Raw genomic sequence first — 230,686 nt, forward strand, 5'->3', positions numbered from 1 at the left:
GCGCTGGTCAATGTCCTGCCGGAGTGGACCGTCACCGGGAACGATCTGTATCTGGTGTATCCGGGCCGCAAGCTCAACGCACCGGCGCTGGTCAGCTATATCAACTTTGCACTGGAGTACGAAGGTGTGACGCAGTTTTACGATAATTTATCGGCTTTCGTCTCAAAATGACTATCTTTTATAAATTTGCAGATAAAAACGGATAAATAAAAAGTATGAAATCTTAATATCTCCAAAAAAAGAAACCCAGAATAAGTTATTTATGGAGATGATGGTTTGTGATATTTTACGCGCCTGAATTATTGTAACACCCTTCTGTAGTCGTAATGATAATTACGGCTAATAAAACACGAATTTTGATTGTTTATAATGATAATCACGCGAGCGGTTACGCGCGTGTTGCCGTTATTTTTCTGGCAACGGATGTGTATTTTACAACAAGCTGTTATGGGAATGTCCCATAGCGGTAGCCTGTTCACAATAATATAACCAGGAACTATTTATGAAAAGGCATGGGCTGGATGTCCAGCGCGCCACTGTACTGGCGTTATTTTTAAGGGAAATAAAAACGCGTTTCGGCAAGTTTCGACTGGGCTACTGCTGGGCGCTGCTTGAGCCGCTACTTCATCTTGCCATCCTGCTGTTTGTTCTGGATTTTGTGATGGAGCGAACGCTGCCGGATATCTCATTTCCTGTCTTTTTATTAAGCGGCATTATTCCGTATTTTATTTTTAGCCATATTACGAGTCGTTCTATTAATGCCATCGAGGCGAATCAGGGGCTTTTTAATTACCGTCCGGTAAAGCCTATTGACACAATAATTGCGAGAACGTTACTGGAGGCCGGAATTTATATTGCCGTTTATCTGGTGCTGCTCGCGCTGCTGGCCATGACAGGCGAGGCGTTTACCTGCTCTCATTTGTTAGTTTTGTTTGGCGTCTGGGGGTGTCTGGTGGTGTTTTCCTTCGGTGTCGGGCTGATTTTTATGGTGACCAGTAGTGCGTTTCCGGAGTCGGAAAAGTTTCTGCCCCTGCTGACCCGCCCACTTTATTTCATCTCCTGCGTGATGTATTCGCTCAATACTATTCCTCAGGAATATCAAAGCTGGGTCGCGTGGAACCCGCTGGTGCATGTGGTGGAACTAACCCGCGAATCGCTGGCGGCAAGTTATGAAAGCGACGGAGCCAGCCTGACGTATCTCGCAGTCAGCACCCTGGTGGTGCTCTTCACAGGCCTCGTGCTTTATCGTCATCAGGAAGAGGCGATGCTGACGTCATGATTGCTATCGAAAATCTCACCAAATCGTACCGCACGCCCGCAGGGCGGCATTATGTCTTTAAGGATCTCTCTCTGACGCTGCCGTCCGGCAAGAGCGTGGCGCTGATAGGGCGTAACGGGGCGGGGAAATCGACGCTGCTGCGTATGATTGGCGGGACGGATAACCCGGACAGCGGGCGAATCGTCTCCAGCGCCACGATCTCCTGGCCGGTCGGGCTGGCAGGGGGTTTTCAGGGCAGTCTGACCGGGCGTGAAAATGTGAAATTTGTGGCGCGGCTTTACGCGCCTAAAGAAGAAGTCCGCCAAAAAGTCGCGTTCGTTGAGGAATTCGCCGAGCTTGGAAAGTATTTTGACATGCCGGTGAAGGCCTATTCCTCTGGCATGAAAGCGCGTCTCGGGTTTGGGCTGAGCATGGCGTTCAAATTTGACTACTACCTGGTGGACGAAGTCACCGCCGTTGGCGACGCAAGTTTTCGTAAAAAATGCGAAACGCTGTTTGAAGCTCGCCATCAAGAGTCGTGCTTTTTAATGGTGTCGCACAATCTCCACTCACTCAAACAGTATTGCGATGCGGCGTTGTTTATAGGTAGAAACGGCCAGGTCATTTTTTTCGATGATGTAGACCAGGCAATAGATGTGTATGTGAAAGAAGAAAATCTTTGACTGGTTATTAAGCAGGGGTAAAAAATGGGAAAAATAAGGAAATTATTTTCCAGTCCGCAAATTTTTTTTCGTGATTATTTTAATAAAAAGTATCCTCCTGTTTTTAGCGACATTCAATGTCCTGTGAATGAGGAGCAAGTTTTGATAAAAAATGATTCTTTACTTGAATCATTGATGGAAAATAACTTGCTCATAGATGTTGTTTTTACATGGGTTGATGATAGTGATCCTCTTTGGATTGAAAAATATAACTATTATAAAGCAAGAGACTATAATCGAACGCCTGAGCATTTTCGGGATCCTGCTCGCTATAAAAACCATAATGAGATTTTTTATGCGATCAAAAGTGTCGTTAGGCATCTTCCTTGGGTAAATAAAATTTACTTAGTGACTGATGGTCAATGTCCTTTATGGATTGATAAATTTAGCAACCTTGAAGTGATCGATCACAAAGAGATCATCGATGAGGCATATCTTCCAACCTTCAACTCTCACGTTATTGAGGCTAATCTCCATAAGATAAAAGGACTTAAAGAAAATTTCATTTATTTTAATGATGATGTTTTTGTCGCGCGTGATCTTTGCAAGTCACATTTCTTTAAGGCAAACGGTTTAGCTTCGCTTTTTGTATCCCCAAAACGAATAAAATCATTAAAGGATACTGTTAGAATAACTCCAACTTTACACGCCTCGTTAAACTGTGCCCGTTTGCTTAAAAATAGATTTGGTTTTGAGGCCGAACTTCCTCTTATTCATACTTATGTTCCTTTACAGAAAAGTCAGTTTGAGGCTGTATGGAACGAATTTAAGGGGGATATAATTAAATTTCTTCCTAACCGGTTCAGAAATGAATCAGATTTGAATTTACCTACGTTCCTTGTACCATGGTTTAGCTATATTCAAGGGAAGTCTGTTTTATCAAGGGATATTTGTTATTATTTTAATATTCGTTCTTCAGCCGCACCAGCTTATTACAGAAGGCTTAAATCAGCGAGACAAGAAGGTACATTCCCTCATTCAATTTGTGCTAATGACTTCATGAGCACATCAGCCGATTTGAAGAATTATTCTGGCATGTTAGAAGATAATTTAAAGATACTCATGGAAGATTTTTAAAAATGACGACAATGAATTATTTGATTTCTATCATAATTCCTGTTTATAACACAGAGAAGTATATTGCTGAGTGCCTGGATTCAGTTCTCTCCCAGTCGATAACAGGAGTGGCAGCTCAATTATCAATAGAAATTATTATAGTTAATGATGGGTCACCTGATAATAGTGTCGCTATTATTGACGAATACAGGAAAAAACATTTCAATATAATTCTTGTGAATCAGCGCAATGCTGGTCAGTCAGTAGCGAGAAATAATGCTATTGAGATTGCGCGTGGAGAATATATATTCTTTCTGGATTCTGATGACTTATTGCCTCCAGGAGCGCTTTCAGCACTGTATAAACTCGCCATAGAAACAGGCTCTGAAGTTATTATTTCACATAGTAAAGCTTTTAATAGTCGGCGCAGTTGGTATGTTGAAGATCATGCAGAAGTTGCAAGCTCATCTTTTCGTAAAGTGAAGTTTTCGCATCGATCAATATTGATGAAAACTCCAGCGCCATGGGGAAAGCTTTATAAGCGCTCTTTATTACTGAAAAAACATATACGTTTTCCTCTTGGCATTAAACTGGCTGAAGACTGGATCTTTGTGTTGAGAGCTATGCATTATGCAAATCATGTTTCTTCTACACCACATATAAGTTACATGTATAGAGGTAGAGAGGATGAGCATAATCCATCCTGCACTCAGGAAGTTAATGAAAAAGTGTTTTATGATTTTATGAACGTTTATAAGATGACTTATGAATTTTCATTACCTGAAACACAGGTCAGACTAGCTAAGCTATTTGTTTTAAGAGGTATCCTCTATCGGCTTGAGAAATACTCCAGTAGCCATGATTTGGTTCAATCAAAAAAAATATATAAGTCACCCCATCTTTTTTTCAAAGAGCATATAGGTAAGGACATACTGACTATATTTACTTCACAACGTCGGCTGGTGTTGCTTCTTATTTATTATGGATATTATTCTGAGGCGTATAGAATACTCAATGGAAGAGTTAAGCGTACTTGCTACTCAAAGGGAGTATTAGCTAATGACGACTTTATCAAAAAAGACTACTTCTTTGTTAAGAAAAGTAATAGAAACAAAAAAATTAAGGCATACCTAACTAAATTTAAAAAGCCATTTAAGAAATATAAGTGGGAAATTAAATACCAAACTGCAAAGATAATCTCCAGGTTTTATAAATCGAATAATATTGTGCTAATTGGTGAAAGGCTAGGAACTACTGCCAATGATACCAGTTACTTTTTATTTAAAAAGATTGATAACATCAAAACCAAAAATATTTATTATTATGTAATAAAGAAAGATGCTCCTACAATAGTAAATTTGCAAGGCTTCAACAATGTTGTTTATTACGGAAGTCTAAAGCATTTTATAATATTCATTAAAGCTCACACTTATGTTTTTAGTGATAGTTTACGTGATGTTTTTCATCATTGGAGCGAGGTCTACAAAGAACATACGCATAAGAAAAAAATATTCTTACAGCATGGCGTTTTCGCAACAAGCAGAGCGAAAGGTTACTATGACAGGAATTCAATGCTGCGTAGAAACGAGTTACCTGATAAATTTATTGTCAGTTCTGATTATGAAAGTACGCTTTTGCAAAAGCAGTTCGGATTTCTTAAAAATGAACTGGCCATTACAGGCTTAACGCGCTTTGACTATCTACCAAAGAAAGTCATAAAGAGGAGTCAAACCATACTCTTTATGCCCACCTGGCGTGAATGGCTTACGAACGCTAAAGATGATGTCTTTTTGAAGTCTCAATTCTACATCAAGATTAATGAGTTATTGTCCTCTAAGGAGTTAGAGGGAATTTTAATAAAATATAACTATAAAATTCAGGTGTGTGTACATCATCAAATTAAAAAGCATATGGATGTATTTCACAATGAGAAAAGCAATATCTCATTTCATAACATGAGCGAGACGAATGTTCAGGAATTAATTATAGCAGCAGATATGATGCTTACGGATTATTCTTCTGCTTCATTTGATATTTTATACCAGAATAAGCCGGTTATTTATTATCAGTTTGACGCAGCGAGATTTTTCTCTGTGCGAGGTGGCCCGTTGATTTGTCCTTTAACTGAATTTCCCGGGCCTGTTTATTCTGATGCCAGCGATGTTTTGAAAGCTCTGGAATTTTATCTATCGCGTGGTTGTGTGCCAGAAGCTCGATTCACTAAAATTGCAAATAAATTTTTTACTTATCGTGATGGTAATAGTTCAAAAAGAATCTTACGTCTGATTGAGGGAGAAAAATGAAAACTATCATTATTGGAGATTTTACGGCTGGGATTGAAATGTTCATTTCCTCCAGAGGGCTCGTTGAATACTATCATTTACCAAAAAACTTTATCGATAAAGTTTTCTCACTACCTGCGACAGATAACTATTTCTTAGAAAAACCAGAGGGTATAGAAAGCTTTTGTGAAATAGCTTCAGATGCTAGCAATATATCTAACATTGTAGTTAGCGTTCCTTATTTGGAATCATTATCTAAAGAGTTAAAGGAAAGCTTGTTTTTATATTTTGATCTTTTCGCTGAATATTGCTCTATTTATTTGATTTCAGATGGTGATTACGATGTCCGTAATGTTGAAAATCTTATTAAGAGAAAGATTTTCTTTACCAGTAAGAAAGATATTAATGATCTAATAATAATAGGTTCTGATTCTTTTTATCCTCCGAAGAAAGTTAGTATATTTGGCAGTTGCGTAAGCAGAGATGTCGTTGAAATAAGTAACAATCTCACGCCATGTGCTATAAAATTAGATGAGTACATTGCAAGGAATAGTATGGCTGCACTTTTATCAGAAGCAATTGATTACAGTGATTCTGATATTGATCTTCCTAGCGCATTCCTGAAAAAGTGTATACACCATGATCTGAAGAAGACTGCATTAACTAGTCTTGTGAATTCTTTATCCCAGGATAGTGTTTTGATTATTGATTTCATGGATGAACGTTTTGATGTTCTTAATTTTAATGAAAGACTAATAACCAATTCCTGGGACTTTAGGGCGACCCGTTTAGCAAAAAAATATGATAAACCAAACAGTGTTCTTAGGTTTGAGTCAACTTCAAAACTAAATTTATGGAAGAAGGGTTTTGATGTTCTCTACCGCGAGGTTGTGAAAATTATCCCACCAAAAAATATATTTGTCATTATTCCTTCAATGGCAACCACATTATATAGTGAAAACGGGTTTTCTCGTTTTGAAAGCAACAAATATGCAATTCCACAGTATAATGAAATGCTTTATATTATGAATAATTATCTGACGAATAATTATAGTGGGATCACTTTAGTTAAACCATTGCCCTGGATGTTATTCTGCGATTATCGGCATAAGTGGGGGGCACATCCGTATCATTATAATAACTATTTGTATCTTTATTTTAGCAGATTAATAAAAAAACATTAATGTTTATAGCTAGTTTCTTTTGAACCTGTTTTATCGTGTGATATGCTCTTGCTCTCCGAGTGAGAGCATTTCCTTCCAGGATAAGTCTTTGCAGTAATACACTGCATTAATTTGTGCTTTATTTATTAGATAACTTTTAAATTTCTTGAATAAAGTTTGTTCCATTATGAATTCGTCAATCCAGAATTCATCCAATGTTTTTGGGTAGGTCATGCCAGCAATATCATAAAAAGCATTTCCCATTACCTTAAGCGGTTTGTTATGGATAAGGGCAGATAATCCCACAGTACTATTGATAGTAACAACTGAACGTGAATGATGAATTAATTCAGGCAAATTTAGGTCATGTACATAATGTACTCTCTTGCGGATTTTAAATTTCTTGGCCAAAAGAGAAATTTGTTTTTTATAATTTTTATGGCCGCGATCCATAGGGTGGTGCTTAATAACAAGATGTTGTTCTGCAGGGGCGTAAATAGAAAAGGAAAATATAACCTCATGTAAATATTGCTCTATATCTTTATATTTACTATGGAATGTTACTTGGCTGTCGTTAAACACTTGTAATATAACAAGATTGTATTTTGTGCTTAGTTCTGATTTGATTTTTTTATTGTTTCGCGATTCGGTTAATTTATACCATATCTTTAACCATCCTGCTTTTATCCAACAATAAGCTTCTTTTCTTAATGATAGCTTTTTGTGATGATTATAATTTAAATATGAACGATGATACGCCCATGTCATAATGCAATAAATACATGTGTGTCTGGCTCTGATCCAGAAAGAAGGGACAATTTTATTTATCCTGACTTGCCCAGTGTCGGGCAACTGCATATAAAACCCAGCCTCCCGCGGCAGGCTGGAAAACCCGTTCACGCCATTCTCTTCAAGCGTGATAAAACACGGGCGCAAATAACCCTCTTCAAAGACCAGAAAACGTATCCCCTGCGCTTGCGCCCAGCGGCGCGCGGCCTGATGCAGAGGCCGACAGTCGCCAAAGCACACCAGCGTATCAAACGGCCATGCGCTTCGCGTTGCCGCTAACCACGCGCCAAACCCCTCAGGCGTGCCCTGATAAGACAGGCTTTTCCCTTTGCGGCGGTAAAACCAGTCGCCTCCGTTAAACACCACCTGTTTCGCCTCGCGCCCTTTGGTCTCAAGCCAGTTCCCCAGGTCTCGAAAAAACGGCCCCATCGGCCCTTGCAGCAGCAAATATTTCTGGCCGGAAAGGAGGGTATCAAGCGCGCTGTGGTTCATCTGGGTCACCGGGAATAAAAAAGCGCGTGAAAGAGATTGCGGGCTTTATTGGCGAGCCGGGTGAGTGTTTTACGGCGGCGGTGGTGCGTGACGTTGCGTCGGGGCGACGCGCTGAGCAGGGCAACCGCTTCTTCCGCAGCGATCGGCGTTTTGCGCGTTGGGTGGAGGTAGAAGGGGTAATCGATGAGCGTGGTGTGGATAAGCGCGTTAAGCGTGAGCCGCCGGGTGCGGCGCGGGCAAGGATATTCGTCGTGTGTCAGGCCCCAGCCGGCGTAAAACGGCATGCCGTAGCAGAAGACGGCCTTGCCGCGCAGCAGCGCCTCAAAACCGGCAAGCGACGTCAGCGTATGCACTTCGTCTACCTGATCGAGCACATCGACGATATCCGCCTGCGTGGCGAGACAATCCGCCCAGCGCAGCGCGTCTCGCGCGCTGGGTTCGCCCTGGCGGTTGCCGCAGGCCACGTCCGGGTGCGGCTTGAAGACGATATACGCCTGGGGATTTCTGGCGCGCACCATGCGCAGGAGCGCGGCAATCGTGCGGATGCCTTGCGTGCCACCGACAAGCGAGGCATCGTCGCTGACCTGCCCCGGCACCAGCAGAATACGCCGTCCCCATGCCGATGCAGGCAGCCGCCACGCGCCGCCCGCGTTGTATTTACTGACCCGGCTTTCGATAATCTGTCGACGCAGTGCTGCGGCGCGTGCTTCTTCGGCTGGCGTCAGATGCACCCGGTTCAGGGCTATTTCCAGATCACTTGCGCGCGTGGCGTCGTAATAGAGACCGCGTTTATCGAGCACCAGCGAGAGCGGGGCGAACAGATCGGAGCCGAGCCCCACCGAGCGCAAAAACGCATCTTCCATTCGCCACACGGGCATGCCACGCAGGCATCAGCCTGCGGCGCGCGGCGCGTAAAGCGTAGTCGGTTATAGGGTGTTGAAAGAAAAGGTTTTACGACGCTGCGCTTCCAGAGCGTCAGCCCTGGTACCCATAACGTGCCGCGCAGCGCCAGATGATGACGCCGCTGCAGCGCCAGCCACGTCAGCACATCAAACAGCGTGCCGGGCTGATTGGTTTGCGGGTTGAGGTAGCGGGCGTAACGCAAATAGGCGGCGCTGAAAAGCGTGAGCAGCGAGGCGTCGCCGCGGCGTGCGGCAAGCGTGGCCGCCGCCGGATGCCTGTCGTCCGTCAGCCCCCATCCGGCATACCACGGCTGCCCGAAGCAGACCACCGGCTTGCCCGCCATCAGCGCTTCAAAACCGAAGTGAGACGTCACGGTATAAACCCGAGATACGCACCGCAGCAGCGACTGCGGGCTGGCGTCTTCGGTTATCCGCCGCAGGCGTGTATTCGCGCAGATATCTCGCAAATAGCCACGCTTGCCGCCGTGCACAACATCAGGATGCGTTTTTACCCAGATTTCGGCATCCGGGTTTTCAGCAAGGGCGCTCTCCAGCATCAGCCGAAACGATGCCGCGCTGGCATTGCCGAAGGTGACAGACATATCGCCTGCCGTCTGATCCACCACCAGCACCGCGCGGGCATCGGGCGAGCCGTCAAACGGCGGCGCGTGGTTATACTTCGCCAGATCGCCTTCCACGATAAGGCGCATCGCCTCCTGCGCCGCTTCGCGCAGCGCCGCGTTGCCCGCAGTGTCCTGAATCAGGTTCTCCAGCGTGCTCGGCTGGCTGGCGTCGTAGTAAATGCCGTCGTAATCGATAACCAGCGAGAGCGGCGGATAGCCGTGCGCCGCCGGGCCGCAAGAGCGGATAAACCCGTCTTCAAGGCGAATCACCGTAAGCCCGGCTTTGCGGGCGCGGGCAACAGCTGCCGCCGCGCTGGGACGACGCCCCCAGACGGCGATAGCGGTAACATCGTCCGGGATAGCCCGACGCGGCGCGAGTTTTCGACAAGGCATCGGCAGCAGGTGATGTAAGCCCGCAATACGCCAGATGCCTTTCGAGAAAATGCCGGTGACGCTATTTTTCATGGGATTACAGCGTCAGGATGACTTTCGCTGCGACAGCCAGCTGGTACATGATGGTTGAAATGCCGCGCGTCACTTCAATATTCTTCGACTCATACTTCGGCAGCACCATCAGCTCATCGCCCGGCTGCATGTCATCGACATCTTCGGCATTGAGCGCCTCGCCGTTCTGGCGAATCACGATAACTTTCGCACCGCTGGCTTTTTGCGTCATACCGCCGCATTTGGCGATGTAATCCTCAGGCTCCAGCCCTTTCTCCCAGGTGACGGCGTTGGGGAACAGCACCTCGCCATGCACCATGACGAGCGACGTTTTCTCCGGGATGGTGATAACGTCGCCATCTTCCAGCAGCACGGAATCAAGGTTGTTCTCATTCAGTACCACTTCGCCCTGCGGCACCACGGTACGGGCCTTCGCCACGAAGCGGCTGACCAGTTGCGCCTCCTGCATACGCAGGCGCGATTCCTCCTGTGTGGAGGATTGCGCTGAGAGCGAAGCCTGCTCCAGCTTTTGCAGCGACAGATCCAGCATCTCTTTCTGACGCAGCGCGACCGAGCGGCGATAGAGTTTGATGGCGTTTAACTGCGACATCGTGTTCGGGCGCAGTTTCGCCATCACCTGGCGCAGCGTGGCACCGTAAGGCAATACCATCGCATGTTCGCCGGAGTGTGCGCCTTCCACGCGTACCTGGATGGTGCCGGTATAGCGATCGGAACTGACCACCATGCGATCGCCATCCTGCAACATGCGGCCTGCGGTTTCGCTAATCGGGAAATATTCGCTCTGCTTCATCGCGCCTTGCTGGCGCATCAGCGTCACATGCGTGGCCCCCGGTTTAGGCCGCGCCCAGCGCAGCGCTTCGGAAACCGGAATACGCTCATCGGTAAATTCAAAGTCGTAGCTGTTAAAGACATCGCCTTCGACGCCAAAGGTGTGCTGGCGTGGACCGACGATAATGGTGTCGCCATCGGCAAACTGCGACAGGCTGAGGCTGCCGTTGAGCAGAAAATCATACAGGTTCACATGCGAGCGCGTTTTCTGGCCGCGTTTGACGGTGATATCGACATAACTGCCGCGCTCGCTGTCCACGCCGCCTGCTTTGCTGAGATAAGAAAGCAATGAATCGGACGCCACGCCGCCATATAACCCCGGCGTGCGGACATAGCCCGTGACAAACACTTTCACCGGCTGCGCCTGAACCAGCGAGGCGTAGACATTCACATTCGCCTGGTACACCTCTTTCACTCGCGAGATAACCAGTGCGTTGAGCTGGCTATTCGTCACACCTGCAACTTTAAGCGGGCCGACGTTAGGCAGAAAGATGTTGCCTTTCGGGTCGACGGTTAATGTGCCGTCATACGTGAAAGCGCCCCACAGACGCACCTGAATGGTGTCGCCAAGGCCAATCACATAATTGGGGTTGAAGGCGATGCCAGCCCCGCCTTCCGCGTTTTGGGCGGTAAAAAGCTGTGCGCCGAACATGCGGCTCATCACCGTGGCGGGCGCTGGCGGCGGCGTGTTATCAAAGCCATCTGCGCTGACCGGAGCCGATGACGACGATGACAGAATGGGCGCCGCGCCGGTCAGCGCCGGGTCGGCGGTGAGATCAAGCGCGCTGGCGCAGGCCGATAAACAGAAAAAGATCAGTGAGGCGGATGAAACGTTTTTCATAACTCTCTCGGGTGTGAAAGCGGCAAGGTTAAGCACGGTGATCGTCAATAATGGCCAGCAGCAGTCTGAGCGTGCCGAACAGCAGGCAGCAGATCAGCAGGCAGCTGGCTAACAGGTAGAGCGTCTCGGGGTAGCGGGCTTCCTCGGCAAGCTGGGGAGAGCTGATCACCGCCAGGCTTTTCAGCTTGCGGGCCGATTCCACGCGCGTTTTTTCAATGGCCGTGAGCGCGAGCTGGTACAGGTCTGTATCAAACGTCACGCGCGATTTCAGCTCTTCGAAATCCGCCGCCACACGGTTGAGGCGGTCGCCTTCCGGTGCGGTAATGTTGTTTTTCTCTTTCTCAATTTGCGCGTTAATGGAGGCCAGCGTGTTTTTCGTCGTGATGACCTGCGGCGCATCTTCACGCAGATACGTCAGCAGAGTACGCAGCTCCGTTTCGAGGCGAATCTTTTGCTCGGTCAGGTTGTTGACCGCTGAGCTCGCGGCCACGGCGGAAGCTTGTGGATCGAGCATCTGGTTGCGGTTCTGAAAGGCGAGCAGCGCGCTTTTGCTGGCGTCGAGGCGCTTGCGCGCTTTGTCGAGCTCGCTTTCGGCGAAGGATTGCTGATCGCGCGCAATATGATGCGAAAGCTCGTTGATAAACCGCTCAGACTCTTTGAGCACCGCCTGGTTGAAACGCAGGGCGAATTCGGGCGTGAAGCCCTGAGTCTGGATGGTCAGCAGGCCGTTTTTGTTGTCGTAATTGATGGTGATGCGGTGACGGTAGTAATCCAGAAATTCTTCGGCGCTCGCGCTGGCATAAAGGTGATAGAAGAGATCCAGTCCGCTGTCGCCAAAGGCCTGTTTGAAATTGAGCTGTTTATCGAGTACGGCTAAGAGATCCGGCGAGTGCAGATACTCTTTCAGGTACAGCGCATCTTCGGCAGAAGTAGGGTTAGAGGCACCCATCAGCAGGCCAATATTCAGGCTGCCGTTTTCGATATCACTGGCGCGTTTGATGGCGACCTGTGATTCGCTCACATAACGCGGCTGGCTGAAAATAAGCAGATAAATCACCAGCAACAGAAATGGCGCGCCAATGACGATTTTCGCGCTGTGGCGCTGAAACAAAATAAGCTGGCGGGAAAAATCCTGACGCCGCATCCATGCTGAAAAACGTTTTATTTTCGTGAGCACTGTGTGATGACCATTAATATAATGAATAAATGACGGATATATATTTATATAAAAAATGTTTTAACGGCTGCCTGCGCGTTTAATAACGTCAATATGCCCGAGCTATCGTTGCCGGTATAAAGAAAGCAACCAAGCATAGCGAGAGGCTACGGCGCGTGCCGGTAGTAAATCTACAAACTGTCTGTTGTTTTTATGTATTGACGCTGAAAATGATGAAAAGCGAGGAGAGATGACGTTAACGACGTGCAGGCGGCGGCCCGCTTACCCTGACAACGATTCCGTGACATTTCCATTCCATGAAAATCATAGCGCTAATAATAAAAAACCCTCGTTCATGAAACATCATATGAAAATGGAGGGATATGATTTATTAATTACCATAACAAGGGTGAATGGACAATTGGTCAGGAATAAATCGGAGTAGAGGGCAGGTATTTATCTGAGGGGAATCACTAATAAAACGGCCTTCATTAAGAAGGCCGTTGCGGGAATTACTTGGCGATACGTTTGTATTTGATACGCTTCGGCTCCAGCGCTTCGGCGCCCAGCGTGCGTTTCTTATACTCTTCGTACTCGGTGAAGTTACCTTCGAAGAATTCCACTTTGCCTTCATCCTGATAATCCAGAATGTGTGTGGCGATACGGTCCAGGAACCAGCGGTCGTGCGAGATAACCATCGCGCAGCCCGGGAACTCCAGCAGGGCGTTTTCCAGCGCGCGCAGGGTTTCGATATCCAGGTCGTTGGTCGGTTCATCGAGCAGCAGCATGTTGCCGCCCACCTGCAACAGTTTCGCCAGATGCAGACGACCGCGCTCACCACCGGACAGCTCGCCCACGCGTTTGCCCTGGTCCACGCCTTTAAAGTTAAAGCGGCCAACGTACGCGCGGCTCGGCATTTCGGTGTTGCCGATCTTCATGATATCCAGCCCGCCGGAGACTTCTTCCCAGACGGTTTTGCTGTTGTCCATGGCGTCACGGAACTGGTCAACAGACGCGAGTTTCACGGTTTCACCAAGCGTAATGGTGCCGCTGTCCGGCTGTTCCTGGCCAGACATCATACGGAACAGGGTGGATTTACCCGCGCCGTTCGGACCGATGATGCCGACAATCGCGCCTTTCGGCACGGAGAAGCTCAGATCGTCAATCAGCACGCGGTCGCCGTAGGATTTACGCAGGTGGCTGACTTCCACCACTTTATCGCCCAGACGCGGTCCCGGCGGAATAAAGAGTTCGTTGGTTTCGTTACGCTTCTGATATTCGGTGTTGTTAAGCTCTTCAAAGCGCGCCAGACGGGCTTTGCCCTTGGACTGACGGCCTTTCGCGCCCTGACGCACCCACTCCAGCTCTTTCTCGATAGATTTACGACGCGCCGCTTCCTGAGAAGCTTCCTGCGCCAGACGCTGATCTTTCTGCTCAAGCCAGGAAGAGTAGTTGCCTTCCCACGGAATACCTTCGCCGCGGTCCAGTTCGAGGATCCAGCCTGCCACATTATCGAGGAAGTAACGGTCGTGAGTAATCGCCACAACGGTGCCTTCGAAGTCGTGCAGGAAGCGCTCCAGCCAGGCGACGGATTCGGCGTCCAGGTGGTTGGTCGGTTCGTCGAGCAGCAGCATGTCTGGTTTTTCGAGCAGCAGGCGGCAGAGCGCCACGCGGCGGCGTTCACCACCGGAGAGATTCGCGACTTTCGCATCCCAGTCCGGCAGACGCAGGGCGTCGGCCGCGCGTTCCAGCTGCACGTTCAGGTTGTGACCGTCATGGGCCTGGATAATCTCTTCCAGTTTGCCCTGCTCGGCGGCGAGCTTATCGAAATCGGCATCCGGATCGGCGTACAGCGCGTACACTTCATCCAGGCGCTTGAGCGCGTTAACGACTTCCGCGACCGCTTCTTCGATCGATTCGCGCACGGTATGTTCAGGGTTGAGCTGCGGCTCCTGCGGCAGGTAGCCGATTTTGATGCCAGGCTGCGGACGGGCTTCACCTTCGATATCTTTATCGATGCCCGCCATGATGCGCAGCAGGGTGGATTTACCGGCGCCGTTCAGGCCCAGCACACCGATTTTGGCGCCAGGGAAAAAGCTCAGAGAGATATTCTTCAGAATGTGTCGCTTCGGCGGAACGACTTTGCCGACGCGATGCATGGTGTATACGAATTGAGCCACGTTGGACTTCGCCTCTTATCATGATTAAGGGTTTCTCAGCTGCGGAGTTTAGCTGTTTTCAACGCTTAATCCCAGCCAGCAACGCCGTGAATGCGGCGTAAGAGGCATTAATGCGCGAATGGTAAAAAAATGTTCGCGACATGGCGCAACGGCCTTCGCCTGGTTAGCATGAAGTATCTGAGAATTTCAGGCGGCATGAGGCTGCCGGTCAGTCAATTAACATGAGGAAGGATTGTGGGAACATCCAGACAGGTCGTCTGGCGGTGGCTGGCGGCGGGCGTCTGCCTGCTGACGCTCGGCCAGGCCGCACGCGCCGATTCGCTCGACGAGCAGCGCAGCCGCTATGCGCAGATCAAACAAGCGTGGGATAACCGGCAGATGGACGTGGTGGAGCAACTGATGCCCACCCTGCAAACCTATCCGCTCTATCCCTATTTGCAGTATCGCCAGCTCACTGACGATCTCATGAACGAGCCGACTATCGCGGTGCAGCAGTTTATTCAGGCGAACCCGACGCTGCCGCCGGCGCGCACGCTGACGTCCCGGTTTGTCAACGAACTGGCGCGCCGCGAAGACTGGCGCGGCCTGCTGGCGTTCAGCCCGCAACCGCCTGGCAGCACCGAGGCGCAGTGCAACTACTATTACGCGAAGTGGAACACCGGCGACGCGCAGGGTGCCTGGCAGGGCGCGAAAGATCTCTGGCAGACCGGCAAAAACCTGCCTGCGGCGTGCGAGCGCCTCTTCCAGGCGTGGCGCACGTCCGGCGCGCAGGATCCGCTGGCTTACCTTGAGCGCATTCGCCTTGCGATGAAAGAGGGCAACACGTCGCTTGTCAGCTCGCTCGCAAGCCAGCTGCCGCCGGATTATCAGACCATCAGCAGCGCGCTGGTGAGCCTGGCAAACGATCCCAACAGCGTGATGACTTTTGTGCGCAGCGTCGGCGCGACCGATTTCACGCGCCAGATGGCCGCGGTGGCGTTTGCAAGCGTCGCCCGTCAGGATGTGGAAAACGCGCGGCTGATGATCCCGTCGCTCATCCAGGCGCAGCAACTGAACGACGCCCAGGCGCAGGAGCTGCGCGATATCGTGGCGTGGCGTCTCATGGGCAGCGATGTCACCGCAGAGCAGGCCCGCTGGCGCGACGACGCGATCATGCGTTCAGAATCCACATCGCTCATTGAGCGTCGGGTGCGTATGGCGCTCGGCATCGGCGATCGCAGCGGGTTAAACACCTGGCTTGCGCGCCTGCCGATGGAGGCGAAAGAAAAAGACGAATGGCGCTACTGGCAGGCCGATCTTCTGATGGAGCGTGGGCGCGACGACGAGGCCAAAACCATTCTGCATTCGCTGATGCAGCAGCGCGGTTTCTACCCGATGGCAGCGGCCCAGCGGCTTGGCGAAGATTACCCGCTGCGTGTCGATAAAGCGCCAGCGGTAAACGCCGCGCTGTTTGAAGGCCCGGAGATGGCGCGCGTGCGCGAGCTGATGTACTGGGGCCTTGATAACACCGCGCGCAGCGAATGGGCGAACCTCGTCACCAGTCGCAGCAAGCAGGAGCAGGCGGCGCTGGCGCGTTACGCGTTTGATCGTAACTGGTGGGATCTGAGTGTGCAGGCGACGATCGCCGGTAAGCTCTGGGATCAGCTCGAAGAGCGTTTCCCGCTGGCTTATAAAGATCTCTTCGCCCGCTACGTGAGCGACAAAGCCGTTCCGCAGAGCTACGCGATGGCGATCGCCCGTCAGGAGAGCGCCTGGAACCCGAAAGTGCGCTCGCCGGTAGGCGCGGCTGGCCTGATGCAATTAATGCCGGGCACCGCCACCCACACGGTGAAGATGTTTAATCTGCCAGGCTACAGCAATAGCGCGCAGCTGCTCGACCCGGAAACCAACATCCAGATAGGCACCAGCTATTTGCAGTATGTCTATGGCATGTTCGACAACAACCGTATTTTCGCCTCTGCCGCCTATAACGCCGGGCCGGGGCGCGTGCGCACCTGGCTTGGCAACAGCGCCGGGCGTATCGATGCGGTCGCGTTTGTCGAAAGTATTCCGTTCTCAGAGACGCGCGGTTATGTGAAAAACGTGCTGGCTTATGATGCCTATTACCGTTACTTCATGGGCGGTAAGCCGGTGTTGATGAGCGATGCGGAGTGGAGCCGCCGTTACTGATTCGACGGCGTTGTGCTATCCTGTCGTACTAGTGAACGAGTATGGCGGCATCTGATGACTCAACATTCAACCTATTCCGCGGCCCAGGCCGAACAGAGTAATCAGGAGTGGCTGCGCTTTGTGGCGCTCCTGAAACAATCTTTCGACAAAGACCTGCATCTTCCGCTGCTGACGCTGCTGCTGACGCCGGACGAACGCGCCGCGCTCGGCACGCGTGTGCGGATCATTGAAGAGCTGCTGCGCGGCGAGATGAGCCAGCGCGAGCTGAAGAGCGAACTGGGCGCGGGGATCGCGACGATCACCCGCGGCTCTAACAGCCTGAAAGCGGCGCCGCCGGAGCTGCGCCAGTGGCTTGAGCAGGAGCTGTTACAGGCTCAGCGGTAAATCGCGTTATGAAAGGGGCTTAAGGCCAGGATCACCGCCTGATGGTAGACGCTGCTGCGCGTCAGCTTACCGGCGGTGAAAATGCCGATAGCCCCTTCTTTACGCCCGATTTCATCAATGCCTGTCCAGGCCGACATCACCGGCCCGAGCGCTTTTCCGGCGCGCACTTCATTAAGGATCGCCGCAGGCAGCGGTAGCGTCGCCGAGCGCGCTTCGCCACGCTGGTCTGCGCTTTCAATCACCACCCAGCTAAACGTGCTGTCGTCATCAATACCGGCTTCAATCGCCACCCAGTAATCGGCTTGCGGGCGCAGCGCGCGGGCATTAATGACGCGCTGGCGTGCGCCGGTGCGCGTTTCTTCACTGCCGAGCGGCTGTTCCGGCACGCCGCTATCGACGGAGACGGCGTCAATATGGCAGGATGCTTCGCCGAAAATCTCGCTAAATGCACGCAGAATCGCCTGAATTTTGGCTGGATTCGTCGTGGCGCAGACAACATGGTACATAATTCAATTCACACTCACAGACGTTTAAAGTCGCAGCAGTATAACGGATAAAAAGCATGTTACAGGTATATCTGGTTCGCCACGGTGAAACGCAGTGGAACGCCGAGCGACGCATCCAGGGGCAATCGGACAGCCCATTGACGGAAAAAGGGGAACGCCAGGCCATGCAGGTGGCGCAGCGCGCTAAAGCGCTTGGCATTACGCACATTATCACAAGCGATCTGGGACGCACGCAGCGCACCGCTGAGATTATCGCGCAGGGCTGCGGCTGCGACGTGATACTCGATCCGCGCCTGCGTGAGCTGGATATGGGCATCCTTGAGCGCCGTCATCTCGACACCCTCAGCGAAGAAGAAGAAGGCTGGCGTCGCCAGCTGGTGAACGGCACGCCGGATGGTCGTATTCCGCAAGGGGAATCGATGCAGGAAGTGAGCGAGCGTATGCACGGCGCGCTGAACGCCTGCCTCGATCTGCCGCCGGGAAGCCGCCCGTTACTGGTGAGCCACGGTATGGCGCTTGGCTGCCTCGTCAGCACCATTCTCGGTCTGCCCGCGTATGCGGAGCGCCGACTGCGCCTGCGCAACTGCTCAATCTCTCGTGTCGATTATCAGCAGAGCCCGTGGCTGGCGTCCGGCTGGGTGGTGGAAACCGCAGGCGATGTGTCGCATCTCGATGCGCCTGCGCTGGATGAGCTACAGCGTTAACGGCGGATGGGGATCAGGTACTCGCAGCGCAGGTTGATGTCGCCCTCCTGGGCACCGGACGCCTCCGTAAGCAAATAGCGCTCGATATCCTGACCACGGCGGCGCGTCAGCCCCAGTGCGGGCATACAGGTGCCGTAGACGGTCAGGATAAACTCCTGAACGCCGGTGCCTGGTCCTTCATAGGTAAACTGCACATAATCGCCGCCCTCCAGCGTCACCGGATGGGCGTGCTCCACGCAGCCTTCCGCCAGCGGCTCCGGCAGCGCGGTGGTGTAAAAGACTTCCTGCTCGTCATCTTTTTCGACGCTCGGGCGTGATTCATTCAGGCCGTAAAAGACCGGTGGAATGGTCGGACAGTTCGCGAGAAATTCGCGCCAGAACTGGACACGCATCTGCTGGCGGAACACCGAGATTTGCTCAAGCGAGCAGGTATAGCTCTGGGTGAGGCCGGTGAGGTGCATCGGCGCGAGCGTGACAAACTGATGCGGCGGTGGCGTGAACGGCTCAAGGCGCAGCGGCGGGCGCATACCCTGCGCGCTCCAGTCCGCCGAGCGGCGATAGAGCGCAGGCGTCAGCGAAAACTGCTTTTTAAACGCGCGAGTGAATGTCTGCTGTGAATCGAAACGGTATTGCAGCGCGATATCGAGAATCGGGCGCGCGGTGAGACGCAGCGCAACGGCGGATTTTGACAAGCGGCGCGCGCGAATATAAGCCCCGATGGCATGGCCCGTCACCTCTTTGAACATCCGTTGCAAATGCCACTTGGAATACCCGGCTTTAGCCGCCACATTGTCCAGAGACAAGGGGTGATCAAGATGGCTTTCCAGCCAGGTGAGCAGATCCCGAATGATCCCAGACTGATCCATATTTAATCCTCATCCTTAAACGCAGTGCCTGAAAAAGTGGGTAGCGAATAGTAGCATTTTTTGTTCTTCTGGCATTCAGTGTTTTCTTTTGCGGTTAAAGCGGAGCGGACTGCTGCAAAACAGGATTTTTGAGTAACAATGTGATCTGTAAGGTTTTTTGTTTTAACGGTGAATAATCACTAAACGTAACCTTTAATGAATGGTAACAATATGAAATACAAGCTGTTATTAATTCCGGCATTGTTTATGGCTTTAACCGGCGGTTTACGTGCGGAAGAAATTGGATCGGTTGATACCGTGTTTAAATGGCTGGGGCCGGATCACAAAATTGTGGTGGAAGCGTTTGACGATCCGGATGTCAAAAATGTGACCTGCTACCTGAGCCGCGCCAAAACCGGCGGTATCAAGGGCGGGCTGGGGCTTGCGGAAGACACGTCCGATGCGGCGATTTCCTGCCAGCAGGTCGGGCCCATTGAACTGAGCGATAAAATCAAAGCCGGGAAAGCGCAGGGCGATGTGGTGTTCCAGAAGCGCACATCGCTGGTCTTTAAAAAACTGCAGGTGGTGCGTTTTTACGACGCGAAACGCAACACGCTCGCCTATCTGACCTATTCCGATAAAGTTGTCGAAGGCTCGCCGAAAAACGCGCTGAGCGCCGTACCGATTATGCCGTGGGGTCAGGCCCGGTAATTCACAGGACTATTCAGGATGAATCAGACAACCGTCTGGCTGGTGGAGGATGAGACCAGCATCAGCGAAGCGCTGTCATATGTGATGCAGCTTGAAGGGTTTACGGTGCGGACGTTTGAGCGCGGGCTGCCCGCGCTGGACGCCGCGCGCCAGACGCTGCCCGATCTCGTCGTGCTGGATGTGGGCCTGCCGGATATCAGCGGCTTTGAGCTGTGTCGTCAGCTTCTGGCGGCGCATCCTGCGCTGCCGGTGCTGTTTCTGACCGCGCGCAGCGAAGAGGTCGATAAGCTTATTGGCCTGGAAATCGGCGCGGATGATTACGTCGCCAAGCCGTTTTCGCCTCGGGAAGTTTGCGCCCGTGTGCGTACCATCCTGCGGCGTCTGCAAAAGCAGCAGCGCGGCGCGCAGACCATTGTGCGGGTGGGGCGTTTCGAGCTCAATGACGAGGCCGCGCACATCGCCTGGTGTGGTCAGCCGCTGTCGCTCACCCGCTATGAATACCTGCTGCTGAAAACGCTGCTGCTGGCGCCGGGGCGCGTCTATTCGCGCCAGCAACTGATGGATATCGTCTGGGGAGATGCGAACGACAGTTTCGATCGCACCGTCGATACCCATATTAAAACGCTGCGCGCCAAGCTGCGCGCGGTCAATCCTGACGTGTCGCCTGTCAATACGCATCGGGGGCTGGGTTACAGCCTGGCGGTAAACTGATGCGTATCGGCATGCGGCTGCTACTGGGCTACTTTCTGATCGTCGCCGTGGCGGCCTGGTTTGTTCTCACGATTTTCGTGCAGGAGATCAAACCCGGCGTGCGGCGTGCGACGGAAGGCTCGCTTAATGACACCGCCACGCTGCTGGCGGAAATCGCCCGTGACGATCTGCTGGCGGGCCATCCGCGCGACGGGCAACTGGCGCAGGCCTTTGAGCGGTTAAATCATTACCCGGTCAACGCCAACATCAGCGGCATTAAAAAAGAGCGCAATGAATACCGCGTGTACCTGACCGACGCGCAGGGGCGCGTGGTGTTTGACTCCAGCGGCGCGGCAGTCGGGCAGGACTATTCGCGCTGGAACGATGTCTGGCTGACGCTTCGCGGCAAGTATGGCGCGCGCAGTTCGCCGCTGCATCCGGACGACCCTGACAGCACAGTAATGTATGTCGCCGCGCCCGTGCGCGACGCCGGGCGCATCATCGGCGTGCTGAGCGTGGGCAAGCCGAATATCGCGCTTGCGCCGGTGATCAGGCGCAGCGAACACCGGATCATGATGGCGGGCGTGGCGCTGCTCGGTATCGCGCTGCTGACCGGCATCGTTATGGTGCTGTGGATTAACCGCTCCATCGGCACACTGGTGCGTTACGCCGATTCGGTCACCGAAGCCGCACCGCTGCCGCTGCCTGACCCCGGCAGCAGCGAGCTGCGACGTCTCGCCCAGGCGCTGGAAAATATGCGCGTACGGCTGGAGGGTAAAAACTATATCGAGCAGTACGTCCACGCGCTGACTCACGAGCTGAAAAGCCCGCTTGCAGGCATTCGCGGCGCGGCGGAGATCCTGCGTGAATCACCGCCGCCGGCGGTGGCACAGCGCTTTTGCGACAATATTCTTGAGCAAAACGCGCGTATGCAGGCGCTGGTTGAAAAACTGTTGCAGCAGGCGAAGCTGGAAAACCGGCTGGAGATCGTGCCTGAGCCGGTATTGTTGGCATCGCTTTTCGCCACGCTCGCGGAGCTGCATGCCTCGACGCTTTTGCAAAAATCGGTGCGGCTCACTATCGACCCCGCTCCCGGCAGCCTGCGCGTGGCGGGCGACGAGGCGCTGCTGCACCAGGCCATCGGCAATCTTCTTGTCAATGCGCTCGACTTCACCCCGCCTGGTGGTGAGATAACGCTTGGCGCGTGGCAGGAGGGCGAGCGCGTTATCGTGCGCGTAACGGATACCGGCAGCGGTATTCCGGATTACGCGCTGGCGCGTATCTTCGAGCGATTCTATTCACTGCCGCGCGCGAGCGGGCAGAAGAGCAGCGGGCTCGGCCTTGCTTTCGTGCAGGAGGTGGCGCGGCTTCACCAGGGCGAGATAGCGCTCGTTAACCGCCCTGAAGGCGGCGTTGAGGCGCGGCTGACGTTACCGCCCGCCTGACTTCACCGACGCTTCACATAACTTCATTTCCACCCCACATAAGCCCTCTATCTTCGGCAACATCGAAGAGGAGAGGCTTATGTTGAAATCACCACTGATGTTAAAAGGGCTGGCGCTGCTGGGCTGTATGGCGCTGTTGTTAATTCCGCTGCGCATTCTGAGCGTGGTTATCGGCGAGCGTGCCGACTATCGCGACGATGTGTCACACTCGCTTGAGCAGAGCACCAGCGGGCCGCAAAAGCTGGTGGGGCCGCTTATCGCCATTCCGGTAACCGAAATCACCACCGTGACGGAAGGGGGCAAAGACGTCACCAAAACGCGCAGTTTTATTCGCTACTGGCTGCCGGAGTCGCTGGTGGTCACGGGAAAGCAGGCGGTTGAGCCGCGGCATATCGGTATTTACGAAGGGCAAGTCTGGCGCAGCGATATCGCGCTGGAAGCGCGCTTTACCTTGCCTGAACAGGGGCTCAACCCCGGCGCGCAGTATCAGCTGGGCGACCCGCGGCTGGTGATGGCGGTGGGCGATGCGCGCGGCATCGGTAACGTGGGCGCGCTGAAAATCAACGGGCAGGCGCTGGCGGTGGAGCCCGGTTCCGGGCTTGAAGAGGGCGGCCAGGGTTTGCATGCCATCGTACCTGCGGCACTTTTGAATGCCCCGACGCTCACGGTCAGTTTTTCGCTGGAGCTAAACGGCACCGGCGCGTTTTCCGTCGTGCCGCTGGGCCGCAACAGCGAGCTGTCGCTTATCAGCAACTGGCCGCATCCGGGTTTTTATGGCAATTTCCTGCCAGCGACGCGGGAGATTTCCGCCAGCGGTTTTGCGGCGAAATGGCGCAGCAGCTGGTATGCCAACAATATCGACAGTGAATTTCATGACGCGCAGAGCGTGACACTTCGCAACTTGCCTGCGTTTAGCGTGACGGTGGCAACGCCGGTGGATCAGTACCAGCTAACCGACCGGGCGGTGAAATACGCCGTGCTGCTGATAGCGCTCACCTATATGGCGTTTTTCGTCTGCGAAACGCTCAGCGGTATTACGATGCACCCGGTGCAGTATCTGCTGGTGGGGCTTGCACTGGTGATGTTTTATCTGCTGCTGCTGGCGTTTTCAGAACACATCGGCTTTAACCTGGCCTGGCTTGCCGCAAGCCTTGCGGGAGCGGGGCTGAACGCGCTCTATCTTCAGGCGGTGCTGAAAGGGTGGCGGCGCAGTCTGATGTTCGCCGGTGGTCTGCTGGCGCTCGACGGCGTGCTCTGGCAACTGCTGCGCTCGCAGGATTTCGCGCTGTTGCTCGGCAGCGGGTTGCTGTTCATCGCGCTGACGGCGGTGATGCTACTGACGCGCCATATCGACTGGTATGCGCTGACGCCCGCGAAACCACGCTATCAGCGTCTGACGCCTGCGCCGCAGGAGGAGCGGTTCCGGCTCTGGAAGTAAAACGCGGGCAATAAAAAAGGGCGGAAATTCCGCCCTTTTTGCGTGGCGCCGAAACGCCTTATTCCTGCAGATCGCCGCAGAAACGGTAACCTTCGCCATGAATGGTGGCGATGATTTCCGGGGTGTCCGGCGTGGACTCGAAATGTTTACGAATGCGACGGATGGTCACGTCAACGGTACGGTCATGCGGCTTAAGTTCGCGACCGGTCATTTTCTTCAGCAGTTCCGCGCGGGTCTGGATCTTGCCCGGATTTTCGCAGAAATGCAGCATCGCGCGGAATTCGCTGCGTGGCAGTTTATACTGCTCGCCGTTAGGGCTAATCAGCGAACGGCTGTTGATATCAAGCTCCCAGCCGTTGAACTTGTAGCTTTCCACGCTGCGGCGCTCTTCACTCACCGTACCGAGATTCATGGTGCGGGAGAGCAGGTTGCGGGCGCGAATAGTCAGTTCACGGGGGTTAAACGGCTTGGTGATATAATCGTCGGCGCCAATCTCAAGGCCTAAGATTTTATCCACCTCGTTATCACGGCCGGTCAGGAACATCAGCGCGACGTTCGCCTGCTCGCGCAGTTCACGCGCCAGCAACAGGCCATTTTTACCCGGCAGGTTGATATCCATGATAACCAGGTTGATATCATTATCAGACAGGATCTGATGCATCTCGGCGCCATCGGTGGCTTCAGAGACATCATAGCCTTCTGCTTCGAAAATACTTTTTAACGTGTTGCGTGTAACCAACTCGTCTTCAACGATAAGAATGTGCGGGGTCTGCATGTTTGCTACCTAAAAATTGCCAACTAAATCGAAACAGGAAGTACAAAAGTCCCTGACCTGCCTTCTGCATGCCATAAATTAACATGCCCGGCGTAACATGACTAAAGTACGTAATTGCGTTCTTGATGCACTTTCCATCAACGTCAACAACATCATTAGCTCGGTCGTGGGTACTTTTCCCTCTGGACCCGACGGTGTCAAAAACGGCAGTCATCCTAACCATTTTAACAGCAACATAACAGGATGATACGATACCAACACCCAATAAAACTACTCTTCGTTGACATATATCAAGTTCAATTGTAGCACGTTAACAGTTTGATGAGATCGTCGCAGCGAAGAACTAACTTTGGTTACATTTGAATAACAATACGGATAATTTCATATCCTAATTAATAAACAAGGTGAATCCGATAAGCAAGCGGAATTTATATGGCTTTTTTTGATGCTAAACAGCCGCATAAGACAGCTTTTAAAGCATAATTAAGCCGCGCTTTTCTGAATAATTCATAACTATTATTTATCGTTTTTACTGTCACTTTCATGCTGTAATTGTATATAAAATGTAAATTCGCGACGCGTATTAATTAGCGCGCTGATATTTACCTCCACAACAGGATCATTAAAAGCCTTATGCGTTTGCCCATTATTCTTGTGTCTCCCGCCAGACCTGAAAACGTCGGTGCCGCCGCGCGCGCGATGAAAACCATGGGATTTACCGAACTGCGGATCGTCGCCAGTGAAGCTCATCTCGACCCAGCCGCACGGCGCGTTGCCCACGGCGCGGGCGATATTCTCGATAATACAAGGCATTACGACACGCTCGCCGCCGCGCTGGAAGATGTGGATTTCACTGTCGCCACCACGGCGCGTAGCCGCGCCAAATTTCACTATTACGCGACGCCGCAACAGTTATTGCCGCTGCTTGAAGAGAAAGCGGCCTGGCTGCCGGTCACGGCGCTGGTGTTTGGCCGTGAGGATTCGGGGCTGACCAACGACGAGCTGGCGCTGGCCGATGTGCTGACCGGCGTGCCGATGGTGGCGGACTATCCGTCGCTCAATCTGGGCCAGGCGGTGATGGTGTACTGTTATCAGTTAACCGCGCTGATGCAAAACGTGCCTGCTGTCGCACCCGCCGCCGATGAGCAACAGCTGAAAGCGTTACGTCTGCGCATTGATACGTTGCTGGCGACGCTCGGGGTGGCAGACGACCTCAAAATGGCCGACTGGTTACAGCAGCGTCTCGGGCTGCTTGAGCAGCGCGACACCGCAATGCTGCATCGTTTGCTGCACGATATCGAAAAAAAAGTGGCGGGCTGAAATGCTGACATGTCTCCATTGAATAGCATTAAATGCTAAAGAGGCAGGGCGTTTGCCGGTTTTTCGGGCCGTGAGTGCGGCTTTTATCGGTATCCGTGGGGAAAGTTTCGGCCGGTGCGTAAATGAAATATTCGTTGACTTAACCTGACGATTACTTTAACCAATAGAGATACAGGACAGAAAACAGAAAAGTACAGAGCACACAACATTCATGATTCGCATCAGCCTGACTACCATTATTACTACCACCACCATTACCACAGGTAACGGGGCGGGCTGACGCGTACAGGAAAAACTGAAAAAAGCCCGCACCTGAACAGTGCGGGCTTTTTTTTCGGCATAAAATCAAGGGGTAACAACAATGCGAGTGTTGAAATTCGGCGGTACATCGGTCGCGAACGCAGAACGCTTTATGCGTGTCGCCGACATTCTGGAGAGCAATGCCAGGCAGGGGCAGGTAGCGACCGTTCTTTCTGCCCCCGCAAAAATCACCAACCATCTGGTGGCGATGATTGAAAAAACCATCAGTGGCCAGGATGCCCTGCCGAATATCAGCGATGCCGAACGTATTTTTGCCGAACTCCTGAAAGGCCTCAGCGACGCCCAGCCTGAATTCCCGTATGCGCAGATGAAAGCGCTGGTGGATCAGGAATTTGCCCAAATTAAACATGTGCTGCACGGCATCAGCCTGCTCGGCCAGTGCCCGGACAGCATCAACGCGGCGCTGATCTGCCGCGGCGAAAAATTGTCGATCGCTATTATGTCGGCGCTGCTTGAGGCGCGCGGCCATAAAGTGACTGTCATTGATCCGGTGGAGAAACTGCTGGCGGTCGGCCATTACCTTGAATCCACGGTCGATATCACCGAATCCACCCGCCGCATCGCGGCCAGCAAAATCCCGGCGGATCACATGATCCTGATGGCCGGTTTTACCGCCGGGAACGATAAAGGCGAGCTGGTGGTGCTCGGGCGTAACGGCTCTGATTACTCCGCCGCGGTGCTGGCGGCGTGTCTGCGCGCCGACTGTTGTGAGATCTGGACCGACGTCGACGGCGTCTATACCTGTGACCCGCGCCAGGTGCCGGACGCGAGGCTCCTGAAGTCGATGTCGTATCAGGAGGCCATGGAGCTCTCCTACTTCGGCGCTAAAGTTCTTCACCCTCGCACTATTACCCCCATCGCCCAGTTCCAGATCCCTTGTCTGATTAAAAATACCGGTAACCCGCAGGCGCCAGGCACGCTGATTGGCGCGTCCAGCGATGAAGATGGCCTGCCGGTGAAAGGCATCAGCAACCTGAACAATATGGCGATGTTTAACGTCTCCGGCCCCGGCATGAAAGGCATGGTGGGGATGGCGGCGCGCGTGTTCGCCACCATGTCCCGCGCCGGGATCTCGGTGGTGCTGATAACCCAGTCGTCATCCGAGTACAGCATCAGCTTCTGCGTGCCGCAAAGCGACTGCGCCCGCGCGCAGCGGGCAATGGAAGAGGAATTCTATCTGGAGCTGAAAGAAGGGCTGCTGGAGCCGCTCTCCATCATGGAGCGCCTGGCGATTATCTCGGTAGTGGGCGACGGCATGCGCACGCTGCGCGGCATCTCCGCCAAATTCTTCGCGGCGCTCGCCCGCGCCAACATTAACATTGTGGCAATCGCGCAAGGCTCGTCAGAGCGCTCTATCTCTGTGGTGGTGAGTAATGATGACGCCACCACCGGCGTGCGCGTCACCCATCAGATGCTGTTTAACACCGATCAGGTGATTGAAGTGTTTGTGATAGGCGTTGGCGGCGTCGGCGGCGCGCTGCTGGAGCAGCTTAAGCGCCAGCAGGCGTGGCTCAAGCAGAAGCATATCGATCTACGCGTCTGCGGTGTCGCCAATTCCCGCGCGTTGCTGACCAACGTTCACGGTCTCGATCTGGAGAACTGGCGTGCGGCGCTGGAAGAGGCCAACGAGCCGTTCAATCTCGGCCGCCTGATCCGTCTCGTGAAAGAGTATCACCTGCTGAACCCGGTGATTGTCGACTGTACGTCTAACCAGGCGGTGGCGGACCAGTACGCCGATTTCCTGCGCGAAGGCTTCCACGTGGTGACGCCCAACAAAAAGGCTAACACGTCGTCGATGGCGTACTACCACCAGCTGCGCCACGCCGCCGCCGCGTCGCGCCGCAAATTCCTCTATGACACCAACGTTGGCGCGGGGCTGCCCGTAATCGAAAACCTGCAAAACCTGCTGAATGCGGGCGATGAGCTGCAACGCTTCGCGGGCATTCTCTCCGGTTCGCTCTCTTTTATCTTCGGTAAGCTGGATGAGGGCATGAGCCTCTCTGAAGCAACCACGATGGCGCGCAAAATGGGCTATACCGAGCCGGATCCGCGCGACGATCTCTCCGGCATGGATGTGGCGCGTAAGCTGCTGATCCTGGCGCGCGAAACAGGCCGCCATCTTGAGCTTAGCGATATCGTTATTGAGCCGGTACTGCCGGAAAGCTTCGACGACAGCGGCGATACCGAAAGCTTTATGGCGCGCCTGCCGCAACTGGATGACGAGTTCGCCGCCCGCGTGGCCCAGGCCCGCGATGAAGGCAAAGTGCTGCGTTATATCGGCACCATTGAAGAAGATGGCGTCTGCCGCGTGAAAATCGCCGCCGTTGACGGCAACGATCCGCTCTATAAAGTGAAAAACGGCGAAAACGCGCTGGCGTTCTACAGCCGTTACTATCAGCCGCTGCCGCTGGTGTTGCGTGGCTACGGCGCAGGTAATGATGTCACGGCGGCGGGCGTGTTCGCCGATCTGCTGCGCACCCTGTCATGGAAGTTAGGAGTTTAAGATGGTTAAAGTGTATGCCCCGGCCTCCATTGGCAACGTCAGCGTGGGGTTTGACGTATTAGGCGCGGCGGTGTCGCCGGTAAATGGCGAGCTCTTGGGCGACTGCGTAACGGTGGAAGCGGCGGCGGAATTTTCGCTGACCAACACCGGGCGCTTCGTCAGCAAGCTGCCCGCCGAGCCGCGCGAAAATATCGCCTGGCAGTGCTGGGAGCGTTTTTGTCAGGAGATAGGCAAAACCGTGCCGGTCGCCATGACGCTTGAAAAAAATATGCCGATAGGCTCCGGGCTTGGCTCCAGCGCCTGTTCCGTGGTCGCGGGCCTGATGGCGATGAACGAATTTTGCGGCAAGCCGCTTGGCGATGACCGCCTGCTGACGCTGATGGGCGAGCTGGAAGGCCGCATCTCCGGCAGCATTCATTACGATAACGTCGCGCCCTGTTTTCTGGGCGGGCTGCAGCTGATGCTGGAAGAAAACAACATTATCAGCCAGCCGGTGCCGTGTTTTGACGAGTGGCTGTGGGTGATGGCGTATCCCGGCATTAAAGTCTCCACCGCCGAGGCGCGGGCGATTTTACCGGCGCAGTATCGCCGTCAGGATTGCATCAGCCACGGGCGCTATCTCGCGGGCTTTATTCACGCCTGCCATACGCGCCAGCCGCAGCTTGCCGCTAAACTGATGCGTGACGTCATCGCCGAGCCTTACCGCACAAAACTGCTGCCGGGCTTTAGCGAGGCGCGTCAGGCGACGCTGGAAACCGGGGCGCTCGCCTGCGGGATCTCCGGCTCCGGCCCGACGCTGTTCGCGGTCTGCGATAAAACCGACACCGCGCAGCGGGTGGCAGAGTGGCTGAAGCAGCACTATCTGCAAAATCAGGAAGGCTTTGTACATATTTGCCGTCTCGACACGGCTGGCGCACGAGTACTGGGATAACGCATGAAACTTTATAATCTGAAAGATCATAACGAGCAGGTCAGCTTTGCGCAGGCCGTCACGCAGGGACTGGGTAAAAATCAGGGGCTCTTTTTCCCGCACGATTTGCCGGAATTCAGCCTGACCGAAATCGACGAAATGCTGGAGATGGATTTTGTCTCCCGCAGCAGCAAAATCCTCTCCGCCTATATTGGCGATGAAATCCCGGCGGACACGCTGCGTCAGCGCGTGGAAAAGGCGTTCACCTTTCCGGCGCCGGTAAGCCAGGTGACGGAAGATATCGGCTGTCTGGAGCTGTTCCACGGCCCGACGCTGGCGTTCAAAGATTTCGGCGGGCGTTTTATGGCACAGATGCTGACGCAAATCAGCGGCGATAAACCGGTAACCATTCTGACTGCAACCTCCGGCGACACGGGCGCGGCGGTAGCCCACGCGTTTTACGGCCTGAAAAACGTGCAGGTAGTTATTCTCTATCCGCGCGGCAAAATCAGCCCGCTGCAGGAAAAACTGTTTTGTACGCTTGGCGGCAATATTGAAACCGTCGCCATCGACGGCGATTTCGACGCCTGCCAGGCGCTGGTGAAACAGGCGTTTGATGACGAAGAGCTGAAGGCGAAACTTGGCCTTAACTCTGCTAACTCCATTAACATCAGCCGCCTGCTGGCGCAGATCTGCTACTACTTTGAAGCTGTCGCGCAGCTGCCGCAGGAAGCCCGCAACCAGCTGGTGGTGTCGGTGCCGAGTGGCAACTTCGGCGATCTCACCGCCGGGCTGCTTGCAAAATCCGCCGGGCTGCCGGTGAAGCGCTTTATCGCCGCCACCAATGCCAACGACACCGTGCCGCGTTTCCTGCAACACGGCGAGTGGCTGCCGAATGCGACGGTGGCGACGCTCTCGAACGCGATGGATGTGTCACAGCCGAACAACTGGCCGCGCGTGGAAGAACTCTTCCGCCGTAAAATCTGGCGTCTTAACGAGCTGGGTGTGGCAACCATCGACGATGACACCACAAAGGCAACCATGCGCGAACTGCGCGAGCTGGGGTATCTCTCTGAGCCGCACGCGGCGGTGGCTTACCGCGCGCTGCGCGATCAGCTACGCCCTGGCGAGTACGGGCTGTTCCTCGGCACCGCGCATCCGGCGAAATTCAAAGAGAGCGTGGAAGCGGTGCTTGGCGAAACGCTGGAACTCCCGCCGGAGCTTGCAGAGCGCGTCGATCTGCCGCTGCTGTCGCATTCGCTGCCGGCGGATTTCGCTGCGCTGCGTGAACTGATGATGAGCAAAGCGCCGTAAGCGGCGCAGGCTGAATGAAGGGAAAAGCCGCCTGTCTCGCAGGCGGCTTTTTTATTGCTCGTGGCACTTAAAGACCAGTTCGTTGCCTGCTGATGACGCTTCGTCGAAGAAGTAACCTTCGCTGTCGAATGCCATAAGCTGTTCCGGCTTCGTCAGGCGATGTTCAATGATGTAACGGCTCATCAGGCCGCGCGCCTTTTTGGCGTAGAAGCTGATGACTTTAAACTTGCCGTTCTTCTCATCGAGGAACACCGGCTTGATGATTTCCGCGTTCAGTTTCGCTGGCCTCACCGCTTTGAAATATTCATCTGACGCCAGATTCACCACCACGTTATCGCCCTGAGCGGCGATCGCTTCGTTAAGTTTTTCGGTAATCGTCTCGCCCCAGAAGCTGTAAAGATCTTTGCCTTTCGGGGTGGCGAGCCGCGTGCCCATCTCCAGACGGTACGGCTGCATCAGATCGAGCGGGCGCAGCACGCCGTAAAGCCCGGAGAGCATCCGCAGGTGCTGCTGGGCGAAATCGAAATCCGCGTCGCTGAAAGTTTCCGCCTGCAGGCCGGTGTAAACATCGCCTTTAAACGCCAGAATCGCCTGACGGGCGTTATCCGGTGTGAAATCCGGTTGCCAGTCATTAAAACGAGTGGCGTTCAGCGACGCCAGCTTGCTGCTGATACTCATGAGATTGGCAATCTCTTCGTCGGTTAAGCGGCGGGCCACATCAATAAGCTGCTGCGCATGATCGAGCAGTTCAGGCTGCGTGAAACGCGTTGTGGCAAGCGGGCTCTGGTAATCCAGCGTCTTGGCGGGGGAAATAAGAATCAGCATGACGTTTCCTTTCTTGGTTTTCCCGAAACTCTACCAAAGAACGCCGCAAAGTGAACCAATGGCTGCGATTGAAAGCGCTTAATCCAGCGGCGCGCTGCGCCAGACTTCCGGTTCCACCTGACGCGCTATCTCCGGGTAGCGATCGGTGTTAAAGACGGGCCGTAAGCCGAGCCTGCGCTGGCGCAGGTAGTCGTCAGCAATGCACTTTACGACCGGTGAGAGCAGCAGAATGGCGGTGAGATTCATGACGGCCATTAACGCCATCGCCACTTCGGCGACCTGGCGCAGCAGCGGCAGATTCAGGAACGGCCCGGCAAACACCATCGCGATGACTGACGTGCGAAGCAGCCAGCGGTATGGCGGCGTATAGCGGCGTAAAAACACCAGATTGTTTTCGGCATAGGCGTAATTGGCGACGATGGAGATAAACGCGAAGAGCACAATCACGCCTGCCACCAGATCTTTTGCCCAGGGGCCAGCGAGCAGGCCCAGCGATTCGCGCGCGAGCGTCAGTCCGTCGGTCGCCGTCGCAGACGCAGACGGGTACGCCAGCAGCACGATAAACGCGGTAGACGAACAGATAACCAGCGTGTCGACAAACACGCCGATCATCTGCACGATGCCCTGCGCCGCAGGGTGGGGCGGCCATGAGGTGGCCGCCGCCGCCGCATTGGGCGACGCGCCCATCCCTGCTTCGTTGGAGAACATACCGCGCTGAAAACCGCTGGTCAGCGCCTGGCTTATCGTCCAGCCAGCCGCGCCAGCCGCGGCTTCATGCCAGCCAAAAGCGCTGCGAACGATTAGCCAGAGGATGTCGGGCAGCGCGGCGATATGCATCACCATCACTACCAGCGCCGTGATGATCCAGATGCCTGCAATTGGCGGCACGGCGAAACGCATCAGGCGCGCCACGCGGTTAAAGCTGAGCACCAGCATCGGCAGCAGGCACAAAGCCAGCACTCCGCTGCTGACGGGCAGGGAGAGGGTGAGGGTGTTGCTGAGCGCTTTTGAGAGCGCGCCCGCCTGCGCGGCATTAAAGAGAAGTCCGAAAGTGAAGATTAAAAAGAGGGAAAACAGCACGCCCAGCCAGCGCATACCGAGCCCACGCTCCATATACCAGGCGGGCCCGCCGCGAAAATAACCGTCTCTGTCTCGCCCTTTATAGAGCTGGCCCAGCGCGTTTTCAGCAAAAGAGGTGGCCATGCCGATAAGGCCTGCGACCCACATCCAGAACACGGCACCCGGCCCGCCGCTGATGATGGCGAGCGCAACGCCCGCGATATTGCCGCTGCCGACGCGCGCGGCGATGCTGGTGCAGAGCGCTTCGAACGCCGTCAGCCCGCTGCCGGAAGGGCGCAGGCTGCGGCTTAACGCGCGCGGGAAAAAGCGCAGATAGCGGAACTGAATAAACCGTGTGCGCCAGGAGAACCAGAGACCCGCGCCTGCGAGCAGGTACAGCATCGCTGATTCCCATAATATTTCGCTGATAAATAACAGAAAATCCGACATGCCTGTTCCTCGCAGCGTGACTCTGCCTTATTGCCTGCGGCGGGGATGCCGACATGCCTTCCATGAAAGCGCAGAGCCTGAAATAAAAGCAGTTTATCACATGGCAACGACGCGATTGCCCCGGTTGCGCTCGAAAAGTCTCGTGATATCATCACCGCAGACCGGTTACATTCCCTGACACGTAGTTCAAAAGAGAAACACTATCATGACGGATAAATTGACCTCCCTTCGTCAGTTCACCACTGTGGTTGCTGACACTGGAGATATCGCGGCAATGAAGCTGTACCAGCCGCAGGATGCCACGACTAACCCTTCTCTGATCCTTAACGCCGCACAGATCCCTGAATACCGTAAACTGATCGATGACGCGGTGACCTGGGCGAAAAGCCAGAGCAGCGACCGCGCGCAGCAGGTCGTGGACGCCACCGACAAACTGGCAGTGAATATCGGTCTGGAAATCCTGAAGCTTATCCCTGGCCGTATCTCTACCGAAGTGGACGCGCGTCTGTCCTATGACACCGAAGGCAGCATCGCCAAAGCCAAGCGCCTGATTAAACTCTACAACGACGCCGGCATCAGCAACGATCGCATCCTGATCAAACTGGCTTCCACCTGGCAGGGCATCCGCGCTGCAGAGCAGCTGGAAAAAGAAGGCATCAACTGTAACCTGACGCTGCTGTTCTCCTTCGCGCAGGCGCGTGCCTGTGCTGAAGCGGGCGTGTATCTGATCTCCCCGTTTGTGGGCCGTATCCTCGACTGGTACAAAGCGAACACCGACAAGAAAGAATACGCGCCGCAGGAAGATCCGGGCGTGGTGTCTGTGACGGAAATCTACCAGTACTACAAACAGCACGGCTATGAAACCGTGGTAATGGGCGCAAGCTTCCGTAACGTCGGCGAAATCCTTGAGCTGGCGGGTTGCGACCGTCTGACCATCGCGCCTGCGCTCCTGAAAGAGCTGGCGGAAAGCGAAGGCGCGGTTGAGCGCAAACTCGCGTTCAACGGCGAGGTGAAAGCGCGTCCGGCACGTCTGACCGAATCCCAGTTCTTCTGGGAGCACAACCAGGATCCGATGGCCGTGGACAAACTGGCGGACGGTATCCGCAAGTTCGCCATTGACCAGGAAAAACTGGAAAAAATGGTCGAAGAACTGCTGTAATCCCTCCGTGGCCGGTTCCGCCGGCCACGTTTCTTGCACTCTCTCCCTGTCTGCAAACCGCGCTGGCGTGTATCATTTCGCAAAACTGCACTGATTTTCGGAAATGATATGGATACGTTACGCATAGGCTTAGTTTCAGTTTCTGACCGCGCTTCCAGCGGTGTGTATCAGGATAAAGGCATTCCGGCGCTCGAAGCGTGGCTTACGCAGGCGCTGACGACCCCGTTCGTGCTGGAGACGCGTCTGGTGCCTGACGAGCAGCCGCTCATTGAACAGACGCTCTGCGAACTGGTGGATGAAATGGGCTGCCACCTGGTACTGACCACTGGCGGCACAGGCCCTGCGCGTCGCGATGTGACGCCGGACGCCACGCTCGCTATCGCCGACCGTGAAATGCCGGGCTTTGGCGAGCAGATGCGCCAGATTAGCCTCAACTTTGTGCCGACCGCGATTCTGTCGCGCCAGGTGGGCGTCATTCGCAAGCAGGCGCTGATCCTTAATCTTCCCGGCCAGCCAAAATCCATTCAGGAGACGCTTGAAGGGCTGAAAGATGAGCAGGGAAAAGTGAAAGTGGCAGGAATATTTGCCAGCGTGCCGTACTGCATCCAGCTGCTGGATGGCCCTTACGTTGAGACTAACGCCAGCGTAGTAGCGGCTTTTCGTCCCAAAAGCGCAATTCGCGACGTAAAAAACTAATTATTTGCTGTTCCTGGCATAAATACCCGTTGAGCGTGGCGTGATCGTGATTTAACGATATAGTCACTTTTAGTTTACGTTTTTGCAGTAAGCTAATTCACGCCCACCTCTTTACAAACGGTTCGTTATGGAACATCAAACACGCCCTCTTAATCGTCAGGATTATAAAACGCTGACGCTGGCGGCCCTTGGCGGCGCGCTGGAATTCTACGATTTCATTATCTTCGTCTTTTTCGCGGCAGTGGTGGGAGAGCTTTTCTTCCCGCCGGATATCCCGGAGTGGCTGCGTCAGGTGCAGACGTTTGGGATCTTCGCCGCGGGTTATCTGGCAAGGCCGCTTGGCGGCATTATCATGGCGCACTTCGGCGATCTGGTCGGGCGCAAAAAGATGTTTACCCTGAGCATTTTGCTCATGGCGGTGCCGACGCTGCTGATAGGCCTGTTGCCGGATTACGCCGCGATGGGCATCGCCGCACCGGTGTTGCTGCTGATGATGCGCATTTTGCAGGGCGCGGCGATTGGCGGCGAGGTGCCCGGCGCGTGGGTGTTTGTGGCGGAACATGTGCCGGAAAAACGCATTGGTATCGCTTGTGGCACGCTGACGGCGGGTCTGACGGTGGGCATTCTGCTCGGCTCCGTGGTCGCTACGATTATTAACACCAGCATGACGGCGCAGGCCATCCATGACGGCGGCTGGCGTATTCCTTTCCTGCTCGGCGGCGCGTTTGGCCTGGTGGCGATGTATCTGCGCCGCTGGCTCCAGGAGACGCCGATTTTCCTTGAGATGCAGCAGCGCAAGGCGCTGGCGCAGGAGCTGCCGGTAAAAGCCGTGGTGGTGAAGCATCGCCAGGCGGTGGTGATTTCTATGCTGCTGACCTGGCTGCTCTCGGCGGGGATTGTCGTTGTGATCCTGATGTCGCCGGTGTGGCTGCAAAAACAGTACGGCTTTGCGCCTGCGGTGACGTTACAGGCTAACAGCATCGCGACGATGATGCTCTGCGTCGGTTGCCTGCTGGCCGGGCTTGCCGCCGACCGCTTCGGCGCAAGCCGGACGTTTATTGTCGGTAGCGTGCTGCTGGCGGCTGCCAGCTGGGCGTTTTATCACCTTTCCGGCACGCACCCGGAGCAGCTTTTTCTTCTCTACGGGCTGGTGGGGCTGTGCGTCGGCGTAGTGGGGGCCGTGCCGTTCGTAATGGTGCGCGCATTCCCGGCAGAAGTGCGCTTTACCGGCATTTCGTTCTCCTACAACGTGGCGTACGCCATTTTTGGTGGGTTAACGCCTGTCGCGGTGACGATGCTGATGGGCGTCTCGCCGATGGCACCCGCGTGGTACGTGCTGGCGCTTTCCGTTATGGGGCTTGGGCTTGGCGTGTGGCTTGGCCGAAAGCGGCAGGTTGAGAGCCGGAGCGCGGTGGCGGCGCAACCGTAGTTCAGGCAGGAATAATAAAGAAGCGACGTCGTGCCCGCGGGCACGACGTCGGGTAAATCAGCGTTTCTCGCCGATCGGCAGTACGGTACGGCCATACTGTTCGTTCAGCACTTCGCCCATCGCCAGCCAGATAGCACTCGCGCCGCACACCAGACCAATCCAGCCTGCGATATGTACGATGCTTTCGTTATCCATCAGATGACCGATGGCCAACAGCGCGAACAGCACCGTCAGGCTCAGGAAGACGAACTGCAGCATGCGAGCGCCACCCAGCGTGCCAAAGAACATAAACAGCGTGAACACGCCCCAGATGCCTAAGTAAACGCCGAGGAAATGCCCGTTGGCCGCGTCCGCCAGGCCCATTTTCGGCAGCAGCAGAATAGCGACCAGCGTCAGCCAGAATGAGCCATAGGACGTGAACGCCGTTAAGCCGAAGGTATTGCCTTTTTTATATTCCAGCAGACCGGCAAAAATTTGCGCGATACCGCCGTAGAAAATCCCCATCGCCAGAATAATGCCGTCCAGCGGGAACATCCCGATGTTGTGCAGATTGAGCAGAATGGTAGTCATACCAAAGCCCATTAACCCCAGGGGGGCCGGATTAGCCAACTTAATGTTGCCCATAAACCCTCAAAAGAATAAGAAAATTTGCAAAAAGTAACGCCCCGTACGTTATCTTCCGTGGCGGGGCGCGGCATCATAATCAGGCCGTTTCGCGCCGTCTATGATCCCGGAGGGGACAAAATAAAAAAATTTTGCGTATTGCCCCTTGATGGCGGACAAGCCGACCCCATCTTGTAGTCAACCGCAAAGGATGAGCCTGAAAAAAAAGGGCGGTGGACGGTTGAATCCCCACCGTTAGCCCGCATAACAGGTTCATACCACATGATGACGATTTTTTAGTGGAGACGTTTAGATGGGTAAAATTATTGGTATTGACCTGGGTACAACCAACTCTTGTGTAGCGATTATGGATGGCACTCAGGCTCGCGTGCTGGAAAATGCGGAAGGCGATCGCACCACGCCTTCAATCATTGCATACACTCAGGATGGTGAAACTCTGGTAGGTCAGCCGGCTAAACGTCAGGCAGTGACTAACCCGCAGAACACCCTGTTTGCGATCAAACGCCTGATCGGCCGCCGCTTCCAGGACGAAGAAGTTCAGCGCGACGTGTCTATCATGCCGTACAAAATCATTTCTGCTGACAACGGCGACGCCTGGCTGGATGTGAAAGGCCAGAAAATGGCGCCGCCGCAGATCTCCGCGGAAGTGCTGAAAAAAATGAAGAAAACCGCCGAGGATTACCTGGGCGAGCCGGTGACTGAAGCGGTCATTACCGTTCCGGCTTACTTTAACGACGCGCAGCGCCAGGCGACCAAAGACGCCGGCCGTATCGCGGGTCTGGAAGTAAAACGTATCATCAACGAACCGACCGCCGCTGCGCTGGCTTACGGTCTTGATAAAGAAACCGGCAACCGCACCATCGCGGTCTATGACCTGGGTGGCGGTACGTTCGATATCTCCATCATCGAAATCGATGAAGTTGACGGCGAAAAAACCTTCGAAGTTCTGGCGACCAACGGTGATACCCACCTGGGTGGTGAAGACTTCGACAGCCGCCTGATCAACTATCTGGTAGAAGAGTTCAAGAAAGATCAGGGTATCGACCTGCGTAACGACCCGCTGGCGATGCAGCGCCTGAAAGAAGCCGCAGAAAAAGCGAAAATCGAGCTTTCTTCTGCGCAGCAGACCGACGTGAACCTGCCGTACATCACCGCAGACGCGACCGGTCCGAAACACATGAACATCAAAGTGACTCGCGCGAAACTGGAAAGCCTGGTGGAAGACCTGGTGAACCGTTCTATCGAGCCGCTGAAAGTTGCACTGCAGGACGCTGGCCTGTCGGTTTCTGACATCAACGACGTTATCTTGGTCGGTGGTCAGACCCGTATGCCGATGGTTCAGAAGAAAGTGGCTGAGTTCTTCGGTAAAGAGCCGCGTAAAGACGTTAACCCGGACGAAGCTGTGGCTATCGGTGCAGCGGTTCAGGGCGGCGTACTGACCGGTGACGTGAAAGACGTACTGCTGCTGGACGTTACCCCGCTGTCTCTGGGTATCGAAACTATGGGTGGCGTGATGACCCCGCTCATCACTAAAAACACCACGATCCCGACCAAGCACAGCCAGGTGTTCTCTACTGCAGAAGACAACCAGTCTGCCGTGACCATTCACGTGCTGCAGGGTGAGCGTAAACGCGCTGCGGATAACAAGTCTCTGGGTCAGTTCAACCTGGATGGCATTAATCCGGCACCGCGCGGTATGCCGCAGATCGAAGTCACCTTTGACATCGACGCCGACGGTATTCTGCACGTGTCTGCGAAAGACAAAAACAGCGGTAAAGAACAGAAAATCACCATTAAGGCTTCTTCTGGTCTGAATGAAGAAGAAATCCAGAAAATGGTGCGTGAAGCCGAAGCGAACGCTGAAGCTGACCGTAAGTTCGAAGAGCTGGTGCAGACCCGTAACCAGGCGGATCACCTGGTGCACAGCACCCGTAAGCAGGTTGAAGAAGCAGGCGACAAACTGCCGGCTGATGATAAAACCGCTATCGAATCCGCTCTGAGCGCGCTGGAAGCGTCCCTGAAAGGCGAAGACAAAGCGGATATCGAAGCGAAAATGCAGGCGCTGGCGCAGGTTTCCCAGAAGCTGATGGAAATCGCTCAGCAGCAGCATGCTCAGCAGCAGGCGGGCTCCGCTGACGCTTCTGCGAACAATGCGAAAGATGACGACGTCGTTGACGCTGAGTTCGAAGAAGTAAAAGACAAAAAATAATCGCCCTGATGCAGGGTAGATAACACTGGCACGGGCGTAGGAGTTTCTCCACGCCCGTGCACGCATGTCAGGGGCAGATAAAACATGGCGAAGAAAGACTATTACGAAATTTTAGGCGTCCCGAAAACGGCGGACGAGCGTGAAATAAAAAAGGCGTATAAACGCCTGGCCATGAAATTTCACCCGGACCGTAACCAGGGTGATAAAGAGGCCGAAGCCAAATTCAAAGAAATTAAAGAAGCTTACGAAATCCTCACCGATGCGCAAAAACGCGCCGCCTACGATCAGTACGGCCACGCGGCCTTTGAACAAGGCGGTATGGGCGGCGGCGGTTTCGGCGGCGGCTTCGGTAATGGCGCTGACTTCAGCGATATTTTCGGCGACGTCTTCGGCGATATTTTTGGCGGTGGACGCGGCCGTCGCGCCTCTCGCGGCGCGGATTTACGCTATAACATGGAGCTGACGCTCGAAGAAGCGGTTCGTGGTGTGACGAAAGAAATTCGCATCCCGACGCTGGAAGAGTGTGAAGTTTGCCACGGCAGCGGTGCCAAACCAGGCAGCCAGCCGCAGACCTGTCCGACCTGTCATGGCGCAGGCCAGGTACAGATGCGTCAGGGCTTTTTTGCGGTACAGCAGACCTGTCCGCACTGTCAGGGCCGCGGTACGCTGATTAAAGATCCGTGCAACAGCTGCCACGGTCACGGGCGTATCGAGAAAACCAAAACGCTGTCGGTGAAAATCCCGGCGGGCGTGGATACCGGTGATCGCATTCGTCTGGCTGGCGAAGGCGAAGCGGGTGAGCAGGGCGCACCGGCAGGCGATCTGTACGTTCAGGTGCAGGTGAAACAGCACCCGATCTTTGAGCGTGAAGGTAACAATCTCTACTGCGAAGTGCCGATCAACTTTGCGATGGCGGCGCTGGGCGGCGAGATTGAAGTTCCGACGCTGGATGGCCGTGTGATGCTGAAAGTGCCGAGCGAAACCCAGACCGGTAAGCTGTTCCGCATGCGTGGTAAAGGCGTGAAATCGGTCCGTGGCGGCGCGCAGGGTGATTTACTGTGTCGTGTCGTGGTGGAAACCCCGGTCGGCCTGAACGATCGTCAGAAAGCGCTGCTTCAGGAGCTGCAGGAAAGCTTTGGCGGCCCGACTGGCGAAAAGAACAGCCCACGCTCTAAAAGCTTTTTCGACGGTGTGAAAAAGTTCTTTGACGACCTGACCCGTTAACCTTTCGGTTTTAACGAATCAAGGATGAGCCTGAAACGGTATTTGCCGTTTCAGGCTTTTTTTATACTCAGTTTTTACTTAATCATAATAAATAACAGCGAAGCGGATATTAACATTGTCTTGCGCCAGTCTGGTGGCTCAGGAACAAATAGTGTGGCTTGCGCCGCCATTTTAGATAAGGACGTTGTAGAAGATATAAATTGATTTTGCCAGCAGCCGTCGAAGCTTATATTTTGTACCTTCCCCTACCGGCGCCAGGACACTCTGTGAGATGAAGAAGAAGAATGGTGTCAAAGAATTTGATTATAATCTAATCAAAGTCCTTGATGCGGTGATCACCGCGGGCAATGCCACTCGTGCTTCCCGTCAACTTCAGGTCACTCCTGCCGCCATTACGCTTGCTATTCAACGTCTCCAGCAAACCTATAACGAAGAACTTTTTATTCGTACTCGCGAAGGTCTGATGCCAACACCGCGTGCGCACGAAATTCACCGCGCCTATAGTAAGGTGCTGGATATGATTGACGCCACCTTTGATCATGACGCCAGGATATCGCCCTGGTGTGAAATGAAAATTATGGGTGACGATATCAGCGAGCAGTACTACATTTCGCAACTGTTTGATATGGAAATGTTTGAGCGTTTTCGGTTGCATTGCTCATCAGTCTCAGGGAAAGATTCTTCAAAGAAAATCAGCGACATAAGAAACGGAAAGGGCGATCTGCTGATAAGCACACATTATTTCAGCGATCCCGATATTGAGCAGATCATTCTTGATCAATACCGTACTTATACCGCCGTCTGTCATGTTCAGAATCCGCTTTGTGAACTACAGCAGTTAACGCTCGCGAATCTTTTTACCTCCCGGCATGCCATTTATTATCCTTACGCGATAACACCAAGACTAAAAAAAGAAATCACAAACAATGAATCCTTCTCTTTTTTTAATAGCCATTTTTCAGTTGGGTATAATACAGAATCAATAAATGGGTTATTAAGTATTATTGAAAACTCATCCATGATAGCGATATTACCGGAAAAGATAGCGCGTTTTTTTCAGTCGCAGGGACGGTATCGGATTGCATTAATCGATCTTCCTGACGCCATAGAGTTTGAAATAATTAAGATTTATGCCTACTGGTATCGTCATAACCCGCAACGCGACCAGATTAGAGATGTTATTGCAATGCTGCAAACTCTTATCAATTATCGTAAATAGCCTTTCACAGACACGTAAATCACTGGCTAAAAAAAATCGGTAAAAAAAACATCGGTGCGTCAAAGAAACGATGAAGACCGGGCATGAGATTAAATGATTAGCGACCTACTGGTTAGATTGCTAACTTTATCGCATCGCCAGACGGCGTAATTATTTATCGTCTACTTATTACCGAGGTTTATTATGTCTATTGCAGCTCATGTCGCCGCCCCTAAACTGGTTCTGGTTGAACTGGAGATCTTATTAACGATTATTGCAATCGGAGGGTGGGGGGGCTTTGTCAGTTATCTGATGAAGCGTGAAAGAAATGACACCCATAAAGATATTATGGATTGTCTGGCTCAGATAGCGATTTCCTGCTTTACCGCTTTTCTGTTGAGCGTGGCGGCTATTGACCGCAACATGAGTTTTAATATGGTGCTGATGGTCGCAGGGCTCGGTGGGGTGTTTGCCACGCCGATATTGCGGGTGCTGAGCGAGAAAGTGAAAAACTTCCTGAGTGGCGCCTCGTTGTTAAAATAAGCACAACAAAAAGCCCGCTGTGATAAGCGGGCTTTTTTTCAGGCCAGTCAGGAGAGCGTGACTCTTTCACGCAGCCAGCCATAGATGAACGCCTCGTTTGCCTCGCGTTTTTCTGTAATCTCCAGATAGTAATCGCCTTGCGTACAGTTAAGCGCCTTGACCAGCACGCTCTCGCCCTCTTTGCCACGCTTATCCAGATACGTTTTCAACGCATTCAGGGTGTTTCTTCCGATAACGCCGTCCACGGTCAAATCGTGATAAAACGCTTGTTGATTGTTGAATACGTTCAGCCAGCGCTGCAGCCACCGGGCAGGCACCGAAGGCCCGATATTCGTCCCCGCTTCGCATAGCTCAAACGCGACAGGCAGCGAGTATTGTGCGACCTGGTCAAACCCCGGCGCTGTCCAGTAATCTTGCTCCAGTATGCGGTACGCCTCATCGCAGCTCAGATCCCGCATATTCCCTTTGTAGCCGTGCGCTCTTGCCGTTTTCTCGGTAATACCCCATTTCGTCGGGCCTCCCCGATCGGCCGGATTATCCACATAACTGCCTTCAATATTCAGAATACCGTCGATAACAGGATTCATAGTGATTCCTCGCAACAGAGTTTATGGGTTACTTACATCCGTCAGGGTTAAAAGCGTCAGGACACAGAGGATGAACACGGCAAACACCGCCGCGGTCCAGAGCGCGCGTTTTGGCTTTTTCTTTTTTTCTTCGGTCAGGATGTCGACCGGCACATCATCATTCACTTTGATGCCAAGCTTAGGAATGGTGACAAAGAGGTCATTAATGCCGAGCGCGCGCAGATCCCGGCGCAGCAGGTACAGCACCTGCGTCAGGTTGGCATCGCTGATGAATTGTCCCCGGTTGCCCCATAAGAAAGCGGCGATTTGTTGCTTTTCAATCACACCATTTTTGGCGTTTTCAATAATAAAACTTAAGCATCGTGCCCGCATGGACGTCATTTTGATGACGCATGCGTTATCGGTATTTTTTAATTCGTTATTAGCCTCAGTAAAAATACAATTGTGGTTAATCAGATAACTTTTCATATATCACCTGTGAACAGATACGAATATATGGCGGGAGGTTCTCTGGCGCCTTTAAGAGTAGGGAGGCACTTTGTTAATTTCCACAGAATAGAATAAAAAATGCGTTTTTATTTAGCGAAACGCTAATACGGATCACGATTCCCCTGGCTTTTTAAATCTCTTTTAAGTTGGAATTAACGGCGGTTTAATCTTTAATGTATGATATATTGAGTTTCAACTGGTTGAATACAGTGATAAAAAATGAAAAAGATGGGTTTTGTTTGTTCTTTTGAAAGCGCTCTTTAAATCATTGTTGTTTTTTAAAATCATTTTTATTGGTTGTGACTGGAGGAATAGAAACTGGCCGATCATGATAGTTAGCGCAGAAAGTACTGCACTCACTTTTCACGAAGGAAAATAAACATGGCTACAAGTAAATTAATTCAGGGCGATAGCCTGACGGAAACCAGTAATGCTGCCGATGGTTTTAATCCAGCAAGCGAAACTGAAAAATACAGTTATACTTCAGCCCGCGTGGCGAAACCGGTATATAACAAATATAAGGCTGCTAATAAACCAAAAGTATTTGGTTATTATACTGACTGGTCGCAATATGATGGACGCCTGCAGGGTGATGACAGCCCCGCTAACCGGGGTCGCGGCTATGATCTGGCGAAGGTCTCGCCTACTGCGTATGACAAAATCGTTTTTGGTTTCCTCGGCATTGTTGGCGATAAAGGCGAAAAGCAATACACCATTGAAAACGCGGCTCGCCAGACCAACAAAAACACCAACGAACCCACTTTCCTCGATCCGTGGGGGGATTTTCAGTCTTATGAAAACTGCGGCCACACCACCAGCGGCTGGGATATCGACCCGGCTACGGTGACCCAGGCCACAACCAAAGGGCTGCTGGGCGGCCTGCGCGATCTCCAGCAAAAAGCGAAACAGCAGGGACATACCCTGGTGTTGTCGATGAGTATCGGTGGCTGGACCATGAGTAACGGTTTCCATGAGATGTCGAAAACCGACTCATCGCGCAAAACGTTCGCCGCCGGTGTGGTGAAGCTGTTCAAACAATTCCCGATGTTTAGCGAAGTGGATATCGACTGGGAATATCCAAACGCCGAAGGCAACGGCAACCCGCATGGCCCGGAAGATGGCGCGAATTATGCGCTGCTTATCGCTGAGATGAAAAAGCAGCTCAGCGCGGCAGGGCGCAGCGATGTGAAAATCTCGATCGCCAGCTCAGCGGTTGTCTCTACGCTTGAGTATTCCAATGTCAAAGCGCTGCTGGACGCGGGTCTCTACGCCATTAACGTCATGACCTATGACTTCTTCGGCACCCCGTGGGCGGATACGCTGACACACCACACCAACCTGACGCCGCTCACCGCGGGTGGCTGGAGCATTGAGGCGGTTGTGGATTACCTGATTGCCGAAGGCTTCCCGTCCGATCGTATCAACATTGGCTATGCAGGCTATACCCGTAACGCCCGCAATGCGGTGATTGAGAGCTTCTCCCCGCTGAAAGGATCTTATTCTCCGGGCAACGGCACCACGACCGGGAGTTTTGAATCCGGTAGCACCGAATGGTACGACACCATTTATAACTATCTGGATCTGGAAAATCAGAAAGGGCGCAACGGCTTTAACGTCTATACCGATAAAGTCGCTAACGCGGATTATCTCTATAACCCGCAAAGCAAACTGTTTATGTCGCTCGACACGCCGCGCTCGGTAAAAGCGAAAGGCCAGTATGCCGCGTCGCGTAACCTCGGCGGGTTATTCACCTGGACGATTGACCAGGATAACGGCGTGCTGGTGAATGCCGCACGCGAAGGGTTGGGTTATGAAATCCAGACCCAGACCATCGATATGAAGCCGTTCTACTTCGAAGGCATCAATGTTGCTGAGCCGGATAACAGCGGCGGTGATAGCGAGCCGCAACCGACAGTCAACCATGCGCCCGTGGCGGCTATCCAGTTGCGGGTGGTCGGCGGTTCGCGCATTCAGCTCTCCGGCGAGGCGTCGCATGATGACGACAACGACGCGCTGAGCTTTAGCTGGGGCGTGCCAGGCACGATTACCGTCGCGGATAAGAGCGCCGCCGTGATTGAGTTTGACGTGCCTGTCGTTACCCAGAGCACCGATTACCAGTTCACGCTGTTTGTCCGCGACACCAAAAATGAGCCTTCGTCACAGCAGCGCTTTGTTGTCACTGCCGTGCCGGGTAATGCACCTGCGGGCGGCGATACTCCGGTGCCACAACCGACGCCTGAGCCGACACCGGACCCGACCCCCACGCCGACGCCCACCCCGACCCCGGATACCGGCAGCGCGCCTTATCCGCTCTGGGATGCCGGCACGATTTACGGGGCGAAATGGGGATCTTTCGAGAAAGTCAGCTGGAAAGGCCACAACTATCAGGTTAACTGGTATTCGCAGGGCGAGCAGCCCGATCTCAACAGCGGGCCTTATCAGGTCTGGACAGATATCGGAACCTATTGAGTCGTCAACGTCACGATGATATTTGCCGCTCTGCCCGTGTTTGAGCGGACCTCTGGCCCCGGGGATGGATTACCGGGGCTTTTTTTGCCTGCCATTTACCCGATGTCATTTCCAATAATTCGTTTTAAACGATCTGTATGCCCAGAATAAACTGCTTTTCCGATGGATAAAGGCCGCTATCCTTATACCTGGTGTAAGTCAGTGAATACGTGACTCTATAATTCTGGGTAGACAATGATGATAAAAAAAGTAGAACGTTTCTTTAAAAGTGACGCAGCAGGCGGCATTGTGCTGATCGCCGCCGCCGCGCTGGCCATGCTTCTGGCAAACCTCAACGCCACTCAAGAGCTCTACACCGGCTTTCTCAGTACGCCGGTAGAATTAAAATTCGGGGCGCTGGAGATTAAAAAGAACATGCTGCTATGGGTGAACGACGCGCTGATGGCTGTGTTCTTCCTGCTGGTGGGGCTTGAGGTGAAGCGTGAACTGGTACAGGGCTCGCTCGCCAGCCGTCGACAGGCGTCGCTGCCGGTGATTGCCGCGCTGGGCGGGATGGTGCTGCCTGCCGCGCTCTACCTGGCGTTCAATTTTCAGGATCCGATAACCCGCGCGGGCTGGGCTATTCCGGCGGCGACGGATATCGCGTTCGCCCTGGGGATTCTGGCGCTGCTCGGTAGCCGTGTGCCGCCCGCGCTGAAAATTTTCCTGATGGCGCTGGCTATCATCGACGATCTGGGCGCGATTGTGATTATTGCGCTGTTCTATACCAGTTCGCTGTCGATGGTGTCGCTGATGGTGGCAGCTGGCGCTATCGCCGTACTGGCAGTGCTTAATCTCTGCAATGTGCGCCGCGTCGGGGTTTATATTCTGGTGGGCGTCGTGCTCTGGACGGCGGTGCTGAAATCGGGTGTCCATGCCACGCTTGCGGGCGTCATTATCGGCTTTTTCGTACCGCTTAAAGCGCAGAAGGGACATTCGCCCGCAGGCACGCTTGAGCATGCGCTCCACCCGTGGGTGGGTTTTCTCATCCTGCCGCTGTTTGCGTTCGCGAACGCAGGCGTTTCGCTGGATGGCGTCACGCTGGCGGGCCTGGCGTCGCTGCTGCCGCTTGGCATTATCGCCGGTTTGTTTATCGGTAAGCCGCTCGGCATCAGCCTGTTCTGCTCGTTGGCGGTAAAGCTTAAGTGGGCAACACTCCCGCCGGGCGTCAGCCAGAAGACGATTCTGGCCGTCGGCGTGCTGTGTGGTATCGGCTTTACGATGTCCATTTTCATCGCGTCGCTGGCTTTTGGTGATGTCGACGCAGCCCTGGTGACCTGGGCTAAGCTTGGCATTCTGGTCGGTTCATTACTGGCTGCGGTCATCGGCTATGCGCTCCTGCGCAGCCATTTATCACGGGCACCTTAACGTCTGGTTTATCATGCGGCCTTTCGGAGTGAAGGCCGCTTTGCCTCAGGGACTCCACAGAGAACGCGCTTATGTCTCATATCAATTACAACCACTTATATTACTTCTGGCAGGTTTGTAAGGAGGGCTCGGTCGTCGGTGCAGCCGAGGCGCTCTACCTTACGCCGCAAACCATTACCGGACAGATAAAAGCGCTGGAGGAGAGGCTACAGGGCAAACTGTTTAAGCGTAAGGGAAGAGGGCTTGAGCCGAGCGAACTGGGGCAACTGGTGTTTCGTTATGCCGACCGCATGTTCACCCTAAGCCAGGAGATGCTGGACATCATCAACTACCGCAAAGAATCTCACTTATTGTTTGATGTCGGCGTGGCGGACGCCCTTTCGAAAAGGCTGGTCAGCGGCGTGCTCGACGCGGCGGTGGTGGAAGATGAGCAAATCCACCTGCGCTGTTTTGAATCGACGCACGAGATGCTGCTTGAGCAACTGAGCCAGCATAAGCTCGATATGATTATCTCCGATTGCCCCATCGACTCCACGCAGCAGGCGGGCCTGTTTTCCGTCAAAATTGGCGAGTGCAGCGTGAGCTTCTGGTGTCAGAGTCCGGCGCCGACAAAGCCGTTCCCGGCGTGTCTTGAAGAGCGCCGGTTACTGATACCCGGGCGTCGTTCCATGCTTGGGCGTAAATTACTGAACTGGATCCACTCGCAGGGTCTGAAGGTGGAAATTCTCGGCGAGTTTGACGACGCGGCGCTGATGAAAGCCTTCGGCGCGGCGCACAATGCTGTTTTTGTCGCGCCAAGCCTCTACGCGCACGATTTTTACGAGGATGAGAATATTGTGGAGATAGGGCGCATGGATAACGTGATGGAGGAGTATCACGCGATTTTCGCAGAGCGAATGATTCAGCATCCGGCGGTGCAGCGCATCTGCAATCGCGACTATTCGGCGCTGTTTGTGTCGCCCAAATAAATCAGCAGGCATAAAAAAACCCGCATAAGCGGGTTTTTTTAACAAGCTGCTTGCAACAAGCGACAGCGAATGGCGATTAAGCCAGTTTGCTGATCTGTGCAGCCAGGTTAGCTTTATGACGAGCAGCTTTGTTTTTGTGGATCAGACCCTTAGCAGCCTGACGATCCACGATTGGTTGCATTTCGTTAAATGCTTTCTGTGCAGCAGCTTTGTCGCCAGCTTCAATCGCTGCGTACACTTTCTTAACGAAAGTACGCATCATAGAGCGACGGCTTGCGTTGTGCTTACGGGCCTTTTCAGACTGAACGGCACGCTTCTTAGCTGATTTGATATTAGCCAAGGTCCAACTCCCAAATATGATCTATGTGGACAATTCAAAGGCCGAGGAATATGCCCTTTCAGCCTTCTTTTGTCAATGGATTTGTGCAAATAAGCGCCGTTGTTATGCGGCGCTCGTTACGTAGTGATGGCGCAAGATTCTACCAGCTTGCCTCGTGCGAATACAGTCTTTGTGGGACAAAATTCGCGTTCAGTGCGAAACCCTGACGCAGCGCGATGAAATCGTTGCCGGTTTATGGCTGACAGGGCCAAATCGTCGGTTAACCTTATAGGCTGTACAAGGTATAATCCGACGATTTTCACTGTTCTGAGCCAGTCATGAAGCTGATACGCGGCATACATAATCTCACCTCTGAGCATCACGGTTGCGTGCTGACCATCGGCAATTTCGATGGCGTGCATCGTGGGCACCAGGCTTTGCTTGCCGGGCTATGCGCGCAAGGGCGCGAACGCGGCCTGCCCGTTATGGTCATGATTTTCGAGCCGCAGCCGCTTGAACTTTTCGCGGCCGATAAAGCGCCTGCACGGCTTACCCGGCTGCGCGAAAAGCTGCGCTACCTCGCCCGTTGCGGCGTGGATTACGTGCTGTGCATTCGTTTTGACCGCCGCTTTGCCGCGCTGACGGCTCAGAATTTCGTCAGCGATCTGCTGGTCGAGCGCCTCGGCGTGAAATTCCTGGCGACCGGTGACGATTTCCGCTTTGGCGCTGGTCGCGAAGGGGATTTCTTGTTATTACAGAAAGCCGGGCGCGAATATGGTTTTGAAGTCACCAGTACACAAACGTTTTGCGAAGAGGGCGTGCGCATCAGCAGCACCGCCGTACGCCAGGCGCTCGCGCAGGATGACTTAAGCCTCGCAGAAAACCTGCTCGGACGGCCATTCGCCATCTCCGGACGCGTGGTCCACGGCGACGCGCTCGGACGCACCATAGGTTTCCCGACGGCGAATTTACCGCTGCGCCGTCAGGTTTCGCCCGTTAAGGGCGTTTATGCGGTGGAGGTGCTGGGCATCAGCGACAAACCGCTGCCCGGCGTCGCCAATATCGGCACCCGCCCGACGGTGGCCGGCCTGCGCCAGCAGCTGGAAGTTCACTTGCTGGACGTTGCAATCGACCTCTACGGCCGCCATATAGATGTAGTGCTGCGTAAAAAAATACGCAATGAACAGCGGTTTGCCTCGCTTGATGAACTCAAGGCGCAAATCGCCAGAGACGTGATCACCGCCCGCGACTTTTTTGGGCTACCGACACCGGCGTAACGCCTGAATCGGCTAATTATCAAACCGAAATACGGAACCGAGAATCTGATGAGTGACTATAAATCAACCCTGAATTTGCCGGAAACAGGGTTCCCGATGCGCGGCGATCTCGCCAAACGCGAACCGGGAATGCTGGCGCGTTGGACCGATGATGACCTTTACGGCATCATCCGTGCAGCCAAAAAAGGCAAAAAAACCTTCATTCTGCATGATGGCCCTCCTTATGCGAATGGCAGCATTCATATTGGTCACTCGGTTAACAAGATTCTGAAAGACATTATCGTGAAGTCCAAAGGGCTTGCCGGTTATGACTCTCCGTACGTGCCGGGCTGGGACTGCCACGGTCTGCCGATCGAACTGAAAGTAGAGCAAGAGTTTGGCAAGCCGGGTGAGAAATTCACCGCGGCCGAATTCCGCGCCAAATGCCGTGAATACGCGGCGACCCAGGTTGACGGCCAGCGTAAAGACTTTATCCGTCTGGGCGTGCTGGGCGACTGGTCGCACCCGTACCTGACCATGGATTTCAACACCGAAGCCAACATCATTCGCGCGCTCGGTAAAATCATCGGCAACGGCCACCTGCACAAAGGCGCCAAGCCGGTGCACTGGTGCGTCGACTGCCGCTCTGCGCTCGCCGAGGCGGAAGTGGAGTATTACGACAAAACGTCGCCTTCTATCGATGTTGCCTTTAACGCGGTAGACCCGGCGGCGGTCGCGGCGAAGTTTGGCGCGCAGAACGTCAACGGCCCGGTATCGCTGGTTATCTGGACCACCACGCCGTGGACGCTGCCGGCGAACCGCGCTATCTCTCTGCACGCTGAAATCGACTATGTGCTGGTGCAGATCGAAGGCCAGGCGCTGATCGTGGCGAAAGACCTGCTTGAGAGCGTGATGAAGCGCATCAACGTCGCCGATTACACCGTGCTTGGCGAAACCAAAGGCGCGCAGCTTGAACTGATGCGCTTTACGCACCCGTTCATGGGCTTTGACGTTCCGGCTATTCTCGGCGAGCACGTGACGCTTGATGCCGGTACCGGCGCGGTGCATACCGCAGGCGGCCACGGCCCGGACGACTACACCATCAGCCAGAAATATGGTCTGGAGATTGCGAATCCGGTCGGTCCGGACGGCGCGTACCTGCCGGGCACGTATCCGGGTCTGGATGGCGTTAACGTCTTCAAAGCGAACGATCAGATTGTTGAGCTGCTGCGTGAAAAAGGCGCGCTCCTGAACGTCGCGAAGCTGCTGCACAGCTATCCGTGCTGCTGGCGTCATAAAACGCCGATCATCTTCCGCGCCACGCCGCAGTGGTTCGTCAGCATGGATCAAAAAGGCCTGCGCGCGCAGTCGCTCAAAGAGATCAAAGGCGTGCAGTGGATCCCGGACTGGGGTCAGGCGCGTATCGAATCGATGGTCGCCAACCGCCCGGACTGGTGTATCTCCCGTCAGCGTACCTGGGGCGTGCCGATGTCCCTGTTCGTCCATAAAGAGACGCAGGAGCTGCATCCGCGCACGCTGGAGCTGATGGAAGAAGTGGCGAAACGCGTTGAGCAGGACGGCATTCAGGCGTGGTGGGATCTCGACCCGCGCGACATCATGGGCGATGACGCCGATGTCTATGAAAAAGTGCCGGATACGCTGGATGTATGGTTCGACTCCGGCTCTACCCACTCGTCTGTGGTTGACGTGCGCCCGGAATTCGCAGGCCATGCGGCGGATATGTATCTCGAAGGTTCTGACCAGCATCGCGGCTGGTTTATGTCCTCGCTGATGATCTCCACCGCGATGAAAGGCAAAGCGCCATATCGCCAGGTACTGACCCACGGTTTCACCGTTGACGGCCAGGGCCGCAAGATGTCGAAATCCATCGGCAACACGGTCTCTCCGCAGGATGTGATGAACAAACTGGGCGCGGATATTCTGCGTCTGTGGGTGGCATCCACCGACTACACCGGCGAGATGGCAGTCTCTGACGAGATCTTAAAACGCGCCGCCGATGCGTATCGTCGTATCCGTAACACCGCGCGCTTCCTGCTGGCGAACCTGAACGGTTTCGATCCGGCGAAAGACATGGTGAAACCGGAAGAGATGGTCGTGCTGGATCGCTGGGCGGTCGGCTGCGCGAAAGCCGCGCAGGACGATATCGTAAAAGCGTATGAAGCGTACGATTTCCACGAAGTGGTGCAGCGCCTGATGCGCTTCTGCTCCATCGAAATGGGCTCGTTCTATCTCGATATCATCAAAGACCGTCAGTACACCGCGAAAGCTGACAGCGTGGCGCGCCGCAGCTGCCAGACCGCGCTTTATCACATCAGTGAAGCGCTGGTGCGCTGGATGGCGCCGATCCTCTCCTTCACCGCAGATGAAGTGTGGGGCTACCTGCCAGGCGAGCGTGAGAAGTATGTCTTTACCGGTGAGTGGTACGACGGCCTGTTTGGCCTTGCCGATACCGAAGCGATGAACGACGCTTACTGGGACGCGCTGCTGAAAGTGCGCGGCGAAGTGAACAAGGTGATTGAGCAGGCGCGTGCCGATAAGAAAGTCGGCGGCTCGCTGGAAGCGGCGGTCACCCTGTACGCGGAGCCGGAGCTGGCGGCGAAACTCACCGCGCTTGGCGAGGAATTGCGATTTGTCCTGTTGACCTCGCAGGCGAAGGTTGAGGATTATGCCAGCGCTGCCGCGGATGCCCAGCAGAGCGAACTGCTCAAAGGGCTGAAAGTGGCGCTCGCAAAAGCCGAAGGTGAGAAGTGCCCGCGCTGCTGGCACTACACCACCGATATCGGCAAGGTGGCGGAACACGCAGAAATCTGCGGTCGCTGTGTCAGCAACGTCGCCGGTGACGGCGAAAAACGTAAGTTTGCCTGATGAGTAAACCGATTCTTTCAACCGGTCTGCGCTGGCTGTGGCTGGTGGTGGTCGTGCTGATTGTCGATCTGGGTAGCAAGGCGTTAATCCTCCAGCATTTCGCGCTGGGGGAAACTGTCTCGCTGTTCCCGTCGCTCAATCTGCATTATGCGCGCAACTACGGCGCGGCGTTCAGCTTCCTCGCGGACAAAGGCGGCTGGCAGCGCTGGTTCTTCGCCGGTATCGCTATCGGTATCTGCGTGCTGCTGGTGGTCATGATGTATCGCGCGAAGGCGAGCCAGAAGCTCAACAACATTGCTTACGCGCTGATTATTGGCGGCGCGCTGGGCAATCTGTTTGACCGTCTGTGGCACGGCTTCGTGGTCGATATGATCGACTTCTATGTCGGCGACTGGCACTTCGCGACGTTCAACCTGGCTGATACCGCCATTTGTATCGGCGCGGCGTTAGTGGTGCTGGAAGGCTTCCTGCCTTCTAAACAGAAAGCCACGGCGTAACCTCTGGCCGGGCGGCGCTACGCTTCCCGGCCCACAGAATGTGCGGCCGTCTGTTTTCCCGATACCGGGCAGACAGACGACCCAAAATAAGTGAGCAACCTGCATGTCTACATCCATACAGAGCAACAGCGCGGTGCTTGTGCACTTTACGCTGAAGCTTGAAGACGGCTCCACGGCGGAGTCCAGCCGCAACAGCGGCAAACCCGCGCTGTTTCGCCTGGGCGACGGCTCGCTGTCGCAGGGCCTGGAGCGCGAGTTGCTCGGCCTGCACGCTGGCGACAAAAAAGCGTTTACGCTCCTGCCGGAAGACGCGTTCGGTACGCCAAGTCCGGATCTCATCCAGTACTTCTCCCGCCGCGAGTTTATCGACGCGGGCGAGCCGGATATCGGGGCTATCATGCTCTTTACCGCAATGGACGGCAGCGAAATGCCGGGTGTCATCCGTGAAATTAACGGCGACTCCATCACGGTGGATTTCAACCATCCGCTCGCCGGGCATACCCTTCATTTTGATATAGACGTGCTGGAGATCGATCCGGCGCTGGAGAGTTCTGATGCAGATCCTGTTGGCTAACCCGCGCGGCTTCTGCGCAGGCGTGGACCGCGCTATCAGCATTGTGGAAAACGCGCTGGCGATTTACGGCGCGCCTATCTACGTTCGCCATGAAGTGGTCCATAACCGTTACGTGGTGGACAGCCTGCGCGAGCGCGGCGCGATTTTTATCGAGCAAATCAGCGAAGTGCCGGATGGCGCGATCCTGATTTTCTCCGCCCACGGCGTTTCTCAGGCGGTACGCAACGAAGCGAAAAGCCGCGATCTGACGGTGTTTGACGCCACCTGCCCGCTGGTGACCAAAGTGCATATGGAAGTGGCGCGATCCAGCCGCCGCGGTGAAGAAGCCATTCTTATCGGCCACGCCGGGCACCCGGAAGTGGAAGGCACGATGGGCCAGTACAGCAACCCGGAAGGGGGCATGTACCTGGTGGAATCGCCGGAAGATGTCTGGAAAATTACCGTGAAGGATGAGAATAATCTCTCCTTTATGACCCAGACGACGCTGTCGGTGGACGACACTTCCGAAGTGATCGACGCGCTGCGCAGCCGTTTCCCGAAAATCGTCGGGCCGCGTAAAGACGATATCTGCTACGCCACCACCAACCGTCAGGAAGCGGTGCGTGCGCTGGCGGAGCAGGCGGACGTCGTGTTAGTGGTGGGCTCGAAAAACTCCTCTAACTCCAACCGTCTGGCGGAGCTGGCACAGCGCATGGGCAAAACGGCGTATCTTATCGACGACGCCAACGACATTCAGGAAGCCTGGGTGCAGAACGCCGCCTGTGTCGGCGTGACCGCGGGCGCCTCGGCACCGGATATTCTGGTGCAGAACGTCATTACGCGCCTCAAAGCGCTTGGCGGCAGCGACGCCCACGAGCTGACCGGTCGCGAAGAAAACATCGTTTTCGAAGTGCCGAAGGAGCTGCGCATCGACGCGCGCGAAGTGCAGTAATTTTTTACGCGCGTACCAGAACTGCATGCCGGACGGTGAAGATCGTCCGGCATTTTTTTATCCTGACGGCAGGCCAGACAATAAGGAACGCCCATGACAAAAACGCCGATTATTCTCGATACCGATCCCGGTATTGACGATGCCGTGGCTATCGCCGCCGCGCTGTTTTCACCAGCGCTGGATTTACAGCTCATCACTACCGTCGCAGGCAATGTGTCCGTCGAGAAAACGACACGCAACGCGCTGCAACTGCTGCATTTCTGGAATGCTGATGTGCCGGTGGCGCAGGGTGCCGCCACGCCGCTGGTGCGCCCGCTGCGCGATGCCGCGTCGGTGCATGGCGAATCGGGGATGGAAGGCTACGAATTTGTCGAACACGACCGGCTGGCGCTCGACGTTCCGGCGTTTCAGGCGATTTACGAACACCTGACGGCCGCCACGGAGCCGCTGACGCTCGTCACCATCGGGCCGCTGACCAATATCGCGCTGCTGCTGACGCACTATCCGGCATGTAAAGCGAAAATCAAACGGCTGGTGATGATGGGCGGCTCGGCAGGGCGCGGCAACTTTACCCCCAACGCCGAGTTTAATATCGCCATCGATCCGGAGGCTGCCACGCGGGTGTTTGACAGTGGCATTGAGATTGTGATGTGCGGGCTGGATGTCACCAACCAGGCTGTGCTGACGCCTGATTATCTCGCGGCGTTGCCCTCGCTTAACCGCACCGGGAAAATGCTGCATGCGCTGTTCAGCCATTACCGCAGCGGCAGCATGACGACGGGTCTGCGTATGCACGATCTCTGCGCTATCGCCTGGCTGGTTAAGCCTGAGCTGTTTACGCTCAAATCCTGTTTCGTGGCGGTAGAGACGCGTGGCGACTACACGGCGGGCACCACGGTGGTGGATATTGAAGGCAAGTTAAACCGGCCTGCGAACGCGCAGGTCGCGCTCGGTATCGACGTGGCTGCGTTTCGCGACTGGGTTGCACAAACGCTCACGCTTGCGCCTTAACAAAGCTTTTCCGTCAGATAGTCGATAAGCGCCCGGATTTTGGCAGGCATATGGCGGCCCGTCGACCACAGCAGCCAGAGCCTGCCGGAATAGCTGCTGATAAATTCCCACTCTGGTAGCACCTGCACAATCTCGCCTGCCGCCAGCGCGTCACTGGCGGTAAAACGCGGCAGGCTGCCGATGCCCAGATGGCGCTTCACGGCGTCCAGCCGCACGCCGGTATGGTTGGCGGCGTAACGCCCGTGTGTCTGCACCACCACGCTTTTCCCGTCGCGACGAAACTTCCAGCGCGCGTCCGCCGCCGTTTCGCCAAGGCTAATGCAGCTGTGCTGACGTAATGCCTGTGGCGTTTCTGGCGTGCCGTGACGCGCCAGATAGTCCGGCGTGGCGCACAGCAGGTGCTCTATTGGCATTAGCGGTTTACCGTACAGGCCGGGAGACGGGGAATCGGTAATGCGCAGCGCCAGATCCACCTCATCATCGATCAGATCCATATACCGGTCTTCCAGGCGCAGGCAGATATCCACCTGCGGGTAGCGCGTCAGAAACTCTTCCATTAGCGGATGGATCACAAAGCGGCCCACCGCTTTCGGCACGCCAAGCGTCACACGCCCCTGTGGTGCCTGTGATGCCGTGCCGCCCTGGGCCATCACGTCGCGGGCGGCATCCATCATACTGGCGGCGCGCTGAAACACACCGCTGCCCGCCTCGCTGAGGCGCAGTTTGCGTGTGGTGCGCACCAGCAGCTTGCAGCCCAGCTCGCGCTCCAGGCGAGAGACGCTGCGGCTGACGGAGGAGGGCGTACTGCCAAGTTTTCGCGCGGCGGCGGAGAAACTGCCGCTCTCCACCACCTGCACGAAAACGGCGATGTCGGGCAGAAGGGCTAAATTCATATTTGTGCGCCTGGTGCAAAGGTTCGTTGTCGCCGCGCAGGATTATCGCTGCGGGAATAACAAATATACTGTGTGGTGAACCGGGAGGACAACGATGACACACAGAGAGTACTACCTGAGCGATGCGCTGCAGGGTGAAGCAAGCGTACTGCGCTGCGAACAAAATGCGCAGGGCGAGTATGAAGTGGAGCTGGATACGACGCTGTTTCACCCGCAGGGCGGCGGACAGCCCTCAGACAGCGGCACGATAAACGGCGTGCCGGTGCTGCGCGTCGAAAACCGCGGCGATTTGGTGATTCATCTGCTGGCGCAGCCGGTAGCGACCGGCCCCGTCACGCTCGTGGTTGATGACACGTTGCGTCACCGCCATACCCGCTGGCACTCGGCGGGCCACCTGATTGGCTATGCCGGGGAGCAGCTCGGCTGGCAGCCCGTGAAAGCGCACCACTGGCCTGGCGAAGGCAAAATTACGTTTGCCCCGGCGCAGGCGTCAGACGTGCCGGATGCCAACGCGTTAAGCGAGAAGATCGCCGCGTGGATCGCCGCCGATCTGCCGCGCTATGTCGATTTCGTGGACGGGCGGCGCCAGGTGCGCTTTGGCGAACTGCCCGTCTACGGCTGCGGCGGCACGCATGTGGCGTCGCTCTCGCAGGTCGGTGAGATGACGCTCACCAGCATTAAAGTAAAGAAAGGCCAGCTGCTGGTAGCTTACCAGGTGGCAGAGTAAACCTCGCGGCGGGTCACCGCGCCTGCCGTTTCTTTCTCTGTCGCCATCCGCCAGGGATCCCTTTTCCGCCAGGCTGAACGCCTGGCTAAAACATGTGCGTGAAGCGCGTCATCCTCTCACCCAGGCTTTTATCGTCGCCAGTTGCTGCCCGATCCCTTTGCCAAAGGGAGAGATGCGGTAGGCACCTGCTGCCGCCGGGACGATAAAGGTTTCGGCGTAATGCACCACGAACGGCTCAAACGTGCCATTGGGGCTCTCCACTAACGCTTCGGCACCCTCGACGAGATTAAGCACGTTAACGGTGCCATGGGTATGATGCAGTACCGGTTTATCAAACCAGTGTCTCCGGGTTTCGATAAACTCGCGCTCATGCAGGCCAGTACGCTCTTCTCGCCAGCCGTCGCCGCCAGCGCGAGGTTCTGCCTGGTTCACCAGATGGCGGCACACCCATTGTGTATCCCTTTCCCAGTCGATCACCTGCGCCCCGTGCTCAGGATGTACGGGGCGGGGAAGGCCATCCATACCGAGGCGTCCCCAGTCCCAGAGTTTGAAGGTAAAAATATACGGCGTGGCGCTTATCTCAAGCACCATCGTTCCCGCGCCTGCGCCATGTACCGTTCCTGCCGGGATCAGGAAATGATCGTGTTTATGGGCGGGGATCGGGTTAACGAACCGGGCATCGTCAAAGGCTTTCTCTCCACGCGCGGCGCGTCTGAGTGCATCAACCATCTGCGCAGGCTGCGTCCCGGTCTGGACGCCGAGATAAACCACTGCGTCCGGTTCCGCATCGAGAATGTAGTAGCTTTCATCCTGGGTGTAATGCATGCCGAACTGCTGCTGAATATAGTCCGTCACCGGATGAACCTGGAGGCTGAGATTCTGGCCGCCGATGGTGTCCAGCATGTCAAAGCGAATCGGAAACTCAGCACCGAAGCGCGCATGAACGTTTTCACCAAGCAAGGGCCGTGGGTAAAGCAGCACCAGATCCTGTGCCGGAATTTCTGTTCGCACCGTGCCAAAACGCAGGAACAGGCTGTTTTCTTCTGGCACGCAGTCAAAGCACCAGGCGTAATTGGGCATGGATGGCTCGAGATCAAATGTGCGCTTCATCCACTGTCCGCCCCAGACGCCGGGGTCAAAAAACGGCACCACCCGGAAAGGACGCGTTGTCAGTTGCTCCAGGCCTGCGCGGAACGCGTAACCGCTGACGATGGCGGGTTGATTCGCAAGCGTGGTATCTAACAGAAAATCGGCGCGTTTTAGCAGTGGCGTTTTGTGGCGATCGAAGACACGCCATTCGATAAAGTAAGCACGCTTGTAGCGGCGAAGCATGTCTTCGTGCTGATTATCCACGCCCCAGTTGCCAAGCTCGCCCCGGCGCATACGCTGCTGGATCTCCCAGCGCGGCATATCGGCATAAATCAGTATATCGCCGTCATGTACCAGCGCCGCGCCAGAGCCATAGACAATAACCAGGCCTGTACTTATTGCATCGACCCGTTCCCGCAGCGCAGTGAGTTTTGCCTCATCAAAAAAGTCAGTGAGCTGGTGGCAGGAGATCACGCCGAAAACGCGATCGTTCGTAAGGTTGTAAGCCAGTAAAGACTGAAGTTCCCGCTCATCGCGGCGCGCGGTTTCCACGTTGAGAACCAGGGTTGCATTGAGGCCAGGGAAAAAGCGCTCCGCCAGCTCCTCAAGACGCACGCCGGGGTAACAGTCGATAACCAGTACCGTTTTCTCAGCGGGCGGGAGCCGTTCGCGCACTTTTTTCACTGCTGCTGGCCAGCCCTGCGCGGCGTGGTTCGCATAACCGGAAACTGCAACTTCCGGAAATTTGTCATACGACGCGCTACTCATGGCTGTGATCCTGCATAAGGTGTATGGCCAGCGTCAGATAATCTTTCGCGGCGATAGTCGGGTTGTCTTTCACCGTTTCCTGAATTTCTTCCAGCAGCGACAGGCGATAAATTCTGCAGGTAAAAGGAGAAGCGAGCTCGACGGTCTGCGGCGTGTCGCCAGGGTTGAACAACCTGATGATAACGGTATGTTCGCCATCGCCGGGCTTACACATGCTCATCTGAATGGCTGGATTATTCTGTGTGAGCCAGGTGAACGCCGGGGCGAGGCCTTTTTCCGGTAGCGGGATAGTGAAACGCTCCAGGCGTTCTTCAAAGGTATTGAGCTGTTGCAATTGATAGCTCAGATAGTGCTCACGATACTGTTTGCACGTCTTAAATAAGGCGGCATCATCGATTCCGCTATCCATCATCAGCGCATAATCAAACGTCATCGGCTGCAGCATTTGAGCATCCGGTGTGTCGACGATTTTATTATTGATGCCTGACGCCCGGCCAGGTCGCCACGGCGTATCGTCTTTCCCAAGCAAGCCGACGCTTCGAAATAACGTCAGCGCCAGTACGTCTTTGTCCGGTAAAACTTCATACTCTTTGATGCCTTTGGTGATAGCCGCGAAGAGATGGTTGTCATCGCGTAACGCCACGCAGTTTTCCAGGGTGTAAACAGGCACGGGTTTCTCAACGAAACCTTGCTCTCGCCAGCCGTTTACGTAACGGCTCCGGGTCTCGCGACGCAGTAAGGCGTAGCCTTGATCGGCAAAGGCGTAATCGGGTGCTTTCACCGGTGTTCTGATATGCACGCGAAGACGATGGTCATGAGCCTCGTTGACCAGATGATGCTGCACACGCACATAGTTTTCATGCTGGCGGAGTTCCAGCGTCGTCTGGATGGTCATGGGCTGTGTCGGTGCCGCATTCCGTCGTTGCTGCATATCTTTGGGCAGCACAAGCGTGGTTTCCAGCGTCATGCGCGACACCATCGGGCTCGTTTCGCAGGCTATAAGCGTAAAGGTGCTGACGCTTACAGGCTGCTCATGCTCCACAGGCGCAAAATCGAATTCATCGCCATCATCCCCGCAGTCAACGAAGGTCAGAAGATTGTCGATACGTTGGCCGGTACCGCGGTTTTCCAGCGAGAGTACGCCCTGCTGAAGTGAGATTCGCAAGCGTGCATTTTCAATGGCCTCTTCGTGGCTCAGGGTCAGTGACGGGCTCGCCGTTTGTTCATCAATGAGCCATGTCTGATAACCCAGCCCGTGAAGGCCATCAGCCCTGAAAAGAATAACGCTGCGATAATAGCCTTCCACCGTTTCCAGCTTTTCGCCCTGCGCGGTCACGATGACCTGCTGGCCGCCATCCAGTTTTCGTTGTTCCAGCACAGTACAGGCGACGGGTTTGCCACCACGTCGCAGCGAAACCTGTTTATCTTTCGTGAACACAACAGCCTGAACCACGCTATCCAGCGGGCTGATATCACTGTTAAAAACCACCAGAATATTGCGTTGCTCGGACTGCAGACTAATGGCGTGGCTGATTTTCTTTTTCAGCAGATTAATCAGGCTCAGCGCAGAGCGCTCCACGCTGATGAGCCGCTGTTTAATGTTCTGATTGACCGGGTCGGCATTGGTCGCCTCAATACCGTTATGAGCATGTGCGCAAAACAGGGTTTTCCAGAGCGAGGCCATTAACGGTTGCGGCCAGTGAATACCCAGTAATGAAGCCATAACGGTGAGCGGTTCAAGCTTATCGATCAGCAGATGCTCGGTTTCCCAGGTCTGGCGTTTAATGTCATAACGCGTTGAGTGACAGGTTCGGTGAATGCGGGATTTCTGACAGGCGAACAGCTCCCCCTCAATCACGTGGGTAAATTCACCGTCACGCCAGGTTTCACGCATATAGCTCTCATAGTCAGCCATAACGAACTGATAAGGCAATCCGCGCTGGTTTAAGGCGTTTACCGTTTGCGGATACCGGGCGTTGGGCAACACCTGATCGCCGCCACAGGGTAAGAGCAGCTTATCGGTATGGCGGTTCATCATGCTCAACTGTTCAAGAATAGGCAGGAGGCGGTGCTGTAAATAATCAGGTTCAGCGGACAAAAACTTACCAGGCCCATAACCATAATAGAGATAGTTGGTGGCGATGGATTTCTGGTTTGGTGCCCGCCAGTAAAAATTGAGATCGCCACGAAGCTGATCCGTATAAATCCCTCTTTGCAGAACGCAGAAATCGATACCGGCGTCCGTAAAAAAGGCGGGCAACCAGGCATGCTGGCCGAAAATATCCGGTAAATAACCAACATTCATTGAATGGCCAAACTGTGTCGCGGTGCGAATGCCGTACTGCAAATTACGGATTAGTGATTCCGTGCGTATCAGCAACGAGTCGCATTGTGTATACCAGGGGCCCACAAAAAGCCGCCGCTGACGTATCAACGCATGAATGCGCGATGCATTTTCCGGGCGTTCTTTGAGGTAGTCATCGAGCACGATCGCCAGGCCGTCAAACGTATAGCTTGGAAAATCCGTATCTTTTTCCAGCAGATCCAGCAAATAATCCATATTCTCGACCAGCAGAATATGTGAGTCCTCGCAGGTAAAATACCATTCAGCGTCCCAATGGCAGTGGGGAACGACATACACCTTTTTGTTGACCATTAAAAACAACCTCCCTGTCAGTTCAGCTTAAGCTTGCCTGTGGTTATCAGGTAATAGCGGACAAAAACGTTAGCAAAAGCGATAAACGCTACGCCGAGAAACATCCCAAAGAGATAAGCGGGAAGATTTTGCACCAGTGGCCAACCCCAGATGGCAGGCAGCGGGAACCACTGCACTGAGCCTAAGGTAATGGCCGTTACAGCACCGATAATGGCGCCTGTAATGTTAATCGAGATGGTAATCACCGGATTTCTGAGCATAAAAGGGATAGCGCCTTCGCCGATCGCCAGGAACCCGAGGATTAGCGAGGTAGTGCCGGTGACACGTTGGTTTTCGTCAAACACCCGCCGCCTGACGAGGAAACGATCGATAACCGTTGCAAGGCCCAGGCCAATAGGGGGAATAACGATTCCCAGCACGCGCGCTGTCAGCGGGAAAATATGGTCAGCCGCCAGCCCGATGGCGATGGCACCTGCGGATTTATTCACAGGCCCCCCTAAATCAAAGGCGGTCAGCGCGGCGATAATGACAGCCAGCATTAACGCGCTGGAGGCACCGTGCTCGGTAATAAACTGCTGAAGAAATTTATTGATGCCGCCAAAAACCGGATCGACAAAATAGAAGTTGATAAAGAAGATCGCGAGGACCGATAAACCCGGCACGATCAACATCGGTTTCATGGCCTGTAAGTGCTTATGCAGGCGGATATGTTGATTCAGAAAGTTGGCCATGAACCCGGCAAGCGCGCCCAGAATAAGAGCGCCGAGAAAGCCGGAAGGAATGCCGCCGTTAACCGCCCAGAAGGTGTAATGCAGCCCGCCGGCAAAGGCACCGCCAACGAAACCGGGCACCAGGCCTGGTCGGTCGGCAATGCTCCATGCCATATAGGCGGCAAAGACCGGGTACATAAACTTCATGATCATGTTGCCGTAGAGCGTCAGGTAATGGCACATGACCAGCATTGTGTTGTGTTCGGTCGCGTAACGCGCGTTGCCGATATCGGTGACGCCCAGCATGCTGGCGGCTAACTGGCCGAAGCCCATCATCAAGCCTGCCGCGACGATAACCGGGATCATATAGGAAATACCGCTGGAGATGCCCTGATAGAGCTGACTGCCAAAAGATCGTTTATGCGCTGTGGTTGGGCTTTCCGTGGTGTTTGATTCATTGACGATACCGTCAGGGTTGGTGAGTACGCGCTCAATTAACCCCGCCGCGTCTTTCAGCGGCTCAGAAACGGAGGTTGCGATGAAGGGCTTGCCGTTGAAGCGCGCTTTGCCTTTAGGGGGCAGCGCAGCGGCAAAAATGACGCCGCTTGCCTCGCGGATTTGCGTTTCATTTACCTCATCTTCAATGCCGTTCGCGCCCTGTTTTTCGCTATAAACCCGGATACCGCGCGCGGCGCCTGCTTTTTCCAGCGCCTCTGCGGCCATGTAGGTATGTGCGATACCGGTAGAGCACGAGGTGATGACAATCAAACTTTGCCCGCTTGCGTTGACGAGCGTTTTTTCGCCAGCAGATTCATGCGCATCCAGCAGGGTGAGAAAGGCGTCCACGGTAGGTGCTGCTTTAAGCGCGCTGACATTATCTTCATCCATCAGTGCCAGGCTTAATGTCGAAAGCAGGCGCAGGTGCCCGTCATCATCGCCAAGCGGCACCGCAAGTAAAAAGACCAGAGAGACCTTTTCCTCGCCCTCAATGGTGGGCCAGTCATCAACAGGCTGTGTGAGCCGGACGGCAGCAAAGGCAGGCTGCTTTACGACGGGCGATTTGCCGTGCGGGATGGCGATACCTTGTTCAAAGCCTGTTTCAGAAATGTTTTCCCGCTCCCATACAGCACGGAGAAACGCTGCTTGATCGGAGACTTTCCCTTCCTGGTATAAAAGCATGGAGAGATTCTCCAGAATGGATTCACGGGTATTCCATTCCTTATCGAGGAGAATCAAATTAGGGGAAGTCACGCCGCTTAACACCATAAATCCTCCCTGAAAATCAGAGTTGTCGACAGGTTAATCGAGATCAGGCCTTATAAATGCGACGGATTGCTCATATATCGGCGCAGTGCGTTCACTGAGCTAATAAATAACAGTGTGCGACACAAGTATGAGGCTGAAAAATGTGGTCTACGCTTAGCGATTCTTTTTAAAACAACCGCTAATGGTTTAATGAATGCTGTAACGGCGTGCACTACGATAAATCGGAGTAAAGTGCTTCCGATTCAAACTGCCAGCCATCATTAAGCAATCACGATAATTAGAGCGCAGATACAACACCGCTGTCATTTGTATGGTGATACAACAAATGTATCAGAAAATAGTGTTCACCTTGTGGTTGCCAGAGCAATCTGATTACGGATTTTTTTGTGTAACTTTTGGGGAGAGTATATGAATAATCTGTTAAAGGTATGCCTGTGTATTCCTGTTATATATAGTGTGTCGGGGTGGACAGGCACAACCTGGGTAGATGTGCGTGGCGCGCATAATATACGCGCGGATACGAATGAAACGCGTATTAAATTTATGCATCAGGCAACGAATGGCTTCTATTTTTCTGCTGAAGCGACGCAGAGCCATAATGAATCTTTTTTTGGTGATGAAGATAGCCGGGATGGTAAAGAAGATGGCGTGACCGGTGTCTCGCAGGAAATAGAAACGCGGTGGCAATTCCCGCTCGGTAATGGTTATTCCATAGCTCCCGGTCTGACGACCGTTTTCACTAAAACCAATACGCACTATCGCCCTTTTATCCAGGGATGGAAGGCATTTGACAACGGGATTAATCTCGCTGCTCGTTATCGCTATAACACGGTGAATGATGCCCATAGCGACAGAAAGCTTGACAGCGATGAGTATACCCGTCGTAAATCGCATCAGTTTGATATCTGGATTGCCTATAATATCGGGCGCTTCGGTATGTCCTGGAACCCTCGCTTCCGTTACCAGGATGGCGTCGATCAGGGAACCGGAAGAGACACGTACTGGGAGCACACGCTGGCATTTAGCTATAAAATGGATGATGACTGGACGCCTTATATCGAGCTTGGTTCTCTTGACAAAACCTATGTGGATGACCACGGAACGCATAAAAATGAGTTCGTTGGCCGCTTAGGGATTACTAAAAAGTTATAATTTTTCTGTGTATTATGCATCGGGTGTCGTCAGTAATTTGCATCCGATGCTATCAATAAAATCCAGTATTTTTATTTGCGACTCCCTTTGATAGAGCGATGACGCTTCGTCAGCATCTTCAACAGCCCATGTGCGGGAAGCAACCTGAGATAAAGAGGAATTATTACGGGTAATTGCCATGACCCGGATATTTTTACGCTTCGCGTTGCGCGCCATTTCGACAATGGCTTTTGTTTCTCCCGATTTGCTGACCAGTAAGAGCGTGCCTTTATTAATTAACGCCAGTTGATGCACATCCGTTAACATTAAATGAGGAATGCCAGCAATAGATAAGAAACGAGATAAATAGCTCAGGCTGGTCAGTGTTCCGCCCCTGGCATATAAATAGATATGCTGCGCTTGATGTAACTGCTGGCAGAGTTCCGCAATATCTTTCTCCTGCCCGTTTGACATTTTGTCAGACACGTGCGGTTTCGTTTGTAACGGGAGTCCGCATTTATATCGTAATTCGGTATATCCCGAATATCCCATTTTTTTACAGACCCGATTAACCGACGTTGTCGTGGTAAACGTCTGGCTGGCGATCATCTTTGCAGAGATGCCTGATAATCTGTGAATATTGCACAGTATATATTCATAGACAATACGCTCTGTCCTTGAGAGGTTATTCATTACATGATCCCGTTTTACATTTATAGTGATCCGTGTAAACCCTGTGTATGTTATCAATTTGAAATTAGTAATCGGAAAAAACATCCCTTCTTTTGGAAAGCAATATTAATCGCGCAGACGTATTTTTGTAAAATAATAAATGAGTTTATCTCTGCGGAAGTTAAAAATTCTGGAGCCAGCTCGCGTTAATATGAAACCTGGCGCGAGAAAACCGCAAACAGAGAGACAGGGATTAACACGTAGCCCTGAAAAGGCTGTCACTATTTTTCCGCTGTTCACACACAGGCAGTGGCCTGCTGTTTTTCCTGCCCATTATGCCTTTTACTGATATCCCTCCCTGTTTATCATTAAATTCTAATTATCGATGTTTTGGGCTGGCAGCACGACGAAACGCTGGTTAACCTGAGAACGTTTTATAAGCAATTTTTTAACATATAAAGAGTATAACTATGCAAGAAGCACAGGTCCGCGTCGCGATCGCGGGGGCGAATGGCCGTATGGGACGGCAGTTAATCCAGGCAGCACTTGCGATGGATGGCGTGGCGCTCGGTGCCGCGCTGGTGCGTGAAGGCTCAACGCTGCTCGGCGCTGATGCGGGTGAACTGGCGGGCGCAGGCGCAACCGGCGTCACTCTCAAGAGCAGTCTTGAGGCGGTGAAAGACGATTTCGATGTGCTTATCGATTTTACGCGTCCGGAAGGCACGCTGGCGTACCTGGCGTTCTGCCGCGCGCATAATAAAGGCATGGTGATCGGCACCACCGGATTTGACGACGCCGGTAAAGCGGCCATCCGTGAAGCCGGCACGGCGATCCCTGTGGTGTTCGCCGCTAACTTCAGCGTTGGGGTTAACGTGATGCTGAAGTTGCTTGAAAAAGCCGCTCAGGTGATGGGCGATTACACCGATATCGAAATTATTGAAGCGCATCACCGCCATAAAGTGGATGCGCCTTCCGGTACGGCGCTCGCGATGGGCGAGGCGATTGCCGGCGCGCTGAATAAAGATCTGAAAAGCTGCGCGGTCTATGCGCGCGAAGGCTACACCGGTGAGCGCGTGCCCGGCACCATTGGATTTGCGACCGTACGCGCGGGTGATATTGTCGGTGAGCACACCGCGATGTTCGCCGACATTGGCGAACGCATCGAAATCACCCATAAAGCCTCCAGCCGAATGACATTTGCTAATGGTGCCGTCAGGGCGGCGCTGTGGCTTAAAGCACAAAAAAATGGGTTTTTTGATATGCGGGATGTGCTTAATCTGAATGATTTGTGATTCTTGTTACCCATCGTGATGTGGTTATTACAATCATAAGTTTCTGATTGAAAGGGCAATAATTTATTGCCCTTTTTTGTTTTATTTATTTTTGCGACTTCGTTGTTAAGTTAATCTTAACTGCTTAAAACAGAGTGTTTTTAACTGATTTTGCGTTAATGTTTTGTGAATTTTGACCGTTTGGTCCATTTTAAAAGCTGTGTTATGCTTCGTTTTTACTTTTCTTGCCGGGCAACCGTTTTCTGCGCTTCGTTTTCTTTGTTTTTTGCCCTTCATTTCCTTTGTTTTCCTCAAAGCCTTCAAAAAAACAATAAAAAGTGCGTTTTCAGGTAGACTTCCCCCTGAGTTATCTCTAGAATGCCGCCGTTTGCCAAAAATTCGCTGTTCAGGCGTTTTTGCGTTGATTTAGCCATACTGGTTGAATTAATATGCAAATATATTGACTGTTTATTCCCTGGAGGACGTTTTGATTAAGTCAGCGCTGTTGGTTCTGGAAGACGGAACCCAATTCTACGGTCGGGCCATCGGGGCAACAGGTACGGCAGTAGGGGAAGTCGTTTTCAATACTTCAATGACCGGTTATCAAGAAATCCTCACTGATCCTTCCTACTCCCGCCAGATTGTCACTCTCACTTATCCTCATATTGGTAATGTCGGCACTAACGATGCTGACGCTGAATCCTCCCAGGTACACGCGCAGGGCCTTGTAATCCGTGATTTACCGCTGATTGCGAGCAACTACCGCAACACCGAGGATCTCTCTTCTTACCTGAAGCGCCATAACATCGTGGCGATTGCCGATATCGATACCCGCAAGCTGACGCGTCTGCTGCGTGAGAAAGGCACCCAGAACGGTTGCATCATCGCAGGGGATAATGTCGATGCCGCGCTGGCGCTGGAAAAAGCGAAAGCCTTCCCTGGCCTGAACGGCATGGATCTGGCGAAAGAAGTGACTACGGCGGAAGCTTATAGCTGGACGCAGGGCAGCTGGACGCTCGCAGGCGAACTGCCGGAAGCCAAAAAAGAAGAAGAGCTGCCGTATCACGTGGTGGCGTATGACTACGGCGTGAAGCGCAATATCCTGCGCATGCTGGTGGACAGAGGCTGCCGCCTGACGGTCGTCCCGGCGCAAACCTCCGCCGAAGACGTCCTGAAAATGAACCCGGACGGCGTGTTCCTCTCCAACGGCCCTGGCGACCCGGCACCGTGTGACTACGCCATCGAAGCCATCCAGAAATTCCTCGAAACTGACGTACCGGTCTTCGGCATCTGCCTCGGCCATCAGCTGCTGGCGCTCGCGAGCGGCGCGAAAACCGTGAAGATGAAGTTCGGCCATCACGGCGGCAACCATCCGGTGAAAGATATCGACAACAACCGCGTGATGATCACCGCCCAGAACCACGGTTTTGCGGTGGATGAAGGCTCCATGCCGTCTACGCTGCGCGTGACCCATAAATCCCTGTTCGATAACACGCTCCAGGGCATTCACCGCACCGATAAACCGGCCTTCAGCTTCCAGGGACACCCTGAAGCGAGCCCCGGCCCGCACGATGCCGCGCCGCTGTTTGACCACTTTATCGAATTAATTGAGCAGTACCGTAAGACCGCCAAATAATCGGGAGAAAGAGAACAATGCCAAAACGTACAGATATTAAAAGCATCCTGATTCTTGGCGCAGGCCCGATTGTCATCGGCCAGGCGTGTGAATTCGACTACTCCGGTGCCCAGGCGTGTAAGGCGCTGCGCGAAGAGGGCTACCGCGTCATTCTGGTGAACTCCAACCCGGCGACCATCATGACCGACCCGGAGATGGCCGATGCGACCTACATCGAGCCGATCCACTGGGAAGTGGTGCGTAAAATCATCGAAAAAGAGCGTCCGGACGCGGTGCTGCCGACAATGGGCGGCCAGACGGCGCTCAACTGCGCGCTGGAGCTGGAGCGTCAGGGCGTGCTGGAAGAGTTCGGCGTGACCATGATTGGCGCGACCGCCGATGCGATTGATAAAGCCGAAGACCGTCGCCGTTTTGACGTCGCGATGAAGAAAATCGGCCTCGACACCGCGCGCTCCGGCATCGCCCACAATATGGAAGAAGCGCTGGCGGTGGCGGCGGATGTTGGTTATCCGTGCATTATTCGCCCGTCGTTCACGATGGGCGGCACCGGCGGCGGCATCGCGTATAACCGCGAAGAGTTTGAAGAGATTTGCGCCCGCGGCCTGGATCTTTCGCCGACCAAAGAGCTGCTGATTGATGAATCGCTGATCGGCTGGAAAGAGTACGAGATGGAAGTGGTGCGTGATAAAAACGACAACTGCATCATCGTCTGCTCGATTGAAAACTTCGACGCCATGGGTATCCACACCGGCGACTCCATCACTGTGGCGCCAGCCCAGACGCTGACCGATAAAGAGTATCAAATCATGCGTAACGCCTCGATGGCGGTATTGCGTGAAATCGGCGTCGAAACCGGCGGCTCCAACGTGCAGTTTGCGGTGAACCCGAAAAACGGCCGTCTGATTGTGATTGAAATGAACCCGCGCGTGTCGCGCTCTTCGGCGCTGGCCTCTAAAGCGACCGGTTTCCCGATTGCCAAAGTGGCGGCTAAACTGGCGGTGGGTTACACCCTTGATGAGCTGATGAACGACATCACCGGCGGCCGTACCCCGGCGTCGTTCGAGCCGTCCATCGACTACGTGGTCACCAAAATCCCACGCTTTAACTTCGAGAAATTCGCCGGTGCTAACGACCGCCTGACCACGCAGATGAAATCGGTGGGCGAAGTGATGGCTATTGGCCGCACCCAGCAGGAGTCGATGCAGAAAGCGCTGCGCGGCCTGGAAGTGGGCGCGACCGGTTTTGACCCGAAAGTGAGCCTTGATGACCCGGAAGCGCTGACGAAAATTCGCCGCGAGCTGAAAGACGCGGGGGCCGAGCGTATCTGGTACATCGCCGACGCGTTTCGTGCTGGTCTGTCAGTTGACGGCGTGTTTAACCTGACCAACATCGACCGCTGGTTCCTGGTGCAGATTGAAGAGCTGGTGCGCCTCGAAGAACAGGTGGCCGAGCAGGGCATTAACGGGCTCAGCGCCGATTTCCTGCGTATGCTCAAGCGTAAAGGTTTCGCCGATGCGCGTCTTGCGAAACTCGCGGGCGTCAGCGAATCGGAAATCCGCAAGCTGCGCGAGCAGTACAACCTGCACCCGGTCTACAAACGTGTGGATACCTGCGCGGCGGAGTTCTCAACCGATACCGCCTACATGTACTCCACCTATGAAGAAGAGTGCGAAGCCAACCCGAACCAGGATCGCGAAAAAATCATGGTGCTGGGCGGCGGGCCGAACCGTATCGGCCAGGGCATTGAGTTTGACTACTGCTGCGTCCACGCCGCGCTCGCGCTGCGTGAAGACGGTTACGAAACCATTATGGTTAACTGTAACCCGGAAACGGTCTCTACCGACTACGACACCTCCGACCGTCTCTACTTCGAGCCGGTAACGCTGGAAGATGTGCTGGAAATCGTGCGTATCGAGAAACCGAAAGGCGTTATCGTGCAGTACGGCGGCCAGACTCCGCTGAAACTGGCGCGCGCGCTGGAAGCGGCAGGCGTGCCGGTTATCGGCACCAGCCCGGACGCGATTGACCGCGCGGAAGACCGCGAGCGCTTCCAGCAGGCAGTGGATCGCCTGAAGCTCAAGCAACCGGCGAACGCCACCGTGACGGCCATCGAACAGGCCGTTGAGAAGGCGAAAGAGATTGGTTACCCGCTGGTGGTGCGTCCGTCTTACGTACTGGGCGGCCGCGCGATGGAAATCGTCTACGACGAAGCCGACCTGCGTCGCTACTTCCAGACGGCGGTCAGCGTTTCCAACGACGCGCCGGTGCTGCTGGATCGCTTCCTGGATGACGCGGTGGAAGTGGATGTCGATGCTATCTGTGACGGCGAAATGGTACTGATTGGCGGCATCATGGAGCATATCGAACAGGCGGGCGTACACTCCGGCGACTCTGCGTGCTCTCTGCCAGCTTACACCTTAAGCCAGGAGATCCAGGACGTGATGCGCCAGCAGGTGCAGAAACTGGCCTTTGAACTCCAGGTGCGCGGCCTGATGAACGTGCAGTTCGCCGTGAAAGATAACGAAGTCTATCTGATTGAAGTGAACCCGCGCGCCGCGCGTACCGTGCCGTTCGTCTCTAAAGCCACCGGCGTGCCGCTGGCGAAAGTGGCGGCGCGCGTCATGGCGGGCAAGACGCTGAGCGAGCAGGGTGTGACCAAAGAGATCATCCCGCCGTACTACTCGGTGAAAGAAGTGGTGCTGCCGTTCAACAAATTCCCAGGCGTCGACCCGCTGCTGGGGCCGGAAATGCGCTCCACCGGCGAAGTCATGGGCGTGGGCCGCACCTTCGCGGAAGCGTTCGCCAAAGCGCAGCTCGGCAGCAACTCCACCATGAAGAAACAGGGCCGCGCGCTGCTCTCGGTGCGTGAAGGCGATAAAGAGCGCGTGGTGGATCTCGCCGCCAAACTGCTGAAATTCGGCTTTGAGCTGGACGCCACCCACGGCACTGCGATTGTGCTGGGTGAGGCGGGCATCAACCCGCGTCTGGTGAACAAGGTGCATGAAGGTCGTCCGCACATTCAGGATCGCATTAAGAATGGCGAATACACCTACATCATCAACACCACCGCAGGCCGTCAGGCGATTGAAGACTCCAAGCTGATTCGCCGCAGCGCGCTGCAATACAAAGTGCATTACGACACCACGCTGAACGGCGGCTTCGCCACCGCGATGGCGCTGAACGCTGACGCCACCGAGAAGGTGATTTCCGTTCAGGAGATGCACGCGCAAATCACGAAGTAAGACGTCGTGAACTCCACCAAAGCCAGCGTAAGCTGGCTTTTTTCATATGCGCCCCCCTAAATTTGATAGCCAATTAGTTTTTCACTCCTGCACGGCCATCCGTTACCCTTCAGGCTGTCTCGTTTGCCGACTTCCCGGTTTACGTTTAAGGAGAAACACGTGTTAAAAAAAGTCCTGCTTCTGGGTACCTGTCTGGCATTAACCGCCTGCTTTGGCGGTGGTGACAGCAAAGAGTTCCTGATAGATAACCCGACCGGGAAACCGCTCGCGATTTCGGTAGACGATCAAAAAATCACGCTTGCGGCAGAGCAATCACAAACGATTAAACTGGACGCGGGCCAGCATACGCTGACGCTTGAGAATGGCGACAAGGTGAAATTCAGCGTCTTTAGCGCGATGCCTCGCTCGGGCGTGAGCGGTCTTATCAACCCGACCCGTACCCGCTACATCTACGTGATACAAAAATATCTGGCGGAAGGCGTAACGCCGTCCAGTGAAAACGGCGATGTTCACACCCTGACGATTGACGGGCAGACCGTGACCGGCCCGTTCGAAGATATGGGCAGCGGGCTGTTTATCGATAATTTTACGAAAGAGTGGGAGCTGAACCCGACAGAGCCTTTCCCGGAGTCGATGTCATCGACCTCTGCGGATAACTACAAAACGAAACTTTTCCGTCTCGAAGAGTTTAAGGATTATTACAACAATCAGTTTTCGCCATCCGTGGAATACACTGAAAACATGCGTATCACGGAGTCGCGTTACCAGCCGCCTGAAATCACCGCGCAGTTTACTTCGCCTGAACTTCAGCAAAACCTGAATGAAGCCACCAAAATTTATAATGACTTTATTCATGCCGAATCGGCAGGTGATCAAAAAGATCTGCTCAAAGCGTTCGACAAACAGAACCGCGAGAAATGGCGTAACCCTAAAGCGGGCGGTGAAGAATTGACCCGTTATTATGAAATTATGACTAACCTGAATCACACCATGATGAGCTCCATTCTGGAGCTGAAGCAGTAACATCTGACCGCCGGGCATCGGCATTCAGGATGCCCGGCCTCAGAACCGTCTGTATTTCCATCTGTTATCAGTAAGTTAATCTAAAATAATAAAGTAAGTCATTAAAACACACTGAAAGCAGGGGAGAACACCATGCGATCGAAACTACTGATTACGTCCATTTTTGCTGCCGCTACGCTGTTTACCGTGGCGGGCTGTTCATCCAACCAGGCTGTTAAGACGACCGACGGTAAAACCGTGGTCACCGACGGTAAGCCGGAAGTCGACAGCGATACCGGGCTGGTCTCTTATAAAAACGCCCAGACCGGACAGACTGAGCAGATCAATCGCGACCAGGTAAAATCCATGAGCGAGCTGGATAACTAATTTCGCGTTTTTTATCCTCACGCTTGAAAAAACGGATGCTGATGCATCCGTTTTTGTTTTTACCGCAAGACGCGTTATGCCGACTGGTAAATCGCAGCAAACCCTTTCTGCTTCATCCCCGCCTAATACCCCTGCGGATTGCCCCTGTAAGCGCGCCCGTTAACTGGCTACACTCATTGCATTCCCACGGTGGGCAGGACACAGGCAAGGTTATGATTTTAATTATTTATGCGCACCCCTATCCGCATCACTCCCATGCCAACCGGCGGATGCTGGAGCATGTGCAGGGGCTGGACGATATCGAGGTGCGCTCGCTTTATCAGCTTTATCCCGATTTCAACATCAACGTGCCCGCCGAGCAGGAGGCGCTGGCGCGCGCCGATCTCATCGTCTGGCAGCATCCGATGCAATGGTACAGCGTGCCGCCGCTGTTCAAACTCTGGATAGACAAAGTGTTGTCGCACGGCTGGGCCTATGGCAAAGGCGGAACGGCGCTCAGGGGCAAAAGCGTGCTGTGGGCCGTGACGACCGGCGGCGATAAACACCATTTTGATCTTGGCGACCATCCTGGCTTCGACGTGCTCGCGCAGCCGTTACAGGCCACCGCGCTCTATTGCGGCCTGAACTGGCTAACACCCTATGCGATGCACCGCACCTTTGTCTGCGACGACGAAACGCTCGAAGGCAAAGCGCGGGAATACCTGAAACGCTTAACCGACTGGCAGGAGCGCCATCATGGATAGTCATACGTTGATACAGGCGCTGATCTACCTCGGGTCGGCCGCGCTGATTGTGCCCGTCGCGGTGCGTCTTGGGCTTGGCTCGGTGCTGGGATATCTGATTGCTGGCGGGCTGATTGGCCCGTGGGGATTACGGCTGGTGACGGACGCGCAGGCGATTTTGCATTTTGCGGAAATCGGCGTGGTGCTGATGCTGTTTGTCATCGGGCTTGAGCTTGATCCGCAGCGCCTGTGGAAACTGCGCGCCTCGGTCTTTGGCGGCGGCGCGTTGCAGATGGGCGCGTGCGGCCTGCTGCTCGGCGGCTTTTGCGTGGCGCTCGGGCTGCGCTGGCAGGTGGCGTTGCTGATTGGCCTGACGCTCGCGCTCTCTTCAACGGCCATCGCCATGCAGGCGATGAACGAGCGTAACCTGACGGCATCACAAATGGGGCGCAGCGCCTTTGCCGTGTTGCTGTTCCAGGATATCGCCGCGATCCCGCTGGTGGCGATGATCCCACTGCTAGCCGCGAGCGGCGAGGCGACGACCGCCAGCGCGTTTCTTCTCTCGGCGCTGAAAGTCGTCGGCGCGCTGGCCCTGGTGGTGTTGCTCGGGCGTTTTGTCGCGCGACCGGCGCTGCGTTTTGTGGCGCGCTCCGGGCTTCGCGAGGTGTTCAGCGCCGTAGCGCTGTTTCTGGTGTTCGGCTTCGGGCTGCTGCTGGAAGAGGCCGGGCTGTCGATGGCGATGGGCGCGTTTCTCGCGGGCGTCTTACTGGCAAGCTCGGAATACCGCCACGCGCTGGAGAGCGATATTGAGCCGTTCAAAGGGCTGCTGCTGGGGTTATTTTTTATCGGCGTCGGGATGTCGATTGATTTCGGCACGCTGGTGGCGCATCCGCTGCGCGTGCTTACGCTGCTCTTTGGCTTCCTGATTATCAAAACCGTCACGCTGTGGCTTATCGCGAAACCGCTGAAGGTGCCGGGGCGTCAGGGGCGCTGGTTTGCCGTGCTGTTAGGGCAGGGAAGTGAGTTCGCGTTCGTGATTTTCGGCGCGGCGCGCAGCGCCGAAGTGCTGGATGTCGAATGGGCGAAGGCGCTGACGCTCGCGGTGGCGCTCTCTATGGCCGCGACGCCGCTGCTGCTGGTGCTGTTAACCCGCCTTGAGAAATCGGGGCAGCAGCAGGCGCGAGAAGCTGATGAGATTGATGAAGAGCAGCCGCGGGTGATTATCGCGGGCTTCGGGCGATTTGGTCAGATAGCCGGCCGTTTGCTGCTCTCCAGCGGCGTGAAGATGGTGGTTCTCGATCACGATCCGGACCATATCGAAACGCTGCGCAAATTTGGCATGAAAGTGTTTTATGGCGACGCCACCCGCGTCGACCTGCTGGAATCGGCGGGCGTGGCGAAAGCCGAAGTGCTGATTAACGCCATTGACGATCCGCAGGCGAATCTGCAACTGACGGAGCTGGTGCAGACGCACTTTCCGCAGGTGCGGATTATCGCCCGCGCCCGCGATGTCGATCATTACATTCGCCTGCGTCAGGCGGGTGTCGCGCAGCCGGAGCGTGAAACGTTCGAAGGCGCGCTGCGGGTAGGGCGCATGGCGCTGGAGGAGCTGGGCATCGGCAGTTACGAAGCGCGCGAGCGCGCCGATCTGTTTCGTTGTTATAACCAGCAAATGGTGGATGAAATGGCTGAAGGCGACAACGACACCTCGGCGCGCGCCGCCACCTTCAGGCGCACCAGCGCGATGCTGACGGAGATCATTAGCGAAGACCGCGCGCATTTGTCTTTGATCCAGCGTCACGGCTGGCAGGGGACACAGGAAGGCAAACACACCGGCAATGAGGCCGACGAGCCGGAAGTGAAACCGCAGCCATAAAAAAACGCCCCTGTCGGGGCGTTTTCTTTTGCGCGAAGGCTGAGCGCGGCGTTAGCTCAGCGCCACTTTAATGCCGAGCGCCAGCAGCATGCCGCCCAGCAGTTTGTCGATCACCTTCTGTGCTTTGGTCAGGCCGCGGCGCACCGGCTGGCTCTGAATCAACAGGACCAGCAGCGGCCACCAGACCAGCGTCAGCGCGACGATAATGCCCGCGTACCAGAGTTTTTCCATCAGGCCGGAGTTTACGTTCAGCACCTGAGTGAACATTGCCAGAAAGAACAGCGTGGCTTTGGGGTTCAGCAGGTTACAGAGGTAACCCTGAATAAACGCTTTTTTAAGCGAAGTGCTTTCCTGCGCCACGCCATCGAGCGCCAGACTGGTGGTCCCGCGCGCCAGCAGCGCATTCACGCCAAGCCAGACGAGATACGCTGCGCCGACATATTTCAGCGCGCCGAAAAGCCACGGCGTGGTGGTGATGACTACCGCGATGCCCGCGACACAGTAGGTCATATGCGTCACAACGCCTGCGATGACGCCTGCGGCCGTCATCATCGCGGCGCTGCGCGGATAGCGCGCGGCGTTTTTGATAACCAGAAAGAAATCGGGGCCCGGCGACAGCATGCCCAGCGCCGCAATAGTGGCAACAAAAAGGGTGGTTTCCAGCATGGTCAATCCTCACTTCAGCAAGCGCGCACTATAAAGCATTCAGTACATTTTGACATCCGCTGCCTTCAGGCAACAAAACGGGTTTACACGGGTGTAAAGTCGAAACGCGTTTGGTTTCATACGCATAACGAAGCGGCGAAAAACGCTGCATCGTGCCCTCCACAGCAGAACAAAAAAAATTCTTTATCTGGTTCGGGTCGCCAGTCGACTAAAGATTGCGCTTTCCGTATAGTGGCGGCAATTTTTTATACCTGGGAAATTATCAATGATCAGTCTGATTGCGGCTTTAGCGGTGGATCGCGTGATTGGTATGGAAAACGCCATGCCGTGGGACCTCCCTGCCGATCTCGCCTGGTTTAAACGTAACACACTTAACAAACCGGTTATCATGGGGCGTCTGACCTGGGAATCGATCGGTCGCCCGCTGCCGGGCCGTAAAAATATTGTGCTCAGCAGCCGTCCGGGCGAAGATGACCGCGTTGTGTGGGTGCGCTCCGTTGAGGAAGCGTTACAGGCATGCGGCGATGCCGAAGAAGTGATGGTGATTGGCGGCGGTCGCGTTTACGAGCAGTTCCTGCCGCGCGCGCAGCGTCTTTATCTCACCCATATCGATGCGGAAGTGGAAGGCGATACCCATTTCCCGGATTACGAGCCGGACGAGTGGCAGTCGGTGTTTAGCGAATTCCATGACGCCGATGAGAAGAACTCACACAGCTATTGTTTCGAGATTCTTGAGCGCCGTTAAGCCGCGTCTGGGTTGACGGTTGTGTTGAAAAAGCGGATGCGCATGGCGCGTCCGCTTTTTTTATGGGGCTGCGGGTGCGGTTTACGGCGGGTGCGCTTCGCTTACCCGCCCTACGGGGAGCGGGGCATGGTTTGTAGGGTGGATAAGCGTAGCGCATCCACCTTTTACAAAAACGATCAGGATGCGATCGCGGCTTTGTCGTCGTCGATGTCGGCCTGACGATTGGAATGCTGCGTGAACACCGCTTTATCTTCCCAGCGCAGACAGGTCAGGGTACCGCCCCAGCAGCAGCCGGTATCGAGCGCGTAGATATTCTCCGGCGTGCCTTTTCCTTCCAGCGACGCCCAGTGCCCGAAGACAATGGCGTACTCCTGCGCCACCGGCCCAGGAATGGCGAACCACGGTTTCAGCGGCGCGGGCGCGCTTTCCGGGCTCTCTTTGCAATACATATCGAGCTGGCCGTTCGGGAAGCAATAACGCATGCGCGTAAAGGCATTGGAAATAAAACGCAGGCGCGCAAGGCCCGTCAGCTCCGGCGACCAGTTGTTAGGCATATCGCCGTACATCGCGTCGAGGAACAGCGGATAGCTGTCGCTCGCCAGCACCGCCTCGACATCGCGCGCGCACGCCTGAGCGGTAGCGAGATCCCACTGTGGCGTAATACCCGCGTGGGCCATCACCAGCTTTTTCTCTTCGTCCACCTGCAACAGCGGCTGGCGGCGCAGCCAGTTGATAAGCTCGTCGGCGTCCGGCGCTTCCAGCAGCGGCGTCACGCGGTCTTTCGGTTTATTACGGCTGATGCCCGCGAAAACCGCCAGCAGATGCAGATCGTGGTTGCCCAGCACCATGCGAACGGAATCGCCGAGTGAACGGACATAGCGCAGCACTTCAAGCGAGCCGGGGCCGCGGGCCACCAGATCGCCGGTCAGCCATAGCGTATCCTGGCCTGGTGTAAATTCGACCTGCTGTAACAGCGCGACAAGTTCATCGTAGCAACCATGAACGTCGCCAATCAGATATGTAGACATGGTATTAATGGATCAGTGTGGGAACGGCGAGGCGGAAAACCGGGATATCAAGGTGAAAACCGTTGCCCTGATCGTCCACCATTTCGTAGTGGCCCTGCATTGTGCCGAACGGCGTTTCAATGACCGCGCCGCTGGTGTACTGGTATTCGCCGCCGGGCTGGATATGGGGCTGAACCCCTACCACGCCTTCACCCTGGACTTCGGTCTCTTTACCGTTGCCGTTGGTGATAAGCCAGTAGCGGCCCAGCAGCTGAACAGGCGTTCGCCCCAGATTGCGGACGGTGACGGTATAGGCAAAGACGAAACGCTCATCCTCCGGTGAAGACTGGGCTTCGATATAAACGCTTTGTACCTGTACGCAAACGCGGGGTGAATCAGCCATGTTTAGCTCTCCTTCGAGGGCGGATTATCAGCTAAATAATTCGCCATCTGGCAATACTGCGCAACAGAAATATTCTCGGCGCGCATAGCCGGGTCGATGCCGAGCGACGTCAGAACCTCAGGGCTGAACACATTGCCAAGGCTGTTGCGAATCGTTTTACGGCGCTGGTTAAACGCTTCGGTGGTGAGACGGCTTAACAGACGCAGCTCTTTCACCGGATGCGGCGGCGTGGCGTGCGGCACAAGGCGCACCACGGCGGAATCCACTTTAGGCGGCGGCGTAAAGGCGGTCGGCGGTACTTCAAGCACAGGAATAACCTGGCAGAAATATTGTGCCATCACGCTTAAACGACCGTACGCCTTGCTGTTCGGCCCCGCAACCAGACGGTTGACCACCTCTTTTTGCAGCATGAAGTGCATGTCGGCAATCGCATCAGTATAGCTAAAGAGGTGGAACATCAGTGGGGTCGAGATATTGTACGGCAGGTTACCGAACACGCGCAGCGGCTGGCCCATTTTCTGCGACAGTTCGCCGAAATCCATGGTCATGGCGTCCTGCTGATAAATGGTCAGCTTCGGGCCAAGGAACGGATGCGTTTGCAGGCGCGCTGCCAGATCGCGGTCGAGCTCGATAACGGTAAGCTGGTCAAGACGTTCGCCCACCGGCTCGGTTAATGCGGCAAGGCCCGGGCCGATTTCTACCATCGCCTGGCCTTTTTGTGGGTTAATTGCAGAGACGATGCTGTCTATAACGAATTGATCGTTAAGAAAGTTTTGCCCGAAGCGTTTGCGGGCTAAATGGCCCTGATGGACTCGATTATTCATTGATTCTTACTGTTCACAATCATGCTGATGGCGAGATTAAGCGCCGTAATAAAACTGCCGACGCTGGCGTTTCCGGAACCTGCCAGCTCCAGCGCGGTGCCGTGATCGACCGACGTGCGGATAAAGGGCAGGCCGAGCGTAATGTTCACCGCGCGGCCAAATCCCTGGTATTTTAGCACGGGCAGGCCCTGATCGTGGTACATCGCCAGCACCGCATCGGCGTTTTCGAGGTATTTGGGCTGAAAAAGGGTATCAGCGGGCAGCGGGCCGGTGAGACGCATCCCTTTCGCGCGCATCGCTTCCAGCACAGGGATAATCGTATCGATCTCCTCCGTGCCCATATGACCGCCTTCGCCCGCGTGCGGGTTCAGACCACAGACCAGCACGTGCGGGTTCGCGATACCAAATTTGCTTTGCAGGTCGTGGTGCAGCGTCGTGAGGATATGGCGCAGGAGATCCGGCGTAATGGCATCCGCCACCGCTTTTAGCGGCAGATGTGTCGTGACCAGGGCGACGCGCAGCGCTTCGGTGGCGAGCATCATCACGACTTTTTCGCTATGACTGCGCGCTTCAAAGAACTCGGTATGGCCGGTAAACGGAATGCCCGCGTCGTTGATAATCCCTTTATGCACCGGGCCTGTGACCAGCGCGTCGAATTCGCCGCTCAGGCAGCCATCGCAGGCGCGCGCCAGGGTTTCCACCACGTAACTGCCGTTCGCCGCATCGAGCGTGCCGGGCACGACAGGCGCTTTTAGCGTAACGGGCAGAAGTGTGAGCGTCCCTGCCGCCTGGGGTGCGGCGGGTTTATCAGACGAGAAGGGCAATAGCGTGAGCGGTAAACCGAGCTGCGCCGCCCGCGCGGTAAGTAGCGACGGGTCGGCGCAGACGACCAGTTGCGCAGGCCAGCTATTCTGGGCCAGCGCGACAACCAGGTCGGGGCCAATCCCGGCGGGTTCGCCGGGCGTAATGACCACGCGAGGGGTTTTTACCATCAGTTGCTCAGAATTTTCACGTAGGCGCTGGCGCGTTGTTCCTGCATCCAGGTCGCCGCTTCTTCGGAGAATTTGCGGTTGAACAGCATGCGATAGGCGCGATCTTTTTGGGCCGCGTCGGTGCGGTCAGACTTGCGGGTATCCAGCAGTTCGATCAGATGCCAGCCGAAAGACGAGTGTACCGGCGTGCTCATCTGGCCTTTGCTGAGGCTCATCAGCGCATCGCGGAAAGCCGGATCGTAAACGTCCGCTGCCGCCCAGCCGAGATCCCCGCCCTGGTTAGCAGAGCCCGGATCCTGAGAGAATTCACGCGCGGCCTGAGCAAAGGTGGTTTTACCACTCTTGATATCAGCGGCGATCTCTTCAAGTTTCTGACGCGCCTGCTGATCGGTCATGATCGGCGACGGTTTCAGCAGAATGTGACGCGCATGGACTTCAGTGACCGACACGGTCTGAGACTGGCCACGCAGATCGTTCACTTTAATGATATGGAAGCCGACGCCTGAGCGGATCGGGCCAATCACGTCGCCTTTCTTCGCCGTGCTCAGCGCCTGGGCGAATACCGATGGCAGCTCCTGAATACGGCCCCAGCCCATCTGGCCGCCTTTCAGCGCCTGCTGGTCTGCGGAATAGGTAATCGCAAGCTTACCGAAATCACCGCCGTTACGCGCCTGATCGATAATCGAACGCGCCTGCGCTTCGGCTTCGCTCACCTGATCGGCGGTCGGGTTTTCCGGCAGCGGGATCAGAATGTGGCTCAGGTTCAGTTCGGTGCTGGCGTCGTTCTGGTTGCCGACCTGCTCGGCCAGGGTTTCCACTTCCTGCGGCAGGATAGTAACGCGACGACGCACTTCGTTATTACGCACTTCAGAGATGATCATCTCTTTGCGGATCTGGGCGCGATAGGTGTTGTAGTTCAGGCCGTCATAGGCCAGACGGCTACGCATCTGATCGAGCGTCATGTTGTTTTGTTTGGCGATATTAGCGATAGCCTGGTCAAGCTGTTCATCGCTGATTTTCACGCCCATTTTCTGGCCCATCTGCAACATAATCTGATCCATGATCAGACGTTCCAGAATCTGATGACGCAGCGTGCTGTCATCCGGGAGCTGCTGGCCTGCCTGGTTGGCGTTAAGCTTTACCGACTGCATGAGGCCATCAACGTCACTTTCCAGTACCACGCCGTTGTTCACGACGGCTGCAACTTTATCGACAACCTGCGGAGCAGCGAAGCTGGTATTCACCACCAGGGTGATACCGAGAAGCAGCGTTTTCCAGTTCTTCATACCTTTTCCATTTCGTTTAACCGCAAAGCGGAGGATGTTTCAAAATCTGAGCATTACATGGAGCGCTGATACGGCAGAATATTCGAGCGCAGCATCTGCTGAGTGCCGAGACCGTAGTTGGAGCTCAGGCCGCGCAGCTCAATGTTGAAGCCAATGACTTCATCGTATTTGCTCTTATCAATATCCCAGCCGTTGAGTTTCCGCTCATAACCGACGCGGATGGCATAACAGCAGGAGTTGTACTGCACGCCGAGCATCTGATCGGCCGCTTCGTTGGTATTGGTGTCGTAGTAATACGCGCCCACGACCGACCAGCGATCCACCACCGGCCAGCTCGCCGTCATGCCCACCTGATTAATACCGTCTTTATACTGTTCTGATCGCGCAAAAGTCGGCAGCGTCGCCTGGATATACTCCGGGCTTGCGTAACGGTAGTTCAGCTGCACCACGCGATCTTCATCACGACGGTACTCGATGACGCCGTTGCCAGTGGCAACGTTAGCAAGGCGCGCGTCATACTGCACGCCGCCGCGCAGGCCCCAGCGATCGCTGATGCGCCAGTAAGTATCACCTGCCCAGACCATCGAGCCCGTATCTTTATTCTTCTCCCAGTTGATGTTGTCATCGCCGGTACGGGACTGGGTGAAGTAGTAGATTTGACCTACAGAAACGTTAAAACGTTCAACCGCGGCGTCATCATAAATACGTGACGTCACGCCCGTTGTGACCTGATTTGCAGACGCGATACGGTCAAGGCCGCCGTAAGTACGGTCACGGAACAGGCCGGAGTAGTCGGACTGCAGCAGTGAGGAGTCGTAGTTGTTGATCGTGCTCTGATCGCGGTACGGCACGTAGAGATACTGCGCGCGCGGCTCCAGGGTCTGGGTAAAACCATCGCCGATAAGATTGGCGTCACGCTCGAAGACCACTTTACCGTCGAGCTTAAACTGCGGCAGAACGCGGTTAACGGAATCTTCAAGATTGTTAGCCGCTTCGTTATTGCCGCCAAGATAGTTCCGGTAACGTTCGAGATTGTCCTGCTGATAATGTGTCGCCAGCAGTTTTGCCTCGGCATTCAGGCTGCCCCAGTCGTTAGACATCGGCAGATTGATGGTCGGCTCAAGGTGCAGACGCGTCGCTTCCGGGTAGTTCTCGTTCACGTTAGTGAAATGGACGGCCTGAGCGTAAAGATGCGTATCGAACGGCCCGACGTCGTTCTGGTAGAAATTGACGTCAAGCTGCGGCTCGGCACGATAGGAGCTCCCCCGGTTGGCATCAAACACCTGGAACTGGCGTGCGGAAACCGTCGCGTCGAAGTCCTGGACTGCATAACCCACGCTGAAGAACTGCGTCGCGTAGCCGTCGGTACTCGAGCCGTATTTCGAGTTGAAATCGTTAAAGTAATCGGTGTCGCTAACCTTGGTGTAGTTAACGTTAAAGCGCCACACCTGATCCATTACACCAACGTGCTGCCAGTAGTACAGCCAGCGGTGCTTAGAATCCATCTCCGGATGCTCATCCTGATAGACGTTATCCGACGGCAGATAGTCGAATTCCATCAGGCCCGCGCCCGCGTGCGTCAGATAGCGGAATTCATTCTGCCACTGCACGTTACCACGCTTATGCATGTAGTGCGGGGTAATGGTGGCATCGAAGTTCGGTGCGATATTCCAGTAATACGGTAAGGAGAACTCGAAATAGTTGTTCTTACTGTATTGCGCGTTCGGGATAAGGAAGCCGGAACGACGTTTATCGCCAACCGGCAGCTGCAAATAGGGGCTGTAGAACACCGGCACCGGGCCGAGTTTAAAACGGGCGTTCCAGATTTCGGCGACCTGCTCTTCGCGGTCGTGGATAACTTCACTACCGACCACGCTCCAGGTGTCGGAACCCGGCAGACAGGAAGTAAATGAACCGTTTTCCAGAATGGTATAGCGGTTTTCGCCGCGCTGTTTCATCAGATCCGCTTTACCGCGGCCCTGACGCCCTACCATCTGGTAATCGCCTTCCCAGACGTTGGTATCTTTAGTATTTAAATTTGCCCACGCTTTAGGACCTTTCAGGATGACCTGATTGTCATCATAGTGCACATTACCCAGGGCATCGACCGTGCGCACAGGCGTTGGCTGGCCTTCCACCTGCTTTTGATGAAGCTGTACTTCATCGGCCTGCAGGCGACCATTACCTTGCTGAATATCAACATTACCAGTAAATACCGCGTTGTCCGGGTAGTTACCTTTCGCGTGATCGGCGTTAATGGTCACCGGCAACTGGTTAGGGTCGCCCTGTACCAGAGGACGATTATAGGTGGGTATGCCAAGCTTACATTGAGAAGCAAGATCGGCAGCCATGCCTTGTTGGCTGTAAAGGGCTGCGCCAATCATGGTGGCCAGCAAGGTGGGAATACGTTTTTTCATACGAGTTATTCGTGGTTCCATCATCAATGGCTTCGCGTCGGCAAACGGTCAGAGACTAACTTACTCATCACTACAGCGCCAGTGTTATCCTGTCTGCTTTTCTGCCTGCCGGTTAGGCACCGCTTTGAATGGCAGGTATGATAAAGGAATTTCTGGCTGACGGCATGACCATTTGGGGAGTATATGCAGTATTGGGGAAAACTGGTTGGAGGGCTCACCGGGCTGCTGGTCGGCGGTGGAGTCTGGGGCGTCATCTTAGGCCTCGTAATAGGCCATATGATAGACAAAGCGCGCAGCCGTCGTACCGTCTGGTTCACCAGCCAGCAGGAACGTCAGTCGCTCTTCTTCGCCACCACGTTTGAGGTGATGGGACACCTGACCAAATCGAAAGGTCGTGTCACGGAAGCCGATATTCAGGTGGCGACGCAGTTTATGGATCGCATGAACCTGCACGGCGCGTCGCGAGACGCGGCCCGCAACGCGTTTCGCGTGGGCAAGGAAAATGGCTATCCGTTGCGCGATAAAATGCGCCAGCTTCGCAGCGTCTGCTTTGGCCGCTTTGATCTGATTCGGATGTTTCTGGAAATTCAGATCCAGACCGCGTTTGCGGACGGCTCGCTGCACCCGAAAGAGCGCGACGTGCTGTATGTGATTGGCGAAGAGCTGGGGATTTCCCGCATGCAGTTCGATCAATTCCTGCGCATGATGCAGGGCGGCGCGCAGTTTGGCTCCGGTCAGCAATCCTGGCACAACGGCGATGCGCAGCAGGCACCGCGCGGGCCGACGCTGGAAGACGCCTGCAACGTGCTGGGTGTCAAAACGACCGATGATGCCACGACTATCAAACGCGCGTACCGTAAGCTGATGAGCGAGCATCATCCTGACAAACTGGTTGCCAAAGGGCTGCCGCCGCAGATGATGCAAATGGCGCAGCAGAAGGCGCAGGAAATTCAGAAAGCCTACGACATGATCAAGTCGGCGAAAGGGTTTCGTTAAGCAAAGCCTGAGCCAAACAAAAAGAGACGCGTCTGCGTCTCTTTTTATTTAAGGATGATGTTCAGGCTGGCTCAGAAATCCGCTGGTGCCCGGAACGTCATCGGCGTGCCGTAGGCCGGATGCGTAATCGTGAGCTGCTCGGCGTGCAGCAGCAGACGCGGCGCGCGGGCAAACGCCTCGGGTGTCGCGTAAAACTTATCGCCCAGAATCGGGTGGCCAAGCGCCATCATATGCACGCGCAGCTGATGCGAACGCCCGGTAATCGGCCTGAGCAGCACGCGGGCGGTGTTATCGTCCGCGTACTCCAGCACCTCATACTCGGTTTGCGCCGCTTTGCCCGTTTCATAGCAGACCTTCTGCTTTGGCCGGTTCGGCCAGTCGCAAATCAGCGGTAAATCCACCACCCCTTGCGCGTTTTCCGGGTGCCCCCAGACGCGCGCCACATAGTGCTTCTTCGGCTCGCGTTCGCGGAACTGCCGCTTAAGCTCGCGCTCCGCGGCTTTGGTGAGCGCCACCGCAATCACCCCGCTGGTGGCCATATCCAGCCGGTGCACCGATTCTGCCTTCGGGAAATCACGCTGAATGCGGGTCATCACGCTGTCTTTATGCTCCTCAAGCCGTCCAGGCACCGAGAGCAGACCGCTGGGTTTGTTGACCACCATAATATGCTCATCCTGATAAAGAATGAGCAGCCACGGGTCTTGCGGCGGGTTATAGGCATCCAGCATGTTTCGCTCCGGTTACTGATGAGTCACTACGATAAGACGCAGCGCATCCAGTCGCCAGCTCGCCTGGTTAAGATTCTCCAGCACCTGCTGACGGTTATGCTCAATCGCCGCCAGTTCGTCGTCGCGAATATTCGGGTTCACGGCGCGCAGCGCTTCGAGACGCGACAGCTCGGCGGAGAGTTTGTCATCGGCTTCCTGACGCGCCGCGTCGATAAGCTCGCGTGCCGCTTTCTCCACCTGCGCTTCGCCGCCCTGCAGAATCGCATGCACTTCCTGCTGCACCGCGTTCACCAGCTTGCTGCCGGTATGGCGGTTCACGGCGCTGAGCTGGCGGTTGAAGCTTTCAAACTCCACCTGGCCTGCCAGGTTATTGCCGTTTTTATCAAGCAGCATGCGGACCGGCGTCGGCGGCAGGAAGCGGTTAAGCTGCAACTGCTTCGGCGCTTTGGCTTCGACCACGTAAATCAGTTCCAGCAGCAGCGTGCCGACCGGTAACGCTTTGTTTTTCAGCAGCGAAATGGTGCAGCTGCCGGTGTCGCCGGAAAGGATCAGATCCAGACCGTTGCGGATAAGCGGGTGCTCCCAGGTGATGAACTGCGCGTCTTCGCGCGACAGCGCCACGTCGCGGTTAAACGTAATGGTACAGCCATCTTCCGGCAGGCCGGGGAAATCCGGCACCAGCATATGATCGGATGGCGTCAGCACAATCATATGTTCGCCGCGATCGTCCTGATTGATGCCGACGATGTCGAACAGGTTCATGGCGAAATTCACCAGGCCCGTATCGTCATCCTGTTCAGCGATGGCATCAGCCAGCTGCTGGGCTTTTTCGCCGCCGTTAGAGTGGATCTCCAGCAGGCGGTCGCGGCCCTGCTCAAGCTGCGCTTTCAGTTCATCGTGCTGTTTGCGGCACGCCTGAATCAGCTCGTCAAAGCCTTCGGTGTTCTCCGGGGCGGCGAGGTAGCCAATCAGCTGCTCATAGACGCTGTCATAAATGGCGCGTCCGGTAGGGCAGGTGTGTTCGAACGCGTCCAGCCCTTCGTGATACCAGCGCACCAGCACGGATTGCGCGGTTTTCTCAAGGTACGGCACATGGATCTGGATATCATGCGCCTGGCCGATACGGTCCAGACGGCCGATACGCTGCTCCAGCAGATCGGGGTTGAACGGCAGATCGAACATTACCAGCTGGCTGGCGAACTGGAAGTTGCGGCCTTCGGAGCCGATTTCCGAGCACAGCAGCACCTGCGCGCCGGTATCTTCTTCAGCAAACCAGGCCGCCGCGCGGTCGCGCTCGATAATCGACATGCCTTCATGGAACACGGCGGCGCGAATGCCTTCTCGCTCGCGCAGCACCTGCTCCAGTTGCAGGGCGGTGGCGGCTTTGGCGCAGATCACCAGCACTTTCTGCGAGCGGTGGCTGGTCAGATAGCCCATCAGCCACTCCACGCGCGGGTCGAAGTTCCACCAGGTGCCGCTGTCGCCTTCAAACTCCTGGTAAATCTGCTCCGGGTAGAGCATATCGCGCGCGCGCTCTTCGGCGGACTTACGCGCGCCCATGATGCCAGAGACTTTAATCGCGGTCTGGTACTGCGTCGGCAGCGGCAGCTTAATGGTGTGCAACTCGCGCTGCGGGAAGCCTTTCACGCCGTTGCGGGTATTACGGAACAGTACGCGGCTGGTGCCGTGGCGGTCCATCAGCATGGAGACCAGCTCCTGACGCGCGCTTTCGGCGCCGTCGCGGTCGCTGTTGGCGGTTTGCAGCAGCGGCTCGATATCCTGTTCGCCAATCAGTTCGCTTAAGGTGTTGAGCTGTTCATCGCTCAGATGCGTGCCCGCCAGCAGCAGCGCCACGGCGTCCGCCACCGGGCGATAGTTCTGCTGTTCTTCGACAAACTGCGCGAAATCGTGGAAACGGTTCGGGTCCAGCAGGCGCAGACGCGCGAAGTGGCTCTCCATACCGAGCTGTTCCGGCGTCGCGGTCAGCAGCAGTACGCCTGGCACGCGTTCGGCCAGCTGTTCAATCGCCTGATATTCACGGCTCGGGGCGTCTTCGCTCCAGACCAGGTGATGGGCTTCATCCACCACCAGCAGATCCCACTCGGCGTCGCACAGATGCTCAAGGCGCTGCTTGTTGCGGCGCACGAAATCCAGCGAGCAGATCACCAGTTGTTCGGTGTCGAACGGGTTGTCGGATTCATGCTGGGCTTCGGCGTAACGTTCGTCATCAAACAGCGAGAAGCGCAGGTTGAAGCGGCGCAGCATCTCCACCAGCCACTGGTGTTGCAACGTTTCGGGCACGACAATCAGCACGCGCTCGGCCGCGCCTGCAAGCAGCTGCTGATGAATGATCATCCCGGCCTCGATGGTTTTGCCGAGACCCACTTCATCGGCCAGCAGCACGCGCGGCGCGTGGCGGCGGCCCACGTCATTGGCGATATTGAGCTGGTGCGGGATAAGGTTCGTGCGCTGGCCGCGCAGGCCGCTCCACGGCATCCGGTACTGTTCGCTCTGGTACTTGCGGGCGCGATAGCGCAGGGCAAAGCGGTCCATTCTGTCAATCTGACCGGCGAACAGGCGGTCCTGCGGTTTGCTGAACACCAGTTTGCTGTCGAGGAACACTTCGCGCAGCGCGACATTTTCCTCAAGCGTATCCAGACGGGTGCCGATATAAATAAGTAAGCCGTTTTCTTCCTTTACTTCATCCACTTTCAACTGCCAGCCTTCGTGGCTGGTCACGGTATCGCCCGGGTTGAACATTACGCGGGTGACCGGGGAGTCATTTCGGGCATACAGACGATTTTCACCGGTAGCCGGGAAAAGCAGAGTCACCATGCGGGCGTCGATAGCCACCACGGTGCCCAGTCCCAGTTCGCTTTCCGTATCGCTGATCCAGCGTTGACCAAGTGTAAAAGGCATATATATCGGCTCTATTCTCTTATCAGATTTGCAGGCAATAGTATGACTCCCGCCTGCGTGCAGGCGGGGGGTCGCAATCAGGGTGATGTGAAAAGGGCGCTATGGTACTGGATGGCAGGACGTTCGTCACGTGTCAAAAAAGCCCCATCTGCCCTGTCATCAGTGTAGCAAAGTCATCCTCCATAAAAGGCAGGATGCCGTCCGCGACGGGCTGTAACTGCTTCGTTAAATAGTGGTCGTAGTCGGGCGCGCCCTGCTGATAATCCACCGGCTCCGGGCCGTTCATCGTCCAGACATATTTAATCGTGCCGCGGTTCTGGTACTGCGCCGGACGCCCGAGGCGCGCGTTATGCTCATCGGCAAGCCGTGCGGCGCGCACGTGCGGCGGCACGTTGCGCTGGTATTCGCTGAGCGGGCGGCGCAGGCGTTTGCGGTAGACCAGTTGATCGTCCAGTTCGCCCGCCATCAGCCGCGCGATAGTGTCGCGAATGTAGTCCTGGTACGGCTCGCGGCGAAAAATACGCAGGTAGAGATTTTGCTGGAACTGCTGCGCGAGCGGCGTCCAGTCGGTGCGCACCGTTTCCAGCCCTTTAAAGACCATGCGCTGGCTGTCCCCTTCCTGAATCAGCCCGGCGTAGCGCTTTTTGCTACCCATCTCTGCGCCGCGAATGGTCGGCATCAGAAAACGGCTGAAGTGAGTTTCGTACTCCAGCTCCAGCGCGCTCTCAAGACCCATGCTCTCTTTAAGGTGACGCTGCCACCAGGCGTTAACGTGTGCAATCAGCCGCTGGCCTATCTCTGCGGCCTCGTCTTCTTTATGCGCCCGCTTAAGCCAGACGAACGTGGAGTCGGTATCGCCGTAAATCACCGTATAGCCCTGCGCTTCGATCAGCGCTTTGGTCTGACGCATGATCTCGTGGCCGCGCATGGTGATCGAGGAGGCGAGGCGCGGATCGTAGAACCGGCACGCGCTGGTGCCGAGCACGCCGTAAAACGCGTTCATGATGATTTTCAGCGCCTGAGAGAGCGGCTTGTTGCCGAGGCGTTTAGCCTCTTCGCGCCCCTGCCAGATCTGCGTGACGATCTCCGGCAGGCAGTGCGTCTCGCGTGAAAACCACGCGCCAATAAAGCCTTCCACGCTTGCCGCGGGTTCCGGCGCGCCCAGCCCTTCCACCAGTCCTACCGGATCGATTAAAAAGGTGCGGATGATCGACGGATAAAGGCTTTTGTAATCGAGCACCAGCACCGAATCATACAGGCCGGGCTGCGAATCCATCACATAGCCGCCGGGACTGGCCTGCGGCGGCACCGCGCCGAGGTTCGGCGCGACAAACCCCGCTCGGTGCATGCGTGGAAAATAGAGGTGGCTGAACGCCGCGACCGAGCCGCCGTGGCGGTCTACCGGCAGGCCGTTCACCGTGGCGCGTTCCAGCAGAAACGGCATGATCTCCGTTTTATGGAAGATGCGCGTTACCAGCTCACAGTCTTTCAGGTTATAGGTGGCGAGCGCGGGTTTATCCTCCGCGAAGCGCCGGTCGATTTCATCCATGCGCTGCCACGGGTTGTCGATGGCTTTACCTTCGCCGAGCAGCTCCTGCGACACCGCCTCCAGCGAAAACGACGAAAAATTCCAGAAGGCAGATTTTAGCGCTTCGATGCCGTCGATGATTAACCGCCCCGCGGCCTGCGCGAAAAAAACGCCATTTTTAAAGCCGTGTTCGCGCCACTCCAGCTCGCTGTTACCGCGCCCAAGCCGTAAGGGCACGCCGTAACGCTCGGCATGTTTTTGCAGCATCCGCAGATCGAACTGGATAACGTTCCAGCCGATCAGCACGTCCGGGTCATGCCGTGCAAACCAGGCGTTGAGTTTTTCAATCAGCTGCGGGCGGCTTGCGACATATTCCAGTTCGAAATCAAGGCCGCGAGCGTCGCCGTTTTCCGGCCCGAGCATGTAGACCACGCGCGAGCCGCAGCCTTCAAGGCCGATGCAGTAAAGCTCGCCGTGGCGGTTGGTTTCGATATCAAGCGACACCCATTTGAGCGGCGGGCGATAGTGCGGGCTCGGCTTCAGGCGTGCGTTAATCAGCCGCTCGCCCTGACGCTCGCCGCTGACCCACACGGGTGCCGTGATAAACCGCTCCATCAGAAAACGTTCCGGCGGGCGAATATCCGCCTCATAGACCGTGACGCCGTTTTCGCGCAGCAGCTTTTCAAGCCGCATCAGCTGGCGGTGCGAGCGGCAGTAAAGGCCGCACACAGGCTGACGCTGAAAATCTTTCAGTGAAAGTGCCGCAAAACGCGCGTCGTTCTCCTGCGCAAGCAGGCTTTCGGCGCGCGCGCGTTCGGCTTCGGGAATAAACGCGACGGACTCCTGCGGCGGCAGGCAGACGCGCAGCGGCCCGGCATCTGTCGCAAGCCAGAATTCGATCTCCGTTCCCTGCGGTGTATCCCGCCAGTGACGGCTTAAAATAAACCCCTGATGCGCTTCAGACACGCGGCGTACTCACATAAAAAACCAGGCGTGATTATAGCCTGGTTGCGTCTGTTTTGCTGGGGTTTTATACAGGTACGCGGTGGTATTACAGGTTGAACGCAAGCCCGGTAAGCGTCGCGCCACCGGGCGCGGTTTACTGCCCGTAATACGCTTTCGCGCCGTGTTTGCGCAGATAGTGTTTATCCAGCAGCGTCTGCTGCATCGGTGGCAGCTCCGGGGCGAGTTGGCGGCAGAAGATCCCCATATAGGCGATCTCTTCCAGCACGATCGCGTTATGCACCGCGTCGACCGCATCTTTACCCCAGGCGAACGGGCCGTGGGAGTGCACCAGCACGCCGGGCATCTGAGCCGGATCGATATCGCGCTGGCGGAAGGTTTCGGCGATCACTACGCCCGTTTCCCACTCATACGCGCCGTTGATCTCGTCATCCGTCATTTTACGGGTGCAGGGGATCTCCCCGTAAAAGTAATCGGCATGCGTGGTGCCGGTCGCCGGGATCGGCAGCCCCGCCTGCGCCCAGATCGTCGCGTGGCGCGAATGGGTATGCACAATGCCGCCGATCGTCGGGAACTGCTGATAGAGCAGGCGATGGGTGGGCGTATCGGACGATGGCTTTTTCGTGCCTTCGACGACTTCGCCGGTCTCGATGCTGACCACCACCATATCTTCTGCGGTCATCACGCTGTAATCGACGCCCGAGGGCTTGATAACAAACAGGCCGCGCTCGCGGTCAACGGCGCTCACGTTGCCCCACGTGAGCGTCACCAGATTATGCTTCGGCAGCGCCAGATTGGCTTCCAGCACCTGACGCTTGAGTTCTTCTAACATACCTCTCTCCACGCTGGATGACGTGTCGCGAGCGAGCCTGCGAAGTCACAGGCCCGGCGCACGACGCGCCACCGGGCACTGGGGGTTAACGTTTGAAGCCGTAATAGACTTCGTTCCAGCGCAGCGCGTCTTTAAACGCGGGCAGGCGGGTCTCGTTGTCGATCACGGCGAGTTCAAGGTCATGCATCTCCGCGAACTGGCGCATATCGTCGAGCGTCAGCGCCTGGCTGAAGACGGTGTGGTGCGCGCCACCGGCGAGGATCCAGGCTTCAGACGCAGTCGGCAGATCCGGCTGCGCTTTCCACAGCGCGTTGGCCACCGGCAGCTTCGGCAGGTCGTGCGGGGTTTTTACCGCGTCGACGCAGTTCACCAGCAGGCGGAAACGATCGCCCAGATCGATAAGGCTGGCGTTGACGGCCGGACCGGTGGAGGTGGAGAAGATCAGGCGCGCCGGGTCGGCTTTACCGCCAATGCCGAGATATTGCACGTCGAGGATCGGTTTTTCCGGCGTGGCGATGGTCGGGCAGACTTCCAGCATATGGGAGCCGAGCACCATGTCGTTGCCGTTCTCGAAGTTATAGGTGTAGTCCTCCATAAAGGAGGTGCCGCCTTCAAGGCCAGTCGACATCACTTTCATGATGCGCAGCAGCGCGGCGGTTTTCCAGTCGCCTTCGCCCGCAAAGCCGTAACCCTGCTGCATCAGGCGCTGTACCGCGAGGCCCGGCAGCTGTTTCAGTCCGTGCAAGTCTTCAAACGTCGTGGTGAAGGCGTGGAAACCGCCGTCCTCCAGGAAGCGCTTCATGCCAAGCTCAATGCGCGCCGCATCAAGAACGTTCTGGCGTTTATCGCCGTTAATTTGCGCGGCGGGCGTCAGGCGGTAGCTGCTCTCATATTCATCCACCAGCGCGTTGATATCGCCTTCGCTGACGTCGTTAACCACGGCCACCAGATCGCCCACGCCCCAGGTGTTCACCGAGAAGCCGAACTTGATCTGCGCGGCAACTTTATCCCCTTCGGTCACGGCGACTTCACGCATGTTGTCGCCAAAGCGCGCCACTTTCAGGTGACGGGTATCCTGTTTCGATACCGCCTGGCGCATCCACGCGCCAAGACGCCCCTGAGACTGTTTGTCCTGCCAGTGGCCGGTTACTACGCTGTGTTGCAGACGCATGCGCGCGCCGATGAAGCCGAACTCGCGGCCGCCGTGTGCGGTCTGGTTCAGGTTCATAAAGTCCATGTCGATGCTGCCCCACGGGATCTGCGCATTGAACTGGGTATGGAATTGCAGCAGCGGTTTGTTAAGGATGGCAAGGCCGTTGATCCACATCTTCGCCGGCGAGAACGTATGCAGCCAGACCACCAGACCCGCGCATTTGTCGTCATAGTTGGCGTCGCGGCAAATGGCGGTGATCTCGTCCGGTGTGGTGCCGAGCGGCTTCAACACCAGTTTGCACGGCAGCTTCGCTTCAGCGTTCAGCGCGTTCACCACCTGTTCGGCGTGCTGGTTGACCTGACGCAGCGTTTCAGGGCCGTAAAGGTGCTGGCTGCCAATCACAAACCACACTTCATACTGATCGAAAATTGTCATCATCGTGTCCTTAATGTGTCAGGGCCGCCTGGCCTGCGCGCTCGGCAGACTGCGGGGTAGCGGCTGAAGGGAGATAGTGTTGTTCCGCGCTGTGCGACCATTGCTGGAAGCGGCGGTAGAGTTGTTCGAAGCGCGCGGCGCTCTCAGGCTGCGGCTGAAGCGTGCTTTCAATCTGGCTTGCCATCGCCTGCTGCGCCTGCGGGATATCGGCATGCGCGCCTGCGGCGACGGCGGCGAAAATGGCCGCGCCCAGCGCACAGCACTGATCGGAGGCGACGATTTGCAGCGGGCGGTTCAGCACGTCGCAACAGACCTGCATAATCACCGGGTTTTTACGGGCGATGCCGCCGAGCGCCATCACGTTATTCACCGCGATGCCCTGATCGACAAAGCACTCCTGAATGGCGCGTGCGCCAAAGGCGGTGGCGGCGATAAGCCCGCCGAAGAGCAGCGGCGCGTCGGTGGCGAGGTTAAGATCGGTAATGACGCCTTTCAGGCGCTGGTTGGCGAACGGCGTGCGGCGGCCATTAAACCAGTCGAGGATCACCGGCAGATGATCGAGCGACGGGTTTTTCGCCCAGGCTTCCGTAAGCGCAGGCAGCAGCTGTTTTTTGCTGGCTTCAATCTGCGGTTTCAGTTCCGGGTGCTGCTTCGCGAGCGTATCCAGCGGCCAGCCGAGCAGACGACCAAACCAGGCGTAGATATCGCCGAAGGCGGATTGCCCGGCTTCGAGGCCGATGAAATCCGGCACCACGCTGCCATCCACCTGACCACAAATACCTTTCACGGCGCGCTCGCCGACGTCCGCTTTCTCCGCCACCAGGATGTCGCAGGTGGAGGTGCCGATCACTTTCACGAGCGTGTTCGGCTGTGCGCCCGCGCCGACCGCGCCCATATGGCAGTCAAACGCGCCGCCGGAAATCACCACGCTCTCCGGCAGGCCGAGGCGCTGCGCCCAGTCGGCGCACAGGTTGCCCACCGGGATGTCGGCGGTGAAGGTGTCGGTGAACATCGGGTAATCGAGATGCTGGTTAATCAGCGGATCAAGCTCATCGAAGAAGCTTGCCGGCGGCAGGCCGCCCCAGCTTTCATGCCACAGCGATTTATGACCGGCGCTGCAACGGCCGCGGCGAATATCCGCCGGGCGGGTGGTGCCGGAGAGCAGGGCAGGTACCCAGTCGCACAGCTCAATCCACGAGGCGGCAGCCTGCGCGACGGCGCTGTCCTGGCGCGTCACATGCAGGATCTTGGCCCAGAACCATTCGCTGGAATAAATCCCGCCGATGTAGCGCGAATAGTCCGTTTTACCGGGCGTATGGCACAGGCGGGTGATTGCTTCCGCTTCTTCCACCGAGGTGTGATCTTTCCACAGCACGAACATCGCGTTGGGGTTGTCGGCAAACTCCGGATTAAGCGCCAGCACGTTACCGTCGGCGTCAATCGGGGCGGGCGTGGAGCCGGTGCTGTCAACGCCGATGCCAACCACGGCGGCGCGCTGCTCTGGCGAGAGCGCCGCCAGCACGGTTTTTAACGCCGCTTCCATTGATTCAATGTAATCCCGCGGATGATGGCGGAACTGGTTACGGGCCGCGTCGCAATAGCGCCCTTCCTGCCAGCGTGGATACCACTCCACGCTGGTGGCAAGCTCGGCACCGGTGGTGCAGTCCACCGCCAAAGCCCGAACCGAATCGCTGCCAAAATCGAGTCCCAGCGCAATAGCCATCTTCATACTCCATGCGATAAACAAACATGGAGAGAACATTAGTTTTACCCCGCCAAAAGGGTCAGGGTGGATCCGCTGAACTTATGGACGAAAATGCTGTGAAGCGAGAATTTGTGACGCCACGCAAATATTCGATGTGGACATTTCTGCCGCGCTTATAGACACTTCGGTTATGGATTAAAAAGCCTGACAGCGAAGGCAATACAGGTTATTTTCTGTAATAAAGCGGGCTTAAGCCGCCGCCGCTGTTGTGCCAGGCGCTCAGGTGCCTGCCGCTGCTGGCGAAAATAACGATATGGACAAATGGTTTCTTCACTCTCGCTTCGGAGCGCCGTGAAAATGGCTGAAACGCAAAACGATCCTCTGCTGCCTGGTTACTCGTTTAACGCCCATCTTGTGGCCGGACTGACGCCGATTGAGGCCGACGGCTGGCTCGATTTTTTCATTGACCGGCCGCTCGGCATGAAAGGTTATATTCTCAACCTGACGGTGCGCGGCGAAGGGGTGGTGAAAAATCAGGGTAAGGAATATCTCTGCCGCCCCGGCGATATGCTGCTGTTCCCGCCGGGCGAAGTGCACCACTATGGCCGCAACCCGGAGGCCAAAGAGTGGTATCACCAGTGGGTCTATTTCCGCCCGCGCGCCTACTGGCACGAGTGGCTGAACTGGCCCGCCATTTTCGCCAATACCGGTTTTTACCGCCCGGATGAGGCGCATCACGAACAGTTTTCTTCACTGTTTCAGGCGATTATCGACGCCGCCCAGGGGCCGGGGCGTTATGCCGAGCTGCTGGCGATAAACTTGCTGGAGCAGTTGCTGCTGCGCCGCGTTGAGGCGATTAGCGAATCGCTGAAAGCGCCGCTCGACAGCCGCGTGCGCGACGCCTGCCAGTACATCAGCGATCACCTGGCCGACAGCCATTTTGATATTGCAAGCGTCGCTCAGCATGTCTGCCTGTCGCCGTCGCGCCTGTCGCATCTCTTCCGTCAGCAGTTGGGCGTCAGCGTGCTGAGCTGGCGCGAAGATCAGCGCATCAGCCAGGCGAAGCTTCTGCTCAGCACCACACGCATGCCGATAGCGAGCGTCGGGCGCAACGTGGGCTTTGAAGATCAGCTCTATTTCTCGCGTGTGTTTAAGAAATGCACCGGGGCGAGCCCGAGTGAATTCCGCGCCGGATGCGAATAACGCAACGTGGGTTTCGTGTCATGCCCGGTAAAGTAAAGTATGGTTAAAGAAGGATGGCTTGACGCAGGGCATAGCGCTCAGGAGAATCCTCTGTTCCACACTTTACCGGATGCGTTATGGAAGCCTTTCTGGAACACTTTATCACTCAGTCAGTCGCCTATTCGCTGATTGCTATTACGCTGGTAGCGTTCCTCGAATCCCTGGCGCTGGTCGGGTTACTGCTGCCCGGCACCGTACTGATGGCAGCCCTGGGTGCGCTCATCGGCAGCGGCGAGGTCAATTTCTATGAGGCCTGGGCCGTGGGGATTATTGGCTGCCTGCTTGGCGACTGGATCTCATTCTGGCTCGGCTGGCGCTTTAAGAAACCGCTGCACCGCTGGTCCTTCCTGAAAAAGCACAAGGCGCTGCTCGATAAAACCGAACACGCGCTGCATCAGCACAGCATGTTTACCATTCTCGTCGGGCGCTTTGTCGGGCCGACGCGCCCGCTGGTGCCGATGGTGGCGGGAATGCTCGATCTGCCGGTGCGTAAATTCCTTCCGCCGAATATCGTCGGCTGCCTGCTCTGGCCGCCGTTTTACTTTCTGCCGGGCATTCTCGCGGGTGCCGCTATCGACATTCCGCCGGAGATGAAAAGCGGTGCGTTTAAATGGCTGCTCGGCGGCGTGGCGCTGCTGGTCTGGCTGGCGGCGTGGCTGCTCTGGCGCTGGTGGCGCAGCGGTAAAACGCAGGATCGCCTCACGCGCTATCTGCCGCGCCCGCGTCTGCACTGGCTGGCTCCCGGCGTGGCGGTGGCGGCGGCCGTGGCGCTGTTCGCCATTCAGAGCCACCCGCTGATGCCGGTGTATCGCAGCATTCTGTGGAAAGTGGTGACCGGCGCTCAGTGAGGCGTAATGCCGAGCAGCGCCGACGCGCTGGCCTCGCCGCTCAGCAACTGCGCGGTGGGGCCGTCCCAGACGATGCGTCCTTCAACGACCACCAGACTGCGCGCGGCGATACGCGCCGCATCCTCGACGCTGTGCGACACCATGAGCAGCGTCGTGCCTTCCTCCTCGCATAAGGTTTCCAGCAGCGTCAGCATCTCCTGGCGCAGCGCCGGATCGAGCGCGGAAAACGGCTCATCCAGCAGCAGAACGGGGCGCTTTCGCACCAGACAGCGCGCCAGCGCCGCCCGCTGACGCTGGCCGCCGGAGAGCGCGCCCGGCAGCCGCTCCAGCAGATCGCCAATCGCCATGTTGTCGGCTATCGCCTCGACCTGACGCTTCTGCTGCGCGTTCAGCCGCAGGCCGGGCGACAGCCCGAGCGCAATGTTCTGGCGCACCGTCAGATGGTTAAAGAGATTATTTTCCTGAAACAGCATCGACACCGGGCGTTTTGACGGCGGCGTGCGGGTGTGATCCGCGCCGTTGATAGTGAGCGTGCCGCTGGCGGGCGCGAGAAAACCGGCAATCAGATTGAGCAACGTGCTTTTGCCCGCGCCGCTTGGCCCCAGCACCGCCACGCGTTCGCCCTCGCGCACGTCCAGCGTAAAGCGCATCGGCAGGTGGTGATACAGCCAAGTGAGATCAGTCAGTGTCAGCATGGCGCCCCGGAAGTTTTTCAATCAAGGTGAACAGCAAGAAGCAGAGTAACAGCAGCAGCAGCGCCGTGACCGCGCCGGCGTCGCTGCGATACGCGCCGATCTGCTGGTAGAGATAAAAGGGCAGCGTGCGGAAATCCTCATTGCCAAACAGCGCCACCACGCCGAAATCGCCAATCGATAATACGCAGGCGAACGCCATCGCCTGGGCGAGCGGCACCCGCAGCGCGCGAGTTTCCACCAGTCGAAGCCGGTTCAGGCCGCGTATATCAAGCGACGCGCAGAGCGCGCCGTAACGCGCGGCGATATCGCGCATCGGGTTATCGAGCACTTTCAGCGCGTAAGGGATAGCCATCAGCGCATTGGTGAAAATCACAATCGCATCGGCGCGCTCTGGCAGACCGAGGGTAGCGTTCAGCAGCAGGAAAAACCCGGTCGCCAGCACGATGCCCGGCATCGCGAGGATCAGCACGCCGCAGAGCTCAAGGCTTTGCCCGGCAAGACGACGCTGGCGCAGGTACAGCTCGCGCGTGCTCCAGAGCAGCATCATGGTCAGGATAACGCACAGCCCCCCCGCGCAGAGCGCGATACGCAGCGACGTCCAGAGCGCGCGCCACAGCGCCGGGTCGGCCAGCGCATGGCTAATGTCGCCGCGCAGGCCATCCACCAGCACCGCCAGCAACGGCGGCAGGAGAAGCAGCAGCGCGGCACCAATCAGCGCTGAATCGGTAAGCTTGCTGCGCCACGAATCCTCCGGGTTGCGCCAGCCGCGTGCCAGCGTCGCGCCGACCGGAATCGCTTTACTGAGCCGCTGGCTAAGCAGGATAAGCGACAGGCAGCAGCCCATCTGGATAAGCGCCAGCAGCGCCGCGCGGCCCGGATCGTAGTCATAGCTCAGCGCCTGATAGATGGCGAGCTCAATCGTTGTCGCCTGCGGCCCGCCGCCGAGCGCCAGCACCGTCGCGAAACTGGCGAAGCAGAGCATAAAAATGAGCGCCGCCACCGGCGGGATCTGGCGGCGCAGCCAGGGCCACTCCACCAGCCGGAAGAAGTCCCAGCCGCGCATGCCGAGCTGCGCGGCGAGCTGGCGCTGTTCGCCGGGGATCTGCGTCAGCGTCTGGTAGAGCAGGCGGGTCGCCATCGGCATATTAAAAAAGAGGTGCGCCAGCAGGATGCCCTGTAATCCATAAGGCGAGAATGTCCATTCGATGCCGAGCGTCGCGCAGAGCGCGGCGAGCCAGCCGCTGCGCCCGTAGACGCTAAGCAGGCCGAAAATCGCCACCAGCACCGGCAGGATAAGCGTCATGGCGCACAGGCGCAGCAGTGCTCGCCGCCCCGGAAAGCGGCGGCGGTAGAGCGCGCGGGCGAGTGGAATCGCAGGCACGACGGAAATCAGCGCGGAGAGAAACGCCTGCCAGAACGAGAAGCGCACCACGTGCCACAGATAGCTGTCGTGCAGCAGCGCGCGTGCATCGGTGTGCGGCGCGTGTGTCCAGAGTGCTGCGAACGCCGCCAGCGCCACCGCCGCCATCAGCAGGGCGGCGGTGAGGCCGGGCCAGAGCCAGCCGGGGATCAGCGGCTCACGGCGCGTTGCCATTCACTCGTCCATTGCGCGCGCTGTGCGGCCACTTCCTGTGAGGTGAATTGCAGGGTGGTCTGCGGCCGGGTCAGCGCGTTAAAGCCTTCCGGCAGCGCGACGCTGGTCACCGGGTACATCCAGTTGCCGGCAGGAATTGCATTCTGGAACGCAGGCGAAACCATGAACTTCAGGAATTTCTCCGCCAGCGCGGGCTGTTTGCTGGCGGCGGTGCGTGCGGCGACCTCCACCTGCAGATAGTGGCCTTCGCTGAAATTCGCGGCGGCGTAGTTCTCTTTTTTCTCTTCAATAATGTGGTAGGCGGGCGAGGTGGTGTAGCTCAGCACCAGATCGCCTTCGCCTTTCAGGAACAGGCCGTAGGCTTCGCTCCAGCCTTTGGTGACGGTAACAGTTTTTGCGGCGAGCTTCTGCCAGGCGTCCGGCGCGTTATCGCCATAGACTTTCTGCATCCACAGCAGCAGGCCCAGCCCCGGCGTGCTGGTGCGCGGATCTTCATAGATGACGCGCCATTTTTGATCGCTCTCAACCAGCTCTTTGAGGCTTTTCGGCGGATTTTTCAGTTTGTTTTTGTCATAAACGAAGGCGAACCAGCCGTAGTCGAACGGTACAAAGGTGTCGTTATTCCAGCCGCCCGGCACGTTAACTTCACCCGCCGGAATGCCGCTTTTGGCGAACAGCCCGGTTGCGGTCGCGGCCTGGAGCAGGTTGTTATCCAGGCCCAGCACCACATCGGCTTTGCTGTTCTTGCCCTCCATGCGCAGACGATTAAGCAGCGAAACGCCATCTTCCAGCGCCACGAATTTCAGCTCGCAGCCGCAGTCGGCTTCAAAGGCGGTTTTAATTTTCGGGCCAGGGCCCCACTCCGAGGAGAAGGAGTCATAGGTGTAGACGGTCAGAACGGGTTTGGCGAAAGCCGGAGCGGCGGCGAGCGCCAGCAGAGGAAGCAGTTTTTTTAACACTTTGCACCTTTATCAAATGGGGGCAAAGGATTTTGAGCGGTAGCCTCAAATCCCTTCGCCGGCGTTATCCGGATCAGGTTCGACGGGTATTATCTCAGCGCACCGGTCAGCCGGCAGCACCCCGTTGAGAACGGCCCATTGTAATGATTTGCGTAATGTTGCGAAAGGGTTACGGCTCCGGCGGCGCAAACCAGGCGGATTTAAAATCAAACCAGCCGAGCGTGTTCATGCGCACGCCGCGCATACTGCGCTGGCCCTGGAGCATCAGCCAGTGATGGATCAGCGGCAGAATATCCTGGCGCTCCAGCATCGTGCGGCACCACTGCGGCAGGTTCAGCGCGCCGGTGCGCCAGCGCTGCGCGTCGCCCTGCCAGTCGAGCGGGATGCAGCGCTGAATGAGCGGCACTTCGCACAGGTGCGCGAACAGCGAGAAATCGAGCGGCAGCGTAAAGTTGGCGCTGTTAAGCCACAGATCGCTGGTGATATCGCCCTGATACCACTCCTCATAGCTCACTTCCCGCAATTCCAGCTCCACCTGCTCCTGCGCCAGAATGTCGCGCAACAACGCGCCGATAATGCGGTTTTCATTGTGGTCGCCATAGAAGGTGAGCGTCAGACGCTCCAGCCCGGCGGGTTTCTGCGCCTCAGGAATTTGCGGCGCGTGGTGCCAGCGCGGCAGCAGGCCGTAAGCCGGAAACCAGAGGCGCTGATAGTGCGGCGCGGCGCGGTGCAGCAGGCGGGCAGGCGTAAAGCGCGAGCTTATCCAGCGGCGTACCTCGGGCATTGCGCCCACGCGCGAGCGGGAATCAAACAGCAGGTAGTAGCAGCCTTCTTCGAGGCGGCTTTCTACGGCTTTTTCGTCGGCGTCGCGCGTCGGGCCTTCAAGCTGAACGGCGCAGCTCAGCTCTTCGCCTATCTCCGGCAGCACCCAGAAATTCACTTCATCAATCAGCGCGCGATAGCCGAAGTAGTCATCAAAAGCGCGGATCTTAAGCTGGTTGCTGTTATTGCGTACCACCGCGTAAGGGCCGGTGCCGACGGGCTGGCTCGCGAATTTCGGCAGCTCCGGCCACTCCCGCGGCAGGATCATCGCCGGCACGCTGCCCATCAGCCACGGCAGCCAGTCGTCGGGCTCGCTCAGATGAATATCCAGCGTCCAGGCGGTGGAAGAGACCACTTCACGGATATGCGCGTAGAGCGGCAGGGCGCAGATGCGCTGGAGCGAGCTGATGACATCGAGCATGTCCAGCTCGCGGCCATGGTGAAAATGGATGCCGGGGCGTAAGAAAAAGCGCCAGTGGAAAGGGGAAATACGCTGCCAGTGGTGCGCGATGTCAGCTTCCAGTTCCCCGTTTTCCTCGTTTATGCGTGTCAGGCCGTTGAAAATCTGCCGGGCGATGTGGGTTTCTGAACGGCGCAAGGCGCTGCCGGGCAGCAGATTTTGCAGCGGGCGGTAATAGAGCACGCGCAGAATATGGCGTCCCTGGCGGAAACTGCGGCCCAGATGCGAGAGCAGCATCTGACGCACCGTGGATTTGTCGCCGACGATCTGCACCAGCTGATCGATTCTGTCCTGCTCCAGCAGATCTTCCGCCCGCTGCTGTTGCAGCGCGAGCCCGGTATAGAGGAACTGGAGCCTGGAGCGTTTGCCGCGTCCGGCCTCGGCTTCCCATGTCAGCCAGCCGCGCGCCTGCATGGCGTTCAGCAGTGTGCGCATGTGGCGGCGCGAGCAACTCAGCAGCTCGGCCAGTTCGTTCAGCGTGGTGTCCTGCGGCTTACCATCGCAGCATTGCCACAAACGGATAAATTGCTGTTGCAGACGACCTGAAGGCATAAAAGGGGAACTCCCGCTCGAAACTCATCAATTTAATATTCCCTATATTACGGCAATACTTCTCTTCGATGAAAGCGGAGGGGCTTATGAAAACGTCGTCAACATGCAGGTTTTATCAGCAGTATTTCAGCGCAACGCAACGTCTTTCCGGCTCATGGCTGGCCCGCCTGAACGGTAAAACGCCGCAACGAATGCTGGATGAGATTATGCAGTGGGATGTGACATTCCCGGTGACGTTTAGGCGCCGCTAAGCGGACATCACGTGTAACTGAGTATTGGTGCTTTTCACCTGCCAGCAGTGTGCTACTGCTGGCTTTTTTCGTCTATTATGAGCACGATTTCGCCCGCCTCAACTGAAAGGATGCGCCCGATGCTGTGGTTTCTTACGTTTGTCCGACGGCTTAATGTCGTCTATCTCGCTTTTATGGTCGTCGCGTTCATGATGGGCGTGGCGGGCGCGCTGCAGGCGCCGACGCTGAGCCTGTTTTTAAGCCGTGAAGTGGGCGCGCCGCCGTTCTGGGTCGGGCTGTTTTATACGGTGAACGCGATTGCCGGGATTGCCGTCAGCCTGCTACTGGCGAAGCGCTCCGACAGCCGGGGCGACCGGCGCAAGCTGATCCTTTTTTGCTGCCTGATGGCGGTCGGCAACTGTGTGCTATTTGCCTTTAACCGTCACTACCTGACGCTGATTACCGCAGGCGTGCTGCTGGCGTCGCTTGCGAATACCGCCATGCCGCAGCTTTTCGCGCTGGCGCGTGAGTATGCCGATAACTCTGCCCGCGAGGCGGTGATGTTCAGCTCGGTCATGCGCGCGCAGCTCTCGCTCGCGTGGGTTATCGGGCCGCCGCTGTCGTTTATGCTGGCGCTGAGTTTCGGCTTTACCACCATGTTTTTAATCGCCGCCGGGATTTTTATCCTGAGCCTGGTGATTATCTTTTTCGCGCTGCCCTCGGTGGCGCGTATTGAACAGCCCGCCGATGTGGCCATCACGCAGGTGAGCGGCTGGAAGGACAAGAACGTACGGATGCTGTTTATCGCCTCCGTGCTGATGTGGACCTGCAATACGATGTATATCATCGATATGCCGCTGTGGGTGAGCCAGGAGTTGGCGCTGCCGGAGAGCCTCGCGGGCGTGCTGATGGGCACCGCGGCGGGGCTTGAGATCCCGGCGATGCTGCTGGCCGGGTTTTACGTGAAGCGGTTCGGTAAAAAGCCGATGATGCTGCTGGCGGTGGCTGCGGGCGTGCTGTTCTACGCCGGGCTTAATCTCTTTCACAGTCGCGAGGCGCTGCTTGGGTTGCAGCTCTTTAACGCGCTGTTTATCGGGATTGTCGCCGGGCTTGGGATGATCTGGTTTCAGGATCTGATGCCGGGGCGCGCGGGTTCCGCCACCACGCTTTTCAGCAACAGTATTTCGACGGGTGTGATCCTGGCGGGTGTGGTGCAAGGAGCGCTGGTGGAGAGTTTCGGGCATTACGCGGTATACCCGGTGATGACCGGGGTTGCGCTGGTGGCGCTGTGGCTGACGAGTCGGGTGAAAGACGTGTAAGTCATTGTCTGATGGCGGGTGCGCTGCGCTTACCCGCCCTACGGCTAAACGGGTGAGGGAAGGGTGTGGCGGATGCGCTGTGCTTACCCGCCCTACAAACTCTTAAACGTATTTTCGTAGGGCGGGTAAGCCACGCGCACCCGCCGTATACACCAGGTAAACCGTAAAAACTCACCCCATAAACGCGGGCTGTTTTTTCTCATACGCCGCGATGGCGTCCTCGTGCTGCAACGTCAGGCCGATACTGTCCAGTCCGTTCAGCATGCAGTGGCGACGAAACGCGTCGATGTTAAAGCTATACGTCTTATCGCCCGCTTTCACCACTTGCGCTTCTAAATCCACTTCAAAGCGAATGCCGGGGTTGGTCTTCACCAGCGCAAACATCTCATCCACTTCTTCATCGCTGAGCGTTACCGGCAGCAGCTGGTTGTTAAAGCTATTGCCGTAGAAGATATCGGCGAAACTCGGCGCAATCACCACTTTAAACCCGTAATCGGTCAGCGCCCACGGGGCGTGCTCGCGCGACGAGCCGCAGCCGAAGTTTTCACGCGCCAGCAGGATAGACGCGCCCTGATACTCCGGGAAATTCAGCACAAATTCCGGGTTCGGCTGCTGGCCTTTGTCATCCAGAAAACGCCAGTCGTTAAACAGATGCGCGCCAAAGCCGGTACGCGTCACCTTTTGCAGGAATTGTTTCGGGATAATCGCGTCGGTATCCACGTTCGCCGCATCCAGCGGAACCACCAGACCGGTGTGTTGGGTAAATTTCTCTGCCATGGGGTTCCCCTTATTTCAGACTACGGATATCGGCGAAACGGCCGGTTACAGCGGCGGCGGCGGCCATCGCCGGGCTGACCAGGTGCGTGCGCCCGCCGCGGCCCTGACGGCCTTCAAAGTTACGGTTGCTGGTTGAGGCACAGCGCTCGCCCGGGTTCAGGCGGTCGTTGTTCATCGCAAGACACATCGAGCAGCCAGGCAGACGCCATTCAAAACCAGCCTCAATGAAAATCTTATCCAGCCCTTCGGCTTCCGCCTGCGCTTTCACCGGGCCTGAGCCTGGCACCACCAGCGCCTGAACGCCGGGCGCCACTTTACGACCACGGGCAATTTCAGCCGCGGCGCGCAGATCTTCAATGCGCGAGTTGGTGCAGGAGCCGATAAACACTTTATCGATAGCCACATCGGTCAGCGGCACGCCGGGCTTGAGGCCCATATAGGCCAGCGCTTTCTCGGCGGAGGCGCGCTCAACCGGATCGGCGAACGAGGCCGGATCGGGAATGGCGTCGCTTACGGCGATCACCTGGCCTGGGTTGGTGCCCCAGGTGACTTGCGGGGCTATCTCTTCGGCATTGAGCGTGACAACCGCGTCAAACTGCGCGCCGTCGTCGGTTTTCAGGGTTTTCCAGTACGCCACGGCCTCGTCGAAATCCTGGCCTTTCGGCGCATGCAGACGGCCTTTAACATAATTAAATGTGGTCTCATCCGGTGCCACCAGGCCCGCTTTAGCACCCATTTCGATCGCCATGTTGCACAGCGTCATGCGGCCTTCCATGCTGAGCGCGCGGATAGCGTCGCCGCAGAATTCCACCACATAGCCGGTGCCGCCGGCGCTGCCGGTTTTACCAATAATCGCCAGCACGATATCTTTCGCGGTGATGCCCGGCGCGGCGCGGCCATTAACCTCGATTTTCATGGTCTTCGCGCGGCCCTGTTTGAGCGTCTGGGTTGCCAGCACATGCTCCACTTCCGAAGTGCCGATGCCGAACGCCAGCGCGCCGAACGCGCCGTGGGTCGCGGTGTGGGAATCGCCGCAGACGATGGTCATGCCCGGCAGGGTGATACCCTGTTCCGGGCCCATCACATGTACGATGCCCTGATACGGATGGTTCAAATCGTACAGCTCAACGCCGAACTCGTTGCAGTTCTTAATCAGCTCCTGCATCTGAATGCGGGCCATTTCGCCGGACGCGTTGATGTCTTTGGTCTGGGTGGAGACGTTGTGATCCATGGTGGCGAAGGTTTTACGCGGCTGGCGCACCGGGCGGCCATGGGCGCGCAGGCCGTCAAATGCCTGCGGCGAGGTGACTTCATGCACCAGATGACGGTCGATGTAGAGCAGCGGCGTTTCGTTCGGGGCCTCATGAACCACGTGAGCGTCAAACAGCTTCTGATATAAGGTCTTTGCCATGGTTACACCCCTTCGGCCACATAGCGGGCGATGATATCGCCCATTTCATCGGTGCTGACAGCCTGACCGCCGCGGGCCAGGTCGCCGGTACGCACGCCTTCTGCGAGCGCGCGGTTAATCGCGTTTTCAATCGCCGTCGCCGCGTCGTCGGCTTCCAGGCTGTAGCGCAGCAGCAACGACAGCGAGAGGATCTGGGCTATCGGGTTGGCGATGTTTTTCCCGGCGATATCCGGCGCGGAGCCGCCTGCCGGCTCGTACAGGCCGAAGCCCTGCTCGTTGAGGCTCGCGGAAGGCAGCATCCCCATAGAGCCGGTGATCATGGCGCATTCGTCAGACAGAATATCGCCAAACAGGTTGGAGCAGAGCAGCACGTCGAACTGCGACGGATCTTTAATCAGCTGCATGGTGGCGTTGTCGATGTACATGTGCGCCAGCTCGACGTCCGGGTACTCTTTGCCGATTTCATTGACGATTTCACGCCACAGCAGCGAGGTTTGCAGCACGTTCGCTTTATCAATCGAGGTGACTTTATTACGGCGTTTGCGCGCCGACTCAAACGCGATGCGGGCGATGCGTTCGATTTCAAAACGGTGGTAGACCTCGGTGTCGAACGCTTTTTCATGCATGCCGCTGCCTTCGCGGCCCTTCGGCTGACCGAAGTAAATACCGCCGGTCAGCTCGCGCACGCAGAGGATGTCAAAGCCGTTGGCGGCGATATCGGCGCGCAGCGGGCAAAATTCTTCCAGCCCCGGGTAGAGCTTCGCCGGGCGCAGGTTGCTAAACAGTTTGAAGTGTTTACGCAGCGGCAGCAGCGCGCCGCGCTCCGGCTGCTGCGCAGGCGGCAGATTTTCCCACTTCGGGCCGCCGACCGAGCCAAAGAGAATGGCATCGGCCTGCTCGCAGCCTTCCACGGTTGCCTGCGGCAGCGGGTTGCCGTGGCGATCGATGGCAATGCCGCCAACGTCGTAATGGCTGGTGGTAATACGCATATCAAAACGACCACGAACGGCATCCAGTACTTTCAGGGCTTGCGCCATCACTTCCGGGCCAATACCGTCGCCCGGCAAAACTGCAATATGATAATTTTTAGACATCACACGGTTTCCTGATTGTGTTCTTTATTCTGTGCTTTGCGTTGCAACTCTTTCTCGACTTCACCGGCGCGCCAGATGTTGTTCAGCACGTTGATCATCGCGCGGGCGGAGGATTCGACGATATCGGTCGTCAGCCCCACGCCGTGGAAGTGGCGGCCGTTGTAGCTGACCACGATATCCACCTGGCCCAGCGCGTTCTTGCCGTGGCCTTTTGCGCCTAACTGATATTTCACCAGCTCAATGTCGTAATCGGTAATGCGGTTGATGGCCTGATAGACGGCATCGACCGGGCCGTTGCCGTTGGCGGCTTCGGCTTTGATCTCCTCGCCGCAGGCGAGCTTCACAGAGGCGGTCGCCATGGCGTTTGAGCCGGACTGCACACTGAAATATTCCAGACGGAAATGCTCCGGCTCTTCCTGCTGTTTATTAATAAAGGCCAGCGCTTCCAGATCGTAATCAAACACCTGGCCTTTTTTGTCGGCCAGTTTCAGAAAGGCATCGTACAGGTCGTCCAGGTTGTAGTCGTTTTCGTGGTAGCCCATCTCCTCCATGCGATGCTTCACGGCGGCGCGGCCGGAGCGGGAGGTCAGGTTCAGTTGCACCTGATTCAGGCCGATGGATTCCGGCGTCATGATTTCGTAGTTTTCGCGGTTTTTCAGGACGCCGTCCTGGTGGATGCCGGACGAGTGGGCGAAGGCACCAGAGCCGACCACCGCTTTGTTCGCCGGGATCGGCATGTTGCAGATCTGGCTCACCGTCTGGCTGGTGCGCCAGATCTCCTGGTGATTAATGCGGGTGTGGACGTTCATCAGGTTCTGGCGCAGCTTGATAGCCATAATGACTTCTTCCAGCGCGCAGTTGCCCGCGCGTTCGCCGATACCGTTTAACGTACCTTCCACCTGACGCGCGCCCGCCTGCACGGCGGCCAGGGCGTTGCCGACGGCCATGCCCAGATCGTCATGGGTATGAACGGAGATAACCGCTTTATCGATGTTCGGTACGCGCTCGTACAGGCCGCTGATGATATTGCTGAATTCGAAAGGCAGGGTGTAGCCGACGGTGTCCGGGATATTAATGGTGGTGGCACCCGCGTTGATGGCGGCTTCCACCACGCGCGCCAGATCGGCAATCGGCGTGCGGCCTGCGTCTTCGCAGGAGAATTCGACGTCGTCGGTATAGTTGCGGGCGCGCTTTACCATATAAACGGCGCGCTCAATCACTTCATCCAGGGTGCTGCGCAGTTTGGTCGCGATGTGCATTGGCGATGTGGCGATGAAAGTGTGAATACGAAACGCCTCAGCAACTTTCAGGGATTCGGCGGCCACATCGATATCTTTTTCCACGCAACGCGCCAGGGCGCAGACGCGGCTGTTTTTTACCTGACGGGCAATGGTCTGGACCGACTCGAAATCGCCCGGCGAAGAGACCGGAAAACCGACCTCCATGACATCGACACCCATGCGCTCAAGCGCCAGCGCGATTTGCAGTTTTTCCTTTACGCTCAGGCTCGCCTGGAGCGCCTGCTCACCGTCACGCAATGTGGTATCAAAAATAATGACTTGCTGGCTCATGGTTGGTGTCCTTTTTTGTCCTGGGGCGCCTTGCGTGAGCATAAAAAAACCCGCGCAGCGGCGCGGGTTTTTTATTTCTGATGACCTGACTCAAGCGTTACCGCTGAACGTCGCGCACCAGTCTACCGCGCACTGAGGATGCGTTTAGTAGTAGTAGACCAGCGAAACGAACGATGCGAATCATGAATCATGTCCCGAATAAATGCGTTAACAGGCTTTTAGTGGTACTTGATACCACAGACCATGTCAACCCCCTGTCCGTAATTCTACAGTTAACCCAAACGGGCGACGCCAGATGCGGATTTAGTGGATTATGCTGAGTAATCGCAGTTATATAAAATATATGTATACGTTAAGCGAGGCGTAAGTGTTGAAGCCCTTCGGATGCGCATTTTTAGTTCCTTTTTATCGGTTTAATTGCGTTAGATTATTTATCATATCAATGAATTAAAAGCGCGAGTGAGGATGTGATGACATTTGAGCGTGAATAATTCAAAGCACGCCGTCGCATTTATTAAAAAAGTGAAGTATTTACGAAAACTTAATTGATAATTCATTAAGTGAATTATTGTTTATTCGTCTTTTTTATGATTTGATCGGGCTGTAAGAAAAGTACCATGATAAACAAAGTCCTAAAATATCAGGAGATTTATTTTTATTGTCTATTAATGAACTTTTAATTCAAAACAGCAACTTTTTATGAGTTTTTGAACCTCCTCTTTTGCCTGAAATTGCTACATGATAAACGGAATGTTCTGGGTAATGCATGCAAAGGGAATAATGTATCAGTGGAGTAGATTATGTCTGGTGAGCATATTGAACACTTGCCCGCGTCTGAAGGGCTGAAACCGCAATTACGCACGGTCGATCTGAATTTATTGACGGTTTTTGATGCGGTCATGCAGGAGCAAAACATCACCCGCGCCGCGCATATGCTGGGAATGTCTCAACCCGCTGTCAGTAATGCGGTCGCGCGCCTTAAAGTGATGTTTAATGACGAACTCTTTGTACGCTACGGGCGCGGTATTCAGCCCACGGTCAGGGCGTGTCAGCTGTTCGGATCGATTCGTCAGGCGCTTCAGCTGGTGCAAAATGAGCTGCCTGGCTCTGGTTTTGAACCGCTCAGCAGCGAAAGACTGTTTAATCTTTGCGTGTGCAGTCCGCTGGATAATCTTCTGACGTCTATTATTTACAACAGCGTAATGAATATCGCGCCCAATATTCATTTAGTCTTTAAATCTTCTTTAAATCAGAATATCGAACATCAACTGCGATACCAGGAGACAGAATTTGTCATTGGTTACGATGAATTCCGTCGCCCGGAGTTTACCTGCGTACCGCTATTTAAAGATGAAATGGTGCTGGTAAGCAGTAAGAGCCATCCGCGTAAAGATAATTTGTTACGTGAAAGTGAAGTATTTAAAGAGCAGCATGCGGTGGTGGCGTTAGATCGTTTTAGCTCTTTTAGTTTGCCGTGGTATGACACCGCAGAAAAACAGGCCGCCATCGCTTATCAGGGTATGGCGCTGACCAGCGTATTAAATGTCGTATCGCGCACGAATCTTATTACCATCGCGCCGCGCTGGCTGGCGCAGGATTATGAGCAGTCGCTGCAACTGCAAATTATGCCGCTGCCGTTTAAATTAAACAGCCGTACCTGTTATCTCTCCTGGCATGAAGCGGCCGGGCGCGATAAGGGCCATCAGTGGATGGAAGAGCTGTTATCGAATGTCTGTCGGCGATAACCGAGCTGAAAAAAAACGGGTGGCAGTAGCCGCCCGTTTTTCTGTAGATACTCTCTTTCGTGACATTTTATTCTGTTATTAATCCCTGCTTCGTGGCGCATTCCCTTCCCGCCGTTTTTTTTGATTTATCACTGTCAGAAATGGGCGTTGCGAAATTAACGGTCATAAGCGCCGCTTATATTCAGCATATCTCTCCGTTTAATCGCTTTTCTTCAGCGTCGCGCCGCCATTTGGCGCGCCCGGCGACGCCTGATTGCTAATTGCCTGCCTCATTTTCAGCGGTTATGTTAGGGGAAACCCATAACGATAATTAACGACAGGGCATCACACCTGTACCAGTGACCGTGCGGAAAATGACTTCTGCCGTCAGTCCGTAAACAAAAGCCTGGAGGCAAACCATGGAGATGTTGTCTGGAGCCGAGATGGTCGTCCGATCGCTTATCGATCAGGGCGTAAAGCAAGTATTCGGTTACCCCGGTGGCGCGGTGCTTGATATTTATGACGCGCTACATACCGTTGGCGGTATTGATCATGTGCTGGTGCGCCATGAGCAAGCCGCGGTGCATATGGCGGATGGTCTGGCGCGCGCGACCGGTGAGGTGGGCGTGGTGCTGGTGACTTCCGGCCCTGGCGCCACCAACGCGATTACCGGTATCGCTACGGCTTATATGGACTCCATTCCGCTGGTGGTGCTGTCAGGCCAGGTCGCAACCTCGTTGATTGGCTACGATGCATTTCAGGAGTGCGACATGGTGGGGATCTCCCGCCCGGTGGTTAAACACAGTTTCCTGGTGAAGCAAACCGAAGATATCCCGACGGTGCTGAAAAAGGCGTTCTGGCTCGCCGCCAGCGGCAGACCAGGCCCGGTGGTGGTCGATTTGCCGAAAGATATCCTCAACCCGGCGAAAAAGCTGCCGTATGTCTGGCCGGAAACCGTCAGCATGCGCTCTTACAACCCGACGACGCAGGGCCATAAAGGGCAGATCAAACGCGCCCTGCAAACGCTTATCGCCGCGAAAAAGCCGGTCATGTACGTGGGCGGCGGCGCGATTACCGCCGCCTGTGAAAATGAACTGCGCGCCGTGGCGGAAAAACTCAACGTGCCGGTGGTCTCTTCATTAATGGGGCTGGGCGCCTTTCCGGGCACGCACCGTCAGGCGCTGGGGATGCTCGGAATGCACGGCACCTTTGAAGCGAACATGACGATGCATAATGCGGACGTTATTTTCGCAGTCGGCGTGCGCTTTGACGATCGCACGACCAATAACCTCGCGAAGTACTGCCCGAACGCCACCGTGCTGCATATCGATATCGACCCGACGTCTATCTCTAAAACCGTGGCGGCGGATGTACCTATCGTCGGCGATGCGCGCCAGGTGCTGAGCCAGATGCTGGAACTGCTGGGCCAGGAAGAGAGCCAGCAGCCGCTGGACGATATTCGCGACTGGTGGCAGCAAATTGAACAGTGGCGCGCCCGTCAGTGCCTGAATTACGACCGCGAAAGCGGCAGCATTAAACCGCAGGCGGCTATCGAAACGCTGTATCGTCTGACCAAAGGCGATGCCTACGTGACGTCCGATGTAGGCCAGCATCAGATGTTTGCGGCGCTCCATTACACCTTTGATAAACCGCGCCGCTGGATAAACTCCGGCGGGCTTGGGACGATGGGCTTCGGCTTGCCGGCGGCGCTCGGCGTGAAGCTCGCGTTACCGGAAGAGACCGTCGTGTGTGTGACCGGCGACGGCAGTATCCAGATGAATATTCAGGAGCTTTCCACCGCGCTGCAATATGAGTTGCCGGTACTGGTGCTTAACCTCAACAACCGCTATCTGGGCATGGTGAAGCAGTGGCAGGACATGATTTACTCTGGACGCCACTCGCAGTCCTATATGGAATCGCTGCCGGATTTCGTCAAACTGGCGGAGGCTTACGGCCATATCGGGATTTCCATCACCCGCCCGGAAGAGCTGGAAAGCAAACTCAGCGAGGCGCTGGAACATGTGCGCAATAACCGGCTGGTGTTTGTCGATGTCACCGTGGACGGCACCGAGCACGTTTATCCGATGCAGGTTCGCGGCGGTGGAATGGATGAAATGTGGTTAAGCAAAACGGAGAGAACCTGATTATGCGCCGGATATTATCAGTATTGCTGGAAAACGAATCGGGCTCGTTGTCTCGTGTGATTGGGCTTTTCGCGCAGCGCGGCTATAACATCGAAAGCCTGACCGTAGCACCGACCGACGATCCGACACTCTCCAGGATGACCATCCAGACAGTCGGTGACGAAAAAGTCCTTGAGCAGATCGAAAAGCAGCTGCATAAGCTGGTGGACGTGCTGCGCGTCAGCGAGCTGGGGCAGGGCGCGCATGTCGAGCGCGAAATCATGCTGGTGAAAATTCAGGCAAGCGGTTACGGGCGTGAAGAAGTTAAACGCAGCGCGGAGATTTTCCGCGGTCAGATTATCGACGTCACGCCGTCGCTTTATACCGTGCAGCTGGCGGGTACCAGCGAAAAGCTCGACGCGTTTCTCGCAAGCATTCGCGATGTGGCGAAAATTGTGGAAGTGGCGCGCTCTGGCGTAGTAGGTCTCTCCCGCGGCGAAAAGATCATGCGTTAGTCCTGTTATTGCCTTGTTATGCATCCGCCCGGCACCTGCCGGGCTTTTTTTTGCAGCGGGCGCGACAGGCGCGCGCAAAAGCAGTTGCTCAGGGTACTATTCTGCGCTTAGATGTTAAGGATTTTAACTTATAACCCTTGAAAGGTTATGGAGTAACACTCTTGTTAAGGGGTAAACGTGAAACTGGATGAAATCGCGCGGCTGGCTGGCGTGTCGCGCACCACGGCGAGCTACGTCATTAATGGAAAAGCCCGGCAGTACCGTGTGAGTGATAAAACCGTTGAGAAAGTGATGGCGGTGGTGCGTGAGCATAATTACCACCCGAACGCCGTCGCCGCAGGCCTGCGCGCAGGAAGAACACGCTCGATTGGCCTTGTTATCCCCGATCTTGAAAACACCAGCTATACCCGCATCGCCAACTATCTTGAGCGCCAGGCGCGCCAGCGCGGATATCAGCTGCTTATCGCCTGTTCTGAAGATCAACCCGATAACGAAATGCGCTGCATTGAGCATCTGCTGCAACGCCAGGTTGACGCTATCATCGTTTCTACTTCTTTACCGCCTGAACATCCGTTTTACCAGCGCTGGGCGAACGACGCATTTCCGATCGTGGCGCTGGACCGGGCGCTGGATCGCGAACACTTCACCAGCGTTGTCGGTGCCGATCAGGACGATGCGGAAATGCTGGCAAGCGAGCTGCGCACGTTTCCGGCTGAAACCGTCCTCTATCTGGGCGCGCTGCCGGAGCTCTCAGTAAGTTTTCTGCGCGAGCAAGGCTTCCGCACCGCGTGGAAAGATGACCCGCGCGAAGTGCATTTCCTTTATGCCAACAGCTACGAGCGTGAAGCCGCCGCCGCGCTGTTTGAAAAATGGCTGGAAACGCACCCGATGCCGCAGGCGCTGTTCACCACCTCTTTCGCTTTATTGCAGGGCGTAATGGACGTGACGCTGAAGCGCGAAGGGCGCTTGCCGTCAGAGCTCGCTATCGCGACGTTTGGCGATAACGAACTGCTCGATTTCCTGCAATGCCCGGTTCTTGCCGTGGCGCAGCGCCATCGCGATGTCGCGGAGCGCGTGCTGGAGCTGGTGCTGGCAAGCCTCGATGAGCCACGCAAACCACGGCCTGGTCTCACCCGTATTCGCCGTAATCTATACCGGCGCGGCAGTTTAAGCCGTCGTTAAAGCTAAGTGCAAAAAGACAAAAAGGCAGCTTCGGCTGCCTTTTCTTTGGATTCAGATAATTCCGGCACCTTTTTACACATTCTGACACTCCCTCTCCTGACGATGAAGAAACGGTGCGAGCTACCGTATAAGTGGTAACCAATCATTTCTTGTGTGTAAATTTGTAACCGGCCAGATGTCTTAAGCCGCAGGCGTATGGTTTTTATTTTCAGGCGTTTCCCGAACGGTTGAGAAAAGCGCGCTAAACCACAGCAGACGCTGTTAACTCCAGGGCTTTTCCCTTAAAATGCCGCTCGCGTCGCAAACTCAACACTTAGTCCTCTTCACCGATCGTATTAAGTGGTTTTTAACGGTCCTGTGTGTATTCGTCTTTTTTCTTACAAATATTCATAGCGTTAATTTTGCCTCGTTAGCATGGCAGGGATTTTATTTGCCGCTTTCTCTTTGTCAGCGCCGAATCTTTTGTTGAAGGCTGCCCCGGTGCTGGCTTGACAAGCTTTTCCTCCGCTCCGTAAACTCCGGTGGGTGGGATTTTGTGGGATAAAGTGGTGAAAAAGGGCAGAGCTCAGTGAGGCTTTAATGTTTCGTGGCGCAACGTTGGTGAATCTCGACAGCAAAGGGCGGTTATCCGTTCCGACGCGCTATCGCGATTTATTGAACGACGCCTCGTCCGGCCAGATGGTTTGCACCATTGATATTCACCATCCCTGCCTGTTGCTTTATACCCTGCCCGAATGGGTCATTATTGAACAAAAATTGTCGCGTCTGTCGAGCATGAACCCCGCAGAACGCCGCGTGCAGCGCCTGCTGCTGGGCCATGCCAGCGAATGCCAGATGGACAGTGCGGGCCGTCTTTTATTAGCACCCGTTTTACGGCAACACGCCGGATTGACCAAACAAGTGATGCTGGTCGGGCAGTTCAATAAATTTGAGCTGTGGGACGAAGCGACCTGGCATCAACAGGTCAGGGAAGATATCGACGCTGAGCAGTCATCTTCTGAAGTGTTGTCGGAACGGCTGCAGGATTTGTCTTTATAAAATATGATGGAAAATTATAAACATACGACGGTGCTCCTGGATGAGGCCGTCAATGGCCTGAATATACGTCCGGACGGCATTTACATTGACGGCACTTTTGGCCGCGGCGGACACTCGCGCCTTATCCTTTCACTGCTGGGCGAACAGGGCCGATTACTGGCGATCGATCGCGATCCGCAGGCGATCGCGGCGGCCGCTGCCATTGACGATCCGCGTTTCTCCATCATTCATGGCCCTTTCTCGGCGCTCGGCGATTACGTTCGCGAACGCGAGTTACAGGGCAAAATCGACGGCATCCTTCTCGATCTCGGCGTTTCATCGCCGCAACTTGACGACCCTGAGCGCGGTTTTTCTTTTATGCGCGATGGCCCGCTCGATATGCGCATGGATCCTACCCGTGGGCAATCTGCCGCCGAATGGCTGCGCAACGCGGAAGAAGCGGATATCGCCTGGGTGCTGAAAACCTTCGGCGAAGAGCGCTTTGCTAAACGTATCGCGCGCGCCATTGTCGAGCGCAACCGCGAACTGCCCATGACTCGTACCAAAGAGCTGGCGGAGGTCGTGGCCGCCGCGACGCCGGTGAAAGATAAGTTCAAGCATCCCGCCACCCGCACTTTCCAGGCGGTGCGCATCTGGGTGAACAGCGAACTTGAAGAGATTGAGCAGGCGCTGAAAGGCGCGGTCGAGGTGCTGGCGCCGGGCGGACGGCTTTCGGTTATCAGCTTCCACTCGCTGGAAGATCGCCTGGTGAAACGCTTTATGCGCGAGCAGAGCCGCGGCCCGCAGGTGCCGGCTGGCTTGCCAATGACCGAAGCGCAACTGCAAAAGCTCGGTGGTCGCGAACTGCGCGCGCTTGGCAAGTTGATGCCGGGCGAAGCGGAAGTGGCTGAGAACCCGCGCGCGCGCAGTTCCGTACTGCGCGTCGCCGAGAGGACGGGCGCATGATAAGCCGGGTGACAGAGACCTTAAGCAAAGTAACCGGATCGCTTAGCAGCACGGAACGTCATGCGCTGCCTGCCGTGATCGGCGGCGATCTTCTGCGCTACGGGAAACTGCCGCTCTTTCTGTTTATTGCCATTATCGTGACTGCGATTTTCGTGGTCACCACCGCGCATCATACTCGCCTGCTGACCGCGCAGCGCGAGCAACTGGTGCTGGAACGCGATGCGCTGGATATCGAATGGCGCAACCTGATCCTTGAAGAAAACGCGCTCGGCGATCACAGCCGGGTAGAACGGATCGCAACGGAAAAGCTGCAAATGCAGCATGTCGATCCCTCGCAGGAAAATATTGTGGTGCAGAAATAAGGACTGACCAGGCGAATGAAAGCAGCAGCAAAGACGCTTAAACCAAAACGTCAGGAAGAACAGGCCAACTTTATCAGTTGGCGTTTTGCGTTGCTTTGCGGCTGCATTTTGCTGGCTCTGGCGTTTCTGCTGGCGCGCGTCGCCTGGTTGCAGATTATCGACCCGGACATGCTGGTGCGTCAGGGGGATATGCGCTCGCTGCGCGTGCAGGAGGTGTCTACCGCGCGAGGCATGATAACCGACCGCTCCGGGCGACCACTCGCGGTCAGCGTGCCGGTAAAAGCTATCTGGGCTGACCCGAAAGAGCTGCACGACGCAGGCGGCATTACGCTCGACAACCGCTGGAAGGCGCTCTCCGACGCGCTGAAAATTCCGCTCGATCAACTGGCCGCGCGCGTAAACGCCAACCCGAAAGGCCGCTTTATCTATCTCGCGCGCCAGGTCAACCCGGACATTGGCGATTACATCAAAAAGCTTAAGCTCCCTGGTATTCACCTGCGCGAAGAGTCGCGCCGTTACTATCCTTCCGGCGCAGTGACCGCTCACCTCATCGGCTTTACCAACGTCGACAGCCAGGGGATTGAGGGCGTCGAAAAAAGCTTTGATAAATGGCTCACCGGCCAGCCCGGCGAGCGTATCGTGCGTAAAGACCGCTATGGCCGCGTCATTGAGGATATCTCCTCGACCGACAGCCAGGCGGCGCACAACCTGGCGCTCAGCATTGACGAACGCCTCCAGGCGCTGGTTTACCGTGAGCTTAACAACGCCGTCGCGTTCAACAAGGCGGAATCCGGCAGCGCCGTGCTGGTGGATGTGAACACCGGCGAAGTGCTGGCGATGGCCAATAGCCCCTCTTATAACCCGAACAACATCACCGGCACGCCGAAAGACGTAATGCGTAACCGCACCATTACGGACGTTTTCGAGCCAGGTTCTACGGTGAAACCGATGGTGGTCATGACGGCGCTGCAACGCGGCGTGGTCCAGGAAAATACGGTGCTCAACACCGTTCCGTACCGCATTAACGGTCACGAAATTAAAGACGTCGCCCGCTACAGCGAGCTGACCCTTACCGGGGTGTTACAGAAGTCGAGTAACGTCGGGGTTTCTAAACTGGCGTTAGCGATGCCCTCCTCAGCGTTAGTAGATACTTACTCACGCTTTGGACTTGGAAAGTCGACCAATCTGGGGCTGGTCGGAGAACGCAGTGGCTTATTCCCACAAAAACAACGGTGGTCTGACATAGAGAGGGCCACCTTCTCATTCGGCTACGGGCTAATGGTAACGCCGTTACAGTTAGCGCGAGTCTACGCAACCATCGGCAGCTACGGCGTCTACCGCCCGCTGTCGATTACCAAAGTCGATCCGCCCGTGCCGGGCGAGCGCATTTTCCCGGAATCTATCGTGCGCACCGTGGTGCATATGATGGAAAGCGTGGCGCTGCCTGGCGGCGGCGGCGTGAAGGCGGCCATCAAAGGCTACCGCATTGCGATTAAAACCGGTACGGCGAAAAAAGTCGGGCCGGACGGGCGTTATATCAACAAATACATTGCTTACACCGCAGGCGTTGCACCTGCCAGCAATCCGCGTTTCGCGCTGGTGGTGGTGATTAACGATCCGCAGGCGGGCAAATACTACGGCGGCGCCGTTTCCGCGCCGGTCTTCGGTGCCATCATGGGCGGCGTGTTGCGCACCATGAACATCGAGCCGGATGCGCTGACAACGGGCGAAAAAAGTGAATTCGTAATTAATCGAGAAGAGGGAACAGGTGGCAGATCGTAATTTGCGCGACCTTCTCGCTCCGTGGGTGGCTGGTCTGCCTGCGCGAGCTCTGCGGGAGATGACCCTGGACAGCCGCGTGGCGGCGGCGGGGGATCTCTTTGTGGCGGTGGTCGGTCATCAGGCGGACGGGCGTCGGTATATCCCGCAGGCGATAGCGCAAGGTGTAGCTGCCATCGTCGCCGAAGCGAAAGGCGAGGCGACGGACGGCGAAGTCCGTGAGATCCACGGCGTGCCGGTTATCTATTTAAGCCAGCTGAACGAGCGTCTCTCGGCGCTGGCGGGGCGTTTTTATGATGAGCCATCCGAGCGTCTGCGCCTGATTGGCGTGACGGGCACCAACGGTAAAACCACCACCACACAGCTTATCGCGCAGTGGTGCCAGCGGCTGGGCGAAACCAGCGCCGTCATGGGTACCGTGGGCAACGGGCTGCTTGGCAAAGTGATCCCGACGGAAAATACCACCGGCTCTGCGGTGGACGTCCAGCATGTGCTGTCAGGGCTCGCCTCTCAGGGCGCGACCGTGGCCGCGATGGAAGTGTCTTCCCACGGTCTGGTACAGCATCGCGTGGCGGCACTGAAATTCGCCGCCACGGTATTTACCAATTTAAGCCGCGATCATCTCGACTATCACGGCGATATGGAACATTACGAAGCGGCGAAATGGCTGCTGTTTTCCGCACACCATTACGGACAGGCGGTGATCAACGCCGATGATGAAGTGGGCCGCCGGTGGCTGGCGAAGCTGCCGGATGCCGTCGCGGTGTCGATGGAAAACAACATTAATCCGGGCTGTCACGGCCGCTGGCTGCGCGCGGATGCGGTGGAATATCACGACCGCGGTGCGACCCTGCGCTTCAGCTCCTCCTGGGGCGATGGCGAAATCGAAAGCCGCCTGATGGGCGCGTTTAACGTCAGCAATCTGTTGCTGGCACTCGGCACGCTGCTGGCGCTCGGTTACCCGCTCGCCGCGCTGCTCGAAAGCGCGCCCCGCCTCCAGCCGGTTAACGGGCGCATGGAAGTGTTCAGCGCGCCGGGCAAACCGACCGTGGTGGTCGATTACGCCCACACGCCGGACGCGCTTGAAAAAGCGTTGCAGGCCGCGCGTCTGCACTGCGCGGGCAAACTGTGGTGCGTGTTCGGTTGCGGCGGCGATCGCGATAAAGGCAAACGTCCGCTGATGGGCGCGATTGCCGAGCAATTCGCCGATGTCGTGGTGGTCACTGATGATAACCCGCGCACCGAAGATCCGAAGGCTATCATCGCGGACATCCTGACCGGCATGCTGGATGCGGGCCGCGCGCGGGTCGTTGAAGGTCGCGCCGAAGCCGTGACCAACGCCATTATGCAGGCGGCGGAAAACGACGTCGTGCTGCTGGCGGGCAAAGGCCATGAGGATTACCAGATTGTCGGCACCCGCCGACTTGATTATTCCGATCGCGTCACTGCGGCGCGTCTGCTGGGAGCAGTGGCATGATTCGCGTATCTCTGAGCCAGCTTGCCGCCATTCTGAAAGGCGAGCTGCACGGCACCGATGCTGACATCGACGCGGTAACGACCGACACCCGCAAACTGACGCCCGGCTGCCTGTTTGTGGCGCTGAAAGGCGAGCGTTTCGACGCGCACGATTTTGCAGATCAGGCGCAGGCCGGCGGCGCGGGCGCGCTGCTGGTGAGCCGCAAGCTGGATATCGACCTGCCGCAACTGGTGGTCGCTGATACGCGTCTGGCGTTTGGCGAACTGGCGGCGTGGGTCAGACAACAGGTGCCCGCGCGCGTGGTCGCGCTGACGGGCTCTTCCGGTAAAACCTCGGTGAAAGAGATGACCGCCGCCATTCTTGGCGAGTGCGGCAACACGCTCTACACCGCAGGCAATCTGAATAATGACATCGGCGTACCGATGACGCTGCTGCGCCTCACGCCAGAGCACGAGTATGCGGTGATTGAGCTTGGCGCGAACCATCAGGGCGAAATCGCCTGGACCGTAAGCCTGACGCGCCCGGAAGCCGCGCTGGTCAATAACCTGGCGGCGGCGCATCTGGAAGGTTTCGGTTCGCTCGCAGGCGTGGCTAAAGCCAAAGGCGAGATCTTCACGGGCTTGCCGGCAAACGGCATCGCGATTCTGAACGCCGATAACAACGACTGGCTGAACTGGCAGAGCGTCATTGGCGATCGCAAGGTCTGGCGCTTCTCGCCGAACCTCGATACCAGCGATTTCAGCGCTACCAATATTCATATCACCAGCCACGGCACCGAATTTACGCTGCGTACGCCAACGGGCGACGTGGACGTTCTGCTGCCGCTGCCAGGGCGTCACAACATCGCTAACGCGCTCGCCGCCTCGGCACTGGCGATGGCCGTCGGCGCGCCGCTTGAGGCGATTAAAGCCGGTCTTGCGAAGCTCAAAGCAGTGCCAGGGCGTCTGTTCCCGGTACATCTCGGCGAAAACCAGCTATTGCTGGATGACAGCTACAACGCCAACGTTGGCTCTATGACCGCCGCCGCGCAGGTGCTCTCTGAAATGCCCGGCTACCGCGTGATGGTGGTGGGCGACATGGCGGAGCTTGGCGATGAAGCCGAAGCCTGCCATCAGCAGGTGGGCGAAGCGGCGAAAGCCGCAGGCATCGATAAAGTCCTGAGCGTCGGCACCCTCAGCGAAGGCATCAGCCGCGCCAGCGGCGTAGGCGAACATTTCCGCGATAAGCAGGCCGTGATTGCACGCCTGAAGACGCTTATCAACGAGCATTCCATCATTACCCTTTTAGTGAAAGGTTCACGTAGTGCTGCCATGGAAGAGGTGGTGCGCGCATTACAGGAGAACAGGACATGTTAGTGTGGCTGGCCGAGCATCTGGTCAAATATTATTCCGGCTTTAACGTCTTTTCGTATCTGACGTTTCGCGCCATCGTCAGCCTGCTGACCGCGCTGTTTATTTCGTTATGGATGGGACCGCGCCTGATCGCGCATTTACAGAAGCTTTCCTTCGGGCAGGTTGTGCGTAACGACGGCCCGGAGTCGCATTTCAGCAAACGCGGCACGCCGACCATGGGCGGCATCATGATCCTCACCTCTATCGTGGTGTCGGTGCTGCTGTGGGCTTACCCTTCCAACCCATATGTCTGGTGCGTGCTGTTTGTGCTGGTCGGTTACGGCGCGGTGGGCTTCGTTGATGATTACCGTAAGGTGGTGCGTAAAGACACCAAGGGCCTGATCGCCCGCTGGAAATATTTCTGGATGTCGCTGATTGCCCTGACGGTGGCGTTTGCGCTTTACATCACCGGTAAAGGCACGCCTGCAACAGAACTGGTGGTGCCGTTCTTTAAAGACGTGATGCCGCAGCTCGGCATTTTCTATGTGCTGCTCGCTTATTTCGTTATTGTCGGCACCGGCAACGCGGTAAACCTGACCGACGGTCTGGACGGCCTCGCTATTATGCCTACCGTACTGGTGGCAGGCGGTTTCGCGCTGGTGGCGTGGGCGACGGGTAACATGAATTTCGCAAGCTACCTGCATATTCCGTATCTGCGTCACGCGGGTGAACTGGTGATCGTCTGCACCGCGATTGTCGGCGCGGGCCTCGGCTTTTTATGGTTCAACACCTATCCGGCGCAGGTCTTCATGGGCGATGTTGGCTCGCTGGCCTTGGGCGGCGCGCTCGGCATTATCGCCGTGCTGCTGCGTCAGGAGTTCCTGCTGGTGATTATGGGCGGCGTTTTCGTCGTGGAAACCCTGTCGGTCATCCTGCAGGTGGGCTCCTTTAAGCTGCGCGGTCAGCGCATTTTCCGCATGGCGCCGATTCATCACCACTATGAACTGAAAGGCTGGCCGGAGCCGCGCGTGATTGTGCGCTTCTGGGTGATTTCGCTGATGCTGGTGCTGATTGGCCTGGCTACGCTTAAGGTACGTTAAACATGGCAGATTATCAGGGTAAAAAAGTCGTCATCATCGGGCTTGGGTTAACCGGCCTTTCCTGCGTGGACTTTTTCCAGGCGCGCGGCGTGACGCCGCGCGTGATGGATACCCGAATCTCCCCGCCGGGGCTGGATAAGCTGCCGGAAGAGGTAGAACGCCATCTCGGCTCGCTCAATGAAAACTGGCTGATGAACGCCGATCTGATCGTCGCAAGCCCTGGCATCGCTCTCGCGCATCCGGCGCTGAGCGCGGCGGCAGAAGCAGGCGTTGAGATTGTTGGCGATATCGAACTGTTTTGTCGCGAAGCGCAGGCACCTGTCATCGCCATTACCGGCTCGAACGGCAAAAGCACCGTAACGACGCTGGTGGGCGAAATGGCGAAAGCGGCGGGTGTTAACGTGGGCGTGGGTGGCAATATTGGCCTGCCCGCGCTGATGCTGCTGGAAGAGGGCCGCGAGCTGTATGTGCTTGAGCTTTCCAGCTTCCAGCTCGAAACCACCTTTAGCCTGAAGGCCGCCGCCGCGACCATTCTTAACGTCACCGAAGATCATATGGACCGCTATCCGCTCGGGTTGCAGCAGTATCGTGCGGCGAAGTTACGGATATATGAAAACGCGACGGTGTGCGTGGTAAACGCCGACGACGCGCTGACCATGCCGGTACGCGGCGCGGACGAGCGCTGCGTGAGCTTCGGCATTGATGTCGGGGATTATCACCTTAACCGTCAGCAGGGCGAAATCTGGCTGCGCGTGCGGGGCGAGAAAGTCCTTAACGTGAAAGAGATGAAGCTCGTTGGCCAGCATAACTACACCAACGCCCTGGCGGCGCTGGCGCTGGCGGATGCCGCAGGCCTGCCGCGCGCCAGTAGCCTGAAAGCGCTCACGACGTTTGGCGGCCTGGCGCATCGTTTCCAGCTCGCTTATGAGCATAACGGCGTGCGCTGGATTAACGATTCCAAAGCCACCAATGTCGGCAGCACCGAGGCGGCGCTCAACGGCCTGCATCTCGACGGCACGCTGCATTTACTGCTGGGTGGCGACGGCAAATCCGCCGATTTCTCACCGCTTGCGCATTACCTGACGGGCGATCGCGTGCGTCTCTACTGCTTTGGCCGTGACGGCGACGCGCTGGCGGCGCTGCGCCCTGAAATCTCCGAGCGCATGGACACCATGGAAGCGGCGATGAAAGTCATCGCCGGACGCGTTCAGCCTGGCGATATGGTCTTGCTCTCGCCCGCCTGCGCGAGCCTCGATCAGTTTAAAAACTTCGAACAGCGCGGCGACGTGTTTACGCGTCTTGCGAAGGAGCTTGGCTGATGCGCTTATCGCTCCCACGCCTTCGCCTGCCGCGGTTCCCCGGAATGGGCATTCTTGCCTGGATTTTCCGGGCGCTTCGCGGCTGGGTGATGGGCTCTCGCGAGAAAGACACCACCAGCCTTGTGATGTACGACCGTACGCTGCTCTGGCTGACGCTGGGGCTGGCGGCGATTGGCTTCATCATGGTGACGTCAGCGTCGATGCCGGTTGGTCAGCGTCTGGCGAACGATCCGTTCCTGTTCGCCAAGCGTGACGGCATCTATCTGCTGCTGGCGTTTGGCCTGGCGCTGATTACGCTGCGCCTGCCGATGGAGTTCTGGCAGCGCCACAGCGCGGCGATGCTTATCGCCTCGATTGTGATGCTGCTTATCGTGCTCGTGGTGGGCAGTTCGGTGAACGGTGCGTCGCGCTGGATTGCGCTCGGCCCGCTGCGTATTCAGCCAGCGGAATTCTCTAAGCTGTCGCTCTTTTGTTATCTGTCGAACTACCTGGTGCGTAAGGTCGATGAAGTGCGCAACAACCTGCGCGGCTTCTTAAAACCGATGGGCGTCATTCTGGTGATGGCGGTACTGCTGCTGGCGCAGCCTGACCTCGGTACGGTGGTGGTGCTGTTCGTGACAACACTTGCGATGCTCTTTCTCGCAGGCGCCAAGCTCTGGCAGTTCATCGCGATTATCGGCATGGGCATTTCGGCGGTCGTGCTGCTGATCCTCGCCGAACCTTACCGTATTCGCCGCGTCACCTCGTTCTGGAACCCGTGGGAAGATCCCTTCGGCAGCGGCTACCAGCTGACCCAGTCGCTGATGGCGTTTGGCCGCGGCGAGTTGTGGGGGCAGGGGCTTGGGAATTCGGTGCAGAAACTGGAGTATTTACCCGAAGCGCATACCGACTTCATCTTCTCCATTATTGGGGAAGAACTGGGATATATCGGTGTGGTACTGGCGCTTTTGATGGTATTCTTCGTGGCTTTTCGCGCCATGTCGATAGGGCGTCGCGCGCTGGAAACCGATCAGCGTTTCGCGGGCTTTTTGGCCTGTTCTATCGGTATCTGGTTTAGTTTCCAGGCGCTGGTTAACGTCGGCGCGGCGGCGGGTATGCTGCCGACCAAAGGCCTGACGCTGCCGCTTATCAGTTACGGCGGTTCGAGCCTGTTGATTATGTCGACGGCGATTATGTTGTTGTTACGCATAGATTATGAAACGCGTCTGGAGAAAGCGCAGGCGTTTACACGAGGTTCACGATGAGTGGTCAACCAAAGCGGCTGATGGTGATGGCGGGCGGAACGGGCGGACACGTCTTTCCAGGCCTTGCCGTAGCGCACCATCTGATGGCGCAGGGATGGCAGGTTCGCTGGCTGGGGACCGCCGATCGCATGGAAGCAGACCTGGTGCCGAAACACGGCATTGAGATCGATTTTATCCGGATCTCCGGCCTGCGTGGAAAAGGCGTGAAAGCGCTGCTGCTGGCCCCGGTGCGTATTTTTAACGCCTGGCGGCAGGCGCGGGCGATCATGAAGCGCTTTAAGCCCGATGTCGTGCTGGGCATGGGCGGCTATGTATCCGGCCCTGGCGGGCTGGCGGCGTGGTCGCTCGGTATTCCTGTCGTCCTGCATGAGCAGAACGGCATCGCGGGACTGACCAACAAATGGCTCGCGAAAATCGCGAGCCGCGTGATGCAGGCGTTCCCCGGCGCGTTCCCGAAGGCGGAAGTGGTGGGCAACCCGGTGCGCACCGACGTGCTGGCGCTGCCGCTGCCGCAGGCGCGTCTCGCGGGCCGTGAAGGCCCGGTGCGCGTGCTGGTGGTTGGCGGCTCGCAGGGCGCGCGCATCCTGAACCAGACGATGCCGCAGGTCGCGGCGCGTCTGGGCGATGCCGTGACTATCTGGCATCAGAGCGGTAAAGGCGCGCAGGCGGATGTCCAGCAGGCGTATGCCGCTGCGAGCCAGCCGCAGCATAAAGTGACCGAATTTATCGATGATATGGCGGCAGCCTACGCGTGGGCGGATGTGGTGGTATGCCGCTCCGGCGCGCTGACGGTGAGCGAAATCGCCGCTGCGGGTCTGCCGGCCCTGTTTGTGCCGTTTCAGCATAAAGACCGGCAGCAATACTGGAATGCGCTGCCGCTTGAGAAAGCGGGTGCGGCGAAGATTCTGGAGCAGCCGCAGTTTACCGTCGACGCGGTAAGCGAGACGCTGAAAGGGTGGGATCGCGCTACGCTGCTTGAAATGGCTGAGCGGGCAAGAGCGGCCGCCATTCCCGACGCGACCGAAAGGGTCGCAGATGAAGTACGCGCGGTCGCCCGCGCGTGACGATTGCGGATAATGTTTGTTCCGCGTGATTGATGATGTTATGGCGTTTGCCAAAGGCTTTCAAAGAATGAATACACAACAACTGGCGAAACTGCGTTCTATCGTGCCCGAGATGCGTCGCGTCCGGCACATTCACTTCGTTGGCATCGGCGGTGCCGGTATGGGCGGCATTGCGGAAGTGCTGGCGAATGAAGGCTACCAGATCAGCGGGTCCGATCTGGCGCCGAACGCTGTCACGCAGCAGTTGACGGCGCTGGGCGCCACCATTTATTTCAACCATCGCCCGGAAAACGTGCTCGACGCGAGCGTGGTGGTGGTGTCGAGTGCTATCTCTGCGGATAACCCGGAGATCGTGGCGGCGCATGAGGCGCGTATTCCGGTTATTCGCCGCGCCGAAATGCTGGCGGAGCTGATGCGTTTTCGTCACGGTATCGCGGTTGCCGGTACGCATGGCAAAACGACGACCACTGCGATGGTGTCGAGTATTTATGCCGAAGCGGGCCTCGACCCGACGTTCGTCAACGGCGGTCTGGTGAAAGCGGCGGGGACGCACGCGCGGCTTGGCAACAGCCGTTATCTGATTGCCGAAGCTGACGAGAGTGACGCGTCATTCCTGCATTTGCAGCCGATGGTCGCGATTGTGACCAATATCGAAGCCGACCATATGGACACCTATCATGGCGACTTTGAGAACCTGAAACAGACGTTTATTAACTTCCTGCATAACCTGCCGTTTTATGGCCGTGCGGTGATGTGTGTTGACGACCCGGTGATCCGCGAGCTGCTGCCGCGCGTCGGGCGTCAAATTACCACTTATGGTTTCAGCGAAGATGCCGATGTACGTGTGGAAAATTATCGCCAGACCGGCGCGCAGGGGCACTTCACGCTGGTGCGTCAGGACAAGCCGGAACTGCACGTAACGCTGAACGCGCCGGGCCGCCATAACGCGCTGAACGCGGCGGCGGCGGTGTCCGTAGCGACGGAAGAGGGAATTGAAGACGATGCCATTCTGCGCGCGCTGGAGAGCTTCCAGGGCACCGGACGTCGTTTTGACTTCCTGGGCGAGTTCCCGCTGGCAAACGTCAACGGCAAATCAGGTACGGCGATGCTGGTCGATGACTACGGCCATCACCCGACAGAAGTGGATGCGACCGTGCGCGCCGCCCGTGCAGGCTGGCCGGAGAAAAACCTGGTCATGATTTTCCAGCCGCACCGTTATACCCGCACGCGCGATCTCTATGACGATTTCGCTAATGTTCTGTCGCAGGTGGATGTGCTGCTGATGCTGGATGTCTATCCGGCGGGCGAAGCGCCGATTCCGGGCGCCGACAGCCGTTCGCTGTGCCGTACTATCCGTGCGCGCGGCAAAGTGGACCCGATTCTGGTCTCCGATCCGGCGCAGGTCGCCGCGATGCTGGCGCCCGTGCTGTCGGGCAACGATTTGATTCTGGTTCAGGGCGCGGGCAATATCGGTAAAATCGCGCGCCAGCTGGCGGAAGCGAAGCTGCAACCCGAGGAGAACGCGCATGGCTGAAAAAATCGCTGTACTGCTGGGCGGTCACTCGGCGGAACGTGACGTCTCCCTGCAATCCGGCAGCGCGGTGCTTGCGGGCCTGAAAGCGGCGGGCGTTGACGCGTACGCTGTCGATCCGCGCGACGTATGCGTGACGACGCTGAAAGAAGGAGGGTTCGATAAAGTCTTTATCGCGCTGCATGGTCGCGGCGGCGAAGACGGCACGCTGCAGGGAATGCTGGAGTATCTCGGCCTGCCCTATACCGGCAGCGGCGTGATGGCGTCGGCCATCACCATGGATAAACTGCGCACTAAACTGCTCTGGCAGGGCGCAGGGTTGCCGGTAGCGCCGTGGGTGGCGCTGGAGCGTCAGGATATCACCGGTGGCCTTAGCGAGTCGCTGAGCGCGCGTATCGCGGCGCTGGGCCTGCCGGTTATCGTGAAGCCGAGCCGTGAAGGCTCAAGCGTCGGCATGTCGAAAGTGGACAGCGCAGAAGCGTTACTGCCCGCGCTCGAACTGGCGTTTGAACACGACAGCGAAGTGCTGGTGGAGAAATGGCTGAGCGGCCCGGAATTTACGGTCGCCATCCTCGGCGATGAAATTCTGCCTTCGATCCGCATTCAGCCTGCTGGCGTGTTTTACGACTACGAGGCGAAGTATCTCTCGGACGAGACGCAATATTTTTGTCCGGCGGGCATTGATGCCGAACGCGAGCAGGCGTTACAGGCGCTGGTGATGGACGCCTGGCGTGTGCTGGGCTGCCGGGGCTGGGGCCGCGTGGACGTGATGCAGGACAGCGACGGTGAGTTTTATCTGCTTGAGGTAAACACCGCACCTGGCATGACCAGCCATAGTCTGGTGCCGATGGCGGCGCGTCAGGCGGGCATGAGCTTCTCGCAGCTGGTGGTGCGTATTCTGGAGCTGGCGAACTGATATGTCGCAGGCTGCGCTGAACACGAAAAATCGTCCTGAAGAAAATACGGTTTCGCGCCGTAATAATGGGACCCGTCTCGCAGGTATCGTCTTTCTGCTGGCGGTCGTGTTAACCGTGATATTCGGCGGCTGGATGGTGCTGGGGTGGATGGAAGACGCCCAGCGCCTGCCGCTCTCAAAGCTGGTGGTAACGGGCGAGCGCCATTACACCCGCAATGATGATATTCGCCAGTCCATCCTGGCGCTGGGCGCGCCGGGCACGTTTATGACGCAGGACGTGAATATCATCCAGAATCAGATAGAACGTTTGCCGTGGATCAAGCAGGCAAGCGTAAGAAAGCAATGGCCGGACGAATTGAAGATTCATCTGGTTGAATATGTGCCGATAGCACGCTGGAATGACCAGCACATGATCGACACCGACGGTACGTCCTTCAGCGTGCCGTCCGATCGCGCCAGTAAGCAGACCTTACCGCTGCTCTATGGCCCGGAAGGTAGCGAGAACGAAGTGCTGCAAGGTTTTCGCGCGATGGGGCAGGTGCTGGCGAAAGATAAATTTACACTGAAGGAAGCGGCGATGACCGCGCGTCGCTCCTGGCAGGTGACGTTGAGCAATAATATCAAGCTCAATCTTGGCCGGGATGACACAATGAAACGCCTGGAACGCTTTGTAGAGCTGTACCCGGTTCTGCAACAGCAAGCGCAAACTGACCATAAGCAGATAAGCTATGTCGATTTACGCTACGACTCCGGCGCGGCGGTCGGCTGGGAGCCGGCCCCCACTGAGGAAATTAATCAGCAACAGAATCAGGCACAGGCAGAGCAACAATGATTAAGGCGACGGACAGAAAACTGGTAGTTGGACTGGAGATTGGCACTGCGAAGGTCGCCGCTTTGGTAGGGGAAGTTCTGCCCGACGGTATGATCAATATCATTGGCGTGGGAAGCTGTCCGTCCCGCGGGATGGACAAAGGCGGCGTTAACGATCTGGAATCGGTGGTGAAGTGTGTTCAGCGCGCGATAGACCAGGCCGAACTGATGGCGGATTGCCAGATATCTTCCGTCTATCTGGCGCTTTCCGGCAAGCATATTAGCTGCCAGAACGAAATCGGTATGGTACCGATCTCCGAAGAGGAAGTGACGCAGGAAGATGTTGAAAATGTTGTCCATACCGCAAAATCAGTACGCGTTCGCGATGAACATCGCGTATTGCATGTGATTCCTCAGGAATACGCTATTGATTACCAGGAAGGGATTAAAAACCCGGTTGGCTTATCCGGCGTTCGCATGCAGGCGAAAGTACATTTAATCACCTGCCACAATGACATGGCGAAAAACATCGTCAAGGCAGTGGAACGTTGCGGCCTGAAAGTTGACCAACTTATTTTCGCGGGCCTGGCCTCAAGCTACTCCGTCTTAACGGAAGATGAGCGTGAGCTGGGCGTCTGCGTGGTGGATATCGGCGGTGGTACAATGGATATCGCGGTCTACACCGGTGGTGCGCTGCGTCACACTAAAGTGATTCCGTATGCCGGTAACGTGGTGACCAGTGATATCGCTTATGCTTTCGGCACGCCGCCGAGCGATGCTGAGGCAATTAAGGTGCGCCATGGCTGCGCGCTCGGGTCGCTGGTCGGCAAAGACGAGAGCGTTGAAGTCCCGAGCGTAGGCGGTCGTCCGCCGCGCAGCCTCCAGCGCCAGACGCTGGCGGAAGTGATTGAGCCGCGTTATACCGAGCTGCTTAATCTGGTCAACGAAGAAATTTTGCAATTGCAGGAGCAGCTTCGCCAGCAAGGCGTGAAACATCATCTTGCGGCGGGGATTGTATTAACCGGCGGCGCGGCGCAAATTGAAGGTCTGGCGGCGTGTGCGCAGCGGGTGTTCCATACGCAGGTGCGTATCGGGCAACCCTTAAATATTACTGGCCTTACCGATTACGCCCAGGAGCCTTACTACTCCACGGCGGTGGGTTTACTTCACTATGGTAAAGAATCGCATTTAAGCGGTGAGGCGGAAGTGGAAAAACGGACTTCAGTCGGCTCGTGGATCAAACGGATCAACAGCTGGCTGCGAAAAGAGTTTTAATTTTTTTCAGAGACCAGACAAAATTATCGGTCTCAGGCGAAAGGCACAAAACGGAGAGACATTATGTTTGAACCTATGGAACTGACCAACGACGCGGTGATTAAAGTCATCGGCGTCGGTGGCGGCGGCGGTAATGCCGTAGAACATATGGTGCGCGAGCGCATCGAAGGGGTTGAATTCTTCGCAGTCAACACCGATGCCCAGGCGCTGCGTAAAACCGCAGTCGGCCAGACCATCCAGATTGGTAGTGGCATCACTAAAGGTCTGGGTGCGGGCGCAAACCCGGAAGTGGGTCGCAACGCTGCGGAAGAAGACCGCGAAGCGCTGCGTGCTGCGTTAGATGGCGCTGACATGGTGTTTATCGCAGCCGGTATGGGCGGCGGTACGGGCACCGGTGCTGCGCCGGTTGTCGCTGAAGTGGCGAAAGACCTCGGCATTCTGACCGTGGCTGTCGTGACCAAGCCGTTTAACTTTGAAGGCAAAAAGCGTATGGCTTTTGCCGAACAGGGTATTGCCGAGCTCTCCCGCCATGTCGACTCCCTGATCACCATCCCTAACGACAAGCTGCTGAAAGTGCTGGGTCGTGGGATCTCTCTGCTGGACGCGTTTGGTGCTGCGAACGACGTGCTGAAAGGCGCGGTGCAGGGTATCGCCGAGCTGATTACGCGTCCGGGTCTGATGAACGTCGACTTCGCGGACGTGCGTACCGTGATGTCTGAAATGGGCTACGCCATGATGGGCTCGGGCGTGGCAAGCGGCGAAGACCGTGCAGAAGAAGCGGCCGAAATGGCCATCTCCAGCCCGCTGCTGGAAGATATCGATCTGTCCGGCGCGCGCGGCGTTCTGGTCAACATCACGGCGGGCTTCGACCTGCGTCTTGATGAGTTCGAAACCGTGGGTAACACCATCCGTGCCTTCGCATCGGATAACGCAACTGTGGTTATCGGTACGTCTCTCGACCCGGATATGAACGACGAACTGCGCGTGACTGTGGTTGCGACCGGTATCGGCATGGATAAGCGTCCTGAAATCACGCTGGTGACCAATAAGCAGACGCAGCAGCCTGCAATGGATCGTTATCAGCAGCACGGTATGGCGCCGCTGACCCAGGAGCAGAAACCGGCTTCTAAAGTGGTTAACGACCCGACGCCGCAGACGGCAAAAGAGCCAGATTATCTGGATATTCCGGCGTTTCTGCGTAAGCAGGCTGATTAAGAATAAGCCGGAAGTTGGGCATATTCGCTCTTTGTGCTAAAATGGCCCACCGGTTGTGATGTACACTATCGGTAAGGTGAATTATTTGGCGAGATTATACGATGATCAAACAAAGGACTCTTAAACGTATCGTTCAGGCGACTGGCGTCGGTTTACATACCGGCAAAAAAGTCACCCTGACGCTGCGCCCTGCGCCGGCAAATACCGGGGTCATCTATCGTCGCACCGACTTGAATCCTCCGGTAGACTTCCCGGCCGATGCCAAATCTGTGCGTGATACCATGCTCTGTACGTGCCTGGTGAATGAGCATGATGTGCGGATTTCTACCGTTGAGCACCTGAACGCCGCGCTGGCAGGCCTCGGTATCGACAACATCATCGTCGAAGTGGATGCGCCTGAAATCCCGATTATGGATGGCAGCGCTGCACCGTTCGTTTACCTGCTCGTTGACGCAGGTATTGATGAGCTGAATGTGGCGAAGAAATTCGTGCGCATTAAAGAAACCGTGCGTGTTGAAGATGGCGATAAGTGGGCGGAATTTAAACCGTACAACGGTTTTTCCCTGGACTTCACCATCGACTTCAACCACCCGGCGATTGATGCGAGCAACCAGCGCTACTGCATGAATTTCTCTGCAGACGCGTTCATGCGCCAGATTAGCCGCGCTCGTACTTTTGGTTTCATGCGTGATATCGAATATCTGCAGTCCCGCGGCTTGTGCCTGGGCGGCAGCTTCGATTGTGCCATCGTTGTTGACGATTATCGCGTACTGAACGAAGACGGCCTGCGTTTTGAAGACGAATTTGTTCGTCACAAAATGCTGGATGCGATTGGTGACCTGTTCATGTGTGGCCACAACATTATCGGCGCGTTTACCGCCTATAAGTCTGGTCATGCGCTGAACAACAAATTGCTGCAGGCGGTTCTTGCGAAACAAGAAGCTTGGGAATATGTCACCTATGAAGACGAGGCTGAACTGCCTCTGGCCTTCAAGGCGCCGTCGCTGGTGCTGGCGTAACAGCATAGTCTGATTAAAGACGACTGGTAGACCAGGTACTCTCTCCGGCCTGTGTTCACCAGTCGTTTTTTATTGCTCTTAAACAGCCATTTTTCTCTTCGCCTTTTACCCTGCTTTACCATCTCCCTGTTGATGATTAACTGCTGGTTTCTTGTGCGGATTGCGTAAGGTATCGCAGTGATACTGCTGCCGCCTCGCGGGAATGATGGTAATATTTATCCCCTTATTAACAGACAACATAACGCGGGCAAAAGCCGGCGTTATCCGGTGGGTTACAGTGCCTGGTATATTCACGCGTTGGCGACAGTTTGGAAGACGCTATTTCTGGCCGCATCTCCTTTTGGGGATGGTCGCGGCCAGTCTTGGCCTGCCTGCGCTTAATAACAACGCTGAACCCGCCGCGCCTGCCGAGGCCAGCACCAGCCATACCGGTACGTTACGCAGTTTTGATTCACTGGCGCTGATTAGTGAAACCTCGCGTCGCTCTGCGTCATTCGGGGTGGATTACTGGCAGCAGCACGCCATTCGCACCGTTATCCGTCATCTCTCTTTCGCCATGGCGCCGCAGGCGCTGCCGATGGCGATGGAAGAAAGCCTGCCGCTAAATGCACAGCATCTCGCGCTGCTGGACACCCTGAGCGCGATGCTAACGCAGGATTTACAGCCTGCCGCCGCGCAGGTGCAGCCCGCACCGCGTTTGCTTCCTCCTCTTTCTTTTACGGTCTCTGCCTGGATTCGCCAGGTACAGGGTATCCGCGCCGGTCCTCGTCTCCTCGCCTGAGTATTTTCATTCTTATTCATTTACTTTTTGCCTGTGCGAGGCTTCAGAGAATTTATTATGTTGATCAAAATGTTAACCAAGGTATTTGGGAGTCGTAACGATCGTACTTTACGTCGTATGCGTAAGGTCGTTGCGCTTATTAACGGCATGGAACCAGCGCTGGAGAAACTCTCCGATGAAGAGTTGAAAGCGAAAACCGCAGAGTTCCGCGCGCGTCTGGAAAAAGGCGAAACGCTGGAAAACCTGCTGCCGGAAGCGTTCGCGGTGGTACGTGAAGCAAGCAAGCGCGTCTTCGGCATGCGTCACTTTGACGTTCAGCTGCTGGGCGGCATGGTGCTTAACGATCGCTGCATCGCGGAGATGCGTACCGGTGAAGGTAAAACCCTGACCGCGACGCTGCCAGCTTATCTGAACGCGTTGACCGGTAAAGGCGTTCACGTGGTCACCGTCAACGACTATCTGGCGCAGCGTGACGCCGAAAACAACCGCCCGCTATTTGAATTTTTAGGCATGAGCGTTGCGGTTAACATGTCCGGCATGCCGGCACCGGCAAAACGCGAAGCCTACGCCGCGGATATCACCTACGGCACCAACAACGAATATGGTTTCGACTATCTGCGCGATAACATGGCGTTCAGCCCGGAAGAGCGCGTGCAGCGTAAGCTTCACTACGCGCTGGTGGATGAAGTTGACTCCATTCTTATCGATGAAGCGCGTACGCCGCTGATTATCTCCGGCCCGGCCGAAGACAGCTCCGAGCTTTACAAGAAAGTGAACAAAATTATCCCGCATCTGGTACGTCAGGAGAAAGAAGACTCCGATACCTTCCAGGGCGAAGGCCACTTCTCTGTGGACGAAAAAGCGCGTCAGGTTAACCTGACCGAGCGCGGTCTGGTGTTAGTTGAAGAGCTGCTGGTGAAAGAAGGCATCATGGATGAAGGCGAATCGCTTTACTCGCCGGGCAACATCATGCTGATGCACCACGTGACTGCCGCGCTGCGCGCGCACGTGCTCTTTACCCGCGACGTTGATTACATCGTCAAAGATGGCGAAGTCATTATCGTCGATGAACACACCGGTCGTACCATGCAGGGTCGCCGCTGGTCTGATGGTCTGCATCAGGCGGTGGAAGCCAAAGAGGGCGTAGAGATCCAGAATGAAAACCAGACGCTGGCTTCTATCACCTTCCAGAACTATTTCCGTCTCTATGAAAAACTGGCGGGGATGACCGGTACGGCAGATACCGAAGCGTTTGAATTCAGCTCTATCTATAAGCTCGATACCGTCGTGGTACCGACCAACCGTCCGATGATTCGTAAAGACCTGCCGGATCTGGTCTACATGACCGAAGCCGAGAAAATCGACGCAATCATTGAAGATATCAAAGAGCGCACCGCCAAAGGCCAGCCGGTTCTGGTGGGGACTATCTCTATTGAGAAATCTGAAGTTATCTCTCAGGCGCTCACCAAAGCAGGCATCGAACACAACGTCCTGAACGCCAAATTCCACGCCCGCGAAGCGGATATCGTTGCGCAGGCGGGCTACCCGGGTGCGGTCACCATCGCCACCAACATGGCAGGCCGTGGTACCGACATCATGCTGGGCGGTAGCTGGCAGGCGGAAGTCGCCGAGCTGGAAGCGCCGAGTGAAGAACAGATTGCGCAGATCAAAGCCGACTGGCAGAAACGCCACGACGCGGTGCTGGCCTCAGGTGGCCTACATATTATCGGTACCGAGCGCCACGAATCGCGTCGTATCGATAACCAGCTGCGTGGCCGTTCTGGCCGTCAGGGCGATCCGGGTTCTTCCCGTTTCTATCTCTCCATGGAAGATGCGCTGATGCGTATTTTCGCCTCGGATCGCGTCGCCAACATGATGCGTAAACTGGGCATGAAGCCGGGCGAAGCGATTGAGCACCCGTGGGTGACTAAGGCCATCGCCAACGCGCAGCGCAAAGTGGAAAGCCGCAACTTCGATATCCGTAAGCAACTGCTGGAATATGATGACGTGGCCAATGACCAGCGTCGCGCTATCTACACCCAGCGTAACGAACTGCTGGATGTGGCGGATATCAGCGAAACCATCAACAGCATTCGCGAAGACGTCTTCAAAGCGACCATTGATGCCCATATCCCGCCGCAGTCGCTGGAAGATATGTGGGATATTCCGGGTCTGGAAGAGCGCCTGAAAAACGACTTCGATCTGGAACTGCCAATTGCGCAGTGGCTGGATAAAGAGCCAGAGCTGCACGAAGAAACGCTGCGTGAACGTATTCTGGAAAGCGCGAAAGAAGTGTATGCGCGTAAAGAGGAAGTCGTGGGCGCAGAGATGATGCGTCACTTCGAAAAAGGCGTGATGCTGCAAACCCTGGACTCCCTCTGGAAAGAGCACCTTGCGGCGATGGACTACCTGCGTCAGGGTATTCACCTGCGCGGTTATGCACAGAAAGATCCGAAGCAGGAATATAAGCGCGAATCGTTCGCCATGTTTGCGGCTATGCTGGAATCGCTGAAATATGAAGTAATCAGCACCATCAGCAAAGTGCAGGTGCGCATGCCGGAAGAAGTGGAAGCGATGGAGCAGCAGCGCCGCGAAGAGGCGGAGCGCCTGGCGCAGATGCAGCAGCTCAGCCATCAGGACGACGAAACCGCTGCCGCCGCAGCACTCGCTGAGCAGACCGGCGAGCGTAAAGTCGGCCGCAACGATCCTTGCCCGTGCGGCTCCGGTAAAAAGTATAAGCAGTGCCACGGCCGCTTAAGCTAACCGGTTGTTAACCGACATAAAAGGCGCAGATATCTGCGCCTTTTTTACAGGAAGAAATGCATGAAAAAATTACAGATTGCGGTAGGTATCGTGCGTAACGCAAAAGGCGAAATCTTTATTACGCAACGTGCCGCCGATGCGCATATGGCGAATAAATGGGAATTCCCTGGCGGTAAAATTGAAGCGGGCGAAACGCCTGAAGCGGCGCTTCGCCGCGAGCTTCAGGAAGAGACCGGCATAACCGTAACTTCCGCCATGCTGTTTGAAACGCTGGATTATGAATTCCCGGACCGCCACATCAGCCTGTGGTTTTACCTGGTAGAAAGCTGGGAAGGGGAGCCGTGGGGCAAAGAAGGGCAACCGGGGCATTGGGTGCATCAACAGGCTCTGGATGCGCAGGCGTTTCCGCCCGCCAACGAGCCTGTGATTGCTAAGCTTCGCGCGCAGTCTTAAGGCTGGTTTTCTTCTTCGCTCCAGCCGTCGGTGTCGGAGCGATAGCCGCTGCTGGGAATACGTTTCTCTTCAGCGGCCCATTCACCCAGATCGATAAGCTGGCAGCGTTTTGAACAGAAAGGACGAAACGGACTCTTTTCGCCCCAGATGACTTCTTTGCCGCAGGTCGGGCAGTTAACAATAGTAGCGTCTGACATCATAATTCCTTAACAGCAGGCCAGTTCAAAATCGAACCGTTCCGGTACGCGGCCATGCTCGCTGTCGAGCGGCATAAAGCGGATCGCAAAACGGCTCTTGTGGCCGGAAATCTGTGGGTAAAGCGCTTCCTGAAGCGGAAGTTGCAGGCGCAGCAGGTCGGCATCATCGCCGTTATCCTGATAAAACCCATTCAGGCTGGTTTGTTTGCGAAACGGCGCTGACTGGCGAATAAGATCGAGGATCATATCCAGTGTATACGTCAGCGGTTGCAGCGTGGCCAGCCAGCTATTGACCTGAACGTCACGTTCTTCCTGCGGCGAGCAGAGCCAGACGTGCAGCAGCGGTAAATCGAAGCTGCAACAGCCGCCCGGAATGCTCAGTCGCTGGCGCACCAGAGCGATAAGACGATCTTCACGCAATGTTTGCCCGAGGCGAGGGGCGGCCATCAGCATACTGCTGCGTGCTTTCAGTTCGTGGCGCAGCGACTCAATGCGCTCGTTATCCACCCCCGGCACTTCTGCCCAGCTTTGCAGTTTACGCTGCTGACGTTCCAGCTCTTTTAAGAGCTCAGTGCGGGTATCACCACGCTCAAAGACGTCCAGCAAATCGCCGACGTTGCGAAAGAAGTGCAGCGCAGAGGCATGATCGCTGACAGGCAGCAGCGCTTTCATTTGCTGGATGAGAAATTCGATACGCAGCCAGGTGCGCATTTTTTCATTCAGGGGATGTTCAAAAAGAACGTGAGTCTGCATTACTTATTTTCCTGTGGTACGGCCTGCGCCGCCAGTTGCAAATAGCGCTGATGCAGGCGCGCCACATCAGCCTCTATCGTTTCCGGCGAGCCGTTATTATCTATGACGTCATCAGCGACCGCTAACCGGGCTTCACGTGTGGCCTGTGCATTAAGGATAAGCTCAGCATGCTCGCGAGAAACCCCATCGCGCTGCATAGTGCGCTGTATCTGTGTTTCGGGGGTGACATCCACCACCAGCACACGGTTAGCTTTGCTGTGTAATTGGTTTTCAATCAGCAGCGGAACGACCCACAGCACATAGGCCGACGTGGCGCGTGCTATTTCAGTCTGCGTCTGTTGATGAATAAGCGGGTGCAGGAGGCCATTCAGCCAGGCTTTTTCCTGCGGGCTTGAGAAGATGATTTCGCGAAGTGCGCGGCGATTAAGCGTGCCGTCGGCGTGACAAATGGTCGAGCCGAAACGCGCAATAATGGCCTGTAATCCGGGCGTACCAGGCTCTACCACCTGGCGTGCGATGATGTCAGCATCAACAACGGTTACACCGAGACGGGCAAAGGCGTTAGCGACTGTGCTTTTGCCGCTTCCGATACCGCCCGTCAGTGCTACCGTATAAACCATAAAGCCATCATCCCAAAGTGTTGAAGTCTGCGTGAATAATATAAAAAATAGTCTTTTCAAAAGGTTACGCAGAACGAATTAACGTCACCAGCGGGCTCGCTTATCGACCCCGTGCGCAAGGTAAATTTATAGGATTGTAGCGTAAAAAAGCGCGCTTTCGCAGTCTTGCGGCGCCATTATTAGTGCGTATGATAACGTCACTGGAGTTGGCTGTTGTCCCGCCGCACATGTTCTGTGCTCATCGCCATTAACCAGGAATCGCACATGCGTATTGAAGAAGATTTGAAGTTAGGTTTTAAAGACGTTCTTATCCGCCCGAAACGCTCCACTCTCAAAAGCCGCTCTGACGTTGAACTTGAGCGCCAGTTCACTTTTAAACATTCCCGCGTTCAATGGTCCGGTGTTCCAATCATCGCTGCCAATATGGATACCGTCGGGACTTTCGCAATGGCGCAGGCGCTGGCTGGTTTCGATATCCTGACGGCGGTGCATAAACATTACAGCGTTCAGGACTGGGCAGGGTTTATTGACGCCGTTTCTCCGGATGTGCTGAAGCACGTCATGGTATCTACGGGCACTTCAGACGCTGATTTTGAAAAAACCAAGGAAATCCTCGCGCTTTCTGCGTCCTTAAAGTTTATCTGTATTGACGTTGCGAACGGCTATTCAGAGCATTTCGTGCAGTTCGTTGCTAAAGCACGTGCCGCCTGGCCTGATAAAGCGATTATCGCCGGTAACGTCGTCACCGGTGAAATGTGCGAAGAACTGATCCTCGCGGGTGCCGATATCGTTAAAGTCGGTATTGGTCCGGGGTCTGTCTGCACCACACGCGTAAAAACCGGTGTGGGTTATCCGCAGCTTTCTGCGGTAATCGAATGTGCGGATGCTGCACACGGCCTCGGCGGCCAGATCATCAGCGATGGTGGCTGCACTGTACCAGGCGATGTGGCCAAGGCCTTCGGCGGCGGCGCAGATTTTGTCATGCTGGGCGGAATGCTGGCCGGTCATGACGAAAGCGGCGGTACGGTCGTTGAGCAGAACGGTGAAAAATTCATGCTCTTTTACGGTATGAGCTCTGAGTCCGCCATGAATCGTCACGTTGGCGGTGTAGCGCAGTATCGTGCTGCAGAAGGCAAAACGGTTAAACTACCTCTGCGTGGGCCAGTAGAAAACACCGCGCGCGACATCCTGGGCGGCCTGCGTTCTGCCTGTACCTATGTCGGTGCCTCTCGTCTGAAAGAACTGACCAAGCGCACCACGTTTATTCGTGTGCTGGAGCAGGAAAACCGCGTATTCAACAGTCTCTGAGGGGCTGAACATTTTGCTGGCGCACTTCTTGCGCCAGCATTAATTCATTCCACTCATCGCATCCCCGAGCCGGAATATCGGCAGATACATCGCCACCACCAGCGTACCGACGATTAACCCGATAACCATCATCATGAGCGGCTCCAGCGTGGCCGCCAGCGTTTGTGCGCGCTCAGACGTTTGGCCGAGATGCCATTCGGCAAGTTTCTCCAGCATCAGATCCAGCGAGCCGGTTTCTTCGCCAGTACGAACCAGTTGAATACACAGGGCGGTAAAAACGGATTCCTGTTCCAGAGCCTTCCAGAACGGCAGGCCACCGGCGATGCTTGCTTTAACACGCCCGACAGCCTGTTGCCACAGCGGCGATGCCAGCGTCTCTTCCACACTTCCCAGGCTTTGCAGTAACGGAATACCGGCGCGCTGCATGAGTGACAGCACCGTATAGATTTGGCTGAGCTGCTGGCCGCGAATCAGCGCGCCAAAAAGCGGCATCTTCAGCAGCCATGCGGCCTCACGTAGCTGCCATTGTGGTCTGCGGCGAAGCCTGATAATGACCACAGGCGTAATCACCAGAACACTGAGCCACAAGGCGGCGTGCTGTATCAAAGCTTCAGACAATGCGATAACAGCGCGCGTCACCAGCGGCAGCGGCGTATTGAAGGAGCGGTAGATAGCCGTAAACTGCGGGAGAACAAAGCAGGTCATCCCGAGTGTCAGCAACAACGCGACGGTAAAAATAAATGCCGGATAGCGCATCGCTTTAATGACCTGCTTACGCAGTTTTTGCTGATCTTCCTGCTGTTGCGCTAGCTGCCGGCAGCATACGTCAAGCTTTCCGGTCAGTTCACCGGTGCGCATAAGCAGGATATAAAGTGGCGGAAAAACCGCCGGCCACTGGCGCAAGGTTTCTGAAAAGGCGACGCCTCGACCGAGCTGTTTCGCAAGTTCCCCAAGAAGTGCGCGCCATTGTGCGATGGGATGCTGGCTTGCCAGCGTCATCAACCCTTGCGTCAGGCTGACGCCTGCCTGGAGCAGGGCCGCCAACTGGCGGATTGCCAGAATTTTATGTTCGCTGCCCCAGTGGCGTGGGTTTATGCTGGCGCGCGTAAGCATGAAAGGTTGCACCTCGTCATCCATCAGCTGCAGCGATGCGTTGATTTTATCTGACGCCCAGACCATGCCTTCGCAGCTTGCGCCTTCTTTATTAACGCCGCGCCAACGCCATAACAAGTTATCCATGCGGCATACCCGAAACGCGATAAAGCTCTTCAGGCGTCGTCAGCCCCGCTTCAACAGCCTGTAACCCATGCTCAAACAGAGTGGTCATGCCCTGCGCCCGCGCTTGTAAAGCGATCTCTTCAGGCGGTGCGCCGCTGGCGATAGTCTGGCGCAGCGCGGCATTAATGCTGAGCAGCTCGAAAAGCGCGATACGCCCGTAATAACCGCCGTAACAGCGCTCACACCCACAGGCCTTATAGGGATGAATCGGGCGCGGCCAGAGCGAAGCCGGGAGCGTCACTGGTTCCTGTGAAAAGACGCGGCAGTAAGGACAAAGCTTCCTGACCAGCCGTTGTGCGATGACCAGCTCAAGTGCGGAGGCAAGCATCCAGCGCGGCAAACCCATCTGTTCAAGCCGCACCAGGGTTTCGGTTGTTGAGTTAGTGTGAAGCGTGGAGAGCACCAGATGCCCGGTCTGCGCCGCTTTAACCGCGATTTCAGCAGTTTCGAGATCGCGAATCTCGCCAATCATGATTACGTCAGGATCTTGCCTGAGCAACGCCCGTAGCACCGCCTGAAAAGTCAGTCCGGCCTTCGGCAGCACCGGCGTCTGGTTCAGGCCCGTTACAGGAATTTCGACGGGGTCCTCCACGCTACAGATATTCACCTGCGGTGCATTAAGTGTATTGAGCGCAGTGTACAACGTGACGGTTTTACCGCTCCCTGTCGGGCCAGTCACCAGGATTAACCCTTGAGGGCGCTGTAACGCCTGACAAAAAAGCGTCTGCTGCGCCTGCGCCAGGCCCAGTGCCTGAACTTCCAGTGGTTGTTCCGTTTGCTGTAACAGACGCAAAACTACCTTTTCGCCACAGCGGCAAAGCAGGGTAGAGATGCGAAAAGAGACTGTTCGCCCGCCAAGCTCGATGCTGAATTGTCCGTCTTGCGGGAGCCTGCGCTCCGCAATGTCAAGATTACCCAGTACTTTCAGACGCGCCGTCAGCGCATCAGCAAGCGTTGCAGGTAGCGGCGGCAATGGATGTAAAACGCCGTCGATACGAAATCTTACCTGGTAGTGCGCTTCGGCAGGCTCAAAGTGGATATCGGAAGCGCGCCGCTGTAGCGCCTGTTGCAGCGTCTGGTTAACCAGCTCCACCACAGAAGCGGTTTCCTCCTGAGCTGTCTGGCGTAACGGCTCTGCCGCCAGTTGCCGTTCTTTTTCCAGCCGTTCGGGGCTCCAGCATTCAATATCAATATGCCGGTGCGTGGAAAAACGTAGCGCATCCATCAGCTCATTACTGGGTTCGCCCGCCACGGCGATATGCACCGTGGCGTCATCGATATCCAGTACCAGAGCGTTATAGCGCTGGCATAACGTATGCAGGTAATCGATTGGCATTGCAGCGTCCTCGCTTAAGGTAACGAGCTGCGAAAGACGTCTTCGCAGGCCTGCTTCAATGCGGTATCGCTGGTATCACAGGTTCGCTTCCAGCCTTCCATACCGTTAGTGGTGTTCCACTGCGGTGTGAGCGTCACCGATAAGCCGTTAAGGCTATCCTGCCCGGTAGCGCTTATCACGCCTTGTGCGATAGTCATTTCGCTCACATAACGGGTGGTTTTAGGGGCCGGAATGCCGTTTGCGCCTGCATCACAGCTGCTAAGCCCACCGCGATCGATAGCGCACAGCTCAATAGCGGTGCGATAAGGGATAACGGTTTGCAGCATGTCCGTCAGCGCTGCTTTGCGCAGGTAATTCTGATATGCCGGTACGCCAATGGCGCTAAGTATGGCGATGATGCCTATCACCACCATGATATACTACTTTTTACTGTAGTGATTTTAGGAAAAATTAAATGAAAAAAGCGGTGTATTGCTATGCTCGCGTCAGTTCGAGAGGACAAGCTAAAGATGGTTATGGCATGTCGAGACAGCAAACAATGCTGCGAGATTACGTTGCTGCATACGATGATTCTCTACATAATCGAGGATACGAGTTAGGATCTGTTAACTGGTTGTTCGCAGAAGGTATCTCGGCGTATAGCGGTAAGAACATAGAAGATGGTTCAGTGCTGAAATCATTTATTGATGATGTATTGGAACGTAAGATTATCAATGCGGTTTTAGTCATCGAGAACCTTGATCGATTTAGTCGAGCAGAACCAATTAAAGCCGCTAATCTATTCCTCAATTTGATTACTGCCGGATGTGATATCCATGAAGTAGAAACTGAAACAATACATCATTCCAGTAGTGACCTCAGTATCATTACGGGCGGGTTACAGCGTGCTCATAACGAGAGTAAACGCAAAGCCCGATTGAGTATCAAAAATTGGGATGAAAGAATTAAAAACGCAATCGATGGTAAAGCAGTACTGACTAATCGAGTCCCATCATGGTTGGAAGTAAAAAACAATGGATATGTAATCAAAGAAGGGGAGAAGGAAAAGTACAATCTTATATTCCAGATGTATGCTGACGGTTTCGGTCCGGCAGCAATACGCGATGTATTAAAAGAAAGGAGTATGTTAATCAATGATAGTGAACCAACTATTGCTCATTTAAACAAGATAATAAAAGATGAGAGATTGATCGGGAAATTCAATTCAACTGGCAGGAAAAAATTGAGTGGTCTTGTTATCTATCCTGTAGTTGTAGATTTATCACTATTCCATATTGTTGATCAACTACGGAAACAGCGGAATCCCATTGGTAAAATCCATCGCAAGGCAAATAATTTATTTGCTGGCTTATGTATATGCATGGAATGTGGTAGATATGTTCAGGTTAACAGTATTGAATCTAATGGTGAATCATACTTTCGTTGTGGTGGCAGTCTCGTTAAGATTGATAGATGTCAGGAACGTGGGTTTAAATACAAGTTTTTTGAAAATGCATTATTGCAACATATCAGGAATTTTGATTTCTCATCATTAAATGCGAATGAATCTGAAGTTCAGATTAGAGTAAATCATCTTTCAATGGAGTTGTTAACACATATAAAGTATAAGGATGAGATATTACAAGATATCGAGAAAGAGGATATACCCGATCCTAATGATAGGAGAATTTTGAAAAACTTACAGAAAAAAATAGGAGAAATTGAATCTGAAATATCGAATCTAAAACATTTGAATGTGAATGTCAGTGCATTTGATGAGTTGAAACAATATTCAGAGGAATTACGCGATCCAACGAATGTAGATATAAGACTCGATTTTAATATCAAGATTAGACGTGTAATTAAAAACATTATTGTAAAACGCTATAGTGATGCTATATTTTTAGTTGTTAATTACATAGCCATTAACGAAAAACAAGCTATCGTAATTAATAGTAAAAATGGTGAAATACTGTACATGGGTGTCCAGAATGATGACTTAAAAACAGTTGAGCATCTAATTGGTAATTAATTCTGTTTTTTTATGTGTTTTATTATTGCTTGGGATTAAGGTTTGATAATGTGTACTCTAAATACTAATAACTAAAACGACGAAAGGCCGACTCACTGGAACGAATCGGCCTTTCTAAATTAATCAATATGGAGCGTGTACAAATGATTAATCCTACACCTATTTATAACAAGTTTAAGTACGTATCTGCTGAGTGTGGTTCAGGTAAAACCACAGCTATATGTAATATAATCAATAACAGTACTGAAAGATATATTTTAGTACAGAACACACAAGAGCTTATTAAGCAGACAGCGAAGAAACTTAATGATTGTGAGTGTATTATTACGGATACAGTTTCAAAAGATGAAAGCGTTATTAGTTCAGTTATTGAATTTCTTTCATCTGGAAGTAATAAAACATTAATCATAACAGATAAAACGTTTTTCAAAATACCTCGTGAATTGTTATCTAACTGGAATGTATATATTGACGACGTGACTAATTTTCACTCTTTTCAGAATATAAATGAAGGTAATACTGAAATAAAAAACGTCATCCGTAATGTTTTAATCCACAAAGTACAGCCATTAGATGACAGAAATATGTATATTGCGGCTGAAAGAAACCCAGAAGTACAGGGGGATGTAGTAAGGAACATTTTAAATCAACTTTCAGTATTGAATGATAATGATCTTTTTATAATGAATAATGAGTACTTTATCGATGCGGAAAAGGAACAGCTTAATATTACCGCATGGAAAGATCTCAATAAGTACAAAGACGTATCAATCACCTTTCTCGGAGCTAATTTCGAAAACTCATTGATCTATAAAGGCAATAAAGAACTATTTGAAAGTACTGAACTTGAAGGATTACAGACACGAGAAACAGAACTCAAAGACAGGCTAAAGGTTTATTACTTCTCTAAAAAATTCAAATTATCAAGGACATGGAAAACTAACAACCCTGATAAAGTACAAAAAATATACGACTTCCTCGATGCCAGACTTGACGGGCAAGACTTCTACTGGACGAAGAACAAAAGTGACTCTCAGAGCCTCAAGAATGGCACAGAGATAAGCCCGGATGCCAGAGGATTCAACCAGTACCAACACTTGCTCACGTGCGTTTGGCTGGCCTGTATGCGTCCCTCTGAAACAGAAGCTAAACAGTGTGAATTGTTCTTTAAGATTGACGGCGAGGCGATACACATCGCAAGGGAATACGAAAGTCTACACCAGTTCGTACTACGAGGGATTTCGAGGAATTTTGACAGTACTGAAACGCAGACCGTTTATGTTTTTGATGAATGGCAGGCCAGATCTCTTACTGACAATATTGAGTACATAGATCTCGGTATTGATGATGACGAGCAAGGACAGAGAGGCAGGCCGCAAGGTTCAATGAACAAGGAAAGGCGTTTCACTCTTGATGGTACTAAAGCAAAGCGTTTCCTCCGCTGGAAAGGCAGATATCCAGGGCTTGAGTTAGAAGCGTTCAGGGCGTTTCTTGCCAGTCCTACTAACGAAGATCTCAGTCCTGAGGAAAGGGACGCCATGTACGAGAAGTACGAAAAAGCAGTACAAAAAAAACAGAAATAGTCCCGCTTCTTTGTCAGAAACACCATCATAAAACCAATATATGTCCGAAAAATAATACCTTATAAGAGTATTAAGGTAATAAATTTCAGACATCACAACGAGCAAAGGCGAATTAACTACCTGAAAGCAGGAGCGGCGAAGCAAGCGAACTGTTTCGGGTAGTTAGTGAGAGTGCTCACGCAGTGAGTACTTGATAGCTATCCAATTGTTTATATAGATAAAACATTTAAACAGTACCCGCAAGCGAGTACTGTTCGCTGGATTCGGTTCTACTGCTGCGTTCCTTTCAGTCACTGGCAGAGCGAACTAATCGCGTTTTTTTGTTTTGTCTGTCAGTACATAACTGTCTGTTATTTCATCACTTATTCTACTAATGATTCCTTTGTGTACTTAGTGGAGTATCTGCTGTTTCAGTTACTGGAAAAGCACTATCAGTACTGCTCAGAGCGAAGCGAACCCGATGCGATCAATCCCTTTCCATGATGGTGTTTCCGACAAAACGCACTGGAAGCCCTTTAACGTGTTGTTCATCACTGACATACCTGAATGTACAAAACCTCATAAAACGCCGTAGCGACGCTTTAAGAGCGTCTGAGATAGTGCTCAGCAAATACTCCTCGCATTGAAATCAGATACATAGCCTTTTTCAAGTTCTACGAATCCCCTTGATCGTTTTTACCTATTGATTTGTATTGGATTAATATATCTTGATAGATTTAAACGATCGTTTTCTTATTATTGATCGTTAATATCGATCATTGTTGGATGTACGTGATATTCTTGAGAGCGTGAAAACGGATGGTTTCAGTCCGTACTTTTGGTCTGAAAGAAGCTAACGGGAGTGATAAAGCTGTGAGAGTTGTACAACTGATAATCTATGGACTTTGGGGGGATCCCTTTTTAATGGAAATTCCTAAAGGTAAACGAATTCTTGCCGATAATTAAAATGGAATGAACCATCGATTTGGAATATTCTTAAAGGATAATTGCTGTGAGTAAATATTTAAAAATAGGAATCTATGGTATTTGGGGAGTATTTTTATTCCTTGCGTCAATGGAGAAATTTGGTGATCTTTTCGCAATCGGTACGGGGATCTGGTCGGTAGTGATGCTTACAGCCGCTGGATTGTGCCAACTATTGGCATGTATTACGGCGATAGTCTGGGGAGTACTGGCATTTGGAACTCTGAAATCTAAGTACTTGTCCTATAAATTCGTGAATAATTACACGGTTCCGGTACTTATTATTGGTCTTGCTATCGTGGCAAGTGCTGCCCGATCCTCAAGCGATGAATCCAGAGCACAAAAACTTGGATTTAAAGACGGTAAAGAGTTTGCTATTGCTCGTGAAAATAACATTACTAATGTTGCTGATTACGCTAAATTTGCCGAAGAACAACGTATCAAAGCAGCAGAAAAGGCCGCTCAGGATGCCGCTCTTGCCGCCGAAAAAGAACAACAGGCCAAAGAGGAAGAAGCTAAATGTCTCGATGATGCTCATTGCTACGCTTCGAAACATAAAGCAGGAGATTATATTTGTAAGGTAGCTGTAGAAAATTCTGCTCAGTATCAGTTTAAATGGACTGACGGAATTACCGAACCAAAATTCTCTTCGTATAGCTGGTACGACAAAAGCAGGAAATTAGTCACTCTTTACGGGCACAGAGCACAGGCTCAAAACGGTTTTGGTGCATTTAAAAATATTGAGTACTCCTGTACGTTCAATGCTGATACTGGTGAAGTACTAAGTACTAATCTTCAATAAGGAATATTAATATGAAAAAGGCTTTTATCGCAGTACTGTTATTTTGTTGCTCTGGTGTGTCAGTTGCGGCTGTACCAGATGGGAAAATAGAAAAACCATTTACTTTTAATAACGAAGTTGTTTGCTTAAAGGAAATTCAGGAACAAATGACGCCTTATCTCAAGTCATTTGAAGAAGAAGGTGGGGTTAAGTACCAGTACAATGTTAAATCTGGTTTATCGTACAAGGATGCTGTAGGGCTACGGTTACAGATCAACCGTGTTGATTCTGGATTGGACGTGCGTGTAGCTGATCTTGATTACTACTGGCTACAGGAACGTGGGAGCATGTGTCAGCCAGCGTACATGGTACTTGATCGTTCTGAGTAAGAAAGAACAGTAGCGATAATTATAACATTCGAGGTTATACTATGCGTAACGTGGTATAGCACTATCGAATTCGATAGTACTAATGTGGAATGTTAGGATAGTTTTTTACCTGATTTAAGCTCCATCAAAAATAGTTTATTTTTTAAATAATTTAGCGGCATTATCGTTTCATATATATGGGTAAAAATTTAAATGAAAATAGCAACCATTCCTTTATCTGTAATAATCATGAGTATGCCAGTGATTTCAATGGCAGCATCATTTGATTGTAGCAAAGCTAAGGGGTATACAGAACTAACAATTTGTACAACGCCAGCATTATCAACATTGGATGACAAGTTAAGTATTTTATACAAGAAGGTTAACAAAGAAAATCCAGATAACGTTCAACTTATCAAAAAATCCCAACTGAGTTGGCTAAAAAATGTGCGTAATAAAGCTACTACTGCTCAGTCTCTAAAAGACGCATACATTGCTCGCATGAGTGATTTAAATATGATGTTAGGTGAAAATAAATCAGACCAAGTTAAGCAACCCACTCATACTGTATCACAAGCAGTGGTCCCTGCCTCCGGCCCAGAGCAAGTTAATAAAACTGATAATGAAATAATAGCTGGTCGTTATAGTTGTGATAACTTTTCTGACACATTGAATACACCTAGAGGATTGATATATAGATCTAGTTTATATGATGATAAAAATGAAAATACAATAGACAATATGTATAATACTTATACTGTATCAGAGAAGGAATTAATTAGTGAATTATCAATCAAGAATACGGTTGTTACCATTGCGTCTTTACCATTAAAGATGGTTGCACAAGACGGTTCATCAATATATCAGGATCAAAATTCACCCTATAAATTTTACTTGTCTAAATTAAATGATAAAACTATAACGGTTTATGTGAAATACTTTCAAACTGATGGTAATATCGCACAGGCAAGACAAACATGTTCCAAATAGAATAAGTTATAAAACATTAGCAATCTTTATGGCAGCCTTTGTATTAGGCTGCTTAACTATTTCGCTAAGATTACCTGGCCTTTAGTACAAAAAATAATCAAATCCCTGCCCTCCTGATTTTTGGCAAAAAATCTAAAGGGATCGTTTACTGAGATAAAAGTACAGTCAGTATTTTTCTGCACGATTTAAAATCTCGTTCGTCTGAGCAGGTTCAACCTCGCCGACCAAATGCCGTGTACTCAGATCTCAGTACTGAACTTTTCGCCAACCCTGCATTGGTTAAAAATCAATGATTGGAAATCTTGGATATTCTCGACACAAAAAACCGCCAAAGGACGGTTTTCTTGTGAACTAGGAATATTATCAGGCAGCCTTCCTACGGTACCAATGGATAGCTCTGTCGGATAAACTATATGGGTCACTATCGACTTCGGTTTCTATGGCTTGTGTTTTCAAATACCAGCAAAACTTATCAATCTCTAAATCTACTTGATCACGTTTGTCTACTTTGAGGTCATTGTTTGGAGACAATATGAAAATCGCTCCACACTTATACTCATCGTAGTTATTCAAAGCTAATGAGATATCTCTTTGAGCATCATACAAATGACACTTGGCTAAATTTTCATCAGAATAGGCTGCTGACGCTATTGTTCCGAGTGAGGTCTTGGCTTTGTAAGGAAGATAAATTGTTTGCGATTGTTGCCCCAGTGTAATTCTTTTTAAAGGGGATGGGTCTCGCATCTCAAAATATTCTTCGTATTCAAGGTGTTGTTTGAGGTAGCCATCCATTATATTGTAAAGGCGATCTCTTGAAATTGGAGTGTAAACTTTCTCTCTCTTTTTTGTCACTTTTACCGATAAAGGAACAACATTTGAAAACAGAGAAGATACTATGTCGTCTGCTGATTCACCTTGAGCATATCCATTGTTTTTAAAAGTTAAATTCTGGCATTGATTTGATAAAAATACTTCCCCTGAAAGTACTATCTCCCTAGCCACTTCACAAGCCAACTTAAGGTGAAATGTCATGCCATGAGAGTACAAGCAAGAAATCCTGTCAAAATACTCAAGAGTTTGTACAAATACCCCGCCAAAACTATCTTTGAAACATACACCGATATTGAGTTTTTCTCCTGTGGCAACATCAGGGCACCACTGAATTGTAAACCATTCACCTTTGACAATCGGCTGATGTGAATGCTCACTTAGGATAGAATCAAAGTTAATCACGCGACCCCCGCCAGTACACCAAGTCTTCTGCTTAATCTTTCTTTGGAAAAAATCGCACGATGACTCAAAAATTCCAATAAACAATCTTTTGCTTGCGGATTCAGAAGTTTTTCACACCAATAAGTAATCTCTGCTATTACGATATCCAATGCTTCAGTTTGTCCGCTAGCTCCATTTACTATATCCATTTTCTGAGGAAGGGTTGGTGCGGCTCGGAGGGCCATTTCCAACTTATTGACTGGGCTGATAGTTATGGATAAGTCTTCAGGAGACCACATGAGATCTACAGGCATATTACTGTGGTCAATAAGGGTGACTTGATTGTGTGAATCAATGATCAAGTTCCCTAAATTTCTATCTTGGTTTGCGACCCACTCATCAAAAGCGATCGTTTTATGTAACTTTTCCCATCCATCGAGAATCCATCTAAGACTCTCAAATTTAATCATATCACCAATGTTGTAATAGCTAGCCGGAGAATGTCCGGTAACTTTGGAGCTAACAAAGGCAATTGGCGATATGGGCTTGTCAATTGAATCAATGATACCATCAGGCAATATCAATATGCCTGCTTTTGGGGCTACAGGAAGATCATTTGATTTGGTAAGCAGGTACCCAAGAACTTCATTGAAGACACCAATGCTTTCTTCCTTAGTAAATATTTTCACATATGATTGCCTTTGCACTCCGTCAGGCCAATCAACAAGGCATAAAAGCGTTAAGGCCATTTGGCCTTCATTAGGTCTGCCAAGAACCGACTTGAAACTTGCTTGGCTGAGTACTTCAATCGAAGTGTGCATTCAATTATCCATAACCCCGAAAAGATGACTGAATTCTAGAGTAAAAATGCAAATCAAACGTACTGTTGATTTCACCAGCAAATCTAGTAGTGCATACATGAGCCTTGAATTGCTGCGGCTTCAGTAGCCTCTGGTTATAGACTTTCGGAGGCAATCAATTGCTAATGAAAGCTTATCCATCATGAACTCGGTGTCGAATAAGTATACATCAAGCAGACCAATCCAGACCACCAGCAAGGCTGGTTCATTAAATTAACTTTACAACTTAAAATGAACCAAATATAATGAACCACATAAAACAGACCGATGGGGTGTGTCATGAGAGTTTGGGGTTATCTTCGAGCTTCGACGAAGGAGCAGGATGCAGGCAGAGCCTTTAATGAGTTAGAGGCATTTGCCCATTCGCATGATCTGAAGGTATCAAAGTACTTCAAAGAGAATGAATCAGGTGCAAGCCTGCAACGCCCTCAGTTATTCCTGCTTTTGGAAATAGCAGAACGTGGTGACATTTTGCTTTGTGAGCAAATTGACCGAATCAGCCGCCTTACTAGTGAGGATTGGAAAACCCTTCGAGGGCTTATTGAGTCTAAGGGGATCAGAGTCGTGTCGTTGGATTTACCCACAAGCCACCAGCTTTTAAATGTTCAGGACGAATTCACCGCCCGTATGTTTGAAGCAATGAATTCAATGATGCTGGATATGTTGGCGGCAATCAGCCGCAAAGACTACGAAGATCGCCGCAGACGGCAAATGCAGGGTATTGAAAAGGCCAAAAATGAGAAAAAGTATCGAGGCCGCCCGGTAGATGAGAGTCTACACAATAAAGTACAAGAATTACTGTCTGACGGAAAAAGCTGGAACAAAATTCAGGCGTTAATCGGTTGCTCTAGAGCTACCATTGCGAAAGTGGCGAAAAATACACCTCTGACAAAAGGTTAGTAGCTAATAATCGGCTGAGAGTGTCAGTACTGGCAGCATTGAGAACTGATATAGCGGCAAGGGGCAAAGGAAGAGGGTTCACAGGGCTTTGTTTCGTGAATCCTTTCGATATCTTGATACTACTTTATGAAGGGGCTTTATAGCCTCTTTTTTATTTCACTATAATCAACATGTTAAATATTGTTTCTGCGTTTAATTATTACAGTAATTTACTGTTGATAATCACCATCAGTTCAATGAGTGTAAAGCCGCCCTGTCTGTTCATGGTTCCTCCTTGTTTGGGTGACGCCACTCTGGCAGGCCGTAAAAGGCGGCTCCAGACAAAGAAACCGATTCAGGAATCTGTCTTCAGAAGAAGATTATGTTGTTACATGAAACTGCAACGCGGTTGCGTAATATCTCGCAAATCCTTTTATAAACAACAGAGTGTTGAAAAAACACGGAGACAAAAAAGAGAGGACACAGGAAGATAACGACAAGAAAAGGAGAGGGCAGGCCAAAACCTGCCCGGTATGAGTCAGCGAAAACGCATGGAGAGGTCGAGCGCGCGAATATGTTTAGTCAATGCACCCACAGAGATGAAATCCACGCCGGTTTCTGCGAATTCGCGCAGCGTTTCCAGCGTGACGTTGCCGGAAACTTCCAGCCGTGCCTGGCCCGCAGTACGTTTTACCGCTTCACGCATCTGATCGACGGTAAAGTTGTCGAGCATGATGATATCGGCACCGGCTTTCAGCGCGGCGTCCAGCTCATCAAGCGATTCCACCTCGACTTCTACCGGCACGTCAGGGTGCAACCAGAACGCTTTCTCCACCGCCTGGCGCACCGAGCCGGAAGCGATAATATGGTTTTCTTTGATAAGAAAGGCATCAGAAAGCCCAAGACGATGGTTAGCGCCGCCGCCGCACAGTACCGCGTATTTCAGCGCGCTGCGCAGGCCCGGTATGGTTTTACGGGTGTCGAGCAGTTGTGTGTGCGTACCTTCCAGCAGCGCCACATAGCGGCGCACTTCGGTAGCCACACCGGAAAGCGTCTGTACGAAATTCAGCGCGGTGCGTTCGCCCGTCAGCAGAACACGGGAGGCGCCTTCAAGCTCAAAAAGCGGCTGATCGGGCTGCACGTCGTCACCATCCTTTACGTGCCACGTGACGCGGACATCGCCGCCAAGCTGGATAAACACCTCATCCACCCAACGCTTACCGCAGAATACGCCCGCCTCGCGCGTAATGACGACCGCATGCGAGCGACTGTCTGGCGGTAACAACTGCGCGGTAATATCGCGGCTGGCATCGGTCTCGCCGCCAAGATCTTCACGCAGAGCCTGAGCGACGGTAAAGGGGATATCCAGGGCGATTCGTTCCAGTAGCGCGTCACGTCGATGGTCCGGATTGTAACGGCGAGGTGGCATGATATAACTCCAGATTGGTGGCTAATCAAAAGAATGAAACATGCTACTCTGAAGCGAGTTTGAGTACCACAGAAAGGAGAATTGCACATGCAGGTGAAAGATGGCTGGCTGGTGGATGCCCGGCCCGCGCCCTCGCCGCATCATGACTGCCGGCCTGAGGATGAAGCGCCTTCGTTGCTGGTGGTGCATAACATCAGCCTGCCGCCGGGCGAGTTCGGTGGCCCGTGGATCGATGCGCTGTTCGCCGGTACGCTTGACCCACAGGCGCACCCTTATTTCGCGGGCATCGCCCACCTGCGCGTTTCGGCGCACTGCCTGATTCGTCGCGATGGTGAAATTGTGCAGTATGTGCCTTTTAATAAACGCGCCTGGCACGCTGGCGTATCCTGCTACGAGGGGCGCGAGCGCTGCAACGACTTTTCTATTGGCATTGAGCTTGAAGGGACGGACACGGAGCCCTACACCGATGCGCAGTACCGGCAACTGGCTGCCGTGACGCGCACGCTGATAAGCCTTTACCCGGCGATGAAAAGTCATATGACCGGACATAGCGATATCGCGCCTGAACGTAAAACCGATCCCGGTCCGGCTTTTGACTGGCCGCGCTTTCGCGCGCTGGTGGCCGACCCGTCTGATAAGGAGATGAGATGACGCTTTTCACCCTGCTGCTGGTGCTTATCGCCGAACGGCTTTTCAAACTGGGCGAGCACTGGCAACTGGATCATCGCCTTGAGCCGCTGTTTCGCCGCGTGCGCCACTTTTCGCTGTTCTTTACGCTCGGTATGGCAGTGCTGGCAATGTTGGTGGTCTTTCTGTGCCTGAACGCGCTGGAAGGCTGGTTTTTTAATGTGCCGCTGCTGATCTTCTGGATCTTAATCGGCGTACTGTGTATCGGGGCGGGCGGGGTGCGCAGGCACTATCATGCTTACCTTAAAGCGGCGAGCCAGGATGACAGCCACGCGCGCGAAAACATGGCGTATGAGCTGACGCTTATTCACGGCGTGCCGCCGGGTTGCGATGAGCGTGAGTATTTGCGCGAACTACAAAACGGCCTGTTGTGGATTAACTACCGCTTTTATCTGGCACCAATGTTCTGGTTTGTGGTGGGCGGTATGTGGGGGCCGGTGACGCTGACGGGCTATGCCTTCTTACGCGCCTGGCAAAGCTGGGTTGCTCGCCATCATACCCCGCACCAGCGATTGCTTTCGGGCATCGACGCCATATTGCATGTGCTGGACTGGGTGCCGGTGCGTCTGGCGGGCGTGGTGTATGCGCTCGTCGGACATGGGGAAAAAGCGCTGCCCGCGTGGTTTGCCTCACTGCTCGATCGCTATACCTCGCAGTATCAGGTATTAACGGGCCTGGCGCAGTTTGCGCTGGCGCGTGAGCCACACGTGGATAAGGTAGCAACGCCGAAAGCGGCGGTGTCGATGGCGAAGAAAGCGACACTGGTAATAGTGGTGGTGGTGGCGTTGTTAACGATTTACGGCACGCTCATGTGAGCGTGCCGCTGAAGATACCTCAGGGGTGATCGGCGGGCGGAGTGCCAAACTGCGGCATGCCGTCGTCATCCCAGGTGACCAGCTTCACGCGGGTATGGCGATTCGGGTCCCAGAGCGGATCGCCTTCTATTTCCGTATAGTTGCGCGCATGGTAGACCAGCACGTCCTGACCATCCGGTGTGGTGGTGAAGCTGTTGTGGCCCGGTCCGTACTGCCGGTTTTCATAACTGGTGGTGAAAACGGGCTGCGGGGATTTATGCCAGTTACGTGGGTCACGTAAATCCGCCGCCTGATCTATCCAGAGCAGTCCCATGCAGTAGTTTTCGTCGGTGGCGCTCGCAGAGTAAGTCACGAACAGGCGTTCGCCGTGTTTCACCACCGCCGGGCCTTCGTTGACCAAAAAGCCGCGGCACTCCCACTCCAGCTCAGGCTTGCTCAGCATCACTGGCTCGCCTTTCAGCGTCCACGGGTTTTCCATCTCACACAGGTACAAATTAGAGTTACCCGGAATATCCGGCGCTTTTTGCGCCCACAGATACCAGAGCTTGCCCTGATGCTCGAAGGTCGTGGCGTCCAGCGAGAACGTGTCGTAAGGCGTCTGAATCTGGCCTTTATCCGTCCAGGTGCCGGTCAGCGGGTCGCTGTCTGCACATTCCAGCACGTACATCCGGTGCTGAAACATATTGTCTTTCAGCGCGCGTGTCGGGGCCGCGGCGAAGTAGATGTACCATTTGCCATTGATGTAATGCAGCTCCGGCGCCCAGATGAGCTCGCTCATCGGCCCGGTATCCGGCTTACGCCAGACCACCACCGGTTGCGCCTGGCGCAGCGATTCAATCGACGGCGCGCGGCGAATTTCCAGCCGGTCATACTCCGGCACAGAGGCGATAAAGTAGTACTGGCCCTGATGGCGCAGAATAAATGGGTCAGCGCGCTGCTCAATCAGCGGGTTTGGCCAGGGTGAAGTATTCATCATCGCTCCTTACGGTTTTGCTTCCACAGGTTTAGTCTGCGGGTATTCAGACAGCTCGCGGTAGTTTTCGCGGCGTTTTTCGAGGTCGCTCTGAATACGCGCCATCAGTTCACGGTCCACTTTCAGCAGGCGCACAACGCCCGCGGTAATCAGATACCCGACGCCCGGGATCACGGTAAAGAGCATCACGATGCCGTTAAGCGCTGTGGCGCTCTGGGCTTTGGCACCCGCGTCGTAGCCATACCAGGAGAGCAGAAAGCCTACCAGCGCGCCAGCAATCGCCAGCCCTAATTTCAGGAAAAAGAGGTTGCCGGAGAAGCTGATACCGGTAATGCGCTTGCCGGTTTTCCATTCGCCGTAATCATCCACGTCTGCCATTAACGACCAGTGCAGCGGCGACGGGATCTGATGCAGCACGTTCAGCAGGAAATACATCACCACAATCAGCACCGTGGCGTGCGGGTTAAGGAAATAGAAGCCGCTGGAGAAAATCGCCAGCACAATATTGGTCCAGAAGAAAACTTTCAGCTTGCACCAGCGGTCGGTCAGCACTTTGGCAAGCGTGCTGCCAATCATCATGCCGATCACGCCGAGGCTGATAAACATCGTGGCGAAGCTGGTGCTCTGCTGCATGACCCAAGTGACGTAATACATGGTCGCCGCCATGCGGATAAAACCCGGGCAGACGTTGCAGATGGTCAGCAGCAGAATGCGTACCCACTGGTCGTTTTTCCAGACATCTTTCAGATCGGCTTTTAAGTCGTCATTGGTCGGTACCGCCGGGCGGATACGCTCGCGCACCGTAGCGAAACTGAACAGGAACATGCACATGCCAATCAGCGCCAGAATGGTCATGGCGATTTGATAGCCTTTGGCTTTGTCCCCGCCGCCGAAGTAATCCACCATCGGCAGCAGCGTCAGGGAGAGGAGCAGCGTGGCAATCCCTACCATCACAAAACGATAAGACTGGCAGGCGACGCGCTCTTTCGGATCATTGGTTATCACGCTGCCCAGCGAACAGTAGGGAATATTGATGGCGGTGTAGGTAATGGAAAGCAGGAAGTAGGTCACAAAGGCATAGACAACTTTACTGCTGTAGCTCCAGTCCGGCGTGGTAAACATCAGCACGCTGAATAACGCGTAGGGGAACGCTATCCACAGCAGCCATGGACGAAAACGCCCGAAGCGGCTGCGGGTGCGGTCGGCGATGGCACCCATAATCGGGTCGGTCACTGCGTCAATCACGCGAATCGACAGAAGCAATACGCCAACCAGCGCCGGGGCCAGGCCAAAAATATCGGTATAGAAGTAATTAACAAACAACATGATGGCGCCAAAGATAATATTGCAGCCGGCGTCACCCATTCCGTAGCCGATTTTTTCTTTGACAGAGAGTCTGCTGTTTTCCATCGACACATCTCCGGTGAATGATATGGACGGAAGTATCATTCGGCCTAAGCAAAACTGCGCAGCAGTAATAAGTCGCAGAGATGGATAATCGTGTTGTGCGAAGGAATTTGTGAGGAAGGTAACAACCCTCACCCGGACGGGTGAGGGTTTGATGGCTTAGCGGGCGTCCGCCGCTTTCGCTTTTTTCTCTTTAATGAAGTAACCGATAGCCAGGATAAGCAGCCATACCGGGATCAGCCACACGGAGATCGCCATACCCGGCGTCATCAGCATAATGGCCAGCACCGCAGCCATAAAGAGCAGGCATAGCCAGTTGCCGAGCGGGTAGAAGAGCGCCGGGAAGCGCGGCGTCACCCCCTGTTGCTGTTTGGCGCGGCGAAAACGCATATGGGCAAGGCTAATCATCGCCCAGTTAATCACCAGCGCGGAGACCACCAGCGCCATCAGCAGGCCAAAGGCCCCCTGCGGGGCCAGGTAGTTAATCAGCACGCACAGCGCGGTAAAGGCGGCGGAGACCAGAATGGTATTGACCGGCACGCCGCGTTTGTCGACTTTCTGCAGCGCTTTCGGGGCGTTGCCTTGTCTGGCGAGGCCGAACAGCATACGGCTGTTGCAGTAAACGCAGCTGTTATAGACGGAGAGCGCCGCAGTCAGCACCACGATGTTGAGCGCGTTTGCCACAAGAGAGTCGCCCAGCTCATGGAAAATCAGGACAAACGGGCTGGTATCGGCCGTGATACGCGTCCACGGCAGCAGAGAGAGCAGCACCGCCAGCGAACCTACATAAAAGATAAGAATGCGGTAGATAACCTGATTGGTGGCTTTCGGGATGCTTTTTTCCGGCTCGTCGGCTTCCGCCGCCGTAATGCCGACCAGCTCAAGTCCGCCGAACGAGAACATGATAATCGCCATCATCATGACAAGCCCCGAGACGCCATGCGGCAGGAAGCCACCATGTTCCCAGAGGTTACGCACCGTGGCCTGCGGGCCTGCGGTGCCGCTAAAGAGCAGCCAGGCGCCGAACAGGATCATCGCGACGACTGCGATAACTTTAATAATGGCGAACCAGAACTCCATCTCGCCGAACACTTTTACGTTGGTCAGGTTGATGGCGTTGATAACCACAAAGAAGACGGCGGCAGAGGCCCAGGTCGGGATTTCGGGCCACCAGAACTGGATATATTTACCGACCGCGGTCAGCTCCGCCATCGCCACCAGCACATACAGCACCCAGTAGTTCCAGCCGGACGCGAAGCCTGCGAAACCGCCCCAATATTTATAGGCAAAATGGCTAAAAGAGCCTGCCACCGGTTCTTCCACGACCATTTCGCCAAGCTGGCGCATGATCAGAAAGGCAATAAACCCCGCGATAGCGTAACCGAGAATAATACCCGGCCCTGCGGACTGGATTACGGAGGCGCTGCCCAGAAACAGGCCCGTACCAATAGCACCACCCAGCGCGATAAGCTGAATATGGCGGTTTTTGAGGCCGCGCTTCAGCGTGTCGCCGTGCTGTTGACCTTCCATCATAAAACCTCGTTTGTGGTTATTTTTAATCCGCAGCGTGGCGCTGCTGTAATGTTGTTATGTCGCTGTGTGTAGTCTTTTCTTTACAGCCAATAAGGATGAAATTTCTAATAACGACTACCGCAGCGCCAAGAATAGTGATAAGCGCTGCCAAATGCACCTGCTTTCTCAGCGGGCACTCGCGGAGTGAATAAAAAGAAACCATTTGTAAATCGCCGTGGTTATTTCACGGACGGGCACGCGTATTCATCTTAAGGGCATATATTGAATAGATATTCATATTTTAAACTAATGAATCGGTTCAGGTTGCACGCCTTTACGTTTCATTTGAGTTAAAACTACCGCTTTTTAGGTAACGGGTTCATTTGCGCGGAGTTACATTTCTGAAACGTTATTTCTTTATCATTGTTAAAATATGCGGGCTTTCCTGATTTCAATCAAAACCAGGATGGACAGAAGGTGAATACTTTGTTACTTTACCAACACGAACGTTAAATTGGTCATACCAATTGACTCCGGGCGAATGGCAGAGACAGGGAATAATGGCCTACAGCAAAATCCGCCAACCAAAACTTTCCGATGTGATTGAGCAGCAACTGGAGTTTTTGATCCTCGAAGGGACGCTGCGTCCCGGCGAAAAACTGCCTCCTGAGCGCGAGCTGGCTAAACAGTTCGACGTTTCCCGACCCTCCCTGCGAGAGGCGATTCAGCGTCTCGAAGCGAAGGGCCTGCTGCTTCGTCGCCAGGGCGGCGGTACTTTTGTTCAGAGTACGCTCTGGCAAAGCTTCAGCGACCCGCTGGTAGAACTCCTCTCTGACCACCCCGAATCCCAGTTTGATCTTCTTGAGACGCGTCACGCGCTGGAAGGCATCGCTGCGTACTACGCGGCGCTGCGCAGCACCGACGAAGACAGAGCGCGGATGAGCGAATGTCATCAGGCTATCGAGCGCGCTCAGGAGTCCGGCGATCTGGACGCAGAATCAAACGCGGTGGTGCAGTATCAGATAGCGGTCACGGAAGCCGCGCATAATGTAGTGCTGCTTCATCTGCTACGCTGCATGGAGCCGATGCTGGCGCAAAACGTCCGTCAGAACTTCGAATTGCTCTACGCGCGACGTGAAATGCTGCCGCTGGTCAGCGGCCATCGCACCCGGATTTACGAGGCGATTATGGCGCGGGAGCCGGAGCAGGCGCGGGAAGCCTCGCATCGTCACCTGGCGTTCATTGAAGAAATTTTGCTGGACCGCAGCCGTGAGCAGAGCCGTCGTGACCGCTCGCTGCGTCGTCTGGAGCAACGTAAGAATTAATGTTTTTCCGGCTTGTGCCGGAAGATTTGTACCAAAAGCGCCATTGAAGCGCGGCAACTAAACCCAGAACCTGTCTTATTGCGCTTTGTTAAGTGCCCGTAGTTCAGGTTGCATCGCAGCGGCAAGATGAAGCCCTTGAAAAGAAAGGGGGCGCACAGCCGCTACAGACGCAGCCGGACGCTGTAAGAGCACAGAGTGCAATGGGACAGGTTCCAGATAAATCAACGTATTAGATAGATGATAAGGAATACCCCCATGTCAGAACGTTTACAAAATGACGTGGATCCGATCGAAACTCGCGACTGGCTACAGGCGATCGAATCGGTAATCCGTGAAGAAGGTGTTGAGCGTGCTCAGTATCTGATCGATCAGCTGCTTTCCGAAGCCCGTAAAGGCGGCGTGAACGTAGCGGCGGGCAGTGCCGCCCGTCAGTACATCAATACCATCCCCGTTGAAGAAGAGCCGGAATACCCGGGTAATCTGGAACTGGAGCGCCGTATTCGTTCTGCTATCCGCTGGAACGCCATTATGACCGTGCTGCGTGCGTCCAAAAAAGACCTCGAGCTCGGCGGCCACATGGCGTCCTTCCAGTCTTCCGCGACCGTCTACGAAGTGTGTTTTAACCACTTCTTCCGCGCGCGCAACGACAAAGACGGCGGCGACCTGGTGTACTTCCAGGGCCACATCTCTCCGGGCGTTTATGCGCGTGCGTTCCTTGAAGGCCGCCTGACCGAAGAGCAGATGAACAACTTCCGTCAGGAAGTTCACGGCAATGGTCTGTCTTCTTACCCGCACCCGAAACTGATGCCGGAATTCTGGCAGTTCCCGACCGTATCCATGGGCCTTGGCCCGATCGGCGCTATCTACCAGGCGAAGTTCCTGAAATATCTGGAACACCGCGGCCTGAAAGATACCTCTGAGCAGACCGTTTACGCGTTCCTCGGCGACGGTGAAATGGATGAGCCGGAATCTAAAGGCGCCATCACCATCGCGACCCGCGAAAAACTGGACAACCTGGTCTTCGTCATCAACTGCAACCTGCAGCGTCTGGACGGCCCGGTCACCGGTAACGGCAAAATCATCAACGAACTGGAAGGCATCTTCGAAGGCGCTGGCTGGAACGTTATCAAGGTGATGTGGGGTTCCCGTTGGGACGAGCTGCTGCGTAAAGACACCAGCGGCAAACTGGTTCAGCTGATGAACGAAACCGTTGACGGCGACTACCAGACCTTCAAATCCAAAAACGGCGCATACGTGCGTGAGCACTTCTTCGGTAAATACCCGGAGACCGCAGCGCTGGTTGCAGACTGGTCTGACGATGAGATTTGGGCGCTGAACCGTGGCGGCCACGATCCGAAGAAAATCTACGCTGCATTCAAAAAAGCGAAAGAAACCAAAGGCAAAGCGACCGTTATCCTTGCTCACACCATTAAAGGTTACGGCATGGGCGACACCGCCGAAGGTAAGAACATCGCTCACCAGGTGAAGAAAATGAACATGGACGGCGTTCGCTACGTCCGCGATCGTTTCAGCGTGCCGGTGGCCGACGAAGACCTGGAAAAACTGCCGTACATCACCTTCCCGGAAGGCTCTGAAGAGTACAAGTACCTGCATGAACGCCGTCAGGCGCTGCACGGTTACCTGCCGTCTCGTCAGCCGAACTTCACCGAGAAGCTGGAGCTGCCGGCGCTGGAAGATTTCCGCTCCCTGCTGGATGAGCAGAGCAAAGAGATCTCCACCACCATCGCTTTCGTACGCGCCCTGAACGTGATGCTGAAGAACCCGTCTATCAAAGACCGTCTGGTTCCTATCATCGCGGACGAAGCCCGTACCTTCGGTATGGAAGGTCTGTTCCGTCAGATCGGTATCTACAGCCCGAACGGCCAGCAGTACACCCCGCAGGACCGTGAGCAGGTGGCGTACTACAAAGAAGACGAGAAAGGCCAGATTCTGCAGGAAGGGATCAACGAGCTGGGCGCAGGTTCTTCCTGGCTTGCCGCTGCGACCTCTTACAGCACCAACAACCTGCCGATGATCCCGTTCTACATCTACTACTCCATGTTCGGGTTCCAGCGTATCGGCGACCTGTGCTGGGCAGCAGGTGACCAGCAGGCGCGCGGCTTCCTGATCGGCGGTACTTCCGGTCGTACCACGCTTAACGGCGAAGGTCTGCAGCACGAAGATGGTCACAGCCACATTCAGTCGCTGACTATCCCGAACTGTATCTCCTACGATCCGGCTTACGCTTATGAAGTCGCTGTCATCATGCATGATGGTCTGCAGCGTATGTACGGCGAAGCGCAGGAAAACGTCTACTACTACATCACCACGCTGAACGAAAACTACCACATGCCGGCGATGCCGGAAGGTGCCGAGGAAGGTATCCGCAAAGGTATCTACAAACTCGAAACCCTCGAAGGTAGCAAAGGTAAAGTTCAGCTGCTGGGCTCCGGCGCTATCCTGCGTCACGTCCGTGAAGCGGCAGAGATTCTGGCGAAAGAGTACGGCGTGGGCTCCGATGTCTACAGCGTGACCTCCTTCACCGAACTGGCGCGCGACGGCCAGGACTGCGAGCGCTGGAACATGCTGCACCCGCTGGAAACTCCGCGTGTACCGTACATCGCTCAGGTGATGAACGACGCACCGGCAGTTGCTTCCACCGACTACATGAAACTGTTCGCCGAGCAGGTTCGTACTTATGTACCGGCTGATGATTATCGCGTACTGGGCACCGACGGCTTTGGCCGCTCTGACAGCCGCGAAAACCTGCGCCACCACTTCGAAGTTGACGCTTCTTACGTGGTTGTCGCTGCGCTGGGCGAACTGGCTAAACGTGGTGAAATCGATAAGAAAGTGGTGGCTGACGCTATCACCAAATTCAATATCGATGCAGAGAAAGTCAACCCGCGTCTGGCATAAGAGGTAAAGAAAGAATGGCTATCGAAATCAATGTACCGGACATCGGGGCGGACGAAGTTGAAGTCACCGAGATCCTGGTCAAAGTGGGCGACAAGGTTGAAGCTGAACAGTCGCTTATCACCGTAGAAGGCGACAAAGCCTCTATGGAAGTCCCGTCTCCGCAGGCGGGCGTGGTCAAAGAGATCAAAGTGTCCGTGGGCGACAAAGTCGAAACCGGCAAACTGATCATGATTTTCGATTCCGCTGAAGGTGCAGCAGCCGCTGCACCTGCGAAGGCTGAAGAGAAGAAAGAAGCGGCACCGGCGCAGTCTGCTGCACCGGCTACAGCGGCAGCAAAAGATGTTAACGTACCGGATATCGGCGGCGACGAAGTCGAAGTCACCGAGATCCTGGTGAAAGTGGGCGACAAAGTTGAAGCCGAGCAGTCTCTTATCACCGTAGAAGGCGACAAAGCCTCTATGGAAGTCCCGGCGCCGTTCGCGGGCACCGTGAAAGAGATCAAAATCAACACCGGCGACAAAGTTTCCACTGGCTCCCTGATCATGGTCTTCGAAGTGGCGGGCGCTGCGTCTGCGGCTGAAGCCAAACCGCAGGTTACCGAGCAGGCGGCATCTGCACCGGCGGCAGCCGCTGGCGCGAAAGACGTCAACGTGCCGGATATCGGCGGCGATGAAGTCGAAGTGACCGAAGTGCTGGTGAAAGTGGGCGACAAAGTCACCGCTGAACAGTCTCTTATCACCGTAGAAGGCGACAAAGCCTCTATGGAAGTTCCGGCACCGTTCGCAGGTACCGTGAAAGAGCTGAAAGTGAACGTGGGCGATAAAGTCTCCACCGGGTCGCTTATCATGGTCTTCGAAGTAGAAGGCGCAGCGCCTGCGGCGGCTCCGGCTGCGAAACAGGAAGCGGCGGCTCCGGCTCCGGCGGCGAAAGCTGACAAACCGGCTGCGGCTCCGGCGAAAGCCGAAGGCAAATCTGAATTTGCTGAAAACGACGCTTACGTCCACGCGACGCCGCTGATCCGCCGCCTGGCGCGCGAATTCGGCGTGAACCTCGCGAAAGTGAAAGGCACCGGTCGTAAAGGCCGCATCCTGCGCGAAGACGTTCAGGCTTACGTGAAAGACGCCGTTAAACGTGCAGAATCCGCACCTGCCGCTGGCGCGACCGGTGGTTCTCTGCCGGGTCTGCTGCCGTGGCCGAAAGTGGACTTCAGCAAGTTTGGTGAAGTGGAAGAAGTGGAACTGGGCCGCATCCAGAAAATCTCTGGCGCGAACCTGAGCCGTAACTGGGTGATGATTCCGCACGTTACGCACTTCGACAAAACCGATATCACCGATCTGGAAGCGTTCCGTAAGCAGCAGAACGCCGAAGCTGAGAAGCGTAAGCTGGATGTGAAGATCACCCCGGTTGTCTTCATCATGAAAGCCGTTGCCGCTGCCCTTGAGCAGATGCCGCGCTTTAACAGCTCGCTGTCTGAAGACGGTCAGCGTCTGACGCTGAAAAAATACATCAACATCGGCGTGGCGGTAGATACCCCGAACGGCCTGGTTGTACCGGTGTTCAAAGATGTGAACAAGAAAGGCATCATCGAGCTTTCTCGCGAGCTGATGACCATCTCCAAAAAAGCGCGCGATGGCAAGCTGACCGCCGGCGAAATGCAGGGCGGCTGCTTCACCATCTCCAGCATCGGCGGCCTGGGCACGACCCACTTCGCGCCGATCGTGAACGCGCCGGAAGTGGCTATCCTCGGCGTCTCCAAGTCTGCGATGGAGCCGGTGTGGAATGGTAAAGAGTTCGTGCCGCGCCTGATGCTGCCGATCTCCCTGTCCTTCGACCACCGCGTGATCGACGGTGCTGATGGTGCGCGTTTCATCACCATCATCAACAACACCCTGTCGGACATTCGCCGCCTGGTGATGTAAGCGAAAAGCCGGCCTGACGGCCGGCTTTTTTCTGGTAATTCCGCCTGACTGTGCGAAATTATCAGGTGCCAAAAGGATTCGTCTGCCGTTTGTTGTTTCAAAATTGTTAACAGTTTTGTAAAATGCGAGCGGATAGAACGTCCCGGTGGATGATGGGCGTTAAAACTTAAGCGTCAGACCCGCCGGAAAATTACAAAGAGGTCATGATGAGTACTGAAATCAAAACTCAGGTCGTGGTACTTGGGGCAGGCCCGGCAGGTTACTCTGCAGCCTTCCGTTGCGCTGACTTAGGTCTGGAAACCGTAATCGTCGAGCGTTACAGCACCCTGGGCGGTGTTTGCCTGAACGTAGGCTGTATCCCTTCTAAAGCGCTGCTGCACGTAGCGAAAGTTATCGAAGAAGCCAAAGCGCTTGCCGAGCACGGCATCGTTTTCGGCGAGCCGAAAACCGACATCGATAAAATCCGCACCTGGAAAGAAAAAGTCATCAATCAGCTGACCGGCGGTCTGTCTGGTATGGCCAAAGGCCGTAAAGTGAAAGTGGTGAACGGCCTGGGTAAATTCACCGGCGCGAACACCCTGGAAGTGGAAGGCGAGAACGGCAAAACCGTGATTAACTTCGACAACGCGATCATCGCGGCGGGTTCTCGTCCGATTCAGCTGCCGTTTATTCCGCATGAAGATCCGCGCGTATGGGATTCCACCGACGCACTGGAACTGAAAGAAGTGCCGAAGCGTATGCTGGTTATGGGCGGCGGTATCATCGGTCTGGAGATGGGTACCGTTTACCACGCGCTGGGTTCAGAGATCGACGTGGTTGAAATGTTCGACCAGGTTATCCCGGCTGCCGACAAAGACGTAGTGAAAGTCTTCACCAAACGCATCAGCAAGAAATTCAACCTGATGCTGGAAACCAAAGTGACTGCCGTTGAAGCGAAAGAAGACGGTATTTACGTTTCTATGGAAGGCAAAAAAGCGCCGGCGGAAGCGCAGCGTTACGACGCGGTGCTGGTAGCTATCGGCCGTGTACCGAACGGCAAAAACCTGGATGCAGGCAAAGCGGGCGTGGAAGTGGACGACCGTGGCTTTATCCGCGTTGACAAACAAATGCGCACCAACGTGCCGCACATCTATGCGATCGGCGATATCGTCGGTCAGCCGATGCTGGCGCACAAAGGCGTTCACGAAGGTCACGTTGCCGCTGAAGTTATCGCGGGCATGAAACACTACTTCGACCCGAAAGTTATCCCGTCTATCGCTTACACCGAGCCGGAAGTGGCATGGGTGGGTCTGACCGAGAAAGAAGCGAAAGAGAAAGGCATCAGCTACGAAACTGCCACCTTCCCGTGGGCAGCGTCTGGCCGTGCTATCGCTTCCGATTGCGCAGACGGTATGACCAAACTGATTTTCGACAAAGAAACCCACCGTGTCATCGGCGGCGCGATTGTCGGCACCAACGGCGGCGAGCTGCTGGGTGAAATCGGTCTGGCTATCGAAATGGGTTGTGACGCGGAAGATATCGCGCTCACCATCCACGCGCACCCGACCCTGCACGAGTCCGTGGGTCTGGCGGCAGAAGTGTTCGAAGGCAGCATTACCGACCTGCCGAACCCGAAAGCGAAGAAAAAGTAAGTTTTCTCGCTACATAAACGCCTCTTCGGAGGCGTTTTTTATGGCTGTTATTCAGCAGTGCGTCTTCCCTTATTCTTTAACTACCTAATCTGGTAGGAAATTTTCGCTAATCTTCTTCCTTGTATCGCCGATAACAACGTAATAAAGGCGTTTTTGCCGCCGACGGCACGCTCTGGATGCTCAGGACTGTGTGGACAAGGAACGTATTCATCCCCGCTTTGCTTTGCTCATCTCAACACGGTGACGGTGTCTTGCTGTCAACGGCGTGTCTCTTTTTTTCACTCTGGTGACTTTCAATAAAAAAGGAAAAGGTATGTCTGTAAAAAAACTGGCTGTCGTTAGCCTGGTATTAGCCGCGTTTACCCTCACTGGCTGCGGGGCAATGACCACCGCTATCAAGAAACGCAATCTTGAGGTGAAAACCCAGATGAGCCAGACCATCTGGCTTGAGCCGTCTTCTGAGAAAACCGTGTATATCCAGGTGAAAAACACGTCAGACAAAGACATGAGCAACCTGCAAACCCTGCTGGCGAACGATCTCTCCGCCAAAGGGTACAAAGTCACCAGCTCGCCGGACTCTGCCTACTACTGGATCCAGGCGAACGTCCTGAAAGCCGACAAAATGGATCTGCGTGAAGCGCAGGGCTACCTGAAAACCGGTTATGAAGGCGCCGTCGCGGGCGCAGCGCTGGGTGCGGGCATCACCGCGTACAACAGCAACTCTTCCGGTGCGGCGTTAGGCGTTGGCCTGGCGGCGGGGCTTATCGGCATGGCGGCTGACGCGATGGTCGAAGATGTGAACTATACAATGGTCACCGACCTGCAAATTTCCGAGCGCAGCAAAGCGACGGTGACGACGGATAATATTGCCGCGCTGCGTCAGGGCACCTCCGGCGTGAAGCTGCAAACCAGCACCGAGCAGGGTAACCGTGCGAAATACCAGACGCGCGTGGTGTCCAGCGCCAACAAAGTTAACCTGAAATTTGAAGAAGCTAAGCCTGCGCTGGAAGCGCAGCTGGCGAAATCTGTCGCCAGCATTCTGTAAGCGGCATAACGATGGGCCGTCAGTACACGGCCCATCGGTTTTTTGCGTAAAACCCTTACGGAGCGACGGGTTCCCACGTGTTATCGAGATAAGCCGGGTCAATAGCGCTGGCGCGCTGCGCCGTATCCGTCCCCAGGTTTGCCTGAAGCACCCGATCGTCCTGCTTTACAATAAAACTCATCACGCCCGTTTCACCGTAACTGACAGGCCAGGCTAACATCGCAAAACCGTTGTCGTGAGTGGGCACAAGACGGAAATGGTAACCGTGATAGCCCATATCCTGCCTTTGCGGGCTGAACGCCGGGCCGAGCGGGCTCGGTGCCTCGCCGGGTTTCACCGGCCAGTAGAGGCCATCTTTCTTCCCCTCGCTGCTGATGATTTTCTCTGCGTAACGCTGATTCAGAGCGTAATAGCTCTGCTGAGCATCTACTCCGGCATGGAGTGCGGCAATCGCGGCGAGTTCGTTGCGCCCGATCGTGCGGGTGAGGATTTCCTCCGCCGCGCCCTGCATGTCGAACTGCCAGCCCTGCGCGTGTTTGACGAGAGGAACGGGCAATTGCCAGTCCTGCGCGCCTACTTGCAGATGTGCCGTATCGCCCTGCAGGACGATATGATGATTTACTTTCCAGTCGCGCAGAAAACGGCTGACTTCCTCAGGATCGGCACCTTCGGGTGGCAAAATCTCGCGCCAGTCATCGCCAAGAAGATGATTTAAGGCCGCCTCGTCGTGTGTCGAAATCGCCTCCGTCAGGGCGTCAGCGGCCTGATTCGGCGTGCTGAATTGCGCCTGTGCAAAGGCGTGCGATGCGGATAACCCGAACGCCAGCGCGGCGAGAAATGTCGATTTCACCTTTTTCTCCTTCTTAGTGATGGCGTTCATGCTGACGATGCTCAATGTGCCGTTCTCTTACCGGCGTGTCCGGGCGGTGGGTTGCCGCCAGATGACGGCTCTCTGAACCACGCTGCTGCTGTTCCTGCCAGCGGGCGGAACGGCTGTCGTTACCGCTGAACGCGCTGGCGTGCAGATCGCGATAAGGCGCATGTTGTGTCGCGTCATGGAAAGGGCGTTCCGACGCGTTATGCGCGTGACTGGCCAGCCGTGCGCTTTCGGGTTTGATATCGTAACCGCGATAGTTGCTACGCTGGGCGCGCGCCTGCAACGACTGTCGGGCGGCCTGGTGCGGGGTATTCACCGTGGCGTTGTGCCCCGTGGCCTGCTGAAAGCGCGCGGCCGCCGCCTGGCGCTGTGAGGCGCGATCGACCGGAGTGTGCGCTGTGCTCAGGCCCGTAGCGCTGGAAGGGGAGTGAAACTGCGCGGCGACACGGCTATCAGCATAGCCGATACCGTTGCGATACGCCGGATTGGGGTGCCAGGGCATCGTGTTTCCGCGCCGGTTTTCACCGGTGATTCGATTGTAGTTATTCACGTTAATATTGATGTTATCGCCATTGTGCCAGTAGCCGCCGTCGTGGCGATCGTGATGGTGGTAGTCATCGTCATGATGATGGTGGTGGTCATCATCATCCCAGTCAATGGCGCTGAAAAGCGCATACGTTGTGGCGACACCGAGACTGTATCCCAGCCCTCTGACAAAACTGTTGCCGAACTGCTCGCCGGGCGTTGGCGGCAAATAAACAGGCGGGTACGCCGGGTTCTGCCAGGTGCCATACACGGTTGCCGGATTATAGGTTGGCACATACACCATCTCGGGGCTCGCTGGTTCAATTTCGATAACGGTTGAACTGCGCGGCGCGGCGGCAGGTTTTTCCGGTGAGACTGGCGGCGCGGTTCTGGTGATGGTCGTTACCTTTTGCTGTGGCGAAGAGGTGAGCGCGCCAGTCTGTTGAGCCAGCGCGCGCAGGCGCTGTACCGACGCCATGACGTCATCAGGCTGTGCCAGGAAGGCATCGCCCAGGTTTTGTATCCACGGCGGGTTCTGCCCCAGCAGCGCCATTAATTGCGGGAACGCCACCAGCGATTTGACGCTGGCGTCCCACGGCTGCCCGACCACCGCCTGAATGGCGGCGTCGCCCTGGGGCGTGGGATGGTCCTGTGACCACTGCGCGGCCTGCACCATATTCATCGGGTAAGTAGAGGCCATCAGGATCTGCGACAACAGCGCATCAGGGTAGAGCGCGATGGGCGCGACCCACTGGTCGATTTGCGCGGCGGAATATGTCGGTGTGGTTGCGGGCGCAGGCGTGGGTTGAGGCGGCACCGGCGCGGAGGGTGGTGCCGCGACAGGCGCTTCGGCGGCGGAAGGCACCTGACTTTTCACAAACAGGACGCCTGAGGCGCCGAACAGCCCGGCGCTGCACAGCAACGCGAGCAGGTGTGGCTTTAAAGGCAACTTCATAGATGACTCCGGGGCTCATGGCGCCATACGGGCGCTGACGTTGCCGCGAGTATTATCTACCCGAGTTTTCCTTTTTTAACCTTAACAGGGAAAGGGACGTGTGAGTCCGGAATAAGAGTGTGAGTATTTATTACGCAATTATAACTGATAACGAAGCGCAGGGCAGGGAGACGTAGAAGACCGCCCTTGCGGGCGGTCAGCAGCTTAATTGCCCAGATTCAACACCAGCAGCACCGTGATGTCGGAAATATTCCAGCCACCGTGTGATGCCGCCAGCAGTGAACCCAGCGCAACGATGAGCGCAAAAAGCCAACGCATCTCCATTGCGAGTAGTCCCGAAGGCGCTACGTTGATCCTCTCTTCACCGGGAAAGGCAGAACCAGGCAAGTGTGTCGTACTCGCCACGTAGGTTGTTGGAACTGCTTCCGGGCCCGGTGACTGGCTGCTACACCAGCGAAGCAGGCCAGGCGCTACTGTAGCGAGCCGGAGAAGAGGCTCAAAGGGCTTTTCGGCGTTTGCAGCGACTTACATGTAAATTCTGAAAGCGGTACGCAAAACGTACATCCGGGCTTGCGGGCTTTCCGTTCTGATGCCATCATTCGCCCTGTGTCGTACTTGCCACATAACTGTGCAACGGTGTCTGCTACCACTCGCGCACAACAGAGAAACCGCCACCCGGCGGTTTTTTTGTGCCCGAAAACACACTTCTGAAACGTGTTCTGCGTAGCTTAACGATTCAGCAAAGATTTAATGTTGCTTTTTTGTAAACAGATTAACACCCCACTAAATTCCTGCTATTCTGCCCGTCGCGGATCCGGGCATTTACCCTACAAACTGCTGTCTCACAGGAGCGTGAAGAGAGAAGCCTGGCTCCCACTATGACAATGAGAGCGAGGAGAACCGTCGTGCTAGAAGAATACCGTAAGCACGTAGCTGAGCGTGCCGCCGAGGGGATTGTAGCCAAACCCTTAGATGCAACCCAAATGGCCGCACTCGTCGAGCTGCTGAAGAACCCGCCCGCGGGTGAAGAAGAGTTTCTGTTAGACCTGCTGACCAACCGTGTACCCCCAGGCGTTGACGAAGCCGCCTATGTAAAAGCAGGTTTCCTTGCCGCTGTCGCCAAAGGCGAAGCCACCTCCCCGCTGGTCACCCCTGAAAAAGCCGTTGAACTGTTAGGCACCATGCAGGGCGGTTATAACATTCATCCGCTGATTGAAGCGCTGGATAACGACAAACTGGCACCGATCGCCGCCAAAGCGCTGTCCCACACGCTGCTGATGTTCGATAACTTCTACGATGTCGAAGAGAAAGCGAAAGCGGGCAACGCTTATGCGAAGCAGATCATGCAGTCCTGGGCGGACGCCGAATGGTTCCTGTCGCGCCCGGCGCTGGCAGAAAAAATCACCGTCACCGTGTTTAAAGTGACCGGTGAAACCAACACCGACGATCTCTCACCTGCGCCGGATGCCTGGTCGCGCCCGGATATTCCGCTGCACGCCCTGGCGATGCTGAAAAACGCCCGCGAAGGCATTGAGCCGGATCAGCCGGGCAGCGTTGGCCCGATCAAACAGATTGAAGCGCTCCAGCAGAAAGGTTTCCCGCTGGCCTACGTCGGCGACGTCGTGGGCACCGGCTCATCGCGTAAATCCGCGACTAACTCCGTGCTGTGGTTTATGGGCGACGACATCCCGTACGTGCCGAACAAACGCGGCGGCGGCGTGGTGCTCGGCGGCAAAATCGCGCCGATTTTCTTCAACACGATGGAAGATGCGGGCGCGCTGCCGATCGAAGTGGATGTGTCAAACCTGAACATGGGCGATGTGATTGACATCTACCCGTTCAAAGGTGAAGTGCGCCACCACGAAACCGGTGAGCTGCTGGCGAATTTTGAACTGAAAACCGACGTGCTGATCGACGAAGTGCGCGCGGGCGGTCGTATTCCGCTGATCATCGGCCGCGGCCTGACCACCAAAGCGCGTGAAGCGCTGGGCCTGCCGCACAGCGACGTGTTCCGTCACGCGAAAGATGTGGCTGAAAGCAATCGCGGCTACTCGCTGGCGCAGAAAATGGTCGGTCGCGCCTGCGGCGTCGCGGGTGTCCGTCCGGGTGCCTATTGCGAGCCGAAAATGACCTCCGTGGGTTCTCAGGACACCACCGGCCCGATGACCCGTGATGAACTGAAAGATCTGGCGTGCCTCGGCTTCTCCGCCGATCTCGTGATGCAGTCCTTCTGCCACACGGCGGCGTATCCGAAGCCGGTTGACGTCACCACGCATCACACGCTGCCGGACTTCATCATGAACCGCGGCGGCGTGTCGCTGCGTCCTGGCGACGGCGTGATCCACTCCTGGCTGAACCGTATGCTGCTGCCGGATACCGTCGGTACCGGCGGCGACTCCCACACCCGTTTCCCTATCGGGATTTCGTTCCCGGCGGGCTCTGGCCTGGTGGCGTTCGCTGCCGCGACCGGCGTGATGCCGCTCGATATGCCGGAATCGGTGCTGGTGCGCTTCAAAGGCCAGATGCAGCCGGGCATTACGCTTCGCGATCTGGTACATGCGATCCCGTATTACGCCATTCAGCAGGGCCTGCTGACCGTTGAGAAGAAAGGGAAGAAAAACATCTTCTCGGGCCGCATTCTGGAAATCGAAGGCTTGCCGGACCTGAAAGTGGAGCAGGCGTTTGAGCTGACTGACGCCTCTGCCGAGCGTTCTGCGGCGGGCTGCACCATCAAGCTCAACAAAGAACCGATCATCGAGTATCTCAACTCCAACATCGTGTTGCTGAAGTGGATGATTGCAGAAGGCTACGGCGATCGCCGTACGCTGGAGCGTCGTATTCAGGGCATGGAGAAGTGGCTTGCCGATCCGCAACTGCTGGAAGCGGATGCTGACGCGGAATACGCGGCGGTGATCGAGATCGATCTCAACGAGATCAAAGAGCCGATTCTCTGTGCGCCGAACGACCCGGACGACGCACGTCTGCTCTCTGACGTGACCGGCGATAAGATTGACGAAGTGTTTATCGGTTCGTGCATGACCAACATCGGTCACTTCCGTGCGGCCGGTAAGCTGCTGGATACCCATAAAGGCCAGCTGCCGACCCGTCTGTGGGTGGCCCCGCCGACCCGTATGGACGCCGCGCAGCTCACCGAAGAGGGCTACTACAGCGTCTTTGGTAAGAGCGGTGCGCGTATCGAGATCCCGGGCTGCTCGCTGTGCATGGGTAACCAGGCGCGCGTGGCGGACGGCGCGACGGTGGTGTCCACCTCGACCCGTAACTTCCCGAACCGTCTCGGTACCGGCGCGAACGTCTATCTGGCGTCTGCCGAACTCGCCGCCGTCGCGGCGCTGATTGGCCGTCTGCCGACGCCGGAAGAGTATCAGCAGTTCATGTCCCAGGTGGATAAAACCGCCGTGGACACCTACCGTTACCTGAACTTCGACCAGCTTGATCAGTATACTGAGAAAGCGGACGGCGTGATTTTCCAGACCGCGGTATAACGCACCTCTGCCCGGCGTTATTCGCGTCGGGACAGACAGTAAAAAGGGAAGCCACTGGCTTCCCTTTTTTATTGCGGTTAACGGCTCACGACTCCGCTTTGCCGTCGTAGCGCGGCAGGCTCACCACCGGATAAGTAAACTCGCCTTCCACCTGACAGCGCTCCGGTTTCTGCTTACCGGCGTCAAACAGCACATAGCGCTCTTTGTCGGGGAAATAGATCAGATCGTCGCCGTTACGAAACGAAATCATTTCATAAGGCACGCCGTTGTCGGTTTTGCTCTTTTCAATGCCGGAGGCTATCTGGAAGTGATCTTTCCACTTCATCGTGGAGAGGTGATATTTAAAAAACGAGACCAGCACATTGCCGCGATTAACGCATTCAAGGCGAACCGCTTCACCGGCATACGCGTGGGAGAGCGGCAGCGCGACGAGCAGCAGCGCGCGGCGCAGAAGAGTAAAGTTCACAGGCAACCTCAATACAACAGCACTTAAGATAAACCAAGAGTAACACAGCTCATGCAACGGCTTGTCTACAAGGGTGTTGTCAGTTTCGTCGGCGGCTGCGCTTTTCTTTCCGTTTCATGCTGCGATAATAACAAGAGATAAACAAAGCAGCGGCCAGGCGACGCCCGGCCAGAGGAAAACACCATGGATTATGAATTCTTGCGCGACATCACCGGCGTGGTGAAAGTCCGCCTCTCAATGGGCCACGAAGCGCTCGGGCACTGGTTCAACGAAGAGGTGAAAGGCAATCTGGCGCTGCTGGATGAAGTCGAAGCGGCGGCGCGCGACGTCAAGGGCAGCGAGCGGCAGTGGCAGAAAACCGGCCATGAATACACGCTGTGGCTGGATGGCGAAGAAGTCATGGTGCGCGCCAATCAGCTGGAATTCTCCGGCGACGAAATGGAAGAAGGAATGAGCTACTACGATGAAGAGAGCCTGTCGCTCTGTGGCGTTGAGGATTTCCTTCAGGTGGTGCAGGCGTACCGCGATTTTCTGGCGCAATACGGATAACGGCGGCGCATCCGTGCGCCGCGCAGGATCATACGGACGGGATATTGCGTCCGTAATAGATTTCACGCATCTCTTTCCAGAGCTGGTCGGTAATGACCTTGCGCTCTTCTTCGGTTAACTCTTCCGGCCGGGTGTGGAACATGTAGTGCTTAAGGTCGAACTCTTTAAGCAACATTTTGGTATGGAAGATATTTTCCTGATAAACGTTCACATCCATCATGTCATACAACGATTTAATGTCGTCTGACATAAAGTTCTGTATCGAGTTAATCTCATGATCGATAAAGTGTTTCATACCGTTGACGTCGCGGGTAAAGCCGCGCACGCGGTAGTCGATAGTCACGATATCGGACTCAAGCTGATGGATTAAATAATTCAGCGCCTTCAGAGGCGAAATCACGCCGCAGGTTGACACTTCAATGTCGGCGCGGAAAGTGCACAGGCCGCCTTCCGGGTGGCTTTCCGGGTAGGTGTGGACGCAGATATGGCTCTTGTCGAGGTGCGCGACCACGGTTTCCGGCAGCGGGCCGGGGTGCTCGGTTTTGTCGATAAGCTGCGGGTCGACCGGCTCTTCGCTCACCAGAATCGTGACGCTGGCGCCCTGTGGCTCATAGTCCTGGCGTGCGATATTCAGAATATTGGCGCCGATGATCGAGCAGGTTTCCGTCAGGATTTCCGTAAGACGGTTGGCGTTATAGAGTTCATCGATATACGCGATATAGCCATCGCGTTCTTCCGCCGTTTTGGCGTAGCAAATATCGTAAATACAAAAACTCAGGCTTTTGGTCAGGTTGTTAAAGCCATGCAGTTTCAGCTTTTTCAATTTTTATCACCTCCTTAGGATGCCTGAGACGCCAGGGCATCTTGCAAATATTGCGGCAGAGCGAACGCTGCCGTATGAATGGCCGGATTGTAATAACGGCACTTCAGCCCCGCGGTGTGAAAGCGCGCCTGTAAGGTTTCGAGCGGGAGTTTGCGCAGGGCGTCGTTATCGGTGGCCCAGGCGAACGTCATAATGCCGCCGTAATAGGTGGGGATCGCCGCCTGATAAAAGCTCACGTCGCCAAAGTAGTGGCTGAGCTTTTTATGGCTGTCGATGGCTTCATCCTGCTGGAGAAAGCAGACGCCGTTCTGCGCGACGAAAATCCCGCCCGGATTCAGGCAGCGCTTGCACCCTTCATAAAACGCCGACGTGAACAGGCTCTCTCCCGGCCCGATGGGATCGGTGCAGTCGGAGATAATCACATCAAATTTCTGGGTGGTCTGGTTGACGAAATTCACACCGTCGTCGATCACCAGCGTAAAGCGCGGATCGTCATAGCTACCGGCATTGTGGTTAGGCAGATGCTCGCGGCAAAACGCCACCACGCCGGCGTCGATTTCCACCATCGTGATGGATTCCACGCTCTGATGACGCGTCACTTCACGCAGCATCGCGCCATCGCCGCCGCCGATGATCAGCACGCGCTTCGCGTGGCCGTGGGCCAGCAGCGGCACATGCGTCATCATTTCGTGATAGATAAACTCGTCGCGTTCGGTGGTTTGCACCACGCCGTCCAGCGCCATCACCCGGCCAAAGGCGGAGTTTTCGAAAATAATCAGATCCTGATGATCGGTTTTTTCGCGATAGAGCACTTTGTCGACGGCAAAGTATTGACCAAACTGATCGTGCAGCGTTTCGTGCCACATAGGATTCTCGGTCACGGGCTGATTCCTCCTTCGTTAACACCCCATAAAAACGGGCGCAACATCATAGCTAACTATGACCGTAGATGCACGGTCACCATTTCACCAAAGGAGCGGGGGAGGGGATTACTTCACGTAGGCAAGCAGGCTTAGCGAATCACGCGCCAGGGCTTTGCACTTTTTAGCGGTAGGAATAGCGATGCCGCTCAGATCGCGGTAACTGTCCTCGCCGAGCGCCTTCATATTAAAGCTGTCGTAATTGCTTAAATCCCACTGATTCTGCTGGGCGAAAAAGACCAGCGCGCGACGGATCTGCCCGTTCGGCAGGTTCTGGTAGCCACAATCATTTTTCAGAAAAACAAAAACCGCCGTCAGGTCGGCCATGTCTTCCGCTTCTGATTCACTGAGCGCAAAACTGTTAGTGGAAAAGGCCAACAGACAGCCCAGAAACATTAGCCTGACTACTTTTCTCATCACGTCTACCACTCGCCAACCAATACCCAACGATAGCACATTTCGTTCAGGCGCGACGAGGAGATTTCTTGCCTTTAACGCGCGGATAACTGCCTGTTTCAGGCGATGTTGTACGAACATCATCGACCAGAAAGCAGCAGAAAAATCCCTCTATACGATACGGCAATCGCGCGAGTTAACGCACCGAAGAGCAAACCACTGAACGAATGAAACGATAAAAGTGATGGGCGTTGCGCCTGGACGTCTAAACCCTTTTTTATGCTCCGCTTGTAAGGCGTTGATTTTTAATGCGTGCAGTTGTGGTGATAAAAAAGGGTTTCAGGCGTTAAAAGCAAAAATTTGTTTTCAATTCAGGCATTCCGGTAATATTCGCTCCTGTTCACTGCCGTACAGGCAGCTTAGAAATGCGCGCACTCAGGTCATTCAGCCTGCGCTTGGTTCACTGCCGTACAGGCAGCTTAGAAATGCCCGTGAAAAGACCAGTAATCATCCTCTTCGTTCACTGCCGTACAGGCAGCTTAGAAACCGCAAAACTGGAGTGGGCCGCACAGGAGGGGTGTTCACTGCCGTACAGGCAGCTTAGAAATGCCTGACCTGATGAAGGTGCGCGGCTCAATGGTTCACTGCCGTACAGGCAGCTTAGAAAGTCTCCGCCAGCGCGCCCCAGCCCTGCGCCGCGTTCACTGCCGTACAGGCAGCCTAGAAACACTGATAGAGGCGCAGCTCGCGCATAACCTCGTTCACTGCCGTACAGGCAGCTTAGAAATCTCCAGTGCCATCCTCAGCCCCGGCGCTATCGTTCACTGCCGTACAGGCAGCTTAGAAAACCTGTTGCGCGTTCTGCGCGCGGGCCTGCGCGTTCACTGCCGTACAGGCAGCTTAGAAAAGGGAGGACACGCGGCGGCCGTCAACGTAGCGGTTCACTGCCGTACAGGCAGCTTAGAAAAGCGCGAGCTTGACATGTTAAATATCTAAGGAGTTCACTGCCGTACAGGCAGCTTAGAAACCGCCGTCGCGCTGTTCTGCGCGGATTTCTCCGTTCACTGCCGTACAGGCAGCTTAGAAATCCGTCCGATCGTTTAACGACTGGAAGGAAAGGTTCACTGCCGTACAGGCAGCTTAGAAAAGAGAAAGGTGCGAACGGCGTACCGGACAGGCGTTCACTGCCGTACAGGCAGCTTAGAAACAGCGCTTCGGCGATAATCTTCTCGCCGCGCGGTTCACTGCCGTACAGGCAGCTTAGAAAACCAGCTATCGACCGCGCCCACATCTGCGTCGGTTCACTGCCGTACAGGCAGCTTAGAAAGTTACGCCAAAATCAACGGGCGATAACTGCAGGTTCACTGCCGTACAGGCAGCTTAGAAATTTGCCGGGATCGTCGCTCATCAGCATCATCAGTTCACTGCCGTACAGGCAGCTTAGAAAAGCTCCTGCTCACACGCCGACAGGTCGTCGTAGTTCACTGCCGTACAGGCAGCTTAGAAAACACTATAGTCACCTAAATTCAGAGACGGTTTGTTCACTGCCGTACAGGCAGCTTAGAAATATGGCTGCGACCGATATTGCAAAAATCGTTGGTTCACTGCCGTACAGGCAGCTTAGAAACGTGCAGAACTGACCTCAACGCGCGCCGCGACGTTCACTGCCGTACAGGCAGCTTAGAAATCACCCACACTCCACGGCCCCAGGTGTAGCGAGTTCACTGCCGTACAGGCAGCTTAGAAAAGTTCGCGCACGAAGTCGGCTGTATAAAGCACGTTCACTGCCGTACAGGCAGCTTAGAAAGCTGAGCAGATACAGGCAGCTTAGAAATTGTTGTGCAGGCCCGCGAACGCCTCTGTGTTGTTCACTGCCGTACAGGCAGCTTAGAAAGCGAACAGCAAACGGCCCGGAAACACCTCATTGTTCACTGCCGTACAGGCAGCTTAGAAAGTTTTAATGCCGAAGAAGGCACGGCTGACCTTGTTCACTGCCGTACAGGCAGCTTAGAAATCTGGCGTTCGGTTTGCGGCGGTATCGTCCCAGTTCACTGCCGTACAGGCAGCTTAGAAAGTTGTGGTGAATGCGCAGGCTGATGCGCTGATGTTCACTGCCGTACAGGCAGCTTAGAAATCAGAATGGCCCAGCGATGACGGCTACCGAAGGTTCACTGCCGTACAGGCAGCTTAGAAAGTACGACCCGCAGATTGCTGAGTACGAGCAAAGTTCACTGCCGTACAGGCAGCTTAGAAAAGCGCTGCTATCAGCTCAAGAACGGCAGCGGGGTTCACTGCCGTACAGGCAGCTTAGAAAAATGGGGTCATTATCGGTTCCTCCGTGATGCCGTTCACTGCCGTACAGGCAGCTAAGAAATCGAACACAGCGACGCCGTTCCCGTCGCCGCGTTCACTGCCGTACAGGCAGTCTGTAAATCACAGCGAATTCCCTCGCCGTCACACTTGACCTTCCTGCAAGGGGAGGGTTTAAGCTCAACGGGTGCACGTTGACGATAAGGACGGGAAGATGCAACGCCGAGAGTTTATCAAGTACACCGCCGCGCTGGGGGCGCTCAGCGCGCTGCCGACATGGAGCCGGGCCGCATTTGCCGCAGAGCAACCCGCGCTGCCCATCCCCGCGCTGCTGACGCCGGACGCCCGCAGCAGCATTCAGCTGACGGTTCAGGCCGGCAAAACCGCGTTTGCCGGTAAAAATGTCACGACCTGGGGATATAACGGCTCGCTGCTGGGCCCGGCGATTAAGCTGCGCCAGGGCACGCCGGTCAATATCAATATCCGCAATAACCTCGCCGAAGAGACCACGGTGCACTGGCACGGTCTGGAAGTGCCGGGCGCGGTGGACGGCGGGCCGCAGGGAATTATCGCGCCGGGGCAGACGCGCAGCGTAAGCTTCACGCCTGAGCAGCGCGCCGCGACCTGCTGGTTCCACCCGCATCAGCACGGCAAAACCGGGCATCAGGTAGCGATGGGGCTGGCGGGGCTGGTGCTTATCGAAGATACCGAAAGCCTGCAACTGATGCTGCCCAAAATCTGGGGCGTTGACGACGTGCCGCTGATTATTCAGGACAAGAAATTTACCGCCGACGGCGAGGTCGATTATCAGCTCGACGTGATGACCGCCGCCGTCGGCTGGTTTGGCGATACGCTGCTGTGCAACGGCGCGGTGTATCCGCAGCATACGCCGCCGAAAGGGTGGCTGCGTCTGCGTCTGCTGAACGGCTGTAACGCGCGCTCGCTGAAGATTGCCGCGAGCGATAACCGCCCGCTGTATGTTATCGCGAGCGACGGCGGCCTGCTGGCTGAACCGGTAAAAGTGACCGAACTGCCGATGCTGATGGGCGAGCGTTTTGAAGTGCTGGTGGATACCAGCGACGCACGGCCTTTCGATATCGTGACGCTGCCGGTCACACAGATGGGCATGACGGTCGCGCCGTTTGATAAACCGCAGCCGGTGGTGCGTATTCAGCCCATCGTGGTGCCCGCCTCGGGAACGCTGCCGGATAAGCTGGTGGAGGTTCCGCCGCTGCCTACGCTCGACGGGCTTCAGGAGCGCTGGCTGCAATTAATGATGGACCCGATGCTGGATATGATGGGCATGGACGAGCTGGTGAAACGCTACGGTAAGCAGGCGCTCGCGGGCAATGCGCACGGGCAGATGATGGGCCAGATGGGGCACGGGAAGATGTCGCATGGCGGCATGAACCACGGCGGCCACGGGTTTGATTTCCATAACGCTAATAAGATTAACGGCAAAGCGTTTGATATGAACGCGCCCGCGTTTGGGGCGGCGCTTGGCAAATATGAGCGCTGGACCATTTCTGGCGAGGGCGACATGATGTTGCATCCGTTCCATATCCACGGTACGCAGTTCCGTATTTTGACCGAGAACGGTAAGCCGCCCGCCGCGCATCGCGCCGGATGGAAAGATACCGTGTGGGTGGAAGGCGCGCGCAGCGAAGTGTTGGTGCGCTTTGATTACGCGGCGTCGGCGGAGCATGCCTATATGGCGCATTGCCATCTGTTAGAGCATGAAGACACCGGGATGATGTTAGGGTTTACGGTGGCGTGATGGATGTTTGGCGGAGGTGTTAACGGCGGTTGCGCTGCGCTTACCCGCCTTACAAAAGGATTACGGTGAGCGCTGTGTAGGGTGGGTAAGCGAAGCGCACCCACCTGTCCCCTCAATAAACCACACTGCAAAAACACCTGCTCCCACATAACACACCCCGGCATCATCAAATAAAACCTCGCCCATAAAAAAAGCCCCTCTATGAGGGGCTTTTTGCTTTCCGATACGGTTTTACTTCGCATCATCCGGCAGGGCATAGGCAACGATATAGTCGCCCATTTTGGTGCCGAACGAGCCGTGGCCACCTGCGGAGATCACGACATACTGCTTGCCGTTCACTTCATAGGTCATCGGCGTCGCCTGGCCGCCAGCCGGCAGGCGGGCTTCCCACAGCTTCTCGCCGTTGGTCACATTGTACGCGCGCAGATAGTTATCCGCGGTTGCACCGATAAACAGCACGTTACCGCCGGTGGTGATCGGGCCGCCAAGCATCGGCATACCCATGTTAAACGGCACCGGGAACGGCATCGGGAACGGCATGCTGTCGCGCGGCGTACCGATACGTTTTTTCCACACCACGTCGTTGGTCTTCAGATCCAGCGCGGAGATATAACCCCATGCCGGTTGCTTACACGGCAGACCAAACGGAGAGAGGAACGGGTTCAGGGTAACGCCATACGGCACGCCGTACTGCGGCTGGATACCGGCTTCTGTACCGGTGCCCTTCGCGTCTTTCGGCTGCTCCATCGGGTTGCCCGGACCACGCGGGATAAGCTTCGATACGAACGGCAGCGCCATCGGGTTGGCAATCGCCACCTGACGGTGCGGGTCAATGGCCAGGCCGCCCCATTCGAACATCCCCAGGTTACCCGGGAACACCAGCGTGCCCTGCTCGGACGGCGGCGTGAAGATGCCTTCGTAACGCAGGCTGTGGAACATCACGCGGCAGACCAGCTGGTCATACATCGTGGCACCCCACATATCCGCGCCGCTCAGATCTTTCTTCGGACGGAAGGAAAGGTCAGAGAACGGCTGCGTCGGCGTCACGTAGTCGCCTTTCGCGGCACCCTGCGGAACCGGTTTTTCCGGTGCCGGGACGACGAGCTTACCGTTGCGGCGATCCAGCACGAAAATGTTACCGGTTTTCGCTGGCGCGTAGATGACCGGAACGGTTTCGCCTTTCACGGTAATGTCGGCAAGGGTCGGCTGCGCTGGCAGGTCCATATCCCACAGGTCGTGGTGAACGGTCTGATAAGACCACACCAGCTTACCGGTGGACGCGTTCAGCGCGACGATAGAACTTGCATAGCGCTCCTGCTCCGGCGTGCGGTTACCGCCCCAGATATCCGGCGTGGTTACGCCCATCGGCAGGTAAACCATGTCGAGCTTCGCATCATAAGACGCCGGTGCCCAGGAATTCGGGGAGTTCAGCGAGAAATGATGCTCGTCAGCCGGGATCGCGTTCGGGTCTTTCGCACCCGGATCGAAGGCCCACAGCAGTTTACCGGTGTTGATATCAAAACCACGGATGACGCCAGACGGCTCACGGGTGGAGAAGTTATCGGTCACCGCGCCAGCAATCACAATCACCTTATCGGTGACGATCGGCGGCGAAGTCGGCTCATACATACCCGGCGTAGTGACCGGCATGTTGGTCTGCAGGTTCAGAATGCCTTTATTGGCGAAGCTTTCACACAGCTTGCCGTTATCCGCATTCACCGCAAACAGACGACCGTCGTTCACCGGCAGGATAATACGACGCGGACAATCCGCGACGACATCCGGGCTGGCGTTCGCGGCAGTCGCTTCGTGATACGACACACCGCGGCAGGTCACATGCTGGAATGACGGATTGGTATTCAGCTGCGGATCGAAGTGCCATTTCTCTTTACCGGTTGCGGCATCAACGGCGAAAAGACGCTGGTGCGCGGTGCAGAGGAACAGGGTGTCACCGACTTTAATCGGCGTTACTTCGTTGGTTATCTCACCCGGATCGGTCGGCAGCTTCAGGTCGCCGGTGCGGAACACCCAGGCTTCTTTCAGCTTATGAACGTTGTCGGTGTTGATCTGCTTGAGCGGAGAGTAACGCTGGCCTTCCTGGTTACGCCCGTAGGCCGGCCAGTCGCCGTCAGGAATGCTCTGGCTACCGTTCACGGCGGCAGGAGTGCTGTCCGCGCTGAGGGTGCCGTTGATTTCCTGCGGATCGTTAAAGCCTGCCCAGAAGAGCAGCCCCGCGGTGATGATAAGCGAGACCAGCAGCGCCGGTACGCCTGCGCGGGACGGCGTGCTGAGGCGACGCCAGACGAATGGCAGAATCAGCCATACGCCGAAGAACACCAGGACGTCGCAGCGCGGCGTCAGCGCCCAGAAGTCGAAGCCGACTTCCCAGATGCCCCACGCCATTGTGCCTAATAAGATGATAGCGTAGAGCCACAGCGCCGCAGCGTTACGTCTCCACAGCAGCCAGGCGGTCGCCAGCATACCCACCCCGGCGATGGGGTAGTACCAGGAACCACCAATTGAAACCAGCCATATACCACCAACCAATAAATACAGCCCTGATAATGCTGCGAACAGGGCTGTGAGCATCACGAGAAGTCGTGATTGTGTCTTTTTTGTTTCTGTCATAACCACACTCTTAATTTTTAAGTAGCAAGTTATTATAGTTGTTAACATATGTGATCTTAATCACAAAAAGAGCTTTTCGCACTTTTCTGTCGGACGGGCGTTTTACTGGTATACTGCCCCGCTTATCGAGCGTTACCGGCGGCAGGCGCGGCAGGTAACGCTGATTTATTTTTAAATCAAACGGTTAGCGATATGAAACATACTGTTGAAGTGATGATTTCCGAGGCGGAAATTAAGGCGCGCGTTGAAGAACTGGGCCGTCAGATTACTGAGCGTTATCAGGACAGCGGCAGCGAAATGGTGCTGGTAGGGCTGCTGCGCGGCTCTTTTATGTTCATGGCGGACCTGTGCCGTCAGGTTCACGTGGCGCATGAAGTCGATTTTATGACCGCCTCCAGCTACGGCAGCGGCATGTCTTCCACGCGCGATGTCAAAATCCTCAAAGATCTGGATGAAGATATCCGCGGTAAAGATGTACTGATCGTCGAAGATATTATCGACTCCGGCAACACGCTTTCTAAAGTGCGCGAAATCCTGAGCCTGCGCGAGCCGAAATCGCTCGCCATCTGTACGCTGCTCGATAAACCGTCGCGCCGTGAAGTGGACGTCGAAGTGGAGTATGTCGGCTTCTCGATCCCGGATAAATTTGTGGTGGGCTACGGCATCGATTATGCCCAGCGCTATCGCCACCTGCCGTATATCGGCAACGTGGTGATGCTGGAAGAGTAAATCCGGCGCACAAAAAAGGGGCCACCGGCCCCTTTTTTTATGTCACGCTCGCCCTTATTTATGGCTGGCGTGTGTTTTCTGGATGTTGGATACGCCTTTGCGGTAACCCTGCTCCAGCGTTTCGCGGTCGGTCGCGGTCACGTCCAGATCGCGCAGCAGGCCGTCGTGAATGCCATACGCCCAGCCGTGCAGCGTGACGTTCTGGCCGCGTTTCCAGGCGGACTGCATGATGGTGGAGTGGCCAAGGTTATAAACCTGCTCCATCACGTTCAGCTCGCACAGAGTGTCGAGACGTTTTTCCTGCGGCAGCTCGCTCAGCAGGGCGTTGTGTTTCAGCCAGATGTCGCGAATGTGCAGCAGCCAGTTGTTAATCAGGCCCAGCTCCGGGTTTTCCACCGCCGCCTGCACGCCGCCGCAGCCGTAGTGACCACAGATGATGATGTGTTCTACTTCCAGCACGTCCACCGCGTACTGAACGACGGAGAGGCAGTTAAGATCGGTGTGGATAACCAGGTTCGCCACGTTGCGGTGAACGAAGATTTCGCCTGGCTCAAGACCAGTGAGGCGTTCAGCCGGTACGCGGCTGTCGGAACAACCGATCCACAGGAAGCGCGGTTTCTGCGCTTTCGCCAGACGTTCAAAAAAGCCAGGGTCTTCTTTGACCAGCATTTTTGACCAGATTTCGTTATTACTAATAAGTGTGCTGATATCTTTCATAGAGGTTAACGACCTGTAACCAGACAATTGCGTTGGGGTAATATAGGGCAACTAAACTTTTTTTTAAACCACACAACTTCTGCAAGAAAATAAGGTGACTGTACTTTCATGACCATTGCACTGGAACTGGAGCAGCTTAAAAAGACGTATCCCGGCGGCGTACAGGCGCTGCGCGGCATTGATTTACAAGTCGAAGCGGGAGATTTCTACGCGCTGCTGGGGCCGAACGGGGCCGGTAAATCCACCACCATCGGCATCATCAGCTCGCTGATCAATAAAACGTCCGGCCGGGTGCGCGTGTTTGGGTACGATCTGGAACGGGATGTGGTTAACGCCAAACGCCAGCTTGGGCTGGTGCCGCAGGAGTTTAACTTCAACCCCTTCGAGACCGTGCAGCAGATCGTCGTGAACCAGGCGGGTTACTATGGCGTCGAACGCCGCGAAGCGGTCGAGCGCAGCGAAAAGTATTTAAATCAGCTCGATCTGTGGGAAAAACGCAACGAACGCGCGCGTATGCTTTCGGGCGGGATGAAGCGTCGTCTGATGATCGCCCGCGCGCTGATGCACGAGCCGAAACTGCTGATCCTCGATGAGCCGACGGCGGGCGTGGATATCGAACTTCGCCGCTCGATGTGGGGCTTTCTGAAAGATCTTAACGATAAAGGCACCACGATTATCCTCACCACCCACTATCTCGAAGAGGCCGAGATGCTGTGCCGCAATATCGGGATTATTCAGCGCGGCGAGCTGGTGGAGAACACCTCGATGAAATCGCTGCTCTCTAAGCTTAAATCGGAGACGTTTATCCTCGATCTGGCGGCGAAAAGCCCGCTGCCGAAGCTTGAAGGTTATCAGTATCGTCTGGTAGATACCTCGACGCTTGAGGTGGAAGTACTGCGCGAGCAGGGCATTAACAGCGTTTTTAATCAGCTGACCGCGCAGGGTGTTCAGGTGCTGAGTATGCGCAACAAAGCGAACCGTCTTGAAGAGCTGTTCGTCACGCTGGTGAATGAAAAACAAGGAGAGCGCGCATGATGCAGCTTTACTGGGTCGCCCTGAAAAGTATCTGGGCGAAAGAGGTGAACCGTTTTGCCCGCATCTGGGTGCAGACCCTGGTGCCGCCGGTCATCACCATGACCCTCTATTTTATTATTTTCGGTAATCTTATCGGCTCGCGTATCGGCGAAATGCATGGCTTTACCTACATGCAGTTTATCGTGCCGGGCCTTATCATGATGGCGGTGATCACCAACTCTTACGCGAACGTGGCATCGTCATTTTTCAGCGCCAAGTTCCAGCGTAATATCGAAGAGCTGCTGGTGGCGCCGGTGCCGACGCATGTGATTATCGCCGGTTACGTGGGCGGCGGCGTGGCGCGCGGGCTGTGCGTCGGTATTCTGGTGACGGCGGTGTCGCTGTTTTTCGTGCCGTTCCAGGTACACTCGTGGCTGTTTGTCGCCCTGACGCTGCTGATGACCGCCATTCTGTTCTCGCTCGCCGGGCTGCTGAATGCGGTATTCGCCAAAACGTTTGATGATATCAGCCTGATCCCGACGTTCGTACTGACACCGCTGACCTATCTCGGCGGCGTGTTTTATTCGCTGACGCTGCTGCCGCCGTTCTGGCAGGCGCTGTCGCATTTAAACCCGATCGTCTACATGATTAGCGGCTTCCGCTTCGGTTTCCTCGGGATAACCGATGTCCCGCTGCTGTTTACCGTTGCGGTGCTGGCGTGCTTTATCGTCGCGTTCTATCTGCTGTGCTGGTATCTCATCAGCCGCGGACGCGGCCTGCGCTCCTGACAGACTCAGCGTGCTGGCGTGGAAACATTCACGCCAGCGCGTCGCCCGCGACCCGTGCCCGGAATGTGTAAGGTGCAATAAATAACAACCGGGCTTGGTATTCATGTCACTTTTGTTAAAATGTGCATAATTTCACCTCTGGCAGTGACTGTTCCTTCATTCCTATGCTAAATCGTCTCTTTTTGTGTCTGCTCCTTCTGGTGGCAGGCGTCGCGCAGGCCAGCCTGCTTGGTAGCGAGCAACCCTCCCCGCAATATATGCAAATCACTGAAGACGCCGCGATCTGGGCGAAGGTCGGTGATAACGTGCAGACGGTTGGTATCATTCGTGAAGGGCAGTTGCTTGCCGTGGTGCCGATTGCCGCTGACTACTATGAATTTCGATTTGGCTTCGGCACCGGGTTTATCGACAAAGCCCACCTGACCGACGTACAGGGCAAAAAACGCGTGACGGACAGCCTGGGCGATCTGAATAAGCCGCTCAGCAATCAAAATTTGCTGACCTGGCGGGATGTCACTATCTACAACGAACCGGACGTGAACAGCGAACCGTTCGGCACGCTGGCCGAAAATCTGCGTTACCCGATTGTCGGCAAGCTGAAAGACAGGCTGAACCAGACCTGGTATCAGATCCGCATTGGCGATCGGCTGGGCTATATCAGTAGCCTGGACGCGCAGGAGGATAACGGCATTCCGGTGCTGACGTACCATCACATTCTGCGTGATGAAGAGAACACCCGGTTTCGCCACACCTCCACCACCACGTCCGTGCGCGCGTTCAGCAACCAGATGACGTGGCTGCGCGACCAGGGCTACGCGACGATAAGCCTCTACGATCTCGACGGCTATGTGCATAACCGCATTAATCTGCCCGCCCGCGCGGTGGCCATCACGTTCGATGACGGCCTGAAATCGGTCTACCGCTATGCGTATCCGGTGATGAAAGAATATGGCTTTAAGGCGACGGCGTTTATTATCTCGTCACGCATCAAGCGCCATCCGCAGCGGTGGGACCCAAAAACGCTCCAGTTTATGAGCGTTTCAGAGCTGAAAGCGATTCAGGATGTGTTTGATATCCAGTCGCACACCCATTTTCTGCACCGCACCGACGGCGCGCGCCACCCGATTCTGTTAAGCCGCACGTATCACAACATTCTCTTTGATTATCAGCGTTCGCGCCGCGCGCTCTCGCAGTTTAATCCGCACGTGCTGTTTCTCTCTTATCCGTTCGGCGGGTATGACGATAAAGCCGTGAAGGCGGCGGGCGACGCCGGGTTTCATCTGGCGGTGACGACGGTGAAAGGGAAAGTGAAGCCGGGCGATAACCCGTATCTGTTAAAGCGGCTCTATATTCTGCGCACCGATTCGCTGGAAACGATGTCGAAAATCATCAGCAATCAGCCGCAGGGATAAAAAAAGCCCTCGCGAGGAGGGCTTTTTTCTTGTGCGCGTAGCGCTTACGCCACCTGCACCGGCACCGCTTTGGCGATGCGTTTCATCTCGTTGTCGCCGTCGAAATAGGCGACTTTCGGCTGCCAGCTGCGCGCCTGCTCATCCGGCATGGTCACGTAGCTTGCGATAATCAGGATATCGCCGACATCCGCGCAGTGGGCCGCGGCACCGTTCACCGAAATGATCTTCGAGCCGCGCTCGCCCGCGATGGCGTACGTCGAAAAGCGTTTGCCATTGGTCACGTTGTAGATATCAATGGCTTCATATTCCAGAATGCCCGCGGCCTCGAGGAAATCCTGATCGATGGCGCAGGAGCCTTCATAATGCAGGTCCGCCTGAGTAACTTTGACGCGGTGCAGTTTGCCCTGCAACATGGTGCGAATCATAACTTGAACCCTGTTTACCTGAATGTCGTCAGAGCCGGGCGGTGACCCGGCTCCAGGAATTTATCCCGGGCAGTATTGCCCTTTTTACCCATGCTGTCTACTGGGTTAATTCCACGGTCTGATTGTCGATGAGCCGCGCCTGGCCGAGCCACGCGGCCATCAGAATCACCGCGCGCTGGCTGGCCGGTGAGAGTGCCAGCAGCGTGTCGGCATCGCGGATTTGCAGGTCGTCCGGGCGGAAGCCTTTCTCGCTAAGCGCTTCGCTTGCCGCAGCGATAATCGCCTCCAGATCGCGCTCGCCCGCGCGCAGTTTCTCCGCCATCGTGTTCATCACTTTGCTCAAGCCCGGCGCGATTTTGCGCTGGTCGCTGGTGAGATAACCGTTGCGGGAGCTGAGCGCCAGCCCGTCTTTCGCTCGCACCGTCGGCACGCCGACAATCTCAATGTCATAACCCATGTCGGCCGTCATTTTGCGAATAAGCGCAAGCTGCTGGTAATCCTTTTCGCCAAAGCAGGCGACATCCGGCTGCACCAGGTTAAAAAGCTTGCTCACCACGGTCGAGACGCCACGGAAATGCCCCGGACGGCTTGCGCCTTCGAGCATCGTGGAGAGACCCGGCACGTCAACATACGTCTGGTCGCTCATGCCCTGCGGATAGACCTCTTCCGGCGTCGGTGCGAATACGAAATCAGCGCCGCGTTTTTTCAGCTTCTCGCAATCTTCCTGAAGCGTGCGCGGGTAGCGCGCCAGATCGTCGGCGCGGTCAAACTGCATCGGGTTGACGAAAATACTCACCACTACCGCGTCGGCACTGGCTTTCGCCTCGTCCACCAGCTTCATATGGCCGTCATGGAGATTCCCCATGGTCGGCACCAGGGCGATGCGTTTGCCCTCCATGCGCAGGCGACGGATCTGCTGGCGCAGCAGCGGCACGGTTTCAATAATCAGCACAATGACACTCCTTTAGTGAAAGCTGTGTTCTTCGCCCGGGTACGCGCCGGACTCCACTTCAGCAATATACTGGCGCACCGCGGCGCGCATATCGCCCGCTTCAGCCAGGAAGTTTTTGGCGAATTTCGGGATGTGGCCGCCGGTAATACCGAAGGCGTCATGCATCACGAGGATCTGCCCGTCAGTGACGTTACCGGCACCGATGCCGATAACCGGAATGGAAAGCGCGTCGGTGATGCGCTGCGCGAGTGCGACCGGCACACACTCCAGCACCAGAAGCTGCGCGCCCGCGGCTTCTAAGGCCAGCGCGTCGTTGAGCAGCGTCTGCGCGGCAGCTTCATCGCGGCCCTGCACTTTATAGCCGCCGAAGATATTCACGGATTGCGGGGTCAGCCCCAGATGCCCGCACACCGGTACGGCGCGCTCGGTCAGCATGCGTACCGTGTCGGCAAGCCACTGACCGCCTTCAATTTTGACCATATTGGCGCCCGCGCGCATGACGGCGGCGCTGTTTTCAAAGGCTTGTTCAGGCGTGGCGTAAGCCATAAAGGGTAAATCGGCGAGCAGCAGACAGTGCGGTGCGCCGCGGCGAACGGCGCGGGTATGGTAGGCGATATCGTCGACGGTGACCGGCAGAGTGGAGTCGTGGCCCTGGACGGTCATGCCCAGCGAATCCCCCACCAGCATGACGCCAATTCCTTCTTCTTCAAAGAGTTTCGCAAAGCTGAAATCGTAGGCGGTGATGGTGGCGAATTTTTTGCCGGTTTCCTTCAGGCGTCGCAATTGAGAAATGGTTGTCGGTTTCATGGGTGTCCCGCAAACAGAAAAAAAGCAGTGTAAACGATGCGTTTACGGGAGGATACCGCGAGGAAATACGAAGGGGAACTTTTTGATTTACCAGTGACGAATTGCTGAACAATCAAGGCGTTCGAGCACGTCGGCCAGGCGCTCGCCATCCGGGAAGCGCAGCGCGGGCGCAATCTCTGAAAGCGGCAGCAGCATAAAAGCGCGGTTTTTCATGTCGTAGTGAGGAACGATCAGGCGCTCGGTGTTTATCGTCGCATCGCCAAACAGCATGATATCGAGATCGAGCGTGCGTGGCCCCCAGCGCTCCGCTTTACGCACGCGCCCCTGCTCAAGCTCAATGCGCTGCGTGTTATCAAGAAGAGCTTCGGCGCTAAGCGTCGTCTCCAGCGCCACGGCGGCGTTCAGATAATCGGGCTGATCCTGTGGGCCAAGCGGCGGAGTGCGATAAAATGAAGAGGTCGCCACAACGCGGCTGCCCGGAATACGCGCCAGCGCGGCCAGCGCGTTATTCACCTGGGAAAGCGGCTCGGCGAGGTTGCTGCCGAGCGCGATAAAGGCCAGCGTCACGCGTTACCCTCGCGGCGCGGGGAGGTGCGACGGCGTGGACGACGCGTGCGGCGGCGCGCGGCCGGCTCGTCGCCCAGATCGTTGAGCATATCTTTTTGCATCGGCGGCGCGGCGGACTGGAATTCGCCCCACCAGTTCGTCAGACGTTGCAGCTCGCTGTTGTTTTCCGCTTCGGCGCGCAGCGCCAGCAGATCGTAAGCCGCGCGGAATTTCGGATGCTCCATCAGCTTCCAGGCGCGTTTGCCCTGACGGCGCGACAGGCGCAGCTGCAGCATCCAGATATCGCGGATAAGCGTGGTGATGCGTTTCGGGATCGCGAGCGAGCGGCAGGCTTCATCCAGCACGTCGTTCATGGCGAGCGCGAAGGCGTCGTAGTACGCAAGGCCACTCTCCTGGGCGATTTTCTGCGCCATTTCGAGCTGCGGATACCAGTACATCGCGGCGAACAGGAACGCCGGGTTCACGCGCATGTCGTTATGAATGCGGTGATCGGTGTTCTTCAGCACCTGCGCGATGATGCGCTCCATCGGGCTGTCGCCTTTCTCGGTGAAATAGCGGCTGATGCCGGGGAACAGCGGCTGGAAGAGATTGTATTCGCACAGCAGGCGATAAGTCGCATAGCCATAACCGGTCTGCAACAGCTTCAGCGACTCTTCAAACAGACGCGCCGGCGGCACGTCATTGAGCAGCGTGGCGAGGCGCGGGATAGGCTCGCCGGTTTCCGGGCTGATGCGCATATCAAGCCGGGCGGCGAAGCGCACCGCGCGCAGCATACGCACCGGATCTTCGCGGTAGCGGGTTTCCGGATCGCCGATAAGACGGATAATCCCTTCTTTAAGATCGTTCAGGCCGCCGACGTAATCACGTACTGTGAAATCGGCCACGCTGTAATAGAGGCTGTTGATGGTGAAATCGCGACGCTGGGCGTCTTCTTCAATCGAGCCGAAAATGTTGTCGCGCAGCAGCATGCCGTTCTGGCCGCGCTGGGAGGTGGCGCGATCGCCCGCGTTCTCTTCGTGATGGCCGCGAAAGGTGGCGACTTCAATGATTTCCGGCCCGAACATGACGTGGGCCAGGCGGAAACGGCGGCCAACCAGGCGGCAGTTGCGGAACAGCTTGCGTACCTGATCCGGCGTAGCGTTGGTGGTGACGTCGAAATCTTTCGGCTTTTTGCCAAGCAGCAGATCGCGCACACCACCGCCGACAAGCCAGGCTTCATAACCGGCTTTATTCAGGCGGTACATCACTTTAAGCGCGTTCTCGCTGATATCTTTGCGGGAGATAGCGTGCTGTTCACGCGGGATAATGGTTATGGCGGGCTGTGCGACGCCTTCGTCAACCACGCTCTCCTCGCGGTTTAACACCTTACGGCAAAAATTAGCGACTCGGGTAAAAATGGTGCACCTCGGTAGTGTCAGACTCTGGACAAAAAACAGCGGCTAATATAGCTCAGCGCAACGCATTTGAGAATGCCGGATTCGCGGCTGCCGCCGCAGGCACCGCGCTGAGATCCCATTTTTCCACCGCCTGACGCAACAGCGTTTCGGTGGAAAGCGCGCGCCAGTCGTCATCGACCGGCTGGTTTAAAAACGCCAGCGCCTCAACCAGCACCGGACGCGGGTCGCCTTCCGGCAGCGGCGGCGCGTGGTTCTGTTTGGAAAGCTTGTTGCCATCCGGGTTCACCACCAGCGGCAGGTGAACGTAATCCGGCGCTTGCCAGCCAAACTGCTGATAGAGCGAAATCTGGCGCACCGTCGGCTCGATAAGATCCGCCCCGCGCACGATTTCCGTCACGCCCTGGAAATGGTCATCGACAACGACCGCCAGGTTATAGGCGAACAACCCGTCGCGGCGGTGAATAATAAAATCTTCGCGGGCGAGCGCCGGGTCGGCGGTGATATCGCCACGCAGTTTATCGGTAAACGCCATGACCGGGTGCGTCTGCACGAGCCGCACGGCGGCGTTCTCCGGGCCGTAACGTAACGCGCGGCAGTGGCCATCATAAATGCCACCCAGTTGCTGAATACGGCTGCGCGGGCAGGTGCAGTAGTAGCTTAGTCCGTGCTCGCGCAGGTACGCCAGCGCCTCGCGGTAGGCCTCGTGACGCTGCGACTGATACAGCACCTCGCCGTCCCAGTGCAGGCCGTAATGATCAAGCTGGCGCAAAATCGCGTCGGCGGCACCCGGTACTTCGCGCGGCGGATCGATATCTTCGATACGGACAAGCCAGGTGCCTTTTAATGCGCGGGCCTGAAGATAGCTGCCGAGCGCGGCAATCAGCGAGCCGAAATGCAGTTCGCCGGAAGGAGAGGGGGCGAAACGCCCGATGTATGGCTTAACAGACATGGTGATGGCAGAGATAAAAGAATACGGCGGGAAAATCCCGCCGTAAGTATGAGTAATTTGCGTCGGCGATTAGCCGGCCATCTGTTTTTCGCGGATTTCAGCGAGCGTCTTACAGTCGATGCACAGATCGGCGGTCGGACGGGCTTCCAGACGACGGATGCCGATTTCAACACCGCAGGATTCGCAGTAGCCGAAATCTTCGTCTTCCACTTTTTTCAGCGTCTTTTCAATCTTCTTGATAAGCTTGCGTTCGCGGTCGCGGTTACGCAGCTCAAGGCTGAACTCCTCTTCCTGGGCGGCACGGTCTACCGGATCCGGGAAGTTTGCAGCTTCATCCTGCATGTGGGTTACGGTGCGATCGACTTCATCCCGGAGTTGATTACGCCATGCCTCAAGAATACGCCTGAAGTGCGCCAGCTGGGCTTCGTTCATATACTCTTCGCCCGGTTTCTCCTGATACGGCTCCACCCCAGCGATGGCGAGAATACTCAGGGACGATGTTTTACGGTTTTGCCCTTCTTGCATGTTGCTTCTCCTTAACACGCACTATCGATCCCCTTCTCGGGGGAAAAATCAGGCCGCTATAAATAACAGAAGCTTTTCCGGATAGCAATTATCTAAACGTTACACTTGACAACCCTGTGAGGAAAAGCGTATTTGCGCACGCGGCCGTATCATTATTAGTCGATTGCGGATCAACTGGTTATAAGCGAACCGGCAAAGGCGACGTCAGCGTTATCTCACTGGCGGAGAGCGAGGCCTTCCAGGCCAGCACTTCCACCCCCTTGCGCTGCGCCTCGCTTAACAGCTCAGCATAGCGCTCATCGATATGGCGCGCCGGGGCAACCTGCGTAATGGCGGAGTGCAGCACGGCGAACAGCAGCACGGCGCGATCCCCTTGTTCCACTACGCTCATCAGCTCCCGTAAATGCTTCTGACCGCGCGCGGTCACCGCATCCGGGAAGTAGCCTGAATCCTGCTCCGACAGCGTCACGGATTTCACCTCAATATAGCAGTTAACCTTGTCACTCGCCTGCAACATAAAGTCGATACGGCTGCGTTCGGCCCCGTACTTGACTTCGCTCTTAAGGCTCTCGTAACCGGCGAGTGAAGGCAGGCACTGCGCCTGCAACGCCTCTTTCACCACCGTGTTGGCGCGCAGCGTATTCACGCAAATCAGCGCGCCGTCACGGGTTTGGGTTAATTCCCACGTGTGCGGATATTTGCGCGTCGCGACGCTTGAGGTGGAATACCAGACGGTATCTCCGGGCGTTGCGCAGCCGGTCATCGCACCGGTGTTCGGGCAGTGCAGGGTTAAGGTTTCGCCTTGCGGCGTGACCACATCGGCGAGAAAGCGCTTATAGCGCTGAATCAACCGGGCCGGTTGCAGTGCGGGGGTAAATTCCATGTCGCTTCCTTATGGATTCAGAGACCAGCGTTGCAGCGGCTGGTAACGGGTACGTCCCTGTTCAAATCGCGATTCATACAGCACAAACTCCCGCACCGGAAGCTGCCAGCCAAACCCTGGCGGCGGCAGCCTGACCGGGTGCTGAGCGTTACGCAGTAATGTGACATGCGGATGAAAGGGTTGCGCGCTTTGTGGGCAACCGCTGCGCGCCGCCTGTGCGCGCAGTAAATTCGCGAGCTGCAACAGGCCGCGCGGCGGCTGACGGGAGCCAAGCCAGATGACCTGCGAGCGCGGCCAGTGCCCGGCGTCGTCCAGCGTAAGCGTAAACCCCGGCTGCTGAATGCGCCCTGCAAGCTCGCTTAACGTGCGCTGTTTCTGCGCGCTGACGTCACCTAAAAACGCGAGCGTGATATGCAAATTGGCGGCGGCAATCGGCCTGCCCGCGTCCGGCGCAAAGTGTGCGGCGCGCCACTCGATAATCTGTTGCTGAAGGTCGGCTGGCAGGGGCAGCGCGAAAAACAGCCGTTTCTGGTCTGACATAGCGGTAACTCGTAATGATCGGGCGGAATGCTACAATGCGTGCCTTTCATAGTAACCCTCTGGAGCCTGTCGTGTCGTCTTTACCGGTCGCCGCCGTTTTGCCTGAACTTCTCAACGCCCTGCAGCACGCGCCGCAGGTGCTGCTGTGCGCCCCGACCGGCGCGGGGAAATCGACCTGGCTGCCGCTGGAAATTTTAAAGTCCGGCGTGCTGGACGGGAAAATCATCATGCTGGAGCCCAGGCGACTCGCGGCGCGCAACGTGGCGCAGCGTCTGGCGGATCTGCTCGGCGAGCCATGCGGCGAAACCGTCGGCTACCGGATGCGCGCTGAAAGCTGCACCGGCCCGGCCACCCGGCTGGAAGTGGTGACCGAAGGCATTCTGACGCGGCTGTTGCAGCGCGACCCTGAGCTTTCCGGCGTGTCGCTGGTGATCCTTGATGAATTCCACGAGCGCAGCGTGCAGGCGGATCTCGCGCTGGCGCTGCTGCTTGATGTCCAGCAGGGGCTGCGTGAGGATCTCAAACTGCTGATTATGTCTGCGACGCTCGACAACGCGCGCCTGCAGGCGCTGTTGCCGCAGGCGCCGACGGTGGTGTCCGAAGGGCGCAGTTTCTCGGTGGAGCGGCGCTATCAGGCGCTTTCCGCGCATCAGCGTTTCGATGAGGCGGTGGCGCAGGCGGTAAGCGGGCTGTTGCGTGAAGAACCTGGTTCGCTGCTGCTGTTTTTGCCGGGCGTCGGCGAGATCCAGCGCGTGCAGACGCAGCTTGCTGAGCGCGTGGGGCGCGACGTGCTGCTGTGTCCGCTCTACGGCGCGCTGCCGCTCGCGGAGCAGCGCAAGGCTATCCTGCCCGCGCCGCCGGGCTTTCGCAAAGTGGTGCTCGCCACCAATATCGCCGAAACCAGTCTGACCATCGAAGGCATCCGGCTGGTGGTCGACAGCGCCCAGGAGCGCGTGGCGCGTTTCGATGCCCGAACCGGGCTGACGCGGCTTATCACGCAGCGCATCAGCCAGGCGTCGATGACCCAGCGCGCCGGGCGCGCCGGACGTCTTGAGCCGGGCATCTGCCTGCATCTTCTGCCAAAAGAGCAGGCGGAACGCGCCGCTGCCCAGGCGGAAGCGGAAATCACGCAAAGCGATCTCTCCGGGCTGCTGCTGGAACTGCTGATGTGGGGATGCCGTGACGTGACGGATCTCCAGTGGCTCGATCTGCCGCCTGCCGTTAACCTTGTCGCCGCGCGCGAATTACTTACCGCGCTGGGCGCGCTGAAAGACGGCCAGCTCACCGCGCGTGGACGCCAGATGGCGCAGTTCGGCAACGATCCGCGCCTCGCCGCGATGCTGACCTGCGCCGAAGGCGCTGACGCGCAGGCAACGGCGGCGCGGCTCGCCGCAATCCTTGAAGAGCCGCCGCGCGGCGCAGAGGCGGATTTGCGCAGCGCCTTTTCCCGAAGCCAGGGCAACTGGCAGGCCCGCAGCGCGCAACTCATGAAGCGGCTTAACGCCCGCGGCGGCACGCCGTCGCTCTCGCTGGCGCCCGCGCTGCTTGCCTGCGCGTTCAGCGACCGCATCGCGCGTCGTCGTGGGCAGGAAGGGCGTTATCAGCTCGCCAACGGTATGGGCGCGATGCTTAACCAGGATGACGCACTGACGCGCTATGAGTGGCTTATCGCGCCGCTCTTATTGCAGGGCAGTAACAGCGCCGACGCGCGGATTTTACAGGCGCTGCCGCTGGATATTGACGCGCTGATTGATGAATGCCCGCATCTGCTGAGCCAGCGCGATTCGCTGGAGTGGAATGACGAACAGGGCACGCTACGTGCGCAGCGCCGCTGGCAGGTCGGGCAACTGGTGCTGAAAACGCAGCCGCTCTCAAAACCCTCCGAAGACGAACTTCACCAGGCGATGCTTAACGGCATTCGCGAAAAAGGGCTTTCTGTTCTTAACTGGACGCCAGAGGCGGAGCAGTTGCGCCTGCGTTTGCACTGTGCGGCGCGCTGGCTGCCGGAGCAGCCGTGGCCGGACGTCAGCGACGAAGCGCTGCTGGCGTCGCTCGATGTCTGGCTGTTACCGGCGCTTCACGGCGTGCATTCGCTGCGCGCGCTGAAAAACATCAATCTTGCCCAGGCGCTGCTGCATTTACTCGACTGGACGCAGCGGCAACGGCTGGATAGTGCGCTGCCGGCGCATTACACTGTGCCGACCGGCAGCCGGATAGCGATTCGCTATCATGAGGAAAACCCACCGGCGCTGGCGGTGCGCATCCAGGAGATGTTCGGTGAAGCCGAAACGCCGGTTATCGCCGAAGGCCGGGTGCCGCTCACCCTTGAACTGCTTTCACCCGCCCAGCGGCCGCTGCAGATCACGCGCGATCTCAGCGCGTTCTGGCGCGGCGCCTGGAAAGAGGTGCAGAAGGAGATGAAAGGGCGCTACCCGAAACATGTCTGGCCGGACGATCCGGCCAACGCGCTGCCAACCCGGCGCACCAAAAAGTATCAGTAACGGCGGCGTTGCCGTCGTGATGATTTGAGAGCTTTCTTCTTCCGCCTGCGTGCGGAAGAGCCAAGAATCTGGCCTTTGCGCCTGTACGTTGTGGAGAAAAAGCATGGCGGGGAATGACCGCGAACCTATCGGACGCAAAGGACGACCGACGCGTCCGGCAAAACAGAAGGTAAGCCGTCGTCGTCTCAGGGACGAGGATTATGACGATGAGTATGAAGACGATGATGAGGAGCCGATGCCGCGTAAGGTAAAAGGCAAAAAAGGCAAAGGCGGAAAACAGGGCGGCAAACGCCGCTGGCTGTGGCTTCTGTTAAAGCTGTTTGTGATTTTTGTGGTGCTGCTGGCTATCTACGGCGTCTATCTCGATCAGAAAATCCGCAGCCGTATCGATGGCAAAGTCTGGCAACTGCCGGCGGCGGTCTACGGGCGCATGGTTAACCTTGAGCCGGATATGACCATCAGCAAGCAGGAGATGGTGAAGCTGCTGGAGGCGACGCAGTATCGTCAGGTGACGAAAATGACGCGCCCTGGCGAGTTTACCGTCCAGGCCAACAGCATCGAGATGATCCGCCGTCCGTTCGATTTCCCGGACAGCAAAGAGGGGCAGATCCGCGCGCGCCTGGAGTTTGACGGCGACCATCTGGCTTCTATTGAGAACATGGACAGCAACCGTAACTTCGGTTTCTTCCGCCTCGATCCGCGGCTGATTACGATGCTGTCATCGCCGAACGGCGAGCAGCGCCTGTTTGTGCCGCGCTCCGGCTTCCCGGATCTGCTGGTGGACACGCTCGTCGCGACGGAAGACCGTCATTTCTATGAGCATGACGGCATCAGCGTCTGGTCGATTGGTCGCGCGGTGCTGGCGAACCTGACGGCGGGCCGCGCGGTGCAGGGCGGCAGTACGCTGACGCAGCAGCTGGTGAAAAACCTGTTCCTGACCAACAAGCGCACCCTGTGGCGTAAAGCCAATGAAGCCTACATGGCGCTTATCATGGACGCGCGTTATGACAAGGACCGCATCCTTGAGCTGTACCTGAACGAGGTGTATCTCGGCCAGAGCGGCGACGATCAGATCCGCGGCTTCCCGCTGGCGAGCCTCTATTACTTTGGTCGTCCGGTTGAAGAGCTGAGCCTCGATCAGCAGGCGCTGCTGGTGGGCATGGTGAAGGGCGCGTCGCTCTATAACCCGTGGCGTAACCCGAAACTGGCGCTGGAGCGTCGTAACCTGGTGCTGCGCCTGTTGCAGGAGCAGAAGGTTATCGACCAGGAGCTTTACGACATGCTGAGCGCCCGTCCGCTCGGGGTGCAGCCGCGCGGCGGCGTGATCTCCCCGCAGCCGGCGTTTATGCAGATGGTGCGTCAGGAGCTGCAGGCGAAGCTTGGCGACAAAGTGAAAGATCTCTCCGGCGTGAAGATTTTCACCACGTTTGACTCGGTCGCGCAGGACGCGGCGGAGAAAGCGGCGGTGGAAGGTATTCCGGCGCTGATTAAACAGCGTAAGCTGAAGGATCTGGAAACCGCGATGGTGGTGGTGGACCGTTTCACCGGCGAAGTCCGTGCGATGGTTGGCGGCGCGAATCCGCAGTTCGCGGGCTATAACCGCGCGATGCAGGCGCGTCGCTCGATTGGCTCACTTGCCAAACCGGCGACCTATCTGACCGCGTTAAGCCAGCCGAACACCTATCGTCTGAACACCTGGATCGCCGATGCGCCGATCTCCCTGCGCCAGCCGAACGGGCAGGTGTGGTCGCCGCAGAACGACGATCATCGCTTCAGCGGCCAGGTGATGCTGGTGGATGCGCTGACGCGCTCCATGAACGTGCCGACGGTAAACCTCGGTATGGCGCTCGGTCTGCCAGCCGTGACCGACACCTGGAAAAAACTGGGCGCGCCGGAAAATCAGCTGCATCCGGTTCCGGCCATGCTGCTCGGTGCGCTTAACCTGACGCCGGTAGAAGTGGCGCAGGCGTTTCAGACTATCGCGAGCGGCGGTAATCGCGCCCAGCTCTCGGTGCTGCGCTCGGTGATTGCCGAAGATGGCACCGTGCTGTATCAGAGCTTCCCGCAGTCGGAGCGCGCCGTACCGGCGCAGGCCGCCTACCTGACGCTCTGGACGATGCAGCAGGTTGTGCAGCGCGGTACCGGCCATGCGCTGGCGGTGAAATTCCCGAAACTGCATCTCGCCGGGAAAACCGGGACCACCAACAACAACGTCGACACCTGGTTTGCCGGTATCGACGGGCGTGAAGTGGTGATCACCTGGGTGGGCCGCGACAATAACCAGCCGACCAAGCTCTACGGGGCCAGCGGCGCGATGGCGATTTACCAGCGCTATCTGAGCAACCAGTCGCCGATCCCGCTGGATCTGACGCCGCCTGAAGATATCGTCGACATGGGCGTTGATGAGATGGGTAACTTCCTGTGCGGCGGCGGCGGCATGCGTACGCTGCCGGTCTGGACCAGCGATCCGAACGCGCTCTGCCAGCAGAGCCAGCCGGTCGCGCCGTCGGGCAATCCGTTCGATCAGTCCGCGCCGCAGCAGCCGCAACAGCAACAGCCTCAACAGGCGCCGCAGCAGGAAGAGAAGAGCGACGGCGTCGCGGGCTGGATTAAAGACATGTTCGGCAGCAACTAACGTCCCGTTCGGGAACACAGGGCTTAGCGCCTCTCCGGCTTCGGCGGGATGAGGGCTAAGCCCTTTTTTATTGTCACCGCTTTTTAAAGTGCCGGTAACGATTCGCTATCCGCTGATTAACCAGATAATTTCCTCTGGTGATTAATTGGACCATTGGCCGCCCGCGCTGCGCCAGGCGCTTGCTATATAAACAACCTTTCGCATATCATCTCGGGCGCATAATAATAATTCTCGTTTACGTTATCATTTGTCATTATCACTCAGAGAAATTAGCATGGCGCGTTCTATTCACACTCAGATCAATACCAGGATTTGCAGACTGGCGGTTCTTGTTGCCACGGCGTGCGGGGGATTTTCCGCTTCCGCGTTAGCCGCTGACGGCCAGAAAGAGGAAACCATCACCGTTTCCGCTGCTGCTGCGCAGGAAAGCGCCTGGGGCCCGGCCCCGACCATTGCGGCGAAGCGTTCCGCGACCGCCACCAAAACCGATACCCCGATTGAAAAAACGCCGCAGTCCGTGTCCGTTGTGACGCGCGAAGAGATGGATACCCGTCAGCCGACCACCGTGAAAGAAGCGTTGAGCTATAGCCCGAGCGTTTTCTCCACACGCGGCAGCTCCTCCACTTACGATGTCGTGACCATCCGTGGTTTTACGACCTCAACCACGGTGAACACTAACCAGTACCTCGATGGAATGAAGCTTCAGGGCAACAACTACTCTGAAATTTCCATGGATCCTTATTTCCTGGAACGCGTGGAGCTGATGCGCGGGCCGACGTCCGTGCTCTATGGCAACAGCAACCCCGGCGGTATCGTCAGCATGGTCAGCAAACGTCCGACCACCGAGCCGCTGCGCGAAGTGCAGTTCAAAATGGGCAGCCATAATCTCTGGCAGACCGGTTTTGATTTCAGCGACGCGATTGATGACGCGGGCGTGTGGTCTTATCGTCTGACCGGTTTAGGCCGCAGCCAAAATGCCCAGCAGGAGATGGCGAAATCGTCGCGTTACGCGATCGCCCCTTCTTTTAGCTGGCGTCCGGATAACAACACCGATTTTACGTTCCTGAGTAACTTCCAGAGCGACCCGTACGCCGGTTTCTACGGCTGGCTGCCGCGCTCCGGCACGATCGTGCCGTATTACGACGCTAACGGTAAGGCGCATAAACTGCCGACTGATTTCAACGAAGGCGAAGAAAATAACAAGATGTCTCGCCGTCAGCAGATGGTTGGCTACAGCTTCTCGCACGCCTTCGATGACACCTTCACGCTGCGCCAGAACCTGCGTTACACCCGCGAGCACACGCTTTACCGCTCGGTGTACGGCAATGCGTTTGTTGCGCCCTCCACGATTAACCGCGCGTATGTCCGTTCCGATGAAGACATGAACGCCTTCAGCGTCGATACGCAGTTGCAGTCTGATTTCGCGACTGGCGCGGTGGATCATAAGCTGCTGACCGGCGTTGATTACTCCCGCATGCGCAACGACATTAACGCGGACTACGGCACCGCCAGCCCGCTCAATATGCTGGATCCGCAGTACGGCAACCCTGACATTAACGTGAACTTCCTCTATGACGTGATTAATCGTCAGGAGCAAACGGGCCTGTATGTGCAGGATCAGGCAGAGTGGAACAAGTGGGTAATGACTTTAGGCGGCCGTTACGATTTCGCGAAAACGTCCACTTATACCCGCTCTTCCGGCGCGCTTGCTGAGATTAACGATCAGCAGTTCACCTGGCGCGGCGGCATCAACTATCTGTTCGATAACGGCGTATCGCCGTACTTCAGCTACAGCGAATCGTTTGAGCCTGTTTCTGGTTCCACCTTAGGCCGCAAACCGTTCGAGCCCTCACGCGGCAAGCAGTATGAAGCGGGCGTGAAATATGTGCCGAAGGATATGCCGGTCGTGCTGACGGCCGCGGTCTATCAGCTCACCAAAGACAAAAACCTGACGGCCGATCCGGCGAATAACAGCTTCAGCGTCCAGGGCGGTGAAATCCGTTCCCGCGGCATTGAACTGGAAGCGAAAGCGGCCGTGTCAGCGAATGTGAATGTGACCGCGTCTTATAGCTTTACCGATGCGAAATATACGCATGACACGCTCTTTGAAGATAAGCGTCCGGCGGAAGTGCCGCGCAATATGGCGTCGCTGTGGGCAGATTATACCTTCCACGATACCGCGCTAAGCGGCCTGACTGTCGGCGCTGGCGGCCGCTATGTCGGCAATACCGTCAGCTATTACGCCTACGGTGATAAACAGAACCAACCGTTTAACGTTGCAAGCTACACCGTGGCGGATGCGATGGTGAAATACGATCTGGCGCGTTTAGGCCTGCCGGGCTCGTCTGTCGCCTTAAACGTCAATAACCTGTTTGATCGCGAGTATGTCTCCAGTTGCTACAAAGACTACGCATGCTACTGGGGCGCGGAACGTCAGGTTACGGCGACCGCCACATTCCGCTTCTGATCCGTCTTTGGGCACGCTTTGGCGTGCCCTTCAACAAGTTGGCTACCATGCAGGACAAAATTTCCCCGCCCGATGCTGGTTTTTCGTTAAAAGATGTCACTTTTCGCGTGCCCGGACGCACGCTGCTGCACCCCTTGTCGCTCACCTTTCCGGCGGGCAGATTCACCGGCCTTATCGGCCATAACGGCTCCGGCAAATCGACGCTTCTGAAAATGCTTGGTCGTCATCAGAAACCCTCCGGTGGCGACATTCTGCTTAACGGCGAGCCGCTGGCGGGCTGGAACAGCAAAGTGTTCGCGCGTGAAGTCGCGTATCTGCCGCAGCAGTTGCCCGCCGCCGAAGGCATGACGGTGCGTGAACTGGTGGCGATTGGTCGTTACCCGTGGCACGGCGCGCTTGGGCGTTTTGGGGCGGAAGACCGCGAACGGGTGGAGGAGGCGATTAGCCTGGTGGGGCTTAAACCGCTTGCGCACCGGCTGGTAGACAGCCTTTCCGGCGGCGAGCGCCAGCGGGCCTGGATTGCCATGCTGGTGGCGCAGAACAGCCGCTGCCTGCTGCTCGACGAACCGACCTCAGCGCTGGATATCGCCCATCAGGTCGACGTGCTGGCGCTGATCCACCGTTTAAGCCAGCAGCGCGGGTTAACCGTGATTGCGGTACTGCACGACATCAACATGGCCGCGCGTTACTGCGACCATCTGGTGGCGCTGCGCGGCGGGGAGATGATAGCCCAGGGCAGCCCGCTGGAACTGATGAACGGCGAAACGCTCAAACAGATTTATGGCATTCCGATGGGCATCCTGCCGCATCCGGCGGGCCTCGCACCCGTGAGCTTTGTCTGCTGATGCGCGACGTTCTCTCAACCCCTTTCAGCCGTCGGCGTCTGATGACGGCGATGGCTCTCTCGCCGCTGATGTGGCACATGGCGAAAGCCCGTGCGGCATCGGTGGATCTCAAACGTATCGTGGCGCTCGAATGGCTGCCCGTCGAACAGCTGATCGCGCTTGGCGTGATGCCTTACGCGGTGGCGGATGTGCCGAACTACCGCCTGTGGGTTGATTATCCGCCGCTGCCGGATGCCGTCATCGACGTCGGGCTGCGTACCGAGCCCAATCTGGAGCTGCTCACTGAGCTTAAGCCGTCGCTGATGATCTGGTCGGCCGGTTATGGCCCGTCGGAAGCGCAGCTTAAGCGTATCGCGCCCGGCATGGGCGTGACGTTTACCGACGGTAAAGCGCCGCTCGCGATGGCGCGGCAGTCGCTGCTGACGCTGGCCGAACGGCTAGGCCTTGAGAAAGCGGCCCATGCTCACCTCGATGAATTCGAGCAGTTTCTTACGCAGATGAAAGTGCGCCTGGCGGGACGCGGGCAGCGTCCGCTGCTGATGATGTCGCTGCTGGACTCACGCCACGCGCTGACGCTTGGCACTAACAGCCTGTTTCAGCCGGTGCTGGACGCGGTGAAGATCCCCAACGCCTGGCAGGATAAGACCAACTTCTGGGGCAGCGCGATTGTCGGCATTGAGCGGCTTGCGCAGTTCCGCGAGGCTGACGTTATCTGCTTTGAGCATGGCGATGATCAGGCGATGCGCCAGCTTGCCGCCACGCCGCTCTGGCAGGCGATGCCGTTCGTGCGCGAGGGCCGTTTTCAGCGCGTGCCCGCCGTCTGGTTTTACGGCGCGACACTCTCGGCGATGCGCTTTGGCCGCGTGCTGCAAAACGCGCTGGGAGGCCGGGCATGAGGCGACATCATCTGCTTTTCCCGGCGCTGCTGCTGGGGCTGCTGTTCGCGCTGGCGCTCGGCCTGAGCTGGGCCAACCTGAACGCCTGGCTGCCGCGCGCGCAGTGGCAAGAGGCGCTGTGGCGCCCCAATATCGACGCCATCGATCAGATGCTTTTCCATTACAGCCTGCTGCCGCGCTTTGCGGTATCGCTGTTGGTCGGCGCCGGGCTTGGGCTGGTTGGCGTACTGTTCCAGCAGGTGCTGCGTAACCCGCTGGCGGAGCCGACCACGCTCGGCGTGGCGACCGGCGCGCAGCTTGGCGTCACTGTGGCGACGCTCTGGGCGCTGCCGGGCGGCGTGTTGACCGCGCAGTTCGCGGCGCTGGCCGGTGCCTGCGTGGTCGGGTTGCTGGTGTTTGGCGTCGCCTGGGGTAAACGCCTCTCGCCGGTCACGCTGATTCTGGCGGGCCTGGTGGTGAGCCTCTACTGCGGTGCCGTCAATCAGTTGCTGGTGTTGTTCCATCACGATCAGCTGCAAAGCATGTTTTTATGGAGCACCGGCGCGCTTAACCAGAACGACTGGAGCGTGGCGGCGCGGCTCTGGCCGCAACTGCTGGCGGGTTTTTTACTGACGCTGCTGCTGTTACGCCCGCTTACGCTGATGGGGCTGGATGACGGCGTGGCGCGCAATCTTGGGCTTGCGCTGTCGCTGGCGCGGCTTGCGACGCTGACGCTGGCGATTGTTATCAGCGCCCTGCTGGTCAACGCGGTCGGGATTATCGGGTTTATCGGGCTGTTTGCGCCGCTGCTCGCGAAGATGCTCGGCGCGCGTCGGCTGCTGGCGCGGCTGCTGCTGGCGTCGTTCATCGGCGCGCTGCTGCTGTGGCTGTCGGATCAGTTTATCCTCTGGCTCTCCCGCGTCTGGCTGGAAGTCTCCACCGGGATGGCGACGGCGCTGTTTGGCGCGCCGCTGCTGCTGTGGCTCCTGCCGCGTCTGCGTACCATGAGCGCGCCGGCGATGAACGCGGGCGACACGATCCCGGCCGAGCGTGGCCATGTGGCGCGCTGGACGCTGGCGGGGATGTTACTGCTGCTGGGCGTGGCGGCGCTGGCGCTCTGTTTTGGCCGCGACGCGCACAGCTGGGTGTGGGCGCAGGGCGACGTGCTGCGCGAGTTGGTGGGCTGGCGCTGGCCGCGCGTGCTGGCGGCGCTGTGCGCAGGCACGATGCTGGCGGCGGCGGGCTGTATTATCCAGCGGCTGACCGGCAACCCGATGGCAAGCCCGGAAGTGCTGGGCATTAGCTCCGGCGCGGCGTTCGGCGTGGTGTTGATGCTGCTGTTCGTGCCGGGCGACGCGTTCGGCTGGCTGCTGCCGGCGGGCAGCGTCGGGGCGGCGGCGACGCTGATGATTATTCTGATTGCCGCCGGACGCGGCGGGTTTTCGCCGCACCGGATGCTACTCGCGGGGATGGCGCTCAGCACCGCGTTTACGATGCTGCTGGTAATGCTGCAGGCGAGCGGCGATCCGCGTATGGCGCAGGTGATCACCTGGATCTCCGGCTCCACTTACAGCGTGACGCCGCAGCAGGCGCGAAATTCGCTGTGGGTGATGCTGATATTGCTGGCGCTGACGCCGCTGTGCCGCCGCTGGCTGACGGTGCTGCCGCTTGGCGGCGAGACTGCGCGCGCGGTCGGGATGGCGCTGACGCCGACCCGCATTGTGCTGCTGTTGCTGGCTTCAGCGCTGACCGCCGCGGCGACGCTGACCATCGGGCCGCTGAGTTTTATCGGGCTGATGGCACCGCACATTACGCGGATGCTCGGTTTTCGCCGCGCGTTGCCGCAGCTTATTATCGCTTCGTTGCTGGGCGGTATGTTGATGATGCTGGCGGACTGGGCAGGGCGGATGGTGATGTTCCCGTACCAGATCCCGGCGGGGCTGTTAGCGACGTTTATCGGCGCGCCGTATTTCGTGTATTTGTTGCGTAAGCAGAGCCGTTAATCAGAGACAGGAAATCGTGGTGGGTTGCCTGGGGAACGGTGGGGCGTTTGATGGATGAAAGGTGGGTGCGCTTCGCTTACCCACCCTACGTAAGGTGCTGTGCGGGTGAAAGGTGGGTGCGCTGCGCTTACCCACCTTACATTGACTCACCTTTGTTGATGCATTGTAGGGCGGGTAAGCGTATGCGCACCCGCCACGGTCAAAAAACGATTACAGCTTCGCAAACACCCGGCGCGCAGCGTCGATGGTGTTGTTGATATCTTCTTCGCTGTGCGCGACAGACATAAAGCCCGCTTCAAACGCTGACGGCGCGAAATAAACCCCTTCTTCCAGCATCAGATGGAAGAAACGCTTAAAGCGCTCGACATCGCATTTCACCACATCCTGATAGCAGGTCACGCTGTCGGCATCGGTAAAGAAGAAGCCGAACATCCCGCCGACGTGGTTCACCACCAGCGGCACGCCGGCTTCCTGCGCGGCGTCGAGCAGGCCTTCCGCCAGCTGCGTTGTCAGCGCGTCGAGCGTGCTGTGAACGCCAGGCTGCGCCACTTCGCTCAGACATGCGAAGCCCGCCGCCATCGCAATCGGGTTGCCGGAGAGCGTGCCCGCCTGGTAGACCGGGCCGGTCGGTGCCAGCGCTTCCATCACTTCGCGGCGTCCGCCGAACGCGCCCACCGGCATACCGCCGCCGATGATTTTGCCAAGACAGGTCAGATCCGGCACCACGTTGTAGTACGCCTGCGCACCCGCCAGCGCGACGCGGAAACCCGTCATCACTTCATCGATAATCAGCAGCGCGCCGAATTCGTCGCACAGCGCGCGCAGGCCCGGCAGGAAATCGGGTTGCGGCGGAATGCAGTTCATGTTGCCCGCTACCGGCTCAACGATGATGCAGGCGATATCCTGCGGGTAAAGCTCGAAGGCTTCGCGCACGGAGGCGAGATCGTTATAGGTGCAGGTCAGGGTATGTTTGGCGAAATCTGCCGGTACGCCCGGCGAGTTCGGCTGGCCAAGCGTCAGCGCGCCGGAGCCCGCTTTCACCAGCAGGTGATCCGCGTGACCGTGGTAGCAGCCTTCGAATTTGATGATTTTATCGCGACGGGTAAAGCCGCGCGCCAGACGGATGGCGCTCATGGTCGCTTCGGTGCCGGAGTTCACCATACGCACCATATCCATCGTCGGCACCAGTTCGGTGACGAGCTGCGCCATTTTGACTTCCATTTCCGTCGGCGCGCCGAAGCTCAGGCCACGCTCTGCCGCTTCAATCACCGCGTTGCGAATCGCCGGGTGGTTATGGCCGAGCACCATTGGCCCCCAGGAGCCAACGTAGTCGATATAGGCTTTGCCGTCGGCATCATAGAGATAAGCCCCGTCCGCCCGTTCGATAAACAGCGGCGTACCGCCCACGCCGGTAAAGGCGCGCACCGGCGAGTTCACGCCGCCTGGGATAAGTTCGCGGGCGGCGGCAAAGAGGTTTTCAGACTTACTCATGAATCGGCTCCTGATTCGGGAAAAGAGGGATAACGGGTTATTCTAAGTCATCCCTTCCACGTTATGAAAGTTTTGCCCGATTAAACCCAGACAGCGGGCAGGGCTTTTTTGAATGACGCGGCCGCGCGACGTATAATGCGCGGCCTGAATGCTTTTCGGAGAACTGTTCGTATGACCCCGCAGACGACACCCAACCGCCGCGTCAGAGGATTTCAACATGCCGCGGTTATCCGCCAGTTACTGTCGCGCGACAAAACGCCGCTGACGATTTTGCTGCTGGCGTCTCTCACTGGCGTACTGGCGGGGCTTGCGGGCGTGGCATTTGAAAAAGCGGTCGCCTGGGTGACGGCGCATCGCATTGAAGGCCTGGCGCAGGTGGCGCACATCCCGTGGCTCGTCTGGCTGCTGGCGTTTTTGTTTTCCGCGTTGCTGGCGTTGGTGGGCTATTTTCTGGTGCGCCGCTTCGCGCCGGAGGCGGGCGGTTCGGGTATTCCTGAAATCGAAGGCGCGCTGGAGGAGTTACGCCCGGTGCGCTGGTGGCGCGTGCTGCCGGTGAAGTTTTTCGGCGGGATGGGCACGCTTGGCGCTGGCATGGTGCTCGGCCGCGAAGGCCCGATGGTGCAGATGGGCGGCAATATCGGGCGCATGGTGCTGGATATATTTCATCGCCCCGATGCTGAGGCGCGCCATACGTTGCTGGCGACGGGGGCGGCGGCAGGTCTGGCAGCGGCTTTTAACGCGCCGCTCGCGGGCATTCTGTTCATTATTGAAGAGATGCGCACGCAGTTTCACTACAACCTGATTTCCATTAAAGCGGTGTTTACCGGGGTCATTATGTCGACCATCGTCTTTCGCATTTTCAATGGCGAAAAATCGGTAATCGAAGTCGGGCAATTGACCGACGCGCCAGTTTATACGCTATGGCTCTATCTGCTGCTGGGGATTATTTTCGGTGCCGTGGGGCCGCTGTTTAACCGTCTGGTGCTCGGGATGCAGGACGTATTCGCGCGTATTCATGGCGGCAATACTACCCGCTGGGTGCTGCTCGGCGGCGCGATTGGCGGCGCGTGTGGTCTGCTTGCGCTGTGGGAGCCTGCGGCAGCGGGCGGCGGGTTTGGGTTAATCCCCATCGCCGCGGCGGGTAATTTTACCGTCGGGATGCTGCTGTTTATTTTCATCGCGCGGGTGGTGACGACGGTGTTCTGTTTCTCCTCCGGCGCGCCAGGCGGGATTTTCGCCCCGATGCTGGCGCTCGGCACGCTGCTTGGCAGCGCGTTCGGCATGGCCTGCGCCGCGTGGTTCCCGCAGTGGCACTTACAGGCGGGGACGTTTGCCATCGCGGGCATGGGCGCGCTGCTTGCCGCCTCGGTAAGGGCGCCGATTACCGGTATCGTGCTGGTGCTAGAGATGACGGATAATTACCAGCTCATTTTGCCAATGATTATTACCTGTCTCGGCGCGACACTGCTCGCCCAGTTCCTCGGCGGTAAGCCGCTCTATTCCACTATCCTCGCGCGAACGCTTGCGAAACAGGAGGCGGAACGACAGGCGCAGACCGACGGGCGGAATACTTGAACGATTTACCAGGGTAATAGATAATGGCCCTAAAGATCGGGTTATTCTTTGCCCGATTGCTGGTTTCAACGGGAGCAAAAAATGAGTGATGACGTAGCGCTGCCGCTGCAGTTTACCGACGCAGCCGCCAATAAAGTAAAAAGCCTGATCGCAGACGAGGACAACCCGAATCTCAAGCTGCGCGTCTACATCACCGGTGGTGGGTGCAGCGGCTTCCAGTATGGTTTTACCTTTGATGACCAGATTAACGATGGCGATATGACTATCGAGAAGCAGGGCGTGTCGCTGGTCGTAGACCCGATGAGCCTGCAATACCTGGTGGGCGGCGCGGTGGATTACACCGAAGGCCTCGAAGGCTCGCGCTTTGTGGTGAATAACCCGAACGCCACCAGCACCTGCGGGTGTGGTTCTTCCTTCAGCATCTGATTGCCTTGCTGAAATAAAAAAGCCGTGTTTTGCGACACGGCTTTTTTTATGGCTTACGCTTTTTCGTCCAGCGCGAAGGTGGGGAGCTTCAGGTGCCAGCGGATCGCGGCAAGACGGATCGCAAGCGTCACCACCATGCCCATCATGCTTGCCTGCTCCAGCGGCACTTCAAAGGTGTAAAACGCCGTCGCATGGACGATGCCGCCCACGATGCACGCGGTGGCGTAGATTTCGGTTCGCAGGATCATCGGGATTTCGCGCGCCAGCACGTCACGAATAATACCGCCGCCGACGCCCGTTACCACGCCCATGCAAATCGCCACCAGCGGCCCGGTGCCAGCCATAAACGCTTTATTCACGCCGATGCCGACAAACACCGCGAGGCCTACCGCGTCCAGCACCGGTAGCACCCACTTCGGCAGGCGACGCGGCTGGCGCACCAGCGCAATCGTCAGCAGACACGTCACCATCGCCACCACCAGATCGGTGGGATCTTTCACCCAGAACACCGGGCCATGATCGAGCGCCATATCGCGGATCGTACCGCCACCCACCGCGGTGACGACGCCCAGCACCAGTACGCCGAAAGGATCCATACGCAGTTTGCCCGCCAGCAAAACGCCGGAGATGGCAAACACCGCGGTGCCAATAATATCCAGCCAGTAAACCAGCATGATGTTCCTCGACTCGTTATTTTACCTCTGCCAGCGCCTGACAGAGCTGATTCGCGGCGAGGATAATACGCGGGCCCGCGCGCTCAAACCAGTCATCGTTAATGCTTATGACAGGAACATTTTGCAGAGGCTGCCAGAACTGCCGCGTGGCGGCGATGGACTTCTCGCCGCCGGTAATAACGATGGCTTCAGGATGGCGCGCCAGCACCTGTTCGCGGCTCACCTGCGGCCAGGGAACGGGACTGTTGGCGAAGATATTCTCGCCGCCGCAGGCCCCGACGATTTCATTCTGGATGGAGGCTTTGCTGGTGGTAAAAAGCGGACGCGTGCCGAACTGTAAAAACACGCGCTTTTTCGGCTGGCTTTTATAACGCGCGATGAGCGCTTGCCAGCGCTGTTCAAGCTCGTGCGCCGCGGCCTGTGCCTTTTCCGGCGTCGGGCTGTAGGGGGCGAGCGCGCGCAGCGCGTCGGCCACCTGCGCGACATTTTGCGGATCGAGCCAGAGCACGTGAATGCCGAGCGATTTGAGCTGGTTTATCTGCCGTTCCGGGTTGCCGCCGCGCCAGGCGACCAGCAGATCGGGTTTAAGCGCCGCGATACGCTCCACGTTCATCCCCTGCCAGTTTGCCACCTGTTCGAGCTGACGCGCGGCATCGGGGTAGTCAGAGTAAGCGCTTACCGCAACCGGCGTGATCCCGGCGGCAAAGGCGAGTTCGGTATTGGCAGGGGAGAGGGTAATGACCCGCGGCGCGGCAAAAAGCCACGCCGGGAGAACCAACAGGGCGACAAGCGCCCCGGTAAGCCAGCGTTTAGCCACGGTTCAGGCTCGTGAGCAGCGTCTCGACCATGAGGCTCGACTGCTTCGCCGCCACCGCCAGAAACTCTTCAAAGCTCAGGTGTGATTGCTGATCGGCAACGTCAGAGATAGCGCGCACGACGACAAACGGCACGCCGAAGTTATGGCAGACGTGGCCAATGGCGGTCGCTTCCATCTCAACGGCAATCGCCTGCGGGAAGTTGTGGCGGATTTTAGCAAGGTTCACGGAGCCGTTGATAAAGGCGTCGCCGCTCACCACCAGCCCGCGCACCGCGTGCAGGTCCAGTTTTTCGATGGTTTCCTGCGCCGCCGCGATCAGTTTTTCATCGGCTTTGAACGCCGCCGGGCAGCCCGCCATCTGGCCATATTCGTAGCCGAACGCGGTCACGTCGGCGTCGTGGTAGCGCACTTCGTCGGAAACCACGATATCGCCCACTTTCAGCGACGGCGCGAGACCGCCCGCCGAGCCGGTATTGATAATCACGTCAGGTTTGCAGTGCTCCAGCAGCAGCGTCGCGCCCATCGCGGCGGAAACTTTACCGATGCCCGATTTCAGCAGCGCCACGTCCACGCCGTTGAGGGTGCCGGTGTAAATTTCGCAGCCGGCGATATTCAGGGTCTGGCGGTTGTCGATTTTGTCACGCAGCAGCGTCACTTCTTCTTCCATTGCGCCAATAATGCCTGCTTTCATAGAGATACTCGCTAAATGATGGATTCAGAGGCATAGTCTATCATGGCAGACAGCAAGGATTTAATTCGCGTGCGCGCAGACCGGGAGGGCGGATGGAGAAAATCGATTTCCGAAACAAAATCAACTGGCATCGCCGGTATCGCTCGCCGCAGGGCGTGAAGAGTGAACACGAGATCCTGCGCATTTTTGAAAGCGATCGCGGTCGTATTATCAACTCGCCCGCGATCCGCCGCCTGCAACAGAAAACCCAGGTTTTTCCCCTTGAGCGCAACGCCGCGGTGCGCACGCGCCTTACGCACTCTCTGGAAGTGCAACAGGTGGGGCGCTATATCGCCAAAGAAGTGTTGAGCCGTCTGAAAGAGCAGGGGCTGCTTGAGGCGTATGGCCTGGCGGAGCTGACCGGGCCGTTTGAGAGTATTGTCGAGATGTCGTGCCTGATGCATGACATCGGCAATCCGCCGTTTGGCCACTTCGGCGAAGCGGCGATTAACGACTGGTTCAGCCAGCGGCTCTTTCCGGCTGATGCCGAAAACCTGCCCGTAAGCCAGGACCGCTGCACGGTGCAGACGCTGCGCCTGCAGGAGGGCGAAGAGGCGCTTAACGCCCTGCGCGGCAACGTGCGCCGCGATCTGTGTCATTTCGAAGGGAACGCGCAAGGCATTCGGCTGGTGCATACGCTGTTGCGCATGAATCTCACCTGGGCGCAGGTTGGCGGTATCCTCAAATATACGCGCCCGGCCTGGCACCACGGCCCGGTGCCGGAAACCCATAGCTACCTGATGAAAAAGCCGGGGTTTTATCTCTCCGAAGATCAATATATTTCGCGGTTGCGTAAAGAACTGCAATTAGACACTTACAGTCGCTTCCCGCTCGCCTGGATTATGGAAGCGGCTGACGATATTTCTTATTGCGTGGCGGATCTCGAAGATGCGGTGGAAAAACGTATTTTCAGCGTTGAGCAGTTATATCAGCATCTCTATGACGCCTGGGGTGAACATGCGCCGGGCGATCTCTTTAATCTGGTCGTGCAAAATGCCTGGGATAAATCGGGCACTAATCAATTACACCACAGCGCGGAAGACCAGTTCTTTATGTATCTGCGCGTGAATACATTAAATCGGCTGGCGCCTTACGCCGCGCAGCGCTTTATTGATAATTTGCCGGACGTCTTTAACGGTTCGTTTAATCATGCGCTGCTGGAGGATGACAGCCCGTACAGTCGCCTGCTGGAGCTGTATAAAAATGTCGCGGTGCGTCATGTATTTAACCACCCTGACGTCGAGCAGCTGGAGTTGCAGGGCTACCGGGTTATTAGCGGGTTGCTGGATATTTACAGCCCGCTGCTTGCGCTGACGCTCGCGCAATTTCGCGAGCTGGTGGAAAAAGAGAGCGTACGGTCGCTGCCGATTGAATCGCGTCTTTACCATAAACTTTCCTCCCGTCACCGGCTGGCTTATATCGAGGCCGTGAGTCATCTACATCCGCAGGCGGCAGATTTCCCGGTTTGGGAATATTATTATCGTTGCCGACTCATTCAGGACTATATCAGCGGCATGACCGATCTCTACGCCTGGGATGAATATCGCAAACTGATGGCGGTAGAATAAGCCGCTTCGTTTTGTAAAGACGGACAATAAATTTTTACTTTTTTCAGAAAATTAACGACGGAACTTCGCGCTATAAATCGACTCTGACAGACACCTTCACAGCAATTTATTTGCGTTACTTGTTAGTTGAGAATGAATCGATGAAAAAAACCACGTTAGCAATGAGTGCGCTGGCCCTGAGCCTGGGGCTGGCTTTAAGCCCGGCTTCCTTCGCCGCTGAAACCGCGTCCGCCGTGACGTCGCAGGCGATGCCGAGCCTGGCGCCGATGCTGGAAAAAGTCATGCCTTCTGTCGTCAGCATTAATGTTGAAGGCAGCACCACGGTGAATACGCCGCGTATGCCGCGCAACTTCCAGCAATTCTTCGGTGATGATTCGCCGTTCTGCCAGGAAGGCTCACCGTTCCAGAGTTCGCCTTTCTGCCAGGGCGGCCCTGGCGGCGCGGATGACGGCGGCCAGCAGCAGAAATTTATGGCGCTCGGCTCCGGTGTGATTATCGATGCCGCCAAAGGTTATGTGGTTACCAACAACCACGTGGTGGATAACGCTACCACGATTAAAGTGCAGCTGAGCGATGGCCGTAAGCTGGACGCGAAAATCGTGGGTAAAGATCCGCGCTCCGATATCGCGCTTATCCAGATTCAGGATCCGAAAAACCTGACGGCGATTAAACTTGCCGACTCCGACAGCCTGCGCGTCGGCGATTACGCTGTGGCCATCGGTAACCCGTTCGGTCTTGGCGAAACGGTGACCTCCGGTATCGTCTCGGCGCTGGGTCGCAGCGGCCTGAACGCGGAAAACTATGAGAACTTTATCCAGACCGATGCGGCAATTAACCGCGGGAACTCCGGCGGCGCGCTGGTGAACCTGAACGGTGAGCTTATCGGTATTAACACCGCAATTCTTGCGCCGGACGGCGGCAACATCGGTATCGGCTTCGCTATTCCGAGCAATATGGTGAAAAGCCTGACGTCGCAGATGGTCGAATATGGCCAGGTGAAACGCGGCGAGCTGGGCATCATGGGCACCGAGCTGAACTCTGAACTCGCTAAAGCGATGAAAGTCGATGCGCAGCGCGGCGCGTTCGTAAGCCAGGTGCTGGCGAACTCTTCCGCCGCCAAAGCGGGTGTGAAAGCGGGCGACGTGATTGTGTCGCTGAACGGCAAACCGATTAGCAGCTTCGCCGCGCTGCGTGCGCAGGTCGGCACCATGCCGGTCGGCACGAAACTGACGCTCGGCCTGCTGCGCGACGGCAAACCGGTGAATGTCGATCTGGTGCTGCAGCAGAGCAGCCAGACGCAGGTAGACTCCTCTTCCATCTTCAGCGGTATCGAAGGGGCGGAGATGAGCAACCGCGCCGGTAAAGAGAAAGGCGTGGTGGTGAACAGCGTGAAAGCGGGCTCGCCTGCGGCGCGTATCGGCCTGAAGAAAGGCGATGTTATCGTCGGCGCGAACCAGCAGCCGGTGAGCAATATCGCTGAACTGCGCAAAATCCTCGACAGCAAGCCGTCGGTGCTGGCGCTGAATATTCAGCGTGGCGACAGCTCCATCTATCTGCTGATGCAGTAATACCTGATGTAAAAACAAAAGGCCGCGATTGCGGCCTTTTTTACGTCCAATGCCCGGCGCGAAACGCGCGGGCGACGCTTATTTGTTGCGGGTGAGCTTTTCGAGGTCGGATTCGATCTCTGAGATCTTGTTCGCCACGACGCTTTCCAGATGGCGCAGATCGTCCAGGATTTTGCGTTTGAGATCCACTTCAGTGCGGTCGCGCTGGCAGAGTTGATCCAGCTCGTCTATCACGTAGCGCAGGTTAGGGCTGATCTCCTGCACTTCTTTGTAACCCTGACCGACGCCGTCGGCGACCACGGTTTTGCGCTGGCGTGGGTATTTAAACTTCACGCTCTTGGCGAAGAACTCGCCCTTATCCTTATGGAAGTAGATCTTCAGGATATCGTTGTTCGCTTCCTGGCGCAGACTGTAACGGTCGATTTCATCAGGATTGGTTATGCCAAGACTCTTAAGGTTGTCGTACATAGCGATCCCCCTGGGGAAATAATAACCTTTAGATAATTAATGAAAAGATCCCATCGCGCCACCCTCAGATGCGAAAAAGGCGGGCCAGGCCCGCCTTTTTTCGTTCTGCTTAGTCGATGGTGCGCAGCAGTTCGTTGATACCCACTTTACCGCGGGTTTTCGCGTCGACCTTCTTCACAATCACCGCGCAGTAGAGGCTGTATGAGCCATCTTTCGACGGCAGGTTACCGGAAACCACCACGGAGCCTGCCGGCACGCGACCGTAGAAGACTTCGCCGGTTTCGCGGTCGTAAATTTTGGTGCTCTGGCCGATGTAAACGCCCATCGAGATAACAGAGCCTTCTTCGACGATAACGCCTTCCACCACTTCGGAGCGCGCGCCAATAAAGCAGTTGTCTTCAATGATGGTCGGGTTGGCCTGCAGCGGCTCCAGTACGCCGCCGATGCCGACGCCGCCGGAGAGGTGAACGTTTTTACCGATTTGCGCGCAGGAGCCAACGGTCGCCCAGGTGTCCACCATGGTGCCTTCATCGACATACGCGCCGATATTGACATAAGACGGCATCAGCACGGTGTTGCGGGCGATAAACGCACCCTGGCGCACGGCTGCAGGCGGCACCACGCGAAAGCCTTCTTTCTGGAAGCGCGCTTCGTCGTAGTTAGCGAATTTCATCGGCACTTTGTCGAAGTAGCGGCTTTCCGCGCCTTCAATCACCTGGTTGTCATTGATACGGAAGGAGAGCAGCACCGCTTTTTTCAGCCACTGGTGGGTGACCCACTCGCCGTTGATCTTCTCTGCGACGCGCAGTTCGCCGCTGTCCAGCAGGGCGATAACCTGGTTGACCGCCTCGCGGGTGACGGCATCGACGTTCGCCGGCGTGATGTCGGCGCGGCGCTCGAAAGCGGATTCAATAACGTTCTGTAGCTGCTGCATAATTAGCTTCTTTCCTGATAACTTTTGGGTATTAAAAATTCACTACACTTTATCGTTTGGATTGAGGGCCTCTGTCAACCGTTGTCTCACCTCTTGCTGGAGCAGATTATTAAGCCCACGCCGGTCCGCTGTCGCGATTATAAATAAATCTTCTACTCGCTCCCCGATTGTACTGATCCGGGCCCCGTGCAGCGAAATGCCGAGGTCGGCGAAGACCTGCCCGACGCGCGCCAGAAGGCCGGGCTGATCGAGCGCGATAAGCTCCAGAAACGATTTTCTGTCGGTATGCGTTGGCAGGAAATTAACCTCGGTTTCCACCGTAAAGTGCCGCAGTTTGGCCGGCTGACGGCGCGGCTGCGGCGGCTGCCAGGTGCGCTGGGTGATCGCCTGCTCAAGACCGTGGCGAATCGCCTCGTGGCGGTCGGGGGAGAGCGGGCTGCCGTCCGGCTCCAGTACAATAAAGGTATCCATCGCCATGTCGTCGCGGGTCGTGAAGATCTGCGCGTCGTGTACGCTCAGGTTGCGCCGGTCAAGCTCGGCGCAGACAGCGGCGAAGAGGTAAGGGCGGTCCGGGCTCCAGATAAATATCTCGGTGCCGCCGCGCGTCGCCTGCGGGCTTAACAGGATAAGCGGCTTGCTGAGATCGTGATGGAGCAGATGCCGCGCGTGCCAGGCGAGCTGATTGGGGCTGTGTCGCACAAAGTAGTTGGCGCGACAGCGTCCCCAGATGTGATGCAACGCCTCTTCGTCGATGTTTTCCATACGCAGCAGCGCCAGCGCCTGAAGCTGGTGATGACGCACCCGCTCGCGCATGTCGGGCGTGCTTTGCATGCCGCGACGCAGCTGTTTTTCGGTCGCGAAGTAGAGTTCGCGCAGCAGGCTCTGCTTCCAGCTGTTCCAGAGCGTTTCGTTGGTGGCGCAGATATCCGCCACCGTCAGGCAGACCAGAAAACGCAGCCGGTTTTCGGTCTGCACTTCTTCGGCAAACTGCTTAATGACTTCCGGGTCCTGAATATCGCGGCGCTGCGCCGTGACCGACATCAGCAGATGGTGGCGCACCAGCCAGGCGACCAGCTGCGTTTCACGCGAGTTGAGGCCGTGCAGCTCGGCAAATTTCAGGATGTCCTGCGCGCCCAGCACCGAGTGATCGCCGCCACGGCCTTTGGCAATATCATGGAACAGCGCGGCGATGAGGATCAGTTCCGGGTGCGACAGGCGCGGCCAGAGATCCACGCAGAGCGGGTGTTTCGCGCGCGTCTCTTCTTTAGCGAAGCTTTCCAACTTCAGCAGCACGCGGATGGTGTGTTCATCCACCGTATAGGCGTGGAAAAGGTCGAACTGCATCTGACCGACGATATGCGACCACTGCGGCATATAAGCCCATAACACGCTGTGGCGATGCATCGGCAGCAGGCCGCGGCTTACCGCGCCCGGATGGCGCAGCATCGCCAGAAACAGCGAGCGGGCTTCCGGGATGTAACACAGCGGCTGTTTGAGGTGGCGGCGCGCGTGGCGCAGATGGCGCAGGGTGGTGGAGTAGATCCCGGTGATGTCGCGGTTACGCACCATCATATAAAACATGCGCAGAATAGCCTGCGGCTCGCGAATAAATAGCGTCTCGTCGCGCAGATCGATAAGCGTGCCGCGCAGCTGGAAATCGTCATCCAGCACGCGCGGCTTTTCATCGGTGGTGAGCGCGAGAATCGCTTCGTCGAACAGTTGCAGCAGCATCTGGTTGAGCTCGCCGACGCGGCGCGTGACGCGGTAAAAATCCTTCATCATATGCTCAACCGGCTCGTTGCCTTCGCCTTCATAACGCAGGCGCTGAGCTACGCTCAACTGGCGGTCAAACAGCAGGCGGTTGTCGTAGCGGTTGAGTTCCAGATGCAGCGCAAAACGAATGCGCCACAGCAGATGCTGGCACTCGTCAAGCTCGTTGCGCTCGGCTTCCGTCAGAAAGCCGAAGCCGACCATTTCACGCAGCGATGTGGCGCCAAAGTGGCGGCGCGCCACCCATTGCAGCGTGTGGATATCGCGCAGGCCGCCAGGGCTGCTTTTGATGTCCGGCTCCAGGTTGTAGCTGGTGCCGTGATAGCGCTGGTGGCGCTCATTTTGCTCTTCCACTTTGGCGGCGAAAAATTTCTCCGAAGGCCAGAAGCCGTCGCTGAAGATGTGCTTTTGCAGCTCAAGGAAAAGCGCCACGTCGCCAATCAGCAGGCGTGATTCGATAAGGTTTGTGGCAACGGTGAGATCCGAAAGCCCTTCCAGCAGACACTCTTCCAGCGTGCGAACACTGTGGCCCACTTCCAGCTTCACGTCCCACAGGAGCGTCAGCAGCTCGCCCACTTTTTGCGCCTGCGCTTCGCTTAAGCGCTTGCGGCTCAGGATCAGCAGATCGATATCGGATAGCGGGTGCAGCTCGCCGCGCCCGTAACCGCCGACCGCGACCAGCGCGGTGTCCGGAGTGTCGCCAAAGCCCGCGGCAATCCACAGCCGTTGCAGGAGCTGGTCAATAAATTCAGTGCGGGCTTCAATGAGTTGTTCGGCGGTGTAGCCGTCGTCAAACGCCGCGCCCAGCCACTGCTGAAAAGCGTCGAGATGCTGTTTGATTTGCGCGCAGTTAAGCGCGTCGGCAGGCCAGGTGGCGGGGTAATCAGGCTGTCCGGGAAGAGGAGCAAGCGTGGTATTCACAGACTGCTCGGGTAATGTGTTACTCATCATGCGCCACCCATAAAAAAAGCCGGCGTTTGCCGGCTTCTTATTAGTCGTTATGCGAAATGATGTTGGGTATGGTGTCGTCTTTACGCAACGTCAGAATTTCGCAGCCGTTATCCGTCACCACAATAGTATGCTCGTACTGTGCAGACAAGCTGCGATCCTTGGTTTTCACCGTCCAGCCATCCTTCATGGTGCGGATGCGGTAGTCGCCGGCGTTCACCATCGGCTCGACCGTAAAGGTCATGCCCGGTTGCAGCACCACGCCGCCGTCGTCGGCATCGTAATGCAGCACCTGCGGCTCTTCATGGAAGCCGCGGCCAATGCCGTGTCCGCAATACTCGCGCACCACAGAAAAGCCTTCCGCTTCGACGAATTTCTGAATGGCGGCACCGAGCGTGCGCAGGCGAATGCCGGGTTTCACCATACGCAGCGCCAGATAGAGGCTTTCCTGCGTAATGCGGCACAGGCGCTCGCCCAGAATGGTCGGTTTGCCGACGATAAACATTTTGGACGTGTCGCCGTGGTAGTCATCTTTAATGACGGTCACGTCGATGTTAACGATGTCGCCATCTTTCAGCAGCTTGCCGTCATCAGGGATCCCGTGGCACACCACTTCGTTAATGGAGATGCACACGGATTTCGGGAAACCGTGGTAGTTCAGGCACGCGGAGATCGCATGCTGGTGATTGGTAATGTAATCGTGGCAGATACGATCCAGCTCGCCCGTGCTGACGCCCGGCTTCACATGTTCTTCGATCATTTCAAGCACTTCAGCGGCAAGCCTGCCCGCGACGCGCATTTTTTCGATTTCTTCAGGGGTTTTGATTGAAATAGCCATAATCTGGTCCGCTGGTGCCGGAAAAGTCGGCAATACTGATAAATGTAAAACAATGGTATCAGGGCATCAGGAAGGTGCCAAATTGAGAATCATTAAGGGCACGTCCTGTGAACAACTATTGGAGTCCCGGCCGAATTTGTGATATAAAGCGCGCCGGACTTCTGTACCAGAATCCTGGCACAGAGGCGACTACTCTCACTTTGTGTAATAACACACACGTATCGGCACATATTCCGGGGTGCCCTTCGGGGTCGGTAATATGGGATACGTGGAGGCATAACCCCAACTTTTAAACAGAGGTTTTAAATCATGGCAACTGTTTCCATGCGCGACATGCTCAAGGCTGGTGTTCACTTCGGTCACCAGACCCGTTACTGGAACCCGAAAATGAAGCCGTTCATCTTCGGTGCGCGTAACAAAGTTCACATCATCAACCTTGAGAAAACCGTACCGATGTTCAACGAAGCCCTGGCTGAGCTGAGCAAAATCTCTTCCCGTAAAGGTAAGATTCTGTTCGTCGGTACCAAACGCGCTGCAAGCGAAGCGGTGAAAGAAGCTGCTAACAGCTGCGACCAGTTCTTCGTGAACCATCGCTGGCTGGGCGGTATGCTGACTAACTGGAAAACCGTTCGTCAGTCCATCAAGCGCCTGAAAGATCTGGAAACTCAGTCTCAGGACGGCACCTTCGATAAGCTGACCAAAAAAGAAGCGCTGATGCGCACCCGTGAGCTGGAAAAGCTGGAAAACAGCCTCGGCGGTATCAAAGACATGGGCGGCCTGCCGGACGCACTGTTCGTTATCGACGCTGACCACGAGCACATCGCTATCAAAGAAGCAAACAACCTGGGTATCCCGGTATTTGCTATCGTTGATACCAACTCCGATCCGGACGGTGTTGACTTCGTTATCCCGGGTAACGATGACGCCATCCGTGCCGTCAGCCTGTACCTGAATGCTGTTGCTGCAACCGTTCGTGAAGGCCGTTCTCAGGATCTGGCTGCTCAGGCGGAAGAAAGCTTCGTAGAAGCTGAATAATAAGGCATGCTCGTTTAGAGCCCTTATTAACCAGGTAGTAACAAGTTTGGTTAGGGGGCCTGTCTCAGGCTCCCTTTTTTGTTTGAGTCGGGTGTGTCGGTAGTATCCGACAGGCCTGGACTTATCTCCCCGCACGAGATAACCGAGGATTATAGAATGGCTGAAATTACCGCTTCCCTGGTAAAAGAGCTGCGCGAACGTACTGGCGCAGGCATGATGGAATGTAAAAAAGCTCTGGTTGAAGCTAATGGCGACATCGAGCTGGCTATCGAAAACATGCGTAAATCTGGCGCGATCAAAGCGGCGAAAAAAGCAGGCAACGTAGCTGCTGACGGCGTGATCAAAACCAAGATCGAAGGCAACTACGGCGTGATCCTGGAAGTTAACTGCCAGACCGACTTCGTTGCTAAAGACGGCGGTTTCCAGGCGTTCGCTGACAAAGTGCTGGACGCGGCTTTTGCGGGCAAAATCACCGACGTTGAAGCACTGAAAGCGCAGTTCGAAGAAGAGCGCGTTGCACTGGTTGCTAAAATCGGCGAGAACATCAACATCCGTCGTATCGCATCCCTGGAAGGCGACGTTCTGGCGAGCTACCTGCACGGCGCGCGTATCGGCGTTCTGGTTGCGGCTAAAAACGCTGACGAAGAGCTGGTTAAACAGCTGGCGATGCACGTTGCTGCAAGCAAGCCGGAATTCGTTAAGCCGGAAGACGTGTCTGCTGACGTGGTAGAAAAAGAGTACCAGGTACAGCTGGACATCGCCATGCAGTCTGGCAAGCCGAAAGAAATCGCAGAGAAAATGGTTGAAGGCCGCATGAAGAAATTCACCGGCGAAGTTTCTCTGACCGGTCAGCCGTTCGTTATGGACCCGAGCAAAACTGTTGCTCAGCTGCTGAAAGAGCACAACGCTGACGTCACTAACTTCATCCGCTTTGAAGTGGGCGAAGGCATCCAGAAAGTTGAGACTGACTTTGCAGCAGAAGTTGCTGCCATGTCCCGCCAGTCTTAATGGTGTAAAAGAGCCGCCTGAGGGCGGCTCCTTTTTATCCGTCATTCATAAATTTCGGCCTGCTCTTATATAGCCGGAGCCGGAATGCGACGCATCATGTCGCCTGAATTAACCATCCCATTCGTTGACAGTTCCAGGAAAGAAACATGGCTACCAATGCAAAACCCGTCTATAAACGCATTCTGCTCAAGCTGAGTGGCGAAGCGCTGCAAGGAGCAGAAGGCTTCGGTATTGATGCGAGCATTCTGGATCGCATGGCGCAGGAAATTAAAGAGCTGGTGGAGCTGGGCATCCAGGTCGGGGTGGTGATCGGCGGCGGCAACTTATTCCGCGGCGCTGGCCTTGCCAAAGCCGGTATGAACCGTGTCGTGGGCGACCACATGGGTATGCTCGCGACCGTAATGAACGGCCTTGCGATGCGCGACGCGCTGCATCGCGCCTATGTTAACGCTCGCCTGATGTCTGCCTTCCCGTTAAACGGCGTGTGCGACAACTACAGCTGGGCTGAAGCTATCAGCCTGCTGCGTAACAACCGCGTGGTTATTTTCTCCGCCGGTACCGGCAACCCGTTCTTTACCACCGATTCCGCCGCCTGCCTGCGCGGCATCGAAATCGAAGCGGAAGTGGTGCTGAAGGCGACGAAAGTAGACGGCGTCTACTCCGCAGACCCGATGAAAGATCCGACCGCGACGCTCTACGATCAGCTTTCCTATCAGGAAGTGCTCGAAAAAGAGCTGAAAGTGATGGATCTGGCGGCCTTTACGCTCGCACGCGACCACAAATTGCCGATTCGTGTTTTCAACATGAATAAGCCGGGCGCGCTGCGCCGCGTGGTAATGGGCGAAAAAGAAGGCACTTTGATTACGGAATAATTTTCGTTTGAAGGGAATCAGGGTAAGATTCCGCTTTAAAATCAGTTTCCGTGACCAGGCGACCCGTCGGGTGCCGCAAGATAAAGAAGGCTATACTTAGCACGCAGCCGCAAGGCATCGTGGCGCGGGTGTGGTCTGCCTGATAACCAGTTTTCAAGGATTCGTAACGTGATTAGCGATATCAGAAAAGATGCTGAAGTACGCATGGACAAGTGCGTTGAAGCATTCAAAACCCAAATCAGCAAAGTGCGTACCGGCCGCGCTTCCCCGAGCCTGCTGGACGGGATCGTGGTGGAATACTACGGCACGCCGACGCCGCTGCGTCAGCTGGCTAACGTCACCGTAGAAGACTCCCGTACGCTGAAAATCAACGTGTTCGATCGCTCCATGGGCCCGGCCGTTGAGAAAGCGATTATGGCATCTGACCTCGGTCTGAACCCAAGCTCCGCGGGCAGCGATATCCGCGTTCCGCTGCCGCCGCTGACTGAGGAGCGTCGTAAAGACCTCATCAAAGTGGTGCGTGGCGAAGCTGAGCAGGCGCGCGTCGCTATCCGTAACGTCCGTCGCGACGCGAACGATAAAGTCAAAGCGCTGCTGAAAGATAAAGAGATTGGCGAAGATGAAGATCGCCGCTCTCAGGACGACGTTCAGAAACTGACTGACGCCGCCATCAAGAAAGTGGACGCGGCGCTGGCTGATAAAGAAGCCGAGCTGATGCAGTTCTAAGCCCTTTCTGATGATACTGTAAACGCCGTACAGGAGAGCCGCATCGCGGTTTTCGCTGGCGGCGTTTTGCATTGGATCGCGCGCCTGCGCGATGCGTTTATTCTTATTTCACGTTGAGCGCCTCATGAAGCATTTAACCATTCTCGGCTCAACCGGCTCTATCGGTTGCAGCACCCTTGATGTTATTCGCCATAATCCGGAAGAATTTTCGGTGACCGCCCTGGTGGCGGGAAAGAATGTCGCCAGAATGGTTGAGCAATGCCTGGAGTTTCGCCCCCGTTTCGCGGTAATGGATGATGAGGCGAGCGCCCGTGAATTGCGCGAAACGCTGCGCCAGCACGGCAGCCGCACTGAAGTGTTGGCCGGGCGCGACGCCGCCTGCGAGATGGCGGCGCTCGACGATGTGACCCAGGTGATGGCGGCCATTGTCGGTGCCGCCGGGCTTCTGCCGACGCTTGCGGCTATCGCCGCCGGTAAGCAAGTGTTACTGGCGAATAAAGAATCGCTGGTGACCTGCGGGCGACTTTTTATGGACGCGGTCGCGCAGAGCGGGGCGCAACTGCTGCCGGTGGACAGCGAGCATAACGCGATTTTTCAGAGTTTACCGGCAACAATTCAACACAACCTGGGGTACGCTAAACTTGAGGAAAGCGGAGTTTCTTCGATTATCCTCACCGGATCTGGTGGACCGTTTCGACAGACGCCTTTGCCTGAACTGGCCGCAATGACGCCAGACCAGGCGTGCCGTCATCCTAACTGGTCGATGGGGCGTAAAATATCCGTCGATTCGGCTACCATGATGAATAAAGGTCTCGAATACATTGAAGCTCGCTGGCTTTTTAATGCCCGGGCAGACCAGATGGAAGTATTGATTCATCCACAGTCGGTGATTCATTCCATGGTACGTTATGCTGACGGCAGCGTGCTGGCACAACTGGGCGAACCCGATATGCGCACCCCCATCGCGCATACGATGGCCTGGCCGGCGCGCGTTCCTTCCGGCGTACAGCACCTGGATTTTTGCAAGATAGCGACGTTGAGCTTCGGTGAACCGGATTATCAGCGTTATCCGTGTCTGAAGCTTGCCATTGATGCCTTCGAAAAAGGGCAGGCGGCGACGACAGCGCTTAACGCGGCGAATGAAATTACGGTCGCCGCTTTTCTTGCCGGAGAGATTCGTTTTACGGATATCGCAGCGCTTAATCAGGCGGTGCTGGATGAAATGGATCTTCGCGAACCGCAAAGTGTGGATGAAGTGCTCACCGTCGACGCCGAAGCGCGTGTTGTTGCGCAGAAACGGGTGACGCGTCTCGCAAGCTGATGATTAATCATACGGTGAAGGCGAGGTTATTTGTGAGCGCTCTGCTTCGGTGATATAGTCTGCGCCACCTGAATACGGGTGGGTGAGCCTGGCCTGTCGGGCGAGCCGTGGTTGTCACGGCTTTTTTATGCAAAGGCTTCAGTATTCCTGAGTACCGCTTAATCCTTATCAGGGAATAAATACGCGTTATGTTGTCTGTAAACCTTCCATTAAGCGAAAACTTGCCCGCACATGGCGCGCGCCATGTTGCCATTATTATGGATGGCAACGGCCGCTGGGCGAAAAGACAAGGGAAAATCAGAGCCTTTGGTCATAAAGCGGGGGCGAAGTCGGTTCGCCGCGCGGTTTCTTTCGCTGCAAACAATGGTATTGAGGCACTGACGCTTTACGCATTCAGCAGCGAAAACTGGAACCGTCCTGCCCAGGAAGTCAGCGCGCTGATGGAGTTATTTGTCTGGGCGCTCGACAGCGAAGTTAAAAGCCTGCATCGCCATAATGTGCGTCTGCGGGTTATCGGCGATATTAGCCGTTTCAATACTCGTTTGCAGGATCGTATCCACAAAGCCGAAGCGTTAACCAGCCAGAATACTGGCCTGACGCTGAATATCGCCGCGAATTATGGCGGACGTTGGGATATTATTCAGGGAGTGCAGCAGTTAGCGGCGCAGGTCCAGGAAGGATTATTACGTCCTGACCAGATTGATGAAGAGATGCTCAGTAAGCAAATCTGCATGCATGAGCTGGCTCCCGTAGATTTAGTGATTAGGACAGGGGGAGAGCATCGAATCAGTAATTTCCTGCTGTGGCAAATTGCCTATGCAGAGCTCTATTTTACCGATGTTCTCTGGCCTGATTTTGATGAACAAGACTTTGAAGGTGCGCTAAATGCCTTTGCCAACCGGGAAAGACGGTTCGGCGGCACGGCACCTGGCGGCATCGATGCCTGATGGGGGTAGCTTTTGCTGAAGTATCGCCTGATTTCTGCGTTTGTTTTAATACCGGTTGTTATCGCCGCGCTGTTTTTGTTGCCGCCGATGGGGTTCGCGATGGCGACGCTGGTCGTCTGCGTGCTGGCCGCCTGGGAATGGGGGCAACTGAGCGGTTTTACTTCCCGATCTCAGCGGGTATGGCTGGCGCTGCTTTGCGGGCTGCTTCTGGCGCTGATGCTCTTTTTTCTGCCGATTTACCAGGCGCCAATTAGCGCTCCGCTGGTCGAAGGCGCGCTCTGGGCGTCGCTGGGCTGGTGGGTGGTCGCGCTGTTGCTGGTGTTGTTCTACCCGAAATCCGCGGCATTCTGGCGGCATTCAAAAGCGCTGCGTCTGGTGTTTGGCTTGCTGACGATTGTCCCGTTTTTCTGGGGCATGGTGGCGCTGCGCGCCTGGCATTACGACGCGAATCACTACAGCGGCGCGCTCTGGCTGCTGTATGTCATGTTCCTCGTCTGGGGAGCGGATTCCGGCGCGTATATGTTCGGTAAAATGTTCGGCAAGCATAAACTTGCGCCGAAAGTCTCTCCGGGGAAAACCTGGCAGGGCTTTATCGGTGGCCTCGTAACCGCTGCGATCATCTCCTGGATTTACGGCGCGTGGGCGGATCTGAACGTTGCGCCGGTTACGCTGTTGACCTGTTCTATTGTCGCTGCGCTGGCCTCTGTACTGGGTGACCTGACCGAGAGCATGTTTAAGCGCGAGGCGGGCATTAAAGACAGCGGACATCTGATCCCAGGCCACGGCGGCATTCTCGATCGTATCGACAGCCTGACGGCAGCGGTGCCGGTTTTCGCCTGTCTGCTGCTGTTGGTCTTCAGGACGATTTAACGGAATAAATTATGTTGAGCATACTCTGGAATCTGGCGGCTTTTATTATCGCACTGGGCGTTCTTATCACGGTGCATGAGTTCGGCCATTTCTGGGTTGCCCGTAAAGTCGGCGTGCGTGTAGAGCGCTTCTCCGTCGGCTTTGGTAAGGCGTTGTGGCGGCGCACTGACCGCCACGGCACCGAATATGTCATTGCCCTGATCCCGCTCGGCGGCTATGTCAAAATGCTTGACGAGCGCGTGGAGCCGGTTGCGCCGGAACGACGCCACGAAGCCTTCAACAATAAAACCGTGTCGCAGCGTGCGGCAATTATCGCCGCCGGACCCATCGCCAATTTTCTCTTCGCTATTTTCGCCTACTGGCTCGTTTTCATGATGGGTGTGCCGGGCCTTAAACCGGTGATTGGTGAAATAACGCCCAATTCCATCGCGGCGAAGGCACAAATCGAACCTGGCACGGAACTAAAAGCCGTAGATGGCATCGAAACGCCAGACTGGGATGCTGTGCGTCTTGAGCTGGTTGGCCGTATCGGCGACAAGAACGTGACGCTCAGCATTGCCTCGCCAGGCGACACGGCGACCACGGATAAAGTGCTCGATCTGCGTCAGTGGCAGTTCGAACCGGATAAAGAAGATCCGGTCGCGTCGCTTGGTATCAGGCCGTTTGGTCCGAAGATTGAACCGGTGCTTGCACAGGTTCAGCCGAAGTCGGCCGCCAGTAAAGCGGGTTTGCAAGCCGGAGACAGGATCGTTAAAGTCGATGGTCAGCCGCTCAGTGAGTGGTCGACCTTTGTGACGATGGTGCGCGATAATCCGGCGCGCCCGCTCGCAATCGAAATAGAAAGACAGGGCAGCCCCTTGTCTTTGACGCTGATACCGGATACAAAACCCGGTAATGAAAAGGCGGAAGGGTTTGCAGGCGTAGTGCCGAAAATTGCGCCGCTGCCTGATGAGTACAAAACAGTGCGCCAGTATGGGCCGTTTAACGCGATAGCAGAAGCCTCGGAGAAAACGTGGCAGCTGATGAAGCTGACGGTCAACATGCTGGGAAAATTACTGACCGGCGACGTTAAACTGAACAACCTCAGTGGGCCAATCTCGATAGCCCAGGGAGCAGGGATGTCAGCGGAGTTCGGGTTGATTTACTACCTGATGTTTCTGGCGCTGATCAGCGTGAACTTAGGGATTATCAATCTGTTCCCGCTACCCGTACTCGACGGGGGACATCTGCTGTTTCTGGCGATTGAGAAGCTTAAAGGCGGGCCGGTTTCCGAGCGAGTTCAAGACTTTAGTTATCGCATTGGCTCAATGTTGCTGGTGCTGTTAATGGGGCTTGCACTTTTCAATGATTTCTCTCGGCTATAGAGAGCAGGTTAGGAAGAACGCATAACAACGATGGCGATGAAAAAGTTGCTCATAGCGTCGCTGCTGTTTAGCAGCGCCACCGTATACGGTGCAGACGGGTTCGTAGTGAAGGACATTCATTTCGAAGGCCTGCAGCGAGTCGCCGTTGGTGCGGCCCTCCTCAGCATGCCGGTTCGCGTTGGCGACACGGTAAATGACGAGGATATCAGTAATACTATCCGTGCGTTGTTTGCCTCCGGCAACTTCGAGGATGTTCGGGTGCTGCGCGACGGCGATACGCTGCTCGTTCAGGTGAAAGAGCGCCCGACGATCGCCAGCATTACTTTTTCCGGCAACAAGTCGGTGAAAGATGACATGCTCAAGCAGAACCTCGAGGCCTCCGGCGTGCGCGTGGGTGAATCCCTTGACCGCACCACGCTTTCCGATATCGAAAAAGGTCTGGAAGACTTTTACTACAGCGTCGGTAAATACAGCGCCAGCGTAAAAGCCGTGGTCACGCCGCTGCCGCGTAACCGCGTTGACCTGAAGCTTGTCTTCCAGGAAGGCGTCTCCGCCAAAATCCAGCAGATCAACATTGTCGGCAACCGTGCGTTCAGCACCGAAGAGTTGATTTCCAACTTCCAGCTGCGTGATGAAGTGCCGTGGTGGAACGTGGTGGGCGATCGCAAATACCAGAAGCAAAAACTTCAGGGCGATCTCGAAACGCTGCGTAGCTACTACCTCGATCGCGGTTACGCGCGCTTCAATATCGACTCCACGCAGGTCAGCCTGACGCCGGATAAAAAAGGCATTTATGTCACCATCAACGTGACCGAAGGCGATCAGTACAAGATTGCCGGCGTTGAAGTGAGCGGCAACCTGGCCGGCCACTCCGCTGAAATTGAGTCGCTGACCAAAATGCAGCCGGGTGAACTTTACAACGGCACGAAAGTGACCCGTATGGAAGACGACATCAAAAAACTGCTTGGCCGTTACGGTTATGCGTATCCGCGCGTACAGACGCAGCCGGAAATCAACGACGCCGATAAGACCGTTAAGCTGCATGTGAATGTCGATTCCGGCAACCGTTTCTATGTACGCAAAATTCGCTTTGAAGGTAACGACACCTCCAAAGATGCCGTACTGCGCCGTGAAATGCGTCAGATGGAAGGCGCGTGGCTTGGCAGCGATCTGGTCGATCAGGGTAAAGAGCGTCTGAACCGTCTCGGCTATTTCGAGACCGTGGATGTGGATACCCAGCGCGTTTCCGGCAGCCCGGATCAGGTTGATGTGGTCTACAAAGTTAAAGAACGCAATACCGGCAGCTTTAACTTCGGCGTGGGCTACGGCACCGAAAGCGGCGTCAGCTTCCAGGTTGGCGTGCAGCAGGATAACTGGCTCGGTACCGGTTATTCCGTTGGCATCAACGGCACCAAAAACGACTACCAGACGTATTCTGAATTCTCCGTCACCAACCCGTACTTTACGGTTGATGGCGTGAGCCTCGGCGGGCGCATCTTCTACAACGACTTTAAAGCGGACGATGCCGATCTCTCCTCCTACACCAACAAAAGCTATGGTGTGGATGGTACGCTGGGCTTCCCGGTTAACGAATACAACACGCTGCGCCTCGGCTTAGGTTACGTGCACAATGACCTGTCGAATATGGAACCGCAGGTGGCGATGTGGCGTTACCTGGATTCCTTAGGCCAGAGTGCGAAAACGACCTCCGATGACAACGGTTTCTCGGCGGACGACTTCACGCTGAACTACGGCTGGACGTACAACCATCTTGACCGTGGCTTCTTCCCGACGTCGGGTTCTCGTGTAAACCTGAACGGTAAAGTGACGATTCCGGGCTCAGATAATGAGTTCTATAAAGTCACGCTCGATACAGCAACCTATGTGCCTATCGATGACGACCATAAGTGGGTGGTTCTGGGTCGTACGCGCTGGGGTTACGGCGATGGTCTGGGCGGCAAAGAGATGCCGTTCTATGAAAACTTCTATGCGGGTGGTTCAAGCACCGTGCGTGGTTTCCAGTCCAATAACATCGGTCCTAAAGCGGTGTATTACAGCGGTCCGGGTCTGGATAACTGTGACAAAGCGGTGGGTGGCTATTGTTCTTCCGATGATGCCGTCGGCGGTAACGCGATGGGCGTCGCAAGCCTTGAGTTTATTACTCCGACGCCGTTCCTGAGCGAGAAGTACGCGAACTCCGTTCGTACCTCGCTGTTTGCCGATGCGGGTTCCGTCTGGGATACCAACTGGAAAAACACCGCAGCAATGCGTGCGGCAGGCGTGCCGGATTATAGCGATCCAAGCAACATCCGTATGTCCGCGGGTATTGCGTTACAATGGATGTCTCCACTTGGGCCGCTGGTGTTCTCTTATGCCCAGCCGTTCA

At 55.8% G+C, this 230,686-nt stretch carries 189 protein-coding genes, 3 pseudogenes, 1 CRISPR repeat array, 1 riboswitch and 1 other annotated feature (2 of these 195 running past the window's edge); of the genes and pseudogenes, 115 read left to right on the forward strand and 77 right to left on the reverse strand.

Going from position 1 to position 230,686, the window contains the following annotated elements; translation table 11 throughout:
* The 6 genes from G9X48_RS13550 to G9X48_RS13575 all read left to right on the forward strand — a co-directional run.
* A protein-coding gene (locus tag G9X48_RS13550; protein WP_014729647.1) for a LysR family transcriptional regulator crosses the window boundary here: on the forward strand, positions 1–171 show its end. The gene continues 747 nt to the left of window position 1, outside the view; the window shows 171 of its 918 coding nt (coding positions 748–918); the start codon falls outside the window, past its left edge; its stop codon occupies positions 169–171.
* A gap of 331 nt (positions 172–502) precedes the next feature.
* Entirely contained in the window at positions 503–1,279 is a 777-nt protein-coding gene (locus tag G9X48_RS13555; protein ID WP_097641258.1) for an ABC transporter permease, read from the forward strand.
* Positions 1,276–1,941 carry an ABC transporter ATP-binding protein gene (locus G9X48_RS13560; protein WP_007866002.1) on the forward strand — a complete coding sequence of 222 codons (666 nt, stop codon included), beginning with the start codon at positions 1,276–1,278 and terminating at the stop codon, positions 1,939–1,941. Before G9X48_RS13555 ends, G9X48_RS13560 begins: the two co-directional genes overlap by 4 nt.
* Before the next feature lie 24 nt (positions 1,942–1,965).
* Positions 1,966–3,057, forward strand: coding sequence for a stealth family protein (locus tag G9X48_RS13565; RefSeq protein WP_088277026.1), 1,092 nt, complete (start codon positions 1,966–1,968; stop codon positions 3,055–3,057).
* 2 nt (positions 3,058–3,059) lie between these two features.
* Positions 3,060–5,339 (forward strand): CDP-glycerol glycerophosphotransferase family protein, encoded by a 2,280-nt coding sequence (locus G9X48_RS13570; RefSeq protein WP_166499957.1) that lies wholly within the window; start codon positions 3,060–3,062, stop codon positions 5,337–5,339.
* Positions 5,336–6,502, forward strand: a complete 1,167-nt coding sequence (locus G9X48_RS13575; protein ID WP_097641259.1) for a DUF6270 domain-containing protein — start codon at positions 5,336–5,338, stop codon at positions 6,500–6,502. Before G9X48_RS13570 ends, G9X48_RS13575 begins: the two co-directional genes overlap by 4 nt.
* Positions 6,503–6,532: 30 nt before the next feature.
* Here G9X48_RS13575 and G9X48_RS13580 read toward each other — a convergent pair whose 3' ends face one another.
* From G9X48_RS13580 to ettA, 5 genes and pseudogenes are all read right to left on the reverse strand, one after another.
* Complete coding sequence (locus G9X48_RS13580) at positions 6,533–7,762, reverse strand: capsular biosynthesis protein (protein ID WP_097641260.1); 1,230 nt, start codon at positions 7,760–7,762, stop codon at positions 6,533–6,535.
* A 5-nt stretch (positions 7,763–7,767) separates the two neighbouring features.
* Positions 7,768–9,752, reverse strand: a pseudogene (locus G9X48_RS13585) (capsular polysaccharide biosynthesis protein).
* Between the two features lie 4 nt (positions 9,753–9,756).
* Positions 9,757–11,421 carry a polysaccharide biosynthesis/export family protein gene (locus G9X48_RS13590; RefSeq protein ID WP_007889189.1) on the reverse strand — a complete coding sequence of 555 codons (1,665 nt, stop codon included), beginning with the start codon at positions 11,419–11,421 and terminating at the stop codon, positions 9,757–9,759.
* 28 nt (positions 11,422–11,449) lie between these two features.
* Positions 11,450–12,598: a capsule biosynthesis protein gene (locus G9X48_RS13595; protein WP_171964784.1), complete on the reverse strand. Its 1,149-nt coding sequence runs from the start codon at positions 12,596–12,598 to the stop codon at positions 11,450–11,452.
* A 491-nt stretch (positions 12,599–13,089) separates the two neighbouring features.
* A complete protein-coding gene (gene ettA, locus G9X48_RS13600; RefSeq protein ID WP_004386289.1) occupies positions 13,090–14,757 on the reverse strand; it encodes an energy-dependent translational throttle protein EttA in 1,668 nt (555 codons plus the stop codon).
* A 234-nt stretch (positions 14,758–14,991) separates the two neighbouring features.
* On the opposite strand from ettA, the gene sltY reads away from it, so the two are divergent.
* Together sltY and trpR are read left to right on the forward strand one after the other, a co-directional pair.
* Positions 14,992–16,926, forward strand: coding sequence for a murein transglycosylase (gene sltY, locus G9X48_RS13605; RefSeq protein ID WP_097641263.1), 1,935 nt, complete (start codon positions 14,992–14,994; stop codon positions 16,924–16,926).
* Positions 16,927–16,980: 54 nt separating this feature from the next.
* Positions 16,981–17,310, forward strand: coding sequence for a trp operon repressor (trpR, locus tag G9X48_RS13610; RefSeq protein ID WP_004386287.1), 330 nt, complete (start codon positions 16,981–16,983; stop codon positions 17,308–17,310).
* On the opposite strand, the gene yjjX is transcribed toward trpR, so the two are convergent.
* The gene (gene yjjX / locus G9X48_RS13615; RefSeq protein ID WP_004386286.1) at positions 17,301–17,816 is read right to left on the reverse strand and encodes an inosine/xanthosine triphosphatase; all 516 of its coding nucleotides are present in this window, start codon (positions 17,814–17,816) and stop codon (positions 17,301–17,303) included. The genes trpR and yjjX overlap by 10 nt on opposite strands.
* 56 nt (positions 17,817–17,872) lie before the next feature.
* Here yjjX and gpmB point away from each other — a divergent pair, with 56 nt between their 5' ends.
* Entirely contained in the window at positions 17,873–18,520 is a 648-nt protein-coding gene (gene gpmB, locus G9X48_RS13620) for a 2,3-diphosphoglycerate-dependent phosphoglycerate mutase GpmB (RefSeq protein ID WP_004386285.1), read from the forward strand.
* Here gpmB and robA read toward each other — a convergent pair.
* On the reverse strand, positions 18,517–19,386 hold the full coding sequence (gene robA / locus G9X48_RS13625; protein ID WP_105629587.1) for an MDR efflux pump AcrAB transcriptional activator RobA: 870 nt from the start codon (positions 19,384–19,386) through the stop codon (positions 18,517–18,519). The two genes, gpmB and robA, sit on opposite strands and share 4 nt — an antisense overlap.
* 210 nt (positions 19,387–19,596) lie before the next feature.
* Here robA and creA point away from each other — a divergent pair, with 210 nt between their 5' ends.
* The 4 genes from creA (at position 19,597) to creD (ending at position 23,649) form a co-directional block, all read left to right on the forward strand.
* Positions 19,597–20,076, forward strand: a complete 480-nt coding sequence (gene creA / locus G9X48_RS13630; RefSeq protein ID WP_004386283.1) for a protein CreA — start codon at positions 19,597–19,599, stop codon at positions 20,074–20,076.
* An 18-nt stretch (positions 20,077–20,094) separates the two neighbouring features.
* Entirely contained in the window at positions 20,095–20,787 is a 693-nt protein-coding gene (gene creB / locus G9X48_RS13635) for a two-component system response regulator CreB (RefSeq protein ID WP_097563789.1), read from the forward strand.
* Entirely contained in the window at positions 20,787–22,211 is a 1,425-nt protein-coding gene (gene creC / locus G9X48_RS13640; RefSeq protein ID WP_014729638.1) for a two-component system sensor histidine kinase CreC, read from the forward strand. Before creB ends, creC begins: the two co-directional genes overlap by 1 nt.
* Before the next feature lie 79 nt (positions 22,212–22,290).
* Positions 22,291–23,649 carry a cell envelope integrity protein CreD gene (gene creD / locus G9X48_RS13645; RefSeq protein WP_097641264.1) on the forward strand — a complete coding sequence of 453 codons (1,359 nt, stop codon included), beginning with the start codon at positions 22,291–22,293 and terminating at the stop codon, positions 23,647–23,649.
* A 58-nt stretch (positions 23,650–23,707) separates the two neighbouring features.
* On the opposite strand, the gene arcA is transcribed toward creD, so the two are convergent.
* Positions 23,708–24,424 (reverse strand): two-component system response regulator ArcA, encoded by a 717-nt coding sequence (gene arcA / locus G9X48_RS13650; RefSeq protein ID WP_007675752.1) that lies wholly within the window; start codon positions 24,422–24,424, stop codon positions 23,708–23,710.
* 97 nt (positions 24,425–24,521) lie between these two features.
* Here arcA and yjjY point away from each other — a divergent pair.
* From yjjY to thrC, 6 genes and pseudogenes are all read left to right on the forward strand, one after another.
* Positions 24,522–24,663, forward strand: a pseudogene (gene yjjY, locus G9X48_RS13655) (protein YjjY).
* A gap of 394 nt (positions 24,664–25,057) precedes the next feature.
* Positions 25,058–25,744, forward strand: coding sequence for a tRNA/rRNA methyltransferase (locus tag G9X48_RS13660; RefSeq protein WP_097641265.1), 687 nt, complete (start codon positions 25,058–25,060; stop codon positions 25,742–25,744).
* 211 nt (positions 25,745–25,955) lie between these two features.
* Positions 25,956–26,024, forward strand: coding sequence for a thr operon leader peptide (gene thrL / locus G9X48_RS13665; protein ID WP_071601047.1), 69 nt, complete (start codon positions 25,956–25,958; stop codon positions 26,022–26,024).
* Positions 25,963–26,080: a sequence feature (Thr leader region), on the forward strand. It overlaps the preceding gene by 62 nt.
* A 25-nt stretch (positions 26,081–26,105) precedes the next feature.
* Positions 26,106–28,568 (forward strand): bifunctional aspartate kinase/homoserine dehydrogenase I, encoded by a 2,463-nt coding sequence (gene thrA, locus G9X48_RS13670; RefSeq protein WP_012125814.1) that lies wholly within the window; start codon positions 26,106–26,108, stop codon positions 28,566–28,568.
* A gap of 1 nt (position 28,569) precedes the next feature.
* Complete coding sequence (thrB, locus tag G9X48_RS13675; RefSeq protein WP_097641266.1) at positions 28,570–29,499, forward strand: homoserine kinase; 930 nt, start codon at positions 28,570–28,572, stop codon at positions 29,497–29,499.
* Positions 29,500–29,502: 3 nt separating this feature from the next.
* Complete coding sequence (gene thrC / locus G9X48_RS13680; protein WP_007864113.1) at positions 29,503–30,792, forward strand: threonine synthase; 1,290 nt, start codon at positions 29,503–29,505, stop codon at positions 30,790–30,792.
* Between the two features lie 51 nt (positions 30,793–30,843).
* Here the strand turns inward: thrC and yaaA are convergent, their stop codons facing one another.
* Both yaaA and G9X48_RS13690 read right to left on the reverse strand, forming a co-directional pair.
* Positions 30,844–31,617, reverse strand: coding sequence for a peroxide stress protein YaaA (yaaA, locus tag G9X48_RS13685; protein ID WP_105536304.1), 774 nt, complete (start codon positions 31,615–31,617; stop codon positions 30,844–30,846).
* Positions 31,618–31,695: 78 nt separating this feature from the next.
* Positions 31,696–33,126, reverse strand: a complete 1,431-nt coding sequence (locus G9X48_RS13690; RefSeq protein WP_097648110.1) for a sodium:alanine symporter family protein — start codon at positions 33,124–33,126, stop codon at positions 31,696–31,698.
* Positions 33,127–33,331: 205 nt separating this feature from the next.
* Between G9X48_RS13690 and tal the strand changes: the two genes are divergently transcribed.
* The 3 genes from tal to G9X48_RS13705 all read left to right on the forward strand — a co-directional run bounded on the left by tal (position 33,332) and on the right by G9X48_RS13705 (position 36,410).
* Positions 33,332–34,285: a transaldolase gene (tal, locus tag G9X48_RS13695; protein WP_004386273.1), complete on the forward strand. Its 954-nt coding sequence runs from the start codon at positions 33,332–33,334 to the stop codon at positions 34,283–34,285.
* A gap of 108 nt (positions 34,286–34,393) precedes the next feature.
* Positions 34,394–34,981: a molybdopterin adenylyltransferase gene (gene mog / locus G9X48_RS13700; protein ID WP_012125810.1), complete on the forward strand. Its 588-nt coding sequence runs from the start codon at positions 34,394–34,396 to the stop codon at positions 34,979–34,981.
* 127 nt (positions 34,982–35,108) lie between these two features.
* Positions 35,109–36,410 (forward strand): MFS transporter, encoded by a 1,302-nt coding sequence (locus G9X48_RS13705; protein WP_097641655.1) that lies wholly within the window; start codon positions 35,109–35,111, stop codon positions 36,408–36,410.
* A 57-nt stretch (positions 36,411–36,467) separates the two neighbouring features.
* Here the strand turns inward: G9X48_RS13705 and satP are convergent, their stop codons facing one another.
* Positions 36,468–37,034, reverse strand: a complete 567-nt coding sequence (gene satP / locus G9X48_RS13710) for an acetate uptake transporter (RefSeq protein ID WP_097641654.1) — start codon at positions 37,032–37,034, stop codon at positions 36,468–36,470.
* A gap of 292 nt (positions 37,035–37,326) precedes the next feature.
* On the opposite strand from satP, the gene dnaK reads away from it, so the two are divergent.
* The 5 genes from dnaK (at position 37,327) to G9X48_RS13735 (ending at position 42,208) form a co-directional block, all read left to right on the forward strand.
* Positions 37,327–39,243 carry a molecular chaperone DnaK gene (dnaK, locus tag G9X48_RS13715; protein ID WP_004386269.1) on the forward strand — a complete coding sequence of 639 codons (1,917 nt, stop codon included), beginning with the start codon at positions 37,327–37,329 and terminating at the stop codon, positions 39,241–39,243.
* An 84-nt stretch (positions 39,244–39,327) separates the two neighbouring features.
* Positions 39,328–40,467: a molecular chaperone DnaJ gene (gene dnaJ, locus G9X48_RS13720; protein WP_004386268.1), complete on the forward strand. Its 1,140-nt coding sequence runs from the start codon at positions 39,328–39,330 to the stop codon at positions 40,465–40,467.
* 24 nt (positions 40,468–40,491) lie between these two features.
* Entirely contained in the window at positions 40,492–40,671 is a 180-nt protein-coding gene (locus tag G9X48_RS13725; RefSeq protein ID WP_004386267.1) for a hypothetical protein, read from the forward strand.
* Between the two features lie 67 nt (positions 40,672–40,738).
* Positions 40,739–41,686 (forward strand): LysR family transcriptional regulator, encoded by a 948-nt coding sequence (locus tag G9X48_RS13730; protein WP_004386266.1) that lies wholly within the window; start codon positions 40,739–40,741, stop codon positions 41,684–41,686.
* A gap of 183 nt (positions 41,687–41,869) precedes the next feature.
* Positions 41,870–42,208: a phage holin family protein gene (locus G9X48_RS13735; RefSeq protein WP_004386265.1), complete on the forward strand. Its 339-nt coding sequence runs from the start codon at positions 41,870–41,872 to the stop codon at positions 42,206–42,208.
* A 47-nt stretch (positions 42,209–42,255) separates the two neighbouring features.
* On the opposite strand, the gene G9X48_RS13740 is transcribed toward G9X48_RS13735, so the two are convergent.
* Together G9X48_RS13740 and G9X48_RS13745 are read right to left on the reverse strand one after the other, a co-directional pair.
* Positions 42,256–42,795: a putative peptidoglycan-binding domain-containing protein gene (locus tag G9X48_RS13740; RefSeq protein WP_097641653.1), complete on the reverse strand. Its 540-nt coding sequence runs from the start codon at positions 42,793–42,795 to the stop codon at positions 42,256–42,258.
* Positions 42,796–42,816: 21 nt separating this feature from the next.
* Positions 42,817–43,263: a hypothetical protein gene (locus G9X48_RS13745; RefSeq protein WP_004386264.1), complete on the reverse strand. Its 447-nt coding sequence runs from the start codon at positions 43,261–43,263 to the stop codon at positions 42,817–42,819.
* Positions 43,264–43,665: 402 nt separating this feature from the next.
* On the opposite strand from G9X48_RS13745, the gene G9X48_RS13750 reads away from it, so the two are divergent.
* The 3 genes from G9X48_RS13750 to nhaR all read left to right on the forward strand — a co-directional run bounded on the left by G9X48_RS13750 (position 43,666) and on the right by nhaR (position 48,128).
* A complete protein-coding gene (locus tag G9X48_RS13750; protein WP_097641652.1) occupies positions 43,666–45,753 on the forward strand; it encodes a glycosyl hydrolase family 18 protein in 2,088 nt (695 codons plus the stop codon).
* 234 nt (positions 45,754–45,987) lie between these two features.
* Positions 45,988–47,160 carry a Na+/H+ antiporter NhaA gene (gene nhaA, locus G9X48_RS13755; RefSeq protein WP_097584835.1) on the forward strand — a complete coding sequence of 391 codons (1,173 nt, stop codon included), beginning with the start codon at positions 45,988–45,990 and terminating at the stop codon, positions 47,158–47,160.
* A 71-nt stretch (positions 47,161–47,231) separates the two neighbouring features.
* Positions 47,232–48,128 carry a transcriptional activator NhaR gene (nhaR, locus tag G9X48_RS13760; RefSeq protein WP_014729627.1) on the forward strand — a complete coding sequence of 299 codons (897 nt, stop codon included), beginning with the start codon at positions 47,232–47,234 and terminating at the stop codon, positions 48,126–48,128.
* A gap of 76 nt (positions 48,129–48,204) precedes the next feature.
* On the opposite strand, the gene rpsT is transcribed toward nhaR, so the two are convergent.
* A complete protein-coding gene (gene rpsT / locus G9X48_RS13765; protein WP_004386260.1) occupies positions 48,205–48,468 on the reverse strand; it encodes a 30S ribosomal protein S20 in 264 nt (87 codons plus the stop codon).
* Between the two features lie 104 nt (positions 48,469–48,572).
* Between rpsT and G9X48_RS21655 the strand changes: the two are divergent.
* From G9X48_RS21655 to rihC, 7 genes and pseudogenes are all read left to right on the forward strand, one after another.
* Positions 48,573–48,739: pseudogene (locus tag G9X48_RS21655) on the forward strand (DUF2575 domain-containing protein).
* Between the two features lie 46 nt (positions 48,740–48,785).
* A complete protein-coding gene (ribF, locus tag G9X48_RS13775; protein WP_007864140.1) occupies positions 48,786–49,724 on the forward strand; it encodes a bifunctional riboflavin kinase/FAD synthetase in 939 nt (312 codons plus the stop codon).
* 48 nt (positions 49,725–49,772) lie between these two features.
* Positions 49,773–52,589: an isoleucine--tRNA ligase gene (gene ileS / locus G9X48_RS13780; protein WP_097641651.1), complete on the forward strand. Its 2,817-nt coding sequence runs from the start codon at positions 49,773–49,775 to the stop codon at positions 52,587–52,589.
* On the forward strand, positions 52,589–53,086 hold the full coding sequence (gene lspA, locus G9X48_RS13785) for a signal peptidase II (RefSeq protein ID WP_007864145.1): 498 nt from the start codon (positions 52,589–52,591) through the stop codon (positions 53,084–53,086). The genes ileS and lspA overlap by 1 nt, the downstream gene beginning before the upstream one ends.
* 103 nt (positions 53,087–53,189) lie before the next feature.
* Complete coding sequence (fkpB, locus tag G9X48_RS13790) at positions 53,190–53,660, forward strand: FKBP-type peptidyl-prolyl cis-trans isomerase (protein WP_004386255.1); 471 nt, start codon at positions 53,190–53,192, stop codon at positions 53,658–53,660.
* Positions 53,641–54,591, forward strand: a complete 951-nt coding sequence (ispH, locus tag G9X48_RS13795) for a 4-hydroxy-3-methylbut-2-enyl diphosphate reductase (RefSeq protein WP_014729624.1) — start codon at positions 53,641–53,643, stop codon at positions 54,589–54,591. Before fkpB ends, ispH begins: the two co-directional genes overlap by 20 nt.
* A 93-nt stretch (positions 54,592–54,684) precedes the next feature.
* Positions 54,685–55,602 (forward strand): ribonucleoside hydrolase RihC, encoded by a 918-nt coding sequence (gene rihC, locus G9X48_RS13800; RefSeq protein WP_097641650.1) that lies wholly within the window; start codon positions 54,685–54,687, stop codon positions 55,600–55,602.
* Here rihC and G9X48_RS13805 read toward each other — a convergent pair.
* Positions 55,599–56,495: a LysR family transcriptional regulator gene (locus tag G9X48_RS13805; protein WP_097641649.1), complete on the reverse strand. Its 897-nt coding sequence runs from the start codon at positions 56,493–56,495 to the stop codon at positions 55,599–55,601. The genes rihC and G9X48_RS13805 overlap by 4 nt on opposite strands.
* A 94-nt stretch (positions 56,496–56,589) precedes the next feature.
* Between G9X48_RS13805 and G9X48_RS13810 the strand changes: the two genes are divergently transcribed.
* Positions 56,590–57,222 (forward strand): hypothetical protein, encoded by a 633-nt coding sequence (locus G9X48_RS13810; protein ID WP_097641648.1) that lies wholly within the window; start codon positions 56,590–56,592, stop codon positions 57,220–57,222.
* A gap of 108 nt (positions 57,223–57,330) precedes the next feature.
* Here the strand turns inward: G9X48_RS13810 and G9X48_RS13815 are convergent, their stop codons facing one another.
* Genes G9X48_RS13815 through G9X48_RS13825 form a run of 3 tightly spaced genes read right to left on the reverse strand, consistent with a single transcriptional unit; the run spans position 57,331 to position 63,711 of the window.
* On the reverse strand, positions 57,331–59,079 hold the full coding sequence (locus G9X48_RS13815; RefSeq protein ID WP_097641647.1) for a class I mannose-6-phosphate isomerase: 1,749 nt from the start codon (positions 59,077–59,079) through the stop codon (positions 57,331–57,333).
* Positions 59,072–61,735, reverse strand: a complete 2,664-nt coding sequence (locus tag G9X48_RS13820) for a glycoside hydrolase family 38 C-terminal domain-containing protein (protein ID WP_097641646.1) — start codon at positions 61,733–61,735, stop codon at positions 59,072–59,074. Before G9X48_RS13820 ends, G9X48_RS13815 begins: the two co-directional genes overlap by 8 nt.
* Before the next feature lie 17 nt (positions 61,736–61,752).
* Positions 61,753–63,711, reverse strand: coding sequence for a fructose-specific PTS transporter subunit EIIC (locus tag G9X48_RS13825; RefSeq protein WP_097641645.1), 1,959 nt, complete (start codon positions 63,709–63,711; stop codon positions 61,753–61,755).
* A 408-nt stretch (positions 63,712–64,119) separates the two neighbouring features.
* Between G9X48_RS13825 and G9X48_RS13830 the strand changes: the two genes are divergently transcribed.
* The gene (locus G9X48_RS13830; protein ID WP_071601447.1) at positions 64,120–64,863 is read left to right on the forward strand and encodes an oligogalacturonate-specific porin KdgM family protein; all 744 of its coding nucleotides are present in this window, start codon (positions 64,120–64,122) and stop codon (positions 64,861–64,863) included.
* 12 nt (positions 64,864–64,875) lie between these two features.
* Here G9X48_RS13830 and G9X48_RS13835 read toward each other — a convergent pair whose 3' ends face one another.
* Positions 64,876–65,535, reverse strand: coding sequence for a MurR/RpiR family transcriptional regulator (locus tag G9X48_RS13835; RefSeq protein ID WP_007847143.1), 660 nt, complete (start codon positions 65,533–65,535; stop codon positions 64,876–64,878).
* Positions 65,536–65,984: 449 nt separating this feature from the next.
* Here G9X48_RS13835 and dapB point away from each other — a divergent pair, with 449 nt between their 5' ends.
* From dapB to kefC, 7 genes are all read left to right on the forward strand, one after another.
* A complete protein-coding gene (dapB, locus tag G9X48_RS13840) occupies positions 65,985–66,806 on the forward strand; it encodes a 4-hydroxy-tetrahydrodipicolinate reductase (RefSeq protein ID WP_097641644.1) in 822 nt (273 codons plus the stop codon).
* Between the two features lie 466 nt (positions 66,807–67,272).
* The gene (gene carA / locus G9X48_RS13845; RefSeq protein ID WP_097641643.1) at positions 67,273–68,421 is read left to right on the forward strand and encodes a glutamine-hydrolyzing carbamoyl-phosphate synthase small subunit; all 1,149 of its coding nucleotides are present in this window, start codon (positions 67,273–67,275) and stop codon (positions 68,419–68,421) included.
* 17 nt (positions 68,422–68,438) lie between these two features.
* Positions 68,439–71,663 (forward strand): carbamoyl-phosphate synthase large subunit, encoded by a 3,225-nt coding sequence (gene carB / locus G9X48_RS13850; RefSeq protein WP_004386244.1) that lies wholly within the window; start codon positions 68,439–68,441, stop codon positions 71,661–71,663.
* Positions 71,664–71,822: 159 nt separating this feature from the next.
* On the forward strand, positions 71,823–72,686 hold the full coding sequence (locus G9X48_RS13855; protein ID WP_007895720.1) for a hypothetical protein: 864 nt from the start codon (positions 71,823–71,825) through the stop codon (positions 72,684–72,686).
* Positions 72,687–72,818: 132 nt separating this feature from the next.
* Complete coding sequence (locus tag G9X48_RS13860; RefSeq protein WP_007701022.1) at positions 72,819–73,052, forward strand: YgdI/YgdR family lipoprotein; 234 nt, start codon at positions 72,819–72,821, stop codon at positions 73,050–73,052.
* Positions 73,053–73,264: 212 nt separating this feature from the next.
* The gene (gene kefF, locus G9X48_RS13865) at positions 73,265–73,795 is read left to right on the forward strand and encodes a glutathione-regulated potassium-efflux system oxidoreductase KefF (RefSeq protein WP_004386241.1); all 531 of its coding nucleotides are present in this window, start codon (positions 73,265–73,267) and stop codon (positions 73,793–73,795) included.
* Positions 73,788–75,650: a glutathione-regulated potassium-efflux system protein KefC gene (kefC, locus tag G9X48_RS13870; protein WP_105536303.1), complete on the forward strand. Its 1,863-nt coding sequence runs from the start codon at positions 73,788–73,790 to the stop codon at positions 75,648–75,650. Before kefF ends, kefC begins: the two co-directional genes overlap by 8 nt.
* 51 nt (positions 75,651–75,701) lie before the next feature.
* Here the strand turns inward: kefC and G9X48_RS13875 are convergent, their stop codons facing one another.
* Positions 75,702–76,316, reverse strand: a complete 615-nt coding sequence (locus tag G9X48_RS13875) for a LysE family transporter (RefSeq protein WP_004386240.1) — start codon at positions 76,314–76,316, stop codon at positions 75,702–75,704.
* 265 nt (positions 76,317–76,581) lie between these two features.
* Between G9X48_RS13875 and folA the strand changes: the two genes are divergently transcribed.
* Entirely contained in the window at positions 76,582–77,061 is a 480-nt protein-coding gene (gene folA / locus G9X48_RS13880) for a type 3 dihydrofolate reductase (protein WP_097640999.1), read from the forward strand.
* A gap of 176 nt (positions 77,062–77,237) precedes the next feature.
* Here the strand turns inward: folA and apaH are convergent, their stop codons facing one another.
* From apaH to lptD, 6 genes are read right to left on the reverse strand one after another with little or no spacing between them, the layout of a single operon-like run.
* On the reverse strand, positions 77,238–78,089 hold the full coding sequence (gene apaH, locus G9X48_RS13885; protein WP_032988885.1) for a bis(5'-nucleosyl)-tetraphosphatase (symmetrical) ApaH: 852 nt from the start codon (positions 78,087–78,089) through the stop codon (positions 77,238–77,240).
* A 4-nt stretch (positions 78,090–78,093) separates the two neighbouring features.
* Positions 78,094–78,471, reverse strand: coding sequence for a Co2+/Mg2+ efflux protein ApaG (gene apaG, locus G9X48_RS13890; protein ID WP_004385583.1), 378 nt, complete (start codon positions 78,469–78,471; stop codon positions 78,094–78,096).
* A 2-nt stretch (positions 78,472–78,473) separates the two neighbouring features.
* Positions 78,474–79,295: a 16S rRNA (adenine(1518)-N(6)/adenine(1519)-N(6))-dimethyltransferase RsmA gene (gene rsmA, locus G9X48_RS13895; protein ID WP_004385580.1), complete on the reverse strand. Its 822-nt coding sequence runs from the start codon at positions 79,293–79,295 to the stop codon at positions 78,474–78,476.
* Entirely contained in the window at positions 79,292–80,287 is a 996-nt protein-coding gene (gene pdxA / locus G9X48_RS13900) for a 4-hydroxythreonine-4-phosphate dehydrogenase PdxA (RefSeq protein ID WP_004385578.1), read from the reverse strand. The genes rsmA and pdxA overlap by 4 nt, the downstream gene beginning before the upstream one ends.
* A complete protein-coding gene (gene surA / locus G9X48_RS13905) occupies positions 80,287–81,573 on the reverse strand; it encodes a peptidylprolyl isomerase SurA (RefSeq protein WP_004385577.1) in 1,287 nt (428 codons plus the stop codon). Before surA ends, pdxA begins: the two co-directional genes overlap by 1 nt.
* A gap of 53 nt (positions 81,574–81,626) precedes the next feature.
* Positions 81,627–83,990 carry an LPS assembly protein LptD gene (gene lptD, locus G9X48_RS13910; RefSeq protein ID WP_097640998.1) on the reverse strand — a complete coding sequence of 788 codons (2,364 nt, stop codon included), beginning with the start codon at positions 83,988–83,990 and terminating at the stop codon, positions 81,627–81,629.
* Between the two features lie 183 nt (positions 83,991–84,173).
* Between lptD and djlA the strand changes: the two genes are divergently transcribed.
* Positions 84,174–84,986: a co-chaperone DjlA gene (gene djlA, locus G9X48_RS13915; protein WP_007864244.1), complete on the forward strand. Its 813-nt coding sequence runs from the start codon at positions 84,174–84,176 to the stop codon at positions 84,984–84,986.
* 71 nt (positions 84,987–85,057) lie between these two features.
* Here djlA and rluA read toward each other — a convergent pair whose 3' ends face one another.
* From rluA to araB, 6 genes are all read right to left on the reverse strand, one after another.
* Entirely contained in the window at positions 85,058–85,714 is a 657-nt protein-coding gene (gene rluA, locus G9X48_RS13920) for a bifunctional tRNA pseudouridine(32) synthase/23S rRNA pseudouridine(746) synthase RluA (RefSeq protein ID WP_032988880.1), read from the reverse strand.
* Positions 85,715–85,726: 12 nt separating this feature from the next.
* On the reverse strand, positions 85,727–88,633 hold the full coding sequence (gene rapA, locus G9X48_RS13925; RefSeq protein WP_097640997.1) for an RNA polymerase-associated protein RapA: 2,907 nt from the start codon (positions 88,631–88,633) through the stop codon (positions 85,727–85,729).
* A gap of 133 nt (positions 88,634–88,766) precedes the next feature.
* Positions 88,767–91,127: a DNA polymerase II gene (gene polB / locus G9X48_RS13930; protein ID WP_097640996.1), complete on the reverse strand. Its 2,361-nt coding sequence runs from the start codon at positions 91,125–91,127 to the stop codon at positions 88,767–88,769.
* Positions 91,128–91,260: 133 nt separating this feature from the next.
* Positions 91,261–91,956 carry an L-ribulose-5-phosphate 4-epimerase gene (gene araD, locus G9X48_RS13935; RefSeq protein WP_004386431.1) on the reverse strand — a complete coding sequence of 232 codons (696 nt, stop codon included), beginning with the start codon at positions 91,954–91,956 and terminating at the stop codon, positions 91,261–91,263.
* Positions 91,957–92,041: 85 nt separating this feature from the next.
* The gene (gene araA / locus G9X48_RS13940; RefSeq protein ID WP_097640995.1) at positions 92,042–93,544 is read right to left on the reverse strand and encodes an L-arabinose isomerase; all 1,503 of its coding nucleotides are present in this window, start codon (positions 93,542–93,544) and stop codon (positions 92,042–92,044) included.
* A gap of 10 nt (positions 93,545–93,554) precedes the next feature.
* A complete protein-coding gene (gene araB / locus G9X48_RS13945) occupies positions 93,555–95,267 on the reverse strand; it encodes a ribulokinase (protein WP_097584819.1) in 1,713 nt (570 codons plus the stop codon).
* 339 nt (positions 95,268–95,606) lie between these two features.
* Between araB and araC the strand changes: the two genes are divergently transcribed.
* Both araC and G9X48_RS13955 read left to right on the forward strand, forming a co-directional pair.
* Positions 95,607–96,452 carry an arabinose operon transcriptional regulator AraC gene (araC, locus tag G9X48_RS13950; protein WP_004386427.1) on the forward strand — a complete coding sequence of 282 codons (846 nt, stop codon included), beginning with the start codon at positions 95,607–95,609 and terminating at the stop codon, positions 96,450–96,452.
* A 116-nt stretch (positions 96,453–96,568) separates the two neighbouring features.
* Entirely contained in the window at positions 96,569–97,339 is a 771-nt protein-coding gene (locus tag G9X48_RS13955) for a DedA family protein (protein ID WP_097640994.1), read from the forward strand.
* Here G9X48_RS13955 and thiQ read toward each other — a convergent pair.
* The 4 genes from thiQ to sgrR all read right to left on the reverse strand — a co-directional run bounded on the left by thiQ (position 97,333) and on the right by sgrR (position 102,421).
* On the reverse strand, positions 97,333–98,034 hold the full coding sequence (gene thiQ / locus G9X48_RS13960; protein ID WP_076728611.1) for a thiamine ABC transporter ATP-binding protein ThiQ: 702 nt from the start codon (positions 98,032–98,034) through the stop codon (positions 97,333–97,335). The two genes, G9X48_RS13955 and thiQ, sit on opposite strands and share 7 nt — an antisense overlap.
* Positions 98,018–99,628, reverse strand: coding sequence for a thiamine/thiamine pyrophosphate ABC transporter permease ThiP (gene thiP, locus G9X48_RS13965; protein ID WP_032988870.1), 1,611 nt, complete (start codon positions 99,626–99,628; stop codon positions 98,018–98,020). The genes thiQ and thiP overlap by 17 nt, the downstream gene beginning before the upstream one ends.
* A complete protein-coding gene (gene thiB, locus G9X48_RS13970; RefSeq protein ID WP_097640993.1) occupies positions 99,604–100,587 on the reverse strand; it encodes a thiamine ABC transporter substrate binding subunit in 984 nt (327 codons plus the stop codon). The genes thiP and thiB overlap by 25 nt, the downstream gene beginning before the upstream one ends.
* A 32-nt stretch (positions 100,588–100,619) precedes the next feature.
* Positions 100,620–100,721, reverse strand: a riboswitch (TPP riboswitch).
* A 35-nt stretch (positions 100,722–100,756) separates the two neighbouring features.
* On the reverse strand, positions 100,757–102,421 hold the full coding sequence (gene sgrR / locus G9X48_RS13975) for an HTH-type transcriptional regulator SgrR (protein ID WP_105629586.1): 1,665 nt from the start codon (positions 102,419–102,421) through the stop codon (positions 100,757–100,759).
* Between the two features lie 86 nt (positions 102,422–102,507).
* Here sgrR and sgrT point away from each other — a divergent pair, with 86 nt between their 5' ends.
* Both sgrT and G9X48_RS13985 read left to right on the forward strand, forming a co-directional pair.
* Complete coding sequence (gene sgrT / locus G9X48_RS13980) at positions 102,508–102,672, forward strand: glucose uptake inhibitor SgrT (RefSeq protein ID WP_088277098.1); 165 nt, start codon at positions 102,508–102,510, stop codon at positions 102,670–102,672.
* A gap of 119 nt (positions 102,673–102,791) precedes the next feature.
* The gene (locus G9X48_RS13985; protein ID WP_007895931.1) at positions 102,792–103,970 is read left to right on the forward strand and encodes a sugar efflux transporter; all 1,179 of its coding nucleotides are present in this window, start codon (positions 102,792–102,794) and stop codon (positions 103,968–103,970) included.
* A gap of 171 nt (positions 103,971–104,141) precedes the next feature.
* Here the strand turns inward: G9X48_RS13985 and leuD are convergent, their stop codons facing one another.
* Genes leuD through leuA form a run of 4 tightly spaced genes read right to left on the reverse strand, consistent with a single transcriptional unit; the run spans position 104,142 to position 108,823 of the window.
* Positions 104,142–104,747, reverse strand: coding sequence for a 3-isopropylmalate dehydratase small subunit (leuD, locus tag G9X48_RS13990; RefSeq protein ID WP_097640992.1), 606 nt, complete (start codon positions 104,745–104,747; stop codon positions 104,142–104,144).
* Between the two features lie 10 nt (positions 104,748–104,757).
* Positions 104,758–106,158, reverse strand: a complete 1,401-nt coding sequence (leuC, locus tag G9X48_RS13995) for a 3-isopropylmalate dehydratase large subunit (protein ID WP_007783795.1) — start codon at positions 106,156–106,158, stop codon at positions 104,758–104,760.
* A 2-nt stretch (positions 106,159–106,160) separates the two neighbouring features.
* Positions 106,161–107,252 carry a 3-isopropylmalate dehydrogenase gene (leuB, locus tag G9X48_RS14000; RefSeq protein WP_004386417.1) on the reverse strand — a complete coding sequence of 364 codons (1,092 nt, stop codon included), beginning with the start codon at positions 107,250–107,252 and terminating at the stop codon, positions 106,161–106,163.
* Positions 107,252–108,823 carry a 2-isopropylmalate synthase gene (leuA, locus tag G9X48_RS14005; RefSeq protein WP_007847237.1) on the reverse strand — a complete coding sequence of 524 codons (1,572 nt, stop codon included), beginning with the start codon at positions 108,821–108,823 and terminating at the stop codon, positions 107,252–107,254. The genes leuB and leuA overlap by 1 nt, the downstream gene beginning before the upstream one ends.
* Before the next feature lie 800 nt (positions 108,824–109,623).
* Here leuA and leuO point away from each other — a divergent pair.
* From leuO to mutT, 23 genes are all read left to right on the forward strand, one after another.
* Positions 109,624–110,568: a transcriptional regulator LeuO gene (gene leuO / locus G9X48_RS14015; RefSeq protein ID WP_007864271.1), complete on the forward strand. Its 945-nt coding sequence runs from the start codon at positions 109,624–109,626 to the stop codon at positions 110,566–110,568.
* A gap of 398 nt (positions 110,569–110,966) precedes the next feature.
* The gene (gene ilvI / locus G9X48_RS14020; protein ID WP_004386412.1) at positions 110,967–112,691 is read left to right on the forward strand and encodes an acetolactate synthase 3 large subunit; all 1,725 of its coding nucleotides are present in this window, start codon (positions 110,967–110,969) and stop codon (positions 112,689–112,691) included.
* A gap of 2 nt (positions 112,692–112,693) precedes the next feature.
* The gene (ilvN, locus tag G9X48_RS14025) at positions 112,694–113,185 is read left to right on the forward strand and encodes an acetolactate synthase small subunit (RefSeq protein ID WP_004386411.1); all 492 of its coding nucleotides are present in this window, start codon (positions 112,694–112,696) and stop codon (positions 113,183–113,185) included.
* 177 nt (positions 113,186–113,362) lie between these two features.
* The gene (gene cra, locus G9X48_RS14030; RefSeq protein WP_004386410.1) at positions 113,363–114,367 is read left to right on the forward strand and encodes a catabolite repressor/activator; all 1,005 of its coding nucleotides are present in this window, start codon (positions 113,363–113,365) and stop codon (positions 114,365–114,367) included.
* Between the two features lie 579 nt (positions 114,368–114,946).
* Entirely contained in the window at positions 114,947–115,405 is a 459-nt protein-coding gene (gene mraZ, locus G9X48_RS14035; RefSeq protein WP_004386409.1) for a division/cell wall cluster transcriptional repressor MraZ, read from the forward strand.
* Between the two features lie 3 nt (positions 115,406–115,408).
* Positions 115,409–116,350, forward strand: a complete 942-nt coding sequence (gene rsmH, locus G9X48_RS14040; protein WP_097640991.1) for a 16S rRNA (cytosine(1402)-N(4))-methyltransferase RsmH — start codon at positions 115,409–115,411, stop codon at positions 116,348–116,350.
* Positions 116,347–116,712 (forward strand): cell division protein FtsL, encoded by a 366-nt coding sequence (ftsL, locus tag G9X48_RS14045; RefSeq protein WP_004386407.1) that lies wholly within the window; start codon positions 116,347–116,349, stop codon positions 116,710–116,712. The genes rsmH and ftsL overlap by 4 nt, the downstream gene beginning before the upstream one ends.
* Before the next feature lie 15 nt (positions 116,713–116,727).
* Positions 116,728–118,494, forward strand: coding sequence for a peptidoglycan glycosyltransferase FtsI (locus tag G9X48_RS14050; RefSeq protein WP_007783870.1), 1,767 nt, complete (start codon positions 116,728–116,730; stop codon positions 118,492–118,494).
* Positions 118,481–119,968, forward strand: coding sequence for a UDP-N-acetylmuramoyl-L-alanyl-D-glutamate--2,6-diaminopimelate ligase (gene murE / locus G9X48_RS14055; protein ID WP_038879633.1), 1,488 nt, complete (start codon positions 118,481–118,483; stop codon positions 119,966–119,968). The genes G9X48_RS14050 and murE overlap by 14 nt, the downstream gene beginning before the upstream one ends.
* A complete protein-coding gene (gene murF / locus G9X48_RS14060) occupies positions 119,965–121,323 on the forward strand; it encodes a UDP-N-acetylmuramoyl-tripeptide--D-alanyl-D-alanine ligase (RefSeq protein ID WP_097640990.1) in 1,359 nt (452 codons plus the stop codon). Before murE ends, murF begins: the two co-directional genes overlap by 4 nt.
* Positions 121,317–122,399 (forward strand): phospho-N-acetylmuramoyl-pentapeptide-transferase, encoded by a 1,083-nt coding sequence (mraY, locus tag G9X48_RS14065; RefSeq protein ID WP_004386403.1) that lies wholly within the window; start codon positions 121,317–121,319, stop codon positions 122,397–122,399. Before murF ends, mraY begins: the two co-directional genes overlap by 7 nt.
* Positions 122,400–122,401: 2 nt before the next feature.
* A complete protein-coding gene (murD, locus tag G9X48_RS14070) occupies positions 122,402–123,718 on the forward strand; it encodes a UDP-N-acetylmuramoyl-L-alanine--D-glutamate ligase (protein ID WP_097640989.1) in 1,317 nt (438 codons plus the stop codon).
* Positions 123,718–124,962, forward strand: a complete 1,245-nt coding sequence (gene ftsW / locus G9X48_RS14075) for a cell division protein FtsW (RefSeq protein ID WP_004386400.1) — start codon at positions 123,718–123,720, stop codon at positions 124,960–124,962. Before murD ends, ftsW begins: the two co-directional genes overlap by 1 nt.
* Positions 124,959–126,026: an undecaprenyldiphospho-muramoylpentapeptide beta-N-acetylglucosaminyltransferase gene (gene murG / locus G9X48_RS14080; protein ID WP_014729594.1), complete on the forward strand. Its 1,068-nt coding sequence runs from the start codon at positions 124,959–124,961 to the stop codon at positions 126,024–126,026. Before ftsW ends, murG begins: the two co-directional genes overlap by 4 nt.
* 67 nt (positions 126,027–126,093) lie before the next feature.
* Positions 126,094–127,560, forward strand: a complete 1,467-nt coding sequence (gene murC / locus G9X48_RS14085; RefSeq protein WP_007892894.1) for a UDP-N-acetylmuramate--L-alanine ligase — start codon at positions 126,094–126,096, stop codon at positions 127,558–127,560.
* Positions 127,553–128,473 carry a D-alanine--D-alanine ligase gene (locus tag G9X48_RS14090; RefSeq protein ID WP_097640988.1) on the forward strand — a complete coding sequence of 307 codons (921 nt, stop codon included), beginning with the start codon at positions 127,553–127,555 and terminating at the stop codon, positions 128,471–128,473. The genes murC and G9X48_RS14090 overlap by 8 nt, the downstream gene beginning before the upstream one ends.
* 1 nt (position 128,474) lies before the next feature.
* On the forward strand, positions 128,475–129,305 hold the full coding sequence (ftsQ, locus tag G9X48_RS14095; RefSeq protein WP_032988860.1) for a cell division protein FtsQ: 831 nt from the start codon (positions 128,475–128,477) through the stop codon (positions 129,303–129,305).
* Positions 129,302–130,558 (forward strand): cell division protein FtsA, encoded by a 1,257-nt coding sequence (gene ftsA / locus G9X48_RS14100; protein ID WP_004388394.1) that lies wholly within the window; start codon positions 129,302–129,304, stop codon positions 130,556–130,558. Before ftsQ ends, ftsA begins: the two co-directional genes overlap by 4 nt.
* Before the next feature lie 63 nt (positions 130,559–130,621).
* The gene (ftsZ, locus tag G9X48_RS14105; protein WP_004388393.1) at positions 130,622–131,773 is read left to right on the forward strand and encodes a cell division protein FtsZ; all 1,152 of its coding nucleotides are present in this window, start codon (positions 130,622–130,624) and stop codon (positions 131,771–131,773) included.
* A 101-nt stretch (positions 131,774–131,874) separates the two neighbouring features.
* Complete coding sequence (lpxC, locus tag G9X48_RS14110; RefSeq protein WP_004388392.1) at positions 131,875–132,792, forward strand: UDP-3-O-acyl-N-acetylglucosamine deacetylase; 918 nt, start codon at positions 131,875–131,877, stop codon at positions 132,790–132,792.
* A 277-nt stretch (positions 132,793–133,069) separates the two neighbouring features.
* Positions 133,070–133,573, forward strand: coding sequence for a secA translation cis-regulator SecM (secM, locus tag G9X48_RS14115; protein ID WP_071601446.1), 504 nt, complete (start codon positions 133,070–133,072; stop codon positions 133,571–133,573).
* 57 nt (positions 133,574–133,630) lie between these two features.
* Positions 133,631–136,336, forward strand: coding sequence for a preprotein translocase subunit SecA (gene secA, locus G9X48_RS14120; RefSeq protein ID WP_105536302.1), 2,706 nt, complete (start codon positions 133,631–133,633; stop codon positions 136,334–136,336).
* Between the two features lie 60 nt (positions 136,337–136,396).
* Positions 136,397–136,789: an 8-oxo-dGTP diphosphatase MutT gene (gene mutT, locus G9X48_RS14125; protein WP_097640986.1), complete on the forward strand. Its 393-nt coding sequence runs from the start codon at positions 136,397–136,399 to the stop codon at positions 136,787–136,789.
* On the opposite strand, the gene yacG is transcribed toward mutT, so the two are convergent.
* The 3 genes from yacG to coaE are packed head-to-tail and all read right to left on the reverse strand — an operon-like array spanning position 136,786 to position 138,359.
* Positions 136,786–136,986, reverse strand: a complete 201-nt coding sequence (yacG, locus tag G9X48_RS14130; protein ID WP_097640985.1) for a DNA gyrase inhibitor YacG — start codon at positions 136,984–136,986, stop codon at positions 136,786–136,788. The two genes, mutT and yacG, sit on opposite strands and share 4 nt — an antisense overlap.
* 9 nt (positions 136,987–136,995) lie before the next feature.
* A complete protein-coding gene (gene zapD / locus G9X48_RS14135; RefSeq protein WP_004388387.1) occupies positions 136,996–137,739 on the reverse strand; it encodes a cell division protein ZapD in 744 nt (247 codons plus the stop codon).
* Positions 137,739–138,359 carry a dephospho-CoA kinase gene (gene coaE / locus G9X48_RS14140; protein WP_038879648.1) on the reverse strand — a complete coding sequence of 207 codons (621 nt, stop codon included), beginning with the start codon at positions 138,357–138,359 and terminating at the stop codon, positions 137,739–137,741. The genes zapD and coaE overlap by 1 nt, the downstream gene beginning before the upstream one ends.
* 264 nt (positions 138,360–138,623) lie before the next feature.
* Here coaE and G9X48_RS14145 point away from each other — a divergent pair, with 264 nt between their 5' ends.
* Complete coding sequence (locus tag G9X48_RS14145; protein WP_004388385.1) at positions 138,624–139,667, forward strand: GMP reductase; 1,044 nt, start codon at positions 138,624–138,626, stop codon at positions 139,665–139,667.
* Between the two features lie 39 nt (positions 139,668–139,706).
* Here G9X48_RS14145 and hofC read toward each other — a convergent pair whose 3' ends face one another.
* The 3 genes from hofC to ppdD are packed head-to-tail and all read right to left on the reverse strand — an operon-like array spanning position 139,707 to position 142,694.
* On the reverse strand, positions 139,707–140,906 hold the full coding sequence (gene hofC / locus G9X48_RS14150; protein WP_097640984.1) for a protein transport protein HofC: 1,200 nt from the start codon (positions 140,904–140,906) through the stop codon (positions 139,707–139,709).
* Entirely contained in the window at positions 140,899–142,281 is a 1,383-nt protein-coding gene (gspE, locus tag G9X48_RS14155; RefSeq protein ID WP_097640983.1) for a type II secretion system protein GspE, read from the reverse strand. The genes hofC and gspE overlap by 8 nt, the downstream gene beginning before the upstream one ends.
* A 14-nt stretch (positions 142,282–142,295) precedes the next feature.
* On the reverse strand, positions 142,296–142,694 hold the full coding sequence (gene ppdD, locus G9X48_RS14160) for a prepilin peptidase-dependent pilin (protein WP_007892861.1): 399 nt from the start codon (positions 142,692–142,694) through the stop codon (positions 142,296–142,298).
* 41 nt (positions 142,695–142,735) lie between these two features.
* Between ppdD and G9X48_RS14165 the strand changes: the two genes are divergently transcribed.
* The 5 genes from G9X48_RS14165 to G9X48_RS14185 all read left to right on the forward strand — a co-directional run bounded on the left by G9X48_RS14165 (position 142,736) and on the right by G9X48_RS14185 (position 148,977).
* Positions 142,736–144,292: a recombinase family protein gene (locus tag G9X48_RS14165; RefSeq protein ID WP_001579886.1), complete on the forward strand. Its 1,557-nt coding sequence runs from the start codon at positions 142,736–142,738 to the stop codon at positions 144,290–144,292.
* 143 nt (positions 144,293–144,435) lie between these two features.
* Positions 144,436–145,875, forward strand: a complete 1,440-nt coding sequence (locus G9X48_RS14170) for a hypothetical protein (protein ID WP_001579887.1) — start codon at positions 144,436–144,438, stop codon at positions 145,873–145,875.
* A 991-nt stretch (positions 145,876–146,866) separates the two neighbouring features.
* On the forward strand, positions 146,867–147,640 hold the full coding sequence (locus tag G9X48_RS14175) for a hypothetical protein (RefSeq protein ID WP_001579889.1): 774 nt from the start codon (positions 146,867–146,869) through the stop codon (positions 147,638–147,640).
* 11 nt (positions 147,641–147,651) lie between these two features.
* Entirely contained in the window at positions 147,652–148,008 is a 357-nt protein-coding gene (locus G9X48_RS14180) for a hypothetical protein (RefSeq protein ID WP_166499958.1), read from the forward strand.
* Between the two features lie 192 nt (positions 148,009–148,200).
* Positions 148,201–148,977 carry a lysozyme inhibitor LprI family protein gene (locus G9X48_RS14185; RefSeq protein WP_139155752.1) on the forward strand — a complete coding sequence of 259 codons (777 nt, stop codon included), beginning with the start codon at positions 148,201–148,203 and terminating at the stop codon, positions 148,975–148,977.
* 363 nt (positions 148,978–149,340) lie between these two features.
* Here G9X48_RS14185 and G9X48_RS14190 read toward each other — a convergent pair whose 3' ends face one another.
* Together G9X48_RS14190 and G9X48_RS14195 are read right to left on the reverse strand one after the other, a co-directional pair.
* Positions 149,341–150,210: a hypothetical protein gene (locus tag G9X48_RS14190; RefSeq protein WP_032664616.1), complete on the reverse strand. Its 870-nt coding sequence runs from the start codon at positions 150,208–150,210 to the stop codon at positions 149,341–149,343.
* Positions 150,207–151,010: a hypothetical protein gene (locus G9X48_RS14195; RefSeq protein WP_166499959.1), complete on the reverse strand. Its 804-nt coding sequence runs from the start codon at positions 151,008–151,010 to the stop codon at positions 150,207–150,209. The genes G9X48_RS14190 and G9X48_RS14195 overlap by 4 nt, the downstream gene beginning before the upstream one ends.
* Positions 151,011–151,328: 318 nt before the next feature.
* On the opposite strand from G9X48_RS14195, the gene G9X48_RS14200 reads away from it, so the two are divergent.
* Positions 151,329–151,949: a recombinase family protein gene (locus tag G9X48_RS14200; protein WP_166499960.1), complete on the forward strand. Its 621-nt coding sequence runs from the start codon at positions 151,329–151,331 to the stop codon at positions 151,947–151,949.
* Positions 151,950–152,466: 517 nt separating this feature from the next.
* Here G9X48_RS14200 and nadC read toward each other — a convergent pair.
* The gene (nadC, locus tag G9X48_RS14210; protein ID WP_007864386.1) at positions 152,467–153,357 is read right to left on the reverse strand and encodes a carboxylating nicotinate-nucleotide diphosphorylase; all 891 of its coding nucleotides are present in this window, start codon (positions 153,355–153,357) and stop codon (positions 152,467–152,469) included.
* An 87-nt stretch (positions 153,358–153,444) separates the two neighbouring features.
* Here nadC and ampD point away from each other — a divergent pair, with 87 nt between their 5' ends.
* Both ampD and ampE read left to right on the forward strand, forming a co-directional pair.
* Positions 153,445–154,008, forward strand: coding sequence for a 1,6-anhydro-N-acetylmuramyl-L-alanine amidase AmpD (gene ampD / locus G9X48_RS14215; protein ID WP_166499962.1), 564 nt, complete (start codon positions 153,445–153,447; stop codon positions 154,006–154,008).
* On the forward strand, positions 154,005–154,859 hold the full coding sequence (gene ampE, locus G9X48_RS14220; RefSeq protein WP_012125750.1) for a beta-lactamase regulator AmpE: 855 nt from the start codon (positions 154,005–154,007) through the stop codon (positions 154,857–154,859). The genes ampD and ampE overlap by 4 nt, the downstream gene beginning before the upstream one ends.
* Positions 154,860–154,878: 19 nt before the next feature.
* Here ampE and G9X48_RS14225 read toward each other — a convergent pair whose 3' ends face one another.
* The 3 genes from G9X48_RS14225 to aroP form a co-directional block, all read right to left on the reverse strand.
* Positions 154,879–155,832: a family 43 glycosylhydrolase gene (locus tag G9X48_RS14225; protein WP_097640978.1), complete on the reverse strand. Its 954-nt coding sequence runs from the start codon at positions 155,830–155,832 to the stop codon at positions 154,879–154,881.
* 9 nt (positions 155,833–155,841) lie between these two features.
* Complete coding sequence (locus tag G9X48_RS14230; protein ID WP_054625850.1) at positions 155,842–157,242, reverse strand: MFS transporter; 1,401 nt, start codon at positions 157,240–157,242, stop codon at positions 155,842–155,844.
* A 156-nt stretch (positions 157,243–157,398) separates the two neighbouring features.
* Positions 157,399–158,769: an aromatic amino acid transporter AroP gene (gene aroP / locus G9X48_RS14235; RefSeq protein WP_097641001.1), complete on the reverse strand. Its 1,371-nt coding sequence runs from the start codon at positions 158,767–158,769 to the stop codon at positions 157,399–157,401.
* Between the two features lie 542 nt (positions 158,770–159,311).
* On the opposite strand from aroP, the gene pdhR reads away from it, so the two are divergent.
* From pdhR to traT, 5 genes are all read left to right on the forward strand, one after another.
* Entirely contained in the window at positions 159,312–160,076 is a 765-nt protein-coding gene (gene pdhR, locus G9X48_RS14240) for a pyruvate dehydrogenase complex transcriptional repressor PdhR (protein ID WP_004388376.1), read from the forward strand.
* Between the two features lie 255 nt (positions 160,077–160,331).
* On the forward strand, positions 160,332–162,995 hold the full coding sequence (gene aceE, locus G9X48_RS14245; RefSeq protein ID WP_007864402.1) for a pyruvate dehydrogenase (acetyl-transferring), homodimeric type: 2,664 nt from the start codon (positions 160,332–160,334) through the stop codon (positions 162,993–162,995).
* A gap of 14 nt (positions 162,996–163,009) precedes the next feature.
* The gene (gene aceF / locus G9X48_RS14250) at positions 163,010–164,914 is read left to right on the forward strand and encodes a pyruvate dehydrogenase complex dihydrolipoyllysine-residue acetyltransferase (protein WP_097640977.1); all 1,905 of its coding nucleotides are present in this window, start codon (positions 163,010–163,012) and stop codon (positions 164,912–164,914) included.
* 206 nt (positions 164,915–165,120) lie between these two features.
* The gene (gene lpdA / locus G9X48_RS14255) at positions 165,121–166,545 is read left to right on the forward strand and encodes a dihydrolipoyl dehydrogenase (RefSeq protein ID WP_004388373.1); all 1,425 of its coding nucleotides are present in this window, start codon (positions 165,121–165,123) and stop codon (positions 166,543–166,545) included.
* Between the two features lie 313 nt (positions 166,546–166,858).
* A complete protein-coding gene (traT, locus tag G9X48_RS14260; RefSeq protein ID WP_004388372.1) occupies positions 166,859–167,590 on the forward strand; it encodes a conjugal transfer complement resistance protein TraT in 732 nt (243 codons plus the stop codon).
* A gap of 55 nt (positions 167,591–167,645) precedes the next feature.
* On the opposite strand, the gene G9X48_RS14265 is transcribed toward traT, so the two are convergent.
* Both G9X48_RS14265 and G9X48_RS14270 read right to left on the reverse strand, forming a co-directional pair.
* On the reverse strand, positions 167,646–168,470 hold the full coding sequence (locus G9X48_RS14265) for a DUF2950 family protein (RefSeq protein ID WP_097640976.1): 825 nt from the start codon (positions 168,468–168,470) through the stop codon (positions 167,646–167,648).
* A complete protein-coding gene (locus tag G9X48_RS14270; protein WP_097640975.1) occupies positions 168,454–169,947 on the reverse strand; it encodes a DUF3300 domain-containing protein in 1,494 nt (497 codons plus the stop codon). The genes G9X48_RS14265 and G9X48_RS14270 overlap by 17 nt, the downstream gene beginning before the upstream one ends.
* A gap of 905 nt (positions 169,948–170,852) precedes the next feature.
* Here G9X48_RS14270 and acnB point away from each other — a divergent pair.
* Positions 170,853–173,450 carry a bifunctional aconitate hydratase 2/2-methylisocitrate dehydratase gene (acnB, locus tag G9X48_RS14275; RefSeq protein ID WP_085959006.1) on the forward strand — a complete coding sequence of 866 codons (2,598 nt, stop codon included), beginning with the start codon at positions 170,853–170,855 and terminating at the stop codon, positions 173,448–173,450.
* An 85-nt stretch (positions 173,451–173,535) separates the two neighbouring features.
* Here the strand turns inward: acnB and G9X48_RS14280 are convergent, their stop codons facing one another.
* Entirely contained in the window at positions 173,536–173,916 is a 381-nt protein-coding gene (locus G9X48_RS14280) for a hypothetical protein (protein WP_004387876.1), read from the reverse strand.
* Positions 173,917–174,099: 183 nt separating this feature from the next.
* Here G9X48_RS14280 and yacL point away from each other — a divergent pair, with 183 nt between their 5' ends.
* Complete coding sequence (gene yacL, locus G9X48_RS14285) at positions 174,100–174,465, forward strand: protein YacL (RefSeq protein ID WP_007707680.1); 366 nt, start codon at positions 174,100–174,102, stop codon at positions 174,463–174,465.
* Positions 174,466–174,493: 28 nt separating this feature from the next.
* Here yacL and speD read toward each other — a convergent pair whose 3' ends face one another.
* The 3 genes from speD to G9X48_RS14300 form a co-directional block, all read right to left on the reverse strand.
* Positions 174,494–175,288, reverse strand: coding sequence for an adenosylmethionine decarboxylase (gene speD, locus G9X48_RS14290; protein WP_004387874.1), 795 nt, complete (start codon positions 175,286–175,288; stop codon positions 174,494–174,496).
* Positions 175,289–175,302: 14 nt separating this feature from the next.
* Positions 175,303–176,154, reverse strand: coding sequence for a polyamine aminopropyltransferase (gene speE / locus G9X48_RS14295; RefSeq protein ID WP_007864424.1), 852 nt, complete (start codon positions 176,152–176,154; stop codon positions 175,303–175,305).
* Positions 176,155–176,277: 123 nt separating this feature from the next.
* Positions 176,278–176,625 carry a YacC family pilotin-like protein gene (locus tag G9X48_RS14300; RefSeq protein WP_015386992.1) on the reverse strand — a complete coding sequence of 116 codons (348 nt, stop codon included), beginning with the start codon at positions 176,623–176,625 and terminating at the stop codon, positions 176,278–176,280.
* Between the two features lie 377 nt (positions 176,626–177,002).
* A CRISPR array of direct repeats spans positions 177,003–179,037; the repeat unit is 28 nt; unit sequence GTTCACTGCCGTACAGGCAGCTTAGAAA.
* Positions 179,038–179,128: 91 nt separating this feature from the next.
* On the opposite strand from G9X48_RS14300, the gene cueO reads away from it, so the two are divergent.
* Positions 179,129–180,691 (forward strand): multicopper oxidase CueO, encoded by a 1,563-nt coding sequence (cueO, locus tag G9X48_RS14305; protein ID WP_014729580.1) that lies wholly within the window; start codon positions 179,129–179,131, stop codon positions 180,689–180,691.
* A gap of 231 nt (positions 180,692–180,922) precedes the next feature.
* Here cueO and G9X48_RS14310 read toward each other — a convergent pair whose 3' ends face one another.
* Positions 180,923–183,319 carry a glucose/quinate/shikimate family membrane-bound PQQ-dependent dehydrogenase gene (locus G9X48_RS14310; protein ID WP_097640969.1) on the reverse strand — a complete coding sequence of 799 codons (2,397 nt, stop codon included), beginning with the start codon at positions 183,317–183,319 and terminating at the stop codon, positions 180,923–180,925.
* Between the two features lie 192 nt (positions 183,320–183,511).
* On the opposite strand from G9X48_RS14310, the gene hpt reads away from it, so the two are divergent.
* The gene (gene hpt, locus G9X48_RS14315) at positions 183,512–184,048 is read left to right on the forward strand and encodes a hypoxanthine phosphoribosyltransferase (RefSeq protein WP_004387657.1); all 537 of its coding nucleotides are present in this window, start codon (positions 183,512–183,514) and stop codon (positions 184,046–184,048) included.
* A 54-nt stretch (positions 184,049–184,102) separates the two neighbouring features.
* On the opposite strand, the gene can is transcribed toward hpt, so the two are convergent.
* Positions 184,103–184,765, reverse strand: a complete 663-nt coding sequence (gene can / locus G9X48_RS14320) for a carbonate dehydratase (protein ID WP_004387656.1) — start codon at positions 184,763–184,765, stop codon at positions 184,103–184,105.
* Positions 184,766–184,873: 108 nt separating this feature from the next.
* Between can and G9X48_RS14325 the strand changes: the two genes are divergently transcribed.
* From G9X48_RS14325 to G9X48_RS14335, 3 genes are all read left to right on the forward strand, one after another.
* Complete coding sequence (locus tag G9X48_RS14325; protein WP_097640968.1) at positions 184,874–185,800, forward strand: ABC transporter ATP-binding protein; 927 nt, start codon at positions 184,874–184,876, stop codon at positions 185,798–185,800.
* Positions 185,797–186,567: an ABC transporter permease gene (locus tag G9X48_RS14330; RefSeq protein ID WP_080321716.1), complete on the forward strand. Its 771-nt coding sequence runs from the start codon at positions 185,797–185,799 to the stop codon at positions 186,565–186,567. The genes G9X48_RS14325 and G9X48_RS14330 overlap by 4 nt, the downstream gene beginning before the upstream one ends.
* A gap of 164 nt (positions 186,568–186,731) precedes the next feature.
* The gene (locus G9X48_RS14335) at positions 186,732–187,979 is read left to right on the forward strand and encodes a polysaccharide deacetylase family protein (RefSeq protein ID WP_007896735.1); all 1,248 of its coding nucleotides are present in this window, start codon (positions 186,732–186,734) and stop codon (positions 187,977–187,979) included.
* A gap of 44 nt (positions 187,980–188,023) precedes the next feature.
* Here G9X48_RS14335 and panD read toward each other — a convergent pair whose 3' ends face one another.
* The 9 genes from panD to thpR all read right to left on the reverse strand — a co-directional run bounded on the left by panD (position 188,024) and on the right by thpR (position 195,024).
* A complete protein-coding gene (gene panD, locus G9X48_RS14340) occupies positions 188,024–188,404 on the reverse strand; it encodes an aspartate 1-decarboxylase (RefSeq protein ID WP_007749215.1) in 381 nt (126 codons plus the stop codon).
* Between the two features lie 97 nt (positions 188,405–188,501).
* Positions 188,502–189,356, reverse strand: coding sequence for a pantoate--beta-alanine ligase (gene panC / locus G9X48_RS14345; RefSeq protein ID WP_007864456.1), 855 nt, complete (start codon positions 189,354–189,356; stop codon positions 188,502–188,504).
* Between the two features lie 12 nt (positions 189,357–189,368).
* On the reverse strand, positions 189,369–190,163 hold the full coding sequence (panB, locus tag G9X48_RS14350) for a 3-methyl-2-oxobutanoate hydroxymethyltransferase (protein WP_012815332.1): 795 nt from the start codon (positions 190,161–190,163) through the stop codon (positions 189,369–189,371).
* Between the two features lie 87 nt (positions 190,164–190,250).
* Entirely contained in the window at positions 190,251–190,730 is a 480-nt protein-coding gene (gene folK, locus G9X48_RS14355) for a 2-amino-4-hydroxy-6-hydroxymethyldihydropteridine diphosphokinase (RefSeq protein ID WP_087600553.1), read from the reverse strand.
* Entirely contained in the window at positions 190,727–192,127 is a 1,401-nt protein-coding gene (gene pcnB, locus G9X48_RS14360; protein WP_204352783.1) for a polynucleotide adenylyltransferase PcnB, read from the reverse strand. The genes folK and pcnB overlap by 4 nt, the downstream gene beginning before the upstream one ends.
* 52 nt (positions 192,128–192,179) lie before the next feature.
* Positions 192,180–193,076: a tRNA glutamyl-Q(34) synthetase GluQRS gene (gene gluQRS, locus G9X48_RS14365; RefSeq protein WP_097640965.1), complete on the reverse strand. Its 897-nt coding sequence runs from the start codon at positions 193,074–193,076 to the stop codon at positions 192,180–192,182.
* A 69-nt stretch (positions 193,077–193,145) separates the two neighbouring features.
* Positions 193,146–193,601 (reverse strand): RNA polymerase-binding protein DksA, encoded by a 456-nt coding sequence (dksA, locus tag G9X48_RS14370; protein ID WP_001155227.1) that lies wholly within the window; start codon positions 193,599–193,601, stop codon positions 193,146–193,148.
* Positions 193,602–193,779: 178 nt separating this feature from the next.
* Positions 193,780–194,484, reverse strand: a complete 705-nt coding sequence (sfsA, locus tag G9X48_RS14375) for a DNA/RNA nuclease SfsA (protein ID WP_105536299.1) — start codon at positions 194,482–194,484, stop codon at positions 193,780–193,782.
* Between the two features lie 9 nt (positions 194,485–194,493).
* Positions 194,494–195,024 carry an RNA 2',3'-cyclic phosphodiesterase gene (thpR, locus tag G9X48_RS14380; RefSeq protein ID WP_087600551.1) on the reverse strand — a complete coding sequence of 177 codons (531 nt, stop codon included), beginning with the start codon at positions 195,022–195,024 and terminating at the stop codon, positions 194,494–194,496.
* A 71-nt stretch (positions 195,025–195,095) separates the two neighbouring features.
* Here thpR and hrpB point away from each other — a divergent pair, with 71 nt between their 5' ends.
* The 6 genes from hrpB to fhuB all read left to right on the forward strand — a co-directional run bounded on the left by hrpB (position 195,096) and on the right by fhuB (position 206,350).
* Positions 195,096–197,525, forward strand: coding sequence for an ATP-dependent helicase HrpB (gene hrpB, locus G9X48_RS14385; RefSeq protein WP_097641908.1), 2,430 nt, complete (start codon positions 195,096–195,098; stop codon positions 197,523–197,525).
* Positions 197,526–197,628: 103 nt separating this feature from the next.
* Positions 197,629–200,160 (forward strand): bifunctional glycosyl transferase/transpeptidase, encoded by a 2,532-nt coding sequence (gene mrcB / locus G9X48_RS14390; protein WP_038879691.1) that lies wholly within the window; start codon positions 197,629–197,631, stop codon positions 200,158–200,160.
* A gap of 274 nt (positions 200,161–200,434) precedes the next feature.
* Positions 200,435–202,627, forward strand: a complete 2,193-nt coding sequence (fhuA, locus tag G9X48_RS14395; protein WP_097648128.1) for a ferrichrome porin FhuA — start codon at positions 200,435–200,437, stop codon at positions 202,625–202,627.
* A gap of 47 nt (positions 202,628–202,674) precedes the next feature.
* A complete protein-coding gene (gene fhuC, locus G9X48_RS14400) occupies positions 202,675–203,472 on the forward strand; it encodes a Fe3+-hydroxamate ABC transporter ATP-binding protein FhuC (RefSeq protein WP_105629583.1) in 798 nt (265 codons plus the stop codon).
* Positions 203,472–204,368, forward strand: coding sequence for a Fe(3+)-hydroxamate ABC transporter substrate-binding protein FhuD (gene fhuD, locus G9X48_RS14405; protein WP_054624440.1), 897 nt, complete (start codon positions 203,472–203,474; stop codon positions 204,366–204,368). The genes fhuC and fhuD overlap by 1 nt, the downstream gene beginning before the upstream one ends.
* On the forward strand, positions 204,365–206,350 hold the full coding sequence (gene fhuB, locus G9X48_RS14410; protein ID WP_097641747.1) for a Fe(3+)-hydroxamate ABC transporter permease FhuB: 1,986 nt from the start codon (positions 204,365–204,367) through the stop codon (positions 206,348–206,350). Before fhuD ends, fhuB begins: the two co-directional genes overlap by 4 nt.
* Before the next feature lie 210 nt (positions 206,351–206,560).
* On the opposite strand, the gene hemL is transcribed toward fhuB, so the two are convergent.
* Positions 206,561–207,841 carry a glutamate-1-semialdehyde 2,1-aminomutase gene (hemL, locus tag G9X48_RS14415; RefSeq protein WP_014729567.1) on the reverse strand — a complete coding sequence of 427 codons (1,281 nt, stop codon included), beginning with the start codon at positions 207,839–207,841 and terminating at the stop codon, positions 206,561–206,563.
* Positions 207,842–208,012: 171 nt separating this feature from the next.
* On the opposite strand from hemL, the gene clcA reads away from it, so the two are divergent.
* Positions 208,013–209,416, forward strand: coding sequence for a H(+)/Cl(-) exchange transporter ClcA (gene clcA, locus G9X48_RS14420; RefSeq protein ID WP_097641746.1), 1,404 nt, complete (start codon positions 208,013–208,015; stop codon positions 209,414–209,416).
* Positions 209,417–209,497: 81 nt separating this feature from the next.
* Positions 209,498–209,842 carry an iron-sulfur cluster insertion protein ErpA gene (gene erpA, locus G9X48_RS14425; RefSeq protein ID WP_004386149.1) on the forward strand — a complete coding sequence of 115 codons (345 nt, stop codon included), beginning with the start codon at positions 209,498–209,500 and terminating at the stop codon, positions 209,840–209,842.
* 53 nt (positions 209,843–209,895) lie between these two features.
* On the opposite strand, the gene G9X48_RS14430 is transcribed toward erpA, so the two are convergent.
* From G9X48_RS14430 to mtnN, 3 genes are read right to left on the reverse strand one after another with little or no spacing between them, the layout of a single operon-like run.
* Complete coding sequence (locus tag G9X48_RS14430; RefSeq protein ID WP_004386148.1) at positions 209,896–210,516, reverse strand: TRIC cation channel family protein; 621 nt, start codon at positions 210,514–210,516, stop codon at positions 209,896–209,898.
* Between the two features lie 16 nt (positions 210,517–210,532).
* The gene (btuF, locus tag G9X48_RS14435) at positions 210,533–211,333 is read right to left on the reverse strand and encodes a vitamin B12 ABC transporter substrate-binding protein BtuF (protein ID WP_097641745.1); all 801 of its coding nucleotides are present in this window, start codon (positions 211,331–211,333) and stop codon (positions 210,533–210,535) included.
* Positions 211,326–212,024 (reverse strand): 5'-methylthioadenosine/S-adenosylhomocysteine nucleosidase, encoded by a 699-nt coding sequence (gene mtnN / locus G9X48_RS14440; RefSeq protein WP_097641744.1) that lies wholly within the window; start codon positions 212,022–212,024, stop codon positions 211,326–211,328. Before mtnN ends, btuF begins: the two co-directional genes overlap by 8 nt.
* A 92-nt stretch (positions 212,025–212,116) precedes the next feature.
* On the opposite strand from mtnN, the gene dgt reads away from it, so the two are divergent.
* The gene (gene dgt / locus G9X48_RS14445) at positions 212,117–213,631 is read left to right on the forward strand and encodes a dGTPase (RefSeq protein ID WP_004386145.1); all 1,515 of its coding nucleotides are present in this window, start codon (positions 212,117–212,119) and stop codon (positions 213,629–213,631) included.
* A 140-nt stretch (positions 213,632–213,771) separates the two neighbouring features.
* Positions 213,772–215,199, forward strand: coding sequence for a serine endoprotease DegP (degP, locus tag G9X48_RS14450; RefSeq protein ID WP_004386144.1), 1,428 nt, complete (start codon positions 213,772–213,774; stop codon positions 215,197–215,199).
* A gap of 78 nt (positions 215,200–215,277) precedes the next feature.
* Here degP and G9X48_RS14455 read toward each other — a convergent pair whose 3' ends face one another.
* The 4 genes from G9X48_RS14455 to map form a co-directional block, all read right to left on the reverse strand.
* A complete protein-coding gene (locus G9X48_RS14455) occupies positions 215,278–215,667 on the reverse strand; it encodes a DUF3461 family protein (protein WP_004386143.1) in 390 nt (129 codons plus the stop codon).
* Between the two features lie 109 nt (positions 215,668–215,776).
* Positions 215,777–216,601, reverse strand: coding sequence for a 2,3,4,5-tetrahydropyridine-2,6-dicarboxylate N-succinyltransferase (gene dapD / locus G9X48_RS14460; protein ID WP_004386142.1), 825 nt, complete (start codon positions 216,599–216,601; stop codon positions 215,777–215,779).
* A gap of 42 nt (positions 216,602–216,643) precedes the next feature.
* Positions 216,644–219,319 (reverse strand): bifunctional uridylyltransferase/uridylyl-removing protein GlnD, encoded by a 2,676-nt coding sequence (gene glnD, locus G9X48_RS14465; RefSeq protein WP_041460969.1) that lies wholly within the window; start codon positions 219,317–219,319, stop codon positions 216,644–216,646.
* A 43-nt stretch (positions 219,320–219,362) separates the two neighbouring features.
* Positions 219,363–220,157: a type I methionyl aminopeptidase gene (gene map / locus G9X48_RS14470; RefSeq protein WP_007864522.1), complete on the reverse strand. Its 795-nt coding sequence runs from the start codon at positions 220,155–220,157 to the stop codon at positions 219,363–219,365.
* Positions 220,158–220,466: 309 nt separating this feature from the next.
* Here map and rpsB point away from each other — a divergent pair, with 309 nt between their 5' ends.
* From rpsB to bamA, 9 genes are all read left to right on the forward strand, one after another.
* Complete coding sequence (gene rpsB, locus G9X48_RS14475) at positions 220,467–221,192, forward strand: 30S ribosomal protein S2 (RefSeq protein ID WP_004386139.1); 726 nt, start codon at positions 220,467–220,469, stop codon at positions 221,190–221,192.
* A 156-nt stretch (positions 221,193–221,348) separates the two neighbouring features.
* The gene (tsf, locus tag G9X48_RS14480) at positions 221,349–222,200 is read left to right on the forward strand and encodes a translation elongation factor Ts (RefSeq protein WP_004386138.1); all 852 of its coding nucleotides are present in this window, start codon (positions 221,349–221,351) and stop codon (positions 222,198–222,200) included.
* A 146-nt stretch (positions 222,201–222,346) separates the two neighbouring features.
* Positions 222,347–223,072, forward strand: coding sequence for a UMP kinase (gene pyrH / locus G9X48_RS14485; RefSeq protein WP_004386137.1), 726 nt, complete (start codon positions 222,347–222,349; stop codon positions 223,070–223,072).
* A gap of 168 nt (positions 223,073–223,240) precedes the next feature.
* Positions 223,241–223,798, forward strand: coding sequence for a ribosome recycling factor (gene frr, locus G9X48_RS14490; protein WP_004386136.1), 558 nt, complete (start codon positions 223,241–223,243; stop codon positions 223,796–223,798).
* Between the two features lie 124 nt (positions 223,799–223,922).
* A complete protein-coding gene (gene ispC, locus G9X48_RS14495) occupies positions 223,923–225,119 on the forward strand; it encodes a 1-deoxy-D-xylulose-5-phosphate reductoisomerase (protein WP_032989011.1) in 1,197 nt (398 codons plus the stop codon).
* Positions 225,120–225,307: 188 nt separating this feature from the next.
* Positions 225,308–226,066, forward strand: coding sequence for a (2E,6E)-farnesyl-diphosphate-specific ditrans,polycis-undecaprenyl-diphosphate synthase (ispU, locus tag G9X48_RS14500; RefSeq protein WP_004386134.1), 759 nt, complete (start codon positions 225,308–225,310; stop codon positions 226,064–226,066).
* A 12-nt stretch (positions 226,067–226,078) separates the two neighbouring features.
* Positions 226,079–226,936, forward strand: coding sequence for a phosphatidate cytidylyltransferase (cdsA, locus tag G9X48_RS14505; protein WP_097641743.1), 858 nt, complete (start codon positions 226,079–226,081; stop codon positions 226,934–226,936).
* 11 nt (positions 226,937–226,947) lie between these two features.
* Positions 226,948–228,300 (forward strand): sigma E protease regulator RseP, encoded by a 1,353-nt coding sequence (gene rseP / locus G9X48_RS14510; RefSeq protein ID WP_097641742.1) that lies wholly within the window; start codon positions 226,948–226,950, stop codon positions 228,298–228,300.
* A 30-nt stretch (positions 228,301–228,330) separates the two neighbouring features.
* Positions 228,331–230,686: the 5' portion of an outer membrane protein assembly factor BamA gene (gene bamA / locus G9X48_RS14515; RefSeq protein WP_004386130.1), read on the forward strand. Its footprint extends 59 nt past the window's final position; 2,356 of the gene's 2,415 nt are visible here — the first part of the coding sequence; its start codon is at positions 228,331–228,333; the stop codon falls past the right edge of the window.

The organism is Cronobacter sp. HA18006, from assembly GCF_011605445.1.
Lineage (GTDB): Bacteria > Pseudomonadota > Gammaproteobacteria > Enterobacterales > Enterobacteriaceae > Cronobacter > Cronobacter sakazakii.

What these genes read in the sequence shown, in the direction of transcription:
- ispH (WP_014729624.1), top strand. Translation starts at nt 53,641, where the DNA reads ATGCAGATCCTGTTGGCTAACCCGCGCGGCTTCTGCGCAGGCGTGGAC.
- lpxC (WP_004388392.1), top strand. Translation starts at nt 131,875, where the DNA reads ATGATCAAACAAAGGACTCTTAAACGTATCGTTCAGGCGACTGGCGTC.
- G9X48_RS13725 (WP_004386267.1), top strand. Translation starts at nt 40,492, where the DNA reads ATGAGCCTGAAACGGTATTTGCCGTTTCAGGCTTTTTTTATACTCAGT.
- gspE (WP_097640983.1), bottom strand. Translation starts at nt 142,281, where the DNA reads ATGCCAATCGATTACCTGCATACGTTATGCCAGCGCTATAACGCTCTG.
- mog (WP_012125810.1), top strand. Translation starts at nt 34,394, where the DNA reads ATGGATACGTTACGCATAGGCTTAGTTTCAGTTTCTGACCGCGCTTCC.
- G9X48_RS14310 (WP_097640969.1), bottom strand. Translation starts at nt 183,319, where the DNA reads ATGACAGAAACAAAAAAGACACAATCACGACTTCTCGTGATGCTCACA.
- G9X48_RS13825 (WP_097641645.1), bottom strand. Translation starts at nt 63,711, where the DNA reads ATGGTGTTAAGCGGCGTGACTTCCCCTAATTTGATTCTCCTCGATAAG.
- G9X48_RS14225 (WP_097640978.1), bottom strand. Translation starts at nt 155,832, where the DNA reads ATGAATACTTCACCCTGGCCAAACCCGCTGATTGAGCAGCGCGCTGAC.
- ppdD (WP_007892861.1), bottom strand. Translation starts at nt 142,694, where the DNA reads ATGGTGGTGATAGGCATCATCGCCATACTTAGCGCCATTGGCGTACCG.
- G9X48_RS13575 (WP_097641259.1), top strand. Translation starts at nt 5,336, where the DNA reads ATGAAAACTATCATTATTGGAGATTTTACGGCTGGGATTGAAATGTTC.
- G9X48_RS14145 (WP_004388385.1), top strand. Translation starts at nt 138,624, where the DNA reads ATGCGTATTGAAGAAGATTTGAAGTTAGGTTTTAAAGACGTTCTTATC.
- ftsQ (WP_032988860.1), top strand. Translation starts at nt 128,475, where the DNA reads ATGTCGCAGGCTGCGCTGAACACGAAAAATCGTCCTGAAGAAAATACG.
- leuB (WP_004386417.1), bottom strand. Translation starts at nt 107,252, where the DNA reads ATGTCTAAAAATTATCATATTGCAGTTTTGCCGGGCGACGGTATTGGC.
- thrB (WP_097641266.1), top strand. Translation starts at nt 28,570, where the DNA reads ATGGTTAAAGTGTATGCCCCGGCCTCCATTGGCAACGTCAGCGTGGGG.
- trpR (WP_004386287.1), top strand. Translation starts at nt 16,981, where the DNA reads ATGACTCAACATTCAACCTATTCCGCGGCCCAGGCCGAACAGAGTAAT.
- rluA (WP_032988880.1), bottom strand. Translation starts at nt 85,714, where the DNA reads ATGCTGGATGCCTATAACCCGCCGCAAGACCCGTGGCTGCTCATTCTT.
- ilvN (WP_004386411.1), top strand. Translation starts at nt 112,694, where the DNA reads ATGCGCCGGATATTATCAGTATTGCTGGAAAACGAATCGGGCTCGTTG.
- traT (WP_004388372.1), top strand. Translation starts at nt 166,859, where the DNA reads ATGTCTGTAAAAAAACTGGCTGTCGTTAGCCTGGTATTAGCCGCGTTT.
- creC (WP_014729638.1), top strand. Translation starts at nt 20,787, where the DNA reads ATGCGTATCGGCATGCGGCTGCTACTGGGCTACTTTCTGATCGTCGCC.
- apaH (WP_032988885.1), bottom strand. Translation starts at nt 78,089, where the DNA reads ATGTCTACATATCTGATTGGCGACGTTCATGGTTGCTACGATGAACTT.
- G9X48_RS13660 (WP_097641265.1), top strand. Translation starts at nt 25,058, where the DNA reads ATGCGTTTGCCCATTATTCTTGTGTCTCCCGCCAGACCTGAAAACGTC.
- G9X48_RS13580 (WP_097641260.1), bottom strand. Translation starts at nt 7,762, where the DNA reads ATGAACCACAGCGCGCTTGATACCCTCCTTTCCGGCCAGAAATATTTG.
- G9X48_RS14300 (WP_015386992.1), bottom strand. Translation starts at nt 176,625, where the DNA reads ATGAGAAAAGTAGTCAGGCTAATGTTTCTGGGCTGTCTGTTGGCCTTT.
- dapD (WP_004386142.1), bottom strand. Translation starts at nt 216,601, where the DNA reads ATGCAGCAGCTACAGAACGTTATTGAATCCGCTTTCGAGCGCCGCGCC.
- sgrR (WP_105629586.1), bottom strand. Translation starts at nt 102,421, where the DNA reads ATGCCTTCAGGTCGTCTGCAACAGCAATTTATCCGTTTGTGGCAATGC.
- djlA (WP_007864244.1), top strand. Translation starts at nt 84,174, where the DNA reads ATGCAGTATTGGGGAAAACTGGTTGGAGGGCTCACCGGGCTGCTGGTC.
- G9X48_RS13820 (WP_097641646.1), bottom strand. Translation starts at nt 61,735, where the DNA reads ATGGTCAACAAAAAGGTGTATGTCGTTCCCCACTGCCATTGGGACGCT.
- mtnN (WP_097641744.1), bottom strand. Translation starts at nt 212,024, where the DNA reads ATGAAAGCAGGCATTATTGGCGCAATGGAAGAAGAAGTGACGCTGCTG.
- fhuA (WP_097648128.1), top strand. Translation starts at nt 200,435, where the DNA reads ATGGCGCGTTCTATTCACACTCAGATCAATACCAGGATTTGCAGACTG.
- G9X48_RS14265 (WP_097640976.1), bottom strand. Translation starts at nt 168,470, where the DNA reads ATGAACGCCATCACTAAGAAGGAGAAAAAGGTGAAATCGACATTTCTC.
- murG (WP_014729594.1), top strand. Translation starts at nt 124,959, where the DNA reads ATGAGTGGTCAACCAAAGCGGCTGATGGTGATGGCGGGCGGAACGGGC.
- surA (WP_004385577.1), bottom strand. Translation starts at nt 81,573, where the DNA reads ATGAAGAACTGGAAAACGCTGCTTCTCGGTATCACCCTGGTGGTGAAT.
- folA (WP_097640999.1), top strand. Translation starts at nt 76,582, where the DNA reads ATGATCAGTCTGATTGCGGCTTTAGCGGTGGATCGCGTGATTGGTATG.
- map (WP_007864522.1), bottom strand. Translation starts at nt 220,157, where the DNA reads ATGGCTATTTCAATCAAAACCCCTGAAGAAATCGAAAAAATGCGCGTC.
- thrC (WP_007864113.1), top strand. Translation starts at nt 29,503, where the DNA reads ATGAAACTTTATAATCTGAAAGATCATAACGAGCAGGTCAGCTTTGCG.
- G9X48_RS14090 (WP_097640988.1), top strand. Translation starts at nt 127,553, where the DNA reads ATGGCTGAAAAAATCGCTGTACTGCTGGGCGGTCACTCGGCGGAACGT.
- G9X48_RS13705 (WP_097641655.1), top strand. Translation starts at nt 35,109, where the DNA reads ATGGAACATCAAACACGCCCTCTTAATCGTCAGGATTATAAAACGCTG.
- G9X48_RS14195 (WP_166499959.1), bottom strand. Translation starts at nt 151,010, where the DNA reads ATGCACACTTCGATTGAAGTACTCAGCCAAGCAAGTTTCAAGTCGGTT.
- arcA (WP_007675752.1), bottom strand. Translation starts at nt 24,424, where the DNA reads ATGCAGACCCCGCACATTCTTATCGTTGAAGACGAGTTGGTTACACGC.
- secA (WP_105536302.1), top strand. Translation starts at nt 133,631, where the DNA reads ATGTTGATCAAAATGTTAACCAAGGTATTTGGGAGTCGTAACGATCGT.
- G9X48_RS13555 (WP_097641258.1), top strand. Translation starts at nt 503, where the DNA reads ATGAAAAGGCATGGGCTGGATGTCCAGCGCGCCACTGTACTGGCGTTA.
- G9X48_RS13810 (WP_097641648.1), top strand. Translation starts at nt 56,590, where the DNA reads ATGACACACAGAGAGTACTACCTGAGCGATGCGCTGCAGGGTGAAGCA.
- G9X48_RS14050 (WP_007783870.1), top strand. Translation starts at nt 116,728, where the DNA reads ATGAAAGCAGCAGCAAAGACGCTTAAACCAAAACGTCAGGAAGAACAG.
- G9X48_RS13830 (WP_071601447.1), top strand. Translation starts at nt 64,120, where the DNA reads ATGAATAATCTGTTAAAGGTATGCCTGTGTATTCCTGTTATATATAGT.
- araA (WP_097640995.1), bottom strand. Translation starts at nt 93,544, where the DNA reads ATGACAATTTTCGATCAGTATGAAGTGTGGTTTGTGATTGGCAGCCAG.
- mraZ (WP_004386409.1), top strand. Translation starts at nt 114,947, where the DNA reads ATGTTTCGTGGCGCAACGTTGGTGAATCTCGACAGCAAAGGGCGGTTA.
- G9X48_RS14200 (WP_166499960.1), top strand. Translation starts at nt 151,329, where the DNA reads ATGAGAGTTTGGGGTTATCTTCGAGCTTCGACGAAGGAGCAGGATGCA.
- thiP (WP_032988870.1), bottom strand. Translation starts at nt 99,628, where the DNA reads ATGGCAACGCGCCGTGAGCCGCTGATCCCCGGCTGGCTCTGGCCCGGC.
- ftsZ (WP_004388393.1), top strand. Translation starts at nt 130,622, where the DNA reads ATGTTTGAACCTATGGAACTGACCAACGACGCGGTGATTAAAGTCATC.
- G9X48_RS14170 (WP_001579887.1), top strand. Translation starts at nt 144,436, where the DNA reads ATGATTAATCCTACACCTATTTATAACAAGTTTAAGTACGTATCTGCT.
- leuA (WP_007847237.1), bottom strand. Translation starts at nt 108,823, where the DNA reads ATGAGCCAGCAAGTCATTATTTTTGATACCACATTGCGTGACGGTGAG.
- clcA (WP_097641746.1), top strand. Translation starts at nt 208,013, where the DNA reads ATGACCCCGCAGACGACACCCAACCGCCGCGTCAGAGGATTTCAACAT.
- G9X48_RS13860 (WP_007701022.1), top strand. Translation starts at nt 72,819, where the DNA reads ATGCGATCGAAACTACTGATTACGTCCATTTTTGCTGCCGCTACGCTG.
- araD (WP_004386431.1), bottom strand. Translation starts at nt 91,956, where the DNA reads ATGTTAGAAGAACTCAAGCGTCAGGTGCTGGAAGCCAATCTGGCGCTG.
- creD (WP_097641264.1), top strand. Translation starts at nt 22,291, where the DNA reads ATGTTGAAATCACCACTGATGTTAAAAGGGCTGGCGCTGCTGGGCTGT.
- lpdA (WP_004388373.1), top strand. Translation starts at nt 165,121, where the DNA reads ATGAGTACTGAAATCAAAACTCAGGTCGTGGTACTTGGGGCAGGCCCG.
- murD (WP_097640989.1), top strand. Translation starts at nt 122,402, where the DNA reads ATGGCAGATTATCAGGGTAAAAAAGTCGTCATCATCGGGCTTGGGTTA.
- gpmB (WP_004386285.1), top strand. Translation starts at nt 17,873, where the DNA reads ATGTTACAGGTATATCTGGTTCGCCACGGTGAAACGCAGTGGAACGCC.
- G9X48_RS13985 (WP_007895931.1), top strand. Translation starts at nt 102,792, where the DNA reads ATGCTGTGGTTTCTTACGTTTGTCCGACGGCTTAATGTCGTCTATCTC.
- rapA (WP_097640997.1), bottom strand. Translation starts at nt 88,633, where the DNA reads ATGCCTTTTACACTTGGTCAACGCTGGATCAGCGATACGGAAAGCGAA.
- dgt (WP_004386145.1), top strand. Translation starts at nt 212,117, where the DNA reads ATGGAGAAAATCGATTTCCGAAACAAAATCAACTGGCATCGCCGGTAT.
- mutT (WP_097640986.1), top strand. Translation starts at nt 136,397, where the DNA reads ATGAAAAAATTACAGATTGCGGTAGGTATCGTGCGTAACGCAAAAGGC.
- creB (WP_097563789.1), top strand. Translation starts at nt 20,095, where the DNA reads ATGAATCAGACAACCGTCTGGCTGGTGGAGGATGAGACCAGCATCAGC.
- pdxA (WP_004385578.1), bottom strand. Translation starts at nt 80,287, where the DNA reads ATGGTAAAAACCCCTCGCGTGGTCATTACGCCCGGCGAACCCGCCGGG.
- G9X48_RS13815 (WP_097641647.1), bottom strand. Translation starts at nt 59,079, where the DNA reads ATGAGTAGCGCGTCGTATGACAAATTTCCGGAAGTTGCAGTTTCCGGT.
- G9X48_RS13735 (WP_004386265.1), top strand. Translation starts at nt 41,870, where the DNA reads ATGTCTATTGCAGCTCATGTCGCCGCCCCTAAACTGGTTCTGGTTGAA.
- ilvI (WP_004386412.1), top strand. Translation starts at nt 110,967, where the DNA reads ATGGAGATGTTGTCTGGAGCCGAGATGGTCGTCCGATCGCTTATCGAT.
- thrA (WP_012125814.1), top strand. Translation starts at nt 26,106, where the DNA reads ATGCGAGTGTTGAAATTCGGCGGTACATCGGTCGCGAACGCAGAACGC.
- hemL (WP_014729567.1), bottom strand. Translation starts at nt 207,841, where the DNA reads ATGAGTAAGTCTGAAAACCTCTTTGCCGCCGCCCGCGAACTTATCCCA.
- rihC (WP_097641650.1), top strand. Translation starts at nt 54,685, where the DNA reads ATGACAAAAACGCCGATTATTCTCGATACCGATCCCGGTATTGACGAT.
- coaE (WP_038879648.1), bottom strand. Translation starts at nt 138,359, where the DNA reads ATGGTTTATACGGTAGCACTGACGGGCGGTATCGGAAGCGGCAAAAGC.
- murF (WP_097640990.1), top strand. Translation starts at nt 119,965, where the DNA reads ATGATTCGCGTATCTCTGAGCCAGCTTGCCGCCATTCTGAAAGGCGAG.
- ftsA (WP_004388394.1), top strand. Translation starts at nt 129,302, where the DNA reads ATGATTAAGGCGACGGACAGAAAACTGGTAGTTGGACTGGAGATTGGC.
- aceF (WP_097640977.1), top strand. Translation starts at nt 163,010, where the DNA reads ATGGCTATCGAAATCAATGTACCGGACATCGGGGCGGACGAAGTTGAA.
- gluQRS (WP_097640965.1), bottom strand. Translation starts at nt 193,076, where the DNA reads ATGTCTGTTAAGCCATACATCGGGCGTTTCGCCCCCTCTCCTTCCGGC.
- rpsB (WP_004386139.1), top strand. Translation starts at nt 220,467, where the DNA reads ATGGCAACTGTTTCCATGCGCGACATGCTCAAGGCTGGTGTTCACTTC.
- mraY (WP_004386403.1), top strand. Translation starts at nt 121,317, where the DNA reads ATGTTAGTGTGGCTGGCCGAGCATCTGGTCAAATATTATTCCGGCTTT.
- carB (WP_004386244.1), top strand. Translation starts at nt 68,439, where the DNA reads ATGCCAAAACGTACAGATATTAAAAGCATCCTGATTCTTGGCGCAGGC.
- G9X48_RS14325 (WP_097640968.1), top strand. Translation starts at nt 184,874, where the DNA reads ATGACCATTGCACTGGAACTGGAGCAGCTTAAAAAGACGTATCCCGGC.
- ampD (WP_166499962.1), top strand. Translation starts at nt 153,445, where the DNA reads ATGCAGGTGAAAGATGGCTGGCTGGTGGATGCCCGGCCCGCGCCCTCG.
- thiQ (WP_076728611.1), bottom strand. Translation starts at nt 98,034, where the DNA reads ATGCTGACACTGACTGATCTCACTTGGCTGTATCACCACCTGCCGATG.
- aceE (WP_007864402.1), top strand. Translation starts at nt 160,332, where the DNA reads ATGTCAGAACGTTTACAAAATGACGTGGATCCGATCGAAACTCGCGAC.
- G9X48_RS13560 (WP_007866002.1), top strand. Translation starts at nt 1,276, where the DNA reads ATGATTGCTATCGAAAATCTCACCAAATCGTACCGCACGCCCGCAGGG.
- G9X48_RS14185 (WP_139155752.1), top strand. Translation starts at nt 148,201, where the DNA reads ATGAAAATAGCAACCATTCCTTTATCTGTAATAATCATGAGTATGCCA.
- rsmA (WP_004385580.1), bottom strand. Translation starts at nt 79,295, where the DNA reads ATGAATAATCGAGTCCATCAGGGCCATTTAGCCCGCAAACGCTTCGGG.
- panB (WP_012815332.1), bottom strand. Translation starts at nt 190,163, where the DNA reads ATGAAACCGACAACCATTTCTCAATTGCGACGCCTGAAGGAAACCGGC.
- can (WP_004387656.1), bottom strand. Translation starts at nt 184,765, where the DNA reads ATGAAAGATATCAGCACACTTATTAGTAATAACGAAATCTGGTCAAAA.
- G9X48_RS13565 (WP_088277026.1), top strand. Translation starts at nt 1,966, where the DNA reads ATGGGAAAAATAAGGAAATTATTTTCCAGTCCGCAAATTTTTTTTCGT.
- yacG (WP_097640985.1), bottom strand. Translation starts at nt 136,986, where the DNA reads ATGTCAGACGCTACTATTGTTAACTGCCCGACCTGCGGCAAAGAAGTC.
- rseP (WP_097641742.1), top strand. Translation starts at nt 226,948, where the DNA reads ATGTTGAGCATACTCTGGAATCTGGCGGCTTTTATTATCGCACTGGGC.
- pyrH (WP_004386137.1), top strand. Translation starts at nt 222,347, where the DNA reads ATGGCTACCAATGCAAAACCCGTCTATAAACGCATTCTGCTCAAGCTG.
- G9X48_RS13955 (WP_097640994.1), top strand. Translation starts at nt 96,569, where the DNA reads ATGGAAGCCTTTCTGGAACACTTTATCACTCAGTCAGTCGCCTATTCG.
- G9X48_RS13740 (WP_097641653.1), bottom strand. Translation starts at nt 42,795, where the DNA reads ATGAATCCTGTTATCGACGGTATTCTGAATATTGAAGGCAGTTATGTG.
- fhuD (WP_054624440.1), top strand. Translation starts at nt 203,472, where the DNA reads ATGCGCGACGTTCTCTCAACCCCTTTCAGCCGTCGGCGTCTGATGACG.
- speE (WP_007864424.1), bottom strand. Translation starts at nt 176,154, where the DNA reads ATGTGGCACGAAACGCTGCACGATCAGTTTGGTCAATACTTTGCCGTC.
- degP (WP_004386144.1), top strand. Translation starts at nt 213,772, where the DNA reads ATGAAAAAAACCACGTTAGCAATGAGTGCGCTGGCCCTGAGCCTGGGG.
- lptD (WP_097640998.1), bottom strand. Translation starts at nt 83,990, where the DNA reads ATGAAAAAACGTATTCCCACCTTGCTGGCCACCATGATTGGCGCAGCC.
- ribF (WP_007864140.1), top strand. Translation starts at nt 48,786, where the DNA reads ATGAAGCTGATACGCGGCATACATAATCTCACCTCTGAGCATCACGGT.
- G9X48_RS14335 (WP_007896735.1), top strand. Translation starts at nt 186,732, where the DNA reads ATGCTAAATCGTCTCTTTTTGTGTCTGCTCCTTCTGGTGGCAGGCGTC.
- ispC (WP_032989011.1), top strand. Translation starts at nt 223,923, where the DNA reads ATGAAGCATTTAACCATTCTCGGCTCAACCGGCTCTATCGGTTGCAGC.
- G9X48_RS13690 (WP_097648110.1), bottom strand. Translation starts at nt 33,126, where the DNA reads ATGTCGGATTTTCTGTTATTTATCAGCGAAATATTATGGGAATCAGCG.
- panD (WP_007749215.1), bottom strand. Translation starts at nt 188,404, where the DNA reads ATGATTCGCACCATGTTGCAGGGCAAACTGCACCGCGTCAAAGTTACT.
- yacL (WP_007707680.1), top strand. Translation starts at nt 174,100, where the DNA reads ATGGATTATGAATTCTTGCGCGACATCACCGGCGTGGTGAAAGTCCGC.
- ileS (WP_097641651.1), top strand. Translation starts at nt 49,773, where the DNA reads ATGAGTGACTATAAATCAACCCTGAATTTGCCGGAAACAGGGTTCCCG.
- G9X48_RS13750 (WP_097641652.1), top strand. Translation starts at nt 43,666, where the DNA reads ATGGCTACAAGTAAATTAATTCAGGGCGATAGCCTGACGGAAACCAGT.
- G9X48_RS14180 (WP_166499958.1), top strand. Translation starts at nt 147,652, where the DNA reads ATGAAAAAGGCTTTTATCGCAGTACTGTTATTTTGTTGCTCTGGTGTG.
- sfsA (WP_105536299.1), bottom strand. Translation starts at nt 194,484, where the DNA reads ATGGAATTTACCCCCGCACTGCAACCGGCCCGGTTGATTCAGCGCTAT.
- ftsL (WP_004386407.1), top strand. Translation starts at nt 116,347, where the DNA reads ATGATAAGCCGGGTGACAGAGACCTTAAGCAAAGTAACCGGATCGCTT.
- G9X48_RS13835 (WP_007847143.1), bottom strand. Translation starts at nt 65,535, where the DNA reads ATGAATAACCTCTCAAGGACAGAGCGTATTGTCTATGAATATATACTG.
- G9X48_RS14165 (WP_001579886.1), top strand. Translation starts at nt 142,736, where the DNA reads ATGAAAAAAGCGGTGTATTGCTATGCTCGCGTCAGTTCGAGAGGACAA.
- lspA (WP_007864145.1), top strand. Translation starts at nt 52,589, where the DNA reads ATGAGTAAACCGATTCTTTCAACCGGTCTGCGCTGGCTGTGGCTGGTG.
- thpR (WP_087600551.1), bottom strand. Translation starts at nt 195,024, where the DNA reads ATGTCAGACCAGAAACGGCTGTTTTTCGCGCTGCCCCTGCCAGCCGAC.
- G9X48_RS14330 (WP_080321716.1), top strand. Translation starts at nt 185,797, where the DNA reads ATGATGCAGCTTTACTGGGTCGCCCTGAAAAGTATCTGGGCGAAAGAG.
- G9X48_RS14230 (WP_054625850.1), bottom strand. Translation starts at nt 157,242, where the DNA reads ATGGAAAACAGCAGACTCTCTGTCAAAGAAAAAATCGGCTACGGAATG.
- leuC (WP_007783795.1), bottom strand. Translation starts at nt 106,158, where the DNA reads ATGGCAAAGACCTTATATCAGAAGCTGTTTGACGCTCACGTGGTTCAT.
- G9X48_RS13570 (WP_166499957.1), top strand. Translation starts at nt 3,060, where the DNA reads ATGACGACAATGAATTATTTGATTTCTATCATAATTCCTGTTTATAAC.
- araC (WP_004386427.1), top strand. Translation starts at nt 95,607, where the DNA reads ATGGCTGAAACGCAAAACGATCCTCTGCTGCCTGGTTACTCGTTTAAC.
- hpt (WP_004387657.1), top strand. Translation starts at nt 183,512, where the DNA reads ATGAAACATACTGTTGAAGTGATGATTTCCGAGGCGGAAATTAAGGCG.
- pdhR (WP_004388376.1), top strand. Translation starts at nt 159,312, where the DNA reads ATGGCCTACAGCAAAATCCGCCAACCAAAACTTTCCGATGTGATTGAG.
- kefC (WP_105536303.1), top strand. Translation starts at nt 73,788, where the DNA reads ATGGATAGTCATACGTTGATACAGGCGCTGATCTACCTCGGGTCGGCC.
- tal (WP_004386273.1), top strand. Translation starts at nt 33,332, where the DNA reads ATGACGGATAAATTGACCTCCCTTCGTCAGTTCACCACTGTGGTTGCT.
- fkpB (WP_004386255.1), top strand. Translation starts at nt 53,190, where the DNA reads ATGTCTACATCCATACAGAGCAACAGCGCGGTGCTTGTGCACTTTACG.
- kefF (WP_004386241.1), top strand. Translation starts at nt 73,265, where the DNA reads ATGATTTTAATTATTTATGCGCACCCCTATCCGCATCACTCCCATGCC.
- G9X48_RS14455 (WP_004386143.1), bottom strand. Translation starts at nt 215,667, where the DNA reads ATGTACGACAACCTTAAGAGTCTTGGCATAACCAATCCTGATGAAATC.
- yjjX (WP_004386286.1), bottom strand. Translation starts at nt 17,816, where the DNA reads ATGTACCATGTTGTCTGCGCCACGACGAATCCAGCCAAAATTCAGGCG.
- nhaA (WP_097584835.1), top strand. Translation starts at nt 45,988, where the DNA reads ATGATGATAAAAAAAGTAGAACGTTTCTTTAAAAGTGACGCAGCAGGC.
- aroP (WP_097641001.1), bottom strand. Translation starts at nt 158,769, where the DNA reads ATGGAAGGTCAACAGCACGGCGACACGCTGAAGCGCGGCCTCAAAAAC.
- leuO (WP_007864271.1), top strand. Translation starts at nt 109,624, where the DNA reads ATGTCTGGTGAGCATATTGAACACTTGCCCGCGTCTGAAGGGCTGAAA.
- erpA (WP_004386149.1), top strand. Translation starts at nt 209,498, where the DNA reads ATGAGTGATGACGTAGCGCTGCCGCTGCAGTTTACCGACGCAGCCGCC.
- murC (WP_007892894.1), top strand. Translation starts at nt 126,094, where the DNA reads ATGAATACACAACAACTGGCGAAACTGCGTTCTATCGTGCCCGAGATG.
- cueO (WP_014729580.1), top strand. Translation starts at nt 179,129, where the DNA reads ATGCAACGCCGAGAGTTTATCAAGTACACCGCCGCGCTGGGGGCGCTC.
- G9X48_RS13730 (WP_004386266.1), top strand. Translation starts at nt 40,739, where the DNA reads ATGAAGAAGAAGAATGGTGTCAAAGAATTTGATTATAATCTAATCAAA.
- tsf (WP_004386138.1), top strand. Translation starts at nt 221,349, where the DNA reads ATGGCTGAAATTACCGCTTCCCTGGTAAAAGAGCTGCGCGAACGTACT.
- G9X48_RS14430 (WP_004386148.1), bottom strand. Translation starts at nt 210,516, where the DNA reads ATGCTGGTTTACTGGCTGGATATTATTGGCACCGCGGTGTTTGCCATC.
- fhuC (WP_105629583.1), top strand. Translation starts at nt 202,675, where the DNA reads ATGCAGGACAAAATTTCCCCGCCCGATGCTGGTTTTTCGTTAAAAGAT.
- dapB (WP_097641644.1), top strand. Translation starts at nt 65,985, where the DNA reads ATGCAAGAAGCACAGGTCCGCGTCGCGATCGCGGGGGCGAATGGCCGT.
- rsmH (WP_097640991.1), top strand. Translation starts at nt 115,409, where the DNA reads ATGATGGAAAATTATAAACATACGACGGTGCTCCTGGATGAGGCCGTC.
- glnD (WP_041460969.1), bottom strand. Translation starts at nt 219,319, where the DNA reads ATGAGTAACACATTACCCGAGCAGTCTGTGAATACCACGCTTGCTCCT.
- sgrT (WP_088277098.1), top strand. Translation starts at nt 102,508, where the DNA reads ATGAAAACGTCGTCAACATGCAGGTTTTATCAGCAGTATTTCAGCGCA.
- G9X48_RS13805 (WP_097641649.1), bottom strand. Translation starts at nt 56,495, where the DNA reads ATGAATTTAGCCCTTCTGCCCGACATCGCCGTTTTCGTGCAGGTGGTG.
- dnaJ (WP_004386268.1), top strand. Translation starts at nt 39,328, where the DNA reads ATGGCGAAGAAAGACTATTACGAAATTTTAGGCGTCCCGAAAACGGCG.
- G9X48_RS14270 (WP_097640975.1), bottom strand. Translation starts at nt 169,947, where the DNA reads ATGAAGTTGCCTTTAAAGCCACACCTGCTCGCGTTGCTGTGCAGCGCC.
- zapD (WP_004388387.1), bottom strand. Translation starts at nt 137,739, where the DNA reads ATGCAGACTCACGTTCTTTTTGAACATCCCCTGAATGAAAAAATGCGC.
- araB (WP_097584819.1), bottom strand. Translation starts at nt 95,267, where the DNA reads ATGGCTATTGCGCTGGGACTCGATTTTGGCAGCGATTCGGTTCGGGCT.
- ispU (WP_004386134.1), top strand. Translation starts at nt 225,308, where the DNA reads ATGTTGTCTGTAAACCTTCCATTAAGCGAAAACTTGCCCGCACATGGC.
- yaaA (WP_105536304.1), bottom strand. Translation starts at nt 31,617, where the DNA reads ATGCTGATTCTTATTTCCCCCGCCAAGACGCTGGATTACCAGAGCCCG.
- nhaR (WP_014729627.1), top strand. Translation starts at nt 47,232, where the DNA reads ATGTCTCATATCAATTACAACCACTTATATTACTTCTGGCAGGTTTGT.
- fhuB (WP_097641747.1), top strand. Translation starts at nt 204,365, where the DNA reads ATGAGGCGACATCATCTGCTTTTCCCGGCGCTGCTGCTGGGGCTGCTG.
- nadC (WP_007864386.1), bottom strand. Translation starts at nt 153,357, where the DNA reads ATGCCACCTCGCCGTTACAATCCGGACCATCGACGTGACGCGCTACTG.
- G9X48_RS13875 (WP_004386240.1), bottom strand. Translation starts at nt 76,316, where the DNA reads ATGCTGGAAACCACCCTTTTTGTTGCCACTATTGCGGCGCTGGGCATG.
- G9X48_RS13590 (WP_007889189.1), bottom strand. Translation starts at nt 11,421, where the DNA reads ATGAAAAACGTTTCATCCGCCTCACTGATCTTTTTCTGTTTATCGGCC.
- satP (WP_097641654.1), bottom strand. Translation starts at nt 37,034, where the DNA reads ATGGGCAACATTAAGTTGGCTAATCCGGCCCCCCTGGGGTTAATGGGC.
- ftsW (WP_004386400.1), top strand. Translation starts at nt 123,718, where the DNA reads ATGCGCTTATCGCTCCCACGCCTTCGCCTGCCGCGGTTCCCCGGAATG.
- hofC (WP_097640984.1), bottom strand. Translation starts at nt 140,906, where the DNA reads ATGGATAACTTGTTATGGCGTTGGCGCGGCGTTAATAAAGAAGGCGCA.
- apaG (WP_004385583.1), bottom strand. Translation starts at nt 78,471, where the DNA reads ATGGCTGATTCACCCCGCGTTTGCGTACAGGTACAAAGCGTTTATATC.
- robA (WP_105629587.1), bottom strand. Translation starts at nt 19,386, where the DNA reads ATGGATCAGTCTGGGATCATTCGGGATCTGCTCACCTGGCTGGAAAGC.
- G9X48_RS13745 (WP_004386264.1), bottom strand. Translation starts at nt 43,263, where the DNA reads ATGAAAAGTTATCTGATTAACCACAATTGTATTTTTACTGAGGCTAAT.
- dksA (WP_001155227.1), bottom strand. Translation starts at nt 193,601, where the DNA reads ATGCAAGAAGGGCAAAACCGTAAAACATCGTCCCTGAGTATTCTCGCC.
- mrcB (WP_038879691.1), top strand. Translation starts at nt 197,629, where the DNA reads ATGGCGGGGAATGACCGCGAACCTATCGGACGCAAAGGACGACCGACG.
- leuD (WP_097640992.1), bottom strand. Translation starts at nt 104,747, where the DNA reads ATGGCAGAGAAATTTACCCAACACACCGGTCTGGTGGTTCCGCTGGAT.
- dnaK (WP_004386269.1), top strand. Translation starts at nt 37,327, where the DNA reads ATGGGTAAAATTATTGGTATTGACCTGGGTACAACCAACTCTTGTGTA.
- creA (WP_004386283.1), top strand. Translation starts at nt 19,597, where the DNA reads ATGAAATACAAGCTGTTATTAATTCCGGCATTGTTTATGGCTTTAACC.
- ampE (WP_012125750.1), top strand. Translation starts at nt 154,005, where the DNA reads ATGACGCTTTTCACCCTGCTGCTGGTGCTTATCGCCGAACGGCTTTTC.